At 69.1% G+C, this 224952-nt stretch carries 206 protein-coding genes and 1 pseudogene (2 of these 207 only partly in view); 117 read left to right on the forward strand and 90 right to left on the reverse strand.

The genetic code is table 11. The features are described 5' to 3' along the window. A protein-coding gene (gene ppsA / locus CEK29_RS10370; RefSeq protein WP_094799547.1) for a phosphoenolpyruvate synthase crosses the window boundary here: on the forward strand, window positions 1-1097 show its end. The gene continues 1267 nt to the left of window position 1, outside the view; 1097 of the gene's 2364 nt are visible here — the last part of the coding sequence; its start codon lies beyond the left edge, outside the window; the stop codon is at window positions 1095-1097. A gap of 127 nt (window positions 1098-1224) precedes the next feature. Here the strand turns inward: ppsA and CEK29_RS10375 are convergent, their stop codons facing one another. Further along, entirely contained in the window at window positions 1225-1977 is a 753-nt protein-coding gene (locus tag CEK29_RS10375; protein ID WP_094799548.1) for a glutamine amidotransferase, read from the reverse strand. A 143-nt stretch (window positions 1978-2120) separates the two neighbouring features. Between CEK29_RS10375 and CEK29_RS10380 the strand changes: the two genes are divergently transcribed. From CEK29_RS10380 to CEK29_RS10390, 3 genes are read left to right on the forward strand one after another with little or no spacing between them, the layout of a single operon-like run. Continuing rightward, entirely contained in the window at window positions 2121-2570 is a 450-nt protein-coding gene (locus tag CEK29_RS10380) for an NfeD family protein (RefSeq protein WP_094799549.1), read from the forward strand. Window positions 2571-2616: 46 nt separating this feature from the next. Then, window positions 2617-3543, forward strand: a complete 927-nt coding sequence (locus tag CEK29_RS10385; RefSeq protein ID WP_094799550.1) for an SPFH domain-containing protein — start codon at window positions 2617-2619, stop codon at window positions 3541-3543. Window positions 3544-3592: 49 nt separating this feature from the next. Beyond that, window positions 3593-4771: a GGDEF domain-containing protein gene (locus tag CEK29_RS10390; RefSeq protein ID WP_255176124.1), complete on the forward strand. Its 1179-nt coding sequence runs from the start codon at window positions 3593-3595 to the stop codon at window positions 4769-4771. Between the two features lie 78 nt (window positions 4772-4849). On the opposite strand, the gene smpB is transcribed toward CEK29_RS10390, so the two are convergent. Continuing rightward, the gene (smpB, locus tag CEK29_RS10395; RefSeq protein WP_094799551.1) at window positions 4850-5314 is read right to left on the reverse strand and encodes an SsrA-binding protein SmpB; all 465 of its coding nucleotides are present in this window, start codon (window positions 5312-5314) and stop codon (window positions 4850-4852) included. Window positions 5315-5379: 65 nt separating this feature from the next. Between smpB and CEK29_RS10400 the strand changes: the two genes are divergently transcribed. The 7 genes from CEK29_RS10400 to CEK29_RS10430 all read left to right on the forward strand — a co-directional run bounded on the left by CEK29_RS10400 (window position 5380) and on the right by CEK29_RS10430 (window position 10954). Next, the gene (locus CEK29_RS10400; RefSeq protein ID WP_094858033.1) at window positions 5380-5814 is read left to right on the forward strand and encodes a type II toxin-antitoxin system RatA family toxin; all 435 of its coding nucleotides are present in this window, start codon (window positions 5380-5382) and stop codon (window positions 5812-5814) included. Continuing rightward, on the forward strand, window positions 5804-6145 hold the full coding sequence (locus tag CEK29_RS10405; RefSeq protein ID WP_094858034.1) for an RnfH family protein: 342 nt from the start codon (window positions 5804-5806) through the stop codon (window positions 6143-6145). The genes CEK29_RS10400 and CEK29_RS10405 overlap by 11 nt, the downstream gene beginning before the upstream one ends. Window positions 6146-6358: 213 nt before the next feature. Next, window positions 6359-7513, forward strand: coding sequence for an acyl-CoA dehydrogenase family protein (locus CEK29_RS10410; protein WP_094858035.1), 1155 nt, complete (start codon window positions 6359-6361; stop codon window positions 7511-7513). After that, on the forward strand, window positions 7510-8688 hold the full coding sequence (locus CEK29_RS10415; protein WP_094799555.1) for an enoyl-CoA hydratase/isomerase family protein: 1179 nt from the start codon (window positions 7510-7512) through the stop codon (window positions 8686-8688). Before CEK29_RS10410 ends, CEK29_RS10415 begins: the two co-directional genes overlap by 4 nt. An 81-nt stretch (window positions 8689-8769) precedes the next feature. Further along, on the forward strand, window positions 8770-9663 hold the full coding sequence (gene mmsB / locus CEK29_RS10420; protein WP_094858036.1) for a 3-hydroxyisobutyrate dehydrogenase: 894 nt from the start codon (window positions 8770-8772) through the stop codon (window positions 9661-9663). A gap of 93 nt (window positions 9664-9756) precedes the next feature. Then, window positions 9757-10194 (forward strand): PaaI family thioesterase, encoded by a 438-nt coding sequence (locus CEK29_RS10425; RefSeq protein WP_094799557.1) that lies wholly within the window; start codon window positions 9757-9759, stop codon window positions 10192-10194. 70 nt (window positions 10195-10264) lie between these two features. After that, a complete protein-coding gene (locus CEK29_RS10430; protein WP_094799558.1) occupies window positions 10265-10954 on the forward strand; it encodes a VIT1/CCC1 transporter family protein in 690 nt (229 codons plus the stop codon). Between the two features lie 54 nt (window positions 10955-11008). Here CEK29_RS10430 and ygfZ read toward each other — a convergent pair whose 3' ends face one another. Beyond that, window positions 11009-12016 carry a CAF17-like 4Fe-4S cluster assembly/insertion protein YgfZ gene (gene ygfZ, locus CEK29_RS10435; RefSeq protein WP_094858037.1) on the reverse strand — a complete coding sequence of 336 codons (1008 nt, stop codon included), beginning with the start codon at window positions 12014-12016 and terminating at the stop codon, window positions 11009-11011. A 155-nt stretch (window positions 12017-12171) separates the two neighbouring features. Here ygfZ and mltG point away from each other — a divergent pair, with 155 nt between their 5' ends. The 7 genes from mltG (at window position 12172) to CEK29_RS10470 (ending at window position 19587) form a co-directional block, all read left to right on the forward strand. After that, the gene (mltG, locus tag CEK29_RS10440) at window positions 12172-13191 is read left to right on the forward strand and encodes an endolytic transglycosylase MltG (protein WP_094858038.1); all 1020 of its coding nucleotides are present in this window, start codon (window positions 12172-12174) and stop codon (window positions 13189-13191) included. After that, window positions 13188-13835: a dTMP kinase gene (gene tmk, locus CEK29_RS10445; RefSeq protein WP_094858039.1), complete on the forward strand. Its 648-nt coding sequence runs from the start codon at window positions 13188-13190 to the stop codon at window positions 13833-13835. The genes mltG and tmk overlap by 4 nt, the downstream gene beginning before the upstream one ends. Then, window positions 13832-14887, forward strand: a complete 1056-nt coding sequence (holB, locus tag CEK29_RS10450) for a DNA polymerase III subunit delta' (RefSeq protein ID WP_094799562.1) — start codon at window positions 13832-13834, stop codon at window positions 14885-14887. The genes tmk and holB overlap by 4 nt, the downstream gene beginning before the upstream one ends. Before the next feature lie 46 nt (window positions 14888-14933). Beyond that, window positions 14934-15704: a TatD family hydrolase gene (locus CEK29_RS10455; RefSeq protein ID WP_094799563.1), complete on the forward strand. Its 771-nt coding sequence runs from the start codon at window positions 14934-14936 to the stop codon at window positions 15702-15704. A 150-nt stretch (window positions 15705-15854) separates the two neighbouring features. Further along, on the forward strand, window positions 15855-16697 hold the full coding sequence (locus CEK29_RS10460; protein WP_094858183.1) for an ankyrin repeat domain-containing protein: 843 nt from the start codon (window positions 15855-15857) through the stop codon (window positions 16695-16697). 115 nt (window positions 16698-16812) lie between these two features. Next, window positions 16813-17958, forward strand: a complete 1146-nt coding sequence (locus tag CEK29_RS10465) for a GGDEF domain-containing protein (protein WP_094858040.1) — start codon at window positions 16813-16815, stop codon at window positions 17956-17958. 339 nt (window positions 17959-18297) lie between these two features. Further along, window positions 18298-19587: a Glu/Leu/Phe/Val family dehydrogenase gene (locus CEK29_RS10470; RefSeq protein WP_094799565.1), complete on the forward strand. Its 1290-nt coding sequence runs from the start codon at window positions 18298-18300 to the stop codon at window positions 19585-19587. 100 nt (window positions 19588-19687) lie between these two features. Here the strand turns inward: CEK29_RS10470 and CEK29_RS10475 are convergent, their stop codons facing one another. From CEK29_RS10475 to CEK29_RS10495, 5 genes are all read right to left on the reverse strand, one after another. Further along, window positions 19688-20530, reverse strand: coding sequence for an RsiV family protein (locus CEK29_RS10475; protein ID WP_094799566.1), 843 nt, complete (start codon window positions 20528-20530; stop codon window positions 19688-19690). A gap of 85 nt (window positions 20531-20615) precedes the next feature. Beyond that, window positions 20616-21392: a lipoate--protein ligase family protein gene (locus CEK29_RS10480; protein WP_094858041.1), complete on the reverse strand. Its 777-nt coding sequence runs from the start codon at window positions 21390-21392 to the stop codon at window positions 20616-20618. After that, complete coding sequence (locus CEK29_RS10485) at window positions 21389-21664, reverse strand: biotin--protein ligase (protein WP_094858042.1); 276 nt, start codon at window positions 21662-21664, stop codon at window positions 21389-21391. Before CEK29_RS10485 ends, CEK29_RS10480 begins: the two co-directional genes overlap by 4 nt. A gap of 83 nt (window positions 21665-21747) precedes the next feature. Further along, window positions 21748-22212 carry a GNAT family N-acetyltransferase gene (locus CEK29_RS10490; RefSeq protein ID WP_094799599.1) on the reverse strand — a complete coding sequence of 155 codons (465 nt, stop codon included), beginning with the start codon at window positions 22210-22212 and terminating at the stop codon, window positions 21748-21750. Window positions 22213-22220: 8 nt separating this feature from the next. Then, a complete protein-coding gene (locus CEK29_RS10495) occupies window positions 22221-23195 on the reverse strand; it encodes a DMT family transporter (RefSeq protein WP_094858043.1) in 975 nt (324 codons plus the stop codon). Window positions 23196-23308: 113 nt separating this feature from the next. Here CEK29_RS10495 and CEK29_RS10500 point away from each other — a divergent pair, with 113 nt between their 5' ends. Then, window positions 23309-23776: an Lrp/AsnC family transcriptional regulator gene (locus tag CEK29_RS10500; RefSeq protein WP_094799570.1), complete on the forward strand. Its 468-nt coding sequence runs from the start codon at window positions 23309-23311 to the stop codon at window positions 23774-23776. A 93-nt stretch (window positions 23777-23869) separates the two neighbouring features. Here CEK29_RS10500 and CEK29_RS10505 read toward each other — a convergent pair whose 3' ends face one another. The 3 genes from CEK29_RS10505 to CEK29_RS10515 all read right to left on the reverse strand — a co-directional run bounded on the left by CEK29_RS10505 (window position 23870) and on the right by CEK29_RS10515 (window position 27280). After that, the gene (locus CEK29_RS10505) at window positions 23870-24367 is read right to left on the reverse strand and encodes a glutathione peroxidase (protein ID WP_094799571.1); all 498 of its coding nucleotides are present in this window, start codon (window positions 24365-24367) and stop codon (window positions 23870-23872) included. 110 nt (window positions 24368-24477) lie between these two features. Next, the gene (locus tag CEK29_RS10510; RefSeq protein ID WP_094858044.1) at window positions 24478-25665 is read right to left on the reverse strand and encodes a DUF1501 domain-containing protein; all 1188 of its coding nucleotides are present in this window, start codon (window positions 25663-25665) and stop codon (window positions 24478-24480) included. Window positions 25666-25729: 64 nt separating this feature from the next. Beyond that, complete coding sequence (locus CEK29_RS10515; protein WP_255176125.1) at window positions 25730-27280, reverse strand: DUF1800 domain-containing protein; 1551 nt, start codon at window positions 27278-27280, stop codon at window positions 25730-25732. Window positions 27281-27459: 179 nt separating this feature from the next. Between CEK29_RS10515 and CEK29_RS10520 the strand changes: the two genes are divergently transcribed. Next, window positions 27460-27798, forward strand: a complete 339-nt coding sequence (locus tag CEK29_RS10520; RefSeq protein WP_094799574.1) for a tetratricopeptide repeat protein — start codon at window positions 27460-27462, stop codon at window positions 27796-27798. A gap of 57 nt (window positions 27799-27855) precedes the next feature. Here CEK29_RS10520 and phrB read toward each other — a convergent pair whose 3' ends face one another. Then, window positions 27856-29286: a deoxyribodipyrimidine photo-lyase gene (gene phrB / locus CEK29_RS10525; protein WP_094858046.1), complete on the reverse strand. Its 1431-nt coding sequence runs from the start codon at window positions 29284-29286 to the stop codon at window positions 27856-27858. 430 nt (window positions 29287-29716) lie between these two features. On the opposite strand from phrB, the gene CEK29_RS10530 reads away from it, so the two are divergent. Further along, window positions 29717-31174 (forward strand): CoA transferase, encoded by a 1458-nt coding sequence (locus CEK29_RS10530; protein WP_094799576.1) that lies wholly within the window; start codon window positions 29717-29719, stop codon window positions 31172-31174. 106 nt (window positions 31175-31280) lie between these two features. Further along, window positions 31281-31631: an arsenate reductase (glutaredoxin) gene (gene arsC / locus CEK29_RS10535; protein ID WP_094799577.1), complete on the forward strand. Its 351-nt coding sequence runs from the start codon at window positions 31281-31283 to the stop codon at window positions 31629-31631. 150 nt (window positions 31632-31781) lie between these two features. Here the strand turns inward: arsC and CEK29_RS10540 are convergent, their stop codons facing one another. Beyond that, window positions 31782-32363: a peroxiredoxin gene (locus CEK29_RS10540; RefSeq protein ID WP_094799578.1), complete on the reverse strand. Its 582-nt coding sequence runs from the start codon at window positions 32361-32363 to the stop codon at window positions 31782-31784. A 201-nt stretch (window positions 32364-32564) separates the two neighbouring features. Between CEK29_RS10540 and CEK29_RS24165 the strand changes: the two genes are divergently transcribed. Next, on the forward strand, window positions 32565-33194 hold the full coding sequence (locus CEK29_RS24165; protein WP_094858047.1) for a hypothetical protein: 630 nt from the start codon (window positions 32565-32567) through the stop codon (window positions 33192-33194). Window positions 33195-33320: 126 nt separating this feature from the next. Here CEK29_RS24165 and CEK29_RS24095 read toward each other — a convergent pair whose 3' ends face one another. From CEK29_RS24095 to CEK29_RS10560, 3 genes are all read right to left on the reverse strand, one after another. Then, window positions 33321-34829 (reverse strand): hypothetical protein, encoded by a 1509-nt coding sequence (locus tag CEK29_RS24095; protein WP_255176126.1) that lies wholly within the window; start codon window positions 34827-34829, stop codon window positions 33321-33323. Window positions 34830-35070: 241 nt separating this feature from the next. Continuing rightward, window positions 35071-35478 (reverse strand): DoxX family protein, encoded by a 408-nt coding sequence (locus CEK29_RS10555; RefSeq protein ID WP_094799580.1) that lies wholly within the window; start codon window positions 35476-35478, stop codon window positions 35071-35073. A gap of 162 nt (window positions 35479-35640) precedes the next feature. Next, on the reverse strand, window positions 35641-36594 hold the full coding sequence (locus CEK29_RS10560) for an aldo/keto reductase (protein WP_094858048.1): 954 nt from the start codon (window positions 36592-36594) through the stop codon (window positions 35641-35643). A gap of 406 nt (window positions 36595-37000) precedes the next feature. Between CEK29_RS10560 and CEK29_RS10565 the strand changes: the two genes are divergently transcribed. Further along, on the forward strand, window positions 37001-37759 hold the full coding sequence (locus tag CEK29_RS10565; RefSeq protein WP_255176127.1) for a class I SAM-dependent methyltransferase: 759 nt from the start codon (window positions 37001-37003) through the stop codon (window positions 37757-37759). A gap of 233 nt (window positions 37760-37992) precedes the next feature. On the opposite strand, the gene CEK29_RS10570 is transcribed toward CEK29_RS10565, so the two are convergent. Continuing rightward, on the reverse strand, window positions 37993-38418 hold the full coding sequence (locus CEK29_RS10570; RefSeq protein ID WP_094858049.1) for a universal stress protein: 426 nt from the start codon (window positions 38416-38418) through the stop codon (window positions 37993-37995). Window positions 38419-38717: 299 nt separating this feature from the next. Between CEK29_RS10570 and CEK29_RS10575 the strand changes: the two genes are divergently transcribed. Together CEK29_RS10575 and CEK29_RS10580 are read left to right on the forward strand one after the other, a co-directional pair. Continuing rightward, window positions 38718-39374 (forward strand): TetR/AcrR family transcriptional regulator, encoded by a 657-nt coding sequence (locus CEK29_RS10575; RefSeq protein WP_094858050.1) that lies wholly within the window; start codon window positions 38718-38720, stop codon window positions 39372-39374. A gap of 385 nt (window positions 39375-39759) precedes the next feature. Continuing rightward, window positions 39760-42801, forward strand: a complete 3042-nt coding sequence (locus CEK29_RS10580) for a GAF domain-containing protein (protein WP_094799584.1) — start codon at window positions 39760-39762, stop codon at window positions 42799-42801. A 30-nt stretch (window positions 42802-42831) separates the two neighbouring features. On the opposite strand, the gene treY is transcribed toward CEK29_RS10580, so the two are convergent. Genes treY through glgA form a run of 8 tightly spaced genes read right to left on the reverse strand, consistent with a single transcriptional unit; the run spans window position 42832 to window position 61953 of the window. Beyond that, window positions 42832-45504 carry a malto-oligosyltrehalose synthase gene (gene treY / locus CEK29_RS10585; RefSeq protein WP_094858051.1) on the reverse strand — a complete coding sequence of 891 codons (2673 nt, stop codon included), beginning with the start codon at window positions 45502-45504 and terminating at the stop codon, window positions 42832-42834. Next, window positions 45501-47621, reverse strand: a complete 2121-nt coding sequence (gene malQ, locus CEK29_RS10590) for a 4-alpha-glucanotransferase (protein WP_094858052.1) — start codon at window positions 47619-47621, stop codon at window positions 45501-45503. The genes treY and malQ overlap by 4 nt, the downstream gene beginning before the upstream one ends. Beyond that, window positions 47618-49438: a malto-oligosyltrehalose trehalohydrolase gene (gene treZ / locus CEK29_RS10595; protein WP_094858053.1), complete on the reverse strand. Its 1821-nt coding sequence runs from the start codon at window positions 49436-49438 to the stop codon at window positions 47618-47620. The genes malQ and treZ overlap by 4 nt, the downstream gene beginning before the upstream one ends. Continuing rightward, window positions 49435-51669, reverse strand: a complete 2235-nt coding sequence (gene glgX, locus CEK29_RS10600; RefSeq protein WP_094858054.1) for a glycogen debranching protein GlgX — start codon at window positions 51667-51669, stop codon at window positions 49435-49437. Before glgX ends, treZ begins: the two co-directional genes overlap by 4 nt. 5 nt (window positions 51670-51674) lie before the next feature. After that, a complete protein-coding gene (gene glgB, locus CEK29_RS10605; RefSeq protein ID WP_094858055.1) occupies window positions 51675-53873 on the reverse strand; it encodes a 1,4-alpha-glucan branching protein GlgB in 2199 nt (732 codons plus the stop codon). After that, on the reverse strand, window positions 53873-57193 hold the full coding sequence (gene treS, locus CEK29_RS10610) for a maltose alpha-D-glucosyltransferase (RefSeq protein WP_094858056.1): 3321 nt from the start codon (window positions 57191-57193) through the stop codon (window positions 53873-53875). The genes glgB and treS overlap by 1 nt, the downstream gene beginning before the upstream one ends. Before the next feature lie 14 nt (window positions 57194-57207). Beyond that, entirely contained in the window at window positions 57208-60375 is a 3168-nt protein-coding gene (locus tag CEK29_RS10615; RefSeq protein WP_094858057.1) for an alpha-1,4-glucan--maltose-1-phosphate maltosyltransferase, read from the reverse strand. A gap of 9 nt (window positions 60376-60384) precedes the next feature. Continuing rightward, a complete protein-coding gene (gene glgA, locus CEK29_RS10620) occupies window positions 60385-61953 on the reverse strand; it encodes a glycogen synthase GlgA (protein ID WP_094799592.1) in 1569 nt (522 codons plus the stop codon). 167 nt (window positions 61954-62120) lie between these two features. On the opposite strand from glgA, the gene CEK29_RS10625 reads away from it, so the two are divergent. Beyond that, window positions 62121-62486 (forward strand): hypothetical protein, encoded by a 366-nt coding sequence (locus tag CEK29_RS10625; protein WP_094799593.1) that lies wholly within the window; start codon window positions 62121-62123, stop codon window positions 62484-62486. Between the two features lie 420 nt (window positions 62487-62906). Here the strand turns inward: CEK29_RS10625 and CEK29_RS10630 are convergent, their stop codons facing one another. Both CEK29_RS10630 and CEK29_RS10635 read right to left on the reverse strand, forming a co-directional pair. Then, window positions 62907-64406 carry an RNA polymerase factor sigma-54 gene (locus CEK29_RS10630; RefSeq protein ID WP_094799722.1) on the reverse strand — a complete coding sequence of 500 codons (1500 nt, stop codon included), beginning with the start codon at window positions 64404-64406 and terminating at the stop codon, window positions 62907-62909. A gap of 313 nt (window positions 64407-64719) precedes the next feature. Next, entirely contained in the window at window positions 64720-65631 is a 912-nt protein-coding gene (locus CEK29_RS10635) for a sigma-54 interaction domain-containing protein (RefSeq protein WP_249279008.1), read from the reverse strand. Window positions 65632-66015: 384 nt separating this feature from the next. Between CEK29_RS10635 and CEK29_RS10640 the strand changes: the two genes are divergently transcribed. The 7 genes from CEK29_RS10640 (at window position 66016) to CEK29_RS10670 (ending at window position 72400) form a co-directional block, all read left to right on the forward strand. Then, on the forward strand, window positions 66016-67401 hold the full coding sequence (locus CEK29_RS10640; protein ID WP_094799724.1) for a sigma-54-dependent transcriptional regulator: 1386 nt from the start codon (window positions 66016-66018) through the stop codon (window positions 67399-67401). Window positions 67402-67602: 201 nt separating this feature from the next. After that, entirely contained in the window at window positions 67603-69381 is a 1779-nt protein-coding gene (locus CEK29_RS10645) for a thiamine pyrophosphate-requiring protein (RefSeq protein ID WP_094799725.1), read from the forward strand. A 33-nt stretch (window positions 69382-69414) separates the two neighbouring features. Then, a complete protein-coding gene (locus tag CEK29_RS10650; RefSeq protein WP_094799726.1) occupies window positions 69415-69615 on the forward strand; it encodes a hypothetical protein in 201 nt (66 codons plus the stop codon). Window positions 69616-69659: 44 nt separating this feature from the next. Then, the gene (locus CEK29_RS10655) at window positions 69660-70307 is read left to right on the forward strand and encodes a hypothetical protein (protein WP_255176128.1); all 648 of its coding nucleotides are present in this window, start codon (window positions 69660-69662) and stop codon (window positions 70305-70307) included. Window positions 70308-70431: 124 nt separating this feature from the next. Further along, window positions 70432-70773 carry a DUF883 family protein gene (locus CEK29_RS10660; protein ID WP_094799727.1) on the forward strand — a complete coding sequence of 114 codons (342 nt, stop codon included), beginning with the start codon at window positions 70432-70434 and terminating at the stop codon, window positions 70771-70773. A 245-nt stretch (window positions 70774-71018) separates the two neighbouring features. Then, a complete protein-coding gene (locus tag CEK29_RS10665) occupies window positions 71019-71936 on the forward strand; it encodes a BON domain-containing protein (protein ID WP_094799728.1) in 918 nt (305 codons plus the stop codon). Between the two features lie 62 nt (window positions 71937-71998). Continuing rightward, the gene (locus CEK29_RS10670; RefSeq protein ID WP_094858058.1) at window positions 71999-72400 is read left to right on the forward strand and encodes a PRC-barrel domain-containing protein; all 402 of its coding nucleotides are present in this window, start codon (window positions 71999-72001) and stop codon (window positions 72398-72400) included. Between the two features lie 111 nt (window positions 72401-72511). Here CEK29_RS10670 and CEK29_RS10675 read toward each other — a convergent pair whose 3' ends face one another. Together CEK29_RS10675 and CEK29_RS10680 are read right to left on the reverse strand one after the other, a co-directional pair. Continuing rightward, the gene (locus CEK29_RS10675) at window positions 72512-72811 is read right to left on the reverse strand and encodes a DUF378 domain-containing protein (RefSeq protein ID WP_094858059.1); all 300 of its coding nucleotides are present in this window, start codon (window positions 72809-72811) and stop codon (window positions 72512-72514) included. Window positions 72812-72822: 11 nt separating this feature from the next. After that, the gene (locus CEK29_RS10680; RefSeq protein WP_094799731.1) at window positions 72823-73080 is read right to left on the reverse strand and encodes a hypothetical protein; all 258 of its coding nucleotides are present in this window, start codon (window positions 73078-73080) and stop codon (window positions 72823-72825) included. 136 nt (window positions 73081-73216) lie between these two features. Between CEK29_RS10680 and CEK29_RS10685 the strand changes: the two genes are divergently transcribed. The 3 genes from CEK29_RS10685 to CEK29_RS10695 all read left to right on the forward strand — a co-directional run bounded on the left by CEK29_RS10685 (window position 73217) and on the right by CEK29_RS10695 (window position 75267). Next, window positions 73217-73912, forward strand: a complete 696-nt coding sequence (locus tag CEK29_RS10685) for a PIG-L family deacetylase (protein WP_094799732.1) — start codon at window positions 73217-73219, stop codon at window positions 73910-73912. 102 nt (window positions 73913-74014) lie between these two features. After that, window positions 74015-74656, forward strand: coding sequence for a hypothetical protein (locus CEK29_RS10690; RefSeq protein ID WP_255176129.1), 642 nt, complete (start codon window positions 74015-74017; stop codon window positions 74654-74656). Further along, the gene (locus tag CEK29_RS10695) at window positions 74653-75267 is read left to right on the forward strand and encodes a DUF4142 domain-containing protein (protein WP_094858060.1); all 615 of its coding nucleotides are present in this window, start codon (window positions 74653-74655) and stop codon (window positions 75265-75267) included. The genes CEK29_RS10690 and CEK29_RS10695 overlap by 4 nt, the downstream gene beginning before the upstream one ends. An 8-nt stretch (window positions 75268-75275) precedes the next feature. On the opposite strand, the gene CEK29_RS10700 is transcribed toward CEK29_RS10695, so the two are convergent. Continuing rightward, a complete protein-coding gene (locus CEK29_RS10700; RefSeq protein ID WP_094858061.1) occupies window positions 75276-76271 on the reverse strand; it encodes an SDR family oxidoreductase in 996 nt (331 codons plus the stop codon). A gap of 202 nt (window positions 76272-76473) precedes the next feature. Here CEK29_RS10700 and CEK29_RS10705 point away from each other — a divergent pair, with 202 nt between their 5' ends. After that, window positions 76474-77625, forward strand: coding sequence for a DUF748 domain-containing protein (locus tag CEK29_RS10705; RefSeq protein WP_170948451.1), 1152 nt, complete (start codon window positions 76474-76476; stop codon window positions 77623-77625). Window positions 77626-77763: 138 nt separating this feature from the next. Here the strand turns inward: CEK29_RS10705 and CEK29_RS10710 are convergent, their stop codons facing one another. Beyond that, entirely contained in the window at window positions 77764-78399 is a 636-nt protein-coding gene (locus tag CEK29_RS10710) for a DUF883 family protein (RefSeq protein ID WP_094799736.1), read from the reverse strand. Then, window positions 78396-78869 (reverse strand): hypothetical protein, encoded by a 474-nt coding sequence (locus CEK29_RS10715; RefSeq protein ID WP_094858062.1) that lies wholly within the window; start codon window positions 78867-78869, stop codon window positions 78396-78398. Before CEK29_RS10715 ends, CEK29_RS10710 begins: the two co-directional genes overlap by 4 nt. A gap of 290 nt (window positions 78870-79159) precedes the next feature. Here CEK29_RS10715 and CEK29_RS10720 point away from each other — a divergent pair, with 290 nt between their 5' ends. Beyond that, complete coding sequence (locus CEK29_RS10720) at window positions 79160-79432, forward strand: hypothetical protein (RefSeq protein WP_094799738.1); 273 nt, start codon at window positions 79160-79162, stop codon at window positions 79430-79432. A 53-nt stretch (window positions 79433-79485) separates the two neighbouring features. Here the strand turns inward: CEK29_RS10720 and CEK29_RS10725 are convergent, their stop codons facing one another. Continuing rightward, window positions 79486-80568 (reverse strand): DNA topoisomerase IB, encoded by a 1083-nt coding sequence (locus tag CEK29_RS10725; protein ID WP_094799739.1) that lies wholly within the window; start codon window positions 80566-80568, stop codon window positions 79486-79488. A 102-nt stretch (window positions 80569-80670) separates the two neighbouring features. Between CEK29_RS10725 and CEK29_RS10730 the strand changes: the two genes are divergently transcribed. Next, a complete protein-coding gene (locus CEK29_RS10730) occupies window positions 80671-81222 on the forward strand; it encodes a type 1 glutamine amidotransferase domain-containing protein (RefSeq protein ID WP_094799740.1) in 552 nt (183 codons plus the stop codon). A 111-nt stretch (window positions 81223-81333) separates the two neighbouring features. Here the strand turns inward: CEK29_RS10730 and CEK29_RS23870 are convergent, their stop codons facing one another. Genes CEK29_RS23870 through CEK29_RS10745 form a run of 4 tightly spaced genes read right to left on the reverse strand, consistent with a single transcriptional unit; the run spans window position 81334 to window position 84052 of the window. Next, complete coding sequence (locus CEK29_RS23870; RefSeq protein ID WP_170948452.1) at window positions 81334-81528, reverse strand: hypothetical protein; 195 nt, start codon at window positions 81526-81528, stop codon at window positions 81334-81336. 33 nt (window positions 81529-81561) lie between these two features. Further along, complete coding sequence (locus CEK29_RS10735) at window positions 81562-82101, reverse strand: CinA family protein (protein WP_176456878.1); 540 nt, start codon at window positions 82099-82101, stop codon at window positions 81562-81564. Window positions 82102-82119: 18 nt separating this feature from the next. Beyond that, complete coding sequence (locus CEK29_RS10740; RefSeq protein ID WP_141217923.1) at window positions 82120-82872, reverse strand: alpha/beta hydrolase family protein; 753 nt, start codon at window positions 82870-82872, stop codon at window positions 82120-82122. 7 nt (window positions 82873-82879) lie between these two features. Beyond that, window positions 82880-84052, reverse strand: a complete 1173-nt coding sequence (locus CEK29_RS10745; protein ID WP_094858063.1) for a DUF3182 family protein — start codon at window positions 84050-84052, stop codon at window positions 82880-82882. A gap of 167 nt (window positions 84053-84219) precedes the next feature. Here CEK29_RS10745 and CEK29_RS10750 point away from each other — a divergent pair, with 167 nt between their 5' ends. Further along, window positions 84220-86040 carry a hypothetical protein gene (locus tag CEK29_RS10750; protein ID WP_094858064.1) on the forward strand — a complete coding sequence of 607 codons (1821 nt, stop codon included), beginning with the start codon at window positions 84220-84222 and terminating at the stop codon, window positions 86038-86040. A gap of 123 nt (window positions 86041-86163) precedes the next feature. Here CEK29_RS10750 and CEK29_RS10755 read toward each other — a convergent pair whose 3' ends face one another. From CEK29_RS10755 to CEK29_RS10765, 3 genes are read right to left on the reverse strand one after another with little or no spacing between them, the layout of a single operon-like run. Further along, window positions 86164-87159 (reverse strand): lysylphosphatidylglycerol synthase domain-containing protein, encoded by a 996-nt coding sequence (locus CEK29_RS10755; RefSeq protein WP_094858065.1) that lies wholly within the window; start codon window positions 87157-87159, stop codon window positions 86164-86166. A 28-nt stretch (window positions 87160-87187) separates the two neighbouring features. Further along, window positions 87188-88426, reverse strand: coding sequence for a cardiolipin synthase ClsB (gene clsB, locus CEK29_RS10760; protein ID WP_094858186.1), 1239 nt, complete (start codon window positions 88424-88426; stop codon window positions 87188-87190). Continuing rightward, a complete protein-coding gene (locus CEK29_RS10765; protein WP_249279039.1) occupies window positions 88426-89100 on the reverse strand; it encodes an endonuclease/exonuclease/phosphatase family protein in 675 nt (224 codons plus the stop codon). The genes clsB and CEK29_RS10765 overlap by 1 nt, the downstream gene beginning before the upstream one ends. Window positions 89101-89368: 268 nt before the next feature. On the opposite strand from CEK29_RS10765, the gene CEK29_RS10770 reads away from it, so the two are divergent. The 7 genes from CEK29_RS10770 to CEK29_RS10795 all read left to right on the forward strand — a co-directional run bounded on the left by CEK29_RS10770 (window position 89369) and on the right by CEK29_RS10795 (window position 92665). Continuing rightward, the gene (locus tag CEK29_RS10770) at window positions 89369-89554 is read left to right on the forward strand and encodes a hypothetical protein (RefSeq protein ID WP_094799745.1); all 186 of its coding nucleotides are present in this window, start codon (window positions 89369-89371) and stop codon (window positions 89552-89554) included. A gap of 168 nt (window positions 89555-89722) precedes the next feature. After that, window positions 89723-89890 (forward strand): hypothetical protein, encoded by a 168-nt coding sequence (locus CEK29_RS23875; protein WP_170948454.1) that lies wholly within the window; start codon window positions 89723-89725, stop codon window positions 89888-89890. A gap of 73 nt (window positions 89891-89963) precedes the next feature. Then, a complete protein-coding gene (locus CEK29_RS10775) occupies window positions 89964-90122 on the forward strand; it encodes a DUF3309 family protein (protein ID WP_212590903.1) in 159 nt (52 codons plus the stop codon). An 87-nt stretch (window positions 90123-90209) separates the two neighbouring features. Next, window positions 90210-90464, forward strand: a complete 255-nt coding sequence (locus CEK29_RS10780; RefSeq protein WP_094799747.1) for a hypothetical protein — start codon at window positions 90210-90212, stop codon at window positions 90462-90464. A gap of 148 nt (window positions 90465-90612) precedes the next feature. Continuing rightward, complete coding sequence (locus tag CEK29_RS10785) at window positions 90613-91221, forward strand: PadR family transcriptional regulator (RefSeq protein WP_094799748.1); 609 nt, start codon at window positions 90613-90615, stop codon at window positions 91219-91221. A gap of 61 nt (window positions 91222-91282) precedes the next feature. After that, on the forward strand, window positions 91283-92107 hold the full coding sequence (locus CEK29_RS10790) for a siderophore-interacting protein (protein WP_094858066.1): 825 nt from the start codon (window positions 91283-91285) through the stop codon (window positions 92105-92107). A gap of 120 nt (window positions 92108-92227) precedes the next feature. Next, window positions 92228-92665, forward strand: a complete 438-nt coding sequence (locus tag CEK29_RS10795; protein ID WP_094799750.1) for a universal stress protein — start codon at window positions 92228-92230, stop codon at window positions 92663-92665. A 36-nt stretch (window positions 92666-92701) separates the two neighbouring features. Here the strand turns inward: CEK29_RS10795 and CEK29_RS10800 are convergent, their stop codons facing one another. Next, entirely contained in the window at window positions 92702-93586 is an 885-nt protein-coding gene (locus CEK29_RS10800; RefSeq protein ID WP_176456879.1) for an ornithine carbamoyltransferase, read from the reverse strand. A 236-nt stretch (window positions 93587-93822) separates the two neighbouring features. Between CEK29_RS10800 and CEK29_RS10805 the strand changes: the two genes are divergently transcribed. The 3 genes from CEK29_RS10805 (at window position 93823) to CEK29_RS10815 (ending at window position 98614) form a co-directional block, all read left to right on the forward strand. Then, complete coding sequence (locus CEK29_RS10805) at window positions 93823-94833, forward strand: tripartite tricarboxylate transporter substrate-binding protein (RefSeq protein ID WP_094858068.1); 1011 nt, start codon at window positions 93823-93825, stop codon at window positions 94831-94833. A 106-nt stretch (window positions 94834-94939) separates the two neighbouring features. Beyond that, window positions 94940-95365 carry a polyhydroxyalkanoate granule-associated phasin gene (locus CEK29_RS10810; protein WP_094858069.1) on the forward strand — a complete coding sequence of 142 codons (426 nt, stop codon included), beginning with the start codon at window positions 94940-94942 and terminating at the stop codon, window positions 95363-95365. Window positions 95366-95575: 210 nt separating this feature from the next. Further along, entirely contained in the window at window positions 95576-98614 is a 3039-nt protein-coding gene (locus CEK29_RS10815) for a PAS domain-containing sensor histidine kinase (RefSeq protein WP_094858070.1), read from the forward strand. A gap of 87 nt (window positions 98615-98701) precedes the next feature. Here CEK29_RS10815 and CEK29_RS10820 read toward each other — a convergent pair whose 3' ends face one another. Then, window positions 98702-99079 carry a response regulator gene (locus tag CEK29_RS10820; RefSeq protein ID WP_094858071.1) on the reverse strand — a complete coding sequence of 126 codons (378 nt, stop codon included), beginning with the start codon at window positions 99077-99079 and terminating at the stop codon, window positions 98702-98704. 277 nt (window positions 99080-99356) lie between these two features. On the opposite strand from CEK29_RS10820, the gene CEK29_RS10825 reads away from it, so the two are divergent. The 4 genes from CEK29_RS10825 to CEK29_RS10840 all read left to right on the forward strand — a co-directional run bounded on the left by CEK29_RS10825 (window position 99357) and on the right by CEK29_RS10840 (window position 104726). Next, complete coding sequence (locus CEK29_RS10825; RefSeq protein WP_094858072.1) at window positions 99357-99902, forward strand: sigma-70 family RNA polymerase sigma factor; 546 nt, start codon at window positions 99357-99359, stop codon at window positions 99900-99902. Further along, the gene (locus CEK29_RS10830; RefSeq protein WP_094858073.1) at window positions 99902-100888 is read left to right on the forward strand and encodes a FecR domain-containing protein; all 987 of its coding nucleotides are present in this window, start codon (window positions 99902-99904) and stop codon (window positions 100886-100888) included. Before CEK29_RS10825 ends, CEK29_RS10830 begins: the two co-directional genes overlap by 1 nt. Window positions 100889-100974: 86 nt before the next feature. Beyond that, window positions 100975-103410, forward strand: coding sequence for a TonB-dependent siderophore receptor (locus tag CEK29_RS10835; RefSeq protein WP_255176130.1), 2436 nt, complete (start codon window positions 100975-100977; stop codon window positions 103408-103410). Next, window positions 103407-104726 carry a PepSY-associated TM helix domain-containing protein gene (locus tag CEK29_RS10840; protein WP_176456880.1) on the forward strand — a complete coding sequence of 440 codons (1320 nt, stop codon included), beginning with the start codon at window positions 103407-103409 and terminating at the stop codon, window positions 104724-104726. The genes CEK29_RS10835 and CEK29_RS10840 overlap by 4 nt, the downstream gene beginning before the upstream one ends. A gap of 55 nt (window positions 104727-104781) precedes the next feature. Here CEK29_RS10840 and CEK29_RS10845 read toward each other — a convergent pair whose 3' ends face one another. Genes CEK29_RS10845 through CEK29_RS10855 form a run of 3 tightly spaced genes read right to left on the reverse strand, consistent with a single transcriptional unit; the run spans window position 104782 to window position 108479 of the window. Next, the gene (locus tag CEK29_RS10845; RefSeq protein WP_094858076.1) at window positions 104782-106545 is read right to left on the reverse strand and encodes an ABC transporter ATP-binding protein; all 1764 of its coding nucleotides are present in this window, start codon (window positions 106543-106545) and stop codon (window positions 104782-104784) included. 25 nt (window positions 106546-106570) lie between these two features. Then, on the reverse strand, window positions 106571-107437 hold the full coding sequence (locus CEK29_RS10850; protein WP_094799761.1) for an ABC transporter permease: 867 nt from the start codon (window positions 107435-107437) through the stop codon (window positions 106571-106573). A 28-nt stretch (window positions 107438-107465) separates the two neighbouring features. Then, complete coding sequence (locus CEK29_RS10855; RefSeq protein WP_094858077.1) at window positions 107466-108479, reverse strand: ABC transporter permease; 1014 nt, start codon at window positions 108477-108479, stop codon at window positions 107466-107468. Between the two features lie 330 nt (window positions 108480-108809). Between CEK29_RS10855 and CEK29_RS10860 the strand changes: the two genes are divergently transcribed. The 8 genes from CEK29_RS10860 to CEK29_RS10895 all read left to right on the forward strand — a co-directional run bounded on the left by CEK29_RS10860 (window position 108810) and on the right by CEK29_RS10895 (window position 115445). After that, window positions 108810-109583: a transporter substrate-binding domain-containing protein gene (locus CEK29_RS10860; protein ID WP_094858187.1), complete on the forward strand. Its 774-nt coding sequence runs from the start codon at window positions 108810-108812 to the stop codon at window positions 109581-109583. Window positions 109584-109593: 10 nt separating this feature from the next. Further along, window positions 109594-110331, forward strand: a complete 738-nt coding sequence (locus CEK29_RS10865; protein ID WP_094858078.1) for an amino acid ABC transporter permease — start codon at window positions 109594-109596, stop codon at window positions 110329-110331. Continuing rightward, window positions 110321-111139 (forward strand): amino acid ABC transporter permease, encoded by an 819-nt coding sequence (locus tag CEK29_RS10870; protein ID WP_094858079.1) that lies wholly within the window; start codon window positions 110321-110323, stop codon window positions 111137-111139. Before CEK29_RS10865 ends, CEK29_RS10870 begins: the two co-directional genes overlap by 11 nt. Beyond that, entirely contained in the window at window positions 111126-111947 is an 822-nt protein-coding gene (locus tag CEK29_RS10875) for an amino acid ABC transporter ATP-binding protein (protein ID WP_094858080.1), read from the forward strand. Before CEK29_RS10870 ends, CEK29_RS10875 begins: the two co-directional genes overlap by 14 nt. Before the next feature lie 83 nt (window positions 111948-112030). Beyond that, complete coding sequence (locus CEK29_RS10880; protein ID WP_249279012.1) at window positions 112031-112717, forward strand: cysteine dioxygenase family protein; 687 nt, start codon at window positions 112031-112033, stop codon at window positions 112715-112717. After that, window positions 112714-113934: a cystathionine beta-lyase gene (gene metC / locus CEK29_RS10885; RefSeq protein WP_094858081.1), complete on the forward strand. Its 1221-nt coding sequence runs from the start codon at window positions 112714-112716 to the stop codon at window positions 113932-113934. Before CEK29_RS10880 ends, metC begins: the two co-directional genes overlap by 4 nt. 191 nt (window positions 113935-114125) lie before the next feature. Next, window positions 114126-114476, forward strand: coding sequence for a VOC family protein (locus CEK29_RS10890; RefSeq protein WP_094799767.1), 351 nt, complete (start codon window positions 114126-114128; stop codon window positions 114474-114476). 33 nt (window positions 114477-114509) lie between these two features. Further along, window positions 114510-115445, forward strand: coding sequence for a CysB family HTH-type transcriptional regulator (locus CEK29_RS10895; protein WP_094858082.1), 936 nt, complete (start codon window positions 114510-114512; stop codon window positions 115443-115445). A 23-nt stretch (window positions 115446-115468) separates the two neighbouring features. Here CEK29_RS10895 and CEK29_RS10900 read toward each other — a convergent pair whose 3' ends face one another. Beyond that, complete coding sequence (locus CEK29_RS10900; RefSeq protein WP_217903874.1) at window positions 115469-116551, reverse strand: flavodoxin family protein; 1083 nt, start codon at window positions 116549-116551, stop codon at window positions 115469-115471. Window positions 116552-116673: 122 nt separating this feature from the next. Here CEK29_RS10900 and CEK29_RS10905 point away from each other — a divergent pair, with 122 nt between their 5' ends. Next, window positions 116674-117183 (forward strand): DUF1801 domain-containing protein, encoded by a 510-nt coding sequence (locus tag CEK29_RS10905; protein WP_094858084.1) that lies wholly within the window; start codon window positions 116674-116676, stop codon window positions 117181-117183. A 90-nt stretch (window positions 117184-117273) separates the two neighbouring features. On the opposite strand, the gene CEK29_RS10910 is transcribed toward CEK29_RS10905, so the two are convergent. From CEK29_RS10910 to CEK29_RS10950, 9 genes are all read right to left on the reverse strand, one after another. Further along, window positions 117274-118518, reverse strand: coding sequence for an MFS transporter (locus tag CEK29_RS10910; protein WP_094858085.1), 1245 nt, complete (start codon window positions 118516-118518; stop codon window positions 117274-117276). 49 nt (window positions 118519-118567) lie between these two features. Beyond that, window positions 118568-119311: a peptidylprolyl isomerase gene (locus tag CEK29_RS10915; RefSeq protein WP_094858086.1), complete on the reverse strand. Its 744-nt coding sequence runs from the start codon at window positions 119309-119311 to the stop codon at window positions 118568-118570. Between the two features lie 9 nt (window positions 119312-119320). Next, window positions 119321-120007, reverse strand: a complete 687-nt coding sequence (narI, locus tag CEK29_RS10920; protein WP_094858087.1) for a respiratory nitrate reductase subunit gamma — start codon at window positions 120005-120007, stop codon at window positions 119321-119323. 11 nt (window positions 120008-120018) lie between these two features. Further along, window positions 120019-120711: a nitrate reductase molybdenum cofactor assembly chaperone gene (gene narJ / locus CEK29_RS10925; RefSeq protein ID WP_094858088.1), complete on the reverse strand. Its 693-nt coding sequence runs from the start codon at window positions 120709-120711 to the stop codon at window positions 120019-120021. 11 nt (window positions 120712-120722) lie between these two features. Then, window positions 120723-122291: a nitrate reductase subunit beta gene (gene narH / locus CEK29_RS10930; RefSeq protein WP_094858089.1), complete on the reverse strand. Its 1569-nt coding sequence runs from the start codon at window positions 122289-122291 to the stop codon at window positions 120723-120725. An 11-nt stretch (window positions 122292-122302) separates the two neighbouring features. Beyond that, on the reverse strand, window positions 122303-126073 hold the full coding sequence (locus tag CEK29_RS10935; protein ID WP_094858188.1) for a nitrate reductase subunit alpha: 3771 nt from the start codon (window positions 126071-126073) through the stop codon (window positions 122303-122305). A 455-nt stretch (window positions 126074-126528) separates the two neighbouring features. Then, on the reverse strand, window positions 126529-128145 hold the full coding sequence (locus tag CEK29_RS10940) for an ABC transporter substrate-binding protein (protein ID WP_094858090.1): 1617 nt from the start codon (window positions 128143-128145) through the stop codon (window positions 126529-126531). An 89-nt stretch (window positions 128146-128234) separates the two neighbouring features. After that, window positions 128235-129962: a hydantoinase B/oxoprolinase family protein gene (locus CEK29_RS10945; RefSeq protein ID WP_094858091.1), complete on the reverse strand. Its 1728-nt coding sequence runs from the start codon at window positions 129960-129962 to the stop codon at window positions 128235-128237. Continuing rightward, the gene (locus tag CEK29_RS10950) at window positions 129959-132112 is read right to left on the reverse strand and encodes a hydantoinase/oxoprolinase family protein (RefSeq protein ID WP_094858092.1); all 2154 of its coding nucleotides are present in this window, start codon (window positions 132110-132112) and stop codon (window positions 129959-129961) included. The genes CEK29_RS10945 and CEK29_RS10950 overlap by 4 nt, the downstream gene beginning before the upstream one ends. Before the next feature lie 258 nt (window positions 132113-132370). Here CEK29_RS10950 and CEK29_RS10955 point away from each other — a divergent pair, with 258 nt between their 5' ends. After that, complete coding sequence (locus tag CEK29_RS10955; protein WP_094858093.1) at window positions 132371-134629, forward strand: rhodanese-like domain-containing protein; 2259 nt, start codon at window positions 132371-132373, stop codon at window positions 134627-134629. Window positions 134630-134695: 66 nt separating this feature from the next. Next, window positions 134696-134911 carry a TOBE domain-containing protein gene (locus CEK29_RS10960; RefSeq protein WP_056325532.1) on the forward strand — a complete coding sequence of 72 codons (216 nt, stop codon included), beginning with the start codon at window positions 134696-134698 and terminating at the stop codon, window positions 134909-134911. A gap of 20 nt (window positions 134912-134931) precedes the next feature. Here the strand turns inward: CEK29_RS10960 and CEK29_RS10965 are convergent, their stop codons facing one another. The 3 genes from CEK29_RS10965 to CEK29_RS10975 are packed head-to-tail and all read right to left on the reverse strand — an operon-like array spanning window position 134932 to window position 136541. Then, window positions 134932-135459 carry a DsbA family protein gene (locus tag CEK29_RS10965; protein ID WP_094799774.1) on the reverse strand — a complete coding sequence of 176 codons (528 nt, stop codon included), beginning with the start codon at window positions 135457-135459 and terminating at the stop codon, window positions 134932-134934. Then, on the reverse strand, window positions 135456-135995 hold the full coding sequence (locus CEK29_RS10970; protein WP_094799775.1) for a redoxin domain-containing protein: 540 nt from the start codon (window positions 135993-135995) through the stop codon (window positions 135456-135458). Before CEK29_RS10970 ends, CEK29_RS10965 begins: the two co-directional genes overlap by 4 nt. 27 nt (window positions 135996-136022) lie before the next feature. Continuing rightward, window positions 136023-136541, reverse strand: a complete 519-nt coding sequence (locus CEK29_RS10975) for a Dps family protein (protein ID WP_094858094.1) — start codon at window positions 136539-136541, stop codon at window positions 136023-136025. Between the two features lie 260 nt (window positions 136542-136801). Here CEK29_RS10975 and CEK29_RS10980 point away from each other — a divergent pair, with 260 nt between their 5' ends. The 4 genes from CEK29_RS10980 (at window position 136802) to CEK29_RS10995 (ending at window position 140941) form a co-directional block, all read left to right on the forward strand. Then, window positions 136802-138754 carry a PAS domain-containing sensor histidine kinase gene (locus tag CEK29_RS10980; protein WP_217903875.1) on the forward strand — a complete coding sequence of 651 codons (1953 nt, stop codon included), beginning with the start codon at window positions 136802-136804 and terminating at the stop codon, window positions 138752-138754. Then, complete coding sequence (locus CEK29_RS10985) at window positions 138751-139410, forward strand: response regulator transcription factor (RefSeq protein WP_094858095.1); 660 nt, start codon at window positions 138751-138753, stop codon at window positions 139408-139410. Before CEK29_RS10980 ends, CEK29_RS10985 begins: the two co-directional genes overlap by 4 nt. A 115-nt stretch (window positions 139411-139525) precedes the next feature. Next, window positions 139526-139891, forward strand: a complete 366-nt coding sequence (locus tag CEK29_RS10990; protein WP_094799778.1) for a response regulator transcription factor — start codon at window positions 139526-139528, stop codon at window positions 139889-139891. A gap of 213 nt (window positions 139892-140104) precedes the next feature. Continuing rightward, on the forward strand, window positions 140105-140941 hold the full coding sequence (locus CEK29_RS10995; RefSeq protein WP_094799779.1) for an alpha/beta fold hydrolase: 837 nt from the start codon (window positions 140105-140107) through the stop codon (window positions 140939-140941). 99 nt (window positions 140942-141040) lie between these two features. Here CEK29_RS10995 and CEK29_RS11000 read toward each other — a convergent pair whose 3' ends face one another. Continuing rightward, window positions 141041-141985, reverse strand: coding sequence for an SDR family oxidoreductase (locus tag CEK29_RS11000; RefSeq protein ID WP_255176131.1), 945 nt, complete (start codon window positions 141983-141985; stop codon window positions 141041-141043). Between the two features lie 72 nt (window positions 141986-142057). Further along, window positions 142058-143389: an NTP/NDP exchange transporter gene (locus CEK29_RS11005; protein WP_094858096.1), complete on the reverse strand. Its 1332-nt coding sequence runs from the start codon at window positions 143387-143389 to the stop codon at window positions 142058-142060. A 186-nt stretch (window positions 143390-143575) separates the two neighbouring features. Between CEK29_RS11005 and CEK29_RS11010 the strand changes: the two genes are divergently transcribed. Beyond that, window positions 143576-143998 carry a winged helix-turn-helix transcriptional regulator gene (locus CEK29_RS11010; protein WP_094858097.1) on the forward strand — a complete coding sequence of 141 codons (423 nt, stop codon included), beginning with the start codon at window positions 143576-143578 and terminating at the stop codon, window positions 143996-143998. An 84-nt stretch (window positions 143999-144082) separates the two neighbouring features. Further along, window positions 144083-144517, forward strand: coding sequence for a hypothetical protein (locus CEK29_RS11015; RefSeq protein ID WP_094799782.1), 435 nt, complete (start codon window positions 144083-144085; stop codon window positions 144515-144517). A 69-nt stretch (window positions 144518-144586) separates the two neighbouring features. Here the strand turns inward: CEK29_RS11015 and CEK29_RS11020 are convergent, their stop codons facing one another. Next, window positions 144587-145222: a helix-turn-helix domain-containing protein gene (locus tag CEK29_RS11020; protein WP_094858098.1), complete on the reverse strand. Its 636-nt coding sequence runs from the start codon at window positions 145220-145222 to the stop codon at window positions 144587-144589. A gap of 240 nt (window positions 145223-145462) precedes the next feature. Between CEK29_RS11020 and CEK29_RS24210 the strand changes: the two genes are divergently transcribed. Continuing rightward, window positions 145463-145837 carry a hypothetical protein gene (locus CEK29_RS24210; RefSeq protein WP_440588321.1) on the forward strand — a complete coding sequence of 125 codons (375 nt, stop codon included), beginning with the start codon at window positions 145463-145465 and terminating at the stop codon, window positions 145835-145837. 10 nt (window positions 145838-145847) lie between these two features. On the opposite strand, the gene CEK29_RS11030 is transcribed toward CEK29_RS24210, so the two are convergent. From CEK29_RS11030 to CEK29_RS11045, 4 genes are read right to left on the reverse strand one after another with little or no spacing between them, the layout of a single operon-like run. Then, window positions 145848-146657, reverse strand: a complete 810-nt coding sequence (locus CEK29_RS11030) for an ABC transporter ATP-binding protein (RefSeq protein WP_094858099.1) — start codon at window positions 146655-146657, stop codon at window positions 145848-145850. 5 nt (window positions 146658-146662) lie between these two features. After that, entirely contained in the window at window positions 146663-147169 is a 507-nt protein-coding gene (gene azu / locus CEK29_RS11035; protein ID WP_094858100.1) for an azurin, read from the reverse strand. 39 nt (window positions 147170-147208) lie between these two features. Beyond that, window positions 147209-148276, reverse strand: a complete 1068-nt coding sequence (locus CEK29_RS11040) for a FecCD family ABC transporter permease (protein WP_094858191.1) — start codon at window positions 148274-148276, stop codon at window positions 147209-147211. An 8-nt stretch (window positions 148277-148284) separates the two neighbouring features. Beyond that, window positions 148285-149448 carry an ABC transporter substrate-binding protein gene (locus CEK29_RS11045; protein ID WP_094858192.1) on the reverse strand — a complete coding sequence of 388 codons (1164 nt, stop codon included), beginning with the start codon at window positions 149446-149448 and terminating at the stop codon, window positions 148285-148287. 182 nt (window positions 149449-149630) lie between these two features. On the opposite strand from CEK29_RS11045, the gene CEK29_RS11050 reads away from it, so the two are divergent. The 4 genes from CEK29_RS11050 to CEK29_RS11065 all read left to right on the forward strand — a co-directional run bounded on the left by CEK29_RS11050 (window position 149631) and on the right by CEK29_RS11065 (window position 154178). Beyond that, window positions 149631-150311, forward strand: coding sequence for a response regulator transcription factor (locus tag CEK29_RS11050; protein WP_094799815.1), 681 nt, complete (start codon window positions 149631-149633; stop codon window positions 150309-150311). Further along, window positions 150298-151680, forward strand: coding sequence for a sensor histidine kinase (locus CEK29_RS11055; RefSeq protein ID WP_094858101.1), 1383 nt, complete (start codon window positions 150298-150300; stop codon window positions 151678-151680). Before CEK29_RS11050 ends, CEK29_RS11055 begins: the two co-directional genes overlap by 14 nt. 310 nt (window positions 151681-151990) lie before the next feature. Beyond that, window positions 151991-153172, forward strand: coding sequence for a cyclopropane fatty acyl phospholipid synthase (gene cfa / locus CEK29_RS11060; protein ID WP_094799817.1), 1182 nt, complete (start codon window positions 151991-151993; stop codon window positions 153170-153172). Between the two features lie 265 nt (window positions 153173-153437). After that, complete coding sequence (locus CEK29_RS11065) at window positions 153438-154178, forward strand: hypothetical protein (RefSeq protein WP_094858102.1); 741 nt, start codon at window positions 153438-153440, stop codon at window positions 154176-154178. A gap of 188 nt (window positions 154179-154366) precedes the next feature. On the opposite strand, the gene CEK29_RS11070 is transcribed toward CEK29_RS11065, so the two are convergent. Beyond that, window positions 154367-154939: a hypothetical protein gene (locus CEK29_RS11070; RefSeq protein ID WP_094799819.1), complete on the reverse strand. Its 573-nt coding sequence runs from the start codon at window positions 154937-154939 to the stop codon at window positions 154367-154369. A 236-nt stretch (window positions 154940-155175) separates the two neighbouring features. Between CEK29_RS11070 and CEK29_RS11075 the strand changes: the two genes are divergently transcribed. The 7 genes from CEK29_RS11075 to CEK29_RS11105 all read left to right on the forward strand — a co-directional run bounded on the left by CEK29_RS11075 (window position 155176) and on the right by CEK29_RS11105 (window position 160648). Then, a complete protein-coding gene (locus CEK29_RS11075; RefSeq protein WP_094858103.1) occupies window positions 155176-156567 on the forward strand; it encodes a chloride channel protein in 1392 nt (463 codons plus the stop codon). 176 nt (window positions 156568-156743) lie between these two features. Beyond that, on the forward strand, window positions 156744-157934 hold the full coding sequence (fabV, locus tag CEK29_RS11080) for an enoyl-ACP reductase FabV (protein WP_094858104.1): 1191 nt from the start codon (window positions 156744-156746) through the stop codon (window positions 157932-157934). Window positions 157935-158193: 259 nt separating this feature from the next. Further along, window positions 158194-159120 carry a LysR family transcriptional regulator gene (locus CEK29_RS11085; protein WP_094799822.1) on the forward strand — a complete coding sequence of 309 codons (927 nt, stop codon included), beginning with the start codon at window positions 158194-158196 and terminating at the stop codon, window positions 159118-159120. A gap of 273 nt (window positions 159121-159393) precedes the next feature. After that, window positions 159394-159615 (forward strand): hypothetical protein, encoded by a 222-nt coding sequence (locus CEK29_RS11090; protein WP_141218336.1) that lies wholly within the window; start codon window positions 159394-159396, stop codon window positions 159613-159615. Window positions 159616-159713: 98 nt separating this feature from the next. Beyond that, a complete protein-coding gene (locus tag CEK29_RS11095; protein WP_094858106.1) occupies window positions 159714-160094 on the forward strand; it encodes a hypothetical protein in 381 nt (126 codons plus the stop codon). Then, a complete protein-coding gene (locus tag CEK29_RS11100; protein WP_094799825.1) occupies window positions 160091-160279 on the forward strand; it encodes a helix-turn-helix transcriptional regulator in 189 nt (62 codons plus the stop codon). Before CEK29_RS11095 ends, CEK29_RS11100 begins: the two co-directional genes overlap by 4 nt. A 15-nt stretch (window positions 160280-160294) precedes the next feature. Beyond that, window positions 160295-160648: an SH3 domain-containing protein gene (locus CEK29_RS11105; protein ID WP_094858107.1), complete on the forward strand. Its 354-nt coding sequence runs from the start codon at window positions 160295-160297 to the stop codon at window positions 160646-160648. 3 nt (window positions 160649-160651) lie between these two features. Here CEK29_RS11105 and CEK29_RS11110 read toward each other — a convergent pair whose 3' ends face one another. Beyond that, window positions 160652-161452 carry a helix-turn-helix transcriptional regulator gene (locus CEK29_RS11110; protein ID WP_094858108.1) on the reverse strand — a complete coding sequence of 267 codons (801 nt, stop codon included), beginning with the start codon at window positions 161450-161452 and terminating at the stop codon, window positions 160652-160654. A 238-nt stretch (window positions 161453-161690) separates the two neighbouring features. On the opposite strand from CEK29_RS11110, the gene CEK29_RS11115 reads away from it, so the two are divergent. From CEK29_RS11115 to CEK29_RS11125, 3 genes are read left to right on the forward strand one after another with little or no spacing between them, the layout of a single operon-like run. Further along, window positions 161691-162659: a Bug family tripartite tricarboxylate transporter substrate binding protein gene (locus CEK29_RS11115; RefSeq protein ID WP_255176132.1), complete on the forward strand. Its 969-nt coding sequence runs from the start codon at window positions 161691-161693 to the stop codon at window positions 162657-162659. Next, window positions 162652-163521, forward strand: a complete 870-nt coding sequence (locus tag CEK29_RS11120; protein WP_255176133.1) for a PhzF family phenazine biosynthesis protein — start codon at window positions 162652-162654, stop codon at window positions 163519-163521. Before CEK29_RS11115 ends, CEK29_RS11120 begins: the two co-directional genes overlap by 8 nt. Then, the gene (locus CEK29_RS11125) at window positions 163509-164012 is read left to right on the forward strand and encodes a RidA family protein (RefSeq protein ID WP_094858110.1); all 504 of its coding nucleotides are present in this window, start codon (window positions 163509-163511) and stop codon (window positions 164010-164012) included. The genes CEK29_RS11120 and CEK29_RS11125 overlap by 13 nt, the downstream gene beginning before the upstream one ends. On the opposite strand, the gene CEK29_RS11130 is transcribed toward CEK29_RS11125, so the two are convergent. Beyond that, window positions 163990-164736, reverse strand: coding sequence for a hypothetical protein (locus tag CEK29_RS11130; protein WP_094858111.1), 747 nt, complete (start codon window positions 164734-164736; stop codon window positions 163990-163992). The genes CEK29_RS11125 and CEK29_RS11130 overlap by 23 nt on opposite strands. Before the next feature lie 247 nt (window positions 164737-164983). Between CEK29_RS11130 and CEK29_RS11135 the strand changes: the two genes are divergently transcribed. From CEK29_RS11135 to CEK29_RS11150, 4 genes are all read left to right on the forward strand, one after another. Then, window positions 164984-165745: an SDR family oxidoreductase gene (locus CEK29_RS11135; protein ID WP_094799831.1), complete on the forward strand. Its 762-nt coding sequence runs from the start codon at window positions 164984-164986 to the stop codon at window positions 165743-165745. A 256-nt stretch (window positions 165746-166001) separates the two neighbouring features. Next, window positions 166002-167147, forward strand: coding sequence for a DSD1 family PLP-dependent enzyme (locus CEK29_RS11140; protein ID WP_094858112.1), 1146 nt, complete (start codon window positions 166002-166004; stop codon window positions 167145-167147). A gap of 188 nt (window positions 167148-167335) precedes the next feature. After that, window positions 167336-167995 (forward strand): ABC transporter ATP-binding protein, encoded by a 660-nt coding sequence (locus CEK29_RS11145; protein ID WP_369597734.1) that lies wholly within the window; start codon window positions 167336-167338, stop codon window positions 167993-167995. Then, entirely contained in the window at window positions 167982-168788 is an 807-nt protein-coding gene (locus CEK29_RS11150; protein ID WP_094799833.1) for an ABC transporter permease, read from the forward strand. The genes CEK29_RS11145 and CEK29_RS11150 overlap by 14 nt, the downstream gene beginning before the upstream one ends. A 42-nt stretch (window positions 168789-168830) precedes the next feature. On the opposite strand, the gene CEK29_RS11155 is transcribed toward CEK29_RS11150, so the two are convergent. Then, a complete protein-coding gene (locus CEK29_RS11155) occupies window positions 168831-169643 on the reverse strand; it encodes an alpha/beta fold hydrolase (RefSeq protein WP_094799834.1) in 813 nt (270 codons plus the stop codon). A gap of 486 nt (window positions 169644-170129) precedes the next feature. Here CEK29_RS11155 and garD point away from each other — a divergent pair, with 486 nt between their 5' ends. The 3 genes from garD to CEK29_RS11170 all read left to right on the forward strand — a co-directional run bounded on the left by garD (window position 170130) and on the right by CEK29_RS11170 (window position 173783). Then, window positions 170130-171737 (forward strand): galactarate dehydratase, encoded by a 1608-nt coding sequence (garD, locus tag CEK29_RS11160; protein WP_094799835.1) that lies wholly within the window; start codon window positions 170130-170132, stop codon window positions 171735-171737. A gap of 50 nt (window positions 171738-171787) precedes the next feature. Next, on the forward strand, window positions 171788-173092 hold the full coding sequence (locus CEK29_RS11165) for a DUF445 domain-containing protein (RefSeq protein ID WP_094799836.1): 1305 nt from the start codon (window positions 171788-171790) through the stop codon (window positions 173090-173092). A 64-nt stretch (window positions 173093-173156) separates the two neighbouring features. Beyond that, a complete protein-coding gene (locus CEK29_RS11170; protein WP_094858113.1) occupies window positions 173157-173783 on the forward strand; it encodes an ABC transporter ATP-binding protein in 627 nt (208 codons plus the stop codon). A 78-nt stretch (window positions 173784-173861) separates the two neighbouring features. Here the strand turns inward: CEK29_RS11170 and CEK29_RS11175 are convergent, their stop codons facing one another. Both CEK29_RS11175 and CEK29_RS11180 read right to left on the reverse strand, forming a co-directional pair. Beyond that, window positions 173862-174995, reverse strand: a complete 1134-nt coding sequence (locus CEK29_RS11175; RefSeq protein WP_094858114.1) for an extracellular catalytic domain type 1 short-chain-length polyhydroxyalkanoate depolymerase — start codon at window positions 174993-174995, stop codon at window positions 173862-173864. Between the two features lie 26 nt (window positions 174996-175021). Further along, entirely contained in the window at window positions 175022-175444 is a 423-nt protein-coding gene (locus CEK29_RS11180) for a CopG family transcriptional regulator (protein ID WP_094799839.1), read from the reverse strand. Window positions 175445-175702: 258 nt separating this feature from the next. Between CEK29_RS11180 and CEK29_RS11185 the strand changes: the two genes are divergently transcribed. Both CEK29_RS11185 and CEK29_RS11190 read left to right on the forward strand, forming a co-directional pair. Next, complete coding sequence (locus tag CEK29_RS11185) at window positions 175703-176683, forward strand: Bug family tripartite tricarboxylate transporter substrate binding protein (RefSeq protein ID WP_094858115.1); 981 nt, start codon at window positions 175703-175705, stop codon at window positions 176681-176683. Window positions 176684-176706: 23 nt separating this feature from the next. Then, complete coding sequence (locus CEK29_RS11190; RefSeq protein WP_094799841.1) at window positions 176707-177897, forward strand: M24 family metallopeptidase; 1191 nt, start codon at window positions 176707-176709, stop codon at window positions 177895-177897. Here CEK29_RS11190 and CEK29_RS11195 read toward each other — a convergent pair. Then, window positions 177890-178855: a LysR substrate-binding domain-containing protein gene (locus tag CEK29_RS11195; RefSeq protein WP_094799842.1), complete on the reverse strand. Its 966-nt coding sequence runs from the start codon at window positions 178853-178855 to the stop codon at window positions 177890-177892. The genes CEK29_RS11190 and CEK29_RS11195 overlap by 8 nt on opposite strands. A 112-nt stretch (window positions 178856-178967) precedes the next feature. Between CEK29_RS11195 and CEK29_RS11200 the strand changes: the two genes are divergently transcribed. From CEK29_RS11200 to CEK29_RS11215, 4 genes are all read left to right on the forward strand, one after another. After that, window positions 178968-179483: a GAF domain-containing protein gene (locus tag CEK29_RS11200; RefSeq protein WP_176456881.1), complete on the forward strand. Its 516-nt coding sequence runs from the start codon at window positions 178968-178970 to the stop codon at window positions 179481-179483. Next, the gene (locus CEK29_RS11205) at window positions 179480-180448 is read left to right on the forward strand and encodes a Bug family tripartite tricarboxylate transporter substrate binding protein (protein WP_094799843.1); all 969 of its coding nucleotides are present in this window, start codon (window positions 179480-179482) and stop codon (window positions 180446-180448) included. Before CEK29_RS11200 ends, CEK29_RS11205 begins: the two co-directional genes overlap by 4 nt. A 76-nt stretch (window positions 180449-180524) precedes the next feature. After that, complete coding sequence (locus CEK29_RS11210; protein ID WP_094858116.1) at window positions 180525-181136, forward strand: GNAT family N-acetyltransferase; 612 nt, start codon at window positions 180525-180527, stop codon at window positions 181134-181136. Next, entirely contained in the window at window positions 181133-181705 is a 573-nt protein-coding gene (locus tag CEK29_RS11215; RefSeq protein WP_094799845.1) for a M23 family metallopeptidase, read from the forward strand. The genes CEK29_RS11210 and CEK29_RS11215 overlap by 4 nt, the downstream gene beginning before the upstream one ends. A 104-nt stretch (window positions 181706-181809) precedes the next feature. On the opposite strand, the gene CEK29_RS11220 is transcribed toward CEK29_RS11215, so the two are convergent. Then, window positions 181810-182358 (reverse strand): hypothetical protein, encoded by a 549-nt coding sequence (locus tag CEK29_RS11220; protein ID WP_094858117.1) that lies wholly within the window; start codon window positions 182356-182358, stop codon window positions 181810-181812. Window positions 182359-182732: 374 nt separating this feature from the next. Here CEK29_RS11220 and CEK29_RS11225 point away from each other — a divergent pair, with 374 nt between their 5' ends. Together CEK29_RS11225 and CEK29_RS11230 are read left to right on the forward strand one after the other, a co-directional pair. Next, window positions 182733-183581 carry a hypothetical protein gene (locus CEK29_RS11225; RefSeq protein ID WP_212590891.1) on the forward strand — a complete coding sequence of 283 codons (849 nt, stop codon included), beginning with the start codon at window positions 182733-182735 and terminating at the stop codon, window positions 183579-183581. A 209-nt stretch (window positions 183582-183790) separates the two neighbouring features. After that, window positions 183791-184969 carry an AI-2E family transporter gene (locus tag CEK29_RS11230; RefSeq protein ID WP_094799848.1) on the forward strand — a complete coding sequence of 393 codons (1179 nt, stop codon included), beginning with the start codon at window positions 183791-183793 and terminating at the stop codon, window positions 184967-184969. 19 nt (window positions 184970-184988) lie between these two features. On the opposite strand, the gene CEK29_RS11235 is transcribed toward CEK29_RS11230, so the two are convergent. From CEK29_RS11235 to CEK29_RS11250, 4 genes are all read right to left on the reverse strand, one after another. Then, a complete protein-coding gene (locus CEK29_RS11235; protein WP_094858118.1) occupies window positions 184989-185201 on the reverse strand; it encodes a hypothetical protein in 213 nt (70 codons plus the stop codon). A gap of 70 nt (window positions 185202-185271) precedes the next feature. Beyond that, window positions 185272-186042, reverse strand: coding sequence for a trans-aconitate 2-methyltransferase (gene tam / locus CEK29_RS11240; RefSeq protein WP_094858119.1), 771 nt, complete (start codon window positions 186040-186042; stop codon window positions 185272-185274). A gap of 77 nt (window positions 186043-186119) precedes the next feature. After that, entirely contained in the window at window positions 186120-187487 is a 1368-nt protein-coding gene (locus CEK29_RS11245) for an NTP/NDP exchange transporter (RefSeq protein ID WP_094858120.1), read from the reverse strand. A 9-nt stretch (window positions 187488-187496) separates the two neighbouring features. Continuing rightward, window positions 187497-188426, reverse strand: a complete 930-nt coding sequence (locus CEK29_RS11250) for an aldo/keto reductase (protein WP_094858121.1) — start codon at window positions 188424-188426, stop codon at window positions 187497-187499. A 274-nt stretch (window positions 188427-188700) separates the two neighbouring features. On the opposite strand from CEK29_RS11250, the gene CEK29_RS11255 reads away from it, so the two are divergent. From CEK29_RS11255 to CEK29_RS11290, 8 genes are all read left to right on the forward strand, one after another. Beyond that, complete coding sequence (locus CEK29_RS11255) at window positions 188701-190749, forward strand: TonB-dependent receptor (RefSeq protein WP_141218337.1); 2049 nt, start codon at window positions 188701-188703, stop codon at window positions 190747-190749. Next, window positions 190749-191312, forward strand: coding sequence for a MotA/TolQ/ExbB proton channel family protein (locus tag CEK29_RS24000; RefSeq protein ID WP_094858123.1), 564 nt, complete (start codon window positions 190749-190751; stop codon window positions 191310-191312). Before CEK29_RS11255 ends, CEK29_RS24000 begins: the two co-directional genes overlap by 1 nt. A 38-nt stretch (window positions 191313-191350) precedes the next feature. Next, complete coding sequence (locus tag CEK29_RS24005) at window positions 191351-191665, forward strand: DUF2149 domain-containing protein (protein ID WP_255176134.1); 315 nt, start codon at window positions 191351-191353, stop codon at window positions 191663-191665. Then, window positions 191665-195765 (forward strand): cobaltochelatase subunit CobN, encoded by a 4101-nt coding sequence (locus CEK29_RS11270; RefSeq protein WP_141218338.1) that lies wholly within the window; start codon window positions 191665-191667, stop codon window positions 195763-195765. The genes CEK29_RS24005 and CEK29_RS11270 overlap by 1 nt, the downstream gene beginning before the upstream one ends. 111 nt (window positions 195766-195876) lie before the next feature. Beyond that, entirely contained in the window at window positions 195877-196056 is a 180-nt protein-coding gene (locus CEK29_RS11275; protein WP_094858126.1) for a hypothetical protein, read from the forward strand. 134 nt (window positions 196057-196190) lie between these two features. Further along, window positions 196191-196802 carry a glutathione S-transferase family protein gene (locus CEK29_RS11280; protein ID WP_094858127.1) on the forward strand — a complete coding sequence of 204 codons (612 nt, stop codon included), beginning with the start codon at window positions 196191-196193 and terminating at the stop codon, window positions 196800-196802. 65 nt (window positions 196803-196867) lie between these two features. Continuing rightward, a complete protein-coding gene (locus CEK29_RS11285; RefSeq protein ID WP_094858196.1) occupies window positions 196868-198934 on the forward strand; it encodes a 2Fe-2S iron-sulfur cluster-binding protein in 2067 nt (688 codons plus the stop codon). Between the two features lie 89 nt (window positions 198935-199023). After that, a complete protein-coding gene (locus CEK29_RS11290) occupies window positions 199024-199899 on the forward strand; it encodes a LysR family transcriptional regulator (protein WP_369597735.1) in 876 nt (291 codons plus the stop codon). Window positions 199900-199912: 13 nt separating this feature from the next. On the opposite strand, the gene CEK29_RS11295 is transcribed toward CEK29_RS11290, so the two are convergent. The 5 genes and pseudogenes from CEK29_RS11295 to CEK29_RS11315 form a co-directional block, all read right to left on the reverse strand. Then, window positions 199913-203053, reverse strand: coding sequence for an efflux RND transporter permease subunit (locus CEK29_RS11295; protein WP_094858129.1), 3141 nt, complete (start codon window positions 203051-203053; stop codon window positions 199913-199915). Further along, window positions 203050-206127 (reverse strand): annotated as a pseudogene (locus CEK29_RS11300) (efflux RND transporter permease subunit). Before CEK29_RS11300 ends, CEK29_RS11295 begins: the two are co-directional and overlap by 4 nt. 5 nt (window positions 206128-206132) lie before the next feature. Beyond that, window positions 206133-207290: an efflux RND transporter periplasmic adaptor subunit gene (locus CEK29_RS11305; protein WP_094858130.1), complete on the reverse strand. Its 1158-nt coding sequence runs from the start codon at window positions 207288-207290 to the stop codon at window positions 206133-206135. Window positions 207291-207415: 125 nt separating this feature from the next. Beyond that, window positions 207416-208627 carry a PepSY-associated TM helix domain-containing protein gene (locus CEK29_RS11310; protein WP_094858131.1) on the reverse strand — a complete coding sequence of 404 codons (1212 nt, stop codon included), beginning with the start codon at window positions 208625-208627 and terminating at the stop codon, window positions 207416-207418. Next, entirely contained in the window at window positions 208627-210789 is a 2163-nt protein-coding gene (locus tag CEK29_RS11315) for a TonB-dependent receptor (RefSeq protein ID WP_176456882.1), read from the reverse strand. Before CEK29_RS11315 ends, CEK29_RS11310 begins: the two co-directional genes overlap by 1 nt. 36 nt (window positions 210790-210825) lie before the next feature. Between CEK29_RS11315 and CEK29_RS24010 the strand changes: the two genes are divergently transcribed. From CEK29_RS24010 to CEK29_RS11330, 4 genes are all read left to right on the forward strand, one after another. Further along, window positions 210826-211131 carry a hypothetical protein gene (locus CEK29_RS24010; RefSeq protein ID WP_217903876.1) on the forward strand — a complete coding sequence of 102 codons (306 nt, stop codon included), beginning with the start codon at window positions 210826-210828 and terminating at the stop codon, window positions 211129-211131. A 188-nt stretch (window positions 211132-211319) separates the two neighbouring features. Continuing rightward, window positions 211320-213683, forward strand: coding sequence for a penicillin acylase family protein (locus CEK29_RS11320; protein WP_094858133.1), 2364 nt, complete (start codon window positions 211320-211322; stop codon window positions 213681-213683). A 109-nt stretch (window positions 213684-213792) separates the two neighbouring features. Beyond that, complete coding sequence (gene dbpA, locus CEK29_RS11325) at window positions 213793-215181, forward strand: ATP-dependent RNA helicase DbpA (RefSeq protein WP_094858134.1); 1389 nt, start codon at window positions 213793-213795, stop codon at window positions 215179-215181. Window positions 215182-215195: 14 nt separating this feature from the next. Next, the gene (locus CEK29_RS11330; protein ID WP_094858135.1) at window positions 215196-216011 is read left to right on the forward strand and encodes a hypothetical protein; all 816 of its coding nucleotides are present in this window, start codon (window positions 215196-215198) and stop codon (window positions 216009-216011) included. 8 nt (window positions 216012-216019) lie between these two features. Here the strand turns inward: CEK29_RS11330 and CEK29_RS11335 are convergent, their stop codons facing one another. From CEK29_RS11335 to CEK29_RS11365, 7 genes are all read right to left on the reverse strand, one after another. Then, window positions 216020-216352 carry a hypothetical protein gene (locus CEK29_RS11335; RefSeq protein ID WP_094799867.1) on the reverse strand — a complete coding sequence of 111 codons (333 nt, stop codon included), beginning with the start codon at window positions 216350-216352 and terminating at the stop codon, window positions 216020-216022. Window positions 216353-216516: 164 nt separating this feature from the next. Next, window positions 216517-217482, reverse strand: a complete 966-nt coding sequence (locus CEK29_RS11340) for an ABC transporter substrate-binding protein (protein ID WP_094858136.1) — start codon at window positions 217480-217482, stop codon at window positions 216517-216519. A gap of 8 nt (window positions 217483-217490) precedes the next feature. After that, complete coding sequence (locus tag CEK29_RS11345) at window positions 217491-218342, reverse strand: ABC transporter permease (protein WP_094858137.1); 852 nt, start codon at window positions 218340-218342, stop codon at window positions 217491-217493. Next, window positions 218339-219127, reverse strand: coding sequence for an ABC transporter ATP-binding protein (locus tag CEK29_RS11350; protein ID WP_094799870.1), 789 nt, complete (start codon window positions 219125-219127; stop codon window positions 218339-218341). The genes CEK29_RS11345 and CEK29_RS11350 overlap by 4 nt, the downstream gene beginning before the upstream one ends. 10 nt (window positions 219128-219137) lie before the next feature. Then, window positions 219138-219695 (reverse strand): carboxymuconolactone decarboxylase family protein, encoded by a 558-nt coding sequence (locus tag CEK29_RS11355; RefSeq protein ID WP_094858138.1) that lies wholly within the window; start codon window positions 219693-219695, stop codon window positions 219138-219140. A gap of 125 nt (window positions 219696-219820) precedes the next feature. Beyond that, entirely contained in the window at window positions 219821-220843 is a 1023-nt protein-coding gene (locus tag CEK29_RS11360) for a Bug family tripartite tricarboxylate transporter substrate binding protein (protein WP_094858139.1), read from the reverse strand. Between the two features lie 115 nt (window positions 220844-220958). After that, window positions 220959-222056, reverse strand: a complete 1098-nt coding sequence (locus tag CEK29_RS11365) for a mandelate racemase/muconate lactonizing enzyme family protein (protein ID WP_094858140.1) — start codon at window positions 222054-222056, stop codon at window positions 220959-220961. A 94-nt stretch (window positions 222057-222150) separates the two neighbouring features. On the opposite strand from CEK29_RS11365, the gene CEK29_RS11370 reads away from it, so the two are divergent. Further along, complete coding sequence (locus CEK29_RS11370) at window positions 222151-223044, forward strand: LysR family transcriptional regulator (protein WP_094799874.1); 894 nt, start codon at window positions 222151-222153, stop codon at window positions 223042-223044. A gap of 74 nt (window positions 223045-223118) precedes the next feature. Here the strand turns inward: CEK29_RS11370 and CEK29_RS11375 are convergent, their stop codons facing one another. Continuing rightward, a complete protein-coding gene (locus CEK29_RS11375; protein ID WP_094799875.1) occupies window positions 223119-223316 on the reverse strand; it encodes a hypothetical protein in 198 nt (65 codons plus the stop codon). Window positions 223317-223403: 87 nt separating this feature from the next. On the opposite strand from CEK29_RS11375, the gene ku reads away from it, so the two are divergent. Both ku and ligD read left to right on the forward strand, forming a co-directional pair. After that, window positions 223404-224492, forward strand: coding sequence for a non-homologous end joining protein Ku (ku, locus tag CEK29_RS11380; protein WP_094858141.1), 1089 nt, complete (start codon window positions 223404-223406; stop codon window positions 224490-224492). A 2-nt stretch (window positions 224493-224494) separates the two neighbouring features. Beyond that, a protein-coding gene (ligD, locus tag CEK29_RS11385) for a DNA ligase D (RefSeq protein WP_094858142.1) crosses the window boundary here: on the forward strand, window positions 224495-224952 show its 5' end (the start). 2230 nt of this gene lie beyond the right edge of the window; 458 of the gene's 2688 nt are visible here — the first part of the coding sequence; the start codon lies at window positions 224495-224497; its stop codon lies off the right edge, out of view.

Genomic DNA, 224952 nt, shown 5'->3' on the forward strand with positions numbered 1-224952 from the left:
GTGAGCTCGGCATTCCCGCCGTGGTCGGCTGCGGCGAGGCCACCGATGTGCTGAAGGAAGGCCAGGCGGTCACCGTGTCGTGCGCCGAGGGCGACGAAGGCCGCATCTATGACGGTCTGATCGAAACCGAAGTCGAGGAAGTGCGCCGTGGCGCCATGCCCGAGATCGACGTCAAGATCATGATGAACGTCGGCAACCCGCAGCTCGCCTTCGACTTCGCGCAGATCCCGAACGCCGGCGTGGGCCTCGCCCGCCTCGAGTTCATCATCAACAACAACATCGGCATCCACCCGAAGGCGGTGCTCGACTACCCGAACGTCGATGGCGAGCTCAAGAAGGCCGTCGAGTCGGCCGCCCGTGGCTATGCCAGCCCGCGCGCCTTCTTCGTCGAGAAGCTGGCCGAAGGGATCGCCACCATCGGCGCCGCCTTCTATCCGAAGTCGGTGATCGTGCGCATGTCCGACTTCAAGTCGAACGAGTACCGCAAGCTGGTCGGCGGTTCGCGCTACGAGCCCGAGGAAGAGAACCCCATGCTGGGCTTCCGCGGCGCGTCGCGCTACATCGCCGACGACTTCGCCGAGTGCTTCCGCATGGAATGCGAAGCGCTGAAGAAGGTGCGCGACGAAATGGGTCTGACCAACGTCGAGATCATGGTGCCCTTCGTGCGTACCGTGAATCAGGCCAAGCGCGTGGTGGATCTGCTCGCCAAGCACGGCCTGAAGCGCGGCGAGAACGGCCTGAAGCTCATCATGATGTGCGAAGTGCCGTCCAACGCCATCCTGGCCGAGCAGTTCCTGGAGCACTTCGACGGCTTCTCGATCGGCTCGAACGACATGACCCAGCTCACGCTCGGTCTGGACCGTGACTCCGGCATGGAGTTGCTTGCCGCCGACTTCGACGAACGCGACGACGCCGTCAAGTTCATGCTGCGCCGTGCGATCCAGGCTTGCCTGTCGGCCAACAAGTACGTGGGTATCTGCGGCCAGGGCCCCAGCGACCACCCGGACTTCGCGCAGTGGCTGAAGGACGAGGGCATTCTGTCGATGTCGCTCAACCCGGACACCGTTGTCGATACCTGGCAGCGTCTGGCCAAGTAAGCGCCAGCGCGGCTCGCGCCGCGCTTGTGAAAAAGCCTTGCCGGCATCTGCTGGCAAGGCTTTTTTCATGGCCGGGCGCCGGTCGCGCCCCGCGCGGGGCGGCCCGCGGCCGAATGCGGTCGCGGTCTCAGGCGGCGATGGCGTCGTCCTGGCGCATGGCATGCAGCGCCAGGAAGCGGCGTACCAGCGTCGCGGCCTGCGGCGTGTCGGTCACGCCCCGGTGCAGCGCGGCGGTATCGAGGCCTTCGCGGCCATACGGCTCGGCGTACTGCACGATGTGATCCGCCACGAAGGCCGGCTGGAACTCGGGATGGAACTGGGTGCTGTAGATGCGCGGACCGTAGCGCAGAATCTGATTCGGATCGAGCGCCGAGCGGGCCAGCGAGACGGCGCCCTCGGGCAGGCGCAGCACGGTCTGGGCGTGCATCATCTGCGCGTCGAAACGGTCGGGCAGGCCGGCGAGCAGCAGGTCGGCGCCGGCCTCCTGGGCGAGATCGATGGGCATGGTGCCCAGCTCGCGGCCGGCCGGGTTGTAGCCGACCTCGCCGCCGAGCGCGTGCGCGAGCAGCTGATGGCCGTAGCAGATGCCGAACATCGGCAGGTCGGCGCGTGCCGCATCGCGCAGCCACTGGGCGCAGGTTTCGCTCCAGGGTTCGAGATCGGTGACCATGGCGGGCGAGCCGGTGAGCAGCGCGGCGCGGTACTGCCCGGGCGCGCGCGGCTGCTCGCCTTCCCAGACCCGCACGATCTCGACCTCGCCCGCCGACAGGCCCGCGGCCAGCCGCAGCATCTCGCCGTAACCACCGTATTGGCTGGCCAGGTCCGGCGCGGGATCGCCGGTGTGCAGAATCAGGACGGGCAGGGCGGGAACGGAGCTCATGGTGTCGAGTGAAACGCAATGTGGGAGCCGCGCGGCGCGCGGAGAGTCTGCATGATACCGCCACCGTGGCGCTGTCATCGGCGAGGGCGGCGAAAGCCCGTACAATTCGTTAAAGACCGAGGTCTGTACAGGGGGTCGTCAGCATGTGGTTCTGGTTCGGCATGGCAGCGCTCGCGCTTATCGGCGAGCTGAGTTCCGGCACTTTCTATCTGCTCCTGGTGGCACTGGGCATGCTCGCGGGCGGCCTGGCCGCCTGGGGCGGTCTCGATCTGCAGTGGCAGATCCTCATCTGCGCGGGCGTCTCACTGGTGGGCCTGCTCGTGCTGCGCCGCTCCGGCGTGCTCAAGAAGCGCGAGGTCGACGCCGAAGGCAATGCCGACGTCAACCTCGACATCGGGCAGCCCGTCGACGTGCAGAACTGGTCCGCCGACGGCGATGCGCGCGTCTGGTACCGCGGCGCGCACTGGCAGGCGCGGCTGGCCGAAGGGGCGCCGCGCGTCAGTGGCGCGCATCGCATCACCGCGGTGCGGGGCTCCGTGCTGGTCCTCACGCCGCGCAACGACGCGCCGGCCGGCGCGCCCGCGGCGCGCTGAGACTCATGCGCGGGCAGCGGGCCCGCGCAATTCTTCTGGAGTGAATATGCTGGATATTTCTACCATCGTCTTGCTTGTGGTGCTGCTGCTGGCGCTGATCATCATCGTCAAGGCCATCGCCATCGTGCCGCAGCAGCACGCCTGGGTGGTCGAGCGTCTGGGCAAGTTCGATCGCGTGCTGTCGCCGGGCGCGGGCTTCGTGATCCCCTTCATCGAACGCGTGGCCTACAAGCACTCGCTCAAGGAAATCCCGCTCGACGTGCCCAGCCAGGTCTGCATCACGCGTGACAACACGCAATTGCAGGTCGACGGCGTGCTGTACTTCCAGGTCACCGACCCGATGCGCGCCTCGTACGGCTCGTCGAACTACATCCTGGCCATCACCCAGCTGTCGCAGACCACGCTGCGCTCGGTGATCGGCAAGCTCGAACTCGACCGCACCTTCGAAGAGCGCGAGTTCATCAACAGCACCATCGTCGCCTCGCTCGACGAGGCCGCGCTCAACTGGGGCGTGAAGGTGTTGCGCTACGAGATCAAGGATCTCACCCCGCCCAACGAAATCCTGCGCGCGATGCAGGCGCAGATCACGGCCGAGCGCGAGAAGCGCGCGCTGATCGCCGCCTCCGAGGGCCGCCGCCAGGAGCAGATCAACATCGCCACCGGCGAACGCGAAGCGGCGATCGCCCGCTCCGAAGGTGAAAAGCAGGCGCAGATCAACAAGGCCCAGGGCGAGGCCGCCGCGGTGGTGGCGATCGCCGAGGCCAATGCCCGCGCCATCGCGCAGGTCGGCGAAGCGGTCAAGCTGCCGGGCGGCATGGAGGCGGTCAACCTGAAGGTCGCCGAGCAGTATGTCGATGCTTTCGCCAAGGTGGCCAAGGAAGGCAATACGCTCATCGTGCCCTCGACCCTCTCCGACATGGGCGGCCTCGTGGCATCGGCCATGTCCATCGTCAAATCCACCCGCACGCCCTGATTCCATCCTTGCGCATACGGCGCCGCTGCCCCGGGGGTGGCGGCGCCGTATGCGCACTCACGCCATGCTGGCACCGGTCAATCTGCTCCTCATCACCGCGCTCGCGGCCTTCATCGCGCTCTGCGTGCTGGGGTCGTTGGCACGCAGCGGTATCGCCGGCATTCGCGCGGCGCTCTGGTCCAATGTCCTGACGATCGTGGCGCTGGTCGCCTTCACCGGCCAGACGCGTCAGGATGGCTGGTGGTTGTCGATCATGTTGGCCAACCTGCTGATGAGCGGGGGCATCTGCCTGTTCTACGCGGGCTTCCGCCAGTTTCTCGGGCTGGCGGTGCCGTGGCGCCGGCTCGGGCTGGGCCTCGCGCTGCTGATGGGCACGCTGTTCTTCTTCACCTACGTGCACTGGAACCTCGCCGCGCGCATCGTGGCGGCGTCCGGTCTGCACCTGGTGATCCTGGCGTCCCTGGGCTATCAGATCTGGTCGCTCGAGCGTAAGCGGGGCTGGCGCTACAGCGAGGTGTTCACGCTCGCGCTCATGGTGACGGCGGTGATCGGCCATGCGGTGCGCATGGTGGTGTATGGCGCCGACCTCGAACAGTCGGTGGTGATGATGTCGCCCACCTTCTGGAACGTGCTGTTCCTGTCGCTGGGCGTGCTCGTGATGCCGAGCCTCACGCTGGGCTTCATCCTGATGATCCACGATCGCATGCTGGCCGAGCGCGAGCGCGAGGCCAACATCGATTTTCTGACGGGCGTGCTGTCGCGCAAGGCCTGGTGGGGCGAGGTGCAGCGCCTGGGCGCGCAATCGCGCCGTGGCCGCGCCTCGGTCGCCGTGCTGGTCCTCGATATCGATAACTTCAAGCGCATCAACGACAGCTGTGGCCACGCCGGTGGCGACGCGGTGCTGCGCCACTTCGCCACGCTGGCCGCGACGGCGCTGCGTGCGAGCGATGTGCTGGGGCGCCTGGGCGGAGAAGAGTTCGTGGTGGCGATGCCGGGGACGTCGCTGCAGGACGCCCGGCTGGCGGCCGAGCGCCTGCTCGCGGCGGTGGCGGCCGTGCCGTGCCGCCATGGCGAGCATGTCGTGAGCTACACCTTCAGCGCGGGCATTGCGCGCTGGGACGACGAGCAGACCCTGGCCGACGTGATCGAGCGCGCCGACCGCGCGCTGTATGCGGCCAAGCAGGGCGGCCGTAACCGCGTGGTGATGGATACCAGCGTCCCGGTGTAGCGTGCGCGCTGCGCACGCCCAGGGCGCAAGGGGGCGCCACCCCCGCGCACAGGGGCGGGGGCAGGGCGTGGGCCGGGTTCAGTCGCGCGGCTTGCTGCGGGTGTCGTGTTTCATGACACGCTCGCGTTCGCGCTGCCAGTCTTTTTCGCGGGCGGTGTCGCGCTTGTCGTACAGCTTCTTGCCGCGGCCGAGCGCGAAGTCCAGCTTGATGCGGCCGTTTTTGTAGTGCAGATTGAGGGGAACCAGCGTGAAGCCGCGCTGTTCGACCTTGCCGATCAGCTTGCTGATTTCTTCGCTGTGCAGCAGCAACTTGCGCGTGCGCACGGCGTCGGGATGGATGTGTGTCGAGGCCGTGGGCAGCGGGCTGACGTGCATGCCCAGCAGGAACAACTCGCCATCGCGTACGATGACGTAGCTCTCCTTGAGCTGCACGCGTCCTTCGCGGATCGCCTTGACCTCCCAGCCTTCCAGGACCAGGCCGGCCTCAAAGCGATCTTCGATGAAATAGTCGTGCGTGGCCTTGCGGTTTTCGATGATGCTCATAGACGCAATGAATGGGGCGCGCGATACCGGTAAAATCTTGCCATTCTAGCCATTTGCGATAGCCGATGCACAAAGTCCAACGTTCCGTCCTCGTGCCCTACAGCGACGCCCAGATGTTTCAGCTGGTGGCCGATGTCGATAAATACCCGGAATTCATGCCCTGGTGTGGTGGTGCCGAGATCCAGTCGCGTGACGAACACGGCATGCAGGCCTCGGTGACGATCAGTTTTGCCGGGCTGAAGCAGCGTTTTACCACGCGCAACACCCACGACTTCCCGCGCCGCATCGACCTCGAGCTGGTCGATGGGCCGTTCTCGATGCTGGTGGGGCACTGGGAATTCCAGCCGCTCGCCGAAGATGCCTGCAAGGTGCTGTTCACCATGGAGTACGCGTTCTCGAACCGCGCGCTCGAGATGGTGGTGGGGCCGGTGTTCAACCGGATTGCCAGCAGTTTCATCGAGTCGTTCACCAAGCGGGCAGGGCAGGTGGATGGCGAGTGAGCCTGGCCACATCGCCGTGAGCGTCTGCTATGCGCGGGCGCACGATGTGTGGTCGCGCGAGCTGCGCCTGCCGGCCGGCGCCACGCTGGCGCGGGCGCTCGCCGAGAGCGGCTTCGCGCAGGCCTTCCCCGGCGTCGACCCGCTGGCCCACGGCGTGGGCGTGCTCGGTCAGCTGCGGGGTCCCGAGACCGTGCTGGCCGATGGCGACCGGGTCGAGATCTACCGCGCGCTGAGCTTCGATCCCAAGGAGTCGCGCCGCCGGCGCGATGCCCACCGCCGCGCCACGGCGGCCGCCAAGGGCGGTCGCACCCGTCCGGCCGGCCTGCTGTAGCCACCGGTTCTCGCCGCTTAATTCGTCCCTGATTTTTGTCCGTGGGCGCCGCCCCGATTGTCTTGCGCAAGACAGCCGGCCGGCGGCGTACGCCGTAACATCGGCGTCGCGGTCTTACGTTTACGTCAACGTCATGCCAGAATGGGCATGCGACGGTTCACGAGGCCGCAGCAATCCCATAAGACCATACCGACAATAATCAGGAGACGGGCTTTGGATCTCGAACTCACCGAAGAACAACGGGCGTTCGCCCAGGCCGCGCGCGACTACGCGCAGGGCGAGCTCGCGCCGCACGCGGCGCGCTGGGACGCCGAGGGCATCTTCCCGCGCGAGGCCTTCGCCCGCGCCGGCGCGCTCGGATTCTGCGCGATCTATGCCAGCGAAGAGATCGGCGGCCTGGGCCTGCCCCGGCTCGACGCCACGCTGGTGTTCGAAGAAATGGCGGCGGTGGACCCGTCGACCACGGCATTCCTCACCATTCACAACATGGTCACCTGGATGGTCGGTGAATGGGCCAAGCCCGAGGTCCGGGCGCATTGGGGCCCGCTGCTGGCGAGCGGCGAGAAGCTCGCCTCCTACTGTCTCACCGAACCGGGCGCGGGCTCGGATGCGGGCTCGCTCTCGACCCGCGCCGAACGCGATGGCGACAGCTACGTGCTCAACGGCGCCAAGGCGTTCATCTCGGGCGGGGGCGACACCGATCTGCTGCTCGTGATGGCGCGCACCGGCGGCGCGGGCGCGGGCGGGATCAGCGCCTTCGCGGTGCCGGCCGACAGCGCCGGCATCACGTACGGCCGCAAGGAAGAAAAGATGGGCTGGAACAGCCAGTCCACCCGGCCCATCACCTTCGAGAACGTGCGCGTGCCGGCCGACCACCTGCTGGGCCAGGAAGGCGAGGGCTTCAAGTTCGCCATGAAAGGCCTGGACGGCGGCCGCATCAACATCGGCACCTGCTCGGTGGGCGCCGCGCAGGGCGCGCTCGATGCCGCGCGCCGCTACATGGACGAGCGGCGCCAGTTCAATCGCAAGCTCTCCGAGTTCCAGGCGCTGCAGTTCAAGCTGGCCGACATGGCGACGCATCTCGTGGCGGCGCGCCAGATGGTGCGGCTGGCGGCGTGCAAGCTCGACGCGGGCTCGCCCGACGCGGGCACCTACTGCGCGATGGCCAAGCGCTTCGCCACGGACATGGGGTTTCAGATCTGCCTCGACGCCCAGCAGATACACGGCGGCTATGGGTATTTGCGGGACTACCCGCTGGAGCGCCTTGTGCGCGATACTCGTGTCCATCAGATACTCGAGGGCACCAACGAGATCATGCGAGTGATCGTTGCGCGTCAGTTGTTGGAGAAAGGAGCAGATATACGATGACTTCCCCTGTGTTGTTCGAAGAACGGATCGCCGATAACGGCTCGCGCATCGGCGTGGCCACCCTCAATGCCCCGCAGACGCTCAATGGCCTGTCGCTCGAGATGGTCGACCTGCTCGATGAGCGCCTGCAACGCTGGGCGGTGGATCCGGCCGTGGCGCTGGTGATTCTGCAAGGGGCGGGCGACCGCGCCTTCTGCGCCGGTGGCGATCTGCAAGGGCTGTATCGCAGCATGAAAGAGCATCAGGGCGAGGGGCCCTGGGCCAATGCCTACGCCCGCAGGTTCTTCGAGCACGAGTACCGCCTCGACTATCGCATTCACGCGTTTCCCAAGCCCATCCTGTGCTGGGGCAGCGGCATCGTGATGGGCGGCGGCATGGGGCTGATGATGGGGGCGAGCCATCGCGTGGTCAGCGAGACCACGCGCATGGCCATGCCCGAGATCACGATCGGCCTGTTTCCGGACGTGGGGGGCAGCTGGCTGCTCAACCGCATGCCCGGCCGCACCGGCCTGTTCCTGGCGCTGACCGGCGCCAACCTGAATGGCTCCGACGCGTTCTATGCCGGCATGGCGGATTTCCGCCTCGATACGGCGCGCTGGGACGATTTCAACGAGGCCCTGCTGCACGAGCCCTGGGCGGCCCAGCCGGGCGGCCCGGGCACGGGCAATATCGCGCCGCGTTCGATCAACGACGGCCTGCTGCGCCAGGTCTTGCTGGCGCATGAGCCGTCCGCGCCGCTCGAGCCGGGTCCGCTGCGTCACAACGCGTTCCTGGTCAACAGCGTGGCCGGCAGCAATCGCCTCGAAGAAGTGTATGAAGAGATCGCCGAGCTGAAGGATCACGCCGATCCCTGGCTGGCGCGCGCCGCCCAGACCATGCTGGCCGGCTCGCCCGGCTCGGCGCGCCTGGCGTTCGCGCTGCAGAACCGCCTGCGTCTGCGCTCGCTCGAGGACGTGTTCCGCGCGGAATACGTGGCCGCGCTCGTCGCGACCTCTTACGGCGACTTCCAGGAAGGCATCCGCGCGCTGCTGATCGACAAGGACAAGCGCCCGCGCTGGCATCCGGCCACGCTCGAAGACGCGACCGATGCCTGGGTGCAGCAGTTCTTCGTCGAGCCCTGGCCCGAAGGCACGGAGCATCCGCTCGAAGACCTCGGCCGCGCGGAGCTCGGCTGACGGGCGCCATCCGCGCGACAGCGCGCAAAACATAAAAAGCGCGGCGCATCCGTGCCGGCGCACCACTTGGAGACGAGCATCATGAGCAGTATTGCATTCATCGGGCTGGGCAACATGGGGGCGCCGATGGCCTTGAACCTGCTGAAGGCGGGCCACGCGGTCACGGTATTCGACCTGGTGCCCGCCGCGGTCAAGACGCTGACCGACGCCGGGGCGCGCGCCGCCGCGTCGGCCGATGCCGCCGTGGCCGGTGTGGAAGTCGTGATCACCATGCTTCCGGCCAGCCGCCATGTCGAAGGGCTCTACCTCGAACACGATCTGCTCGGCAAGATCGCCACCGGCACGCTGGTCATCGACTGCAGCACGATCGCGCCGGACGCCGCCCGCAAGGTGGCCGCGGCGGCCGAGGCGCGTGGCATTCCGATGATCGACGCCCCGGTATCGGGCGGCACCGGCGGCGCGGCCGCCGGCACGCTGACCTTCATCGTGGGCGGCCCCGAGCCGGCGCTGGCGCGGGCGCGGCCCGTGCTCGAGAACATGGGCAAGAACATCTTTCACGCCGGTGCCGCCGGCGCCGGGCAGGTCGCCAAGATCTGCAACAACATGCTGCTCGGCATCCTGATGGCAGGCACGTCCGAGGCGCTGGCGCTGGGCGTGGCCAATGGCCTCGACCCGAAGGTGCTGTCGGACATCATCGCCAAGAGCTCGGGCCGCAACTGGGCCACCGAGCTCTACAACCCCTGGCCGGGCGTGATGGAACACGCGCCCGCATCCAAGGGCTACGCCGGCGGTTTCGGCGTGGACCTGATGCTCAAGGACCTTGGGCTGGCCGCCGAGGCCGCGCTCGACAGCCGGGCGTCGATCCCGCTGGGCGAGCTGGCGCGCAACCTGTATGCGCTGCACAGCAAGGGCGGCAGCGGCCGCCTCGACTTCTCCAGCATCGTCAACCTCTACGCCGACGACGCGTCGCGTTGAGCGCCTGCGCCGCGGCTCCGGGGCGCCCGGGCCGCGGGCGGGTCACCGCCGCGCGCCGGCCGCGCCCGGCCCGGCACCCATCACACGGCTTCCATGACTTCCGCTGAATCCCACGACGAGGTCCGCGCACGCGTGCAGGCCAGCTTCGACCGCCAGAGCATCATGCATCTGATCGGCGCACGGCTGGGCGACGTGACGCCCGGACAGGTCACGATCGAGCTGCCTTACCGGGCCGACCTCTGCCAGCAGAATGGTTATCTGCACGCGGGCATTTCCACCACCATCGCGGACAGCGCCGGCGGCTACGCGGCCTACAGCCTGTTTGCGCCGGGCGAGGACGTGCTGAGCTCGGAGTTCAAGATGAACTTCCTGGCGCCCGCGGGCGGCGAGCGTTTCGTGGCGCAGGGCCGCGTGCTCAAGGAAGGCAGGCGCCTGCAGGTCTGCCAGGTCGAGATGCACGCCTGGCGCGGCGCCGAGGCCACGCTGTGCCTGGTCGGCCTGCTGACCACGGTGCGCGTGACGCCGCGCTGAGCATGGCGGCGCGCCGGCACCGCTCTTATACTCCGGACGCAGCCGCCGTGGCTGTCTGAAGGGGCTGGGCATGCCGCCACCCGATCATCACCGAATCAATCGCGCGGGCTGGCTGCGCGCGGCCGTGCTGGGTGCCAACGATGGTATCGTGTCCACGGCGAGCCTGATCGCTGGCGTCGCGGCGGCCCAGGCCAGCCATGAAGCCATTCTCACCTCGGGCGTGGCCGCGCTGGTGGCCGGTGCGCTGTCGATGGCCGCCGGGGAATACGTGTCGGTGCAATCGCAGCTCGACATCGAAGAGGCCGACCTGCGCATCGAGAGCGCGGCCCTGAAAGCAAATTCCGGCGAGGAGCTCGACGAGCTCGCGTTGATCTACATGAAGCGTGGCGTGGCGCCGGATGTGGCGCGCACGGTGGCGCGGCAACTGACCGCGCACGATGCGCTGGGCGCGCATGCCCGTGACGAGCTGGGCATCTCGCCGCATAACCGCGCGCGGCCGGTCCAGGCGGCGCTGGCCTCGGCGTGCTCGTTCGCGTCGGGGGCGGCCTTGCCGCTCTTGCTGTCGGTGCTGGCACCGCTCAGCGTGCTGATCCCGGTGGTGATGGTGGGATCGGTGATCGGTCTGGGCGCGCTGGGCGCGATCGCGGCGCGGACCGGCGGCGCGCCCATGGGGCGCGCGGCGTTGCGGGTGACCGTGCTGGGCGCGCTGGCCATCGCGCTGACGGCCGGCGTGGGCGCGCTGTTCGACGTGTCGGTGTAGCGCGGGCTCAGGCGCGGACGGCCGGCCCGCATTCAGGCCGGCCGTGTGCCTGTGTCAGGACGCGTCCGGCTCGATCGGATAGGGCAGCGCGGCCACGGTGATCGCCGGGCCGTCGGGGGCGCCCAGATGCAGGGCGCCGGCGGGCAGGCTGGCCAGCGTGGTTTCGAACAGCACCGCGACATGCCGGCCCAGCGCCGCCGCGTCGACCACGCGGCCGCAGGGTTCGTTGGGCTGGGTGGCATCGTACACATCGGTGCCGGCGGCCACGGGGCCGCCGTCGGCCAGCGTGCCATAGGCCATGCGGCGCTTGACCGTGCCGCGGTAATGGCTGCGCGCCACCACTTCCTGGCCGGGATAACAGCCCTTGCGGAAGTTCACGCCACCGATCAGATCCAGGTTGACCGTCTGGGGGATGAAGACATCCTGCGTGGCCTGGGCGATCCAGGGCAGGCCGGCCGCGAGGTCGGCGGCGCGCCAGCTGTCTTCGTCGGTGCGGCCGAGCAGGGCGGCCAGCGCGGCGCCGTGGCTGTCGAACTGCGGGGCGGTGGCGATCCACCACCAGCGGCGCTGGGTGTCGGCCGACGGGGCACCGATCCAGGTGCCGCTGGGCAGCTCGGCGCGTTGCCACGGCACATGCGGCAGATCTCCGCCCGCGGCCGCCGCCAGGGCCTCGACCTGCGCCGGCGCGGCGGTGACGCCGCCGGCCTGCAGATCGGCGCTGGAGAGCTTGGCCTTGGCCCGCAGCACGAACATGCCCAGGCGCTTGATGAGCGCATCGGCCAGATCGTCGCGCACCAGCGCGTGGAGCTGCGGACCCTCGGGGTCGTCGGTCTGGGTGGCGCGCCACGCCACCATGGTGGCGAGCAGACGGCCCTTGGCGGTGCAGTACCCGGCCAGCGCGGCGGCCTCGGGCTTGAGCCCGGTGATGTCCTGCGTGACCTGGCCGTGCAGGAAGGCGAGCGCGTCGCTGCCCGCGGCGGTGATCACGCGGAAGCCGGCGAGCGGCGCGCAGGTGGGCGAACCTTCGCGCGCGGGGGGAATCGAATCGAAGAATGCGTGCATGGACGGAAGGCGCCGGTTTGACCCGCGCCCCAGAGTGGTTGCGACTGCTGTTCATGATACCCGCCACGGCGGGCGCGGCGTCGCAAGTCCGTGTCACCAACAGGGACGGATGACACGGCGGCGTCGCGTCCGATCCATTACACTCTCGCTCACTTATGATGAAACGCTTCCGCTTTTTCGTTCTGCTGACGTTGTTGCTGGCCGTTCTGGCGGGCGCCATCGCCGCAGGCGGGGCCTGGTATTGGATGCACCGGCCCATGCACCTGGCCGCCGACCGCGTCGACTTCGTGGTCGATCCGGGCGCCAGCCCGCGCGTGATCGCCCGCACCCTGAATTCGGCCGGGGTGCCCGTCTGGGAGCCCGGTTTTGTCTGGATGGCGCGCCTGTCCGAGCAGGACAAGCTGATCAAGGCCGGCGGTTATCAGGCCATCAACGGCGATACCCCCTGGCTGCTGCTGCAGCGCATGGCGCGCGGCGATATGTCGCAGCGCACGCTGACGCTGCTCGAGGGCTGGAACTTCCGTCAGATCCGGGCCGCGCTGGCCGCGCACCCCGACATCAAACAGACGCTCGAGGGCGTGAGCGACGAAGCGCTGATGGAGCGCCTCGGGTCCGATATCAAACATCCCGAGGGCATGTTCTTCCCGGACACCTATGTCTTCACGCCGGGCAGCACCGATTACGACATCCTGCGCCGGGCCTACCACGAAGGGCAGCGGGTGCTGGCCGATATCTGGGCCCAGCGTGCGCCCGATCTGCCGCTGGCCACGCCCTACGAGGCGCTCATCATGGCGTCCATCGTCGAGAAAGAAACCGGCCATGGCCCGGAGCGCGCGCGCGTCTCGGGCGTGTTCGCCAACCGGCTGCGCCTGGGCATGCTGCTGCAGACCGATCCCACCGTGATCTACGGCATGGGCGAGGCGTACCAGGGCCGCATCCGCAAGCGCGATCTGCAGACCGACACGCCCTGGAATACCTACACGCGTCCGGGCCTGCCGCCCACGCCGATCGCGGCGTCGGGCCGGGCCGCGCTGCTGGCGGCGGTGCAGCCCGAAAAACACAAGTTCATCTTTTTCGTGTCGCGCGGCAACGGCACCAGCGAGTTCTCGGTGAGTCTGGCCGAGCACAACCGCAACGTCGCCCGCTACATCCTGGGACAAGGGCAGAATCAATGACCCAACGAGGACGCTTCATCACGCTCGAAGGCGTCGATGGCGCCGGCAAGAGCACGCACATCGCGTGGCTGGTCGAGACCCTGCGTGCGCGCGGCCTGGAGGTCGTGTCCACGCGCGAGCCCGGCGGCACGCCGCTGGGCGAAAAGCTGCGCGAGCTGGTGCTCAACGAGCCCATGGGCCTGGACACCGAAACCCTGCTCATGTTCGCGGCCCGTACCGAACATCTGCGCCAGGTGATCGCGCCGGCCCTGGCGCGCGGCGCCTGGGTGGTGTGCGATCGCTATACCGACGCGACCTACGCCTATCAGGGCGGCGGCCGCGAACTCGGCGCGGCGCGCATCGCCGTGCTCGAACAATGGATGCAACCGCCGCTCGCGCCGGACCGCACCTGGCTGTTCGATGTGCCGCTCGAGGTCGCGCGTGCCCGCATGACGGCCGCGCGCACGCCGGACCGTTTCGAACGCGAGCAGCAGGCGTTCTTCGAGCGCACCCGTGCAGCCTATCGGGCGCGCGCGGGCGCCGACGCCGCCCGCATCCACGTGATCGACGCGAGCCAGTCGCTCGAGCAGGTGCGCGCCGCGCTGGCGGCCGACGTCGAGGCCTTTCTGCGTGAGGCGGGCGTGCCCGCCGTGTCCGCGGCATGAGTCTGGCGCAATTCCTTCCGTGGCACGAGGCCACCGCGCGTGCGTGGCTCGGCCATCGTGAACGCTTCGCGCATGCCTGGCTGATCCACGGCGCCGCGGGGATCGGCAAGCTCGATTTCGCCGCCGCCGCGGCCGCCAGCCTGCTGTGCGAGTCGCCGCGCGATGGCCTGGCCTGCGGCGCCTGTATCGCCTGTGGCTGGGTCAAGAGCGGCAACCATCCCGACCTGCGCCGCATCCGGCCCGAGGCCGTGGCGCTCGAGGAGGGCGCGGACGCCGCTCCCGACAGCGAGGACGGCGCCGAGGCGGCGCCGACCGGCGCGAGCAAGCGCGCGCCTTCCAAGGAAATCCGGATCGACCAGATCCGGTCGCTGGAGTCGTGGTTCAACACCGCGACTCACCGCGGTGGCTATCGCGTGGCCTTGTTGTACCCGGCGCAGGCCCTGAACATCATCTCGGCCAATGCCTTGCTCAAGGTGCTGGAAGAGCCGCCGCCGAATACGGTGTTTCTGCTGGTGATCGAGGCGCCCGACCGGCTCCTGCCCACGCTCGTGTCACGTTGCCGCCGCCTGCCGCTGGCCGCCCCCGCGCCCGACGTGGCCCTGGCGTGGCTGCGCGAGCAGGGCGTGCGTCCTGCGGAGGGCTGGCTGGCCGCCGCGGGCGGCGCGCCGCTGGGCGCGCTGCGCCTGGCGCAGCAGGGCGACAGCCCGGTGCCCGCCTGGCTCACGCAGCTCACCGAGCCGCTGGCCGCCGGGCGACAGCCCGATGTGGGCAGCCTGGCGGAGGCCGTCGAGAAGCTGCCCGCGGCCGAGTGGCTGGACGCGTTGCAACGCTTCTATACCGATCTGATGCTGGCCGCGAGCGGCGCGCCGGTGCGCTATTTTCCGGCGCTGGCGGGCGATGTCGGCGCGATCGGCAAGCGCGTGCGCGCGGCCCAGGTGGCCGATGCCGCGCAGTGGCTGACGAAGCAGCGCCGCCTTGCCTCGCATCCGCTCAATGCCAAGCTCTTCGCCCACGCGACGCTGCAGCGCGTGGTGCTATCCTGCCAGGGTTGAGAGACCCCGGCCCGGGCGCATTCCGGGCCGATTTTTGTTGAAGTCCATGTACGTCGATTCGCACTGTCATCTGAATTTTCCCGAGCTCGCCGGCGACCTGCCTGGCGTGCTCGACCGCATGCGCGCCAATCAGGTCACGCACGCGCTCGTGGTGAGCGTGAACATGCCCGAGTGGCCGGGGCTGATCGAGCTCGTCGAGCCGCACGGCAATCTTTGGGCCTCGGTCGGGGTCCATCCCGATTACGAAGACACGCCCGATCCCGAGCCCGAGGAGCTGGTGCGCCTCGCGCGGCATCCCAAGGTCGTGGCGATCGGCGAGACGGGCCTCGACTACTACCGCCTGAGCGAGCCGCTCGATTGGCAGCGCGCGCGTTTTCGCCGCCACATCCGCGCCGCGCGCGAAACCGGGCTGCCGCTCATCGTCCACACGCGCTCGTCGGCCGAAGACACGGTCAAGATCCTCAAGGAAGAGGGCGCGGACGAGGTGGGTGGCGTGATGCACTGTTTCACCGAATCCTGGGAGATCGCGCAGGCCGCGATGGACCTGAACTTTCATATCTCGTTGTCGGGTATCGTCACTTTCAAGAACGCCGCCGTGGTACACGAGGTCGCGACCAACATGCCGCTCGACCGCCTGCTGATCGAAACGGATTCGCCTTATCTGGCGCCGGTGCCTTACCGGGGCAAGCTCAACGACCCGGCCAAGGTGATCCACGTGGCCGAGAAGATCGCCGATCTGAAGGGTCTGTCGGTCGCGGAAGTGGCGCAGGCCTCCACCGAGAACTTCTTCAAACTGTTCAGCAAGATCGAGCGCTGAGGGGCCGGCCGCGGGCCGGCGCCGAATCATGATGGCTGCGGGCGCAACGATCGCGCCCCACGAGGAGGGAGCATGAGCAAGCACAATCGCAACGCCGAATCACGCCGCCTGGGTGGCCGCGGTCGTTCCTGGCTGGCGGCCTTGCCGCTGATGCTGGCGCTCGCCGTGCCCGGCGCGGCGCTCACCGTGGCGCCGCCCCCGGCCCACGCCGCCGCCGACATGAGCAACTGGTGGGTGTACGTGACGAACGATCGCGCGGACGACCTGAAGAAGCTGCTGGCGCAGGGCGCCGATCCCAACACGCGGCATCGCACCGGCCAGCCCACGATCATGCGCGCGGTCGCCGAAGGCGCCTGGGAGGTGTTCGATGTGCTGGCCGCCGATCGGCGCACCGACCTCAATATCGAAAACCCGGCAGGCGAGACGCCGCTCATGTATCTGGCCATCGCCGGCGACACCCGGCGTGCCGAGGCGCTGATCGCGCGCGGCGCGCAGGTCAATCGCCTGGGCTGGACGCCGCTCGCGTATGCCGCCTCCAAGGGCAACGTCGACACGGCGCGCATGCTGCTGCGCCACAAGGCCATGGTCAATGCGCCGTCGGGCGAGGGCCGCACGCCGCTCATGATGGCCGCGCTGTCCGGCAATCGCGACATGGTGCAGTTGCTGCTGGATGCGGGCGCCGATCCGACCACGACCGATCAGCAGGGCCGCTCGGCCGCCGATTGGGCGCTGGCCGGCAAATCCGAAAGCCTGTCGGAAGAGCTCAAGCGCATTGCCGACAAGACATGGAAAGAGCGGGACGCGCAGCGCGCGGCGGGTGCGAGTCTGCCATCGGCCCCGGCCGCGCCGAGCGCGCCTTCCTTGCCGTCGGCGCCGTCCATGCCGTCCGCGCCCGCGGCGGGCGCTCCCGCTGCGCCCGCTGCGCCCGCCGCGCCCGCGACCAATGGCTCGGGCGTGCAGGGCGTGCAGGGCGTGAACCTCAACCGCTACTGAACGCGTCGCGGTCGTATCCCCGGCCTGCGGCACGCGGTGATCGGCCAGGCTTGCCGCCGCGGACGTCTTTCTTCGACCCTCCCGCCGCTCGCGCGCGGCGTCTTCGCACGTGCCCATGATCGGTGCTGAAGTCCGTGTCACGCTGTCCCTGATCGCGCCCGCGCTGCTGGTGGTGTTCGGTCTGGCGTTTTTCGGCCTCTGGTATGGCTTCCGGCGTCGTGCCCATCTGCTGCATCTGGCCGCCGCCTGCCTGCTGTTCGCGCTGGGGGCGGCGTCGCAGGTGCTCTACATCCCGCGCGACACGGGCCTCAATGCCGTCGTCTCCGCGACGCTGTACGCCGTTGCCGCCAGCCTGGTCGCCCAGAGCCTGCTGCTGCGCGCGGGACGACCGCTTCCGTGGCGGGTCTATGCCCTGTTCTGCGGCGCCCTGGTCGGCGTCCTGGCCTACTTCTTCTATATCGATCGCAATCTGCTCGCCCGCGTATACCTGCTCAACGGCGGGCTGGGCGCGCTGTTCTGCGTCACCGCGCTGCGCATGCGAGGCGCGCGCAGCCGCCGCAGGATCGATCGCGCGCTGTTCGCCATCGTGCTGGTCTTCGGGCTGCACTTCCTGCCGCGCACGCTGCTCAGCCTGGGCCGCCGCGCGCCCGAAGGCCCGCTGGCGTTCGCGGACTCGCGCTTCTGGCAGCTCACGCAGCTGTCGCTGGCGGTCTTCAGCGTGGGCCTGGCCATCGCGCTGCTGGCGGCGGTCGCGGCGGACGCGCTCGACGACGCCCGCCGCGAGGGCGACACCGATTGGCTGACCGGGCTCCTGAACCGCCGTGGGTTCGACGCGCGGCTCGCACCGGCCCGAGCCGGCGTGCCCGCGCCGGCGACGTGCGCCCTGGTGCTGTGCGACGTGGACGACTTCAAGCGGATCAACGACGTCTACGGCCATGACGGCGGCGACGCGGTGCTGAAGGATGTGGCGCGCGCGCTGGAAGGCGCCACACAGCCGGGCGACCTGCTCGGCCGCATCGGCGGCGAGGAGTTCGCAGTGCTGTTGCCGGGTGCCGGCATCGACGACGCGCTGGCGCGCGCGGAACGTCTGCGCGACGCGGTCGCCCGTCAGGTGCGCACGCCCGATGGCGCGTCCCCCGTCACGCTCAGCGCCGGCGTGGCCGTGGCCGGGGCGGAGGAGGCCTGGGAGGTCTTGTACCGGCGTGCGGATGCCCAGCTGTACGCGGCCAAGCGCGGCGGCAAGAACCGCGTAGCGGCCTGAGCGCGGCCGAATCGGAAGGGGCTCGCGCAGCGGGAGAGGAGCGGGAGGAGGATTGAAACGAACGCAGCGGAAGGGCCGTCTCTTGATCTGGACGCGAGTCCGAAGGTGGTCTGACACAGGTCTGGACGCGGCAACGGATGGCGTCGTAGCATGAGCGATCACAGGGCGTCCGATGCAGGCGCCGCGCAAGGCCGGGAGGGGCGGGTGGCGAGCGGTGGGCCAGCCCGCGGGACGGGGTAGTCATGTATATGTCCCTATTAAATATATTTTTATATTAATAGGGGACGTACTACTTTTATCCGTAAAATGGCGCAAATTCAGTGAGGAGCGTCGCTCAAAATGTCGCAACAACCCGCCCATCCTTTGCCTTCGTATCTGGACCCTCAGCATCTCGGCCCCTGGGGCATCTACCTGCAGCAGGTGGATCGCGTCACGCCGTATCTGGGATCGCTGGCCCGCTGGGTCGAAACCCTTAAGCGCCCCAAGCGTACGCTGATCGTCGACGTGCCCATCGAGCTCGATAACGGCACGGTCGCGCACTACGAAGGCTACCGCGTCCAGCACAACACCTCGCGCGGTCCCGGCAAGGGCGGTGTGCGTTTCCACCAGGATGTCACGCTCTCCGAAGTGATGGCGCTGGCGGCCTGGATGTCGATCAAGAACGCGGCGGTCAACCTGCCGTATGGCGGCGCCAAGGGCGGCGTGCGGCTCGATCCGCGCAACCTCTCCCAATCCGAAATCGAGCGCGTCACGCGCCGCTACACCTCGGAAATCGGCGTGATCATCGGACCGTCGAAAGACATTCCCGCGCCCGACGTGAACACCAACGCCCAGACCATGGCCTGGATGATGGACACGTATTCGATGAACGAAGGCGCGACCGCGACCGGCGTCGTCACCGGCAAGCCGATCGCGCTGGGCGGCAGCCTGGGCCGTGTCGAAGCGACCGGCCGCGGCGTGTTCGTGGTGGCCTGCGAAGCCGCGCGCGACCAGGGCGTGCCCGTCGAGGGCGCCCGCGTCGTGGTGCAGGGCTTCGGCAACGTGGGTGGCACCGCCGCCCGCCTGTTCCATGAAGCCGGCGCCAAGGTCATCGCGGCGCAGGATCACACCGGCACCGTGCACAATGCCAACGGCCTGGACGTGCATCGTCTGCTGGCCCACGTTTCGCGCACCGGCGGTGTGGGCGGCTTCGGCGAAGCCGAGGCAATCGATGCCGAGACCTTCTGGCACCTCGAAACCGAATTCCTGATCCCGGCCGCACTCGAAGGCCAGATCACCAAGGCCAACGCGTCGCAGGTGCGCGCCAAGATCCTGGTCGAAGGCGCCAACGGCCCGACGACCCCCGAGGCCGACGACATCCTGCGCGAAAACGGCGTGTACGTCGTGCCCGACGTGCTGGCTAACGCCGGCGGCGTGACCGTCAGCTACTTCGAATGGGTGCAGGATTTCTCGATGTTCTTCTGGAGCGAAGAAGAGATCAATCAGCGCCTCGAGCGCCTGATGCGCGAAGCCTATTCGTCGGTCGCCCTGGTCGCCCGCGAGCACAACATCACGCTGCGCACCGCCGCGTTCGTGGTGGCGTGCACCCGCATCCTGCAGGCGCGCCAGGTGCGCGGTCTGTACCCCTGATACACAAGGTCGGAGCGGGCGCCGCGAGGTGCCCGTGAATGGCAGGAGACAGCAAAAAGCCCACGGCTCGCCGTGGGCTTTTTGCATGCCGAGGGCCGGGTCAACCGCGCGGCAGGAACTCCGGTTTCAGCACGCCGCGCAGCTGGTCGTAGGGGATCAGCAGCTCGGGTTCGCCGTGGGAGTAGGGCGCGATCGAATAGGCGTCGTACTTGATGACCATGCCTTTCTCGGTGAGCGCGTAGTTCTCGCTGGGCTGGAACGGCCACATGCGATCGTAGGCGGCGCGGTCGCGCTTTGCGTCTTCGTTGGTGCCGAGCCAGCGCTGATGGGCGCTCTTGAGCAGCGCGTCGAACTCGGGTTTGCGGCCCGGGATGAACAGGGCGTCGAGCGGGACCACGCTGTTGGTGGCGACCTGCCAGTTGAGGAAGACCGTGGCCGGGATGCCGTGCGCGGCGCCGGTGAAGTACTGGGCGGTGTGCAGCTCGACGGCGATCACGCCGGCCTGGACGTCGCGCACCTGGGCCTTGAAATACGTGGTGTCGCGGCCCTGCGCGTTGCGCCAGAAATACTGCACGAAGGTCGAGAGCGAGTCGTATTGGCCGCGCAGGTTTTCGTCGACGCCGGTGAGGCTGGCGAGCACACGGTCGACCAGCTTGGTCAGTTGCGGGATGTCGGGAAACGCGACGCTGTCGATCTCGATGCGTGGGCATTCACCGCTGCACTCGGGCTTGACGCCTTTCCATTCGATCCGCTCGGTGCGCAGATTGCCCACCTGCACCGCACGGCCGCCGGCCGGCAAGGCCGCGTTGGCGGAGCCGGCTTGCGCGCCGCCGGGCGGCAGGCTGATGTCGGCCGGGGGCGAGCTGGCGCAGCCGGCGAGGGCGGCGAGCGCGGTGGCGGCGGCGAGCGTGCGCCATGAGGTCAGGGTAAGCGTGCCGGGCATGTAACGACGACTCCTTGCAACAGATGACAGGGCGCTCGCGATCACGCGCGCGCCCTGGGACAGACTCCGCGGGCAGCGGGAAAGTTCAGGGCACGAGGCCGATCCAGTCTTCGGTGGCGAACTTCTCGCGCACCTGCTGCTCGGCCTTGGCCAGGGTGTCCTGCGACAGCGTGGCCGGGGTCACGTGGCACATGCCGCTGAAGGTCTGCAGCATGCGTTCGATGATGACGTCGCGGGCCAGACCGGTCTGGCTGCGCAGCGGATCGACGCGCTTCTTGGCGCTGGTGGTGCCCTTGTCGGAGAGTTTTTCGCGGCCGATGCGCAGCACCTCGACCATCTTGTCGGCGTCGATGTCATACGACATTGTCACGTGGTGCAGCACGGCTTTGGAGCGGCGCGCCTGCGCGGCGCCGCCGATCTTGCCGCCGTCGGACGTGATGTCGTTGAGCGGCTGGTACCAGGCCTTGATGCCGAGCTCGTGCAGCGCCTTGATCACCCAGCTGTCGAGGAACTCATACGAGTCTTGGAAGCTCATGCCCTGCACCAGGGCTTCGGGCACCGACAGCGAATACGTGATGGTGTTGCCGGGTTCGACGAACATCGCGCCGCCGCCGCTCACGCGGCGCACGACTTCGACGCCATGCCGGCGCGCGCCTTCAGGGTCGACCTCATTCTTGAGGGATTGGAAACGGCCGATCACCACCGCGGGCGCGGCCCACTCCCAGATCCGCAACGTGGGCGGCCGCAGGCCGGAGCCGACTTCGTCGGTGATGACCGCGTCCAATGCCATGTGCAGCATCGGCGTGAGCGGGCCCGGGTGGATCAGTTGCCACTCGTAGTCGTTCCAGGCGGTGTGGCTCATGCGAGCGCCCTCCGCACGACGACGGCGACGGCCTCGGCCGAAAAGCCGAACAGCTCGGCGTCGGCGGGCAGGGCGCGCGTGACCGCCGCGGCGATGTCGGCTTCGCTGGCCTGGGCCGGCAGGCCGGTCAGCGCGTGGTTGATCGCGTCGATCGCCTCGGGCGGTTCGAGAAAGAAATCGCCGGAGAGCCGGACCTCGGCGAGGCGGCCGTCGGCCACCGCCAGATCCACCACCACCAGCTTGCCGCCGGGGACCTTGTATTCGCCATGCATGGCACGGACTCCTGTTGCTGCACGCCGCGTGAGGCGCCGGAATGAAGGGGCCGCGCGCAAGCGGCGCGGCCGATAGGCGGATTCTACAGTTCCAGCTTCATGCCTTCATGGGTGGCGACGAAGCCGAGCGAGGCGTAGAAGCGCTGGGCATCGGCGCGGCGCTTGTCGGTGGTCAGCTGCACCAGCCCGCAACCGCGTTCGCGGCACTGCGCGATGGCCCATTCGAACAGGGCGCGGCCCGTGCCGGCGCCGCGTTCGCTGGCGGCCACGCGCACGCTTTCGATGAGGCCGCGCCACAGGCCCAGCCGCGACAGGCCCGGAATGAAGCTCAGCTGCAGGCAGCCGATCACCTGACCGCCGCGCTCGGCGACGGCCAGGAGCTGGTTGGGATCGGCATCGATGGCGCCGAAGGCGCGCTCGTAGGCCGCGTTCGGCGGCATGGCCGGATCTTCGCGGGTCTGGCCCAGGGTGTCGTCGGCCAGCATGGCGATGATGGCGGGCAGGTCGGCGCGGGTGGCGCGGCGAAACAGCAGGTCGGCTTGGCTCATGCCGGTCATCATAGCCGCGCCGTCGCGTTGCGGCGAGGTGCGGCCGCCACCGTGGGCGCCGGGCGGGAGGCCAGCGTGACACCGGCGACCGCGGCGAAGATGGCGGCCACGCCCAGCCACTGCTGCGGATCGAGGCGCTGGCCGAACGCCACGAAATCCACCAGGATCGCCACGGCCGGATAGATGAACGACAGCGCCGCCACCGAGGTGGTCGGCAGCTTCTGGATCGCGCCGTACATCAGGATGTACATCAGCGTGGTGTGCACGAGGCCGAGCGTCACGAGGTAAGCCCAGGGGCCGGCCGTGACGGGCAGGGCGCTCACATCCACGAACGGCGCGAGCGCCACGGCGCCCAGCGTGACCTGCACCAGCGCCAGCAGTTGCGGGCGGATGGCGCGCAGCCGCTTGACCATCAAGGCCGTGAACGCATAGAGCAGCGCCGCGCCCAGGCCGTACAGCGTGCCCAGCAGCAGCTCGTGCCGTTCGGCCGGCGTGCCGTGCCAGGGCAGCACCAGCAGCACACCGGCAAAGGCCAGCACGCTCCAGCCGACGCGCTTCCAGCCGGGCCGCTCGCCCAGCACCAGCGCGCCCAGGCCGATCAGCAGAAAGGGCTGGACGTTGTAGACCGCCGTGGCCAGGGAGATCGACGCGTGGCGGTAGGCGGAGAAGAGCAGCACCCAATTGAGCACCAGCGCGGCGCCGGCGGCCAGCGCCAGCAGCAGCGTGCGCCGCGTGAAGCCGGTGTCGCGCAGCAGACCGGCGCGCCAGCAGTAGAGCGCCAGGCCGAGCGCGCCGAACACGCAGCGCAGCCAGACGACGTTCCATGGACTTTGGCCGGACTCGATGACGAAGAGGCCGATGGTGCCCGAGAGGGTCATGGCCCCCGCCATTTGCCACAGACCGCTCTGGCCCGTGGACGCGGGCGAGCGAGGGGCCGGGGCGGGGCCGCCGGAGGACAGGGAGGGAGAAGAGACGGTGCGCATGGCGCGGCTCCGGAGTGGGATTTGATGGAAAAATTATCCCAGGCGGAGAAGCGCAGGAGCAGGCATAATCCTCGTTGAATACCGAATATTAGCCTTGGTTTTGGAGTTATTTAATGCCTTCCGACCTTGAAAACGAAAATCACATTCTCGACGGCATCGATCGCCGTCTGGTGCAGGCCCTGACGGACCACGCGCGCACCTCGGTCGCCGACCTTGCGCGTCAGGTGGGCATGTCCGCCCCCAGCGTGGCGGACCGGTTGCGCCGCCTCGAGGAGAGCGGCGTGATCCGCCGCTACACGGTCGACATCGACCCGGCGGCGCTCGGCTATGGCCTGACCGCCATCGTGCGCATCCGCCCGTTGCCGGGGCAGTTGCAACGCGTGGAGCGTCTGATTACGGAGATCGAGTCTTTCATCGAGTGCGACAAGGTCACGGGCGACGACTGCTTCGTCGCGCGCCTCGTGCTCCGGTCGATCAGCGAGCTCGACGCCATTCTTGAGCGCGTGACCGAGTTTGCCGAGACCAACACCGCCATCGTGAAGACCTCGCCCATCGCGCGGCGGCTGCCGCCGCTGCGGTAGCGTACGTCGCGCCGTGGGGTCGGTGTCGGGCTGGAGGCGCGCCTCTTACCGTCGGTTCGGTGTCGTGCTGCCGGCGCGCCTCTTACCGGCGTGTCACTCGGGCAGCGGCGTGGCCAGCGCGGCTTCGATATCCGATTTGAGCGAGGCGGGGGTGTCGGTCGGAGCGTAGCGCTTGAGGACCTGGCCGTCGCGGCCGATCAGGAACTTGGTGAAGTTCCACTTGATGCCTTCGGTGCCGAGCAGGCCGGGCTTCTGTTCTTTGAGCCAGCGGTAGAGCGGGTGGGCATCGGCGCCGTTCACGTCGATCTTGGCGAACAGCGGAAAGCTGATGCCGTATTGCGTTTCGCAGAACTGGCGGATGGCGCCCTCGTCGCCGGGTTCTTGGTGGCCGAATTGATTGCACGGGAATCCCAGCACCGCGAAACCGCGATCCTGGTAGGCGCGATACAGGTCTTCGAGGCCGGTGTATTGCGGCGTGAAGCCGCACTGCGAGGCCACATTGACCACCAGCACGACCTGACCGCGCCAGCGGTCGAGCCCGACATCCTGTCCGGCGAGATCGCGTGCGGTGAATTCATAAAGTGTGGCCATGATGCCTCCAGCGTAAAAGCGGGGCACCCGGTGGGGCATGCCCCGCCTGGGTTCGGACGGGTTCGGCCGCCAGTGTAGCGCCGGGCCGCGCCGCGCGGGAGCGGGCGACGTCACACCAATTGCAGATCCTGCGGCTGTACGCCCGGGAAGATGCGCGCGAGCCGGTCCGGCGCGAGCCCGTAGAGCCGCCCGAAGAGCCCGCCGAACAACGCCCGGTAGTCGTTGAGCACCGGATAGTCGCGATCCTGGTGCAAGGTCTTTTGCGCCACCTCGATCTGGCGGCCGGCAAGGCGGCCGCCGCGCACGTTGCCGCCCAGCACCCAATAGACGCTGCCGTGGCCGTGGTCGGTGCCCTTGTTGCCGTTTTCGCGGAAGGTCCGCCCGAATTCGCTGATGACGACCACGGTCGTCTGCTTCCAGGCCGGCCCCATGGCGTCGGCATACGCGACGAGCGCGCGGCCCAGTTGGCCGAGCTTGGTGGCGAGGACGCCCTGCGCGCCGCCCTGGCCGACGTGGGTGTCCCAACCGCCCACATCGACGAAGCCCACGTTGTAGCGCTCGGCCATGAAGCGGCCGATGCGGCGCGCCTCCTGTTCGAGCTTTTCGGTGGAGACCGACTTGCCGTTGGCCTCGGCGAGCTCCTTGGCCAGGGCCTGGCGCGTGTCGCCCATCACCTGCATGCCTTCGCGCACCGCGGCGTCGAGATCGGTGCCCTGGTACATCTGCGCGATCGCGCGATTGCGGTCGTCGTCCAGGCGGGATTTGCGGTTGGCGCCACCGAGATCGATGTTGGGCACGCGCGCATTGCCGCGAAAGATCTGCGGCACGTCTTCGGTGAACGCCGCCGCGGGCACCGGCCCCCCGAGCTCGGTGACCAGGCGATTGAGAAAGCCCGAGTTGGCCGCGCCGCCCGCGTCGGCACCGCGTCCCAGCTCGATGCGATTCTGTGTTTCGAAATGGCTGCGGCTGGTGTCGTCGGTGCCCGCGAACGGCACGAATGCCAGCGACTTGTCGCGATAGAGCGGAAGCAGGCTCTGCTCGAGCGCCGGGTGCAGGCCCCAGCCGTCGGCCAACGCGATCGCGCCGTTGCGCTCGCCCGGACGCGGGATGGCGATGGTGGGCCGCGACTCGTAATACAAGTCGCTGTTTACGGGCACCAGCAGGTTGGCCGCATCGTAGGCGCCGCGCATGAACACCACCAGCAGGCGCTGATCGGTGGCGGGGGCGGCCAGCAGCCGCGTGGCGTGCCACGTGAGGGGCAGGGCGAGTGCCCATTTGAGAAGGTCGCGGCGATGCATGGAATCTCCCGGTCGGCGGTCAGGCGGGCCTGCGCGGTAGCGGCGCGCGGCAGCGGCGTGCGCGCTAGCGGCGCATGAACTCCGGCGCCGCCAGCACGTAAGTGTTGGCGTCGCGCAGGTTGCGGGTGTCGGTGATGGCCTCGCGCGAGGCGGGCGACCACTGGGCGAAGGGGCCGTCCTGGCCATAGGCCTGGGCCAGACGCGGCAGCGGTGCGAGCTCGGGCTTGGGTTCGCCCTTGCGTTGATAGAACGTGGCCGGCACGGCGGCCACCGCGCGCGCGGCCTCGAAGCGCGTGGTCATCTGCCCCGAGCCGGACCAGTCGGTCTGCATCATGGGCCAGCCATCGGGTGTCAGGCGTTGATAGAGCGGTTGGCCCATGCGGTCGAGCCAGGCCACCACGGCCTCGGGATGGCGGATCGGCTCGCGATCGGCATAGGCCAGCCGCACGGCCGAGATCATGTAGTGCGTGGGGTCCTTGAACTTGCCTGTCTTGAGCGAGGCGGTGAAGGCGTCGGAGTCGATCAGGGTGCGCAGCACTTCGGCGATGTCGCCATCGGTGCGCTGCCAGGTTTGCACCATGGCGTCGATGAGTGCCTTGGGCGGCGTATCCGACACGAAGTACACGGCCAGCTTGGTGCTGACGTGCCGCGCGGTGGCGGGGTGGCGGGCCAGCAGGTCCAGCGCGGTCTCGACCTCGGGCCATCCGCCACCGTGGATCGTCTTGCCCAGCAGCACTTTGTCGCCGGCGTCGTGACGCTGCGGGTTGAACGCGAACAGGCCGTCTTCTACCACGCGATCACGCAGGGCCGCGCGCACCTTCAAGGGCTGGTCGGTCTGGTTCAGCCCGACGCCGGTCAGCACGCGCGCGAGCTCCTGCACGTCTTTCTGGCTGTAGCCGCCATGCACGCCCAGCGTGTGCAGCTCCAGCAACTCGCGCGCGTAGTTCTCGTTGATCGCGCCGTCGGTGTTGCGGATGTTGTCCAGGTAGATGAGCATGGCGGGCGACATCGCGGTGGCGCGCAACAAGTCGCTGAACTTGCCCAGCGCATGGGCGCGGATCGTGCGGTCTTCGTAATCGGCCAGCACGGTCCCGACGTTGGCCTTGCCCGCATAGACGCTGAAATGGTTCATCCAGAACCACGTCAGTTGCTCCTGCAACTGATTGGGCGAATACAGCGCGAGCCAGACGGCCCGCGCCTGCGTCTGCGCCGCGCGCTCGCGGCCATAGTTGCGATTCTCGCGGCGTGCCGCGAGCTTGTCGTCTGGATCCTGGATCTCCTGCACCTCGGCATTGCGCGCACGCTGCGTCAGCACCGCCTCGCGTGCGTCCACCTTGCTGATCGGCATGGCCGCGATCTGCGCAGCCACGTAGGCCGGCAGGGCGGGTCGGGCGGCCGGCGCCAGCTGGGCGTCTCGCCACGCGGGCCAGCCCATCTTGCGCGCACGTTCGAGCTCGGCCGGCGTGTTGCCCCAGGTGAGGCGGTCGACGCGCGCGGCCAGGTCGGCGGGCGCGACGGATTCCGCTGCCAGCACGGCGCTCTGCGCGAGCGCGGCGGCGGCAAGAAGGAGCAGCGCGGCGGCGCGCTTGAACAGATGCGGATGGCGGTGGAGCACGAGCGGTTTCCAGGGACGACTGTGGTTCTGGACCGCACTATCGCTCAAGAATTCCGCGATTTGCGTGGCGGGAAACGCTCCGACACACATGGTTTTTCCCTGTCTGACGCGCTTGCGCACCTATCATCATGGGATCGGTCACGCGCGTACGCGCGGGCAGCACGGAGGAAAAAGCGGCTATGGCGGAGATGATCGCGCGCCTGAGCGCCATGTTGGCGCAGGGACAGGACAACATGTTGTTGCGTTTCACGCTGGGCAAAACCTATGCCGAGCAGGAGCAATACGCCGAGGCCGTCACGCATTTGCGGGCGGCCCTGGGCTTCGATGCGACGTATTCGGTGGCCTGGAAGTGGCTCGGGCGCGCCTTGCTGGCGCAGGGCGATGCGGCGGGCGCGCGCGAGGCCTGGGAGCAGGGCGCGCGCTGCGCCAGCGAGCGCGGCGACAAGCAGGTGGAAAAAGAGATCGGCGTGTTTCTGCGCCGGCTGGACAAGGCGGCCTCGGAAACGCCGGGCAGCTGAGCCTGGGGCGGCGCGCGCCCGAGCGCGGGCGATGCACGGCCCGGCACGCCGGGCCGCTCAGGTCGGCAGCGCGCGCGGCAGGGCGGCGAACGCCTCGATGGCGCGCTGGCGGCTGCTCTTGAGATCGACGATGGCCTCGGGGTAGCCGGTCGCGCGGCGTTGGGCCGCGCTGGGCTCGTGCAGGCTGTCGTTGTCGAGGTCGGCCAGCTCGGGCAGCCAGCGGCGCAAGAACACGCCCTGCGGATCGAACTTGCGCGACTGCGACACCGGGTTGAACACGCGGAAGTAGGGCGCGGCGTCCGCGCCCGTGGACGCGCTCCACTGCCAGCCGCCGTTGTTCGCGGCGAGCTCGCCGTCGATCAGGTGGGCCATGAACCAGGCCTCGCCCTGGCGCCAGTCGATCAACAGATTCTTGGTGAGAAACATCGCCGTGACCATGCGCAGGCGATTGTGCATCCAGCCCGTCGCGAGCAACTGGCGCTGCGCGGCATCGACGATCGGGATGCCGGTGCGCCCGTTCTGCCAGGCGGCGAGATCGTCGGGGGCGTCGCGCCACTGCAGATACACCGTCTCGGGGCGCATCGGCTGATGCATCGAGAGGCCGGGCGATGCGGCGAGCAGGTGCTGGTAGAACTCGCGCCACAGCAGCTCGGTGATCCACGTGCGCGGTCCGATTCCGCCGCTGTCGATCTCGCCCTGATTGGCCGACAGCGCGGCGCGCAGGCATTGCGCGGGCGACAGCACCCCGGCCGCCAGATAGGGCGAGAGCATGCTGGTACCGCGTTGCGCCGGGAAGTCGCGCGCGTCGTGATACTCGGCGATCTCGCCATCGAGAAACGCGCGCAGGCGCTCGTGCGCGGCGTCCTCGCCCGCCGGCCACTGCGTGCGCAAGGCCTCGTCGGGCGTGTCGTAGCCGTCGAAGGACGCGGGCAGCGGATCACTGCGCAGGCCCGCCTCGGGCTGAGCACGCGGTGCCCGCACGGCCTGCGGCATGGCGCCCTGCAGGCGCGCGCGGCAGGACTTCGCGTAGGGCGTGAACACTTTGTAGGTGTCGCCCTTGCCGGTGAGCACGCTGCCGGGTATCAGCAGCGTGCCGCCGTGATGCAGGGTGAAGTCGATGCCTGCGTCGGCCAGGGCCTCGGCGGTCGCCGCATCGCGGCGCTGCTCGTTGATGCCCCACTCGGCGTTGGCATGGACGGCCGCGATGTCGTGGTCGCGGCACCAGCGCGCCAGCGCCTCGGGTGCCTCGCCCCAATCCGCGACGGGCAGCAGCGCGAGCGCGATGTTGCGTTCGGCCAGACTGGCCTGCAAAGCGTGCAGGTTGCGCAGCCAGAAGTCGACCTTGACCGCGGCGTCGCCGTGCGAGCGCCACTGCGCGGGCGCCGGCATGAAGAGCGCCGTGACGGTCCCCCCTTCGGCCGCGGCGGCGAGGGCGGGGTTGTCGTGCAGGCGCAGGTCGGTGCGCAGCCAGGCCAGGGTGTGCGTCATGGAGTCTGATCGGTACGATGTTCATGCCAACGCGTCATGCGGCAGGGCCCGGGGGGCCGTCCGACATGCGCGGCGATCCGGCATTCTACGTGGATGAGCACGCCCCGGGCAGCCGCGATGGTGCGCTGCACGATGCCCGCGCCGCAGGTTCCGCGCGGCGCGGTTTCGTGTAAAACGTGAGTGAAGTTGTGACCAAAGCACGAGCGGTAGCATCTCCGCAACGTCGGTCCGGCCGCGCGCCGGGTCCGGTGCAAGACCGCGCCAGTGCTGGCTCGCCGCCCCGCCAGCGAGCAATGGCGCGGCCTGGCAGGCACCTCCAACGCGTCAAACCGTGAAACACCGTGGCGCGGCGGGTTTCTTGACGCCTGGCGACCCGGAGTTCTGTAATCCAGGTGCTGGAAAAGTGAGAACGACGCGTGGAACGAAGGCTATGGGAAATTTGATGGATTTGCGCTCCCCCTTTTCGCGGGGACAAGCGAAAACCAACTCGACGGGCAAGACGGCACTGCACGCCCTGCAGAACATCTGGCGTGGCGCCGATCTTCCGGATGAGTCGCTGGAGCACGTGGTGCTTCGCGGCACGGAGCCCGTGTTGCCCTCGTCGTTCGCGGTGGGCACCGCGGCGCAGGCCAGCATCGCCGCGGCTGCGCTGGCGGCCGCCGAGATCTGGCATCTGCGCGGCAAGCCGCGCCAGACCGTCTCCCTGGACATGCTGCATGCCGCCCAGGAGTGCCGCAGCCACTTCCTGATCAATGGCATCGCGCCCAATATCTGGGATCCGATCACGGGCGTCTATCCCTGTGGCGATGGCGGATGGGTCCGAATTCATGCCAATTTCGCGCATCATCGCGACGGCGCACTGGCCTTGCTGGGCTGCGCGCCGGGCGATGGCTCCACGCGAGCCACCGTAGAGCAGGCGCTCACCCGTTGGCGCGCGTTCGATTTCGAGCAAGTGGCCGCCGACGCGGGGCTCGCGGTCGCGGCCATGCGCAGCTTCGACGAGTGGGACGCCCATCCGCAGTCGCTGGCGCTCGCGTCCGAACCGCTGGTCGCCATCGAGCGCATCGGTGACGCCGACCCGCGACCGTTGCCCAAGTACGGCCACGAGGCCCGCCCGCTGCAGGGTATCCGCGTGCTCGACCTCACCCGCATCATCGCGGGCCCGGTCTGCGGCCGCGCACTGGCCGCCTACGGCGCGGACGTGATGCTGGTGAACTCGCCGCATCTTCCGAACATCGACAACATCATCGACACCAGCCGCGGCAAGCTTTCGGTGCATGCCGACCTCGAGACCGCCGATGGCCGGATCGCCTTGGGCAATCTGCTGCGCAGCGCGCACGTCTTCGTGCAGGGCTATCGGCCCGGTGGCATGGCCGCGCTCGGATTCGGTCCCGAAGAAGTGGCCCGCATCCGGCCCGGCGCGGTCTACGTGTCCTTGTCGGCTTACGGCTCCCAGGGTCCGTGGTCGGCGCGGCGCGGATTCGATTCGCTGGTGCAGACCGCGACGGGCTTCAATCACGCCGAAGCGCAGGCAGCCGGACAGGCGCAGCCCAAGCCGCTGCCGGTGCAGATCCTCGACCACGCCAGCGGGTATTTGATGGCGTTCGGTGCGCTGGCCGCGCTGGCGCGTCAGAGCACCGAAGGCGGCAGCTGGCATGTGCGCGTGTCGCTCGCCCGCACCGCCGCGTGGCTGCGCAGCCTGGGCCGCGTGGCGGACGGGCTTGCCTGTCCCTTGCCCGATATCGAAGGCCTGCTCGACACCGAGACCTCGGGCTTCGGCTCGCTGCGCGCGGTGCGTCATGCCGCGCAATTCTCGGCCACGCCGGCACGCTGGACGCGGCCCTCGGTGCCGCCCGGCACCCATCCGACGGTATGGCCGTTCAACTGAAGGGGTAAGGCACCGGCCGGCGCGCGGCCGGGGTAGACTGGGCGCTTGTTTCAGCAAGCCGCGCGGGCGCGCTTCGGCAGCACCGCGCAACCTCTGAGGAGCCCTCATGTCCGCCACCATCTATCACAACCCGCGTTGCAGTACCTCGCGCAACGTGTTGCAGGCCCTGCGGGACGCGGGGATCGAACCCACCATCATCGAGTATCTCAAGACGCCGCCGTCGCGCCCCACGCTGGCCGGGCTGATTCAGCAGTCGGGACTGTCCGTGCGCGAGGCCGTGCGCAGCAAAGAGTCGCTCTACGACGTGCTCGGCCTGGGCGAGCCCGGTGTCGACGACGAAGCCTTGCTCGACGCGATGGTCGAGAACCCCATCCTGATCAACCGCCCGTTCGTCGTGACCGAGCGCGGCGCGCGCCTGTGCCGCCCGGCCGAGCGGGTGCAGGAAATCCTGCCCTGAGCGACGCGACGCGCCGCGGCCGGGTCGTGGTCCGCAACGCAAGTGGCCCCGCGCAAGCGGGGCCACTTTTTTGTGAACGGGTCGCGCGGGTCCGTTGCGCCTGCAACGATCCGCACAGGTCCCGGCACGTGGCCGGGACCGGACGCGCGCTCAGGACGGCTGCTTCGCCTTCCAGTCCTGCACGGCCTTGAGCGTGTTGGTCACGTGGTGCTCGAAGTTGCTGTCGGTATGGCTGTACACGATCTCGCCCTTGGGCGAGATGACGTACGAGGTGCGCTTGGAGCGCGCGGGGTCGCGGCTGGAGGTGACTTCGTAGGCCTTGATGATGTCGGCGGTGCCCGCGGCCACGGGAAACTTGCCACCGCACTCGCTGACCGAGAATTTCTGCAGCGTCTGGATGTCGTCGCCCGATACGCCGACCACGCTGGCCCCGAGCGCCTTGTACTGATCGATGGCCTCGGCGAACGCGCGCGCCTCGAGCGAGCAGCCCTGGGTGAACGCCGCGGGGTAGAAGTAGAGGACCACGGGGCCGTCGCGCAACGCCGCGCCGAGGTCGTAGCGGAACACCTTGCCGGCGAGGGCCGCTTCGGTGGAGAACGTGGGGGCCTTGGCGCCCGCCGGCAGCTCGGCATGCGCCGCGCCGGAAAGCGATAGGGCGGTCAGCGCGGTGCTCAGCGCCAGACCATGCAAGACGCGCAGGCCGCGCAGTTTGCCGAAAGAAAAGACGGACATGAAGGACTCCTGGCGGCCCGTGCGGCAGGGGTTTCTGTCGCAATCCTCGCAGGCCTTGCGTTAATTTATAGACAGATGTTTCTCCGGTCCAGTTACGCGCCGATCCCGTACACATTCGTTTACGTGGGCCCGTTGACCGGTGCGTGCCGATCAGGGAGTCTGAGGGGGTCTAAACCGCGTCATCACGGCAAGGAGGATGTCATGAACCAACTCGAACAATCGCGTGTCCGTCCGCTGTCCCGTATCTTGTCCCGCCCGGTGCTGGCCGCGAGCCTGACCGCCGCCATGGTGTTCGGCGCTGGCGCCGCGCACGCGCAGGGCTGGCAGCCGCCGGCCCCTGGCGCCGCCACGCCTACGCAGACGTATCAGACGCCGCCGGCCCAGCAGCCTGGCTATCAGACGCCGGCCCCGCAGCCGGGCTATCAGAATGCGCCGGCCGCGCCCCAACCCGGCTACCAGACGCCGCCGCCTGCGCCGCAGCCCGGCTACCAGACGCCCCCGCCGGCGCCGCAGCCGGGTTACCAGACCCCGCCGCCCCGCCCGGGCTATCAGACTCCGCCGCCGCCTCCGGCTGGCGCGGCCGCACCGATGGGCGCCCCCGCGCCGGCGCCGGTGGCCTTGCCGGGCGATCCGCCGCAATGGCACCGCGAGGACGTGACGCCCAAGCAGCGTTACGAAACCAAGCGCAAGGAAGCCGTGAATGGCTACGATGAGTCGCGCAAGCAGTGCCGCGCGATGGGCGCTGCCGAGCGCAAGGGTTGCGAAGCCGAAGCGCGCCGCAACTACAACGACGATCTCGCCGCGGCAAAGCGTGAGCTCGACGGCAAGTAATCGCGACGGCTTGCGCGGCCCGCGCTGACGACCCTGCGCCCGCGACGGCCGGGGTTGTGCAGTTGGTTGCGCATGCAACCAAAAGAGAAAAGGCATCGGATCTTCCGATGCCTTTTTTCGTTAGGCTTAGCCGCGATCGGAGCGGGGGCCGCCGCCACCGCCACCGCCGCCACCGCCCCGATCGCCGCCTCCGCCCCCGCGACCGCCGCCGTCGCCGCGATCATTGCCGCGAGGCGCTGCGCGCTCCGGACCGCGCTGTTGCTGCGGCTGTCCGGCGTTGGGATTTTGGGGCCGCGCCTCGCGCTGGGGGGGCGGACGGCTTTCGCGTTGCGGCGGCCGCTCGGCCTGGGGCCGTCCGGAACCTCCGCCGGCGCCGGGCTGGCCACCGTCCGGCCGGGGGCGCGACGGCCGGGCCGCGTCAGGCCGGGTCGCGCCAGGCCGCGCCGCGTCAGGCCGCCCCGAGTCGGGTCGCCCTGTGTCGGGTCGCCCCGAGTCGGGTCGCGCCGTGTCGGGTCGGCCCTGGCCCGGGCGGTTGTCGGGCCCACGCCACGTTTCCGGTCGCGTGGGCGAGGGCGTCGGCGCGGGCCGCGAGAAGCCGGGGTGCCCGTTGGGCAGCGGCGGCTGCGGCCGCGGCGTGAGTTGTCCGCCGTCGGGGCGATTGGGGTTGGGCCGTAGCTGGCCGTTGTCGGGACGATTCGGATTGGGGGTGAGGTTGTCGCGATCCGGGCGCTGCGGGTTCGGACGCGTGCTCCATTCCTGTCCCGGGCGGCCGCCTTGCGCGACATTGCCGCGGCCAGGTTGCCCGTCGTCCCAACGCCGTCCGTCGCGGGGGCCGCCGATCGGCCGGTCGTCGGCCATGCGCGCCGGCCCGTTGCCATGACCGTAGCGCTGGCCGCGTTCGTTGCCGGCCCAGCGCGCGTGATCGAACTGCGCCTGCGTGGGCGGGCGGTGGCGCTCGTTGCGCGCGGCAAGCTCCTGCGGGCTCGGCGCGCGCTGGATGCCGCGCGGGCCGCCGTGATAGCTGATGCGGCCGCGGTCGTAGTCGTGCACGTCGATACGGCGATCGTAGACGTACTTCACGCGGGTGACGTTGACCATGGTGACGGCGCGGTTGTAGTAGAAGCGGTCCGCGTTCCAGTAGCCGCCCACGTAGCCGAAGCCGAGGTAGCCATAGCCGTAGTTGATGCCGCCATAGAAGCCCACGTGAGGACCCCAGTAGCCGGGGTTCCAGCGGTAGTAGCTGGTGTCGTAGGCCCAGTATCCCGGGGTCCAGAGCGCGCCGGCATACGGCGCGATGACCCAGGCGCCGGGCACCCAGTAAAAGCCGATGGCGTTGCGGGCCCAGTAACCGGGCACCCAGATATAGCCATCTCCGGGCACCGGAGGCTGCTGATAGGCCGGCAGCGGCGGCGGGGCTTCCTGAGAGATGGACACCGGCGCCATGTTGGCGGTGGCCGGATCGGTGCCCTGAGCCGCGGGGTAGGCGGCGTCGTAAGCGGGATCGTAGCCGGGCGCATAGGCGGGATCGGCAACCTGGGCCTGCGCGCAGGCCGCCAGCAGGGGCAGGACGAGCGGCAAGGCCAGCCGGCCGGCGTGGCGGGGCAGCGCGAGCGGGGAAAGACGAGGGATCTTCATGGTGCGGGTCCGGGTGGCGCGCCGGCAGGCGGCGCCGAGTCTGGATGCTTCCATTAGGCCACCGTGCGCGGGCCGCGTGCATCGATGTAATGGATGAGAAACACCTTTAATCGGTGACCGGCATTGACAATTGTTGCAGCGGCGGCCGACGCGCGACGCCGGTGCGGCTCTCCTGCGCGTCGACGGCGCGCATAAAAAAACCGGCCGGCGCTCGCGCACCGGCCGGTTGTCCAAGCCAGGATCAGTTCCAGCGGCCGCCGGAGCCGGCGAGGCTGAAGCGGCCCGCGCCCATGAACATCAGCGCCAGCGCCGTGAACAGGAACATGCCCTGCAGCTCGATCTGCCAGCCGCCGGTCTGGGCGTTGAGCGCCGCGATCTGATGGCTGTGGGCCAGCAGGATCGCAACCACCATGTTGACGGCGATGATGAGCGCGCCGAGGCGCGTGTAGATGCCCAGGATGATGAGCAGGGGGCCAACGATTTCGCCCACATAGGCGCCGTAGGCCAGGAAGGCAGGCAGGCCGTGCTGCGAGAGCATGCCGGCGATGCCGCCCACGCCGCTGCTCAGTTTGAACAGGCCATGCAGCAGGATCAGGATGCCCAGGGCGAGACGCAGGATCAGCTTGCCAGTGTCGTCGGATTTAATCATGGTAGGAACTCGGCTAGTAGAGGTGTTAGAGATCTGACGCGGGACGGGACAGTGTCGGGCGCAAGAGCGCGAGTCAGAGCCGGGCCTGGGTCGGAAAGTTCCGCGAAAAGCGGCTCATTATTGCAAATTCCGCGCAAGTGGAATAGCTATACCGAGGGATGGCTAACGTAGCGCTTCCAACTTGTCTTTCCACCAGCCGGGCTCCGGAATCGTGCCGGTGCCCGCCGCCAGGTTGTCGCGCATGTGGCGCACACGCGCGGTGCCCGGAATGGCACAGGTCACGGCGGGCTGCGACAACACGAATTTCAGCAGCACCTGCGCCCAGGAGCCCGCGCCGATCTCGCCGGCCCAGCCGGGCAGCGGCCGGTCCGCCAGGCGGCGCAGCAGGCCACCGCCCCCGAACGGGCGGTTGATGATCACCGCCACGCCGCGCTCCGCGGCGAGCGGCAGGATGCGTCGTGCCGCCTCGCGGTCGTCGGCGGCGTAATTGATCTGCAGAAAGTCGAGCTTTTCCTGGCGCAGCACCGCCTCCACCTGATCGTAGGCGCTCGAGGTGTAGTGCGTGATGCCGAGATAGCGGATGCGGCCGTCGGCCTGCCACTGCCGCAGTTGCGGCAGATGGGTGCGCCAGTCCAGCAGGTTGTGGATCTGCATGAGATCGATGTGATCGGTGCGCAGCAGCCGGAACGAGTCTTCCATCTGGGCGATGCCCGCGGCCCGGCCACTGGTCCAGACCTTGGTGGCGAGAAAGGTGCGGTCACGCAGGCCCAGGCGCTGCACGATCTCGCCGGTGACGGCTTCGGCGCGCCCGTACATCGGCGAGCTGTCGAGCACCGATCCGCCGCCGTCGACCAGCGCCCGGACCACGCCGTCGAGCTCGCCACCCGCGGCCTTGCCCTCGGCGGCATCGAAGCCGATGTAGGTGCCGCAGCCGATGACGGGAAGCAACGCGCCGCTCGACGGGATCCTGCGCCGCGCGAGCGCGGAGGCGGACTGCCCGTGCGCCGGCAGCACACGCGTACCCGCGGCGACGGCGCAGGCGGCGAGGCCGGCGCGCAGCAGGCGGGCGCGAGCCGGATTGGACGGCGCGTCGGCGGGGGCAGGGCGAAGGGACATGCGTACTCCTATAGGACGGCCAGTGGGCGGCGGCAGCCTGCGCCACCGCGGCGGTGCGGGCCGCGGCCACGGCTGGTGCGCACGGTACGGCCGCGCGCGGCGCTCTGCGCAGTAGATCACGGGGGCCGCACGCTTGCCCATCCCCCAGGGCTGGCGGACTGTGCGCCAGCGGTGGCGGCTGCCGTCGAAGCCCGGGCCTGTCGTACCTGGCGCCCGGGAAGCGTCCGATCGTTTTGATGCGAGACTTAGGGATTACGCTCGAATGGTAAGCGCGGCGGGGGCGGGGGGTAGCGTGCGTAACAGGTCTGGGGCACCATGTGGCCCGCGCGATCCGCACGGGATGCGCAGTGGGGCCGGCTATCCGGGCCCGCTCAACCCTCCGCCACCCGAGAGCCTGTCAGACCCGATGTCGTCTTCGTCTTCATCCTCGTTTGCCTCGACCCATCACGACGCCGGTGGCCGCCACAAGATCAAGCCGTACCATGCGACGGTGTTGTCCATCCTCGGCGAGATGGGCGCGCAACGGGTGCTCGATGCACCGTGCGGCCAAGGCTGGCTCGGCCAGGCGCTCAAGCAGCAGGGGCGCTCGCTGCACCTCGACGGCCTGGGGCTGTGGGAGTTTCCGGAAGCCGATGACGGCTACGCCAGCGCCCGCGAGCACGACCTCGACACGCCGCTGCCGTCGGACTGCCAGCAGTACGACGCCGTGGTCTGCGGCGAAGCCTTGCATCTGGTGCGCAATCCGGGGCTGTTGCTCGATGGTTTCGTGCAAGCGGTACGGCCCGGCGGCAGGATCATCATCACGACGCCGAACACCTGGAATCTGGCCAGCCGGCTGCAGTATTTCCTGCGCGGCTATCACTCGGGATTCCGCCCGTGCGTCGGGCTGAAGCGCGGCGACTATATCCCGTACTTTCCGTTTTCGTTCCCGCAGCTGCACCTGTTCCTGGACAGCGCCGGCCTGCAGGATATCCAGCTGCACGAGGTGAACGAACCCAAGCCGCGCCGCATGCGCGAACGGCTGCTGGCGCTGCCGGCCAAGATGTACCTGTCCGGACGCCGCCGGCGCGCGGCCGACGCGTACGAGCGCGATTACTGGACCCAGGCCGCGCGCGACCAGGCGCTGCACGGGCGTTGGCTCGTGATGTCAGGGAAAAAAGGGTAAACAAAAAGGGTTGGGCCACCACGCTGCGCCTTCGGCTTGCTGCCCCCGGAGGGGGCGCTTTTTTCCTTGGGGCGGCCCAGCGAGGAAAATGCCCCCACGCTGCGCCTTCGGCTTGCTGCCCCCCGAGGGGGCGCTTTTTTCCTCGGGGCGGCCCAGCGGAAAAAAAATAGCCCCGGCCGCGCCGATCCCGCGCGTGCCGGGGCTGTGCGCATCGTCGCGATGCGCGCTGCTGTTTACTTGATGAGGGTGACCGGCACTTCGGCCACGTGGATCACCTTGCGCGCCACGGAGCCGAGCACCAGGCCGGCGACGGCGCCCAGGCCGCGCGTGCCCATCACGATGCGGTCGCAGCCGTGTTCTTTGGCGGCGGTGGCGATGGTTTCGCCGAGCTGGCCGCTGCGCATTTCCGATTTGTACGACACGCCGCTCGCCTCGGCGCGCTTGACGGCTTCTTCGAGCGCGGTCTTGGCCTCGGCGGCGTAGTACTCGTCGATCTCGTTATTGCGCAGGAACATCTTGGCGTGGCCGGACACGATGGGCACCTGCACGTTGAGCAGGTAGAGCTCGGCGCTGGCACTGTCTTTCGCCATGGCGATGGCGTTGTCGAGCGCTCGCAGGGAGCAGTCCGAACCGTCGATGGGAACCTGGATCTTGAGCATGATGGTCTCTTCCTTAGTATGCGGCGGGGTCGCCGGCGGGCGCCCCGTGCGCCTGCCTCCCCGCTCGTAACCCGCAAGTCCAGGATAGCAAAGTAGAAAGTTCGTGCCTTGCGCACGATCAAATAGTGTGTATCGGCATGTCGCGAGCCTTTCCAATGCGCGCCCCGCGGGCCCGAACGGCGTCGGGAACGCGGTTTCGGCACACTGCTTGCGGCGCGTTTGATACAGATCAATGAATCGACCGGGCGGTCGGATTTCAATGGGGCATCACTGTAAATGCCGGCCGCTCGCCGCCCCTCATGGACACTCGCCACGCCCCCGCCTCGATCCCGTCCGGCCACTTGCCGGTTCGTCGCCGGCTCCCGCCCGCCCTGCGCATACACCAGATCCTGGATGCGGCGCTGGTGCAGTTCGCCGAAGGCGGCTATGCCGAGACGCGCATGGACGACATCGCCCGCCGCGCGGGCCTGTCCAAAGGAGGGCTGTACGCGCATTTCCGCAGCAAAGAGCGCGTGTTCGAAGCGCTGCTCGAACGCGGCCTGGCGCCGCTGCCGCTGGATGTGGCCGCGCTGGTAGATTTCGCGCCGGATCTGCGCACCCTGATCGAGCGCTTCCTGGCCCAGGTCTATGAGTGGATCGGGCAGCCCGACCGGATTCGCGTTCTGCGGCTGCTGCTGACCGAAAGCCAGCGTGTGCCCGAACTGGTGCAGCGCTGGCGTGAAGAAGCGGTGGCGCAACATCTGCGCGCCGTCACCGACATGCTCCGGCGCGCGCGCGAGCGCGGCTTGTGCGGCGATACGGTGCTGATCGAACAACCCTGGCTCGCGCTCTCGCCGCTGGTCCACGGCATCGTGCTCACGCTGACCGAGCCGCCCGGCAGCACGGCCGGCTGGATCGAGCGCCGCGACGCCCATGTCCGGCTGCTGTGCGAGGTGCTGGGCGCCACCGCGCGCTGAGCGCCGCAGCGGGCACGCTCTGCCCGGAACGCGTGGTCCCTGACCCGCGCAGGCGCCCCCCCACGGCGTCATCTCCCGCCCGCTATTGAGGCGCCGGCGCGCCACCGCGCAACGCGGCGGCGAGGGTGCGCCGTGCCCGCCCGCGCGGGGGCGGCTGCCCCACTCGGTTACCATGCGGAGTCCGGTCACTGTTTCTCCGCCCTATGTCCCGCTCCCTCAGAGCGACCGCCGGTCGCTATTCCCGCATGGCACATCGTTTGCTGGCGCCCGCGGGCCGGGCAGGACTTGGCGCATGCCGTCATCCGCAATACAGTCGGCATAGGATACGAAGCACCGTTTTGGGGAGGCCGATGGGCAGAATGGTTGCAGGCGCGGGAGGGCAAGCATGCTGAGCAAGGGCGACCAGGTCAGCAATCCATGGACCGATACCCTGGCGCGTCTCGAAGACGAGCGCGTCATGCTGCAACGCATTGCCGCGGGCGTGCCGCTCGCGGATGTGCTGGCGCATGTGCTGCATGCGGTCGAGGCGCAGTCCAGTGTTCCGTTGCGCACGGCGATTTCGTTTCTGGACGACACCGGCGAGCACCTGATCGATGTCGTGGGGCCGAGCCTGCCGCAGGCCTATCTCGACACCATCGAGCAGGCGCCGATCGGGCCGACCGTGGCGTCGTGGGGCGCGGCCGCGTATTTCTGTGCGCCGGTCTATGTCGATGACATCGCTCAGCATCCCAACTGGACGGCCTGGCGCGACGAGGCGCTGGCCCATGGCCTGCGCGCCTGCTGGTCCACGCCGATCCGCGCCACCGATGGCCGCGTGCTCGGCGTCTTCTCGAATTACTACCTGACGCCGCACACGCCCTCCGCGCAGGACATCGACGCGATCGCGCTGGTGACGCGCACCGCGGCCCTGGTGATCGAACGCTACATGAGCGATCGCGCGCTGCGCCGCAGCAGCGAGCGGTGGCGCGGCATCTTCGAACGCATGCAGGAAGGCTTCTTCCTGAGCGAGGCGATCCGCGACCGCAATGGCCAGATCACCGACTTCCGCTTTCTCGAGGTGAATCCGGCGCTCGAACGCCAGAGCGGCCTGCGCGCGGGCGACACGCTGGGACGCACGCTGCGCGAGATGTTTCCGCGCGTGCCCGACCAGATCATGCAGACCTTCATCAACGTGGTGGAGACGGGCGAACCGGCGCAGTTCGAGATCGCCGTGCCCGGCCCGCGCGAGGGCTGGTACGAGGCGCGCGCCCGGCGCGAAGGCCACGATCAGCTCACCGCGCTGTTTCTCGACGTCTCCGCGCGCAAGGCGGCCGAGGCCGAGCTTTGGGAAGGGCAGCACCGCAAGAGCTTTCTGCTGACGCTGGGCGATACGCTGCGCAATCAGCAAGGCCAGCACGAGATCGAAACGACGGCCTGCGAGGCCCTGGGCCGCCACCTGGGGCTGGGCGTGTCGGCCGTGGTCGATGTCGAGGCCGACGACCGCGTGACGCTCTCGACCTGCTGGTTCGCCCACGGTGAAGACGAGCTCGAGCCGGATGCGTTGGCCAATCAGCTGAGCAGCGAATTCCGCGAAGCCGTGCGCAGCGGCAAGACCGCGTATCTCGCGCCGTTTCTCACCACCGCCACGGGCACCGCGCATCCGAGCGCGCTCGCGGTGCCGATGCGCCGGTGGGGCCGCATGGGCGGCGCGCTGTATGTGCGGCCCAGCGCCGGCGGACGCATCAAGGGCAACGACATCGCGTTCATCGAAGAGGTGGCCGAACGCGTCTGCGACGCCATCGAGCGCGCGGGCTATTCCAAGATGCTCGAGCAGCGCGTGGAATTCGCGATCGCCGAACGCGACCGCATCTGGCGCCTGTCGCCCGAGCTGCTGGCCGTCGTCAACGCCGAGGGCCGCTTCATCAGCGTGAATCCGGCCGTCCGATCGATTCTGGGCTGGAGCCCGGATCAGTTTCTGTCGATGCCGCTGGCCGAGCTGGTGCACGCCGAAGACCTCGCCGACACGCTGGCCGCGTTCAGTCCGCCGCAACCGGGTCAGCTGGGCGCGCGCCACCTCGAAAGCCGGCTGCTCAATCGCAACGGCAGCTATAGCTGGATCACCTGGAGCATGGCCCAGACCCAGGGCATGCTGTACCTGGCGGGCCGCGACGATACCGAAATGAAGGCGCAGGCCGAGGCGCTGGCCCAGACGGCCGACGCCCTGCGCCAATCGCAGAAGATGGAGGCGGTGGGCCGCCTCACGGGCGGCATCGCCCACGATTTCAACAACATGCTGCAGGGGATCTCCGGCGCGCTCTACCTGATCCGCCGCAAGCTGGCGTCGGGCAAGGTCGATGAGGTCGAACGCTTTATCAACACGGCCATGGAGTCGACCGAGCGCGCCGCACGGCTCACGCAGCGGCTGCTGACATTCTCGCGCCGCCAGCCCATCGATCCCAAACCGCTGTCGCCGGCCCGGGTGTTGACCTCGATGGAGGATTTGTTCCGCCGCTACATCGGCGAGCACGTCGCGCTGGTGCTGGACTTCGCCGACGATCTGGCGGGCGTTCGTTGCGATGGCAACCAACTCGAAAACGCGCTGCTCAATCTGGTGATCAACGGCCGTGACGCGATGCCCGATGGCGGCACGCTGCGCATTCGCGCCGAGAATCGCCGTCTCGAGCCGGTCGTGACGCGGCAGTTTCCCGAACTGGTGCCGGGCGAGTATGTCGCGCTGTCGGTCATCGATACCGGCGTCGGCATGCCGCCCGACGTGGTCGCGCAGGCCTTCGATCCGTTCTTCACCACCAAGCCGCTGGGCGAGGGCACGGGCCTCGGCCTGTCGATGATCTATGGCTTCGCGCAGCAGGCCGGCGGCGTGGCCACCATCCAGAGCGCGCCGGGCCGCGGCACGACGGTCACCATCTTCCTGCCGCGTTACGACGGTGTCGTGACGGAAGTGCCGCCCGATGTCTTCGACGCGAGCGTGGGCCCGGTCGGCGATCCGCATGCCGTGGTGGCGCTGGTGGAAGACGATGCCGGCGTGCGCGAGATGGTGCGCGCCAGCCTGGAGCAGCTGCAGGTGCGCGTGATCACGGCGGCGGATGGCGAAGCGGGCCGCAACATGGTGTGCAACGCGCCGCGCGTCGACGTGCTGCTGACCGACGTCGGACTGCCGGGCCTGAACGGGCGTCAGCTGGCCGACGCGGCGCGCATCACCCATCCGCACGTGAAGATCATCCTCATGACCGGCTACGCCGAGAATGCGGCGCGCGGCAAGGGCTTTCTCGATGAGGGCATGGAGCTCATCGTGAAGCCGTTCCACATGGAAGAGCTGACGCAGCGCGTGAGTCGCGTGCTGCGTCAGCAGCAGATGCGCCAGCTCACGGGCCCGGACGGGGCGGCCGGGGCCGTGGCGCCCGAACCGCCCGCCTCCGACGTGGCCTGAACCCGCAGGGAGCCGGGCGCGTGTCCGCGCTCAGGCGCCGTGCAGCAGGGCCACGGGCAGCCGGCCCCACAGATCGGCCAGCGTCAGCTGATCCTGGCCATCGTGCGCCGCGATCCGCGCCGCTGCGGCGTCTCCCGACAGCGCATCGGTCCAGCTCAAGCCGGCCAGGTCCGCGGGCAGACCGATACGCGTATCGGCCAGCCACTGCTTCGTTGCGGCGTCGTCGGGCGCGGCCAGGCGCGTGGCGCAGCCCCGCGGCACCACCACCAGCATCCAGCGGCCGCCGTGCGCGCGCAGGAACGCGATGACGTGGTCCGCGCCGGGGCCGGTCGCCGTCAGGGGCGTGTAGTCGCCCTGCGCGTACAGGGCGGGCCAGTCCTGCCGGCTCGCGAGCGCCGCGCGAATCACGCGCTGCTTCACGCTGCCGTCTTCCCAGTCGCCCGCGGCCGGTGCGGTGCCGGCTTGCGCCGGACGCGCCAGCAGCGCCGCGCGTGCGTCGAAATCGACCGGGCGCCGGTTGTCGGGGTCGACCAGGCTGTAGTCCCAGAGGTCGGTGCCCTGGTATAGATCGGGCACGCCCGGCGTGGTCAGGCGCAGCAAGGTCTGCGCCAGGCTATTGATGCGGCCGGCGGGCGTGAGTCGGGCGGACAGCGCCGCGGCGCGTTGCATCAGCGGGGCGAGCGGGGCGCCCGGTGCCAGCGCCTCGAGCAACGCGGTGCACGCGGCCTCGTAGTCGGCGTCCGGATCGGTCCAGCTCGTGCGCTCCTTCGCTTCACGCAGCGACTTCATCCACCATTGCTCCAGCCGCTCGCGCCAGGCCTGCACGCCTTCGGCGTCGTCGGGGCTCAGGCCGTCGGGCCATGCGCCCACGAGCGTCTGCGCGAGCTGGTAGCGGTCGGCGGGATGGACGCGCGTCGCGGCGCCGGCATCGGCGACCCAGTCGTGCGCCCATCGCACCCAGTGCTCAGGGTCTTCGGTGAGTACGGCGAGACGTGCGCGCACGTCTTCGCCGCGCTTGTGATCATGCGTGGCGGTGGCGAGCATCGCCTGCGGATGATGGCTCACGCGCGTGGTACACGCCTCATGGAAGTCGGCCACGGACAGCGCGAAGTGGGTCGGCTCCGAGCCCACTTCATTGCGCGAGAGCAGCGGCGCGTAGCGGTAGAAAAGCGTGTCTTCGAGCGACTTCGCGGCCAGCGGCGGGGTCAGTTGTTCGAAGCGTTGCACGGCCTGGGCGCGCAGGCGCGCCTGCGTCTCGGCCTGCGCGCGCTGCCCGTTGGTGGCCTTGCTGGCGGGGGCGCCGCCCGAGAGCCACTGGTCGATCTGCCTGAGCAAGTCCTGTTGCGCGGGGTCGCCCGCCGACTCGGCCAGCGCCGCCTGCAGGGCCACATCGCAGGCTTGCTGATCCGACGGGCTGCGGCCGTGCTCGCCGGCATAGCTGCGGTAGCGCGGAAAGTGGCGCAACAGCAGATACTGCGCGCGGCCGATCGCGGCCTCGGTCCAGTCGCGCGTGGCGCGATCGCTGCGGGCGATCTCGGCCAGCAGGCGGGTGAGGGTGCGCCGTTCGGCGACGAAATGCCGGCGCAGCATGCGGTCGCGCGCGGCCAGCCACTGTTCCTCTACGGGGCGGTCGTCGTGGGCGAGCTCCTGCCACAGCGCCTCGAACGGTGCCTGCGCGTCGGGCAGGTGGAGGACGGCCGACACCTGATCCATGAAGTCGTATCCGGTCGTGCCCTGCACCTGCCAGCTCGCGGGCAGCGGCTCGCCGGCGGCAAGAATCTTTTCGACGACGATATAGGGCTCGACGCTCAGACCCTGGGCCTGCCGATGGGCGCCGGCATCGCGCAGCGCGGTACGCAGGCGGCGCGCATACGCGCCCGGCTGGGCCAGGCCGTCGATGTGGTCGACGCGCACGCCATCGATGAGGCCGGCGCCGTACAGGCGCAGCACGAGCGCATGCACGGCATCGAAGACCTCTTCCTCCTCGACGCGCACGCCCACGAGTTCACTGATCTCGAAGAAGCGGCGCCAGTTGATCTGGTCGGGCGCGCAACGCCACCACGCCAGGCGGTAATGCTGGGCTTCGAGCAATTCGTGCAGACGGGCGCGGCCGGCCGCATCGTCGGGCGCATGGGCGGCCAGCGTGACGTCGGGCAGGGCGTCCGCCGCGAAGGAGCCCTCTGCCACCGGCAGATGCGTGCCGCCCGCGGCGACGGCGTACCGCGCGGCGCTGGTGTCGAAGACCAGCCGCAGGTCGCCGCTCTCGAGCGCCTGCCCGTAGGGCTGGCCCAGGATGGGCAGCAGGACCTTGCCGCGCAGCGCGGGGTCCTGCGCATGCCAATCGATATCGAACCAGCGTGCGTGAACGCTCGCGGCGCCATTGGCCAGCACATCCCACCACCAGGCATTGCTGGGATGCGCCGCCATGTGGTTGGGCACGATGTCGATGATGAGGCCGAGCCCGTGCGTGCGGGCCGTTTCGGCGAGTCGCCGCAGGGCCGAGATGCCGCCCAGATGTGGACTCACGACGGTGTGATCGACGACGTCGTAGCCGTGCGTCGATCCCTCGCGCGCCTGCGTGATCGGAGAGAGGTACAGGTGGCTCACACCCAGTGCCGCGTAATACGGAACCTGGTCGCGAGCCTGATCGAGGGTGAAGCCTGCATGCAGCTGCAGGCGGGCGGTGGCGCGCGGGGAACTCATTGTGGCTCGCTTTCGGTAGAGGTGGGTCCGGGTCGTGCAGCGCGCAGCAGGGCCGCGCGGCGTTGCACGGCCGCTTGGTCGAAGGGCGCGGCGAGCCGCGCGGGCAGGCGGCGCCGCCAATTGGGGTGGCCGCTGACGGTGCCCGGCAGATTGGGCTGTTCGGTCGCGGCGCAGAGGTCTTCCAGCGTCGCGATCATCAGCGGGGCGGGCGTGGCGGCCACGTGGTCGAGCACGCGCGCCAGCGGGGCGGCGACGGGCGCGGGCCGGCGCGAGGCCGGCGCCAGCGTCTGCCACAGCGCTTCGCGATCCGCCGCGCGGGCTTCGCGCATACTCGCCTCGGTTTCGTCGGGGCCGAGCAGGTTCAGCTGCACGCGCCAGTCGATGTCGCGTTCGCGCCACCAGCCGCGCACGGTGGGAAGATCGTGCGTCGTGGTCAGCGCGAGCTTGCGGTCGGACCATTCGCGCGCGGGCAGGAAGGGCGCCGGGCCGTCCTGGGCGGCGCCCCGTTCGAACCAGAGCACGCTCATGCCGGCCACGCCGGCCGCCTCCAACGCTTCGCCCATACCCTCGGGCACGGTGCCCAGGTCCTCGCCGATGGCCACGGCTTCATGCCGCCATGCCTCGAGCGCCACCAGCCGCAGCATATCGGCCAGCGGATAGCGCAGGTAAACGCCCTCGGCGGGCACGTTGCCCGGCACCAGCCACAGGCGTGCGAGGCCGAGGATGTGATCGATGCGCACGCCGCCCGCCGGCTTGAGGCTGGCGCGCAGCAGGTCGATGAAGGGCTGATAGCCCTGCGCGCGCAGCGCGGTCGGCGAGTAGGCCGACAGGCCCCAGGCCTGGCCGAGCGGGTTGTAGATGTCGGGAGGCGCCCCGATCGAGAGCTGCGCCAGGAAGTCGCCGGGCCGGCTCCAGGTCTGGCTGCCGCGCGGATCCGCGCCCACGGCCAGGTCGGTGATGAGCCCGACGCGCATGCCCGCGCGGCGCGCCGCCAGCTGCGTCTCGCTCAGGCTGGCGGAGGTGAGCCACTGCGCGAAGCAATGAAAATCGACGTCGTCCTCGTGACGCAGCGCATAGGCCGCCACGGCGCTGGAGCGGGCGTCGCGCAACGGCTCCGCCCAGTGCTGCCAGTGCGCCTCGGCCACGCTGCCCACGGCGGTGGTGTGCTCGGCGTGCAGCGACTCGAACACCGCGTGGTCGCGCAAGGCCTGGCCGCCGGCCGTTCGAAAGCCGGCATAGCGCCGCTTGAGAACGGCGGGCGCGCGGGCAAAGTCGCGATGCAGCTGACGCAGCAGCGCGAAGCGCACGCGCGCGGCGCGCGGCCAGTCGATCTCGCTGCGGGCATCGATCTGCGCCGCGAGCGCGCGCTCGGACTCGGGCAGGGCCTGCCACGCGCGTTCCACCATGGCGCTGCCGAGCACGGCCGCGGCATCGGCATAAAGCGGATTGAAAAAGAGCCGGCTCGACGGCGAGTAAGGGCTGTCGTGCGCGGGATGCGCGGCGTAGAGCGCATGGACGGGACTGATGGCGACGGCCTGGGCGCCTTGCGCGGCGGCCGCGACGGCCAGTTCGCGCAGCGCGGCGAAGTCGCCGTGGCCGGCGCGGCTGGAGGGGCGCGCCGGATCGCCGCAACGCAGACCGTAGACCTGTGCGGCCACGCCCCAGGAGCGCGCCGGCAGCGAGGTCGGCGTGGCGGGCGCCACGGCCAGTCGCACGCTGTGCGAGCCAATGACCAACTGATGGTAGCCCGGGCGCTGCGGCGCCACGATGCAGGGCCGGCCCTGCGTGTCCAGCTGCAGCACGCCCTGCGCGACCGAGCCGTTGTCGAGCTGGATCTCGTAGGGGCCGCTAGCCGAACCCGGCAGACCGGCGATCGGGCACGCGGCGCCCGCGTCGGTGACCAGCAGCGCGGGCGGGGCCTCCTGCTGCGCGCGCAGGTCGGCGAGGCTCTCGCGCGCCTGCTCCAGGCTGGCCGCGGGGAAGCCGAGTGCGTCCAGCACGGTGCGCAGGGTGTCCGGGCCCACCTGCTGGCCGCGGCCCTGGGCATCGGTCCAGTGCTGCGCCAGCCCGGCGGCCTCGGCCAGTTCGCTCAGGAGGGGATCGGCGCGATGCGTCATGCGGCCTCGTCGGGAGCGGTCAGGAGCGCGATGGTGCAGGCGGGCGCCAGCACGCCATCGCTCAAGGCGTCGAGCGCGCCATCACGGCTCTCGAAGCGCGTTCCGGTGTCGATGCCGGCGAGCTGTTGACGCAGCCCGGCGGGCAGCACGGCTTCGGCCTCGCCCAGGTTGGCCAGCAACAGCAGCGTGCTGCCGTCACCGAGCCGCCAGCTGGCGTACACGGCGGCGGGGCCCAGCGGCTGAGCATCGACGGCGCGGGCACCCACCAGGCGCGGCGTGACCCACTCGGCACGTCGCTGCAGCAGCAAGGTGTAATAGTCGATCCACGCGGTCGCGCGCACGTCCGGGATGGCTTCGCCGGGCGCCGGCAGCAGTTCGGGCTGGCTCGCGATGAAGGTCGACGCCGCATTGGGATCCGGCAGGGTGGCGCTGTCGTGATCGCGCAGGAAGCTCGCGAACTCGCGTTGACGGCCCTCGCGCACGGCCTGGGCCAGCGCGGGATCGGGATGGCTGGTGAAGTACTGGAACGGCACCTGCGAACCGGTTTCCTCGCCCATGAACAGCAGCGGGATTTGCGGCGCGAGCAGTTGCAGCGCGACCGCCGCGCGCAGTCGTTCCGGGTCGTCGACCAGCGCCTGCAGGCGGTCGCCGAGTGCGCGGTTGCCGGTCTGATCATGATTCTGCAGGAACAGCACGAACGCCGTGGGCGGCAGTGCGCCGCTGGGCTCGCCGCGCGGCACGCCGCCGCGGTGCGCCGACGCCTGGCCCTGGTAGACGAAGCCTTCGCGCAGGCAGCGCGCCAGCAGCGTGGCCGGTTCCTCGTTGTAGTCGCCGTAGTAGCCGGCGGACTCGCCGGTCAACAGGCGATGCAGCACGTGGTGGCCGTCGTCGTTCCATTGCGCGTCGTACGCGTTCTGCAGCAGATGGGCGCGGTTGTCGTCGTTCTCGAGCACCAGATGCAGATGGCGGCCATCGCCGATTTCGGCGCGCAAGGTGGCGGCGAGCTCCACGAGCCATTCGTCGCTGGCGATGGCGTGCACGGCGTCCAGCCGCAGGCCATCGAAGCGATATTCCTTGAGCCAGTGCAGCGCGCTCTCGGCGAAGAACTGCCGCACCGCGGTCTGGCTGAAATCGATGGCGGAGCCCCACGGCGTGGAGGCATCGGCCGTGAAGAACGGACCCGCATACAACGGGAGATAGTTGCCGTCGGGCCCGAAGTGGTTGTAGACCACATCCAGCATCACCGACACGCCCAGGCCATGGGCGGTGTCGATCAGCGCCTTCAGTTCGTCGGGCGTGCCATAGGCCGTGTCCGGCGCGTAGGGCAACACGCCGTCGTAGCCCCAATTGCGCGGGCCGGGGAAGTCGGCGATCGGCATCAGCTCGAGCACGGTGATGCCCAGCGCGGCCAGCGCGGGCAGCCGCGCGGCAAGACCGGCGTAGCCGCCGGCCAGGCCGGGATGGGCTTCGTAGATGACGGACTCGTGCCAGGGGCGGCCACGCCATTCGGTGTGTTGCCAGGCATAGCTGTCGGGCGCGACGACGACGCTGGGGTCGTGCACATCGCCGTCCTGCAGGCGCGACGCGGGATCCGGTACCACCGTGTCGTCGTCGATGCGGTAACGGTAGCGGGCGCCCGGCCCGCAATCGACCACGGTCTCGGCGTAGCCGTCGGCGTCAGGCACCAGCGGAATCGGCGCGCGGCCGTCGATCTCGAGGGCCAGGCCGGGCGGGGCGCTGGGCGCCCACAGGCGGAAGCGGGTGCGTCCGTCGGGGAGCACCCAGGCGCCAAAGGCGGGGAAACGAGCCTGAATCATGGGGACACCTGTGCTTCGGGTTGCGCGGCGGGCTGATCGGCGCCGCCATCGTCCGGGCGCGGTTCGCCCGGCGCGTCGGGCTCGGGCGATCCGGCCTCCTGTTTTTTTGCGGGGGCGGCGTCGCTCGCCGCCGGCACCCGCACGCACAGCACGCGCAGCGCGTGCGCGCCGACCGCAATGGTGGCTTCGCCATGCGGGCCGGGCGCGGCATCTGGCGCGGCGCTGTCCAGGGCGCTTTCCCACGCCAGTTGCGGCTGGGGCAGCGTGACCTCGGCATCGTCGTCACCGGCGTTCATGATGAGCAGCGTCACGTCGACGGAGCCGTCTTCGCAGCGGAAGGCGCGCCGCAGTTGCAGCACGCGGTCTTCGGCGTTCTCCCAGGCCGGCTGGTTCATGTGCTGGCCACCGGCATCGAACCAGGTGACGGCGTTCACGCCGGGATGCAGTTCCTCGTCGGCGTTGCCGAAGCGCGCGGCGCGCAGGCTCGGGTGCTCGCGGCGCAGCGCCGCCACGCGGCCGACGTAGGCCGTCAGCGACCGGCCCTCGGGCGAGGCGGCCTGGTTCCAGTCCAGCCACGAGAGCGGGTTGTCCTGGCAATAGGCGTTGTTGTTGCCGTCCTGGCTGTTGCCGAACTCATCGCCCGCCAGCAGCATGGGCGTGCCGTCGGCCAGCAACACGCTCGACAGCAAGGCACGCTGCACGCGGGCGCGCGTGGCCAGCACGTCGGCGTTGTCGGTCGGGCCTTCTTCGCCCCAGTTGCGGCTGTAGTTCTCGCTGTGACCGTCGCGCCCTTCCTCGCCATTGGCTTCGTTGTGGCGCTCGTTGTAGCTCACGATGTCCGCGGTCGTGAAGCCATCGTGGGCGGCCACGAAGTTCACGCTGGCCCAGGGCCGGCGGTGGCGCCGGTCGAAGACGTCGCGCGAGCCGACAAGCCGTGCCGCGAGATCGCCGCGCTGGCCGGGGTCGCCGCGCCAGTAACGCCGCACGCCATCGCGGAAGCGGTCGTTCCATTCGGCGAAGCGGGGCGGGTGGTTGCCGAGCTGGTAGCCGTCGGGGCCGATGTCCCAGGGTTCGGAAATCAGTTTCACGCCGTTCAGCACGGGATCCTGCAGCACCGCGTCGAAGAAGCCCGAGCCCGGGTCGAAGCCCGTGCCTTCGCGGCCGAGCGTCGAGCCCAGGTCGAAGCGGAACCCGTCGACCTGGTACGACTGCACCCAGTGGCGCAGCGAATCGGTGATCATCTGCAGCACGCGCGGGTGCGACACGTTGACCGTGTTGCCGACGCCCGTGTCGTTGATGTAGTAGCGCTCTTCGCCGGGCATCAGGCGGTAATAGCTGGCGTTGTCCAGACCGCGCCACGACAGGGTCGGGCCGAGTTCGCTGCCTTCGCAGGTGTGGTTGTAGACCACGTCGAGAATGACTTCGATGCCGGCCGCGTGCAGCCGGCGGATCGCCTGGCGCAGTTCGTTCGGGCCCTGCTGCGGCACGTAGGCGGGCTCCGGCGCGAAGAACGCCAGCGTGCTGTAGCCCCAGTAGTTGCGCAGCCCGCGTTCGGTCAGGAAACGTTCCTGCAGGAAGGCGTGGACCGGCAGCAGCTCGATCGCGGTCGCGCCGATGCGATGCAGGTGATCGATGAAGCGGGGATCGCCGAGGGCGGTGGCGGTGCCGCGCATGGGCTGGCGCAGATCGTCGCGCTGCATCGACACGCCGCGCACATGCGCCTCGTACACCACGGTGTCGTTCCAGTTGGTGCGCGGCGGGCGCGTATCGCCCCAGTTGAAGACGCCGTCTTCGGTCACGACGGCCTTGGGCATGGCCGGCGCGCTGTCGCGGCGGTCCATGCTCAGGTCGGCGCGCGCGTGGTTCAGGCGATAGCCGAACAGCGCATCGGACCACTGCAAGGGCGCCGACAACTGGCGCGCGTAAGGGTCGAGCAGCAGCTTGTGCGGGTTGAAGCGGTGACCGTTGCGCGGATCGTAGGGACCATAAGCGCGATAGCCATAAAGCAGGCCGGGCTGGGCGTCGGGCAGGTAGCCGTGCCAGACCTCGTCGGTGCACTCGGGCAGGGTGAAGCGCTTGAGCTCCTTGCGTCCGCGTGCATCGAAAATGCAAAGCTCGATGCGGGTGGCGTTGGCCGAGAAAACCGCGAAATTCACGCCCAGGCCGTCGCTGGTGGCGCCGAGCGGGTAGGGACGGCCTGGCAGCAGGCGGGGCAGACCGAGATAATCCATGGGAGTCATTCCTTGAACGACAGGTAGATCGTGGAGAGGCCGGGGAGGGTGAGGGAAAGCGATTGCGAATGACCATGGGCCGGCGTCTCGGCGGTCTGTGCCGCGCCGCCGTTGCCTTCACCATGGCCGCCATAGACACTGGCGTCGGTGTTCAGGCATTCGGTCCAGCGGCCGGCGCGAGGCACGCCGATGCGATACTCGCGGCGCGTGACCGGCGTGAGGTTGCTCACCGCGAGCACCCAGTCCTGCCCGTCGGTGCGCAGCATGGCGAGCACGCTGTTGTCGGCGTCGTCGCCGATGGCCCACGCGAAGCCCGAGGGCTCGCAGTCGCGCGCCGAGAGCGCGGGCAGGTCGCGGTAGAGACGGTTGAGGTCGCCCACCAGACGCTGCACGCCGCGATGCCGCGCCTGGTCGAGCAGGTGCCACGGCAGCGGTGCATCGTGGTTCCACTCCTCGAACTGCGCCAGCTCGCCGCCCATGAACAGCAGCTTCTTGCCGGGATGGGCCCACATGTAGCCGAAGTACGCGCGCAGATTGGCCAGCCGGGTCTCGTCGTCGCCCGGCATCTTGCGCACGAGCGAGCCCTTGCCGTGAACCACTTCATCGTGCGAGAGCGGCAGGACGAAGTGCTCGGAGTAGGCGTAGACCATGCCGAAGGTCATGTCGTGGTGATGATGCTTGCGATGCACCGGGTCGTGCGCCATGTAGCGCAGCGTGTCGTGCATCCAGCCCATGTTCCACTTGTAATGGAAGCCCAGACCGCCTTGCGCGACCGGTGCCGTCACGCCAGGCCACGCGGTGGACTCCTCGGCCACCGAGATGGCGCCGGGGCAGTGCTCGCGCAGCGTCTCGTTCAGGCTCTGCAGGAAGGCCACGGACTCGAGATTCTCGCGGCCACCGTGCACGTTGGGAATCCACTCTCCGGCCTTGCGGCTGTAATCGCGATACAGCATCGAGGCCACCGCGTCGACGCGCAGGCCGTCGATGTGAAACTGCTGCAGCCAGTGCATGGCGCTGGCGATCATGAAGGCCCGCACTTCGGTGCGGCCCAGGTTGTAGACCAGCGTGTGCCAATCGGGGTGATAGCCTTCGCGCGGATCTTCGTATTCGTACAGCGCCGTGCCGTCGAAGCGGCCCAGGCCATGGGCGTCGTCGGGGAAGTGCGCCGGCACCCAGTCGAGGATCACGCCGATGCCCGCGGCATGGCAGCGGTCGACGAAGCGCGCGAACTCGGCGGGCGTGCCGTAGCGCGCGCTCGGCGCGAACATCGAGAGCGGCTGGTAGCCCCAGGAGCCGCCGAACGGATGCTCCATGATCGGCATGAGCTCGATGTGGGTGAAGCCCAGCGATTGCACGTAGTCGGGCAGCCGGTCCGCGAGGCGGGCCCACACGCTGTCGCCGTCGGTCGTGCCGGGCGCGGGCAACCACGACGTGGGTTGCAGCTCGTAGATCGAAATGGGCGCCTGCGGCGATTGCGCCGCGGCGCGCCGGTCCATCCAGGCCTGGTCCGACCAGGTGTAGGTGGCGGGCTCGGCCACCACCGACGCGGTGGCGGGCGGCAGCTCGGTCTGGCGCGCGCAGGGGTCGGCCTTCATCAGCGTCTGGCCCGCGCGGGTGGTGATGGCGAACTTGTAGCGTTCGCCCGGCCCGATGGCAGGGACGAAAATTTCCCAGACGCCGGCGGCATGGCGCAGCCGCATGGCATGCCGGCGCGTGTCCCAGCCGTTGAAGTCGCCCACGACCGCGACGCGGTCGGCATTGGGCGCCCAGACCGCGAATCGCACGCCGTCGATCTCGTGCACCGTCATCGGCGTGGCGCCGAGCACCTGGCCCGCATGCCACCACGAGCCCTGCGCCAGGCCATGCACGGTGTCGTCGTCGAGCAGCGGCCCGAAGGCATACGTGTCGGCGGTTTCGATCTCGGTCTGCTGGCCGGCGCTGCCCGGCCAGACGATGGCGAGCCGGTACGAGCCGGGCTCGCCCGCGCGCGCGAAATCGACCGGCGCGCTGAACACGCCGGCCGTGGTTTCTTCGAGCGCGACGCGTTCGCCGTCCGGGGAGAGCGCCGTGACCGAGACGGCGCCGGGCAGCAGCGCGCGCACCTCGCCGGCGTGCGGGCCCAGCACCGCATAGGGATCGGCGTGACGGCCCGCGACCAGCGCGGCGAGGTCCGTGTCGGAGACGGGGGTACGGCGGGAAGACATCACTCGGGGTCCTTGTCGAGGGCGGCGTCGATCAGGCAGGCGCGCGCCTGTTCGGCCAGTGCGTGCAGGGGGATGGAGATCCAGTCGGGGCGATGCGCCGCCTCGTAGCAGATCTCGTAGGCGGCCTTTTCCAGCTGGGCGAGCAACAGCAGCGGCTCCGACACGGTCTGGCCGCCCGTCGCGTAACCCGCGAGGAAGGCCTGCGCCGCGCGTGCCCGCACCCGGCCCAGCAGATGGTCACGTTGTTCTTGCGGTTGGCCGGCGGCGGTGGCCGGCGGCGTGTTGGCGTCCAGCGGCACCGCGCCCGCGGCTTCATCGCGCTGCAGCGTGGCGGTGGCGTAATCGAACGAGCGCAGCATGCCGGCCACGTCCTTCATGGGGCTGGCGAGCGCGCGACGCTGCTCCAGACCCTGGATGGGTTCACCCTCGAAGTCGATCAGGTAGGCGTCGGTCTGCGCCACGAGGATCTGGCCCAGGTGCAGGTCGCCGTGCACGCGAGACAGCGTGGTGCCGGTCAGGTGGCCCGTGAGGCGCTCGATCAGCGCGACCAGCCGGTCACGGTGCTCGGCCAGCCAGGCCGCGCACGCGCGGGAGCCGGGCTCGAGTCGGGCCTGCGTGGCCGTGAGCGCCGCCAGCGCCGCGTCGAGTTGTGCCACGACGCGCGCGGCAGCAGCCTCGCCGTCCTCGTCGCTCGCCGTCTGCGGTGCGAACGCTGCGTCGTCGCTGGGCTGCGCCAGCAGCGCGTGCAGCTCGGCCAGACGCTGGCCCATGGTGCCGACCATGACCTCGAAGCCCTCGAGATTGGCTTCGAATTCTTCGACGGACGTGCCGGTCAGCAGGGCGCCGTCCAGATGGCGCTTGACGGTATCGAGCGTCCAGCGCCAGGCGTCGCCTTCGTTCACGACGTATTCATGCATCACGCCCAGCGTGCGGCGCTCGCCCTGAGCGTCGATGCGCACCATTTCGCCCAGCAGGGCCGGCGTGTGGCGATACCCGCCGCGCGTGAGGTAGCGGCTCATCTCGACTTCGGGCGAGGCGCCGGGCGCGACGGTACGCATCAGCTTGAACACGGCGTGCTCGCCGATGACGACGGAAGTATTGGATTGCTCGGCCGACAACCAGCGCAGCTCGATCTCGGCCGCGTCGATCTCCGGCAGGCCGGCCTCGGCCTCGAAGCTGACCTCGCCGTCGGGCGCGCCGTCGGCATCGATGCTGGGCAGGCGGGTCTGTTGCGCGAACTGCGACACCAGCGCACGGACAAACTCGGGCAACAGCATCGCGTCGGTCATCGTGCCGACCTCGGCCACGCGGCGGGCGCGGGCGATCGCGTAGGGCACGGAGGCATCCGCGAAGCACAGCGCGAGTGGCGCCTGCATGCGTGTGGGCGCCGCGCCGGTATCGAGCTCGGTGAGATAGCACTCGAGTTCGCTGGAGGCCACCGGCAGCGCCGTGATGCTGACCACCTGGGCGCGCGACGGCGCGCCGTCCGCGGGGTACCAGCGCTGACGTGCCAGATAGGCGGGCAGCACCTCGCGTTCGAGCAGCGGCTGCGAGGTGTCGGTAAACGCCAGGCCGCCGCGGCGCTTGCCGCGCAGGACCAGCGTGAGTTGATCGGGCATCGCTTCCGGCATGCTGGCGTGCCATCCCGGCGGCGCCACATCGGCGCTCAGGTCGAGCCAGTAGAAGCCGTAGGGCGGCAGGGTCAGCAGGTAGGGCAGTTCGCCGATGCCGGGGAAGGGCGTCTTGCCCAGCATCTCGACCGGCACCCGGCCGTTGTAGTCCTGCAGATGAAGTTCCACCGGTTGCGCCGCGGACGAAAGATTGGCCACGCACAGAATGGTGGTGTCCTGCCAGGTGCGCAGATACGCCAGCACCTTGCGGTTGCCCGGATACAGAAAGCGCAGCGAGCCGCGGCCGAAGGCCTGCGTCTGGCGGCGCTGCGCCAGCAGGCGGCGGGTCCAGTTCAGCAGCGAATGCGGATCACGCTGCTGCGCCTCGACGTTGATGGCTTCGTAGCCGTAGAGCGGGCCCATGATGACCGGCAGCGGCAGGCGCTCCGGATCGGCGCGCGAAAAGCCGCCGTTGCGGTCGGGCGACCATTGCATCGGCGTGCGCACGCCATCGCGGTCGCCGAGATGGACGTTGTCGCCCATGCCGAGCTCGTCGCCGTAGTACAGCACCGGCGTGCCGGGCATCGAGAACAGCAGGCTGTTCATCAGCTCCACCCGGCGGCGGTCACGCTCCAGCAGCGGCGCCAGGCGCCGGCGGATGCCGAGGTTGATGCGGGCACGCGGCTCGGCCGCATACACGCTCCAGAGATAGTCGCGCTCGCGGCTGGTCACCATTTCGAGCGTGAGCTCGTCGTGGTTGCGCAGGAAGATCGCCCACTGGCAGGTCTCGGGGATGTCCGGCGTCTGGCGGATGATGTCGGTGATGGGCAGGCGGTCTTCCTGCGCGATGGCCATGTACATGCGCGGCATCAGCGGGAAGTGGAACGACATATGGCACTCGTCGCCCTTGCCGAAGTATTCCTGCGCGTCTTCGGGCCACTGGTTGGCCTCGGCAAGCAGCATGCGGCCGGGATACTCCGCGTCGATCACGGCACGGATCTGGCGCAGCACATCATGGGTTTCCGGCAGGTTTTCGTTGTTGGTGCCTTCGCGCTCGACCAGATAAGGCACCGCGTCCAGACGCAGACCATCGACGCCCATGTCGAGCCAGTGCCGCATGACGGACAGCACTTCCCGCAGCACCTGCGGGTTGTCGTAGTTCAGGTCGGGCTGATGGGAATAGAAGCGGTGCCAGAAGTAGGCGCCCGCGACCGGGTCCCAGGTCCAGTTCGACTTTTCGGTGTCGACAAAGATGATGCGGGTGCCGGCATACGCCTTGTCGTCATCCGACCAGACATAGAAATTGCGGGCGGCCGAGCCCGGCTTGGCGCGGCGCGCGCGCTGGAACCACGGGTGCTGATCGGAGGTGTGGTTCACCACCAGCTCGGTGATCACACGCAGCCCCCGGGCGTGCGCGGCGCGGATGAGGCGGCGCACGTCGGCGACGTTGCCGTAATCCTGATGCACCCCGCGGTAATCCGCGATGTCGTAACCATCGTCGCGGCGCGGCGACGGGTAGAACGGCAACAGCCACAGCGTGTTCACGCCCAGGTCGGCGATGTAGTCCAGCTTGGACAACAGGCCGGCAAAATCGCCCACGCCGTCATTGTTGGCGTCGAAGAACGACTTCACGTGCAATTGATAGATGATGGCGTCCTTGTACCAGAGACCATCGTCCTGCTGAGCGGTGTTCGCGCCGGGTGTATCCATGTCTGCTGCCTTCGTTAGTCCTGCGCCGAGAGGCGCCAGATGCCGTAGGGTTGGGTGGGGTCCAGCCGCAGGGTGACCCGCGGTCCGGTCCAGCGCTGCCGCGCGTCCTCGATCTGATCGTGCGCCGCCAGCGAGCCGTGCTCGGGCAGCCCGAACAGATCCAGCGGCAGCGCGATGCTGGCCTGCTGGGCCTGTGACGGATCGAGGTTGATGGCGACGAGCACCACGTTGCCGCGCCGGGGCGTGTGCCGGCAGAACGCCAGCACCTGCCCGTTGTCGCAGGGCAGCGAGACGTAGCCGGTGTGGCTCTGCAATGCGGCGTTGGCACGGCGGATTTCATTCAACCGCGTGATCTCGCGGCGGATGTGACCGGGCGCATCCCAATCGCGCCAGCGCAGCTCGTATTTCTCGGAGTCGAGATACTCTTCCTTGCCGGGCAGGGGCGCGCTCTCGCAGATCTCGAAGCCGCTGTACATGCCCCACAGCCCCGACCCCGTGCAGGCCAGCGCCGCGCGGATCAGGAATCCGGGACGACCCGAGGTCTGCAGGAAGTAGGGATTGATGTCCGGCGTGTTCACGAAGAAGTGCGGCCGGAAGTACTGCGCGGCAGGGGTATTGGAGAGCTCGTCGAAATACGCGTCGAGTTCGGTGCGGTGGTTGCGCCAGGTGAAGTAGGTATAGGACTGCGTGAATCCGACCTTGGCCAGGCGGCGCATCATCTTGGGCCGCGTGAACGCTTCCGACAGAAAGATCGCGTCGGGCGCCTGTGCGTGCACTTCGGCGATCAGCCACTCCCAGAACGGCAGCGGCTTGGTATGCGGGTTGTCGACACGGAAGGTCCGCACGCCTTGCTCGACCCAGAACAGCACCACGTCGCGCAGCGCGCGCCACAGCGCCATGCGGCGCGCCTGGCGGGCACCGCCATAGAAGTTCACGTTGACGATGTCTTCGTACTTCTTGGGCGGATTCTCGGCGTGGCGCATCGAGCCATCGGCACGCCAGGAGAACCAGTCGGGGTGGTCGCGCAGCCAGGGATGATCGGGCGAGCACTGAATCGCGAAATCCAGCGCGAGCTCCAGATCGTGCGCGGCCGCGGCCTTGACCAGCGCGAGGAAATCCTCGAGGGTGCCGAGCGCGGGTTCGATGGCATCGTGTCCGCCGGCCTCGCTGCCGATGGCATACGGACTGCCGACATCGTCGGGACCGGCGCGCAGGCTGTTGTTGCGGCCTTTGCGGTTGCGCGTGCCGATGGGGTGAATGGGCGGGAAGTACAACACGTCGAAGCCCATGGCCCGCACGGCCGGCAGGCGCGCGATCACGTCGCGCAAGGTGCCGTGCTGGCCCGGCTCGCTGCCCTGCGAACGCGGGAACAGCTCGTACCAGTTGGCGTGCCGCGCCGCGGCGCGATCCACCCACAGCGGCCACGGCCCGGCGCTCGCCGGAAACGCGCGCGTCTGCACCGCGGCCATGGCCTCGCTCAGCTCGGCGCTCAGCAAGGCATCGATGCCCGCCGCGTCCAGCCACTGGTCGCTCTGCGCCATCGCATCGCGCGGCTGGGCCGGCATGGCGGCGAAACGCGTCAGCGTTGCCTTCAACACCGGATACTCGGCGGCCTCGGGCCGCGTCGCCGCGGCGCGCAGCAGCGCGAGTCCTTCGATCACTTCGAGCGCGACCGGCACGCCGGCGCGATGCTTGGCGGACAGCTCATGCGTATACGTGCCCCAGCCGTCGCGCCAGGCCTGCACGACGAACTCGTGGGCGCCGATGCGTTCCGGACGGAATACGGCGCGCCAGCGATCGTTCGTGCCAGCCACCAGCGGCACGCGTTGCCACTGCGCGTCGTCCACGGCGCGCCAGAGCACTTCGGCGGCCAGCACGTCATGGCCGTCCATGAAGATGTCGGCTTCCACCGCCACGGCATCATGCACCACGCACTTGGCCGCGTAGCGCCCGTTCTCGACGGAAGGGGTGACGGTCTCGATGACAATCCGCGGCGCGTCCGACGTGGCCCGGGGCGCGCCCGGCACGGGGGTGCCGACGGGGGGCAGGGGATCGAGCCGGAGCCTGACGCAGTCGCCGGGCGCGACCGCTTCTTCGCGCCAGCTTTTTTGAGACGTGCCGACGCGGCCGATGCGGCCCGGCGAGACGATGCCCGTCAGCAGATCCAGGTCGGGCAGCGCGGGCGCGTCGTCGCGCGGGTTGATTGCCAACAGGTCGAGACCGCGCGAGAGCAGCGTGGCGCGGCCGTCGACACCGACGGCCAGGCGCAGCGGCGCGCGCGAATGGGGCTCGCTGGCCCACTGGTTCACTTCTTTCAGCAAGGTGGCGGGCGCCGTGGCCGATTGGGGGTAGATCCAGGCGTCGCCGGCATATGCGGCCGTCCACAGCGCGCGGCGCCAGCGCGCGTCGCCCGTGTCCGGCGTCGCGCCGCCTGCGTGCGGGGGCACGGCCGGCAGGTAGGCGATGGGCGCCAGCGCGCTCAGGCGCGCATGTTCCTCGGCGAGCCAGTCGGTGCGGTAGTTCCACCATGGCAGCGAGCCGTGCACCAGATCGAATCCCGCGCCGTGCAGGCGGTCGAGCTGGCCCGGCGTCAGGCCGGCGCCCTGCGCCTGCAGCACCACCGTCGGGCGCTTCTCGCGCAAGGCGGTGAAAAGTTGCCGCCAGTCGTCGGCCGCGACGCGTTCGGGGCGCTGAAAGCGCAGGCCGTCGACGCCGGCGTCCAGCCACGCCGCAAGGCGGTCGCGCCAGTCCGTCATCGCGGCGTCCGTCATGCGGGCACCGGCCAACAGCGCCACGTCGCGGGCCTCGCCGGGCAGGCGGGGATCGCGCGCGCTCTGCTCACCCGACTGCACATAGGCCTCGGGAAGCGCCTTCGCATACGGGCCGCGCAGGCTGGCGCGCGTGAGGTCCAGATCGAGCCAGAGCGCCAGCTTCTGCGCGCGGCATGCCTCGACCCACTTGCCTATCGTGGCGGCGGTGCTGCCGCCGTCCGGCATGCGATCGGGGTCCAGCCACGCGCCGTTGAGCGCATCGCGGCTGCCGGGTGCGGCAATCAGAATCGCGTTGAAGCCCAGGGCGCGCCACTCGCCGAGCAGTCGCTCGTCAAGGAAGGGACCGTCGGCCAATACAACGCGCCAGGAGCCGGCGGGCTCCTGGCGGGGACGTTGAGCAGGGCGCGCCATCGCGCCTCCTTACAGCGCGGCAGGCGCGGGGGGCGGCGTGCCAGGTTGGGCGGGACGCTGCACGGTGTACGGCCAGGCCGACACGCGGCGAGCGCGTTGAGGTTGGGCCGACGCGCCCGTGGTGCTGGTCAGGCTGTCGAACAATTGCAGGTAGGGCTGCACGGCGCTGTCCCAGCCGAAATCGGCGGTCATGGCGTTGCGTTGCATGGCCTGCCAGATCGGTTCCTGGCGGCGCAGGTGCAGCGCGCGGCCGATGGCCGACAGCATGTCTTCGTCGCCTTCGCCGTCGAACAGCAGGCCGTTGGCCGTGCGCATCGCGGCGATCGGCGCGCGGGGACCCGGATCATGGATGGTGTCGGCCATGCCGCCCACGCGCGAACCGATCGGCAGCGTGCCGTAGCGCATCGCGTACAGCGGCGTGAGGCCGAAGGGCTCGAAACGGCTGCCATGCAGCAGGATGTCGGCGCCGGCGTGCAGGTGGTGGGCCGTGGCCTCGTCGTAGCCGATGCGCACCGCGCAACGGTCGGGCCAGGCGCGGGCCATGTCACGCATCGCCTCTTCGAGATGGCGTTCGCCCTGGCCCAGAATGAAGACTTGCACGTCGTCGTGAGCCTGCAGAATGCGCGGCAGGACGCGGGCCGCCACATCGGCCATCTTCTGGCCGGTGAGACGGCTACCCATCGCGATCAGCGTGGCGTCGGGCTTGACCGGCAGACCCAGCTCCTGTTGCAGCGCGGCCTTGCAATGCGCCTTGTTGCGGGCATCGCGCGCGCTGTAGCGATAGACGCCGAGGTGGCGGTCGTTGGCCGGATTCCACAGCGTGTCGTCGATACCGTTGGCGATCGGCACCAGATCGGCCACGCGCTGGCGCAGCAGGCCCTCGAGACCGCAGCCGAAAGCGGGGGTCAGGATCTCACGGGAGTAGGTGTGGCTCACGGTGGTGATCACATCGGCGTAGCGCAGGCCCGCCTTCATGAAATTGAGCTTGCCCCAGGCCTCGATGCCCTGTTCGCCCAGCATGTCGGCGGGGATCGCGAGCACATTGGCCAGTTCCGTCGGGAACTGCCCCTGGAACGCCAGGTTGTGGATCGTGAGCACGCTTTTGGTGGTGCAGCCGCGGGCGCGCATCAGCGCCGGGACCAGCGCCGCGTGCCAGTCGTGCGCATGGACGACGTCGGGGCGCGGCACGCCGGGCTGACCCTGGGCAATGCGGGCGGCGGCGTGCGCCAGCGCGGCGAAACGCAGCGCGTTATCGGGGTAGTCGCCTTTTTCGTCGGCGTAGAGGCCCGAGCGATCGTAGAGGTCATCATTCTCGAGCAGCAGCACGTTGAAGCCGCCTTGCGAGCACGAGCCGCCGATCAGGCGGGCCGGGCCACCGGGCAGGCCACGCAGTTCGGCCACTTCGCGCACACGCGAAAGCTGGTCACGTGTGCCGCGATAGGCGGGCATCAGGACGGTAACGTGCGCTCCGCCCGCATCGAGGGCGCGCGCCATACCGGTCACCGCATCCCCCAGTCCGCCGCTCTTGGCCAACGGGTAAGCCTCGGACGCCACAATGAGAATTCTGCTGGTTGCCATGCTTGCTCCTGTGTGGGCGGGGCAGGTCTGCGATATGCGACCCGTCTTCCCCTGGCAATACGCCATGTAGCAAGGGCCGTGCCCGGGACGCGGCAGTGCAGCAAAAATGCCCGCGGGCACGCGCCTTGCGACGGGATGGGCTCAGTTCAACCACCAGGAGTCACCCCATGAAAGCCAGAGCCCCGCTGTGCGCCCTCGTCCTGATGGGTGCGGTACTTTCGCCGCTCGGCGCCGCCCAGGCGCAGAACAGCTACCCGGCCACGCCGTCGGTGTCGCCCAATGACGGCACCGCCACGCCGCCGAACCGTCCGGTGCCGGAAGGCCAGACGCCGGCCGCCCCCGTTCCGGGTACGCCGCAAGGCACGAACCCGCCCAACCTGGACAAGTCGAAGTCCATGGACGGCAATGCCCGCGAAACGCGCAAGAACGATCTGCCCAACGCCCCGCGCGAAGCGAACGACAACGTTCCGCGTACGCCGAGCCAGGGTGCCGCGCCTCCCCCGGGATACCCCAACACCGGCGGCTCGCGCTGATCTTCTGACATCGGTAAAAAAGTTGCCCGCGCAACCTTTTGGTTGCGCGGGCAATTTTCTTTTGGGGCCTGCGCCGCCGTTGGCCGAGCCGTGGGCTCAAGGCCGGCAGGGCCCACGTGGCCGCCGCGGTCGGGCAAGAGAACTGCCCCCACGCTGCGCCTTCGGCTTGCTGCCCCCAAGGGGGCGTTTTTGTCTTGGGACGGCCCGGCGACAAAAAAGGCCCCCACGCTGCGCCTTCGGCTTGCTGCCCCCCCGAGGGGGCGCTTTTTGTCTTGGGGCGGCCCGGCGACAAAAAAGGCCCCCACTCTGCGCCTTCGGCTTGCTGCCCCCCGAGGGGGCGCTTTTTGTCTTGGGGCGGCCCGGCGACAAAAAAAGCGCCCGGCGCGAGGCCGGGCGGCAAGGGGGGTGACACCGGAGATTCTAGTGACGGCGCAGCTCGGCGGGCGCGAGGCGCATCTGGCCGCGATACTTCGTGACCGTGCGACGGGCCACCACGATACCGTTGGCCGCGAGGCGCTCGGTCAGCGTGACATCGGACAGCGGTTCGGCGGGGTCCTCGGCGTCGATCAGTTCGCGGATCAGGGCGCGGACGGCCGCCGACGAGCACGAGCCGCCCGACTCGGTCGCGAGTTCGCGCGAGAAGAAGTGGCGAAATTCGAACACGCCGCGCGGCGTGACCATGTATTTGTTGGCGGTGGCGCGCGACACGGTCGACTCATGCATGTCGAGGTCGTCGGCAACCTCGCGCAGCATCAGCGGCCGCAGCGCGACTTCGCCGTATTCGAAGAAGCGTTGCTGGCGTTTCACGATCGCTTCGGCCACACGCTGGATGGTGGTGTAGCGTTGCTCGACGTTGCGCACCAGCCAGCGCGCTTCCTGCAGCTCCTGCGCCATCGGGCTGCGGTTGTCCACGCGGGCCCGGCGGAACAGATCGGCGTAGGTCTGGTAGAGACGGGCGCGCGGCATCGCATGGCGGTTCGGGACGACGCGCCAGCGCGACTGGTACTTGCTCACGAACACGTCCGGCACGACATACGCCGGCGCCTGGTTGTCGTAGCGGCGGCCGGGCTTGGGGTCCAGGCCGCGGATCAGCGCGCAGGCGGTCTGCAGGGCTTCGGCGTCACAACCGATCAGCTTCTGCAGGCCGTTCATGTCATTGCGGCCGAGGCGCTCGAGATGGTGTTCCACGATGGTCTGTGCCAGCGCCTGACCCGGCTCGGTGCGGCCCTGCAGTTGCAGCAGCAGGCATTCGCGCAGGTCGCGGGCGGCCAGGCCGGGGATGTCCATGCTCTGCACGAGCTTGAGCGCCGCCAGCCATTCGCCCTCGTCGGGCTCGGGCTCGAAGCCCGCATCGCCCGCGAGCTCGCACAGCGGCGTGCGCAGATAGCCGTCGGAATCGAGGGCATCGATGATGAAGGCGGCGAGCGCGCGGTCGCGCTCGTTCAGGGTGTAGGTGCCGAGCTCGCGCAGCAGGCGATCGCACAGCGACGGGCTGTGCGCCACCCAGTGGGCCAGGTCGTTGCCCTGTGCACCGCTGCCGTGGCTAGTCGGGTAGTCGCCCGAGTATTCACCGGGAAACTCGCTTGCATACTCGGGCGCGTAATCGGCCTCGGAGGCGCCGGCGGTCTCGCTGGCACCGCCTTCGGCGCCGTCACCCGCCTCGGGGGCGGAGGGCGCCGTGTCGTTCATGGAGTCGGGGGCACCGCTGGCGGCGCCCACGGCGACGGGCATCCCGGCTACCAAGGGGTCTGCCGGCATGTCATCGCTCGTATCCTCAAGAAAGGGATTGGTCGCCAACGCATGCTGGACGGCAGTGGTGAACTCCAATGCCGACATCTGCAACAGCTTTACCGACTGCTGCAGGCGGGGGGCCAGCGTGGTCTGCTGGCGCAAACGCAATTCCTGGGCGGCGTAACTCACTTATATCTCCTGGGGGTGATGCACCGGTAAGCGCCGGCGGGTACTCGGAGATATAGATGCAAGATCCATGCCATCCTAGGGTAATCCCTGAGTTGGCGGGGGCGTTCCCAGGGGAAAACGGGCAGGGCGGGGGAAGGGTGGCCGGATGGGATGCGCCACCCTTACCGGCTGGCGGTAAGAATTGCGCATGTGGCGTGCCTGGGTCGCATAGCCCGGGGCGCGATCGAAGAATCGCGACGCCTGTTACTTTCTTCTACGGCGGGGATGTAACAGCAAGGCACGGTCCCGGTTGCCGGAACCGCGCCCCATACGCTCACTCGTCGGCCGGAATGTCGTAGGCCGCGAGCCGGTTGTAGAGCGTTTTGACACTGATGCCGAGCGCCTGCGCGGCGCGCTGCTTGTCGTCGTCGCATTGCGCGAGCGTGGCGAGGATCAGCCGGCGCTGGGCGTCGGCCAGATTGGTGCCCACGGCGATGTCGAGCTGGTCTTCGTCGCCGGCGCCCGCCGCCATCGGGCGCGGCTTGGGCGCGAGGGCGTCCCCGATTTCGTTGTCGGCCATGATGTAGGCACGTTGCACGATGTTCTTGAGCTCGCGCACATTGCCGGGCCAGTCATAGCGCTGCAGCGCCTCGATCATGGCGGGCGCGAAGCGCTTGTCGCTGCGGTTGCTCTTGTTCAGATCATCGAGCATGCGCTGCGCCAGCACCGGGATGTCTTCGAGGCGCTCACGCAGGGGCGGCACCCGCAGCGGCACGACCAGCAGCCGGTGCAGGAAGTCTTCGCGCAGACGGCCCTGCGCCACGGCCTCGAGCGGGTCGCGGTTGCTCGCACAGATCAGCCGCACGTTGGCACGCAGCAGGTCGGTGCCGCCGACGCGCTGATAGGTGCCGGTCTCGAGGACGCGCAGGAAGTGCACCTGCATGTCGGTCGACATTTCGGTGACTTCGTCGAGGAACAGGGTGCCGCCGCTGGCGTGTTCGAAATAGCCGGCGTTCTGGGCCAGCGCGCCCGTGAAACTGCCTTTTTCGTGACCGAACAGGACGGCGTGCGCCAGGCTGCGGCTGATGGCGCCGCAGTTGACAGCCACGAAGGGCCGGTCGGCGCGCGGGCTGCCGGCATGAATGGCGCGCGCAACCAGCTCTTTACCGGCGCCGCTCTCGCCCACGATGAACACCGACGCATCGGTGGCCGCGGCGCGGTCGATCTGGCGGGTGAGCTGACGCATGACATCGCTGATACCCAGTATGTCCAGGTCGGGCGCTTTCCGGCTGGAGGATGGGGGCGTGGTGCTGCGGGCGGGCATGCATATACCTCTGCAATGACAGAACGCACATGATAGCGGCAGGTCACGCCCGCAGGGGGGGAAATGCGACGAGATGCAAATACCCGTATCATCCGGCGCGCGTCCGTATCGAATGTTTACGTATCCAACCCCTGGTGGTCGCATTTCTTCTAATGTCCACGCTATGCTCAAGGGTGCGGGTTCGGAAGCGATGATCGTGCGGGGCACAAAAGGCCCCAGCGCGCTTTCGAACGGGGAATGGCGCTACCGCGCCGACACCGCGTAGCGGTCACGACACTACACATATAAGCCAGAAGGAAAGCTTTCATGCCACACCTGCTCGTCGTCGATGATGATGATGCTATCCGCGAGACCCTGGCCGAGATCGGCCGCGAGAGCGGCTTCACGGTCGCCATGGCGGGTTCCGTGCGCGATGCGGTGCTGCAATGGGAACGCAAACTGCCTGACCTGGTGCTGGCGGACGTGCGCCTGCCGGAAGGCAACGGCATGGATATCTTCCGCCGCGTCCCGATCGGCAATGCCGAAGTGGTGGTGATCACCGGTCATGGCAGCATGGACAGCGCCGTCGAGGCCCTGCGTCTGGGCGCGACGGACTACCTGGTCAAGCCGATCAGCATGGAACGCCTGCAGCAGATCATGGACCGCGTGGCCGGCACGGCCGATAGCACGCCGTCGGATCAGCCGTTTTCCGAGGATGGCCGTTTCGGTCAGATGCTGGGCCGCTCGGAAGTCATGCAGCGTGTCTACGAACAATTGGCGCGGGTCGCGCCCACCGATGTCTCGACGCTGCTGATCGGCGAGAGCGGCACCGGCAAGGAGCTGGCGGCCCATGCGATTCACGATCTCAGCCCGCGGCGCCAGCGTCCGTTCGTGGCGGTGAACTGTGGTGCGATTTCGCCCAACCTGATCGAGAGCGAGCTGTTCGGCCACGAGAAGGGCAGCTTCACCGGCGCCGACCGCCAGCACAAGGGCTACTTCGAACGCGCGGACGGCGGCACGCTGTTTCTCGATGAAGTGACCGAGATGCCGCTCGATCTGCAGGTCAAGCTGCTGCGCGTGCTCGAGACCGGCCATTTCATGCGGGTCGGTACCAATCGCGAGATCGCCTGCGATGTCCGCATCGTGGCGGCGACCAATCGCAGCCCCGATCAGGCCGTGGCGCAGGGTCGCCTGCGCGAAGATCTGTATTACCGCCTGAGCGTCTTCCCGCTCGAGCTGCCCGCGCTGCGTGATCGTGGCGACGACATCCTGTTTCTGTGCGAGCGCTTCCTCGAGGCGCAGAACAAGGACAACGGCACGCAGAAGCGTTTCACCGACGCCGCGCGCGCGGCGATCATGGCGCATGGCTGGCCGGGCAACGTCCGCGAACTCAAGAACTTCGTGCGTCGCGCCTACATCCTTGCCGAGACCGACGACATCACGGACGAGTCGCTGCTGCCGCAGACCTCGCCCAAGACCAGCCGGGCCGACGATGCCTCGCGCGTCAGCGTGAAGGTGGGCGCCACGCTGGCCGAAGCCGATCGCCGTTTGATCCTTGCGACGCTGGCGCGTTGCGGGGGCGTGAAGAAGCAGACCGCGGCGATCCTGGGCATCAGTGCCAAGACGCTGTACAACCGCCTCGAAGAGTACGAACGCGACGGCTACCTGATCCCGGTGGACAAGGACGCCGCGGGCGCGCACGAGGCCTCCTGAGGCGTTCTGCGTGTCCCTCACAGCCGGCGCCGGCATTGCCCGCGCCGGCCGTCTGTCGTCCGCGCAAAGGAGATGATGCCTTCCGTGATGCCGACGGAATGAGGCGGGCCGCCGGGCTCGCTCGCCCTTGCGCGGAAAGGGCAGGAACAGCGGTTGCTGCAAGCGTGAGCTTTCCATCGTGTCAGCCCATGGGAGCGCCGCATGCAGACAGTCTCCGACTTCGTCCTCACCCGCTTGTCCGAATGGGGGATCCGCCGTGTGTTCGGCTATCCCGGCGACGGTATCAATGGTCTGATCGGCGCCTTCGGCCGCACCGAAGCGCCGCTCGAGTTCGTGCAGGCGCGGCACGAAGAGGGCGCGGCCTTCATGGCGTGCGCGCATGCCAAATTTACCGGTCAGGTCGGTGTGTGTCTCGCGACCTCGGGCCCCGGCGCCATTCATCTGCTCAACGGTCTTTACGACGCCAAGCTCGATCACCAGCCCGTGGTCGCGCTGGTGGGTCAGCAGGCGCGTAGCGCGCTGGGCGGCGACTTCCAGCAGGAAGTCGATCTGGTGAGCCTGTTCAAGGACGTGGCCCACGATTTCGTGCAGGTCGCGGCCAGCGCGGAGCAGGCGCGTCATCTGGTCGACCGCGCGCTGCGTATCGCGCTGGAACGCCGCGCGGTGACCTGCGTGATCTTCCCCAACGATGTTCAGGATCTGCCGGCGGTGGCCGAGCCGCCGCGCGCGCACGGCATGCTGCATACCGGTATCGGCATCACCTCGCATGCCTCGGTGCCGAGCGAGGCGGCGCTGCGCAACGCCGCCGATATTCTGAATCGCGGTGAGCGCGTGGCGATGCTGGTCGGGGCCGGCGCGCTCGAGGCCGGCGCCGAAGTACGTGCCGTGGCCGAACGCCTGGGCGCCGGCGTCGCGAAGGCGCTGCTCGGCAAGGCCGTGCTGCCGGACAATCTGCCCTACGTGACGGGTGCGATCGGCCAGCTCGGCACCCAGCCCAGTTGGCAGATGATGAACGAGTGCGACACGCTGCTGATGGTGGGCACGTCGTTCCCATACTCGGAGTTTCTGCCGGAGCCGGGCCGTGCCCGGGCCGTGCAGATCGATCGCGACGGCCGCAAGATCTCGCTGCGCTATCCGGTCGAGCTCGGCCTGGTGGGCGAGGCGCGCGGCACTTTGCAGGCCTTGCTGCCCCTACTCGACGCCGAGATGCCGCCCGCGCGCAAGCGCTGGACGGAGCAGGTGGCGCGCATGAACGAACGTTGGCAGAAGACCGTCACGGCGCGGGCGATGGACGAAGGCAAGCGCATGAATCCGCAACGGCCTTTTCTGGAGCTCTCCCGGCAGCTGCCGGAGCGCACGATCGTCACCTGCGACTCGGGGTCCGCGGCCAATTGGTATGCGCGCGACATCTCGCTGCGCGAGGGCATGATGGGCTCGGTCTCGGGTGGCCTGGCGACCATGGGCTGCGCCGTGCCTTATGCCGTGGCCGCCAAGCTCGCGCACCCCGACCGACCGGTGGTCGCGCTGGTGGGCGACGGTGCGATGCAGATGCTCGGCATCAATGAACTCATCACCATTGCGCACCGCTGGCGCGATTGGGCCGACCCCCGCATGGTGATTCTGGTCCTCAATAACGGCGATCTGAATCTCGTGACCTGGGAGCAGCGCGTGATGGGCGGCGACCCGCGCTTTCACGACTCGCAGTGGCTGCCGGAGTTCCAGTACGCGGAGTACGCGCGGATGCTGGGTCTGGAAGGCATCCGCATCGAAAAGGGCGACGAGTGCGCGGCCGCGTTCGAGCGTGCCTTCGCCGCCGACAAGCCCGTGCTGATCGAAGCGGTCACCGATCCCGAGATGCCGCCCATCCCGCCGCATGTGCCGTTCAAACAGATCAAGGCCTATCTGCAGGCCTTGCGCAAGGAAGATGCGAGCGGCCGTGACGCGTTGCGCGCGACCCTCTCCCAATGGTGGGCGGGCTGACGCGCCGCCCCGGACAAGCACCAGGAGCCAATCATGAGCAAACCGAAATCTCAGCCGGACGAGCGCGCGGACAAACCGGCCGGCGGCAAGCCGACGGAGGCCGACAAGGAAAGGGGCGAGGGCGAGGCGGATCGCAACAAGCCGCAGGACAACTATCCGCCGGACAGCCTGCGCAATCCTTTGCCAGGCCTGGATCCGCAGCAGACACCGGGATCCGACCGGAACGATTTGTAAGGCGTGCCGACCGCACGTCATCACCCAGGCAGGAGCCGTCGACGATGCAAGTGATGAAACTGGAGGCCGAGATGCGCGGCCGTACGCAACTCTCGGATCGTATGCCGCCGCGTAACACCGGCTGCGCGCAGGGCCCGCACGTGGCGCGGCGCGCAGCCGTGCGCGCACGCGTTGCGGCAGACCTCGGCGCGAGCGGCGCGAACGCGGTGCCCGCCCCGGCGTTTCCCGCCCGTGGCGACGTCGGTGCGGCCGCGCAGGCGGTCACGCTGGTCATGCCGATGATCGAGCGCGCGCTGCCCGACGAGACCGTGGGCGGCGGCGACGGCCTGCACATCGTCGTGCTGGATCCGCAGGCCGATCCGCGGCGCGATCCGTTCGAGCGCGCCGTGCTTTACGAACTGAGCGTGGGCGACGTGGCCGGATCGGACGGCCGCTATGCGGACGAGGCGCGGTCGCGCGCGCAGCTGAGCTATCAGACCGGACTGTCAGGCCGCGATGCCGCGACGCTGGCGCCCTATCTGCTGCCCGAAGGGCGGGTGGATGCGTGGGGCAGCGTGGTGGTCGATGGCCTCGTGGTGGCCGTGTGCGGCGCCAATCCCTGGTACGACGACGCGTTCGCGGGCGCCATCGCCCACGCGTTTCAGGCGGTGCGCATCACGCGCGGCGATCCGCCGGGAGCGGCGGCCATGTGAGCCGCGGCGCGGCCCTGCGAGGCGGCGGGCTGGCGGGTGCGCCGGCCCGGGCACGCGACTTGCTAAATCATCCTCTCGGGGTGCGCCGCAGGGCGCACCATGCTTCATTTTTTAAGGAGAGGTCATGACGAAACGCTACGAACGCGATATCGCCGGAGCCAAGAATCAGGTCAAGCAAAGTCTCAGCGAGCTGATCTCCGGCACCGAAGCGCTGCTGCGCAGCACGGCGACTTACGGCGGTGCCGAGATCGAATCCGCGCGCGACCGTCTCAAGCATCAGCTGGAATCCGCCCGTGAGCACGCCGGGCCCTGGGAACGTGCCGCTGTCGACCGCGCTCGCCGCTGGTCGCACGCCACCGATGGCTACGTCCACGATAACGCCTGGAAGACCATCGGCGTGGCCGCCGTGATCGGCGCGGTCATCGGCGCATGCCTGATGTCGTCGTCCGACAGCTGGCGCCGCTAAACCTCCCTGCGCGCGTCCACGGGCGCACGCGCCGGCAGGTACAACCCCACCGTGTGAAGCGGTGGGGTTTTTCTTTTGGGGCAGCGTAGCGAGGCGTGGCGGCCGCGCGCTCCGCACCGGCAAACGCTGCCCTCGATACGCACGCTTGTAACCCGGCACGCGCCTTGCGTGCCATGAGGGCTTCCCCGCCGCCGTGCGCGACAGCGCCATCCCTCTCGCGGCGGGTTCGTATCAGGAGGCAGATCATGGGCCAACAGAAAGACCGCAACACCCCTCAGGAACGAGATCCCCGCGGCAGCGGCGACACGCCGCCCGAGAATCAGCGCGCGGGCGGTCGTGATGAACCGGGCTGGCATCCTGATCCCGGTGCCACCGGCAAGGACTCGCGCGCTCGCCACGCGCAGGAGCACGAGACGCGCAAGAGCGGACAGTTCGGCGCCGACGAGCCGGATTACGGTCGCCCGCAGGGCGATCGGCCCGCGGACAATGTCGGCGGCAAGCCGAACCGCGCCGGACCGCAGTACGAGGAGGGCGGGCGCTATCCGGGTCCGCGTCAGCCTGGCGGCGATGCCGCCGAGGACCCCGAGCCGGCCCGCTCCGCGCAGCACGATGGCTGGGCGCCCGGCACCCGCGCCGCCGCGCGCGACGAGCCGGTACGCAGCCGCAGCGCCGATCCCGGCCAGAGCAGCTACGGCGGCTTCTCGCACGAGAATCCCTCTTACCAGCGGCAGCAGCTGACCGACACGGAAGACCTGGCGTACTACCGCGAGGCGCGCGACCCCTGGGGCCGGCAGCCCGGCCGCGACGCGCCGCACGAGCGTGCGCGTGAAGGGCGTGGCGCGCAGGGTCGCCTCGACGAACGCGACGAGCGCGACCAGTGGCGCGAGGCGCAGTCGCGCGCCTGGCGGGATCAGCCGACGTATGTCGATCCCAAGGGATATGTCCGCTCGGATGAACGCGTGCGCGAGATCGTGTGCGAGCGTCTTTCGCGCAGCGGCCTCGACGTGAGCGACGTGTCGGTGGACGTGAGCGAAGGCACCGTGAGCCTGCAGGGCACGGTCGCCGACCGGCGCGTCAAGCACGACGTCGAGGATTGCGTCGATGCCTGCGCCGGCGTGACCGACGTGGATAACCGGATCAAGGTCGCGGCGCGCGGCCGATGAAGCAGGGCGCCGGGTCATGCCCGGCGCGCCGCCCTGCCGGAGATCGCTTACTGGAGATCGACATGAGCGCAGAATCGACCAATATCGTGGGCGGGCCCAAGCGTCATCCCTCGGGCCCGGGGCCGGAAATCATGGCGGCCGAAACGCTCGAAGGCAATGATGTCTACAACCCGGCGGGCGAGAAGCTCGGCACCGTGGAAACCATCATGATCGACGTGCCGCGCGGGCGCATCGCCTACGCGGTGCTCGCGCGCGGCGGCGTGATGGGTGTGGGCGACAAGCTCTACGCCATTCCGTGGGCCGCGCTCACGCTCGACACGGATCGCAAGTGCTTCGTGCTCGATGTGCCCAAAGACCAGCTGAAGCAGGCCGAGGGCTTCGACAAGCATAATTGGCCGCGCATGGCCGACGAGCGTTGGGCCAGCGACGTGCACGCCTACTACAACCAGCCGCCGTACTGGTAAGGAAGCAGGCGCGCAAAAAACAAGGCGCCGTCCCGAGGGGCGGCGCCTTTTGCGTCGTGGCGCAGCGCGCATTTCGCTCGAACAGGCGTCGTGCGGCGTGGGTGGGCAGGGTCAGCGCGCGCGCTCCTGCGCGGGTTCGCGCACCCAGCCTGCCAACAGGACGACGGCGTGCAGCGCCGCCAGGCCGATCAGGGCCTGCGCGACCCGCGGGGCCCACGGCCAGGGAGACAGCAGCACTTGCATGAGATCCAGGTTGACGGCCGCGATCAGCCCGGCGTTCAGGCCGGCGCACACGAGGATGGTCAGGGCGAGCCAGTCGCGCAGGCCCAGACGGGTATCCTCCTGTCGCCGCACCCAGCGAGGCAGGTCGTCGGCGCGGCCATCGGTAAGAATTTCAGCGCTACGGTGCATGGTCGGTACCGTCATCCGGGCCGGCCGTTACGGACCGGATCGGGCTGGGCGTGAGACACACCCGCTTCGGTTTCGTCGACCACTTCGTCCGGGCCGATGTCGGTGCCGTCTTCGTCTTTCTCGAACGGACGGACGGATTCGCGCTCGCCCGTGCCCTGGGCATCGCTGTCGGTGTCGGCTTCGCTGCGCGGCAGGTCGCTGGCGGAGTCGGACGAGTCGCTCGGACCCAGGCCCGGGCGCGGGTCGGGAATATTGTCGAGGTCAGGCATGGGCAGCTCCTGCAAGGTGAATGGGGTGCCTCCGCATCGGGAGGCCGCCGGCCTCACAGCAAGTGCCGTGCCTGACGCGTTCGCACGGCACGATAATTGCGTGGTGGAGGCGTCCGGGCGAACGAAGGAGCTCAACGTGCTCGAATTCCGCGGTGTGGTCGTGATTTCGCCCCACTACGATGATGCGCTGTTCAGCTGCGGCGCCGCCTTGTCCGGCTTTCCCGGAGCCACCGTGCTGACGGTGTATAGCGCGGTCCCGCCCGCGGGCACGCCGCCCACCGACTGGGATGGCCGTTGCGGCTTTCTCGACCCGCAGCAGGCGATGGCGGTGCGGCGCGCCGAAGACGGCAGGGCGCTCGCGCTGTTGCAGGCGCAGGGCCGCGCGCTCGACATGCTGGACCCGCGCTATGGCGGCGCCGGTGCCGCGCCGCGCCTGCGGGGCGTGCTGGCCGCGGCGCTGACATTGTTGCGTCCGCAACTGGTGTTGCTGCCGCTCGGGTTGGCCCATGCCGACCAGGGCGATGTCGGCGATGCCGTGCTGGCCGTCATGCCCTTGTTCGCGGGCGTGCAGTGGCTGGCCTACGAAGAACTCATCCACCGCGACGAGCCCGGCCGCATGCAGGCCCGGCTTTCGATGCTGCAGCAGCGCCGCGTGAGCGCGACGCCCACGATCTGCGGCGGCCAGGATCACGCGCTCAAGCAGCGCGCGCTGGCGGAGTGCGCCAGTCAGTTGCGCGGGCTGGACGCCAGCGAGCTGGGCGGCACCAGCGTGCAGCCCGAACGGTTCTGGCGCCTGGAGGCCCTGCACGGCAAGGCGGCCGCGAGCCATTGATACTCGGCGGGGCCGGGGCCCATGGGCATGTCGCTTGCTGCGACGCCCGCGGTGCAGTGGCATCTTCCGGCTGGCACCGGCCGCAGAATCCAGGAGGCTGTCATGTCCTTGATTGTCGCAGCACGCTTCCAGACCTTCGACCACGCCGAACTCGCCGCGCAGAAATTGTTCGCGGCCGGCTTCGGCGAGGATGACGTACATACCTTTTATGTGAATACGCCGGGCGGCCACGCGCGTCACCCCCTGGGCGGCGACCGCGCGGCCGATCCCGATTCGGCCGGGGCGCAGTATGGCGCGATCGCCGGCGCGGCCGTGCTGGGGCTGATTCTCGCGGTGGTCGGCGGCGTGCTGGGCATGCGCGTGAGCGGCTCTATCGTGGCCATCGTGGCCGGCGCCGGTGTGGGCGGCTACCTGGGCGCGCTCGGCGGCGCGATGTGGATCATCGGCCGCAAGAAGCGCCGCGGCGCGCCTGGCGCGCCGCTGGACGACGCAGGCCACCCCGAGGTCCGGCCGGCCGGCGTGCTGCTGGCCTTGCACGTCACGCCGCAGCAGGAGCCTGACGCCGTGCGCATTCTGCGAGGCGCCGGCGGCCAGGACGTCGAGCGGGCGCAAGGGCGCTGGCGCGAGGGCCGCTGGGTCGATTTCGATCCGCTGGTCGCGCCCGAGCGCGAGCCGGAGACGGTGGTTCGCCAGGATCCGCAACCGGCGGGCCCCGCCGGCGTCGCCACGAGGAGCTTTCCATGAACGCCCTGCGTATTCCGCTGATCGCCGCCGCGCTGCTGATCGGCGCGGCATGCCGGGCGGCCGCGCCGAATGCCGATGACGGCCAGTTCATTGCGCGGGCCGTCGCGCTGTCGCAGTTTCAGATCGAAGCCGCCGAGTTGGCCCAGTCGCGCGCCGCCGCCGGCGACGTGCAGGCTTTCGCACGTCAGATGCAGGCCCAGCATCGCGAAACCTTGCAGGCCTGGCAGCCCTATATCGGCAAGACGGCGCCCGCACCGACCGGCGCTTATGCCGGCCTGCTGGGCGATCTCAAGGATGCACGTGGCGCGGCATTCGATCAGCGCTATCTGAACGACGCCGTCGTGGGGCCCCTGGGCGAGGCACTGCCGGCCTACGACGCCGCCATGAAGCATGGCGCGGATCCCGCGATCCGGGATGCGGCCAAACGCGCGGCCGCGCAACTGGCCGAACAGCGCACGCGTGCCCAGGCGCTCCAGACGCCGGCTCGCACGCCGGCCGCCGATACCGTGGCGCCGACGCCGCGCGGGGAAGCGCCGGCGGTGTCGCCGGCGTCACGCACCGCACCGGCGGCCGGCACGGCCGGCCCCGGGGGCGGGGCGCCCCAGAAGTAAGCGAGGCATCAATCGCCGGCGCTGCCCGTGATGGGCAGCACGATGCCGGTGATATAGCTCGCGCAGCAGGGCGCCGCCAGGAACACATAGGCCGGCGCGATCTCCTCGGGCTGGGCCGGCCGGCCCAGATCCGTTTTCTTGCCGAATTCAGCCACTTCCTCGGCGGGGCGATCCGCGGGGTTGAGCGGCGTCCACACGGGACCCGGCGCCACCGCATTCACCCGGATACCCTGTTTGGCCAGGTTCGCGGCAAGCGCCCGCGTGAATGCGTGGATGGCGCCCTTGGTCGTGGAGTAGTCGATCAGTTGGCCGCTACCGCGCAGGCCCGTCACAGAGCCCGTATTGATGATGGACGAGCCTTCCTTCAGATGGGGCAGGGCGGCGCGCGCCATCTGCATATAGCCGTAGATATTGGTCCGCAGCGTCTCGTCGATGCGGGCGTCGCTGAGCTCGAGCAGCGACTCGGCGTGCTCCTGGAACGCGGCGTTGTTCACGAGGATGTCGAGCCGGTCGAATGCCGAGATCGTATCGCCCACGGCCTTCTCCGCGAACTTTGGATCGCGCACGTCGCCGGGAATGAGGATCGCGCGGCGGCCTTCGGCCTCGACGTGGCGCGCGGTCTCCCTGGCGTCTTCGTGCTCGTCGAGGTAAGCGATGGCGACGTCGGCCCCCTCGCGGGCAAACAGCACCGCCACGGCGCGGCCGATACCGGAGTCGGCGCCGGTGATCAGCGCGCTCATGCCGTCAAGCTTGCCGCTGCCCTTGTAGTGCGGCGCTTCGAAGCGGGGTGCCAGCGCCAGCTCGTGCTCATTGCCGGGCTTGTCCAGATGCTGTTCGGGCAAGGGGGGCTCGGGCTGCTTGCGCGAGCCGGCCTGCGCGGCGTCGTCCTCGCCGCTGTCGCCGCGGGCGGCGTCACGCTCGTCCTGCTGATCCTGCAGTGCGCGCTGGCGGCCTGCGGTCGTATCGGCCTGGTCGCGGTGCTTGCCGTCGGTAGGCTTTGCCATGGTTCGGTCTCCTTGGGAGTGTCGGTGTAGAGGGGAATGCGAAGCGCACGCTGGCCGGGCCGCAAGACGCATGCCGTCGGCCGGGCACGGCAGTTGCTCTTAGAGCGCCACATTCGCCGCGTGGTCAGGACGAAGTCAGGTTCATACCCACCCCGCGACTCCCACCGCTGCCCCATCCCCTCGACCCTTGAGGATGCCTGACATGGACGCCATTACTCCCGACCGCGACTTGCGCGGAACCGCAGACCGCAGTGCCGCCCGCGGTTGCGGCATCAGTCAATATCCCGTGCTGTGCCGCGTGCTGTCGGCACTAACCGCCACCACGCTGCTGTTGCTGGCCATCGCCGGCATCCTGGCGTTCCTGGTCGTTCGCGTCGTCGAACTGCGGGTGGACAGCATCGTGGGCCCGCGCGGCCAGGTCGGTGACGTCCGCGTGCGGCCCAACGAGATCGTGCTGACCGATGTGGTCCTGCCCGGCACCGCCGGCCAGGCGCCCACCCGCGCCGAGCGGGTGGTGCTGGTGCCGCGCTGGCGCGAGTTCCTGACCCACCAGGCCGTGTTCGAGCGCGTGCTGGTGCGCGGCTACGACATGGAAGTGCTGCGCGACAGCGAAGGCACGCTGCACGTGGCGCCTTCGCTGGCGCGCGCCCTGGCCATCGCCCGCGGCGAAGACGGCCAGCCGCGCCCGGCCTGGGCCGGCCGCGTGGTGCTGACCGACGGCACGATGCGCTATCGCGACCAGACCGTATCCAAGAACGGCCACGAAATGGTGTTCGAGCAGGCTCGCATCGAGCTCACGCCGCTGGCGGTGCCGGCGGGCGACGAGCGCATGGACGTGCGCTTCGAAGGCGTGACGGCCAAGGGCCCGGAGGGTCAGCGCGGCATGGCGGCCCTGGTGGGCTGGGTGCGCGGCAAGGGCCAGGACGCCGATCTGCGGCTGGCGGTGCGGCACATGCCGGCGGCCCAGGTGGCGCCGTATCTGCAGCTCTCGCACAGTGCGCCCATCACCGGCGGGCTGATCGATCTGGACATGCGCACCGATGTGCGCGACCACGCGCTGCAGGCCAACGGCACCCTGGCGCTCACCAAGGTGCGCTTCGGCGACGAGGGCAGCATCTTCGCGCTGCCGCGCCAGGCGGTGTTGAGCGCGATGGCCGACCGTAACGACACGGTGCGGTTCGACTTCACCGTCAAGGGCAGCCTGGACGATCCGAAGTTCGCCTTGCAGCAGAGCCTGCCGCAGCGTGTCGCGGGCGGCTTCGCCCGTGCCGTGGGCGTGTCGGCCGAAGGGGCGTCCGAAGGCTTCACCGGCGCCGTGCGCGAGATGGGCAAGGCGTTCACCAACCTCTGGTGATCTCTGCGCGGACAAGACGATGCGCAGCTGACACGATGCACAGATGATGCGCAGCTGACACGATGCACAGATAAGAAAATGGCCGGAGGCGATATCGCCTCCGGCCATTTTGTTGGATGCGTGATCCGGGAGCGCGGCTCAGCGGCGGCCGACGATCACGCCAAACAGAAAAGCGGCGCTGGCGGCCCAGCCCACGGCTTGCCAGGGATGCGTGCGGACATATTGCTCGGTGCAATCGACCGAGGCACGCATGATCTCGTTGGCGCTGCCGCCGGCTTCGTTCAGGGCCTCGCGGGCGTCTTCGAGCTGGGCACGCAGACGGGTCTTGAGCACTTCGATGTCTTCGTGACCCGATTCGCGCAGCGTGGTGTCGAGATCCTCGAGCAACTGGCGTGCGCCGCCACGGCGCGAACGGGTGGCCTCGGCGCCCGTGGCATTCAGCGGCGTGCCGGTGGGCGGGGTCGACGTGGATTCCATGGTTTCTCTCCTGAGTTTCTGCCGGGGAAAAGTGACACCCGATCGTACCAGTCCGGCGATCCGGTCACGCAGCCACACCGAAGTGGCCGCGCGGGCGGGCATCTTGAGAAAACGGGGCCAGCCGCTGACAGCGACAAGGCCGATGACGAGGGCCCGCGCGGTGCGCCCGACCTGCAGCGTGGTGTCGGGCGTGGCGGGACCGGGCGTGCGGTCGGGTTGCTCGGCCAGTTGCCGGCGTTGTTCTTCCATGCGCGCGAGCAGCTGGGCGCGCTCGGCGGCGAGATCGATCTGGCTCATGGCTGGCTCCGGTGGGTGGGTTCCGAGGGGCGGGATGCGGGGCCGCGGACGACCACGTCCGGGGCGGCCGGACGCTGCATGGCGTCACGCAGGGTGTCGGCATCCAGGCGCATCTGCTCACCCACGCTCTGGAACGGCAGGCCATCGGGTACACCACGGCGCACGATCAGGAAGCTGATCAGCGCGATGGCGAACCACACGCCCGCGATGATCCAGGCCGTCATGCGGCGCCACGGCGTGTCCCAAAAATGCACCAGGGCGGCAATCGAGATGAAGGCGGCGGCGCCCATGCCGGTCAGCACGAGCGCGACCAGGGCGATCAGCGAGCGCACCAGGGATTGGCGGTACATCGCCATTTCGATATGCAGCAGCTCGGCATACTGACCGAGGCGGCCCGCCGCGAAGCGGGCCAGCACGGTGACGCGCGCGAGGCGGGCCTGGAGCGCGGCGGTGAAGCGGGAGGGGTTCATTGCGGCACCTCGATGAGGTCGGTGCAAGCCTGGGCCCAGGCTCGAAGGGTGGGGGTCGTGATCACGTCGGCGTGCTCCTCTCTGCTCGTGGTTAACCCGGAATGCCGGCCCTGGTCCGATTGGACCGCGGCTGTAAGGCTTTGTTCAGCAACTGGCGCGCCTGCCCCCGATCCTGTACAAACGAACCAGGGTACGGGAATTGCTTGTGGCGGGTGAGACAGCGCCGCGCGACCTCGTACCGGCCGCCACGCATGGCCGTATTGCATGTATCTACCCCCAAGGAGAACGTCATGACATCCAACGCGAAACCCACTGGCAAGTCCGTCAGCGGTGGCGCTCCGGCGCCGGCGCCCGACGACCAGAGCGTGAGCATCAACGCCAAGGTCCTGCCGCCGCGCGGGCCGGTCGATGTGCCGCGCATGCCGCCCCCGGTCGCCAAGCGCGCCGTGGACGAGGCTGGCGAAAGCAGCAAGCCCGCCGAAGACACCCAGACCGAGTCCAACTGGGCCGACCCCGTCGATCCCCAGCCGTACGCCAAGAACGCGCGCTCGTCGATTTTCTGACGTGATGACGCCCGGCATGGCGGCGAGCCGCCATGCCAGCCTTTCTTCCCTGATCACGATTTCTTTTCGCGCGGACATGTCGCCTCCGGTTCCGGCAGCGCTTGCAGGAACGCAAGCAGGCGACGTTCTTCCGCGGCGAGGCCGCGCGGCGTATCGGGCGCGCGCATATCGGGCGCCAGCGTGCCCGCCAGATAGGCCTCCATCACGGCAGGGTGGATATAGCACGCGCGGCAGACGGCGGGCGTGTTCGCCAGCCGCTGCGCCACCCGCTTGATCACATCGGTGAGCTGCTTGCGCGTGGCCGCGGGCGCCTCGGCATCGGCTTGCGCCGGCAGGCAGCACGCGCGCAGCGAGGCATAGGCGTAGAGAGTGCCGGCCCACGTGCGATAGTGCTTGGCCGTAAAGTCGGCGCCGCTGGCCTCGCGCAGATATTCGTTGACCAGATCCGAATCCACCGCGCGCGGCTCGCCGTCTTCATCGATGTAGTGAAACAGTTGCTGGCCGGGCAGGTCCATGCAGCGGCGCACCAGCCGCGCGATGCGCCGGTCGGCCACGGTCACGTCATGCGGCACGCCGCTCTTGCCGACAAAGCGCAGCCGGATGCGATCGCCCGCCACCTGGGCGTGACGGCGCGTCAGCGTGGTCAGCCCGAATGATTTGTTGGTACGCGCGTATTCGCGCGATCCGACGCGGATACGCGTGAGCTCGAGCAGGCGCACCAGCGTGGCCGCGACCTTGTCGCGCGGCAGGCCGGGCAGCGCCATGTCGCGTTCGATGCGGGCACGGATGCGCGGCAGGCACAGGCCGAACGCCGCCAGCTGACCATACTTCTGTGCGTCGCGCACCGTCGTCCATTCGGGGTGGTAGCGATATTGCTTGCGGCCCCGCGCATCGCGGCCGGTGGCCTGGATATGACCCTGCGGGTCGGGGCAGATCCACACATCGGTGTAGGCCGGCGGAATCGCGAGCATGCGAATGCGGTCCAGCGTCGCCTTGTCGGTGATGCGCTTGCCGCGGGTATCCAGGTAATGGAAGGTCTTGGCGTTCACGCGCCGGCGGCGATAGCCGGGGCGGCTGTCGTCGGCATAGACCAGGCCCGCGGCGGCGGGCAGGGGCAGGAGCTCGGGCGCATTCATGGCGGGCGTTCAAGCAAGCGCCATGCCCGGGCAGGCATGGGGGTTGCTGCCCAGGCGGTCGGGCGCGGCCTGTCCGGCCGGGCGACATGACAAGGAGCAAGCATGGCAACACTGAAAGATCTGAACGTCGCGATCCTGGCCGTCGACGGCTTCGAGCAGGTCGAACTGACCGAGCCGCGCGATGCCCTGCGTGCCGAGGGCGCGCGCACCATTCTGATCTCGGCCAAGACCGACCCCATCCAGGGCATGCACCACGACAAACCGGGCGACCGCTTCGACGTCGATCTGACCTTCGCGCAGGCCGAGGCGGATCCGTCGGAGTTCGACGCGCTGCTGCTGCCCGGCGGCGTGGTCAATGCCGACGAGATTCGCATGCATCCGAAGGCGCAGGCCTTCGCCCGCGCCATGGTCGAGGCGAACAAGCCCGTCGCGGTGATCTGCCACGGTGCCTGGCTGCTGATTTCGGCCGGGGTGGTGCGCGGGCGCAAGCTCACCAGCTGGCCCTCGCTGGCCGATGATCTGCGCAACGCGGGCGCGGACTGGCAGGATCAGGAGGTCGTGCAGGACGGCAAGCTCGTGTCGAGCCGCAAGCCGGACGACATTCCGGCCTTCAACCGCGCCTTCATCGAGCTGCTGCGACAGTCGCGCGGCTGACGCTGGCGCGTGCCACGCGCCCACGTAAAAAGATCGCCCGGCAATCGGGCGATCTTTCTTTGCGCCGGGCCGCACGGGGGCGGGCCGGCATGTCGGACGCGATGGCCGGTATCAGGGGCGGCGGGCGCCACCGCCGCGATTACGGCTGCTTTGTTGATCGCCGCCGGTGCCGATCTGAGAGGTGTGGCCATCCTTCTTGCTGCGATTCTGCTCGCTGCCGTGGCTCTGCTGCTCGGTGCGGTCCGTGTCGTCCGTCTGCGGTTTGTCGGCGTCCTTCTGGGCCTGGGTATCCGTGCGCTGATTCATGAGACGTCTCCTTCGTTGACGTGGTGGCGGCCGTCAAGCGCGGCCGGCCGAAGAGGCGGCACGCGCATTCGTGCCGCCGTTGAGAAAATCCTCCACATGACGCGGGATCTGCAGCAGGGCGTACGTCGCGCTGGCGCGCCGGATCGCATTGCGGCTGCCCGAGAACACGCGGGTCTCGGTATAGACGGCGGGCGTGGCGTCGGCCGCGCCGGCCTTGATCACCCAGGCATAACACTGGGTGCCGGGCGCGATGTCGGGATCGGTATCGTCGGTCACGCCCGTGTTGGAGATCACGACGCGCGCGCTGCTGCGGCGCGCCGCGCCCAGTGCCATCGCGCGGGCCACGGCCTCGCTGGTCAGGTTGTGCCGCTGCAGCGTCGTCGCACTCACGCCGAGCTCGCGCTGCTTGGCCTGCACGGTGTAGGTGACGAAGGCGCAGTCCAGCAGCGAGCCGGCGCCCGGCACGTCGGCCAGGGTGGCGGCGATCAGACCCGCCGTGCAGGATTCGGCCGTGGCGAGCGTCAGTTCGTGTTCGCGCATGAAGCGGGCGAGGTGTTCGATTTCAGTATCCATGGCGTCGGTGGCAAGCGCTCAGGGGACGGGCCGGGGTTCGCTCAGGCGAGCACCGGTCACCATCTCGGTCACCCAATTGACCAGAACGGACGTGTAGGCGCGCTGCGCCGTCTTGTCGCTCAGGGCATGGTCGGCGCCGTCGATGATGCGATGAGTCATCGAGTGGGCGCGCCGAAACGACGAGCGGTAATTCATGATGGTGGAATGCGGGATGTAGGTGTCGTGCTCGGCCTCCACCAGCAGGACGTCGCCGGGGAAATCGGCGCAGGCGGCCAGCGCGCGATTGTCGGCCGGGCCGAGATCGCGCTGGCGATACTCGCGCAGGACATCCCGGTCGAGCTCGACCTTGGGGCGGTCCCATTCTTCGTCGCGGTACAGCGCCGGCACGTGCAGCGCCAGCCAGCGCACGCGGCGCAGCGTCGTCAGAATGGTCGCGAGATAGCCGCCGTAGCTGCTGCCGACCACGGCGATCTCGGTGGTGTCGAGGTAAGGATGCGCCGCAAGCTGGTCGTACGCGGCCAGCACGTCGTGCAGATTCTGTTCGCGCGAGACCTCGCGGCGCTGCGCTTCGGTGGCGGCGTGGCCGCGCAGGTCGAAGGTCAGACACACGCAGCCGAGCGCGGCGATCCCGCGGGCGCGGGTAAGGTCGAATTCCTGGCTGCCACCCCATCCGTGGATGAACAGCACGCCGGGCACCTTGGTCTGCGGCGTGAGGAACGTGCCGGCCAGCGGCGGCGCGCCTTCCACCGCGATTTCGGTGCGATTGCCGATCGTGTTGTTATTGGGCGCCACGGCGGGTCTCCTCGGCCTCGGGTTGGTCGGGACTCAGCCCGCCCGATTTGGAAATGAAGCCCACCGTGCTGTCGTAGGCATGAAAGGTCAGGTGGCCGCGCGGCGGCTGCACCTGAGGCTGACCATAGCGCTCCTGCGTATACGACTGCACCGTCTGCAGCGTGGGGTTTTCGGCAAAGGCCTCGAGCGCCGCGATCTCCGCGATGCTCGCGCCTCCCGCGCGCCACGATTGCTCGAGCACGCCGGCGCGTTTGTCGCCGGCCTCGTCCTCGCCGATCGCGACGTCGTAGTTGCGCCGTGACGCGAGCAGGGCGGGGTAACAGGTCTGCACCGCGCTGTCGTAGACCCGGGCCTGCTGGATAGCCAGGCGTTCATCGGGATGCGTGGTCTGGGCCAGCAGTGCGTCCCAGCCGCCACGCACGACGCGCAGCCGCGAGCCGCCGTAGACCTGTTCGCCGCGGTTGTCCGAGGTGAGCGATTGCGTGCCGACATAGGCGGCATCCAGGGTGCCGATGCGCAGCGTGCCCACGCTGTAGGTCTCGAGCGAGGCCAGATTTTCTTCCAGCACCAGACCCAGGCTGCGCACGACGGGCTCCTGCAGGCGGCCCAGCGCGGCCTCGAGTTCTGCCGCGTTCGCCACCACTTCCTGGCCGCGGCCGGCATTCGCCTCGACCTGTTTGACCCGGATCGGGCCGCGCGCGAGCAGGGTGACGCCGGCGCGTTGCGCATCGGCCAGGCTGAACGCGGTGTAGCCGGCGAGCGTGACGCCCTCGAGCATCTCGCCCAGACGGCGCGACCAGCTCGACGGCGCGCGCGCCCGTGCGTTGATCAGCGGGTGCGTGATGGACTTGGTGGCGACATAGGCGTGCGGAACGACGCCGCCGTAGAGGTCGGTTTCGCCGTCGATGCCGAGCGTGCTGGCACGGGCGCGTCCGATGATGGTACGGGCGGGCACGTAATACACGGAGCCGTAGCGCGGCCGCAGCGCCGGCCGATAGGCGGGCTCGGGGTCGAGATCGAGCAATGCCGCAATGCGGCGCGCGAGCTGATCCTGCGAGGCGAGCTCGTGTTCGCTGGGCGCCTGGGCGCGGGGATAGGGTACGACCACGCCGCGGCGCGCCGCGGGGACGTAACTGGAAGAACGGGTGGGCGTCGTCATGAACGCGTCAGAGCAAGCCTCGTACCTGTAGTCTCACCACGGAGAGGAAACGGGGCCGCAACAAGCGGCCGGCGGCGGTGCTGCGCCGCAACGGCGGGCACACGACTTGCTATAGCCGCTGTATTGCCCGGTTACGGGCTCCTCCCGCGGCCCCGAGCCGTCGCATCATGACTCTCACGCTGATTTCTTCCATCGACTCGCGCGGTCCCGCCCGTGTAGCGGGCGCACCGGTGTTGCGGGTGCATGAACCTGCCCGCGGCGCCGAAACGCTGAATCGTTTTGCCTACAGCCTGCCCACGCCCTTGCGCATGGCGCTCACTCAGCGGCTCGCCATGGCCCGCCGCGCCCACTGGACCGAACGCCTGTGGCGTGCCGACGCCACCCTCTGGACGGGCGCCGACGAAGGCAACTGGCTGGGCTGGCTGACCTCGCTGCGCCGGCCGCAACGGCTTACGCGCGAGCTGGCCGCGCGCTGCGCGGCGCTCTGCGGCCAGGGCGCCACCGACGCCGTGCTGCTCGGCATGGGCGGTGCGAGCCTCGGCGCCGAAGTGCTCGTCGACATCGTGGGCAAGGCGGCCAAGGGCATGCGGGTGCATGTGCTCGACACCACCGACAGCGCCCAGATCCGGGCCGTGGCGCAGCGCATCGAACTGCGCTGCACGCTGTTCATCGTCGCCAGCAAATCCGGCACGACGATCGAGTCGCGCATGCTGGCCGATTACTTCCACGAGCGCCTGTGCGCCGAGCTCGGCGAGGCCGAGGCGGGCAAGCGCTTCATCGCCATCACCGATCCGGGCACGCCGCTCGAAACCCATGCCCGCGAGCGTGGCTACGCCGCCGTGTTCCAGGGCGAGCCGACGGTCGGCGGACGCAATTCCGTGCTCACGCCGTTCGGTCTCGTGACGCTGGGCCTGCTGGGCCACGACCCGGCCGAATTCCTCAAGGCCGCCCGCCCGATGCTGCGCGCGTGCGCGCTGCGCGATCCCGAGAGCAATCCCGGCCTCTTCCTGGGCGCGCTGGTCGGCGAAGCGGCGCTGTGCGGGCGCGACAAGGCGACGATCCTGGCCACCCCGGGCCTGGCGCCTTTCGGTGCCTGGCTCGAACAGCTTTTGGCGGAGTCCACCGGTAAATATGGCCGGGGTGTGATCCCCGTGGACCGCGAGCCGGCCGGCGAGCGCGAAGACTATGGCGAGGACCGCCTCTTCATCGCCTTGATCGAGCCCGGCGAGGCCGGTCTGGCCGTGCGCTCGCGTGCCATCCGACTGGCCGAAGCCGGTCATCCCGTGGTGCTCTTCGAACTGGCGGATCCCGCGCGGCTCGGTCAGGAGTTTCTGCGCTGGGAAGTGGCCACGGCGATCGCCGGCGCGATTCTCGGCGTGAACCCGTTCGACCAGCCCGACGTCGAGGCCGCGAAGCAGCGGGCCCGCGCACTGACCGAGAAGTGGCGCACGGACGGCGCGTTGCCGGTGGCCGAACCGATGCTGCGCGAAGGCCAGCTGCGTTTCTATGGCATGCCGACCGGCGCGGGTTCCGCCGCCGAGCTGCTGGCGCATCACTTCGTGGCGCTGCGTGGCCGTGGCTACGGCGCCGTGCTGGCCTACATCGCGCGCAGCCGCGCGAACGAAGCCCGTCTCGAACAGCTGCGCCGCCTGCTGCGCGACGCCAGCGGTTGCGCCACGGTGGGCGGCTTCGGTCCGCGCTATCTGCACTCGAGCGGCCAGCTGCACAAGGGCGGCCCGGCCGGCGGTGTGTTCCTGCTCATCACGGCGGATACCAAGCCCGAGGTCATCGAAGGCCAGGGTCTGGACTTCGGCGTGATCCAGGCCGCGCAGGCGCAGGGCGATTTCGAGGAGCTGCGCGCGCGCGGACGTCCGTGCGTGCGGGTGCATATCGAGGGCGACCTGCACAGCGGTCTGGCCCAGCTCGCGCACGCCCTGCACGAAGGCCTGTCGCAGTCCTGGCATCGCGCCGCCGAAGCGCACGCCTGATTCACGCAGTACAAAAACATCGCGGGACGACCGGTAGTACCGGCGTCCCGCGATTTTTATTGGGTGGAAGGAAGCGGGGTGGCTGCGGCAGACACGGCTCCCGCGTCCGCCGCACCCGCAGGATCAGGAATGCCGCACTTGCCCGCCGTGACGCGCACGCCAGGCGAGCCGGGTTTCGATGATGCCGTAGGCCAGCACCGCGACCCCGAGCGGCACGACCGCGTATAGCGCGCGGTAGGTGAGGGCGGCGCCCAGCACCTGATAGCCGGGCAGCTGGCCCGCGAACGCGGCCATGAAGATCGCTTCGGTGGTGCCGAGACCGCCCGGGATGCGGGTCACGAGGGCGGCGAAACTGGTGCACAACAGCACGCCCAGCACCGCCGCGTAGTCGGCCTTGCCCTGCATCAGCACCCACATGATGGTGCCCATGATGGTCCAGGACAGCGCGGCCAGCAGCGTCTGCGCCACCGCCATGCGCCCGCCGGGCAGCACCAGATGCTGGCCGAACAGGCGGTAGCTGCGTTGGCGCGCCCTGGCGCAGTAGCCGATATAGACCACGCCCAGCACCAGGATCACCACGCCGATGATGCGCAGCACGCCACGGCCGATCTCCCAATCGGCCGGGACCGGCACCGCGCCGCTGACGAACACGGCGCCGCCCACGAAGGCATAGCCGATCCAGTTGGTCGCCGCCGAAAACAGCGCAACGCGCGTCGCCACCGACTTGCGCACGCCGAGTTTGGCGTAGAGCCTGAGCCGCATGCCCAGGCCACCCACCAGCACGCCGAGGTTCAGGTTCATGGCATAGCTGACCAGGGCCACGCCGGCGACCTGCAGCGACGGGAGCTTGTGCCGCGTGTAGCGCTTGGCGAGCAGGTCGAGGCTGGCATAGGCGAGATAGCCCGCCACCACCAGCCCGCCCGCGATCGCGATGTTGCGCGAAGGGATGTCGCGCATCGCGCTCCACACCTGTGGCCAATCGATACTGCGGGCCACGTGGAAGATCAGTCCTCCCACCACCAGCAGCACGAGCACGATCAGCACGCGTTTGATGAGGGGCCAGTGGCCTTGCCAGCGCCGCCGGAGGCGGTGCAGGGTGTGCGTACGCAGGTGTCTCATGACGGACTCCGGAAGCGGAAGCGCGGGTTCATGACGCCTCCGAGGGGGTGCGGGGCGTGGCGCTGTCGATGGTGTCGGCGCCCGGCAGGGCGTCGGCCTGTTGGCCCAGGGTCTTGAGTCGCGGCTTGTGCGCGGGCAGGCTGCCCGCCCAGGCCGGGAAGCGACGCAGGAAGTGATAGATCACGACGCCGAACCAGAGGCGGCGCAGACGGCGCGCGGACTGCGACGGGCGCGGCGCCAGCTTGCAGTGGTCGGCGATCAGGGTCTCCAGGCTCGTGCGCAGCGCCTGATTGAGTCCGGTGTCGTGCACCACCACATTGGCCTCGAGATTGAGCGCCAGGCTGAAGGGGTCGAGGTTGCTCGAGCCGATGGTGCTCCAGGCCCCGTCGACGCAGGCGACCTTGCCGTGCAAGGGCCGCTCGCAGTATTCGTAGATCTGCACGCCGGAGCGCGCGAGATAGTCGTACAGCATGCTGGCGGCGTACTTCGCCACCGGCATGTCGGGCTCACCCTGCAGGATCAGGCGCACGCGTACGCCGCGGCGGGCCGCTTTCACGAGATCGCGCAGCAGGTTGAATCCGGGAAAGAAGTACGCGTTGGCGATCAGAATGTCTTCGCGGGCGGAGCGGATGCCGGCGCGGTAGTAGCGCTCGATGTCGGTGCGGTGCGTGTCGTTGTCGCGCACCACCAGGCGGCCGACGCCATCCGCGCCGGGCGCGGCCTGCGTTGCGGTGCGCCGGCGCCAGCGCCGCCGTTGCCGCGGGCCCAGGGCCGCGCGCGCGTAGTTGGCCAGGTCCACGGCCAGCGGGCCATCGATACGCACGGCGTAGTCCTGCTTGGCCTCCGGCCCGGACTCGATCAGGTGGTCTTCGGAGAAGTTGATGCCGCCGATGAAGGCCACGGTCTCGTCCACCGCCACGATCTTGCGGTGCATGCGGCGGAACACGTTGGTCCGCATGCCGAGGATGCGCGGCCGCGGATCGAACACATGCAGCCGCACGCCGGCTTCGGTCAGTCCTTTGATGAAGGGCTCGGTCAGTTCGTCGGAGCCGTAGCCGTCGACGGTGAGGTCCACCGATACACCGCGTCGGGCCGCCGCGATGAGCGCCTCGCGCAGCGCCTGTCCGACCGGGTCGTCGAACAGGATGAACGTTTCGACCAGCACCTCGGTCTGTGCCTGTCCGATGGCCTCGATCACCGCCGGGAAATACTCGCCGCCATTGATGAGCAGCTTGAACGTGTTGCCGTCGCGCCAGGGCATGTTCATCATAGCGAGATCTCCGCGGCGAGCGGCACGTGGTCCGACAGCTGCGACCACGGGCGCGAGGCCAGGGGCAGCGCGCGCCAGCTGCGCACGTTGCGAACATAAATCCGGTCTAGGCGCAGCAGCGGCCAACGCGCCGGAAAGGTCTTGGCCGGCCGGCCATAACGCGTCGCATATACCTCGGCGGCGCCACAGCGGCGCATCACGCTTTCGGCACGCAGGCGCCAGTCGTTGAAATCGCCGGCCACGAGCACCGGTTCGTTGTCCGGCAGCTCCGCCATCAGGCTGCACAGCCGCGCGATCTGCCGCTTGCGCTGCCATTCGCGCAGGCCCAGGTGGACGCACACCGTGTGCACCGGGGCGCCATCGGCGCCCGCCGCGAGCACACAGTGCAACAGGCCGCGCGCCTCGTGGGGGCCTTCGCTTACATCGTGATTGTCGTAACGCATGATTGGATACTTGGAGAGCACCGCATTGCCGTGATGGCCGTGCGGATAGACGGCGTTGCGGCCGTAGGCGAAGTCCTGCCACAGGCTGTCCGCCAGAAATTCGTACTGCGAAGTCGTGGGCCAGTCGGTGTGACGCGCGGCATGTCGCTGATGCTCGCCCAGCACCTCCTGCAAAAAGACGACATCGGGCGCCGCCTGCCGCAGTGCCTCCCGCAGTTCGTGCAGCATGAAGCGCCGGTTGAACTGCGTGAATCCCTTGTGCGTGTTGACGGTCAGGACCTTGATCACGCCCGCGGCGCGAGGTGCGTCAGCGGCGCCAGAGGCCGGGGTCGATGGGGCGAGTGACTCCCGTGGGGGTGCGGTCATGCGGCGGGCTCCAGTGTGCGAGACGGCACCCAGAGCAAGCGTCATGCCCGCGATGTTTTCACCGGGTGGGCATGACACTTGCGAGAGCGACGGCGCGACCGCACTGTGCGCCGCGTCCAAGGAGACCGATATGCTTCATCTGATTCTGCCCAACGATAGCCTCGCCGCGCACACGCTCCGCATGCACGTGCCGCCGCGTCCCGATCCCATTCCGCCGGGCTCGCCCCCGGGCGATCTGCCCGTCGATCCCGATACCGACGAGCCCGAAGTCGATCTGCCGCCGGGCGAACCCGAGACGCCGCAAAAGGTGCAGTGAGCGAGCCTGGGGCAGCAGGGCGGCGCAGTAAGGCCGCCCGGTCAGGGCCGGCATGTCGCCGGCCTTTGCTTTGTGGGCCTGCGACGCGCCATCCGGCCCGGGCACGCGACTTGCGAAAGGGGCTTCGGCGGAATCACCGCCTGTCTGTCAACACTCAGGAGACACACCATGAGTCAGCAGCGTCAGCCCGACCAGCAGAAACCGCAGAATCCCGGCCAGCGTCAACAGGCCCAGGAAAACATGCGCGACAAGAATGCTCCGCAGCAGCCCGGCAATCCCGCCGGCGGCAATAAGAGCGGGCAACAAGACTCGGGCAAGGGCAATCAGCAACGCTGATCGCTAACCCGAGGGGCCGCGTCTGTCCCAGGGTCGGGGCGGCGCGGCCCGTTTCCAGATAACGGACAAGGAGATCCTAATGGGCACCATACTTTTGATCGTGTTGATTCTGCTCCTCATCGGGGCGCTGCCGAGCTGGCCTTACAGCAGCGGCTGGGGCTATGGCCCGAGCGGCCTGTTGGGCGTTGTGGTGGTCGTACTGCTCATCCTGGTCCTTATGGGTCGGCTATAGAGCCTGCCCGCGCAACACCGTTTATTTCGATAACGCCGCGACGGGCCCGATGGGCCCGTTCGCGCACGCACATGAGAGGGGTAGCCTATGAGCAAGAGCGTTTGGCGTGATTTCGGCCCGTTTCGGGTGCATTGCAAAGTGGTGCGTACGCCCAAGGGGCGCTACGCGATCGAACTCTGCGTGGAAAAGCCGGAGTCCAAGGGCATGCCCAGCGTCTGGCCTTTGCCGCGCAACGTCGTCTTCGATTCCGAAGACGAGGCGATGAACCACGCGCGTCTGGTGCTGTCGGGTGTGCTCGACGTGCATCCGATCACCGGTGAGCCGCGCTTCGGCCTGCTCTGACCGCGACCGCCGGCATATCGTGCCGGCCCGGTTACACCGAGCGCCGGTCCGTCAGAGGCCATCACGCCGCTGACACACACTGCGTGGTTTGACGAACATATATCTTAAGATATATCGTACGATCTATATCGTAAGACATAGGTTCGTCATGCCCGCTCGTTCTCATTCCCTTCATACGTCCCGGCGCGAGCCCGGCCGTGGCGGCGACGACCACGGCTGGGCCCGCGGGCGCAAATTCTCCTCCGAGGATCTGCAGCTCATGGTGCTCGCGCTGCTGCGCGACGGCGCCAGTCATGGCTATGAGCTCATCAAGGCACTCGGCGAACGCAGCCAGGGCTACTACACCCCCAGCCCCGGCATGATCTACCCCACCCTGACCTGGCTCGAAGAGGCCGGTTACGCCACGGCGCAGAGCGAGGGCAGCCGCAAGCGCTACGCACTGACCGCCGCCGGTCTCGACCACCTTGCCTCGCACGAGGCGCGCGTCGCGCTGTTGCTGGCGAAGCTGGCGCATGTGGGCCGCAAGATGGCCTGGATCCGCCGTGCGATGGAGGCCGGCGAGCCCGAGCTCGACGCCGAGGGCGCCGACCGCCAGACCGGCTGGACGCCGGAATACGTGGCCGCCCATATGGCGCTGCGCGAGGCGCTGCTGTTGCGCGGGGGCGCCGCGCCCGCCGAGCAGCGCCGCATCGCCGCCATCCTGGCGCGGGCCACGCGGGCCATCGAGGCGCCGGGCACCGACGAGGCCGCCCCATGACGCCGCGGCTTGCCTGTACCCGGCCCGCCGTGCGGGCCCCTCGCGATACGGAATCACATTCATGAATCAAACGACCCTCACCACCCCGGCCGCCGATCTCACCGTCGAGCGCGTGCGTCACACCCTCAAGCTGCGCCAGCTCACGGTGCAGCGCGTGCAATCCCTCACGCCGCACATGGTGCGCGTGACGCTCACCGGCGAGGACCTCGCCGACTTCGTGTCGGCATCGTTCGACGATCACGTCAAACTGTTCCTGCCCGAGCCCGGGCAGGCCGCCGTCCTGCCCACGATGAGCGAGCAGGGCCTCGCGTTTCCCGCCGACGCGCCCAAGCCGGTGATGCGCGATTACACGCCGCGCCGCTACGATGCCGCGCGGCGCGAACTCGACATCGATTTCGTAGTGCATGCGAGCGGCCCCGCCACCAGCTGGGCCGCGCAAGCCCGCGTCGGCGACACGCTCGCCATCGGCGGCCCGCGCGGCTCGTTCGTCGTGCCGACCGGCTTCGACTGGCATCTGCTGGTCGGCGACGACAGCGCGTTGCCGGCGATCGCGCGCCGCCTGGAAGAGCTGCCCGCCACCACGCAGGCCATCGCGGTGATCGAGGTCATCGATGCCCGCGGCGTGCTGGCGCTCGCCAGCCGGGCGGCGACGCGCATCGTGTGGCTGCATCGTGACGGGGCCGCGCGCTCGGGCCTCGCGGATGCCGTGGCCGGCCTGACCTTGCCGCCGGGCGAAGGCTATGCGTGGGCGGCCGCCGAATCGACGGCGGCGCGCGACGTGCGCCGCGTGCTGGTCGAGCAGCACGGCATGGACAAGAAGCGGGTGCGCGCGTCGAGCTACTGGAAGCAGGGCGCCGTGGGCGTGCACGAGACCCACGAAGACTGAGTTCCGCCCGCGTTTGATCGGCCGCAAGCGTCGTGCGAGAGGTGTTGGCCGACGGGTCGGCGTACTGCCGTAGTATCGAGGGGAGCGGGCGGCTCGCGCCCGTTCCATCAGGAGACCGGTATGTACGAACACATTCTCATCCCCACCGATGGATCCGATCTGGCCGAAAAGGCCGTGGTGCAGGGGTTCGAGCTCGCGCGCAAGCTGGGCGCGCGCGTGACCCTGATCAGCGTCATTCAGCCGCTGCGTCCGCCCGGCGGCGAGTCGGTGCAGCTGCGCGGCACGCTCGAGGAATACGAGCGCGAACAGCGGCGGCAGACCGAGAGCTGGCTGGCGCAGGCGGGCCAGCGCGCCAGCGCGTCCGGCCTGACGTGTGACGTGGTGGCGGTCAACGCCATGAGTCCCGCCGAAGCCATCATCGACACGGCGCGCGAGCGCGGCTGCGATCTGGTCGCGATCGCCTCGCATGGCCGCAGTGGGCTGAGCGCCGTGTTTCTGGGCAGCGTCACACAGAAGGTGCTGGCCGGCACGGACCTGCCGGTGCTGGTCTACCGCTAAGACCGCTCACGGGCCGCGCCGTCGGCCCGTTGCCCCTCATAGCCCGCTTGCCGCCCACTCCAGCAGCGCGTTCTGCGCATGGAGGGCGTAGCCGTGCGCCAGCGGCCCGGTGCATGCCGCATGGCGCCAGGTGTCGGGATCGCAGGTGTCGGGATGGCTGTCGGGCGCCGCGATCACGTCGACGTCGGGGCGCAGCGTGTCGAGCAGCGCGGCATTGAGCCGGAACGGCGCCAGCAGTGTCGCCGCGGCATCGCGCGGCGCGGGCGCGGTCACGATCAGATCGGCGTCCTGGAGCTCGCCCATGTCGGTGCTGGTGACAAAACGCGGCGCCGTGCCTGCCGGCCGCAGCGCCAGCCACGGGCTGGCATAGACCTGCACCACGGTAATCGGCAACAGCGTCGCCGCCTCGATCCAGGATTGCAAGCGCGCGCAATCGGGCATCACGGCACAGACCTTGATGCCATCGAGACGACCGTTGCGGTGCAGATGCCAGGCCAGATGGCCCAGCACCGGCAGCGGCTGATTGCGCCAGGTGCCCGCATTGATGACGGGGCAGGGCGCCGCGGCCGCGAGCGCCTGCAGCGTGGGGAGTTGCTGCGCGCCCGTCACGATCACATCGAACCACGCGCCCAGTGTCGCGCCCGCGTCTTCGGCCTGTGCCGCGTCGCCCCAATCGGCCGGCACGCCGGCGCAGGTGCCGCCCATCGCCTGCACGCCGACCTCGAGCGCGGTGTTTTGCCGCCAGTTGCCGGCGGGCGGCAACGCCACGCGCCGTCCTGCCAGCACCTGCGGCACGCGCCGCGCCTGCCACCAGCGCGCCATGTCCTGCGCGCCTTCCAGGATCGCCATCAGATCGCGGGTCTCGAGCGCATCGAGCGCGAGGAAGTCACGTGAGGCGGACGGCAGGGACGTGGGCTGCATATGGATATCCGGTTTTCGAGGATGCGGCATTGTGCCGCATGAATGCTGGCTGTGCGCGGTTCGGGCGCGGTTTCGCATGAAGACATTGCGCATCGGTATTTCGCGGGGCGCGCGGCGCGATCCTATCCTGCCTGCATGACAACGCGCCATCCGGACGAGGGCACGAGCAACCGAGATCGGTCTCCCTGTCCCGACCGCGTATTCCACCCGAACGTGTTCTACGCAGGAGCAGCAGCATGAACCGCAAGACGTTTTTGAAAAGTGGGCTCGGTGCCGTCCTGGCCGTGGCGGCCGGACTGGCGCTGTGGTCGGGCTCGGGCGCCGCGCCGGTCCCCGGCGAGGATGCCGCGCGCTTTCCGAACCGCCCGGTCAAGATCATCGTGCCGGTCTCGGCGGGCGGGAGTGCCGACAAACTCGCCCGTACGATCGCGCTGCGGTTGGGCGAGAGGTGGCAGCAGAGCGTGGTGGTCGAGAATCAGCCCGGCGCGAGCAGCGCCATCGGCAATGCCGCGGTCGCGCATGCGAGGCCGGATGGCTACACGCTGTTGCTGAGCGGCGACTCGCTTTCCCTCAACGCGCTGCAGAGCAGCCGCGGCTACGATCCGCAACGCGACCTCACCGGCGTCACCAAGGCGGTCACCAATCCGCAGCTCCTGGTGGTGCGGCCGGGCCTGGGTGTGAAGACCTTCGAGGAGTTTGCCGAACTGGTACGCAAGCGCCCGGGTGAAGTCACGCTGGCGCTGCCGGGTGGCACCGGCAGCCTGCAACACCTGGCGGTGGAGCTGCTGAACGAGCGGATCGGCGCCAGGACCAACCAGATTCCGTATCCGGGCGGCGGCCCGGCCTCGCTGGATCTGCTGGGCGGCCACGTCGACGCGATGCTGATCACACTGGCCGCCGCGACCGAAAACGTGCGCACCGGCAAGTTGATCGCGCTGGCGGTCACCACCCGCTATCGTTCCAAGGCGCTGCCCGATGTGCCCACGCTGCAGGAGGCGGGGCTGCCCGGCTACGAAGTGGAGAGCTGGCAGGGGCTGTCGGCGCCGGCCGGTACGCCGCGCCCGGTGATCGACCGCATCAATCGCGACGTGGTCGCCGTGCTGCGCGAGCCCGAGACCGCCACTTTGCTCGAGAACCTGGGCTTCACGCTCGCGGCCACGCCCGCACAGGACGTCGACCGCACCGTGGCCGAGGACATCGCGACCTATCGCCGGGTGCTGGCCGGCGCCGGCGTCGCGCTGAAATGATTCCGCGATGTTGCATTGCGGCATGGCGCTTGCTGCGCCCGGGGGCACGCACCTCCACCGCGGCCGGCTCGGCCACGAACGGTGCGGTCCTCGAGGAGTTTCCGCCATGGCATCCCGACGTCGCGGCAGTGCCGCATCGCTATCCCGCAATACCGCCGAACTGGCGCTGGCCGCGCCGCAGGTCATCGCGCATCGAATGACCCGGCTGGCGTTGGCGGGCCACCCGTGGTCGGAACGCGACCGCAAGGAATTCACGCTCATGGGCATGGAAAAGGCCGGCGCCTTCGCGCAGGCCTGGAACGCGATGGCCTGGGCCAGCATGGTGAGCGGCCAGACGCTCGCGCTGCAGTGGTGGGCGGCCTGCTTCGCCCCGTGGCTGGGCTCGCGCAATACCGGCCAGTTCGTCCGGCAGTGGCAACAGGCGGGGCTGGGCGTGCTGGGCAAGGGGCTGGCGCCGATCCACGCCAAGGCGACGGCGAACGCGCGCCGCCTGGCAAGCACGCCGCTGTTGCCGGTGGGCCGGGGGCGGTGAGCGGGATACCGGACGTCGTATCCGCGGCACGCTTTATGCGGTAACACGGCGGTCCATGAACGCTTACCCGCCTCGTCGCGGGTCGCCCGCGGGGCTTGGCCGGCGCTTCGCCATCACCGCGTCGCGGCGTTCCATCTAGAATCAGGGAAACGCGCATCCGACGGACCGATCGAGTCCGGGCATGCTGACCCGAGGTCGAGACGGAATCCGATGGCCGCAAGTGTAGATCCCTCACACGAATTGCAGTACCAGCAGGAAGTACGCCAGCGCTTTGGCGTACTGCCCAACTTCTTTCGTGCATTGCCCGGCGCTTACGACCGCGTGCATCCGCTCTGGCGGTTCGCCCGCTCGGCTTATATCGACAACCCGCTGCCGTCCCTCTTCAAGGAGCGGCTGTTCGTCTACCTCTCCCGTTTCTGCCGCACGCGCTATTGCATCGTGCGCCATACGGGCTTTCTGGCCGGGCAGGGCCACCCCGCCGGCGATCCGCAAGCCGTGCCGCTCAGCATGGAGGCGATCCTGTGGTTGCTGCGGCGGCCCGTGCCCGATGCGTCGGCCGCCGAGCGCTCGCTGCGGGCCCTCGAGGCGTATCCCACGCCGGGGCCCTTGCCCGAACCGGGCTCGCATCTCGACACGCAGCTCTATGACGCGCTGACGGTCATGTTCCTCGCGCCCGAGCACGCGCGACGGGCCGGCGCGGCGGTGCGCGAGTTGATCGGCGACGTTTATTACGAGCCGGTGAACGCGCTGCTGGCCTATACTCGCGCGGCCCATCACTGGAGCGATACGCATCCTGAGCTCGAAATCGAGCCGGACATGGTCGAATTCCTGGGGCGCCATCGCGAGCTGGCCCAGCTGCTGTACGACCCCGAAGAGGCGGCCGCCGCCAGCATCAGCCTGCAATTGCGCCGCGCGCAGGACGACCTGGCGCACGCCGAAGACGCGCTGCAGCACAGCGAAGACCGCTACATCGGCCTCATCGAAGGGATCGCGCAGGCGATCTGGGAAACGGACCGCCACGGACGGATCGTGGCCGACAGCCCGAGCTGGCGGCGCTATACCGGCCAGACCGTGGAGCAGTGGCTCGATAACGGCGGGCTCATCGCGATCCATCCCGAAGATCGGGCGCTGGCCGATGGCGCCTGGCGCGAGGCGCTTGCGCATGGCACGAACGTGGACGCGGAGTTCCGGCTCTGGCATGCCGCCAGCCATGGCTACCGCTGGACCAACGTGCGCGCCGCGCCCGTGCGCGCGGCCGACGGCAAGATCGTCAAGTGGCTCGGCATGAACCTCGATATCGACGAGCGTAAACAGGCCGAGGCCCGGCTGCGCGAGCGCGAGGCCGATCTGGCGCGGGTTCAGCGCATCGGCGAAGTGGGCGGCGTGGACATCGACGTGGCCGGCGGCCTGCGCAGCTGGCGTTCGCCCGAATATCTGCGCCTGCACGGGCTGCCGCCGCATTCGATCGAAGAGTCGCACGAGCAATGGCTGGCGCGCCTGCATCCCGAAGACCGGTTGCGCTCGCAACGGATCCTGATGGATGCGCTGGCCGGTAACGCCACGTTCTACGACAACGAATATCGCATCATCCGGCCTTCCGACGGCGACACGCGCTGGATCCACGCACGCGCGGACATCGAACGCGATGCGCAGGGCCGGGCCGTGCGCCTGGTGGGCGCCCACCTCGACGTCACCGAGCAAAAGCGGCTGCAGCAGGCGCTGCACGAGCGGGAAGAACGCCAGCGCATGCAGCTCAAGCTGGCCGACGCGCTGCGTCCGCTGGCGTCGCCGCAGGCCATCCAGCGCGAGGCCGCGCGCCAGTTGGGCGAGTATCTCGGCGTGGACCGCGCCTTCTACGCCGAAATCGACCCGGCCGGGTCGGTGACGGTGAACGCCGAATATCGGAGCGACCTTGCGAGCGCGATACCCACGCAATTCCGCCTTGATGAGTTCGGCATCGGGCCGTGCACGGCGCTGGGCAACGGACGCACCCTGGCGGTACGCGATGTCGAACAGTGGGACTTGCTGTCGCCGCTGGACCTGCCCGCGTATCTGCGCGTCGGCGTGGCAGCGCTCATCAAGGTGCCGCTCGTGAAGGAGGGGCGGCTGGTGGCCTTTCTGGGCGTGCATCAGGACGCGCCGCGCGACTGGAGCGCCGGCGATGTCGCGCTGCTCGAAGAAGTGGCCGAGCGCACCTGGGCCGCCGTGGAGCGCGCGCGCGCCGAAAGCGCGCTGCGCGAGAGCGAGGATCGTCTGCGCAGCGCGGTCGAGGTGGGCCAGCTGGGCCTCTGGGACTGGAATCTCCTGACCGGCGAAATGCACTGGTCGGACCAGCTGTACCGCATGGCGGGCTACGTGCCGGGCGACGTGGTGCCCAGCTACGAGGCCTGGATGACGCCCATTCATCCCGACGATCGCGGTGCGGCCGAAGCGGCACTGCGCAACGCCATGGGGGCGCACGGCGACTACGTGCAGGAGTTCCGCGTGGTGCATCCGGACAAGTCGGTGCACTGGCTGTACGGGCGCGGCCGGTTCTTTTACGACGTGGCCCGCCGGCCGGTGCGCATGATCGGCGCCACCGTCGAGACCACCGAGCGGCGCGACTTCGAGGACCGGCAGCGGGTGCTGGTGGCCGAGCTGCAGCATCGCACGCGCAATCTGCTCGCGGTGGTGCGCTCGATGGCCGACAAGACGGTGCGTTCCAGCGTGAATCTGCGCGATTTCCGGCGCCGCTTCGGCGACCGCCTGGATGCCCTGGGCCGCGTGCAGGGCCTGCTGTCACGCCTGAACGATCACGACCGGGTGGCGTTCGATGAGCTGATCCGCGAGGAGTTGTCCGCCATCGAAGGGCATTCGAGCCGGGTGACGCTCGAGGGCCCGAGCGGCGTGCGGCTGCGCTCGTCGACCGTGCAGATGTTGGCGATGGCCGTGCACGAACTGGCGACCAATGCCGTGAAATACGGCGCGCTGGGCCAGCCGCGCGGACGCCTGGCCGTGAGCTGGCGCCTGGAGCCGCACGGCGAGCACGGCAAGCCCTGGCTGCACATCGATTGGCGCGAAAGCGGCGTCGTGATGCCGGCACCCGACGCGGCCCCGCGAGGCTCGGGCCAGGGCCGCGAGCTGGTCGAGCGCGCGTTGCCGTATCAGCTGCATGCCCGCACCACGTTCACGCTGGGCGAGGACGGCGTGCATTGCCTGATTTCGCTGCCGGTATCGAACACGCAGGCACACGACGCGGAAGGGGACTGAGGCGGCGGCGCCCGTGCGCGCCGCGCTGATGGCGCGTCGGGCGCAGCGGCGTCGGGTGCAGCGCGCCGCCGTTCCCGCGCGCAGGCGTCAGGCTGCCGTCTCGATGATGCGGGCGATGCCGCCCAGCATCGCGGCCGTGTTGTAAGGCTTGACGTAGCGTTCCACCTGCTTGAAGCGTGGCGGAATCGACGAGGCGTCGTAGCCGGTGGTGAAGACGAAGGGGATCCCCCGCGCGGCGAGCTCGTCGGCGAGCGGGAACACGGCCTGGCCGCCCAGGTTCACATCGAGAATGGCGGCGTCCACGGCAAGGCCGTCGCGCACCTGCCGCAGCCCGTCGTCGACGTTGCCGATCATGCCGGCCACGACGGCGCCGGCATCTTCGAGTTCGTACTGCAGAAACTCGGCAATCATGTACTCATCTTCGACGATCAGAATGCGCCGATCGCGCAGACTCTCTTCTGTCATTTCCGCTCCGGAACCCATCTTGTTGAGAAATCTCCTCGTCTATCGCGGCGCGTACGCCTTCTCGCTGCGCTGAGCATACCCCAGAGCGCGCGATGCGCGAGGCGGCGCCGGTGTGGGGACGCGGCGCCGAGTGGCGCACGCGGCATGTTTCGTGCCTGCGCCTCGCGCCGGCAAGATCTGCCGCGCGGCGACGCGTGTGTGGTCGGCGTCGGAAGGGGTCGCCGGCGCCGCCGCGCTTGTGTAATAATAAATATCATTATCAACACGAGTGCCCCCCGTGCCGGACCGCGAGCACGCAGCCGGCGCGACGGTATCGGCTCTCTACAGCGCTCATTGCGGGTGGCTGCAGAGCTGGCTCCATCGGCGGCTGCACGACCACCACCAGGCTGCCGACCTCAGCCATGACACGTTTCTGACCTTGCTGGCCCGGCGCCAGCCGGTTACCGACGTGCGTGAGCCGCGCGCCTTTCTGAGCACGATCGCGCGCGGCCTGCTGGTCGACTTCTGGCGTCGGCGCGACATCGAACAGGCCTGGGCCGAGACGCTGGCCGCGCGCCCGGAAGAGACCCATCCTTCGCCCGAGGTCCAGTTGCAGGCGCTGCAGGCATTGGTGGAGATCGACCGCACCCTGCAACGTCTGGGCGCGCGCGCCCGTGCCGCTTTCCTGATGCACAAATTGCATGACATGACCCACGCCGCGATCGCGGCTGAGCTGGGCGTGTCCGAACGCACGATACGCGGCGACATCGCGCGCGCCATGCTGTGTTTCCTGCGCGACGCGCCGGCCGCCGGGCCCGCGGCCGCGGACGGAGCGCCATCCTGATGCGCGCGCAGGCTGTCGCCCAAAACCGCGTGCTCGAAGCCGCCGCGCATTGGTACGCCGTGCTCAGTTCGGGTGCGCCGAGCGAGCGCGAACGCGCCGACTGGCGTGCCTGGCTCGCCGTCGACCCGGCGCACCGCACGGCCTGGCAACGGGTCGAAGCGATCAGCGCGGGCTTCGAGGCGCTGTCGGCCCAGTCCCTGAGCCGCGAGGCCAGCCTGGCTGGCCTGGAGGCGGCCGCCAAGGGGCGCCGCGACCGGCGCCGCCTGCTTTCGCTGGCGCTCATCGCCGGCGCGACCGGCGGACTGGCCTGGGGCGTCGCGGGAACGCCGGTCGGGCGCCGCACGCTGGCCGCGTGGCGCGCCGACCTGAGCACGCCGGTGGGCGGCTCGCACGATGTCACGCTGGCCGACGGCACCCGCGTTCAACTCAATACCGACACGGCGTTGCGCGTCGATTATTCGGCCGCGCTGCGCCGCCTGGTGCTGCTGCGCGGCGAAATCATGATCTCGACGGCGAGCGATCCCGCGCGGGCCTTCGTGGTGGACACCGCCGAGGGGCGTATGCAGGCGCTCGGGACCCGCTTCAACGTGCGCAGCCTGGACGGCGAGACCACGCTGGCGGTGTTCGAGGGGGCGGTGCAGGCGCATTTTGCCGACGGCGCGCCCGCGGGCTATCGCGTCGATGCGGGCATGCGGGTGCGCGGCGGCGCGCACGGCGTCGCGGCGCCCTCGCAGGCCACGCCGCAGGACAAGAACTGGACCCGCGGCATCCTGCAGGTCGAAGACATGCCGCTGGCCGAGGTGCTGGCGGAGCTGGGGCGTTACCGGCGCGGCCACCTCGGCTGCGACGACGCGGTGGCGTCCATCCCCGTGACCGGCACCTTTCCCCTGCGGGATCCCGAGCGCGCGCTGCGCATGCTGGCGGAAGGCCTGTCGCTGCGGGTCAGCCAGCCCCTGCCGTGGTGGACGCGCCTGCAGCGCGCGTGAACGCCCGGCTGTTACAAAATCGTTTGCCGCTTTCGCGTCGCTCATCCGGCCTATAGGCACTCAACACCCTGTAGCGGACGCGTGGCATGCTCATCTCTTCTCGTAATTCCCCGATCTCTTCCTCGCGACCGGCCTGGCGGCCAGGCCGGTACGCGGCGCTGACCCTCGCGGCCAGCCTGACCCTGTGCGCCTGGCCGGTGATGGCGCAGGCGCAGGCGGCGGGCGCCGCCGCGCAGGTGCGGCAGTTCGACATTCCGGCCGGCCCGCTGGCGCAGGTGCTGAACCGGTACTCCGCCGAGGCCGGCCTGTTCGTGAGCAGTCACGGGGATCTCACCAGCGGGCGGCGCAGCCCGGGCGTGCGCGGTAGTTACTCGCCGCAGGCGGGCCTCACGGCGCTGCTGGCGGGCACCGGCTTGCAGGCCGATCGCCTGCCTGACGGCGGATACGTGCTACGCCAGGCGCGCCAGGACATCGTCGAGCTCGCCCCGATCGGCGTGACGGGCTACCACGAACGGCCCGATGGTCCCGTGTTCGGCGTGGCGGCCACCCGCAGCGCCACGGGCACCAAGACCGACACCCCCATCATCGAGACGCCGCAATCGATCTCGGTGGTGAGCTCCGCGCAGATGCGCGATCAGAAGCCGCAGACGCTGCAGGAGGCGCTGGGGTATACGCCGGGCATCATGCCGGGCGTCGTGTCCGTGAACTCGATGTTCGAAGACACCATGAGCATCCGGGGCTTCGAGGCCAACCCGCAGACCGGCAGCTATTACCGCGACGGCATGCGCTACATGATCAACCAGTACAACGGCAAGCAGGAGCCGTACGGGCTGGAGCGTATCGAGGTGCTGCGCGGACCTTCCTCGGTCCTGTACGGCGCCGCCGCGCCCGGCGGCATCATCAACACCGTGACCAAGCGTCCACCCTCCGAAGCGATGGGCGAGATCAATCTGGATGCCGGCAGCTTCGATCGGCGCCAGATCTCGGCCGACATCGGCGGCCCGATCGACGAGGCGGGGGAGTGGTCGTACCGCGTGACGGGTCTGTTCCGCGAGAGCAAGCAGTTCCTCGACCACAGCAAGGACAACCGCAGCTACTTTGCGCCGGCGCTCACGTGGCGCCCCTCTGCCGCCACGTCGGTGACCTTGCTGGCGAACTACCAGCGCAGCGATACGCTCTATCCGCCGGCGGTACCGGTGACCGGTACGCTCTGGACCAACCCCAACGGCGATATCCCGCGCCGGCGCTTTCTTGGCGAGCCGAACCACAACACGTTCGATGTGGAGTCGACTTCGGCCGCGCTGCTGATCGAGCATGCGTTCGACGACACGCTGAAGTTCCGCCAATCGCTGCGGTATTACGACGCCGATCTCAAAATGCGCTACGTGCTCTTGAGCGGTGACGTCGATGCGGCCACCCAGCGCCGGGTGGCGCGCCAGGCGCGCGGCTTCGACGATCGCACCACGGTGCAGACCTCCGACACCAACCTCGAGAAGAAATTCCAGACCGGCCCCGTGGCGCATACCGTTCTGGCCGGTTTCGACTACACACGTTCCACCTACAACAGCGACCGGCTGCGCGGCGCGCTGCCGGCCATCGATGTCTACAACCCTGTGTATCAGAACGAGGTGATTGCGTTGCCGTGGCAACAACGGCGCAACACCGAACATCGCCTGGGGCTGTACCTGCAGGATCAGCTCAAGCTTGCCGACAAGGTCGTCGTGCTGCTGGGCGGACGCTACGATCGGGCGCGCGCCGAGAACCGCGCGCTTCACGCGCCGGGCAGCGATGCGCAGGATCGCGATTCGGCCTTCACGGGCCGTGCCGGGGTGGTCTACCTGGCGGACAACGGTCTCGCGCCGTATGCCAGCTTCAGCCAGTCGTTCGAGCCTACCAGCGGACGTGATCGCAACGAGAACACGTTCGAGCCCAGCCGCGGCACGCAGTACGAGATCGGGCTGCGCTACCAGCCGGCCGGTGAAGACATGATGCTGAGTGCGGCGCTGTTCGACCTGGAGCGCAAGAACGTGCTGACGGCGGATCCGTTCGATCCGACCTTCTCGGTGCAGACCGGCAAGGTGCGCTCGCGCGGTCTCGAACTCGAGGCTCGCGCCCGGGTCACGCCGCAGATCGACGTGATCGCCGCGTATACCTTCACCGACGCGAAAGTGCTGAAGAGCAATGTGCCGGGCGAGGAGGGCGAGCGCTTCAACACGCCGCGTCATGTGGCTTCGCTGTGGACCGATGTGAATCTGTCGAAGTGGGTGCTGCAGGGGCTGAAGGCCGGTGCGGGTCTGCGCTACGTGTCCGCGCGCCCGGACCGGCCCTCGCGCGACTGGCTGGGTGGCGCGGGCTACACCGTGGTGGATGCGCGGGTGAGCTACGAGACCGGGCCGTGGGTCTACGCCCTGAACGTCACCAACCTCACCGACAAGACCTACATTCCGTCGACTTGCTACACCGGCACGTGCAGCTACGGTGAACCCCGCCGCATCATCGGGACGGTGAGCTACCGCTGGTGATTCCCGTGCGAGGCGCGCTGGTACGCCTGCATCGCTGGACCGGCCTGGTCCTGGCCGGCTTCCTCGTCGTGGTCGGCCTGACCGGAATTCCCCTCGCCTGGTACGGCGATCTCGACCGGGCCACCGCGCCCGGGCTGCATGACGCCGCGGCGCCCGCGCCGGGCGTCGCGCCGCTCGATGTCCTGGTCCTGCGCGAACGCGTGCGGCAGGCGTGGCCCGGGGCGCTGATGCCCGCCACGCCGCTGTCGGTGCCCGCCGGCGGCACGCTCGCCTTTCCGGTATGGGCGCAGACCGGCGAGGGCGCGCCCGTGCTGCACGAGGTGTTCATCGATCCCTACACCGGCGAGATCCGCGGCGACCGCCGCTGGGGCGACGCCAGCCAGGGCCTGCGCAATCTGATGCCGGTGCTGCATCGTATTCATGCGGCTCTGATGGTGGAGGGCGTGGGCGAGCTGCTGCTGGGCATCGTGGCCTTGCTCTGGACGCTGGACGGCTTCGTCGGCGCCTGGCTGACGCTGCCCGCGCGCGCGGCCGCGCGTCCGGGCGCGCCGGGCTGGTGGCAACGCTGGCGGCCGGCCTGGCAGCTGCGCCTGCGGTCCGGCGCGCACAAGCGCAATTTCGATCTGCATCGGGCCGGCGGGCTGTGGCTGTGGGGCGCGCTCACGGCCATGGCATGGAGCAGCGTGGCGCTGAGCCTGCCCCAGGTGTACGACCCGGTGATGCGGCAGGCGCTGGCGTATCAGCCGGATCCGCGGCGGCAGGCGGCTAGTCCGCAGCGCGTCGATGGGACAGGCGCGGGGGCACCGGCCACCGGTGCGCCGGCCGCCGGTACGCCGGCCGCCGGTGCGCCGGCCGCCGCCTCCACCGCGGCGCGCTCGGGGCCATCGGCGCCGATGGAGACGGAAGCGGCGCGGGCCGTGGGCCGTCGATTGATGGCGGGGCTCGCGGCGCACGAGGGCTTCGAGGTGCGGCGCGAGCATTGGCTCGCCCTCGACGCGCGCCGCAATCTGTACCGCTATACCGTGGTCAGCACGCGCGATCTGCGCGAACGCAGTGGCGCCACGTCGGTCTACTTCCGCGCCGATAGCGGCGACGAGGTGGGCCACTTCCTGCCGCGGGGGCGCGCGGCCGGCGACAGCGTCAAGCATTGGCTGACCAGCCTGCACATGGCCGCGATGTGGGGCTGGCCGCTGCGCGTGGCCGTGGCGCTGGTCGGCCTCGTGACCGTCTTGCTGAGCGTCACCGGCGTGTGGCTCTGGGCCAAGCGCCGCCGGGCCCAGGCCCTGGCGCGCCAACGGCAGCGTCCGCGCGCATAGGCGCTGCGCCGGGTGCGCGCGGCGGAGAGCCGCGGCGATCCCGCGCGATCCCGGGTCAGGCCCGGCGCTGCCGGGGCACCTCGTCCTGCGCGCCGGGCATCGCGGCGAGCAGCTCGCGGGTGTAGGGATGGCGCGGATCGTGCCAGAGCGCGTCGGGCGTACCCTGGTCGACGATACGGCCGGCCTGCATCACCATCACGCGATCGCAGAAGTAGCGCACCACGGCCAGGTCATGCGAGATGAACAGGTAGCTCAGGCCGAGCTCGGCCTTCAGGTCCGACAGCAGATTGAGAATCTGCGCCTGCACCGAAACGTCGAGCGCCGACACGGGTTCGTCGAGCACCAGCAGCCGGGGCCGCACGATGAGCGCACGCGCGATGCCGATGCGCTGGCGCTGGCCGCCCGAAAACTGATTGGGATAGCGGCGCGCCGCGTCGGCCGGCAGCCCCACCTGACGCAGGATCTGCTCGGTGCGCGCCGCGCGTTCGTGACGGTCGCGGACCCCGTGCGCCTTCTGTACGGCGCCGAGGATGGTGCCGACGCTATGGCGCGGATTGAGCGAGGCGTACGGATCCTGGAACACCATCTGCACCTGGCGACGCCAAGGCTTGAGGTCGCGTTCGCGCAGCGCAAGCAGGTCGGTGCCGTCGAAGCGCGCGTGGCCCGCGTGGGCGGGCGTCAGTCGCAGCAGCGTGCGCGACAGCGTCGATTTGCCGCAGCCGGACTCACCGACCAACCCCAGGGTTTCGCCGGGCCAGACGTCGAGATCGACGCCGTCGACCGCCATGACCGGGCCGCCGCGCCCCTCGTAGCGGGTCTGCAGGCCGCGCACGCTGAGCAACGGAGCGGGGGCCTGCGCTACGACAGCCGCAGCGCCGGCCGCCGGTACGCCGGCCGCCGGTACGCCGGCCGCCGCCCTCGCGGCCGCGCGCTGCACCACCTCGAATTCCCGCGGCGTGCCGTCGGCATCGCGTCGCACCCGGATCTCGGGCAGCCGTTCACTGCGGGCGCGCGCATCGATGCGCGTGTGCAGCGAGGCCGCGAGCAGTCCGCGCGTATACGCGTGGGCCGGCGCGGCGTACAGGCGTTGCACCGGCGCCCGCTCGACGGCCACGCCGTCGTGCATCACGACGACCTGATCGGCGCGCTCGCGCACCACGCCGAGGTCGTGCGTGATGAGCAGCAGCCCCATGCCCAGGTCGTGGCGCAGCTCGTCGAGCAGGGCCAGGATCTGCGCCTGCACGGTCACATCGAGCGCGGTCGTGGGCTCGTCGGCGACGAGCAGGCGCGGCCGGCACGCGATCGCCATCGCGATCATCACGCGCTGGCGCTGACCGCCCGAGAGCTGATGCGGATAGTCGTGCAGCCGTTGTGCCGCGCGTGGGATGCGCACGCGTTCGAGCAGCTCCAGCACGCGCGCGTGCCGCGCGGCGCGGTCCAGGTCTTCGTGGCAACGGATGGCCTCGGCGATCTGGGCGCCGATGGTGTGCACCGGGTTCAGCGAGGTCATCGGCTCCTGGAAGATCATGGCGATGTCGCGGCCGCGCAGGCGGCGAAAGGCCGGCTCGGGCAGATCGTGCAGGGCTTGGCCGTCGAGGTGCATCGCGCCCGCCACCGCGGCGCCCGGCGCGAGCAGCCGCAACAGGGCGAGCGCGGTGGTGGACTTGCCGCAGCCCGACTCGCCGACCAGCGCCAGGGTCTGGCCCGCGGCCAGCGTCAGGTTCAGGCCGCGCACGGCATGGTGGACGCCGCCGGGCGTGGCGAAACGGACGTGCAGGTCGGAGACCTCGAGAAGCGGCGGGAGAACGAAACGGGTCATGCGAGGGAACACTCCGGGGCGGGCGTCAGCGCGACAGCCTGGGGTTGAAGGCGTCGTTGGCGGCGTCGCCCAGCAGATTGAGGGCGAGCACCGTCGCCACGATGGACAGGCCGGGCAGGGCGGCGAGGTACCAGGCCGTGCGCAGCATCTCGCGTGCGTCGCCGATCATGCTGCCCCACGACATCACGTTGGGGTCGCCCAGGCTCATGAAGGACAGGGCGGATTCCATCAGGATGGCATTGGCCACCAGCACGGAGGTGGTCACGATGATGGGCGGCAGCGCATTGGGCAGGATCTCGGCGAGCACGATGCGCGCATGACCATAGCCTTGCGCGCGCGCCGCCAGCACGAACTCCGCGTGCACCAGCGAACGGAACTCCGCCCGGACCAGCCGCGCCACCACCGGCCACGACGACACGCCGATCGCCAGCGCGATCACGGCCACGGAGGGCTGCGCGATGGCCACGATCACGATGACGAGCAGGAATGCGGGAATCGTCTGGAACAGCTCGGTGATGCGCACGAGCACCCGGTCGGCCCAGCCGCCGAAATAGCCGGCCGCGGCGCCGACGGCCACGCCGATCGTGAGCGAGAGCGCGGCGGCCGCGAGGCCGACCAGCAGCGACACGCGCGCCCCGTGCGCGAGGCCCGCGGCCACGTCCCGGCCCATGGTGTCGGTGCCCAGCGGGTAGGCCGCGTCGGCGCCCGGCCAGGTCAGCGGCGTGCTCACCATGTCGAGCGGATCGGCGGGAAACAGCCAGGGCGCCGTCAACGCGGCGCCGGCGACGACGGCCAGCAGTGCCAGGCCGACGAGCGCGGCGGGGTTGACCAGGAAGCGGCCGAGCGCGGTGGCGCGCCAGGGGGCGGGTCGGGCGAGTGCGGTGAGGCTCATGGGTGTCCAGTCTTGGCGTGGGGGGACGTCAGCGGCTGCGGACGCGCGGGTCGAGCGCGGTCTGGGCGAGGTCCACCACGATGTTGGCGACGATCACGAGCAGCGAGGAGAGGATGAGGATGCCCATGAGCACCACGTAGTCGCGGGCCATCACCGATTCGTAGGCGAGGCGGCCCAGACCGGGCCAGCTGAACACGGTTTCGACGACCACGGCGCCGCCCAGCAGCGTGCCGAAGTTCAGGCCGGCCACCGTCAGCACCGGCATCAGCGCGTTGCGCAGGATGTGCCGCAGCGTGACTGCCAGCGGCGCCAGGCCCTTGGCGCGCGCGGTGCGCACGAAGTCCTGGCGGCTGACCTCCAGCATCGAGGCGCGGGTCAGCCGCGCGAAGATCGCCACATAGAAGCCCGCGAGCGCCAGCGTGGGCAGGATCAGATGGCGCGCCACGTCCAGCACGTGCGCGAGCCCGTGGGCGTCGCCGCCCAGCGTGCCCACACCGCCCGGTGGCAGCCAGCCCAGTTGCACCGACAACAGAATGATTGCCATCAGGCCGAGCCAGAAGCCGGGCGTGGAATACAGCAGCAGCGCCGCGAGCGACAGGATGCGGTCGGGCCAGCGGCCCACGAAGGTGGCCATGACCGTGCCGAGCACGAGACCCGCGAGCAGGGCGGCGCCGAGCGCGGTGCTCATCAGCAACGCCGTGTTGCCGATGCGGCTCGCGATCAGGTCCACGACCGGGGTGTTGTAGCGCGGCGACAGGCCGAGGTCGAGCCGCAGCAGGTGATGCAGATAGTTGCCCAGCTGCTGCAGCATCGGCAGGTCCAGGCCGAAGTGTTTGCGGGTGGCGGCCATGCTGTCGGCGGTGGCCGAGCCGGATTCGGCGGCGATCACGTCGGCGGCGTCGCCCGGAATGGCCTGCATCAGGAAGAAGCTCAGCAGGATCACACCCACGACCGTGGGCAGGGCGTGCAGCAGCGCACGGCCCGCCGCGCGAGTCAGCACGGGCAGGCGCGAGGGGCGGGCGGAGACGGAGAAATCAGGCATCGGAACGGCCGGGCAGGGGGAAGGCAACGGACTGCCGATCGTAGAAGGGGCCCCGGGGGCGCGGCTACGAAGCAAAGCGCATATGCAAAGTCGGAATGCGCGCCCCGTCACGCCAGCGCCCGCTCATATCCATAGTTGAAAGCGTTCTTTGTCTTGCCGGCCGGCGGACCGCACGATGGGCGCACTTTCCGACTTGCTTCAATCGACCTGCGAGGTGATGTACTCATGGCACGACAAGAATTCCAACGCCGTTCGGCCTCCCGCCGCCTGCATCGTCAGGCGCGCCGTGTCGCGTGGCGCGCGGGCGCGGCGCTGGGCCTGCTGCTCGGCATGGGGCTGGCGCATGCCGACGCCACGCAGGACAAGATCCGCGAGCGCGGCAAGGTCACGATCGGCGTGCTCGCCAACGGCGGCGTGTTCGGTTCGCTCGATCCCTCGACCCAGCAACTGGTGGGCTGGAATCCGGAGCTGGCGCGCAAGTTGGGCGAAGGCCTGGGCGTGCCGGTGGAGCTGGTGCAGGTGCAGACGCCCACTCGGGTGCAGTTCCTGATCTCGGGCAAGGTCGATCTGCTGATCGCCTCGATGGAGCTCAATCCCGATCGTGCCGAGATCCTGGGCTATGCCCCGACGCCGTTCTATCGCGTGGGCGGCGCGGCCGCCACGCGCAAGAACAGCGGCATCAAGACCTGGGAGGACCTGCGCGGCAAGCCGGTGTGCGTGTCGCAGGGCTCGAGCTACGCCAAGCCACTGGCGGGCGAGTATGGCGCGGAGGTCAAAGGCTACAAGACCTCATCGGACTCGCTGCTCGCGCTGAAGGGCGGGCTGTGCGTGGCGGCCGTGCATGATTCCACGCTGATCCATCCGCTGCTCAAGAGCAACGCCGAATGGGCGGATTTCCATGCGCCCATCACCACGGAAATCCTGCCGGCCAACTCGGTCGTCTGGACCCGCAAGGGCGAGACGGACACCATCGCCGCGGTGGACAAGGTGATCCGCGAATGGCACCGCAGCGGCTGGCTCATCGAAACCGAGAAGCGCCTGGGCATCACGCCGCCGCAGCCCTATCTGCAGGAGCTGCACGAACAGGCCGGAAAGGGCAGCTGAGCGTGACGGCATGACGCAATCTCTTCTCGAAAGCTGGGTGTCGTTCGCCCGCCCGCTCGGCCTGAACTATACGTTCGTGCTCGACGCGGGCGAGCGCGCGGCCTTCGTGCGGGGCCTGTGGGTGACGCTGCAGCTCTGCGTGGCCGCGATACCGGCCAGCCTGTTCTTCGGCGTGCTGATCGCGGCCGGCCTCACGAGCGGGCGGGCCTGGCTGGTGCGCCCGCTCACCGCCTTCGTGGAAGTGACGCGCAACACGCCCACGCTGGTGCAGCTGTATTGCGCGTTTCTCGTGCTCAACATGCTGATTGCGCAGAAGCTGGAGGGGGGCAACCCCATCACGCCGTTCATGTGGGTGGTGCTGGTCGTCGCGCTGCACAAGGCGGTGTTTCATGCCGAGGCGCTGCGCGCGGGCATCGAGGCCGTGCCGGCGGTCACGCTCGAGGCGGCGCGCTCGCTGGCCTTCTCGCGCGGCGAGATCCTGTGGCGGGTGCAGTTGCCGCTCGCCCTGCGCTTCGCGCTGCCGGCCCTCGTCAACAATCTGGTGGACCTGGTGAAGATGACGGCGATCGCGTCGGCCATCGCGGTGGGCGATGTCACGTACGAATCCATCATGATCTGGTCGCAGCGCGACAACGTGCTGGAGCTGCTGCTGCTCATCCTGATCTACTTCGGCCTGCTGACCTGGCTGGTCAGCGCGGCGGGGCGGTGGCTCGAACAACGCCTGAGGATGCCCGGTTATGGCCAATGACACGACGCTGTCGCTGCCGCGCGCGGGCGGTCTGAACACGGCGGTGCGTGGCGTGCTCGCCGACCCGTGGGTGCTGACCTTGATCGGGCTCGCGCTGCTGGCGGCCTGGTGGGCGGCGTCGGACACGACCCCGGCCGCCGTGGAGCGGCTCTGGTACTGGTGGCCCGCGCTGCTGCGGGGACTGGGCATGAACGTGCAGATCAGCCTGCTGGCAATGGCGCTCGGCACGTTGCTCGGCCTGGTGGTCGGCGCGATATCGCTGTCGCCCGTGGCGCCGCTGCGCGGCCTGACCCGCGCCTATGTGCTGGTGTTCCGCAACGCGCCCATCCTCGTGCTCGTGTACTTCACCACCTACGTGTTTCCGTTCGAGGTGTCGGTGGCGCGCTGGGTGCTGCCGTTCCCGGACTGGATCAAAGTGGTGATCGGCCTCGCGCTGCCGGCCTCGGCCAACGTCGCGGAGATTTTTCGCGGCGCGGTGCAGTCGATCCCGGCCGCGCAGTGGGAGGCCTCGCAGTCGCTCGGGTTCGCCCGCACGCAGATCTTTCGCATGGTCATTCTGCCGCAGTGCCTGCGCCGGATGTTGCCGCCCTGGATGAATCTCTACGCCAGCATCACGATGAGCACGGCGCTGGCCTCGCTGGTGGGCGTGCACGACGTGGTCGACACCGCCACGGTGGCGAGCAACACGGTCAATCGCACCGACTTCACGATCCTCATCTATTTCACGCTGTTGGCGCTCTTCTTCGCCTACTGCTATCCCATCGCGCGTTTCACGCGCCACCTGGAGCGGCGTCATGCCCGACACTGACACCCTGGTCCGGCTCGCCGACGTACATCTCGCCTTCGGTGACACCGCCGTGCTCGACGGCATCGATATCACCGTGCGCCGCGGCGAGGCGGTCTCGATCATCGGGCCGTCCGGCTCGGGCAAGTCGACCATCCTGCGCTGCATCACCGGCCTGCTGCGGCCGCAACAGGGCGACATCCACGTCGACGGTGTCGACGTGCGGTCGCTGCGCCGCGAACGCGAGCTGATCGCGCTGCGCAAGCGCGTGGGCTTCGTGTTCCAGCAGTACAACCTGTTCCCGCATATGAGCGTGCTCGAGAATCTGGTCGCCGCGCCGATCAAGGTGGGCGGCGTCCCGCGCGCCCAGGCGCAGGCGCGGGCTCACGCGCTGCTGGCCCGCGTGCGCATGGAGCACAAGGCCGGCGCCTATCCCGGCGAGCTTTCGGGCGGGCAGCAGCAGCGCGTGGCGATCGCGCGCGCGCTGGCCCTCGCGCCCGAGCTGATCCTGTTCGATGAAGTGACGTCCGCGCTCGACCCGGAGATGGTGGGGGAGGTGCTGACCGTGATCCGCGATCTGGTCGACGATGGGCTGACCTGCGTGCTGGTCACGCACGAGATGCGTTTTGCCGAGGAAGTGAGCGACAACGTGTACTTCACCGAGGCGGGGCGCATCGTCGAATCGGGGCCGCCCGGCCAGCTCTTCGGTGCTCCCCGCAACGAGCGCACGCGCGCCTTCCTGCAGCGTGCGAGCGGGGCCGCCGCGCCCCGGCGCCGGCCCGATCCCTTTGCCCGTCTATTGGATTTCAACCCCCGGCATCTGGCGGTCTAGGCGTTTGTCTTTCGCCATGCCCATGCCCATGAACCCCGCCTTCGCGCGACGGCGATCCGCCGCGCGCTCATGAGGAGTCTGTAATGACTGTTTCCGTGCCTGCTTCCCAGGCGAACCCGGCCCATCCGGCGGCTGCCGCCGCGGCCGGGTCTCGCACACCGCGCCGCGCCAGTGTCGACGCCGCGCTGGCCGATATTCGTCTCATCCTCGCCGCGCAGGCGGTGGAGGGTGAGCCGCTCAACCGCGCCACGCTGGCGCAGGTGTCGCAGCGCCTGGAAGCGCTGGCGGCCGAGCGCCATCTCTTCCCCGCCAGCGAGTTTCCGGCGCCGGGTGCCGGTGCGAGCGAGTCCTCCACCCGCTATCGCCTCAATCCGGATGACGGCGACGACGACGTGGCGCTGTACCTGAACGCCATCAATCCGGGCAAGACCACGGTGCCGCACAACCACACGACGTGGGCCGTCATCGTGGCGCTGTCGGGCGCGGAACTCAACCGGGTGTACCGTCGCACCGACGATGGCCTGCGGCCGGATCGCGCCGACATCGAGCAGGTCCGCGAGGTCGTGGTCGAGCCGGGTCAGGCAATCGCCTTTCTGCCCGACGACATCCACAGCATTCATGTGTTCGACGGCGCGCCCACGCTGCACTTTCACCTGTATGGCCGGCCGCTCGAGACGCTCTCGGGCCGCATCGGCATCCGCCCCGGCACGGGCGAAATCATCAACTACAACGCCAGCCAGATGACGCCGAGCGTGGAGGTACGGACATGAGCCAGGCTCACGACATTCCGGCGCGCGCGGATCTGCGCACGCGTCTCATCCATGCCGGCACGCCGGACCTGAAGGACGGCGCCGGGCCGGTGAATGTGCCGGTCGTGCGGACCAGCACCGTGCGCTTTGCCGACAGTGCCGCGCAGCACCGGTTGCAGGCGCAACGCGGCGCCGGCGAGCGCGTGGCCACGTACGGCCGCCATGGCCTGGATACGCATGCCGCGCTCGAGGAAGCGATCACCACGCTGGAGGGCGGCTACCGCACGCTGCTGGCGCCCTCGGGCCTGTCGGCCATCACGCTGGTGTTTCTCGCGCTGCTCAAGCCCGGCGACCATGCGCTGGTGAGCGACAGCGTGTATGCGCCGGTCCGCAAGGTCGACCGCGTGTTGCTGGCGGAGCGCGGCATCACGGTGGAATACTTCACGCCGGGCCGCGACGCGCTCGAATCCCTGCTGCGTCCTCGCACGCGGCTGCTGTATCTCGAGTCGCCCGGCTCGCTGCTCTACGAAGTGCTGGACCTGCCCGCGCTGGCCGCCCAGGCGCGCGAGCACGGCGTGCTGGTGGCCGTCGACAACACCTGGGGCGCGGGTCTGCATTACCAGCCGCTGGCGCTCGGCGCCCATTTCTCGATCCAGGCCGCCACGAAATACCTGGCCGGGCATTCCGACGTGATGATGGGATCCGTGACCGCCAGCAACGTGGAACATTTCGACCGCCTCGCCGCCACGCACGATGCGCTGGGACTGGCGGTCGGGCCCGACGACGCCTACCTGACGCTGCGCGGCATCCGCACGCTCGACGTGCGCCTGACGCGGCACCAGGCCAACGCCACCGAGGTCGCCGGGTATCTGGCCCAGCATCCGGATGTGGTGCAGGTCTACTATCCGCCGCTGCCGCAGGATCCCGGGCATGCGCTCTGGCAGCGCGACTTCAGCGGCGCCAATGGCCTGTTGACGTTCGCGTTCGCGCAGATCGATCCGCGCGCGGCGGGCGTGTTCGTCGATGCGCTGCGCACCTTTTCGATCGGGGCGTCGTGGGGTGGTTACGAGAGTCTGGCGCTCGAGGCCGCGCCCGAGCGGCTGGGCGAGCATACGGGCTGGCCGGGCGGGCGCAGCGCCGTGCGGCTGCACATCGGCCTCGAGCATCCGGACGACCTCATCGCCGACCTCGAACAGGCATTTGCGGCCGTGCGCGAGCGCCTGCGGCGCAGTGCATGAGACAGGTGCATCGCGGCCCACGGCGGGGCGGGGGCGGGTGCCTGTCGGGGCCCCGCCAGCCTACCGTCGGCTATATCGTTAGACCGCCGCGTCCTTAAGTCTCGCGCTCATGTAGACCGGATTACATCCTCTTTGTTTTTCATGGGCCTGCGTGCCTATCATGTGCCTGGTTCAGCAGCAGGAATCCAGGCATGTCCACCATTTTGTCCATCGAGTCCGTCCAACTCTCTTTCGTGGCGCGCCAGGCAGGCGCCGTCCGCGAGTTCTATCGCCACATTCTCGGCTTGCACGAGGTGGCGGGCGAGGGCGACGCACGCCTGACCTTCGCGCTGGGCAACGCCACGCTGTCGCTATCGCCGGTGGCGAGCCGCAGCGCCGGCGTGAAAGCCGACTATCTGGCCTTGCGTACGGATGCCTTCGAGCAGGTACGAGATCGCCTGCAGGCCGCCGGCCATCATCCCGTCTGTTCGGTGCCGGACGCGGCCGAGCGCGTCATGTATGTCAAAGACCCCAGTGGCAATCAACTCGCGCTGCTGGGCTGAGGCCGGCCGCCCGCGGAACCGACGGAATCCGATATGAACTTCCAGCAACTGCGCTCCGTGCGCGAAGCGGTGCGCCGCGACTTCAACCTTACCGATGTCTCGGAGAGCCTGCACACCTCGCAGCCGGGCGTGAGCCGCCAGATCCGCGAACTCGAGGAAGAGGTGGGGGTCGACATCTTCATCCGCTCCGGCAAGCGGCTCATCGGTCTCACGCCGCCGGGCGAGTTGATCCTGCCGCTGGTGGAGCAGATCCTGCAGGCCGCCGACAATATCCGCCATGCGGGCGCCGAGTATGCCGGCGCGACCACCGGCGTGCTGTCGATCGCGGCCACGCACTCGCAGGCGCGCTATGCGCTGCCGCCGGTCATCAAGGAGTTCCGCGCCCGCTATCCCGACGTGGTGCTGCATCTGCACCAGGGCTCGCCCAAGCAGGTCTCGGAGATGCTGCTCGAAGGCGAGGCCGATATCGGCGTGGCGACGGAAGCGGTGGCCGACTATTCGGGGCTGGTCAACCTGCCTTGCTACCGCTGGACGCACAGCATCATCGTGCCGCCGCATCATCCGCTGGCCGGCAGTGTCGCGCCCACGCTGTCCGAGCTGGCGGCCTTTCCCATCATCACCTACGGCCACGGCTACACCGGGCGCGCCCACATCGACGAGGCCTTCGCCCGCGCGGGCATCACGCCCGACATCGTCATGACGGCGATGGACGCCGACGTGATCAAGACCTATGTGGAGCTCGAGATGGGCGTGGGCATCGTGGCGTCTGTCGCCTGGGACGCCGAGCGCGATACCCGCCTCTCGGCCATCGACGCGCGCCATCTGTTCGAGATCAACCTGACCCGGCTGGCCGTGCGCCGCGGCGCGTGGCTGCGCGGCTACGCCTATCACTTCATCGAGCTGTTCGTGCCGACGCTCACGCAAGGCATCGTCGAGGCGGCGCTGCGCGGCGAAGCGCTGGAGGCGTAGCGCCGCGGCCGGCGGTGTCCGGCCTATTTGGGCCGGGGTTGCCGCAGGCCCGCATCCGGCGGCGTGAGCTCGCCGGAGCGCAGCCGGGGCACCGCGGCCGCCACCGCGCGGGCCACGTTGCGCACCTCTTCCTGCACGGCGTGATCCTCGTCCAGGTCGGCGTGGCTGGTCGCATAGGGCTGGTAGTAGCCGATGTAGCGGTCCAGCTTCGCGTCCGCGCCGGCCGCGACCAGACCCATCCAGTCCAGCCAGTCCGACAGCGCGCGGCGCTGCGATTCGATGCCCGCCACGTCGCCGTGCACCACCACGCCATAGGCGCGGCCCGCCAGATGTTTGGGATAGTCCCAGCCATCGACTTCCAGCCGCTTGGCCTTCATCACGTCTTTGCCGGCGGTCGAGGTCGGATCGGGATTGCCGCCGTCGGCGCAGACCAGGCGGTCGATCATGAGCTTGAGCGGGCTGGGCGACTGATACCAGTAGGTGGGCGCGATCAGGATCACGCCGTGCGCCGCCACCCACTGCGCGTAGATATCGTTCATCGCATCGTTGACCTGACCGAGCGAGTGGTGGGGATAGCAGCTGCAGGGCCAATGGCACAGCGGCATGGTGGTCGATGCGCAGCCCTTGCAGGGGTGGATCTGGTATTGGTATTCGGACACGGTACGGCTGAGGTCCAGCGTGTCGTGCCGGATGCCCGCCGCCTCGAGCTCGTGCGCCGCCAGCCGCGCCAGGCGCCAGCTCTTCGAGACCTCGCCCGGACAGGTGCCGTCGTTGCGCGCGCTGCCGATGATCACCAGCACGCGTGACGGCGTGGCGGGATCGCGCTGTGCCTCGGCGGCGTGCGCCAGGGCATCATGCGCGGCCTTCCAGTCGGCCGAGAGGTCGTAGTCGGGGTCGGCGTAGCCCGGGCCGGCTTTCACCGTGATCGGCGCCTTGCGGCTATCCATGTAGGCGTCCCAGGCGATCTGCTCCAGCCGGTCGAGCGCGGCACGCTCGACGGCATAGGCGGGATCGTGAAAGCGCTGCATGAAGCGCGCGCGGAACGCATCCCGCGTGAGTTTGCCCGGGTATTGACCGGTGCGGACTTCGAGCCGGGAAGGCGCCATGAGAATCTCCGAGAGGCGTGCTGCAGCCGCCTGCGCAAGCGCCATGCCCGGGCTAGCATTACGATGGGATCCGGCGTTCCCTCGCGGGATGGCCCGCCCCCACCTGTCAGGAGAGCGCACGCATGGCTGCACACAAAGACAAGCCCGCCGGCTCGCCGGCCACATCCCCCGGCCGGGCGGCCAAGGCCAGCACGCGGCGCGGCGGCACCGACGCGGCCGGCCCGCCGGACAAAGAGGTCGTGCTGCTGGCGGGCGGCAATCCGCAGATTGCGAAGGGCGATGGCGACGCGCCGGTGCAGGCCTACATCGCCGCCATGCCAGGCTGGAAGCGCGCGATCGGTGCGCGCATCGATGCCCTGGTCGGGCAGGCGGTGCCGGGCGTCGCCAAGGCCGTGAAATGGAATTCCCCGTTTTACGGGCTGCCGGGCGAGGGGTGGTTTCTGAGCGTGCATTGCTTCACGCGTTATGTCCGCGTCACGTTCTTTCAGGGCGCGTCGCTGGCACCCGCGCCCACCGGCACGTCGAAGTACCCGGCCGTGCGCTATCTCGATATCCACGAGGGTGAATTCGACGAAGCCCAGTTTGCGGACTGGGCCGCGCAGGCGAGCCGCCTGCCGGGCGAGCGCCTGTAGCGCGCCGCGGTCCGGTCGGGCGGCGGGACGCCGCGCGGATCGCGGCGCGCGGCGGCACGCCGGTCGCCGGCCCGCGCGTGCCCGTGACGGTCATCGGGGCGCTTTGGCCTCTCCGGTGATCGGTGTGCGCCGCACTTCCGACAGATACATGATGATGAGCGAGACCCACACCACGCCGTAGAGCAGCATGAAGTTGCTCGAACGGATGCCGATGAAGTCCAGGCCCATGCCGAACAGCAGCGGCAGCAGGAATCCGCCCAGGCCGCCGGCCAGGCCCACGATGCCGGACACCACGCCCATGTTCTCCGGGAAGTCGTCGGCCACGTACTTGAACGTGGATGCCATGCCGAACGCGAAGCTCATGCCCAGCACGAAGAGCAGGGCGGTGAAGAACCACAGCGGCAGGTAGAGATGCAGGTCCATAGTGCCGTCGATGGTCTTGATGCTCAGGGTGGTGTCCGGATAGGACAGCAGGAACAGGCAGATCCACGCCACCCAGAGACACCACCAGGTAGTGCTGTGCGCGCCGAACCGGTCGGCCAGCACGCCGCCCACCGCCCGCAGCACCGAGCCCGGCAGCGAGAAGCCGGCCGCCAGACCGGCGGCCGCCGCGATACCGAGGCCGTATTCGTCCTTCATGTATTGCGGGATCCACAACGACAGCGCCGTGAAGCCGCCGAACGTGATCGAGTAATACTGGCAATAGCGCCAGACGCGGCGGTCGCGCAGCACCTTGAACTGCGACGCGAGACTGCCGCCTTGTCTGCCGGCCCCGGGATCGGGCGCCGACATGAACCAGAAGATCACCGCCATCACGAGCAGCATCACGGCATAGATCTGCGGCACCGCGCGCCAGCCATACATCTCGAGCAGCACCGGCGTGACGAACAGATTGACGGCCGCGCCGCAGGTGCCCGCGCCGAAGAAGCCCATGGCGAATCCGCGCCTGGCGGGCGGGAAGAAGCGCGCCACATAGGGCGTGCCCACGGCGAAGGACGCGCCCACCAGCCCCAGAAAGAGCCCGATGACCAGGAAGTGCCAGAGCGCCGTGGCGTAGGTCACCAGATAGACCGGCACCGCGCACAGCACCAGCAGCAGCGTCATCATCAGCCGGCCGCCGTAGCGGTCGGTCCAGATGCCGAGCGGCAGGCGGAACACGGCGCCGGTGAGCACTGGGGTGGAACTCAACAGGCCGAACTGGAAGGCCGACAGCCCCAGCTCTTCGCGGATCGGGATGCCGATCACGCCGAACATCATCCACACGACGAAACAGACCATGAAGGCCAGGGTGCTGGCGTAGAGCACCGGGTAGGCCTTCGGCAACGGCTGATCCATGGAAGCTCCTGATCGGGCGAGGGGAAGCGTGGCGGAAGCGGGCGCCGGCCTACTGCACCAGCGGCGTATCGGCGCCCTGCATGGCGATACCCTGGATGCGGGCCTGGCCGACCAGCATCTGCAGATACTGCGATTCGGCGCGCCGGCGGCTGGCGGCTTCGAGCCAGCTCGCGATCATCGGACGCACGGCCTCGAACTCGCTCTGTTCGCCTTCCTGCTTGCGGCCCGTGCGCACGATGTGAAAGCCGTGGCGCGTGTCGACGAGGCGCGGCGCGAGCGTGTCGGCGGGCAAGGCGAACACGGCGCGTTCGAACTCGTCGGCGGCATCGCCGCGGTGCAGTTCGCCCAGGCGGCCGCCCTCGGCGCCGGACGGGCAGTTGGAGTAGCGCCGCGCGTAGTCGCCGAAGTCGGCGCCGCCGGCAAGCAGCTCGTTGAGAATGCCGGTCGCATGCGCGCGCAGCTGTTGGGGATCGATGCGCGGCGTCAGCTGAAAAAGGATGTGGCTGACCTCGATGCTCTCGCCGTGCATGAAGCGCGCCAGATGTTGCTGGTAATAGCGCCGGCAGGTGGCTTCGTCGGCCTCGGGCACGCACACTTCCTCGGCCAGTACGGCCTGGATCAGCCCGTCCTCGTCGGGCGCGGCGAGGCCGAGTTCGGCGGCGCGCTGACGCAGCAGCTCGCGCAGCACCAGCTCGTGGGCGGCGCTCATCATCGGGTCTTCGGCCGAGTGGTGGCGCGGCGCCTCTTCGGCCAGGCGGTCTTCGGTAATGGTGGTGCCATTGATCGTGATCATCCGGATTCCTCAGCGTGAACGCACCAGTTGCCATGCCCGGCCGAGGTAGGCCACCGAGCCGAAGCCGCTCCAGACATGGACCAGGCGGGTGAACGGGAAGATGACGAAGAGCGTCATGCCCAGCACCATGTGCAACTGATAGACGAGCGGCGCGCCGGCCATGTGCTCGGCGGCGCCGCCCCGGAAGGTGACGATGTGCTGGGCCCAATCGCCCAGCGACACCATGAGGGCGCCGTCGGTGTGCTGGCGCGAGGTCAGGATCGACAGCAGCCCCAGCGACAGCACGATCAGGATCCATACCAGCGTGAGCCAGTCGGACGGGCGCGACGTCGCGCGCAGGCGCGGCTCCGACCAGCGGCGCCACAGCAGGATCAGCAGGCCCGCCAGGCAGATCAGGCCGAGGACGGCGCCGACCACGATGGCCATCTGCTGTTTGAATGCCGTGCTCACGCCCATGGCGTGATAGACCGCCGGCGGGGTCAGCAGGCCGAAAAGATGCGTGAAGAACAGCGAAATGATGCCGATGTGAAAGAGGTTGCTGCCGAGCCGCAGCGGGCCGCGTTTGAGCATCTGGCTCGAATCGCTCTTCCAGGTGTATTGCCCGCGATCGTAGCGGGCCAGGCTGCCGAGCAGAAATACCGTGAGCGCGATGTAGGGATACACCGCGAAGAAGAAGTAGTGCAGGTAGTCGCCCATGAGGGTCTCCTTCAGGATCTGCAGGCCGGGTTGCGCGGGTCGGTGGCATAGAAGCGCACCGGCGCGGGCTGGCCGTTCATCTGCTGCAACATGGCATCGGGACCGCCCGCCTGCGGGCCGAAGATCACCGGGCTTTCGTCGAGCTCGTCCACGGGAACCTCGGGCAGCGGCTCGGGCTGCACGTCGGTCATGCCGCGCAGCACGGCGAACACGGCGGCGTAGGGGCTGCGGGCCTGTTCGAGCTTGTCGCCCAGGCGGGCCAGCACGTGTACCGCGTCGCCCAGCAGGCGGCGCGCGTCGGCGGCCGGGATCTGGGCCAGAAACTCCAGGAAGAGCGGGATGTAGTCGGGCAGCTCCGCTGGATCAGGCGCGAGACCGTGCGACAGATACTCCTCGCGCAGGTCCACCATCGCCTGGCCGCGGTCGCGCGACTGGCCATGGATGTGCTCGAACAGATGCAGCGAATGGGAGGGCCGGCTGTCGAAGGTCTCGACGTACTGCTCCTGCAGCGCGATCAGGTCGGCGCCGTTGGCGAGCCACGCGAGCAGCGCAGCGAGCCTGACGCGAGCCGGTTCGGGCAGCGCCGCGCGCAACGACGGCAATGCCTCGACCCAGTCCGGCTCGGGATAGCGCAGCAGCAGGGAGAGGGCGGCGTAGGTGTCCGCGTCCGCGGACGGCGGAACGGAAGAAGGTGTCGGGGACATCGTGGGGCTCCTCAGCGCGTGCGCTCGACTTCCATGAACACCATCTTCTGCGCGTCGCCGCGCGGCTTGGCGCCGAACAGCGAGGTCTGCGCGACGCTCGGCGTGGCGACGCCCGGCGCCTCGCCCGAGCTGCAACCGTTGCCGAACGAAAAGCCGCAGCTGCCTTTCAGGTCGAACGCGTTTTCGGCGTACTCCCGGTGCGTGGTCGGGATCACGAAGCGGTCTTCGTAGTTGGCGATGGCGAGGTAGCGGTACATCTCCTCGATCTCGGCGACGCCGAGGCCCACCTGCTGCAGGATCTCGGGCCGCTCCTCGCGGTCCACGGTGCGGGCGCGCATGAAGGCGCGCATGGCCAGCAGCCGTTCGAGGGCGAGGGCCACCGGCGCTTCGTCGCCCGCGGTCAGCATATTGGCCAGATAGCGCAGCGGAATCCGCAGCGACTTCACGTCGGGAAGCTCGCCGTTGGCGCCGATGTGGCCGCTGTTGGCGGCCGACTGGATCGGCGAGAGCGGCGGAACGTACCAGACCATGGGCAGGGTGCGGTACTCGGGGTGCAGCGGAAAGGCGATCTTCCATTCCACGGCCATCTTGTAGGTCGGCGAGCGCCGTGCCGCCTCGAGCCAGGCGTGTGGCACGCCATCGGCAATGGCCTGCGCGATCACGTCGGGATCCTCGGGGTCGAGGAATACGTCGAGCTGCGCCTGATACAGATCCGCTTCGGCCTCGACCGATGCCGCGTGTTCGATGCGGTCGGCGTCGTACAGCAGCACCCCGAGGTATCGGATGCGGCCCACACAGGTTTCGGAGCAGATGGTGGGCTGGCCTTCTTCGATGCGGGGATAGCAGAAGATGCACTTCTCGGCCTTGCCGCTGCTCCAGTTGTAATAGATCTTCTTGTACGGGCATCCCGACACGCACATGCGCCAGCCGCGGCACTTGTTCTGGTCGACCAGCACGATGCCGTCCTCGGCGCGCTTGTAGATGGACCCCGACGGGCAGCTCGCCACGCAGCTGGGGTTGAGGCAGTGCTCGCACAGCCGCGGCAGGTACATCATGAAGGTGTTCTCGAACTGCCCGTAGATGTCCTTCTGCACGGCCTCGAAGTTGTAGTCTTTCGAGCGCTTGGAAAACTCGCCGCCGAGAATTTCTTCCCAGTTGGGGCCCCATTCGATCTTCTCCATGCGCTGCCCGGTGATGAGCGAACGCGGGCGCGCCGTGGGCGCCGCCTTGAGCTCCGGTGCCGACTGGAGATGGTCGTAGTCGTAGGTGAAGGGCTCGTAGTAGTCGTCGATCTCGGGCAGATTCGGATTGGCGAAGATGTGCGCGAGCAGCTTGAGCTTGCCGCCCTGGCGCGGCTCGATCTTGCCGTTGGGCAGGCGGCGCCAGCCGCCATTCCAGTGCGCCTGGTTTTCCCAGTCCTTCGGGTAGCCGATGCCGGGCTTGGTCTCCACGTTGTTGAACCACGCGTACTCCATGCCTTCGCGCGAGGTCCAGACGTTCTTGCAGGTGACCGAACAGGTATGGCAGCCGATGCATTTGTCCAGGTTCAGGACCATCGCGATCTGAGCGCGTACTTTCATGCCGGGTCTCCTCAGGCCGTGGCCCGGTGGGTGGGGGCGGTGGCGGAATCCGGCGTGCGTTCGCCGTCCAGCCAGTCGATCTTCGCCATCTTGCGCACGATCACGAACTCATCGCGATTCGAGCCGACGGTGCCGTAGTAATTCAGCCCGTACGACAGCTGCGCGTAGCCGCCGATCATGTGGGTGGGCTTGAGCACCGCGCGGGTGACGGAGTTGTGGATGCCGCCGCGCGTCCCGGTGATCTCCGAGCCGGGCATGTTCACGATCTTTTCCTGCGCGTGATACATCATGGTCATGCCTTCGGGCACACGCTGGCTCACCACCGCGCGCGCCACCAGCGCGCCGTTGACGTTGAAGGCCTCGATCCAGTCGTTGTCCACGATGCCGGCGCGGGCGGCGTCCTTTTCCGAGATCCACACGATCGGCCCGCCGCGCGAGAGCGACAGCATGATGAGGTTGTCGGTGTAGGTCGAATGAATGCCCCATTTCTGGTGCGGCGTGATGAAGTTCAGCACAACCGTGCGGTTGCCGTTGTCGCGCACGCCCGCCATCGGTTGCACCGATTTAGTATCGACCGGCGGCCGATACACGCACAGGCCTTCGCCGAACGCGCGCATCCAGGGGTGATCCTGGTAGAGCTGCTGGCGTCCCGTGAGCGTGCGCCACGGAATCAGTTCGTGCACATTGGTGTAGCCCGCGTTGTAGCTGACCTTGTCGGATTCCAGGCCGGACCAGGTGGGCGAGGACAGGATCTTGCGCGGCTGCGCCACGAGGTCGCGATAGCGGATCTTCTCGTGTTCGCGCGGGATGGCCAGATGCTCGTGATCGCGGCCGGTGTAGGCGGAGAGCGCGCGCCAGGCTTTCACCGCGACCTCGCCGTTGGTCTCGGGCGCGAGCGCGAGAATGGTCTCCGCCGCGTCCAGATCGGTGTCGATCCGGGGCAGGCCGTGGGCCGGGCCATCGCCTTCGACGGCATAGTTGAGATGGGCGAGCAGGTCGCACTCCGTCTCCGCGGCCCAGTTGATGCCTTTGCCGCCCACGCCCAGCTTGCGGGTCAGCGGGCCCAGCGATGTGAACTGATCGTACAGGTCCGCGTAGCGCCGCTCGACCAGCGTGATGGCGGGCGCGGTCTTGCCCGGCACGAACTCGGTTTCGCCGCGCTTCCAGTCGAGCACGTCCCACGGATTGCCCAGCTCGCCCGGGGTGTCGTGCTGCAGCGGCGTGAGCACGACGTCGTGCACCACGGGCATCTCGGTCTTGGCCAGCCGCGAGAACGCCTTCGCGATGCCCTTGTATATCTCCCAGTCGCTGCGCGATTCCCACACCGGATCCACGGCCGCCGACAGCGGGTGGATGAACGGGTGCATGTCGGAGGTGTTGAGGTCGTTTTTCTCGTACCAGGTGGCGGTCGGCAGCACCACATCGGAGTACACGCAGGTGGTCGACATGCGGAAGTCCAGCGTCACGAGCAGGTCGAGCTTGCCGCGCGGCGCCTCTTCGTGCCAGATGACTTCCTCCGGCTTGGCCGCGCCGGTCTCGCCCAGATCCTTGCCCTGCACGCCGTGCTCCGTGCCGAGCAGATGCTTGAGGAAGTATTCGTGGCCCTTGCCCGACGAGCCCAGCAGATTCGAGCGCCACACGAACATGTTGCGCGGATGATTGTTGGGATGGTCGGGGTCTTCGCAGGCGAACTTGATGCGTCCGTCGCGCAGACCCTCGGCCGTGTACGTCACGGGATCCTGTCCGGACTCGCGCGCGATGCGGGCGACATCGAGCGGATTGTCGTGCAGTTGCGGGGCCGAGGGCAGCCAGCCCATGCGTTCGGCGCGCACGTTGTAATCGATCATGGCGCCGCTGAACTGGCGCTTGTCCGCCAGCGGCGAGAGGATTTCGTCGACCTCCAGCGTCTCGTACCGCCACTGGTCGGTGTGGGCATAGAAGAACGAGGTGCCGTTCATGTGGCGCGGCGGGCGGTTCCAGTCCAGACCGAAGGCGAGCGTGGACCAACCCGTCTGCGGCCTCAGCTTCTCCTGGCCGACATAGTGGCACCAGCCGCCACCCGATTGCCCCACGCAGCCGCACATCACCACCATGTTGATGATGCCGCGGTACGCCATATCCATGTGGTACCAGTGGTTCAGACCCGCGCCCAGAATGATCATGGACTTGCCCTGGGTCTTGTCGGCGTTCGATGCGAACTGCCGCGCCACGGTGATCACGTCCGCTCGCTTGACGCCGGTGATGCGCTCCTGCCAGGCCGGGGTGTAGGGCACGTCGTCGTCGTACGAGGTGGCGACGTTGCCGCCGCCCAGGCCGCGGTCCAGGCCGTAGTTGGCCATCATCAGGTCGTACACCGTCACGACCAGCGCCTCGCCCTCGCGCGTGGCGACGCGGCGCGCGGCCATGTTGCGCACCTGGATCTCGTCGTGGTCGGTGCCCTGGAAGTAGTCGTGCTGACGCGCGCCGAAGTACGGGAAGGCCACCGGCACGACATCGGTGTGGGCACCCACCAGCGAGAGCCGCAGGTCCATGTCCTGGCCCTCGGCGTCCTTGCTCTCCAGATTCCATTTGCCCTGGTCGCCGCCTTCTTTCTGGCCCCAGCGAAAACCGATCGATCCGCGCGGCACCACGAGGGCATCGCGCGGCTCGTCGAAGGCGACCGGCTTCCAGTCGGGATTGTTGTCCTGCCCCAGATTGCCGTCGAAGTCGCCCGCGCGCAGCATGCGCTCGGGCACATAGCGCCCGTCCTGCTGCACCAGCCGCACCAGGAATGGCATGTCGGAGTAGCGCTTGCAGTAGTCGCGGAAGTAGGCGCTGCGCCCCTCCAGATGAAACTCCTTCAGGATCACGTGGCCCATCGCCAGGGCCAGCGCCGCATCGGTGCCCTGTTTGGGATGCAGCCAGATGTCGCCGAACTTCGCGCCTTCGGCGTAGTCCGGAAAGATCGAGACGATCTTGGCGCCGCGATAGCGGGCCTCGACCATGAAATGGGCGTCGGGCGTGCGCGTCTGCGGCACGTTGGAGCCCCACATCATGATGAAGCTCGAATTGAACCAGTCGGCCGATTCGGCCACGTCGGTCTGTTCGCCCCAGGTCTGCGGGCTGGACGGCGGCAGATCGCAGTACCAGTCGTAGAAGCTCAGGATGCTCGCGCCTATCATGGACAGATAGCGGCTGCCCGCGGCGAACGAGACCATCGACATGGCCGGGATGGGCGAGAAGCCCACGATGCGGTCCGGGCCATAGTGCTTCGCGGTGTACAGGTTCGCGGCCGCGATCAGCTCATTGACCTCGTCCCAGGTCGCGCGCACGAAGCCACCCATGCCGCGCACGGCCTTGTACTGCTGCGAGAGTTCGGGTTGCGTACAGATATGGCGCCACGCCTGCACGGGCTCCATGGTCTTGCGCGCTTCGCGCCACAGCCGGGCCAGCCGGCCGCGCAGCATCGGGTACTTCACGCGGTTGGCGCTGTAGAGATACCAGGAATACGACGCGCCGCGCGAACAGCCGCGCGGTTCGTGGTTGGGCATGTCCGGGCGCGTGCGGGGATAGTCGGTCTGCTGGGTCTCCCACGTCACGATGCCGCCCTTGACGTAGATCTTCCACGAGCACGAGCCCGTGCAGTTCACGCCGTGGGTCGAGCGCACGATCTTGTCGTGCGCCCAGCGGTCCCGATACGCCGACTCCCAGGTGCGGTCATCGCGCGAGGTGCTGCCGTGGCCGTCGGCGAAGGACTCGCGCGTGCGGGTGAAGTATTTGAGACGATCGACAAAGAAACTCACGAGCACCACTCCTGCAGCTGTGACACGGTGTTAACCGGCCGCCGCGTGCGAGGACGCGGCCAGGGTTCGGGGAGGTCAGGCGGGCGCGCGACGGCACGCCGATGCGTGACGTCAGGTGATGAGATCGGGGAGCGAAGGGAGCGGGCGGAGTGCCCGGGAGACGGCGGCCAGAAAGGCCGGCACGCAGGGGGTCGCGGCGAAAGCGCTTCGCCGCACAGTACAGGATATGAGCAACGCCATGTCTTGCCTCCTTGGGGAGAGGTTGGCTAGACGCCAGGTGCCACGCTCGCCGACACTAACCGCGATGACGAATGCTCGTCAATGTGCGAGGAATTTTAACGTTTTGTGGGATCAGGTTCGTCCCTAATTACCCTTATTGTGCCGGTCCCACTGTGTCAGGCACATGTCACCGGCCGCGCCGGGCAGCCCGGCGCGGCGTCGTCTCGTCGCGGTTTTCAGCGTTTGGTCTGCGGATCCAGATAGACGTCGGCGAGGTTGGACTCCACGCCATCGGCCGTGAGCGAGTGGTCGTGCACGCGCTGGTTGGCGATGGTGATGAACTCCGGCTGATACAGGTTCAGGTCCGGCACCTCGCGCGCCACGATCTGCTGGAACTCTTTGAAGAGCGCCACGCGGCGCGCCGGATCGTTCTCGACGGCGGCGGCCTCGAGCAGTTCGTCCACCTTCGGATTGTTGTAGTGGGTGCCGTTGGAAAAGGGCACGCCCTTGATGAAGTTCTTCGACCAGTACAGCCGCTGCACGCCAACGGTCGGGTCGAACAGATTGCTGGCGCCGTTGGTCGTGAAGGCGAAGTCGCGGTCGGTGTAGACGCGCTTGATGAAGGCCGAGGCGTCCTGCGCGCGCACGTTGACCGAGATGCCCACGCGCGCGAGTGTGGTGCGCAGGTAGTCGGCCAGGCGCGCCCCGTCCGCGCCGATCGGATTGAAGTCGAGTGGCACCGCGAAACGTACGTTGTTGGCGCCGCGCGGATAGCCGGCCTCGTCGAGCAGCGCGTTGGCGCGCTTGAGATCGTAGGGGTAGGGCGTGGGCGCCGGATCGTTGTACTGCTTCAGGCCCGGCGCGATCGGCGAGTAGGCCACCTGGCCCACGCCGTAGTTCACCACTTTGAGAATCACATTGCGGTCGATCGCGTGGGCCACGGCCTGGCGCACTTTCTCGTTCTTGAAGTACGGGTTGTCGAGGTTGAACTCGAGCCGCGTCACGTTGAACGAGTAGCTGTTGCCCTTGGTCTCGAAGCGCAGCGTGGGCACCTTGCGCAGGCGCTCCAGGTCCGCCAGCGGCACCGGCGTGCGGTAACCCAGGTCCACCGTGCCCGTTTCGAAGGCGATGGCCGCGGCCGCCGGATCGGCCACGACGCGCACGATCAGCCGATCCACATAGGGCTTGGGCTTGTCCCAGTAGTCGGGGTTGCGTTCGTAGACGATATGGCTGCCGCGCACCCACTCCTTGAACTTGAAGGGACCGGTGCCGATCGGCGCGGCGGTCGCGGGGTTGGTGAGCGGGTCGGTGCCGTCGTAGACGTGCTTGGGCACGATGGGCGTTTCGGTCGCGACGAAGGCGCGGATCAGGTAGGGCGCGGGCTTGGACAGGCGCAGCACCACCGTGTGATCGTCGGGCGTCTCGATGGCGGTCACGTTAGCGAAGGTGTTGCGGCCGCGCGGGTGAATCTTCTTCAGCAGCTCGAGCGAGTATGCGACATCGGCGGCGGTGAATGGCTTGCCGTCATGCCACTTGACGCCCTGACGCAGCGTGAAGGTGTACACCGTGCCGTCCGGGCTGATGGTCCAGGCCGTGGCGAGCTGCGGCTGCGGCGTGAGATCGTAGTCATACTTGAGCAGGCCTTCGGTGACCTTCGCGCTCACGCTCAGGATCGGCGTGGCGACGTTGCCCACGGTGACCAGCGCCGTCGGCTCCGACGGCAGCAGCAGGGTTAGCGTGCCGCCTTGCGGCTTGGCGGTGGTTTGCGCGAGCGTCTGGCCGGGCAGGGCGAGCGCAGACAGGAGGGCCGCGCCGAGAGCGGCTTGCAGCAGGTTACGTCGGGTCAAGGTCATGGCAGGCATTCAGCGGTGATATCAGTGGCGGTGGGTGGGCGCGGGCCCGGGGCGGACGCCGCGCGTATCGGAGGCGATTCGTTGCGGGCTCAACCGTTTCGTGCGGCCTGAGCTGTGGCGTCGGCCGTGACCAGGCCGAGGCGCAGGTCGGTTCGCACGGCGGCGGGATCGCGCTGCGCGGGATCGCCGAGCCCACCGCCGCCGGGCGTGTGCACGACCAGCGTGTCGCCCGCGGGAATCAACTGGCGGCCCTTGGCGCGCAAGGCGGCGCCAGAGGCCAGCGCGAGCCGGCCGGGCGCGCCATCGTGGCCGCCGAGCGCGCCCCTGGCCGGGTGGACGACGCGATCGAAGGCGGCGGCGAGAATCATGGCGGCGCCGGGATCGGCGTGCCGCAGCGCAATGGTCTGGCCCAGGCCGCCGCGCTGGGTGCCCGCGCCGCCCGAGTCGGCGCGATACTCCTTGCGTTCGAACACCAGCGGATTGGCCGCCTCGAGGATCTCGATCGACACGTTGCGCACGCCGCTGGGATACGAGGTGACCGACAGGCCGTCCTTGCCGGGCCGTGCGCCCGTGCCGCCGGTCGAAAAGCTGACGGCATTGAAGCGCCGGCCGGCGATCAGCGCCGCGTTCTGCTCGGCGCTGGCGCCGGCCAGCGGTTCGCCGCCCACCAGATGCAGGTTCCACAGCGAGGAGCTGCCTTCCGCCGGCACCTGGTCGGGCCGCGCCTGCCGCAGCGCGCCGAAGACCACGTCCGGCAGCATCTGGCCGATGATGTGGCGCGCCGTCACGGCGGCCGGAAAGCGGGCGTTCAGGATCGAGCCCTCGGGCGCGCTGACCTGCACGACCGACAGCGAGCCGGCGTTGTTCGGCACGTCGGCACCGATCAGGCAGCGGATGCCAAAGGAGGTATAGGCGTCGGTGTAGGCCTTGACCACGTTGATCCCGCGGGCCACCTGCGCCGAGGTGCCGTCGAAATCGACCAGGATGCGGCCGGGCTCGATCGTGACGCGCGCGCTCAGTTCGATCGGGGCGTCGTAGCCGTCGATGGTCAGCAGGTTGGTCCAGCTGCCCTGCGGCCAGGCGGCGATCGCGTGCAGCATCGCCAGCCGCGATTGCTCGATGATGGTGTTGCCCAGGGCGTTGAGGTCGTCGAGGTGGAACTCGCGCAGCAGGTCCTTGAGCCGGCGTCCGCCGACCTCATTGCAGGCCACCAGCGCATACAGGTCGCCTTCGACCTGCTCTGGCTCGCGCACGTTGGCGCGGATGATGGCCAGCACGCCCGGGTCGGGCTTGTGGGCATGGAACAGCTTCAGGATCGGCAGGAACAGTCCCTCGTGATAGACCTCGAGGCCGTCCGCGCTGCTGCCGATGCCGCCGATGTCGATCACATGCAGCGTCGATGCGAACAACGCGACCAGACGTCCTTCGTGAAAGACCGGCGAGACCATCGTCATGTCGAACAGATGGCCCGTGCCTTTCCAGGGATCGTTGGTGAGCAGCACGTCGCCGTCCTGCAGCGATTCCGCCGGGAAGACATCGAGGAAGTGCTTGACCGATTCGGCCATGGCGTTGACGTGGCCCGGCGTGCCGGTGACCGCCTGAGCGATCATGCGGCCGTCGGGCAGGAACACACCGGCCGACAGGTCGCCGGCTTCGCGCGTGGCGGTGCCGAAGGCCGAACGGATCAGCACCTGGGCCTGCTCTTCCACGACGGACAACAGGCGGTTCCAGGCCAGCTGATGGCGGATGCGCGAGAGGGCGGAGGCGGCGCGGGCCTGGTTGGCGGTGGCGCCGGAGGTCGCGGGAAGGGGGCTCATGCCGTGGTCTCCAGAAAGGTGGCGGGCGTGGTGGGCACGCGCTGGTGGTCGTGCAGCACCAGCGAACCCTGCGGGCTGCGGTGGCCGACGAAGCCGTCGGGCACGTGGGTGGTGGTTTCGTCTTCGACGATCAGGGCCGGGCCCGCCACGATCTGGCCGGTGGCCAGGGCCTCGCGCTCGTAGACCGGTACGTCGCGCCAGCGCGCCGCCTCGAAGTCGTACAGGGTGCGCTGGCCGCTCGGCGTGGCGGGCTGGCGGCCGGCCGCGTCGATCACGTCGGCCGCAATGGCGCGGCGGGCGCCGGCCTGCGCGGCCACCGACCAGCTCACGGTCTCGGCCGGCACATGCGGCAGGCTGCGTCCGTAGATCTGCGCGTATCGCTGGGCAAAGTGTTGGCCGAGCGTGTGCACCGCGTCGGCATCGAAGGGCCCCGGCGGCAGATCGATCGCGATTTCATGGCCCTGGCCGGCGTAGCGCATATAGACCTGGCGCTTGAGCGAGATCGGTTCGTCCGGCGCGGCGCGGCGCACCACGCCGCGCACCTGTTCGGCCAGCGCATCGAGCAGCGAGCCGGCCAGCGTGGTGTCGATGCGGTCGAGCCGCTGGTGCAGGCTGCGCACGGCCTGGTAGGCGATGGGGGTCCACAGAAAGCCCACGGCCGAGCCCACGCCAGCCGATTGCGGCACGATCACGGTGGCGATGCCGAGCTTGCGGGCGAGCAGGGCGGCGTGCAGCGGGGCCGCGCCGCCGAACGCGATCAGCGTGTGATCCTCGGCGGACTTGCCCAACTCGGAGGCGTGCACGCGCGCGGCATTGGCCATGTTCTCGGTCACGACTTCCAGCACCGCGTGGGCGGCTTCGGGATCGGTGAGCTTGCCGGGCCGGGCGAGATGGGCCTGGACGGCGAGCCGCGCGAGATCGGGATCCAGGGCGACCTTGCCCACCGCGAAGCGCTCGGGCGTGATGGTGCCCAGCACCGCGTGCGCGTCCGTCACGGTCGCGTGCTGGCCGCCGAGTCCGTAGGCGGCCGGGCCGGGCGTCGAGCCCGCGCTGTCGGGGCCGACCTGGATCACGCCCAGGTTGTTGATGCGCGCGATGGAACCGCCGCCCGCGCCGATCTCGATCATCTCGATGACGGGAATCCGGATGGGCAGGCCCGAGCCTTTCAGATGCCGATGCACGCGGCCGAACTCGAAGCTGCGGCTGATCTGCGGCTGGTAGTCGTCGATATAGCAGATCTTGGCGGTGGTGCCGCCCATGTCGAAGGAGAGGGCGCGCGCCGCGCCGACCTGCTCGGCGATGTGCTGCGCCAGGATGGCGCCGCCGGCCGGCCCCGACTCCACCAGGCGCACCGGCTCTTCCACGCCGGTCTGCAAGGTGGCGATCGCGCCGCCCGAGGTCATCAGGAAGGGTTCCGCCCGCAGGCCGCGTTCGCGCGCCGCGTCCTGGAACCGGCGCAGATAACCGGACACCTGAGGCTGCACATAGGCGTTGGCGCACACGGTGGAGAGGCGCGGATACTCGCGGATCTCGGCGCACACATCCGAGGAAAGCGAGATCCACAGTGCCGGCGCCACGTCGCGCAACAGCTCGCGGATGCGGCGCTCGTGCGCCGGGTGGGCGTAGCTGTGCAGCAGGCACACGGCCACGCTTTCGATACCGTCGTCAAGCAGCCGGGCCGCCAGGGCCCGGACTTCGGCTTCGTCGAGCGGCGTCAGCACCCGGCCTTGCGCATCCACGCGCTCGGCGACGCCATGGCGCCAGTCGCGCCGCACCAGCGGCTGCGGCTTGTCCAGAAAAATATCGTATTGCGCATAGCGGTCTTCCAGACCGATCTCGACCAGGTCACGAAAGCCGGCGGTCGTGATGAGCGCGGTGCGGGCGCCCTTGCGCTCGATCAGCGCGTTGGTGGCGAGCGTGGTGCCGAGCACGAGACGCTCCACGGCGGGCCAGCCCAGGCCGGCGGCCTCGAGCAGTTCGCCGATGCCGGCGAGGACGGCCTGCTCGGGCGCGGCGGGGGTGGTGAGCAGCTTGGCGGAGCGGCGCAGCTCGCCCTGCTCCAGCACGATATCGGTAAAGGTGCCGCCGACGTCGACGGCCACGCTGACGGCGGCGCGCCGCGCGGCGGGCGCGGGGGATTGAGCGGACATGGGGGCGTACCCTGTGGCGGATGAATCGGAGGACGCCGCGTCGTGCACGGCATCGAGGAACTGAAGGCCACGATGCTAGGGAGCCGCAGGGGGCCGCGGAACGACGTTTTTCGTATGTCCTTATGCGTCGCGGCGCGCCGTCCGCGCGCATATGGATAGTCGGTTTTCTGCGTTGTCGCGCTGGACCGCAGCGCCGTAGTCTTGGCTGCATCCCGGCCGGGATCGCATCCCGGACCCCGACGCCACCACGGAATCCCCATGACCACGTTGCCGCCCAGCTCCGATCTCTCTCTTCAGACCACGCGTTCGCGCGCCGTCGCGGCGTTCATCGCCGACGTGCGCGCCATCCTGCCCGATCCGGCCCGGGCCACGCCCGCCCAGCTGGAGGCGGCGGCCGCGCTGCTGCGCGGGCTCGCGGCGCGCACCGAACTGTTCGCGGCCGAGGCCTTCGCCTTGCAGCCCGGCCGCCCGGCGTCGATCTACCGACTGGCCGAAGACACCGACGGGGCGTACGCCCTGTATCTATCCCTGGGCGAGGCGGGCAAGGCGCAGCCGCCGCATGACCACACTACCTGGGCCATCATCGCCGGCGTGCGCGGCGACGAGCGCAACGAGGTTTACGCCCGTGGCCCGGGCGCGAGCGCCGGCCACGAGACGCTCACTCATGTGCGGCGGGTCGACGTGGGCGCGGGTGGCTCCATCGTGCTGCAGCCCGATGACGTGCACACGATCGAACTGATCGGCGACACCTCGGGCGCGCATCTGCATTTTTATGGTCTGGCGCTCGATCGCCTGCCGGGGCGCGTGGTGTTCGAGAGCACGGCCGGTGGCGCGTCGCGCACCTTCGGTCCGCCCGCCGCGATCTTCCACGCGCGGGTCGACGCCGCCGAGCTCGAGCGCGCGCTGCGCGCCACCGGCGAGATCGCGCTGCTGGACGTGCGCGAGGCGGGGCGCTACGCCGAACGCCACATCCTCGAAGCGGCGAACGCCCCGCTGTGGCGTCTGGAGCAGCGCATCGACCGCCTGGTGCCGCGCCGCGGCACCCGCATCGTCGTGACCGACGAGGACGAAACGATCGCCCACGACGCGGCGGGCAAGCTGACCCGGCTGGGCTACATCGACGTGGCCGTGCTCGCCGGCGGCACGCGCGGCTGGGAAGCCTCGGGCCGGGAAGTGTTCTGGGGTACCAATGTGCCGAGCAAGGCCTTCGGCGAAGTCATCGAGCACGAGAAGCACACGCCCTGGATCGACGTGGACGAGCTCGCGGCCCGGGTTGGCGCCGGCGAGAACATCCTGGTGGTCGACAGCCGCACCACCGAAGAATTTCACAACTTCACGCTGCCGTTCTCGCACAGCCTGCCGGGCGCCGAGCTGGTCTATCGCATCGGCGAACTGGCGCCGGACCCCGAGACCTTCGTCGTCGTGAACTGCGCGGGCCGCACGCGCTCGATCGTGGGCGCGCAGACCCTGATCGACGCGGGCATTCCGAATCGGGTCGCGTCGTTGAAAAACGGCACGATGGAATGGCTGCTGTCCGGCCGCGAGCTGGCCTACGGGCGCCATGCGGCCTTGCCCGAACCGGCGCCGGCGCATCTTGCCCAGGCGCGCGAACGCGCCCGCTCGGTAATCGCGCAGGCGGGGGTGGAATACATCGACGCCGCACGCCTGGCCAGCTTCGAGGACGAAGCCGCCGCCGGCGAACGCAGCCTCTACCGCTTCGACATCCGCACCCGCGAGGAGTACGAGGCCGGTCATCTGCCGGGCTGGCGCTGGGCGCCGGGCGGGCAGCTGGTGCAGGCCACCGACGAATACGTCGGCACGCGCCGCGCCCGGGTCGTGCTGGCCGACCACGACGGCGTGCGGGCACTGACCACCGCGGCCTGGCTCAGGCAGCTGGGCGCGGTGGAGGTCTATCTTTTTGCGGCGGCGCTCGAGCCGGCCGCGCCCGTGGCGGGCAAGCCGGCCGTGCCGGTGGCGCTCGAGACCGGCGCCGAGCGCGTCCGCGTGCTGCGTCATCGCGAGGCGGCGCCGACGGTCCGCCCGCAGGTGCTGCAGGGCTGGCAGGAGGCGGGCGACACGCAGGTGTACGACGTGGACCGGCGCCAGGCCTACGAGCGCGGTCATGTGCGCGGCGCGCGTTTCGCGGCGCCCGATCGCCTGCCGGCGCTGCTCGCGGAGCCGGCGGCACGTCGCGTGGTGATCGTGTCCGACGACGGCGTGCTGGCGCAATCGGTGGCCACGGAGCTGCGCTGGCAGCTCAGGCGCGACGCCAATGCGCCCGCCGTGTATGCACTGGCCGGGGGCACCCGGGCCTGGCAGGCACAGGGCCTGCCGCTGGCCACCGGGCCGGCGGGCGTGCTGACGGGCGACGATGACCAGGACATCAGCCCTTATCACCTGGACGACATCGGGGCACGCAATGCCGGCTTCCAGGCCTATCTGGACTGGGAGCTGGGGCTGGTGGAGCAACTCGAACGCGCCGGCGCGCAGGACATCCGCCTGATCGGTGCCGCGTAATAACCGCAACGCGTGCCCGCGCACGGCACGCGCTCATATCACTCTCATCCGCAACAGGAGTTACGCATGGCCATTCAATCCATCAACGCCCGCAACCAGTTTCGCGGCAAGATCCGCGAGATCGTGCTGGGCTCCGTCGTGTCCGAGGTGGACATCGACACGCCCGCCGGGATCGTCACGTCGGTAATCACGACGCGCTCGGTCAAGGAGCTGGACCTGCAGGTCGGCACGGAGGTGCTGGCCTTCGTGAAGGCGACGGAGGTGTCGGTGGCCAAGCTCTGACGCAAAGCGCGCCGGGTGGCCTACGCGCCGCGAGCCCGTGCGCGCAGAGCCTCGATCAGGCTGGCCGCGTCGCGCTCGCCGTCGTAGCGCGTGCCCTCGATAAAGAGGGTGGGCGTGCCATTGACCCCGCTGCGGATACCGCCCTGGAAGTCGCGCTGGATGCGTGCATCGTGCGCGCCGGCGAAGGCTTCGTCGAGCGCGGCGGGCGCGAGGCCGAGCGTGCGGCCATAGGCCAGCAGGTCGGGCAGCCGCAGCGCCTGCTGATTTTCATACAGCATGTCGTGGGCTTGCCAGAACTTGCCCTCGCGGGCAGCGGCCTCGGCAAACTGCGCCGCCATCACCGCGTGCGGGTGCAGCTCGGTGATCGGGAAGTTGCGAAACACGAAGCGCAGCTGGTCGCCCAGCGCGCGTTGCACTTCCTGGATGATCGGGTAGGCCTGGCCGCAATACGGACATTCGTAATCGCCATACTCCACCAGGGTGACCGGCGCGTCGGCCGGGCCCTGCGAGTGATCCTGGGCGTCGACGGGATAGATCAGGCGGCTCATGATTGCGCTCCGGAAGCGGGTTGAGAGGCGGGTTGAACGGCGGCTTGGGTAGCGGCGGCGCCGAGCGCGTCGAGCGCCTCGAAGATGCCGTCGGCACCCGGATTAATGCCGAGCGGGGACACGTAACTCCACCGGATCACGCCGCGGGCGTCGATCACGAACAGGGCCCGCTCGCAGATGCCTTCGGCCTCGCGGTACACCCCGTAGCTGCGGGCGACGGCGCCCTTGGGCTCGAAGTCGGCCAGCAGCGGAAAATGCAGATGCCGGTCGGCCGCGAATGCCGCGTGGCACCACACGCCGTCCACCGAAATGCCCACGAGTTGCGCGCCGGCGCGATGAAACTCCGGCAGCACTTCGTTGTAGAAGGCCATCTGGTCGCCGCACACCGGGCTCCAGTCGGCCGGGTAGAACGCCAGGATCAGCGGGCGACCGAGCAATTCATCCAGCGACACACGCTGGTCCGGGGTGGCGGGTAGCGAGAACGGCGGCGCGGCGGTGCCCGCGGGCAGGGCTGTCAGGGTTTGCGCATGCGACATGATGGGTTCCGGTGGACGTGGCGGGGTTCAGCGCGGCGCGCGGGTCGATTCGAACAGGAACCAGCTGCGGCGCTCGGCTTCGTCGATCCAGTTTTCGATCAGGCTGGCGGTGGCGACGTCGTTGTGGGCATCGCAGACCACGTGGGTAGCGCGCAGAAAGCCGGTGAGCTGGCGATTGTCGTCCGCGAGTTCGGCCAGCATGTCCTGCGGCGTCACGTACTCGGCGTCGTTGTCGAGCAGGCGCTGCAGGCGATGAATATGGCCGATCGAGCGCAGCGTGGTGCCGCCTACCTTGCGGGCCCGCTCGGCGATGGCGTCGGTGGTGGCGTAGATCTCGTCGCCCTGTTCGTCGAGCAGCAGGTGGTAATCGCGGAAGTGCGGGCCCGACATGTGCCAGTGGAAATTCTTGGTCTTCAGGTACAGCGCGAACACGTCGGCCAGCAGCGTGGTCAGCGCGGCGGAGATGTCGGCGGTGGCGTCTGCGCCCAGGTCGGTGGGGGTGCGCAGCGGGGCGCGCAGGCTGGCGGGAAGCGTGAGGTCGGTCATGACGAGCTCCATGCGGGTAGGGGAGAGGCCGGCAGGCGGTGCGGGTGCGACCGTCCGTCGGACCGGGCTGTGAGGGGGTGGTGCCCGATGGAAAACAGCTTATCGGCGCGCCGCGCCGGCATGAATCGGCTCATCGTTTTTCGCCGTCATACTTTGGTTTAGGCCACCATATGCTCGGGTGCGAGTGCGTTCGGCCCGGCGATGTCTGATAATGAGCGCGCCCGGGCCCCCACGGCGGCCCGCATCCTGGAGGTGCCTTCTTGTCCACGCCGCCTGTGCGGGCATCGCGCCCGACACCGATCCCTGGTGCGTTTGCCGCCGACCCCGTCGAAGCCGGCGCGTCTCCCGCCGTCTGGCGCGTGGGTGCCGGCCTGCTGGCGCTGGGCATCTTCCTCGTCGACACCTTCACGACCGTCGAAGGGGCGGTGGCGGTGCTGTACGTGCTGGTGGTGCTGATGGCGGCGCGCACCGCGCGCGGCCGCGACATCTGGCTTGCCGCGCTGGGCACGCTGCTCCTGACCCTGGTGGCCTACATCGACTCGCACGGATTGCGCCATGTCGGCGCGCCCACCGTGCGCGCCTTCGTGAGTCTGGCCGCCATCGCGATCGCGGGCGTGCTGGCGTTGCAGAACCAGCGCGCGACCCGTCGCCTCGCGGCCCAGGCGCGCCTGCTCGACCTGTCGCACGACATGATCTTCGTGCGGGATCGCCAGGGCGTGATCACGTTCTGGAACCGCACGGCCGAAGACATCTATGGCTGGCCCGCCCGCGAAGCCATCGGCCGCGTGGCCGATGAGTTGCTTCAGACCCGCTATGCGGAGCAGCGCGCGGCCATCGAGGTCGAGCTGATGCGGACCGGCCGCTGGGATGGCACCCTGCGGCAGGTCACGCGTACGGGGGCGACGCTGTCGCTTTCGAGCCGCTGGGTCGTGCAGTACGGCCCCGAAGGGCGGCCGCTCGCGGTCATGGAGACGCACACCGACGTGACGGACCGCGAGGCGGCGCACGCGGCGGTGGTGGCCAGCGAGCGCCGCTATCGGCGCATGTTCGATGCCAGCCGCATCGGCGTGGTCCAGGAAGACTGGTCCGCCGTGCCGGCCGAGCTGGCGCGTCTCGCGCCCGACGCCGATGGGCTCGCGCGCCACTTCGCCAGCCATCCCGAAGACGTGCGGCGCATCCGCTGCTGCGTGCGCATCGATGACGTGAATCCGGCGTTCGAGGCCATGACCGGACGTCTCGAGCGCAACGCGCCGCACAGCGTGGACGACGTGCTGAGCCCGGGCGATCGCAGCTTCGCCGACGCGCTCGTCGCCTTCGCGCGCGGCGAGCCGTTCCACGAGGGCGAGACCGACATGATCCGCGCCGACGGCACGCTGGTGCCGGTGCTGTTCACCATCACCTATCCCGCGGCCGACGATCCCGAAGGCTGCGTGCTGGTCTTCGTGGTGGACAACACGGACCGCAAGCAGGCCCACGACGCATTGCTGCAGGCCCAGGCCGAGATCGCGCACGCCGCGCGCGTGGCGACGCTCGGCGAGCTGACGGCGTCGATCGCGCACGAGGTCAACCAGCCGCTGATGGCGGTGGCCACCAGCAGCGACGCCGGCATGCGCTGGCTCAGGCGGGATCCGCCCGACCTGCACGAGGTCGAGACGGCGCTGGCCCGCATCGGGGCGGAGGCGCGTCGCGCCTCCGAGATCGTCAAGCGGGTGCAGGCCTTTCTGCGCAAGGCGCCGGTGCAGCACGATGCGCTCGCGCCGGCCGCCATCATCGAAGAGGCCGCCCGCCTGGTGGCGCACGAGCTCTCGCGCGAGCGGGTGGAGCTGCGGCTGGACATCACGGCCGGCCTGCCGGAGATCCTCGGCGATCGCATCCAGTTGCAGCAGGTCCTGGTGAACCTGATGGTCAACGCGTGTCAGGCGATGGCGGAGCAGCCGGGCCCGCGCGCGCTGTCGATCACCGCCTCACAGCAGGCGCCGGACCAGGTCGCCATTGTGCTGCGCGATACCGGCCCCGGCATCGCCGCGGCCGACCGCGAACGGCTGTTCGATCCTTTCTTCACGACCAAGCCCACCGGCATGGGAATGGGGCTGGCCATCTGCCGCACGACCATCCAGGCGCATGGCGGCACGCTCACGCTCGCCGACACCGACGGTCCGGGCGCCGTCTTTCATCTCACGCTGGCCGTGGCGCACGCTGGAGCTCACGCATGAATCGTCCTTTCTCTTCCGTGCCGCCGGGCCAGACCGTGCCCGCCCGCGAGCCGCTCGTGATCATCGTCGACGACGAGGCGCCGGTGCGCGATTCGCTCGACAGCCTGTTCCGCTCGGTCGGGTTGCGCACGCAACTGCACGCCGCGCCGGCCGAGCTGCTGCAATCGAAAATGCCGGACACCCCGGGCTGCATCGTGCTGGACGTGCGTCTGCCGGGCATCAGCGGCCTCGATTTTCAGGCGCAGCTGGCGGCCCATGGCATGGACCTGCCGATCGTCTTCATGACCGGACATGGCGACATCCCCATGACGGTGAAGGCGATGAAGGCGGGGGCGGTGGATTTTCTGGCCAAGCCGTTCCGCGAGCAGGACATGCTGGACGCGGTCACCACCGCCATCGAGCGCGACACCGAGCGACGCGCCGAATCGGCCGCGCTGCGCGGGCTGAAGGCCGCCTACGAGACGCTCACGGCGCGCGAGCGCGAAGTCATGGGCCATGTGGTCTCGGGGCTGATGAACAAGCAGGTGGCGGGCTTGATCGGTCTGAGCGAGATCACCGTGAAGATCCATCGGGGCAACGTCATGCGCAAGATGGGCGTGCGGTCGCTGGCGGATTTGGTGCGGCAGGCCCACGCGCTGGGCATTTCGCCCCGCTGAGCCGAAACGCCGGCAAACCTCTGTATGATTTTCCTTATGGTCAATAAGGTTCATAACGGAGACTGCCGCGTTTCGATGCACGCTCGTGCTGACCGCGGCCCGAAGGATTTCGTATATGAATCACGTTCCCACGATAGCGATCGTCGATGACGACGATGGGGTCCGCACCTCGCTGTCCAGCCTGATCCGTTCGCTCGGCTATCGCGTGCGCGCCTATGCGTCGGCGCCCGCGTTTCTGGCCAGTCTCGACGAAGGCTATCCCGACTGTCTGGTGTCGGACATCCAGATGGCGCCCATGACCGGCGAAGCGTTGCAGGCGGCCCTGATCGCCGCCGATTGCCGCTTCCCGATGATCTTCATGACAGCGTTTTCCACCGAGGCCATCCGATCGCGCATGCTCGCCAGCGGCGCGCGCGCCTGGCTCGAGAAGCCGGTCGACGGCGACATCATGGCGCGCTGTCTGGCCGACGCGCTCGACTGAATCACGACGCCGGCCCGGGTTACATGTGCTTGCCGAAGCCCCGTTTTCTTTTCGCGGTGTTTCATCGTCGCGTGCATGACACGCCATCGCCGCGCTGCTATACATACGTTGGTATGGCGCTCCGACCCCACGGTAGGATTTCGCGACGGCGCCGGTTTCCCTAATCTTGTCTTGCGGTCCTCTTCCACTCACACCCCCCGGAGCAACCAGACCATGAGCACGATCACCACGAAAGACGGCGTCGAGATTTTCTTCAAAGATTGGGGCCCCAAGTCGGCCCAACCCATTGTGTTTCACCACGGTTGGCCGCTCTCCAGCGACGACTGGGACGCCCAGATGCTGTTCTTCGTGAACAAGGGTTTTCGTGTCGTGGCGCACGACCGCCGCGGCCACGGCCGCTCGGCGCAGGTGAGCGATGGCCATGACATGGACCACTACGCCGCCGACGCGGCCGCCGTGGCCGAGCATCTGGACCTGCGCAATGCCGTGCACATCGGTCACTCGACCGGTGGCGGCGAAGTGGCGCGCTACGTGGCCCGGCATGGCCAACCGCAGGGCCGCGTGGCCAAGGCGGTGCTGGTGAGCGCGGTGCCCCCGCTCATGCTCAAGACCGACAGCAACCCCAACGGCACGCCGCTGGAGGTGTTCGACGGCTTCCGCGCCGCGCTGGCCGCCAATCGTGCGGATTTCTTCCACGAAGTGGCCGCCGGCCCGTTCTACGGCTTCAACCGTCCGGGCGCCAAGGTCATCGAACCGGTGATTCAGAACTGGTGGCGTCAGGGCATGAACGGCAGCGCCAAGGCGCACTACGAAGGCATCAAGGCCTTCTCCGAGACCGACCAGACCGAAGACCTCAAGGCCATCGAAGTGCCCACGCTGGTGATGCATGGCGACGACGACCAGGTCGTGCCGATCGATGCCGCGTCGCGTCTGGCCGTCAAGCTGCTGAAGAACGGCACGCTCAAGGTCTACGAGGGCTATTCGCACGGCATGCTCACCATCAACGCCGACGTGCTCAACGCCGACCTGCTGGCCTTCATCAAGGGCTGAAGCGGATTCTCCTCGCGCGCGTGGCGGGCAGCCGGTTCCCGGTGACCCCACGTGACGCCGGCATGAACGAGGGCGCCTCATCGAGGCGCCCTCGTTGCGTTAGCGCGGCACAGCCGCGTTGATCCGGGCGAAGGCCTCGGCGTGGCGATTCTCGCGTTCGGCGTAGCGCTGGAAGTGGGCACGCTGCACCACGATCTCGTCGGGCACGGGCTGCTGCTGGAACAGCGCCATGACTTCCTCCATGAAGGCGTTCAGCGGCAGAAAGCCCTCACGCACCGACTGACCCGGCGTGAGTTCGGTCTGCACGCCCGGCGGGATCAGCTCTATCACCCGCACCTGGCCTTTTAGTTGCTGCCGCAACGATTGGGTGTAGGAGTGAACCGCAGCCTTGGTGGCGCTGTAGATGGCGGCATCCGCGCGCGGCACGAAGGCCAGGCCGGACGAGACGTTTACCAGCGCCGCGCCCGGACGCGTCTTCAGATGTTCGATCAGGGCGTTGTTCATGCGGATCGGGCCGAGCAGATTGGTGGTGATCTGCGCCTGCGCGTCGCGCAGGTCGTGCTGGCTGCCCACGTCCTCGTAGCGCATGATGCCGGCGTTGTTGATCAGGACATTGAGCGCCGGATGCTCCGCCACGACGCGCCGTGCAAACGCGTCGATCGCCTGCGGATCATCGAGGTCGAGCGTGAGCGCCACCATCCGGTCGCGATCGCCGATGGTCTCGCGCAGCGGTTCGAGCCGTCGTCCCGTGATGATGACCGTGTTGCCGAGGGCATGGAAGCGTTGCGCGAGCTCGCGGCCGATGCCGGAGCCGCCGCCGGTGATGAGGATGGTGTTGCCGGTGGGGCGCAGCGCCGTGCCCTCGGAGGGGGCGGACGAGGCGGCCGCGTCACGTGCCGGCGCCGCGCTGTGGGCCTCGGCGCCGAACAGGCTGGCGGCCAGCAAGGTGGCGGCCGCCAGCATGCCGCGCGGCATTGCGGCGAGGCGGGCGGTCCAGGTGTCGTGGGGCAGAGAGGGGGATGCAAGCGAGGGAGAGAAGGTCATGCGGGTCTCCAGGACGGGGTGGGAAGGCGCCTCGACGTGCTCGCGGCGCCAGGGACACGAGTTGAGGGGCCTTCAGGCCGGCGTGCGGTCGGCTTCGAGCGCACGCTCGCGGCGGCCGAGAAACAGCCCGCAGCAGCCCCAGGCCAGCGCGAGCAGCGCGCCGACCACCATCGCCACGGCGGGGCTCTCGCTCAGAACGTCGATGGCGCGCTTGAGCCAGCCGCTCAGCGCGTCGCCGGCCCGATACACGACGGTGTCGATGAAACTCTTGGCCTTGTACTTTTGTTCGGCGGGCACGACCGTGTAGAGCATCTCGCGGCCCGGCCGCACCAGCGCGTACTCGCCCACGCGGCGCACCACCATCACGGCCACGAAGATCGCGAACAGCGGGGCGACGGCGAGCGCCAGCATGCCGAGCGCCATCACGAGCGGCACCGATACCAGCAGAACGCCGATCCCCATCCGCCGCGCCAGGCGCCCGGTGATCAGGGCCTGCACCAGCAGCGAGAGCGCCTGCACCGCGGCGTCGATCGTGCCGAACACCTGGGTCTGGGTAATGCGATCCGGGAAGTGCTCGGCCACCAGCCGGGCCTGTTCGAAATAGAGAAAGGTGTTGACGCTGGCGAGCAGCAGCACGAAGGCGGTGATGCCGAGCAGATACGGCGAGCGCAGCGTCAGGGTGGCGCCCGCGAACGGGTTGCCGCCCAGGGGCCGGCTGCGGCGCGCCGTCTCGGGCGCGGGCCTGCCGTCGGGCAGGGCCGGCAGGGGGTGGGCGTCGCGCCATCGATGCAGGGCCACGGCGCAGGCCGCGCTGGCACCCAGCATCAGGGCCGACAGCAGCAGCAGGCCCGCGTGTCCGAGCGGGCCGACCAGCAGGGTGCCGAGCACCGGTCCGGCCAGTCCGCCCACGCTCGCACCCGCGGCGACCAGCGCGAACGTGCGCTTGGCCTGGTCGGCGGCGAGCACGTCGGCCAGCACGCTCCAGGCCAAGGAGATCGCGAGCAGGTTGAACACCGACAGCCAGATATAGAAGGCCCGCATGGTCCAGAGCGAACCGGGCGCGACGGTGAACAGCGCGGCAAAGCCCGCCAGCATCAGTGCGCAGGCGCCGTAGAGCCAGGGCAGCAAGGTGCGGCGCGACACCTTGCCCGCCAGCCAGCCGAACAGCGGCAGCACGGCCAGCGTCGCCACGAAGGTGGCCGAGAACAACCACTGCAGATTGTTGACGCCGGCGGCGACGCCCATGGTTTCGCGCACGGGGCGCAGCATGAAGTAGGCCGTGAACAGCAGGAAGAACATGGCCATGCCGGCCGCGACGGCAAAGCGTTCGGGCGGTTCGATCGCAAGGATGCGTTCGACGAGACGCGGGGCAGGGGAAGCGGACGACGATGAGGAGGAGGACATGAGCGAGACCCTCGACGAGGGGGAGTTGCACGATGGCCGCCAGCTTAGGGTTGTACACTCTCCAATGGGAAGTAGGCACCTTTAAGTACTATACTTACCTGAAAGAGAGTAAAGGGTCTCTCCCGGGCGTCGTGCCCGGAAGCGGCCAATGGTGGGCGGCAGTCGCCCAGCGATGGAGGCAGGAAAATGCCGATCGACAAGGCCCGGCACCTCGAGGTGCGACGCAAGCTGGCACAGGAGCACAAGCCGGATCCGCGCGTGCAGGCGCTCGTCAACGACGTGATCGCACGCGTCGCCGACAAGTGGACGATGATCATCCTCGAAGTGCTCGCCGAGCACGGCGCGCTGCGGTTCACGCAACTGGCGCGCCAAGTGAGCGGAATCAGCCAGAAGATGCTGACGCAGACGCTGCGCGACATGGAGCGCGAAGGTCTGGTGCTGCGCACGGTCTATCCGGTGGTGCCGCCCAAGGTCGAGTATCAGCTGACCGACCTCGGCCTCGGGCTCGGCGAAGCCTTCTGCGGCGTGTGGGTGTGGGCTCAGCAGAATCTGAACACCATCGAAGGCTCGCGCGCGGCCTTCGATGCACGGGCGCGGAAAGACGCCTGAGTCTGGCGCGTGCGCGGTGCACGGGCGGGTTATGCTCCAGTCACCCGATGCCCACGCATCGTCAACCGTTTCGGAGCATCGCCCATGAGCCAGGAATTCGTGCTGGTCAAAACGCTGTACCCGCCCAAGTCGCTCGCCACCCTGCAGGAAGATCTCGACGCCACCGTCGACGACTACGCCGACCTCGCGGAGGCCCTGTTCCCGTCGCTGGATTGGGACGAAACGGACGACGCCGACCAGACCGGCGGCGAGATCGACCTCGACGAAGACGACAGCGATACGCTGGCCGAAACCGCGCACATCGAGATGCCCGGCCTGTCGATCGAGGTGCGCGCCGATGAGGGCGCGCTGGTGCTCGCCGTGCAAGGCGAAGGCGAGGCCTTGCAGTCCCTCGCCCGCGGCGTGGCCCACGCGGCCGCCGCCCAGGGTTACGCCATGATCGACGTCGAACGCAACGTGCTGGTGGCGTCCGACACGCCCGACCTCACCTACACCGCCTGGCGCAAGCAGGCCGGCTGAAGGCGCGACCACCCAGACACCGTGGCGCGCGTCAATGCGCTGCGGTGTAGCCCCAGGCGTTAGGGGTCATCAGGGCTTCCGAATCCAGCGCCGAGCCGGCGTGGCGAGCGCTGCCTTGAGCTCGTCGGCATGTGTGTCGGCGGCGAGCTCCTCGATCCTGTGCAGTGCGTCGTTGCGTGAATCATGCATCTTGCGCGCCATTTTCTCGACTTCCGCTAAGGGAATCCGACGGTGATTGGCAGCCGTGCGCTGCACGCCTTTAAACGCCCCTTGGTCGACCAGCTTGATGACGTAGGGGCGGCTGACATTGAGGTAATCAGCGGCTTGCTGGGTCGAGAGCATGCTCGGGCGGTTACCCGGCAGCGGGCGATCGGACAAGGGCCGCAGCTCGAAGATCACCGCGCTGGTATCGTCGGGCGCCGTCAGGGCCTTGAGGCTGAAGCGCCGGTCTGTGCCGCCAGGCTGGCGCAGGCGCACGGTGCGTTCTCGAGTGGGCGCGCTGGCCTCGCCAGGCGCGCCGGGCGCCGGGGCGGCGCGCTTGTTCTTGGGGGTTGGGACATAGGCGGGCATCGGCGCTTCCATCAGGGCCAGAACCGCGGTTTCCAGGGAAACCACCGGCAGCGGCGCGTAGGCGTCGTGCGGCTCCTTCCCTTTGGCGGTGGCGGGAGACGTAGAACGGGGGGAGACAGATTTACGGGAGACCATGGATCAGAGCGTAGATACATTCCCGAAAAATCGCAATTATCGAAACTTCGAAATTGGCCGAGCGTGTGGGTTTGGAGGATCAGGGGCGGCTGAGCTGCCCACCATTCCCCCCTGATCCGTCCAGCCGCGGCGGTCTGGCCGCGGCGCTTCACGGTCCGCATATCGTCATGCGGATCAAGTATTTTTCGGCGTATCGGCTGCCTGACAGAATCGCTCCATTCTTCACTCAAGGAACGATTCATGCAGGTTCGACGCGGATTTCTGAAGCTGGCCCTGCGCCAGGCACTGGCCGGCACGGCGCTGCTGACGATGGCCGCGTTCGCGGGCCCGGTGGCGCAGGCGGCGCAGACCAAGGATGGCAAGACGACCATCACGGTCGGCATCTCGGTAGGCTCGGCCGAAAAGATCTTCGATGTCGTGAAGCAGGTCGCCGCGCGCGACGGGCTCGAGATCGAGCTGATCAAGTTCAACGACTATCAGCTGCCCAACGAGTATCACGCGCTCGGGCTGACGCACTTCATCCTGTCGGGCCAGCCGCATGTCGAAGAGGCGTACTGGTTTGCCGAGGGGGCGGGCGCGGAGCTGCAACGCCGCGGCTTGTGGCAGCCCGCCTGAGGTTGAGCGATCAGGTCGGCTCGGCGACCAGGTCTTCGACATGCACGTGGCGCGCCTCGCCATCGCTCAGGATGCGGGCCTGCACGCCGTAGGCCTCGCGCAGGCGCGCCGGCACGATCACCTCCTGTGGCGTGCCGCGCGCGAGCAGCCTGCCGGCCTGCAGCAACAGCGCCTGATCGGTGTGATTCAGCGCCATGCCCAGGTCGTGCAGCACGATCACGGTCACCATGCCGCGCTCGCGGGTCTCACGCGCCAACAGGCGCATGACATGGAACTGGTAGTTCAGATCGAGCGCGGAGAGCGGCTCGTCGAGCAGCAGCAGGCGCGGCGCGCGGATCAGCGCCTGCGCCAGCCCGGTCATCTGCCGCTGCCCGCCCGAGAGCTCTGCCAGCGTGCGGTTCGCCAGCCCGGCGATGCCCAGACGGCCCAGCAGCGCGATGGCTTGCGCCAGCCGGTCCGATGCATCGGCGCCGGCGTTTGAGGGCGCGCTCGCGGCACCCGCCGCCAGCACCGATTCGAGCACCGTCATGTGCACGCCGGCGGGCAGGGTCTGCGGCATGTACATCGCGTGCTGCGCGCGTTGCGCGGGCCGCAGCCGGTCCAGCCGCAGATCGCCCAGCCAGACCGCGCCCGCACTCAGCGGCACCAGCCCGGCCATGGCCCGCAGCAGGGTGGACTTGCCGCTGCCGTTCGGACCGATCAGCGCCGTGACGGAGCCGGCCGCGAGCCCGGCGGCGTCGATGCCGTGCAGGACCTGACGGCGGCCGTAACCCGCCTGCACCCCCGTCAGAGACAGGCCGCTGGACGCGCACGTGCTCATGGGATTCAGCGCGCCAGTGCCAGCGTGCCGCGCATCATCTCGGCATGCGCGGGGAACGAGCAGTAGAACGTGTACGACTCGCCGGCCGCCAGACGGCTCACCGGGAACGTCACGGTCGCGGTCTCGCCGCCGCCCAGCATGGGCGTCTTGGCGAGCACGCGCGCGTCATTCGGCACGAGCCAATCGTCCTGCGGGCCGGCGCGCATGCCGTCGAGCATGACCTGGTCGATATCGGCGGTCTTGGTCAGCACCCAGTTGTGGCCGGCCTTTTCCTTGCTGTTCTTGCCCGTGTGGATCAGGCGCACCGTGAACTCGGTGCAGGTGGCGGGCACCACGATGTGACCGGGCTCGAACTTCTTGCCGGGCTGCCCTTGCACGTCGACGGCGCATCCTTGCGGCGTGGCCTGCGAGGTCTGAGCGGCCGGAGGGGCGGCGGGTGCCGCGTGCTCATGCGCCTGGGCCGTGGCGGCAAACAGAAAGGGCAGGGCGAGCAGGGCGAGGCGAGACGTCATTGCGGATTCCATGGTGAGGGAGGACATGAGGCCGGTGGCTCACTGCTTGCGCAGCGTGCGCACCACGATGGCCAGAAAGAAAGGGATGCCCACGAGCGAGGTCACGATCCCGACCGGGATCAGCGCGCCGGGCAGCAGCGTCTTGGACGCGATGGACGCGCCGGACAGAATCAGGGCGCCGGCCAGCGTGCTGCCCGGCAGGTAGAAGCGGTGGTCTTCGCCCAGCAGCATGCGCGCGATGTGAGGCGCCACCAGGCCCACGAAGCCGATCGTGCCGACGATCGACACGGCCAGCGCCGTGAGCGCGCTGACCCGCAGCAGGCTGACCATGCGCAGGCGTTTCAGGTCGACGCCCAGGCTGGCCGCGCGCTCTTCGCCCAGCCGCACCGCGGTGAGTTGCCAGGCGTCGCGCATCGACCACGGCAGCACGCAGGCGAGTGCCACGGCGAGCGCGGCGACGCTGCCCCAGCTGGCGCGCCCGAGGTTGCCCATGGTCCAGAACACGATGCCTTGCAGCGCCTCTTCCGAGGCCACGAACTGCAGCAGCATGATGAGCGCCTGGAACGAATACACGAGGGCGATGCCGAACAGCACCACGCCCAGCGTCGAGCCGCCGCGCCAGCGCGCCACGCGTTCGAGCAGTGCCACCGACAGCAGCGCGCTCACGAACGCGCACAGGGTCACGGTCCAGGCCGGCGGCAGGCCGGGCAGGCTGAAGTTGAGCGTGATCGCGGCCGCGGCGCCGAACGCCGCCGCCGCGGAGACGCCGAGCGTGAAGGGGCTGGCGAGCGGGTTGTTGAGCAGGGTCTGCATCTCGGCGCCGCCCCATCCGAGCGCGGCGCCCACCAGCACCGCCATCACCGCATAGGGCAGGCGGAAGTCCCACACGATCACGCGCATGCCGGGCGTGGCGGCATCGGGATGCACCAGCGTGCGCAGCAGGTCCGCCGCGCTCAGTCCGGCGGGCCCGCAGGCTATGTCGGCCAGCAGGCACAGCACCAGCGCGGCGGCGAACGCGCCGAGCCACACGCGGCGGCGGCGCTGCATGCGCAGATGGGTGCGCGCGATCTCCTGCGCCGGCGCGGGCAGGGCGGCGGTATGCGTCATGCCCATGCTCAGCGTGGCTGGGCCAGCGTGGTCCAGTAGGTGCCGTCGGCGGGCGCGCCGAGGAAGTCCGTGTGCAGCGTGCGCAGGTCGGCCTCGGGATCGATGCCGCGCGCGGCCGCTTCCTGCGGATGGAACCAGCGCGCCAACGCTTCGACGGCGAGGATGTTGTAGGGCGAGTTGTAGTACGCGTGCCAAAGACCGTGCGCACGGCCCGCCTGCACCGCCGTCAGATCCCGGATGCCGGGGCGTGCCGCCAGCACGGCCAGGCTGTCGAGGGCGGTGGCGGGGGCCACGCCGGGGCCGGCGAGCAGGCCGGGACGGCCGGGCTCGCTGCGGCTGCCGGTGGCCACATACACCTCCGGCTGCTGCGTGATCAGATACTCGAGGCTGACATCGCCGATGGCGCCGGGCACCACGCCCTTGGCGATATTGACGCCGCCGGCGGTCTCGACCATTTCGCCCAGGCCACCGCCGCCGGTGGTGTGGCAGCACGATGGCCACACGCCCGCCAGCAGCTCCACGAACACGCGCGGGCGCTTGCTCTCGGGCACGGCCGCGACCATATCCTGCACGCGTTTCACGCGCGGCTCATAGAAGTCGACATAGGCCTGCGCCTCGTTCTGGCGGTCGACCGCCGCGCCCAGGATCTTCATGCTGGCGGCGGTGTTCTGCAGCGGGTGCTGGCGGAAATCGATGAACACGACCGGAATGCCGGCCGCCTGCAGCGCCGACACCATCGGGCTGTTCTTGCCGGGGCCATGGCCCGCCAGGCCGAAGATGGCCACGTCGGGCTGCAGGTCGACGATGCGCTCAGGGCTCACGCTGTCTTCCGAGCTCTTGCCGATCAGCGGCACTTGCGCTGCGCGCGGGTAGGTGCGGGTGAGTTGCGACCAGGCGTAGGGATCCTGCTGCTTGAGCTCGCCTTGCCAACCCACGATGCGCGCGGTGGGATCGGCACGATCGAGCAGGGCCATGGCAAACACGAAGCGGCCTTCGCCCAGCAGAATGCGCTTGGGATGGTCGGGCACCTCGACCACGCGCCCGGCCAGGTCCGTCACCTGCCGGGCACCCGCGGCGCCCGGCAGCAGGGCGCCGAGCGCCAGCGCGGCGGTCAGCAGCACGCGGGGGCGCAGCACGGCATGGAGAAGGGCGCGGGGGCGGAGCTGGAACATCATCATCTCGTTTCGATAGGCGGGAAAATCCGCCGGACAGACGCGGTCCGGATTACCCAGGAAACGCGAATGGTTCTTATTGAAACGAGAGTTTGCGTGGGTTAATGTCAACGGAACGTTAAGACCGCCGGCCCTACAATCCGGTCCATCTCTCTTTGCCGTCCGTGGGCGGCGTTGTCCGCATGCGCATCCTGGTCATCGAAGACGATCCCTCCATCCTGTCCAACGTGGCGGCCTTTCTGGGCCGGCGCGGCTATATCGTGGATTGCGCCGAAGACGGCCGCCAGGGCTACGCGCTAGCCGCCACGGGCGAGTTCGATCTCATCGTGCTGGACCTGATGCTGCCGCGCATGGATGGCTATGACCTGTGCCGGCGCCTGCGCAACGAGGCACGCTGCGCGACGCCGGTGATCATGGTCACGGCCCGCGACACGCTGGATCACCGCCTCGAAGGCTTCGATGCCGGCGCCGACGATTACCTCGTCAAGCCCTATGCCCTGGCCGAACTGGCCGCCCGCATTCACGCGCTCCTGCAGCGCAGCCAGGGCCGCGTCGCGGCCACCGTGCTGCAAGTGGCCGACCTGCGCTGCGATACCGCCACGCTCGAGGTCTCGCGCAACGGGCGGCGCATCCGGCTGGCGCCCGCGCCGCTGCGCATCCTCACGATGCTGATGCAGGCGAGCCCCGCGGTCGTGCATCGCACCCGTCTCGAAGAGGCGCTGTGGCGCGACTCGCCGCCCGACAGCGACAGCCTGCGCACGCACATCCACCAGATCCGGCACGCCGTCGACAAAGACGAGGCGGTGCCGCTGGTGCACACGGTGCGCGGCATCGGATACCAGCTGCGCGATGCCGCTCTCTAGCCTGCGGCGCGGTCTCGCGCGCAACCTGGTGCTGACCTATGTGCTGCTGGCGTTGCTGGTGGGCGGGCTGCTCACGGCCGTGTCGATCTTCACGGTCACCGGGCTCGAAGCGCATCTGCAGCGTATCGACATGGGCATGGCGGTGCAGCGCGTGCGCACCGAATACCTCGCCGGCCAGGACCCGGGCCGGCCCAACCGCTTCTTTCATGGCGTCGCGGGCAGCGAGGCATTCCCGGCCTGGTTGCGCGAGCTGCCGCCCGGCTTCCACAAGGTCAACCATGACGGCCGCGTCTGGCACGCGATGGTCGATGACAAGGACGGCGATCGCTACATGCTGCTGCGCGACTACACCGACTACGAGCGCAGCCAGCGCGGTTCGCACTGGCTGGCGGTGGGCGGGATGGCCGGCGGCCTGCTGGTGGCGTTCGGCCTGGGCGCGCTCATGATCCGCCGGGTGGTCGCGCCGCTCGCGCGCCTCGCGCGCCAGGTGCAGGGCCGTCCCGGCCAGCCGCCGCGCACCCGGCTTGCCCAGGACTACCCCGCCAACGAAATCGGCGCGCTCGCCGCCGCGTTCGACGCGACCTACAACCAGCTCGAGCAGGCGCTCGAGCGCGAACGCCTCTTCACGGCGGATGTGGGCCATGAGCTGCGCACGCCGTTGATGGCGATCACCAGTTCCTGCGAGCTGCTGCGCGACGATCCCGCGCTTGGGCACGCCGATCTGACCGCGCTGGCGCGCATCGAACGCGCGGCCGCCGACATGCGTCAACGGCTCGACGTCTACCTGATGCTGGCCCGCGGCCGCGATAGCGCGCAGAACTCGTTCGAGCAGGCCAGCGCACAGGTGGTGGCGCGCGATCAGGCCGCGGTCTATGGCCCGCTGGCGGAGCGCCGCGGCATGACGCTGCGGCTGGTCACCGACGGCCCGCTCACGCCGTACTACCCCGTGCCGCTGCTCAGGGCGGTGCTGGGCAACCTGATCCAGAACGCGCTGCAATACGCCGGGCCCGGCGCCACGGTGACGCTGGCCGTGCGCGGTGCGGCGTCCGGCGGACCGCCCGAGGTCGAAGTGAGCGACGACGGACCGGGCATCGCGGCCGACCGCCAGGCCAGCGTGTTCGCGCCGTTCGTGCGGGGCGCCGAGCGGGGCGCCGAGCGGGGCGGCGAGCGGGGCACGGAGCGCGGCGGCGAACGCGGTGGCGACAGCTACAACCTGGGGTTGGGCCTGTCGCTCGTGGCCCGCATCTGCGAGCACCAGGGCTGGCGCGTGAGCCTGCGGTCCGAACCGGGCGCCGGCGCGGCCTTCCGGGTGGTCCTGGCGCCGGGGGACGAGGCCATGGACACGGCCGCCGGCGCGGCCGCCGGCTAGGCCCCCGACGCGGCCAGCAGCGCGGGCACCAGCACGGCCGGCTCGGCCCGCGACGGCACGACGGCCTGGCCTACGGCAAGGGGGCGGGCGTCCGGTTTTGCGCCGGATTCTGCGCGCGCGCAACGGTTTTGATCAGCTTTCAGGGCAGGTGTCTGCCGGGTGTGCCACGGCCCGTGAGCTTGCGCTAAGATTGCCCGGTGCTATCGACATGATCGATTCAATTCATTGGAGAGTCAGCACTCTTTCAAGCAATAGTTATCCGCCGTGAGTCATGATGCCCCAGGCATCGCGTGCAAATGATGGAGTCTGTATGCAGCAAAGAGAAGATTTTCTGGATCTGCCCCCGCAACCCCAACCGCCGGCCGCGCAGAACAACGCACCGCCGGAAGTCCTGGTCGATCTGCTTGCACTGGCCGATGTGCGGATCAACGGCAATCGCCCCTGGGACATCCGCATTCGCGACCCGCATGTTTATAGCCGCGTGTTTTCCAGCTGGTCGCTGGGATTCGGCGAGTCGTACATGGATGGCGAGTGGGAATGCGACCAGCTCGATGAGTTGTTCACCAAGCTCATGAGCGCGCATCTCGAAGATGCGGCGGTGGGCCTCTCCAAGCTGCGCCTGATGGCCGAAGGCCTGCGGCACAAACTCTTTAATCTGCAGTCCAAAGGCCGCGCATTCGAAGTCGGCGAGCGCCACTACGACGCGGGCAACGACGTCTTCGAAGCCATGCTCGATTCGCGCATGATTTATTCGTGCGGCTATTGGGCCACGGCCGACTCCCTCGAACAGGCGCAGATCGACAAGCTCGATCTCATCTGCCGCAAGCTCCAGCTCAAAGAAGGCGAGACCCTGCTCGACATCGGTTGCGGCTGGGGCGGCCTGGCCAAGTTCGCCGCCGAGCGCTACGGCGTGCACGTCACGGGCGTCACGGTCTCGAAAGAGCAGCTCGCGCTGGCGCAGCAGCGCGTGCAGGGGTTGCCGGTGCAACTGCTGCTGCAGGATTATCGCGACCTGCAAGGCACGTTCGACAAGATCGTGTCAGTGGGCATGTTCGAACACGTCGGCCCCAAAAACTACATCACCTATTTCGATACGGTGAAGCGCCTGCTCAAGCCCGAGGGCATGTTTCTGCTGCACAGCATCGGGCTGGCCACCACCAGCACCGCCACCGATCCCTGGATCGACAAATACGTGTTCCCGAACGGCAAGCTGCCGTCGCCCGAGCAGATTGCGCAACCCATCGAAGGCCGCTTCATCATCGAAGACTGGCACAACTTCGGCCAGGACTACGACCGGACCTTGATGGCGTGGTGGCAAAAGTTCGACGCCGCCTGGCCCGAGCTCGGCAAGCGCTACGACGAGCGCTTCTACCGCATGTGGAAGTATTACCTGCTGTGCTGCGCCGGCTTCTTCCGGTCGCGCGAAGGCCAGCTGTGGCAGCTGGTGCTGACGCATCCGACGCGGCGCGACACCTACCGTTCCGTGCGCTGATCGGCGCTCGGCCGGTTTTGCGCGGCCTGTGTTCGCGTCTTCTACGAAGGGCCATCTTGCGGGATGGCCCTTCGCTTTGGCGGCGGGGATTTATGCCCGGGCCAGGTGCGCGAGCGGGGCACGGGCGCCGTCCGGCACGGAACATGCTGGCCCGCGGTACGGCCTGGTTCAGGCCGGACGACGCGCCGCCGCCTTGCCGGGCCCGGCGCGAACGCGATGAGGTTCACACGGGAGGATGGCAATGCGGCTGAGGACGAGCACACGGATGAGCGCGGGGCGGGACGGTGCGGGGCAGGGCGACGCGGGGCAGGGCGACGCGGTTCAGGACGACGCGGGGCAGAGCTACGCGGCTCAGAGCTACGCGGGGCAGGGCATGTCCACAGGCGGCCACCGGCGCGGGTCCGGTAGCAGTGCGCGCCAGGTGCGGACCTGGGTGGCCGGCCTGGCGGCGGCCACCGTCATGGGAAGCGTCGTGGCCGCGGGTAAACCGGTGGATGTTTCGGATGTCGCCATCGGCGGCGTCAAGCTGGGCATGAGTCACCGCGAAGCGATTCGCGCCGCGGCCGCCTATTTCAAGGTCGAGGCCGATCAGATCCGGCCGGACAAATTGGCCGCCGACAAGGGCGCAGCCGGCGCCGGCATGCCGATGTCGTTCAGCTATGCGAGCCGCACCGAGACGCTGCGCGTCTCGTCGGTGTCGCGCACGCCGCCCGACCCGGACCGTCCGACGGCCGTCACGCAGATCACCTACGAGCGCAAGGGCGAGAGCCCCGAGGTGAATCAGTCGGTGCGCGACGCGGCCGTGGCCAAGTATGGTGAACCGACGAGCGGCAAGACGAACCAGGGTGCTTATGCGTGGTGCGCGCAGCCGGGCGAAATGGGCTGCGCCAAGTCCGCCGGCGCCGTGCTGACCGCCACCGGCAGCATGCTCACCTTGCGTGATCGCGGCTACGAAGAGCGCGCGCGGCAGGTCGACAAGGGCGACACGGTGCGCAGGCCGCAATAACCTGGGTGTATGACGCGCGGCGGGGCCAGGCGGCCCGCAGCGGGCGGCTGGGACACCCGCGCGCGGCCCCGCCCGTCCCGTCTGTGCCACCGCGCCCGTCACGCATGTGCCACCGCGCCCGTCACGCACGTGCCGCGGCGCCCGCCACTCAGCCGAGCCCGTCAAGCACGCGCCGCCGCGCCTCTCGCTCAGCCGCGCCGGCGCATGCGCCACGGCCGGCTGTAGAACACCGCCGTCATGATCGCCGTGCCCAGCAGTGCGGGCAGACCGACCAGCAGGAACGCGGGGCCGATCGGATCGCCCGGCCAGCGGTCGTGAAAGTTGCCGAGATACAGCGTCATCGTGCCCACCATGCCGGCGGTCGCGGTGAGACCGAAGCGGCCCCAGGACCAGCGCGACGTGCGCAACGCGCCGGCCAGGAGCCCCGTGCACAGGGCCGGCATCCCGCCGAACAGATACGCCGTCTGGACGCCCGCCACCAGGATGCGCGTGAACGCGTCGGCGTTGAGGTTGCTGATGGACGCGCCCAGCGCCAGCGTGGCCAGCGCCGCGAGCGGTCCCAGCACCAGATAGAGGGTGCCGCCCATCAGGATGTCGCGCAGCGCGAGGGCCGGCGTGTCGGGCACGACATTGCCCTTGACGGCCGGTCCGCCAGGCGCGTTGGCCTGGGCCGCGCGCGCCGCGCTGCGCATGCGCCAGATCACGCCCAGCAGCGCGAACGCCACGAGCGGCAGGAGATAAACGTTGAAGATCGAGTTCATGGCGGAGACCGGGTATGAAAAATGCCCCCACGTCGCACCTTAAGTTTGCTGCCCCCCCGGGGGGGCGTTTTTTGTCTTTGGCCGGCCCGGCAACAAAAAAAGCGCCATGCGGTGCAACGGCGGCGATAGCCTGAATCGTATCAGGCGGCGCGGAGGCGAGAGGGCGCGTGCCGCTTTGAGCGGAATGTCAGTCGGTCCGTGGTACTTTTTCGAGCAGTCTCCACATTCCCATTCCCATGTCGCCGCGCAGCCCGCTCATCCGTCTGCTGACCCACTTGCGCCTGCAGGCGCGCCGCAAGGCACGCCATCTCAGCCGCCTGTCGCGCAAGAGCGTGCAGATGATGGTGCTGCTGGGCGGCGCGGCGCTCGTTGCGATCGTGTCGCTGGGCTTCGCGTGGCTGGCCGATCTGGCGCTCGAGTGGAACGCACGCTGGGTGGAGCGCGCCGGCTGGGCGGCTTTGATCGTGTTGCCGTTTTCGCTGGCGGGTCTGCGCTGGCTGACGCTGCGCTTCGCGCCCAATGCGGCGGGCAGCGGCATTCCGCAGGTCATCGCGGGTCTGTCGCTGCCGCCCGGGCCCGGCCAGACCAGCCTGGTGTCGCTGCGCCAGACGCTCTGGAAAATCCCGCTCGCGTTCGGCGGCATGCTCGCCGGCGCATCGATCGGGCGCGAAGGGCCGTCGGTGCAAGTCGGGGCGGCCGTCATGCTGGCATGGGGCGAGTTCTGGAAGCGTCAGGGCGTGAAGCTGCGCGGCTTTCATGCCAACGAACTCATCGCCGCCGGGGCCGCCGGCGGCCTCGCCGCTGCCTTCAACGCGCCGCTGGCCGGTGTGATCTTCGCCATCGAAGAGCTGGGCCGGGGCACGGTGCTGCGCTGGCAGCGGCTCGTCCTGATCGGCGTGCTGGCCTCGGGGTTTCTGGTGGTGGCCATCGCGGGCAACAACCCATACTTCGGCGTGTTCGAGGGCAAGGCCTTCACCGAGCAGATGCTGGTGTGGGTGCTGGCCGCGGGCATCGTCAACGGCGCGCTCGGCGGTCTGTTCGCCTGGCTGCTGGGCAAGGGCGCCGCCGGCATCGCGCCGCTGCGCTGGCGCGACCGCATCGTCGCCCATCCCATTCTGACGGCCTTCGGGTTGGGACTGGTGGTGGCGCTGATCGGGTTGCTCACGCAGGGCGCCGTCTACGGCACCGGCTATTCGGTCGCGGCCGGTCAGCTCTCCGGCGAGCACCCGGCGCCCACGGGCTTCGGCCTGGCCAAGATCGCAGCGACCGTGGCGTCGTACTGGGCCGGCATTCCGGGCGGCATCTTCACGCCGGCGCTGACCGCGGGCGCGGGCATCGGCGAGCACCTGTGGCAGCTGACCGGCGCCGCGGTGGATCCGCGGGTCCTGGTCCTGTTGTCGATGGCGGCGTTTCTGGCGGCGGCCACGCAGGCACCGCTGACCGCCAGCGTGGTCGTCATGGAAATGACGGGCAGCCAACCCATGCTGTTCTGGCTGCTGGTGGCATCCCTGACGGCGTCGGTGGTGTCGCGGCAGTTTTCGCCGCACGCGTTCTATCACCTCGCCGCCGGGCGCTTCCGCCGCCAGGCGCTGGCGCTGCAGGCGAAGGCGGGCAACGCCAACGGCTGAGGCCGGCGGCGCTTTACCCGCGCTCGACGGCGCGCAACGGGCGGCCCGACGCGGGCCGGCGGCGGGCCTCCGGGGGGCGTCCCGGCCGCCACATCCTATACAATCCCCGCACTCCGCCATCCGCCGCGCCCGAGGGCAGCCGCGGGGCAATCCTATTCCGAATTCGAGACGACGCCATGATCATCAAACCCCGCGTGCGCGGCTTTATTTGTGTGACGACCCACCCGACCGGCTGTGCCGCCAATGTGCGCGAACAGATCGAGTACGTGAAGGCCCAGGGTCCGATCGCCAATGGTCCCAAGAAGGTGCTGGTGATCGGTGCGTCCACCGGTTATGGCCTGGCCGCGCGCATCACGGCGGCCTTCGGCAGCGGCGCCGCCACGCTCGGCGTGTTTTTCGAGCGCGAAGGCGAGGCCGGCAAGGCGGGCACCGCCGGCTGGTACAACAGTGCCGCGTTTCACGAGCAGGCCGAGGCCGCCGGCCTGTACGCCAAGAGCATCAACGGCGACGCCTTCTCCGACGAGATCAAGGCCCGCACGATCGACGCGATCAAGGCCGACCTGGGTCAGGTCGATCTGGTCGTCTACAGCCTCGCGTCGCCGCGCCGCAAGCACCCCAAGACGGGTGAAGTCTTCAACTCCACGCTCAAGCCGATCGGCAAAGAGTTGAAGATGCGCGGCCTCGATACCGACAAGGAAATCATCAAGGAAACCGTGCTGCCGCCGGCCACTCAAGAAGAGATCGACAACACCGTGGCGGTGATGGGTGGCGAAGACTGGCAAATGTGGATCGACGCGCTGTCCGAGGCCGGCGTGCTGGCCCCCGGCGCCAAGACCACGGCGTTCACGTATCTCGGCGACACCATCACGCAAGACATCTACTGGAACGGCACCATCGGCGCCGCCAAGAAGGATCTCGACGACAAGGTGCTGGGCATCCGCTCCAAGCTGGCCGCAACCGGTGGCGACGCCCGCGTGGCCGTGCTCAAGGCCGTGGTCACGCAGGCCAGCTCGGCCATCCCCGTGATGCCGCTGTACCTGTCGCTGCTGTTCAAGGTCATGAAAGAGAAGGGCACGCACGAAGGCTGCATCGAGCAGCTCGACACGCTGTTCCGCCAGGGCCTGTACACCGACAAGCCGATCCAGGACGAGGTGGGCCGCCTGCGCGCCGACCTCAAGGAACTCGAGCCCGAGGTGCAGGGCACCGTGACCGCCCTGTGGAACCAGGTGCAGGACGACAACATCTACCAGCTGACGGACTTCGCGGGCTACAAGGCCGAGTTCCTGCGCTTGTTCGGCTTCGGCATCGACGGCGTGGACTACGAGGCCGACGTGGATCCGGACGTCAAGATCGCCAACATGGGCTGATCGCACGGCCCGCGCGGCCCGTCCGCGCGTCGCGCCAATGACCCCCGCCGTTCCGGCCTGTCCGGACGCCGGGGGTTTTTGTTGGCTGGCGCCGGGATACGGGGCCTGTCACAGGTGGCCCCGCGCCGATCCGGCGCGTCGCCCGCGCTTTGGCGGGCGCGCCTATGCCTTGCCATCCGCTCGTCCGCACCGCCTTGTCGGGCCCGCCGCTGGCCCGCTACCATTCAGTTTTACTGCATCCAGCATTCAGGGCGGCTTCGTGACCGACACCTCCGACATTCGCTTTCTGCTCACGATCCAGGCGGGCGGCAGCCTGCTGGCCGCCGCTCGTGCGCTCGGCGTCACGCCCTCGGCCGTGTCGCAGCGTCTGCAGCAGCTCGAGGCGCGGGTGGGCGCGCGGCTGGTCGACCGCAGCGCACGGCGGCTGCGCTTCACTGACGAGGGCGCGCTGCTGTGCCGGCGCGGCGAGGCGCTGGTGCATCAGCTCGACGAATTGATGCAGGAGGTGCAGGCCAGTCAGGCCGGGCTGCTCGGCCGGCTGAGCGTGTGCGCGCCGCTGGGCTTCGGCCGGCGGTACGTGGCGCCGCTCGCCGCGGACTTTCAGCGCCTGAATCCGCGCATCGAGGTGGCGCTCACGCTGTCCGACGAACCGCTCGCGGTCGCCGCCGAGCGCCACGACGTGATCGTCCACATCGGCGCGCTGCCGGCCTCCAATCTGATCGGCCATGCGATCGCGCCCAACGCCCGGCTACTGGTGGCCGCGCCCGCCGTGCTGCGCCGCTTCGGCACGCCGCAAACGCCTGAGGATCTGGCCGGCATGCCGTGCATCGTGCTGCGCGAGAACAACGAAGACGTGTCGCTGTGGAGCTTCGCCAAGGGCCGCACCACCCGCAGCGTGCGCGTGCCCGCGCCGCTGTCGTGCAACGACGGCGATGTGATCCGGCAGTGGGCGGTGGAGGGCCGGGGCGTGATCCTGCGCTCGGAATGGGACGTGGCCGACGATCTGCGCGCGGGCCGGCTGGTGCGGCTGCTGCCCGGCTGGAAGGCGCCCGACGCCAACGTCGTGGCGCTCACCCACGATCGCGCCGGGCTGCCACGCCGGACGCGCGACTTCATGGCGCATCTGCAGGCCGGCTTCAAGGGCGGCGCGCCCTGGCGTCTGGCGCGCACGCCGGAGGCGGGGTAGGGCCAGGGCGACGGCGGCGCTATTTCGGCGCAGGGGCAGCCGAGGGCGCAGCCATGGGCCTGGCGCGGCAGCACGCTGCGTGCGCCGAAGCATGCGCACTGTCGGGCGCTGCCCCCTGGGCAGTCACGGATCCGTCGGCGCACGCACGTTGACCCGCCGGGAACGCTTCGTGCTCGGTACCGAAGCCCGCCCGCCGCTGCGCGCTGCTCCCCGGGCGTCCCGCGCCGGCCTCGCCATTGATGCCAGGCGCGCTTTCATCCACGCGAGGTACTCATGCGGCCATTGCTGATCCTGCTCATTGTCGTGACGGTGGTGTTGGCGCTGTCTCAATGGTTTGGCTCGAACGCCATCGGCGAACGTGCGCAAGGCGGATACGACGGGACCAGCACCCTCGCGCCGGGGCAGCATGCCGAGGCGCAACGCGATGCCCGCGACGCGCCCGGCAACGCGGAGCGCGCCACGCAGCAGCTGAAACAGGGCGCGCAGGGCAACTGAGGCCCGCGCCCCGACCTTCCGGACTGTGTAAAGCAAGCTTGACACTGCACGTCGGTCGATGTCAAACTTGCTTTACATCATCACAACGGAAGTTTCTCGTGTTCAAACAAAAGCGTTACGCCGTCGAACTCTGCGCCGCCCTCGTGCTCTACGCCGTGTTGCTGGTCGGGGCCAATCTGATCGAAGCGGCGCTCGATCCCGCAGGCGGTCTCAAGATTGCGATCAATCTGCTGCCGATGCTGGGCGCGCTCGCGGCCGCATGGGCCATCATGCGGGCGCTCTGGCAGATGGACGAGCTGCAGCGCCGCATCCAGCTCGACGCCATCGCGATCTCGTTTCTGGGCACCGCGCTGATCACGTTCGGCTGGGGCTTTGCCGAGGGGGCGGGGCTGCCGCAGCTGCGCGCCTTCGCGGTGTGGCCCATCATGGCCACGCTGTGGGCGGTGGGGCTCGTGATCGCGCAGCGCCGCTACCGATGAACAACAGCATCAAGCAATTGCGGCTCGAGCGCGGCTGGAGCCAGGCCCAGCTGGCCGAGGCGCTCGCCGTCTCGCGCCAGACGGTCAATGCCATCGAGAACGGCCGCTACGATCCCAGCCTGCCGCTCGCGTTCGTGATCGCACGCGTGTTCGCGCTGCGCATCGAAGATATCTTCCAACCCTGATCACCGGAGTCCACCTTGAAGTACCGCGTCCACACCGCGCATCGCAGCGAGTATCCCGATCCGATCCGCTTCGAGCGCCACACGCCGCTCGTGGTCGGCGAACGCTATGAGGGCCCGGAGGGGTGGGACGACTGGTATTTCTGCTCGGTGGCCGGCCATGACGGCGGATGGGTGCCGGCGCAACTCATCGAGCACATGCCCGATGGCAGCGCGCGGGCGGTCGAGGCCTACAGCGCGCGCGAGCTCGACGTCGATCCGGGCGAAGCGCTGCTCGCGCGGCGCGAGCTCAATGGCTGGGCGTGGTGCGAACGCGAGACCCTGCCCGACGCGGGCTGGGTGCCGCTGGCGAACCTGACGCCGCAGGCCTGAGCTTCATTCGTCCGCATCCGTATCGAGCGCTGCGGGCAACGCGGTCGTCGCGTCGACCGCGCGCAGCAGGCGGCCGAGGTGTCCGCTGCTCGAGAAGCCAAGCTCGTTGCTCACGCGGGCCAGGCTTTCGCCCAGCGCCAGCCGCTCGCGCGCGGCCTGTGCCACCAGCATGCGCCGCAGCGTGACCGGCGAGACCCCATACACATCGAGGCAGGCGCGCTGCACGGTGCGCGGCGACAGGCCCAGCGTGTTCGCCGCGTCGGCCACCGTGGACGGCGGGGTGCCTTCCTGGAGCTGCCGGCGCAGGCTGGCGGCCCAGCGCAGTGCGGGATTGTCGGGGCCCGTTTGCGCAAGCGTGGCCGTGCGGCTGCTGTCGAGCTGCGCGAGCAGCGCGGCGACCAGGGACGGCACGGCGCGGGGCGAGAGGGCGGGCTCCCACAAGGCATCGAGCATGGCCTGGGCGGCGCCGTCGAGCTGAAGAATGCCGCGCGCCCCGCAGGCGCGCAGCAGTTCGGGGGCGAGATAGAGCTCGCCATGTTGTTGCGTCACGCTCTGCGCGCGCGTGCTGTGCTCGCAATGCGAGGGCAGCAGCAGCGCCTGACCCCGCACCAGCCGGCCGCGCCGGCGCGCGGCGCCTGCATCCTGCCAGGCGGTGTCGAGGACGCCCGCGCGCGGCCACAGCAGCATGGCGCAATCGTGTTCGTGCCAATGAAACGTGTAGCGCGGCTGCCGGCTCGCGGCGAGCGCGAAGCCCGTTTGGGCGATCAGATCCAGCTTGGAAGAGAGCGGAGCGCGGCGCGTCATGGCGGTAGTGCAGGGGTGCGGCGCAACGGCGCCGGCCCGGTCGGTGGCGGGTGAGGGTGGAGTCAGTATCGGCGGGCGCACGCGTTTGCGCAATGGCGGGCGATACCGGTTACGAAGCCGCGGCCCCCGGCGCCCGGCCCCTGTCGTGTTTTGGATCGCGCCGTGTCGCGGGCGGGATCGCTCGCGCTGGCTACCGTCCTTACGATAGGCCGCACTAAACCACGACAAGGGGATGTGCATGATGCGCACGCTTTCACTCACTCTGCTCCACGGCCTGATGCTGTCCGCGATACCCGCGCTGAGCTCTGCCCAAGCCGCCTGGCCGGACCGGCCCGTCACGCTGATCGTGCCGTTCCCGGCCGGGGGCGGCACGGATCTGGTCGTTCGAACGCTGCAACCCGCGCTCAGCAAGCAACTGGGCCAGACCGTCGTCATTCAGAACGCGGGCGGCGCGGGGGGCACGGTGGGCTCCGGGCAGGCCGCCCGCGCCAAGCCCGACGGCTACACGGCGCTCGCCGTGACCACCAGCACCACGGCGCTGGCGGCCAATCTGTACAAGAGCCTGGCGTATCGCCCGGACCAGGATTTCGCCTACGCCGGCTTCATCGGCACGTCGCCGTATGTGCTGGCCGCGAATCCCGCGCTGAAGGCGACCACGCTGCCCGCGCTGGTCCAGGCCCTGAAGGCGCGCGGGCAGGGCACCTATGCATCGGTCGGTGCGGGCACGCTGTCGCACCTGCTGGGCGATCTGCTCAAGAAAGACGAAAAGCTCGATATCACCCACATCCCTTACCGGGGCGCGGCGCCTGCCTATACCGACCTGATCGGCGGGCAGGTGGACATCATGTTCGACAACCCCGTCGGGCTCGCGCCCTTCGTGCAGAGCGGCAAGCTGGTGGCGGTGGCCACCACGGCGCCCACGCCGATTCTGCCGGGCGTGCCCACCTTCGCCGCGCAGGGCATGCCTGCCTACACGCAGCTGCTGTGGTACGGCCTCGCGTTCCCGAAAGGCACGCCGGCCGACATCGTGACGCGCATGAACGGCGCGCTCAACGCTGCCTTGCGGGATCCGGCCGTGGCGGCCGACCTGGCCGCCAAGGGCGTCGATGTGCGGCCCGACACGGCGGCCGCACTCACGGACAGCGTCACCAAAGACCTCGCCTTCTGGGGCACGCTCATCAAGCAAAACGGAGTCCAATTTGACTGAGTACTACACGAACCCGCCCGCGCCTCCCCCGGCGGGCGCGGCCGCGCTGTTGCGCGTGTTCGTCGACACGTCCGCCGCGCGGGCCGGCGGCAATCCCGTTCCGCTCGTGCTGGACGCACGCGGTATGAGCGACGCGGCCATGCAGGCGCTGGCCGCGCAGCACGGCCACGAGTCGGCCTTCGTCCTGCCGCCCGACGCGCCCGACGCGCTGTGCCGGCTGCGCTTTTTCGTGCCGGGCCACGAGATGGAAATGTGCGGCCACGCCACGGTGGGCAGTCTGTGGGCCCTGCGCCAGTGGGGCCGCTGGACCACGCCGCGCACGCGGGTGCAGACGCTGAGCGGCAGTGTCGACGCGGAATGGGACGAGGCGCGCGGCGGGGCCTGGATCTCGCAGCCCGCCGTCTCGCTCGAGCCGCTGCCGCAGGCCCACTGCGAAGCGATCGCACAGGTATTGGGCATCGACGCGGCACACGCGGCCGTCAACGCCAGCACCAGCCGGGTCAAAACGCTGGTGCGCATGCCGGATGCCGAGGCGCTGGACGCATTGACGCCCGATTTCGGTGCGATGCGGGGGCTGTGCGAGCGCATCGGCTCCACCGGGCTGTATCCGTACGCCGTGTCCGCGGATGGCGTCTTCGCGCGGCAGTTTCCCAAGGCCTCCGGCTATCCCGAAGACGCCGCCACCGGCATCGCCGCCGCCGCGCTGTGGGGCTACCTGGACAGCGTGGGCGCTATTCCCGCCGGCGCGATCTGCACGGTGTACCAGGGCAGAGCGATGGGCTCGCCGTCCGCGATCCATCTGCGCCGCCGCGCCGATGCGCCCGGATGCTGGCTGAGCGGGGAGACGCAATGGATGGCCTGACGCCGCATGCCGCCATCGAGGCGCGGCTGGCCGCGGCGGGCCTGGCGCTGCCGGCGCCGCCCACGCCGCGCGGCAGGTACGCGCCGTTCCATGCCTATGCGTTGGCGGACGCCGCATTCGTGTCGATCAGCGGCCAGGCCAGCCGCGACGCGGGCCGGCCCGTGCAGGGGCGCTCGCGTGCGGGCGATGCCTTGGAGCCGGCCCGGTCTGCCTGCGGCCGCGCGGCGCTGGCCGGCCTGGCCGCGCTGGCGTCCGCCTGCGGCGGTGACCTGGGACGCGTGCGGGCCATCACGCAGTTGCGCGGCTATGTGGCGTGCGATCCCGATTTCGAGGCGCACAGCGCGGTGCTCGACGGCGCGTCGCAGGTGATCGAACTGGCGTTCCCGGATCTGGCCCGACCGGCGCGCAGTGCCGTGGGCGTCACGAGCCTGCCGGGCGGCTGCTGGGCCGAAGTGGAGTTGTGCGCGATCATCGCGCCGTGCCGACGCTGAAAAAGCCCATGGCCTCCAGATCCGCCTGCAGCGCGCGGGCGAGGGCGTCCAGCGCCACGTCGTGATCGATCCGCACGCGTACCCGCGTGTCGCCCGGCGCCTGGGTGAGCTGCACGCGGCCGTGCAGGGCGGGCACGTACAGCACGGCGCCCCAGGCAGCGTCCTGCCGGTGCGCGGCCGGCGCATGGCGCTCCACGCAGGCGATCACGTCGGCCAGCGCGCGGGATTGGGCGGTAAAGAGCTCGAGCGTGACGCGGTCCAGGCCCGAATCGAAGCTGCGCCACGCGGGCGAGGGCGGCGGGGGCGCGTGCGGGCCCCAGTCGAGCGGATCTGCGAAGCCTCGCGGCATCCAATAGGCCCGGTCGTCGTGGCGCGGCAGCACGAACAGCGCCGCGCGCGCCGGGCTGTAGAACACCTTATCGCCGTCGATGGTCTGGCCGAACGGCACGGCGCGCGCCGCCTCGTCCAGCCTCAGGTCGTCCTCTTCCTCCCACAGCTCATCGAACCACTCGCGCACGAACGCCTGCTCATCGGCGGTGGCCGCCATGATCTCGTCGGGCAGCCACACGATCAGCCGTCCGTCGTACATGCCCGCGCCGAGTTCGGTGACGTGTTCTGCGTATCCGGGTGGCAGCGGCGCGCCCAGCCAGTCGGCCAGCGCGGCCAGGCGCGCCGGATCGGCGAGACGGCGTTTTGGAGTGACGAGGTAGGGAGCGGCGGGCATCGGGCGGGGCGAGAGCAGGGATGCTGCACTGTATACGAAGGATCCGCGTCCGCCGCGGGGCGCCGCCATCATGTCCCAGGTGATTGTGCATTTCTTGGCTCTGGCTGGCAGGACATGCGGCCTCTACAGTACGCCCATGCCCTGACAGAAGTAATGAGCACGCAGACCGGGGCAGCCAACGGGCGCAGCACAGGCCCTCATACACAACACGGCCGCCAGGCTCGCGGTCAGGTCCGGAGAGAACATCATGCAAGCAAAGAAAGTGGTTGTGATCGGGGGCACCGGCTTGATCGGTTCCAAGGTGGTGGCGCTGCTGACGGCAGCCGGCCATGAGGCGGTGCCGGCCTCGCCCAACACGGGCGTGAACACGCTCACGGGCGAAGGGCTGGACGCCGCGCTGGCCGGAGCGGATGTGGTGATCGACGTGTCGAACTCGCCGTCGTTCGAGCCGCAGGCGGTCAAGGCCTTCTTCGAGACGTCCACGCACAACCTGCTGGCGGCCGAGGCGCGGGCGGGCGTGGGACATCACGTGATCCTGTCCATCGTGGGCACCGACCGCATGCCGGGCAACGGCTACTTTGCGGCCAAGGTCGCGCAGGAGGCCCTGATCAAGGCCGGCCCGATCCCGTACAGCATCGTTCGCGCCACGCAGTTCCTCGAGTTTCTGGGCGGCATCGCGGACGCCACGACGTCCGATGGCGTGGTGAGGCTGGCGGGCGGCTTGTTCCAGCCGGTGGCGGCGCAGGATGTCGCGGCGGCGGTGGCCGAGGTGGCGCAGGGTGCGCCCTTGCTGGGCACCACGGAAATCGCGGGTCCGGAGCGCGCGCCGTTCGACGAGATCGTGGCCCGCTACCTGGCGCTGGCGGGCGATGGCCGCCGGGTGGAGCGCGATCCGCAGGCGCGCTATTTCGGCGGCGTGGTCGAGCAGGAATCGCTCGTGCCGACCGGCCCGGCGCGGCTCGGCGGCATCGGTCTGGCGGAGTGGGTCGCCCGCCGGCCGGCGGCGTGAATAAGATGCGCGGGCGGGGCACAGCGGCTTGAGCCGCCCGCCTCGGGGGCATGCATAGGTGGCCGGAAAAGGCAGCAGCAGCCGGCTTCGGCGGCGTGAGCTTGCGGCGGGTCCGCGCCGGTCTGCCGGCACGACCAAGATTCAGTCTGGCTACATCTAACGATTAGCCCGACCGACACGAGCAGGGCGTCCGGCGTTCGTAGAATACGGCTCATGCAGTGCCGCCCCGTCGGGCGGCCGCCCGACGGATATGCCCATGAACGCCATCGCGCAAGACCTCTACGCCGACCTCGACACGCCCGCCGCGGTCGTCGATCGCGCGCGCCTCGCCGCCAACATCGCGCGCATGCAGGATCACATGAACGCGCTGGGCGTCGCCCTGCGTCCGCACGTGAAAACCACCAAATGCCTCGAGGTCGTGCAGGCGCAGATCGCCGCCGGTGCACGCGGCATCACGGTGTCCACCCTGAAAGAGGCCGAGCAGTTCCATGCGGCCGGCATCAGCGACATTCTTTATGCGGTCAGCATGGCGCCGTCCAAGCTGCCGCGCGCGCTGGCGCTCAAGCGCGCCGGCTGCGATCTCAAGATCATCGTCGACAACGTCGCGGGCGCAGAGGCGATCGTGGCCGCGTGCCGCGAGTCGGGTCTCGCGCTGCCGACGTGGATCGAGATCGACACCGACGGCCATCGCTCCGGCATCACGCCCGAACAACCCGAGTTGCTCGACGTGGCGCGCGTGCTGGACGCGGCCGGGCTGGTCGACGGCGTGCTGACCCACGCCGGCAGCAGCTACGAGCTGAACACGCCCGACGCGCTCGCGGCGTTGGCCGAGGTGGAGCGCGCCGGTTGCGTGCGCGCCGCCGCTCGTCTGCGCGAGGCCGGCATCGCCTGCCCGAACGTCAGCGTCGGCTCCACGCCGACCGCGCTGGCGGCGCGCGCGCTCGACGGCGTGACGGAGGTGCGGGCCGGCGTCTACGCGTTCTTCGACCTGGTCATGCATAACGTCGGCGTTTGCCGCCAGAGCGATGTCGCGCTGAGCGTGCTGACCACCGTGATCGGTCATCAGCCCGACAAGGGCTGGATCGTGGTCGACGCGGGCTGGATGGCCATGAGCCGCGACCGGGGCACGTCCAGGCAGGGCCACGACTTCGGCTATGGCATGCCGTGCACGCTCGACGGCGAGCCGCTGGCCGGCTGGCTCATGACGCAGGCCAATCAGGAGCACGGCATCATCGCGCCGGTCGACGGCGCCGCGCCGGGCGATGTCACCGAACGCTTCCCGGTGGGCATGCGGCTGCGCCTGCTGCCGAATCACGCATGCGCCACCGGCGCACAGTTTCCCGAGTATGCGGCGGTGGACGAAAGCACCGTCGAAATCTGGCCGCGATTCTATGGGTGGTGAGCGATACTCTCGCCATGCCAGATCCAGTGTCATTGTCTAGCGCGCCCGCCGCGGGCCGGCCAGCCGCGGGATCGCCCGCCGCAGGTTCGCCTGCCGCGGGATCGCCCGCCGCAGGTTCGCCCGCCGCAGGATCGCCTGCCGCCACCTTGTTATCCGTGCGCGGGCTGAGCTGCGAGCGGCTCGCGCCGGTGTCGTTCGATCTCGCATCCGGCGAGTGTGTCGCCATTCTCGGTCCGTCGGGCGCCGGCAAGTCGGTGTTGTTGCGGCAGATCGCCGATCTCGATCCGGGCGAGGGTGAGGTCTGGCTCGACGGGCGCGCCCGTTCGGCCATGCGCGCGCCCGCGTGGCGGCGGCAGGTGGTGTATTGCCAGGCCGAGGCGGGATGGTGGCACGAGCAGGTCGGGGCCCATTTCACCGATCGCGCCGCTGCCGCTTCGATGCTGGATCGGCTGGGGCTGGACGCGGCCAAGCTCGATGCGCAGGTACACGAATGCTCCACCGGCGAGCGCCAGCGTCTGGGTCTGGCCCGCGCGCTGCTGCTCGAACCGGCCGTGTTGCTGCTCGACGAGCCGACGGCCGCGCTCGACGCGCAATCGATCGCGCGCGTCGAGGCGGTGTTGCACGCGGAGCTCGCGCGCGGCGCGGGTCTCGTGCTCGTCACGCACGACGACGAACAGGCGCGGCGGCTCGCGCTGCGGTGCTTTCATATGGAGGCCGGCCGCCTGAGCGTGCCGGCTGATGCGCACGGCGCACGTCAAACGCGCGCGGCAGATCCTGCGGCGATTCCCGCCGCGAGCCTCGCGGAGAACCCAGCCGCAACCCAGGGAGCGCGTCATGGGCGTGATTGAACTGAGCGCGGGCGATCTGGTGCTCGCGGCCAGCCTCGTCGTGGTCTCGGCGCTGATCTCGCTGGCCTTGCGCATGGGGCTGGAGCGGCAAGTGCTGTGGGCGGCGGTGCGCACGGTCGTTCAGCTGCTGCTGGTCGGACACATTCTGCGGGTGGTGTTCGCCCACGGCACGCCGTGGCTCACGGCGCTGGTGCTCGTAATCATGATGGGCCTCGCCGCGCGCGAGGTGGCGGCACGGCCGGCCGAGCGTCTGCGCGGCCGGGGCAATGGCTGGGTCGGGGCGGTCACGGTGGCGTGCACCACCTTGCTGACCGCGATGTTCATTCTGCACACCACGCTGCGGCCGGATCCCTGGTACGACCCGCGCTACACCATCGCCCTGGTTGGCATCGTGTTGGGCAGTGTGCTCAACGCGGCGAGCCTGGCGCTCGACGGCATGCTCTCCGGCATTCGGCGCGAGCGCGGCGCGATCGAGGCGCAGCTCGCGCTCGGCGCGTCGGCACGGCAGGCGTTCGCGCCGCTGGTGCGTGCCTCGGTGCGGCGCGGCATCGTACCCAGCGTGAACCAGATGGCGGCCGCGGGGATCATCACCTTGCCGGGCATCATGACGGGCCAGATCATCGCCGGCATGGATCCGGTCGAAGCGGCCAAATACCAGATCCTGCTGATGTTCCTGCTGTGCGGGGCGAGCGGGCTGGCGGCGATGGGCGCGGCCTGGCTGGCGATGCGGCGCCTGACCGACGCGCGCGATCGGCTGCGGCTGGATCGCCTGCTGCCCGAACGCGCGGCGTGAGCCAACCAGGCGCGACGCCAGCGGCACCGGGCGCGCGAGCGTCTATCCCGCGCTCGACAGAAAATCCAGGATCAGCGCGTTGACCTCGCCCGGTTGCTCGAGACTGGGCAGGTGCGCCACGCCGCGCAGGGCGTGCCCCTGTACGGCCGGCAGGGTCTGCACCATGCGGCGGCAGCGCTCCTGGATGTGCGGAAAGTCGTACTCGCCCCACAGCAGCAGCGTGGGTACGCCGATCTCGGCGAGACGGGGCCAGGCCCGGTCCATGTCGAGATCGGTGCCGGTCGGCGGCGCGAGCAACACGCGCTGGTTCATGTCGAGAAACAGCGAGCGCGTGGCGCCGCCGATGCGGCCTTCGGGCTGCAGCGGGCCGTCGAGCCACAGCCGCGCCTTGATCGCGTTCATTTTGTCGATGTCACCCCGGGCCTCGGCCTGCTGCAGATTGGCGAGCAGCGGCAGCGCGGCGGCCGGATAGGCCGGCGCCGGCGCACCCGCCACGCTGGGCGAAACCAGCACCAGCGCGCTCACGCGTTCGGGATGGCGCAGCGCGGCGTCGATTGCGATGCGGCCGCCCGCGGAGCACCCCACGAGCACCGCCTGGCGGTCGGGCGCGACGGCGTCGAGCACGGCGAACAGGTCAGACACACTGGAATGGTCTTCGGGCACCGCACGCGTCTGCCCGAAGCCGCGCCGGTCGTACGCGATGGCGTGGAAAGCCTCGCCCACGGCCTCGACCTGCGCCCGCCACATGCGGTTATCGCACACGTTCGCGTGCAGGAACAGGACGGGGGTGCCTTCTCCGGCGGTGTCTGCGGCAAATACCGCGCCGGCATGCGCGATCTGTAAGCGGGTCGACATGGAACGAGCGCTCCGGTTGGGGGAAGGTGGGGAGGGGGGGAAGGGCATCATGCTAGCCCTCGCGCCGTGGACTGGCGAGCAAATATTGCGCAGCTCGATGGGCCGCGCGTTGGTATTGCGCGTCTTTGGGGAAAGTGCGCCTTGACGCTCTGGCGATTGTCGAGGTTTAAACGGTAGTCTCGTCCGGCCGGGGCGCCGGCGCCGGCGACGGGTCCGGGGGCGGATCACCGCGTGCGCGCGGAGGCCGCGACGCCGCGCAAGCGGAAGGCGCAGGCGGCAGGCCGGCGCTGTGGCCGCCAGACTACGTCTCGCGGCGAGCCCGCGGCGTCCCTCCGGCCCGCCGCACTGCTGGCTTTACAAGCAGGCAAAAAAACTCGAAACTTGTATTACAAGTCCGGCCGCACCGGCTTGTGAGCGCTACCGTGCTGATCCCGGGGGCAGGCCCCGGGACACGCGCGTACAGACGACACGATCGAGACACCCGCCATGCCCGCCGCTACCGAAGTCCAGCTTGATGCTCCCCGCCTTGCTCCCCTGTATATCAAAGTCCACCCGAACGACAACGTCGCCATCGTGGCCAACGACGGCGGTCTGCCGGCCGGGACGGTATTCCCCTGTGGTCTGACGCTGGTCGAAGGCGTGCCGCAGGGTCACAAGGTGGCGCTCACGGACCTCGCCGAGGGCGAGCCGGTGGTGCGCTACAACGTGACCGTGGGCTATGCGGCCAAGCCGCTGGCGCGCGGCAGCTGGATCAACGAGCGCGTCACGACCATGCCCTCGGCCCGCACGCTCGACGACCTGCCGATCGCCAACCGCCCCGCGCCGGATACGACGCCGCTCGAAGGCTATACCTTCATGGGCTACCGCAACGCCGACGGCACCGTCGGCACGCGCAACATTCTTGCCATCTCCACCACCGTGCAATGCGTGCAGGGCGTGGTCGAGCACGCCGTGCGCCGCATCAAAGACGAACTGCTGCCGCGCTATCCCAACGTGGACGACGTGGTCGGCATCGAGCACACCTACGGCTGTGGCGTGGCGATCGATGCGCCCGGCGCCGCGGTGCCGGTGCGCACGCTGCGCAACATCGCGCGCAATCCCAACTTCGGCGGCGAGCCCATGATGGTGAGCCTGGGCTGCGAGAAGCTGCAGCCCGAGCGCCTGATGCCGGTGGCGGGCCGCCCGAGCACCATTCCGATCGCCCAGCAGGATGCCAATCCCTGGCAGGAGCCGGTCGACACGGTCTGCCTGCAGGACGATGTGCACGTCGGTTTCGGTTCGATGATCGATGCCATCATGCAGACCGCCGATCGACATCTGCAGCGCCTGAACGCGCGGCGCCGCGAGCCCTGTCCGGTGTCGGACCTCGTGGTGGGTGTGCAGTGCGGCGGAAGCGATGCGTTCTCCGGCCTCACCGCCAATCCGGCCGTGGGCTTCGCGGCCGACCTGATCGTGCGCGCCGGCGGCACCGTCATGTTCTCCGAGAACACCGAGGTGCGCGACGGCATCGACCAGCTCACCGCGCGCGCGGCGACGCCCGAGGTGGCGCAGGCGCTCATCCGCGAGATGGACTGGTACGACAAGTACCTCGAGCGTGGCATGGCCGATCGCAGCGCCAACACCTCGCCGGGCAACAAAAAGGGCGGCCTGTCCAACATCGTCGAGAAGGCGATGGGATCGATCGTGAAGTCCGGCTCGTCGGCCATCTCGGCCGTGTTGTCGCCGGGCGAGCGCCTCACCACGCGCGGCCTGGTGTTCTGCGCCACGCCGGCCAGCGATTTCATCTGCGGAACGCTGCAGATGGCCGCCGGCATGAACCTGCACGTCTTCACGACCGGCCGCGGCACGCCTTACGGCCTGGCGCAGGTGCCCGTCGTGAAGGTGGCCACCCGCAGCGATCTCGCGCGCCGCTGGCACGACCTGATGGACGTGAACGCCGGCCGCATCGCCACCGGCGAGGCCACCATCGAAGACGTGGGCTGGGAGCTCTTCCATTTGCTGTTGTCGGTGGCGAGCGGCGAGCGCCAGACCTGCGCCGAGAAGCTCAAGCTGCACAACGCGCTGGCGCTGTTCAACCCGGGCCCGGTGACGTAAGCCGCGCCGGGCTTGGTATGCTCGGGTAACGAGCCACTCCTGCCCGCGCTATGTCCTACGCCGATCCCACGCTGCCCCTCGCCGAACTGCGCCGCCGCCAGTTGCGCCGCATGAAAGTCTGGGCGCTCGTGCTGCTGCTCGCCATGCTCGCGGGCTTCATCGCGAGCCATGTGATGGGCGGGCAGGGTGCGTGGGCCTGGGTGCGGGCGTTCTGCGAAGCCGCCACCGTGGGCGCGCTGGCCGACTGGTTCGCCGTGGTGGCGCTCTTCAAGCGCCCGATGGGCCTGCCAATCCCGCACACCGCCATCATCCCTTCCAACAAAGAGCGCATCGCCGACAACCTGGCGATCTTCGTGCGCGATCATTTTCTCGACCCCGATACGCTGCTCGAGAAGCTGCGCACGTTCGATCCGGCCACGCGGCTGGCGCGCTGGTTGTCCAAGCCCGCGCAGACTCGGGCGCTGGCGCAGGGCGCGCGCAAGATCGCGCTGCAGATGCTCGACCTGCTCGACGAACGCGCGGTGCGCGGCGCCATCCAGCGCTTCGTGGTCGATACCGTCCAGCGTTGGGACGCCGCGCGCACGGCGGGCGATGTGCTCACGCTGCTGACCCGCGACGGGCGGCACCAGGAGCTGCTGGACGCCGCGCTCGCGCGGCTGGGCAACTATCTGGGCGAGGCCGACGTGCGGGATCGCGCCTCGGCGCTGTTGGTGAAGTTCGCGCGCAAGGAGTGGCCGCGCACCATCAAGGCGCTCGATTACGTGGCCGATCTCGACGAGATGGCCGACAACCTGGCCGAGCGTCTGGCCCAGGCCATGGTCGACGAATTGCGGGAGGTGCTCGCCGCGCCCGACCACCCGGTGCGGCGCAACTACGAAACCTGGGTCCTCGATTACATCGAGCGCCTGCGCGACGATCCCGCGCTGGCGGCCCAGGTGCAGAAGCTCAAGCAACAGGCCATCGAGCATCCCAAGGTGCAGGAGTACGTCCAGACCCTGTGGGGCGATATTCACGATGCGCTGCGCCGCGACCTCAACGATGAGAATTCGGCGATGGCGACGCACCTCGAGTCCGCGCTGCGCAACCTCTCTGGCCGACTGGCGCAGGATCCCGGCCTGCGCGACGCGCTCAACGCCCATCTGATGGGTGCGGCGCGCCGCCTCACGGGCCGGCTGCGCAGCGGCGTGACGCAACACATCGCGCGCACGGTCAAGACCTGGGACGAACGGCATCTGGTCGAAGAACTCGAGCTGAGCGTGGGCCGCGATCTGCAATACATCCGCTTCAATGGCACCCTGGTGGGCGGGCTGATCGGCGTCGCGCTGCACGCCATCGTGCTGTTGCTCACGCCGTGACACCCGCCGGATCAGCGCTCGGCATCCCAAGACGACATCAAGACGCAACGCCCAAAGGACCCTCATGCTACGCATCGATAAGCTCACCAAGCGCTATGGCGACGTGCTCGTCTTCGACGGCCTGACACAGGCGTTCGAGTCGGGTTGCGTGGCCCTGTGCGAGGAAGACAGCACCGGCAAGTCGACCCTGCTGGCGATCGTGGCCGGCGTGCTGGCGGCGGATCAGGGCGATGTTTGGATCGATGGCCTGTCGATGGCCAGCGCGCCGCAGGCGGCGCGCGCGCGGCTGGTCTATGTGGCCGACAACTGCCTGCTGCATCCGGCGATGACCGGCCGCGAGCTGCTGGAACAGGTGGCGGCCGACAAGGGCGTGGCGCTGGATGACGCGACATGGGCGCTTGCCGAGGATTTGGGCCTCACTCCGCATCTGGACAAGCGCTTCGAGCAGATGTCCACCGGCACGCGCCGCAAAGTCTTCCTGACGGCCGCCCGGTTGGGCGATCCGGCCGTCGTGATCGCGGACGGCCCGACCAACGGCCTGGACATGGCCGCGCGCGACGTGCTGGCCGAGGTGTTTGCCGAGTGGGGCGAAGATCGCGTCGTGCTGTTCGCCAGCCACGATCCCGAGTTCGTGCGGGCCTGCGGCGCGCGCGAGATCGAGGTCGGCACGCTGCGCGAACCGGCGCCCTGACACGGCGCCGCGCCCGCGCCACGCGTGCGCCTCGTGCTGGCCGGGCTGCGCCGGCGCGCCGCGCCTGCGGCACGGTGCTCAGCGCGCGGGGTCGAGCTCCCGCTCGAAAAAGAAGCGCAGCATTTCCCCGGTGGCGTCCGGGCCGTTCTGGTCCGTGTACGAACCGCGGCTGGAGCCGCCCGCCCAGGCGTGGCCGGCGCCATGGATCTCCCAGCGTTCGACGATGACCGCGCCGGCGGCATTGCGGTAGAGGTAGCGCGTGCTGCCACGCCGGGGTCCGGCGGCGGGCACCGCGCCGGATTCGATCCGCGCCGACGCACCGGCGCTGGTGGCGGCCACCGCCTTGGCGTTGGCCGGATGCACGGTGGCGTCGCGGTCGCCATGGAACACGATCAGCGGCACGCCGTTGCCGGTTGGGGCGGCGCCGGCAAGACCCTTGCCCTTCATGGCGGCCAGGGCCGACGGCAGGTCCGAGGCCGCGCCGGGCGCGAGCCCGGAGTGCACGCCCGCCGCTGCAAACAACTCGGGGTAGGTGTTGGCCAGGATCGCGGCCATCGCGCCGCCGGCCGACAGGCCCGCCGTGTAGACGCGCCGGGCGTCGATGTTGTGCGCCTCCATCACCGAACGCGTCATGCCGGCCAGAATCGAGGGCTCGCCGCGGCCGTGCTGCTGGTGATTGTGCTTGAACCAGTTCCAGCACTTCTGCGGATTGGATTCGCGCGGCTGAATCGGATAGAGCACATAAAAGCCCTGGGCCCGTGCCGCTTCGTCCATGGCCGTGCCGGCCGCGAAGTCGTTGGCGTCCTGGGTGCAGCCGTGCAGCATGACGACCAGCGGCCGGGGGCGGTCGCCCGCGCCCGGCGGCACATACAGCCGGTAGGCGCGCTGCCCGGACGCATTGCGGAAGGTGCCGGTGATCACGGTGTCTGCCGCGGTAGCCTGATCTCGGGCTGCGGCTGCGGCTGCGTTGGCGGCGGCGGGCGCGGCCGCCTGGGTGGCGCGCGCGCCGCTGCGCGCGCCGCTGTCCGGCACTTCGCGCGCCTCGACATCGATGACATCGCCATCCGCCGGACGCACGGATGCGGCGGCCATCGGCGCTTGTGCGCCGACACCGCGCAGCGCCGACTGGATCGCGGCGGTGGCCGCGCCCAGATCGCCGGCCTGGGTGAGGCGGGTGGCGTGATTCATGAACTGCAGGAACTCGGGGTGCATGGCATTCCCTTTACGGCAAGAAGGCGTCAGCCGATACGCTGACGCAAGGCGGTTTTGACGGCGGGGCTTGCATGTAGCGCGCCCAGGACGGTCAAGGATTCGATGGTGGCGAGGGCCAGCTCGGGCGTCACGTCGGGCGCGATCGTGGCCAGGCCCAGCACGCGGATCTGCAACATCTCGCCGGCGGCCTGCACCGCGAGGAGGTCCTGCGCGGTGTAGTGCTGGATACCGAGCACGAGCGTCTTGCGGGTGACGACCTGACGCACCGCTTCGCTGTGCAGCGCCAGCTGATTGCGGATGGCCGTACGTATCAAATCAGTGCGGTTGGCGTAGAAGCCTTCCTGGACGAGCAGATCGATCTGACCGAGGTCGACATAACCCAGGTTGATCGTGACCTTCTCATCGGGAGGCTTGGGTGCGGCGGCGAGGGCGGGGGTGCGGGGAGGCATGTGCACATATTAGTACCATCCAAGTGGATGGTCTACGGCTGTTTCATTTGCGCACGCCGTGGTGTGACGCGGCGCCGGCGGGTGCCCGCCTGACAGGGGGCGTGCCCGTTCCTGGCGGCACACAACCATGCAGAAACGCTAATGGCTCCCTCAGCTTTATTCATTGGTCGCTCATGCCCCGTCTCCCCATAATCCTCGGACAGCCATACAGGCGCCGCCGTCGGCCGACGGCGTATTCGACGATTCAAGGGGAACGACATGCTGAAGACGCTATCGCTGCGCGCGGGCCGTGCCGCGGGACTCGCATTGCTCATTCTGGGCGGACCCGCCGGCGCGGCGGGCTACCCGGACAAACCCATCAAACTGGTCGTGCCGCAGGCGGCGGGCGGCGGCACCGATGTGATCGGGCGGCTGTGGGCGGACTATCTGTCGCGCCAGCTCAAGACGCCGGTGGTCGTCGAGAACCGGCCCGGCGCGAACGGCATCCTGGCCTCGAGCTACGTGGCCAAGCAGCCGGCCGATGGCTACACGGTGCTGGTGAGCGGCATCTCGTATCTAGCCTTCAATCCGCACATGTACAAGGACCTGGCCTATCGGCCGTCGCGCGATTTCGACGGGGTCAGCCTGCTGGTCAACACGCCGTTCCTGCTGATCACCAGCACCAACACCGGCATCCGCAATCTCGATGAGCTCGTCGCCCGCGCCCAGGCGCAGCCGGAGTCGCTGAACTTCGCCTCGGCGGGCAAGGGCAACTCCACGCATCTGGTGGTGGAGATGCTGGCGCAGCGCAAGAACATGAAGCTCACCCATGTGCCGTACAACGGCGCGGCGGCGGGCCTGACCAGCGTGGTCGCCGGGCAGACCGAGGTGATGGCCGACGTGCTGAACACCGCCGCGGCGCAGGCCCGGGCCGGCAAGGTCGTGCCGCTGGCCGTGGTGGGCACGCAGCGCGCGGCGAGCGTGCCGGATGTGCCCACGCTGGCCGAGCTGGGCCTGAAGGATTTTCCGTTGCCGGGCTGGTATGCGCTGGTGGCGCCCAAGGGCACGCCGCGCTTGGCGATCGACCGGCTCAACGCCGAGACGCGCCGCTTCTTCGACGACCCCGCGATCAAGGCCCGCCTGCAGGAGCTGCAGCTCGAGCCACTGCCGTCCGCACCCGAGGCCGTGGCCGAGTGGACCGAACGCGACAGCGCGACCTGGGGCCCGCTCATTCGCCAACTCGGCCTGAGCAACGACTGACCTCCCACCTACAAGGATATGTAATGCCCAAACTCACCAAGGCCGTCTGGCAGTATCGATTCGACAAGATGACCGCGATGATGGACGAGCTGGCCGTCGATGCGATCATCTTCACCTCGGCCGATTTCTTCCAGTTTGCGACCAACTTCCATACCGACGTGCTGCCCTGGGAGCGGCCCATCTTTGCGGTGGTGCCGCGCAACGGCACGCCGTTCCTGGTGATGAACGAGCTCTCCACGCACCATATGCGGTTCTCGCAGGAGCAGGGCAAGGTCTGGATCACCGACATCAGCTACTACGCCGAACATCCGCGCGTGACGAATCGTCTGCCCCTGATCACGCAGTTGCCGGAGGTGCTGGCGGCCCGGCTGAAGTCTGCCGGCCTGGCGCGGTCGCGCGTCGCGGTCGAAGGCGGCAGCCCGGTGCTGGCGCAGGTGGGCCGGCTCCTGCCCGAGCTCGTGTTGCGCAGCGCCACGCCGGAGTGCCGTTCGCTGCGTTGGCAGAAGCACGAGGAAGAGCTGGGCGTGATGGCGGCGGTGGCCTCGATCTCCGACTGGATTCAGGATCGCTATCGCGAGAACATCCGTCCGGGCCGCCTGGTGCAGGAGCTGGACTTCGCGATGGCCTCGCTCTTCGTGCAGGAGGCCGCGGAGCGCTTTCCCGGCGAGCACTTCGAGGTGATCCGCTGCTGGACGCTGAGCGGGCCGGCGTCGGCGTCGCCGCACGGCGATGGCGCCTCCTGCGGCGCGCGCATCAAGGAAGGCGACGTGCTGGTCAACATCGTAATCCCCCGCTTGAACGGGCTCACGATCGAGAACGAACGCACGTGGTTCTGCGGCACGCCGTCGGCCGAGCAGACGCGGCTGTGGTCGGCGGCCAAGGCCGCCAACGAGGCCGCCATCGCCGCGGCGCGCACGGGCAACCCGGTCTGCGCGATCGACGCGGCGGCCCAGGCCGAAATCGAAAAGGCCGGCTACGCCGACTTCATCCGCCATCGCACCGGGCACGCGGTCGGGATCATCCACCACGAGTATCCGGAAGACATGGCCTTCAGCCAGCGGCCGTTGCTCGACAACGAGGTGTACTCGGCCGAGCCCGGCATCTATGCCTACGGCATCGGCGGCTTCCGTCTCGATGACACGGTGGTCGTGGGCGACACCCCGCGCGTGCTGACGAACACGCCCAAGACGCTCGAGTACGCGACCGTCAAGTAGAAGAGGGATCGGCCATGCCGGGCGCGAAGAGGCTGCGGGCCTCTTCGCGCAGGGTTTCGCGCAGGGCCGGCAACACGATGCTGGGCGAGTCGGCCGCCCACAGCATGCCGATCGGGCCGAACTCCAGCCTCGACGGCACGCGCACGATGCGGATCAGATTGAGCTGCTCGTACATGTGCGCGACCGAGCTCGCGAGCGTGGCGATGTAGTCGCGATCCTGCAGCATCGACAGCAGCGCCACCAGCGAACTGGTCTCGACGGCGGGCTTGGGCGGCGGCATGCCCGCATCCACGATGGCCTGGTCGAGCCGCACGCGCGACAGCGTGCCCGGCGGCGGCAGAATCCACGGATAGCCCTGCGAATCTTCCCAGCGCGGCGCGGCGAGCTCGGCCAGCGGATGGCCGCGCCGCGCCACCACGCTGAAGGTGTCCGTCATCAGCCACTCGGTGCACAGCCCGGAGCGGCTGGCGCGCACGTCGAGCGGACCGATGATCAGGTCGATCTCGCGCCGCTCCACGCGCTCGATGAGCGCATCGAGCAGACCCTCGACCAGCTCGATCTGCACATTGGGCGAGCGCTGATGCAGCGCGGCAATGGCACGCGGCAAGAGCACGGGCGCGGCCGACAGAATGGTGCCGATGTGCAGATGACCCGCCACGCCGCCTTTGACGGCCTCGATCTCTTCGCCGGTGCGCGCCGTGTCGCCGAGCACGCGGCACGCGTAGCGCCACAGAGCGCGGCCCGCCTCGGTGAGCTCGAGCGTGCGGCCGCGCACGAACAGCGGCGTGCCGACCAGGTCTTCCATGTCGCTCAGCCAGTGCGATAGCGCGGGCTGCGTCATGTGCATGCCTTTGGCCGCGGCCGTCACGCTGCCCGCGCTTTCGAGGGCAGTGAGCACCTGCAGATGGCGCAGCTTGAGGCGGCGGGTCCAGGCCAGATCGGTGGGGGCGGCATCCATGCAGAAATGGTAATGGATATCTCAGGTTTATTCATTAGCGCCTATGGGGCTTGCCGGTCAGAATGCGTTTCGACCAGAACGAGGACAGGCCGTGACGCATACAGGCGAGGGGATGCCGCAGACGCTGCCGTTGAGCGACGTCGCGCAGGCGCTGGCACGGGGCGATCAGCCCGAACACGGCCTGCGCGCGGTGGCCGCCGCGCTGTCGGCGCGCATCGGTTACCGCCTCTTTACGGTGCTGGTGCTCGACCGCGAAGCGGGTCTCAGCCGGCGCTATTTCTCGAGCCAGCCCGAGGCCTATCCCACCGGGGGCGCCAAGCCGATCGACACGGGCAGCGCGTTTTACGCGAGCGTCGTCGAGCGCGGCGAGGCCCGCATCTGCGCTGATCGCGCCGCCTGCGAGCGTGCCTTCTTCGATCACGCGCTCATCACATCGCTGGGTTGCGAGAGCGCGGTCAACGTACCGGTGCGCTGGGACGGCCAGACCATCGCGTCGCTCAATCTGTTGCACGAGGCGGGCTGGTATCGGGACGAGATGTTGCCCGAGCTGAGCTGGTACGCCGCGCTCTGCATTCCGGTCATTCAAAAAATCATTCACAACAGCCGTACACAGGGGGAACCATCATGAATCGCATCCATACCGGCGTGCTTGCGCTGGGCATCTGGGCGGCGTGCGCGCCGGCCCACGCCGCCGACGCGTATCCGTCCAAGGCCATCACCATCGTGTATCCGTATGCGCCGGGTTCGGCCTCGGACACCTTGACCCGCCTGCTCGCGGACGCGATGTCCAAGCGTCTGGGACAAGCCGTGATCGTGGACAGCAAGCCGGGCGCGGGCGGGTCGATCGCCACCGAACACGTCGTGCGCGCCGCACCCGATGGCTACACGCTCCTGCTCAGCGCGAGCGGCACCATCGCGGTCAATCCGCACATCTACAAGCTGCGCTACAACCCGGTCGAAGACCTCGCGCAGGTCTCGATCGCGGTGGAGGTGCCGTTTGTCTTCGTGGTGGGCAAGGACTACCCCGCGCAGGACTACGCCGCCTTCAAGGCGCGCAGCGCCAGGACGCCCGGCGGCCTGAGCTCGGCGAACGCGGGGCTGGGCACGCAGGCACACCTGACGCAGGCGGCGTTCGCCAAGGCGGCCGATGTGAACCTGAGCATCGTGGGCTACAAGGGCGCCGCGCCCGCGGTCAACGATATCCTGGGCGGTCACGTGGATTCGATGATGGACAACGCCGCGTCGCAGATTCCGTACGTGACCACCGGCAAGACCACGGCCCTGTTCGTGACCAGCGACTATCGTTTCGAGGGCTATCCGCAGGTGCCGACCGCTAGAGAGCTCGGCATCGAAGGGCTGGTGCCGGCCGGCTGGTTCGGTCTGGCCGCGCCCAAGGGCACGCCGCCCGCCGTGGTCGACAAGGTGCAGGCCGCGCTGGCGGCCAGCCTGAAGGAGCCGGACACGCAGCGCAAGCTCAAGGAGCTGGGCTGGGTGATCGTGGGCAACACGCCGGCCGAGGCGCTCGAGCGTGCGCGCACCGACTACGCGCGGCTGGGTCAGGTGGTGAGCGCGATCGGGCTCAAGCCGAACTGAGGGCAGGGCGGCGAGACGCGGCGCGGCGATGGTGGCATAGTGCTACCCGTCGCCGTCCCCGCACCGCTTCCGCATCATGACAGAAGGCCCGATCTCCATTCCGCTTGGCTACACCGACGTCCCGCGCGGCCATATCGCCAGCATCGTCACCGACCTCGAAATGCGTACGCCGCCGCCCGCGGGCGACACGGCGTTGCCCGCCGGTTATCGCCTCGCGCCGGTGGAGCAGCTCGGGATCGACGCTTACCGGGCCTTGTTCCGCAAGGTCGGCGCCGACTGGTTGTGGTTTTCGCGGCTCTTCATGAGCGATGCGGAGCTGGCAGGCATTCTGGCCCATCCCGATGTGCAGATTCACATCGTGCGCGCGGCCGACGAGGATGTCGGCATCCTCGAACTCGACTTCCGCCAGGCCGGCGAATGCGAACTGATGTTTCTCGGGCTGACGCCGTCGTGCACCGGCCTGGGTCTGGGGCGTGCGCTGATGCAGCGTGCCATCGCGCTGGCGTGGGCGCGGCCCATCGAGCGCATGTGGGTGCACACCTGCACCTACGACCATCCTTCGGCCCTGCGTTTCTACACGAAGGCCGGGTTCACGCCGTATGCCACGCGCATCGAGCTGCAGGTCGATCCGCGCCTGACCGGACATCTGCCGCGCCACGCGGCCGCCCATGTGCCGATCATCGAATGACGACCTCATCGCGTGACCGACTGCTGCGCGTATTGCCCTGGCTGCGCCGGCTGGCCGGCCCGGTGCTGTTCATCGCCATCGCGCTATGGATGGGCCAGAAGGCGTTTTTCGTGCTCGAAGGTCCGGTCAAGCGTCAGAGCCTGCGGGCGGACGCGACGCCGGATTCGCTGCCGATGCCGGTCGAAGGCGTGGGCATGCGGCGCGTTATCGTGGCAAAGGATTCCGGCAACCCCGCCGACCGGAGCGCGCACGGGGTCAACATCTATGCGGGCCGCGGCGCGCCGGTGCGGGCGGTGACCGATGGCGTGCTGAGTTTCGTGATGTTCAACGAGAAGCTCGGCAATGCGCTGATGCTCAGCGGGCCGGGCGGCATGTCGATTCACTACTCGCGCATGGACGGCTTCGCCGACATCCGCAACAACCAGGTGGTCAAGGCCGGCGACCTGCTCGGTTATGTCGGCAATACCGGTCTCAACGCCGGCGACGATGAGCCGCACCTGCATCTGCAGGTCTACGTGGACGCGCAGCCCGTCGATCCCTATCCGCTGCTGCGCAGCGGCGGCGGCTGACGCGCGCGTCGTCGCAAGCCTGCGGGCGGCATGCGGCGCTGAGCGCAGCGCAGGCGCTGATCGGCCGCCAGGCCGCGGCCGCGCGTGGCGGTATCCCGCCCGCGCTACTTGCGCGCGCGCTTTTCCTGCAGGGCTTTCATGTCGGCAAGGCGCTCGAGCAGGGCGTTGATCTCGCGCTGATACAGCGCGCGTAACGAGGGCGCCTCGTCCGGCTCGAGGTCGTAGCCGTCGAAGACGGCGAGCGTCTGGTCGGGCCGGTAGCCATACAGACTGGAATCGCCCTCGACCTTCAGCACCGGCGCGAAATCGGGGATGTCCTGTTCGCGCACCTGGTCGAGCATCACCTCGAGATCGAGCCACTCGGGGACGTCCGGCGCGAGTCCGAACACCATCACGCCGCGCCAGAAAGTCCAGGCCGGGCCGACGTCATACAGCTTGGCCTCGGGCCAGAGCTCGTCGCGCGCGGTCACGTAGACGCCGCCAAGCTTGGACAGCGACAAGGCACGAAGCTCGTCGGGCAGCGCGAAGCCGACGCGGGCTTCGTAGGCGTCGAAGCGGTCGGCCTCGGCCGCGCCGGCGACGACTTCGAACTCCTTGATATCGACCGGTCCCAGGATGGACCACATGGCTTCGAGGATGGGCGTATCGGACATGGAGACAGCAACAGAGAAGCCGGCCGCTCGCGCAGATCGCAGGGCGCGCGCGGCGGGCGCGTTATCGGGGACGCAAGCTTACCGCAGGCCGGGCGTGCGGCGCGGTTCGCCGGATGTTCGTTCGAACGCGTCCGCAACGCAACGCAAAACCGGGCGTCGCCGCGCATGAACCGGGCTGCACAGGTCTAAAGCAATGCCGCGTGTCACGCGCGTTCGCGCATGCCCGTAACAACTGCTCCCGGTGCGCAACAATCCCTCACGCTTGATCTGTCCCTTCGTATTGTCAGCCCCGGTGGTGCTGGCCTATTCTCGCGGCACCCTGGTACACGGCCCGGGCCGACAGGCTTCGACGGGCATACTCGATGACACTCACCATGAAAGCCGCTACGCGCGCATCGACGCGCTGGTCCCAATCGTTAGCCGGCTGGGCACTGGCCGCCGCCGCGCTCGCTCCCGGATTCGCGCCGCTCGCCGCGCAGGCTCAGAAGCTGCCGCCGGGCGCGATCTTCACCGCCATCCACAACATTCCCGAAAAGAACGTCGACGCGGACTCGGTCGAGCTCGAGAACGGCGTCATCTCCACCTATTGGTACGGTCACGAGTTCGACGTGGCGGGCCGGCATTTCTTCACGGGCTTCGTGTGGAACACGCGAGACGCCGAAGCGCGCAAGGGCGAGGATGTCGCCGCGCCGGATGTGCAGGTCAAGATCGCCCAGGCCACCTTCGAGCGTACCCATCCGGGCAAGACGCCTGCCTATTCGTTCTATGCCGTGGAGCGCAAGACCGGTCAGTTCGGCGGGCGCGAAAAGCCGCCGGAAGTCGACCCCTCGCGCAAGCCGCTGGAGTTTCATACCCAGGACAACCGCATGGTGCTGGCGGTGCCGACGCGCACGTTTGATAACGGCGTCGCCCTCGACGGTTATGCCACCTTCCTGTTCACGCTGAAGAAGGAATTCGAGCTGCACGAATGGCTCTGGGCCTACACCGGCTCCGTCCAGACGGGCGAGGACAACGCCGCGGCCTGCGACGGCGGGGCCGTCATGCCGTGCGCCAGCAGCACGGGCACACTGAGCTTCGTGGCCGGCGCCGGCGGCCTGCCGCAGATCCGCGTGGTACCGGCTGGCACGACCATCGCCGGTCCGGGCAAGACCCGCGCGCTCGGGGCGGCCGACGCGCAGACGTACCGCTTCGACGAAAAGACGAGGAAGTATGTGAGCGAGTGAGGGCGGGGCGGGACGGTTGCGCCATTGTCCGTGCCTCGGGCACGCCGGTTGCTCATGGCATCCCCAGCAATCAAAGGGGAGACATGAACATCGCGACGAAAACGGCTGTCCCGCGGGGCCGGCGAGCGGCGGCGGGAGCGGCCAGGGGTCATTTCAGTGGACGTATTGCCGGGGCAGCCCGGTCAGCGGCCGTCGAGCCGTAGCCAGCCATGCATACCACCTTGGATACCGAAAAGCCCGGCCCGAAGTCCACGCCGGAAGACGAAGAAGATAAGAAGGTAACGGTGCAGGAGGCGGGGCTCATCCCGGAGCCCGAACCGCCCGTGCCGCACGTCTGGGCGCGCGGCGCCTGTCTGACCACGCTGACCGTGCTCGCGGTGCTGTTCAGCCTCAAGGCGGCACAGGAGTTCATCGTGCCGGTCGTGATGGCGATCGTGATCGCCTACGCGCTGGACCCCGCGGTGACTTTGCTCGTGCGGGCACGCATGACCCGGGTGCTCGCGGTGGTTCTGGTCATGACGGCCATCACGATGGCGCTGATCGGCGTGATCTACGCCACCAGCGACCAGGTCGCCGACATCGTGCATGCGCTGCCCGAGATATCGCGCAAGATCTCCCGCACCTTCGGCAGCTTCGCCAGCGGCGAAGGCTCGGTGTTCGAACGCCTCAAAACGGCCTTGAGCCTGCTCGAGGATACCGGCGGGGGCGGGGGCAAGCCGGTGGTCGTTGCCAAAGCGGATCCCGCCATCAATCAGGTGCTGCTGTGGGGCTCCAAGGGGCTGGCGGCGTTCGTGGGCCAGGCGACCATGGGCTTCTTCCTGGTGTTCTTCCTGCTGCTCTCCGGCAACGCCTTCAAACGTAAATTCGTGAAGGTGGCCGGCAAGACGCTGTCGGAGAAGAAGATCAGCGTGCACATGCTGGATCAGATCAACAGCTCGATCCACATGTACATGTTCATGATGCTCGTGACCAACGTGGCGCTGGCGCTGCTGTCATGGATCGCGTTCCGGCTGCTGGGCCTGGAAAACGCCGCGACCTGGGCGGTAGCAGCGGGGGCCCTGCACATCATTCCGTACTTCGGTCCGCTGGTCACGGCCCTGGGCACCGGGGTGGCGGCCTTGCTGCAATTCGGCGAGATCGGTCCGGCGCTGGCCGTCGCGGGCGCCTCGGTGGCGATCGCCGTGCTGATCGGCATCGTGGTCACGACCTGGATGTCCGGCCGCATCGCGCGCATGAACGCCGTGGCGGTCTTCATGCTGCTGTTGCTGTTCACCTGGCTCTGGGGCGTGTGGGGCACCTTGCTGTCGGTGCCCATGGCGTTCATCGCCAAGGTGGTCGCGGATCACATCGAAGGCCTGGAGGCGGTCTCGGAGTTTCTGGGCGAATAGGGTTCGGCGGAGGTGGGCCTCAGCGCGGCAGCGGAGGCACCAATCCCGCCTGCTCCAGACGCCATCGCGGGATCTCGTAGTCGTACCACGCGTCTTGCAGGCTGGCGTATTGGCCAAGCCACGGCGCGAGGTGCGCCTCGATGTCCGCCGGCAGGGTGGGCAGCCACGCGTGCAACGCGTCGGGATCGGTGAAGGTAAGAATGTGGCCGCTATCCCCGCGCGGATGCGGCAAAACATGACGATTGCTACCGGAGATGGCCGCGGCGCCCGGCTCCGTGTGGGAGGCGGCCGCCGTGCCGCGGTCAGCGCGTGGCCACCACGAACAGACGTGGGAAGGGCAGCAGCACGGTGCCGTCGCTCAGCGTGGTGTACGCGCCGTCGATGGCGTCGTGATAGTCCTGGAGAAACGCGCTGCGGCCCGCGTCGTCGAGCGGCGCGAGGAAGGGGCGCAGCGCGGAGGCCGTGAACCAGTCGACCACGGCCTGCGTGCCGCCCGCGAGCGCATGCGTGTAGGTCGTGCGCCAGACATCCACCCGCGCGCACTGGCGATAAAGCAGTTCGTAGTACCACTCGCCGGCATGACGATCCGGATGCGTCGCCTGGCCGACCCGGTCGGCCCAGCGGCCGCTGGCCGCCAGCTCGCGCGCCACGCGGTGCGCGGGCTCGTCGAGGTTGTCGGGCGTCTGCACGGCCAGCGCGCCGCCGGGCGTGAGCGATTGCAGCAGGCGAGGGTAGAGCGTGGCGTGGTCCGGTACCCACTGCAGCGAGGCGTTGGCCAGAATCACGTCGTAGGGGGCATCGGCCTGCCAGGTTTCGATGTCGGCCAGCGCGAAGGCCGTGCCGGGCAGCCGCTTGCGCGCGGCGTCGATCATGTCCTGCGAGCTATCCATGCCGGTGACCTCGGCCTGCGGATAGCGCTCGGCCAGCACCTCGGTGGAATTGCCGGGGCCGCAGCCGAGATCGACGGCGCGGCGAACCTGCGCCTCGGGCGTGGGAATCGCCGCGACGAGGTCGCGCACCGGCCGGGTGCGCTCGGCTTCGAAGGCGGAGTATTTCTGGGCTGACCAACTCATGAGGTGTCTCCTGGTGCGCGGGCGTCCCGTGGCGGGGTCGTGACCCGGCGCGTGTGCGGGGTGTCGATGCAAAGAGTCTAGCGCGAGGCGCCGCGGATCGGCGCGTCCTTGTCCAGCGGGGCGGCGGCGTCGGCCACTTCGTCGGCCGCTGCGTCGGCGGCCTCGCGGCGCCGCTGCGCGCGGCCCAGCGCGAGCCCGGTGGCGGCCCAGCCCAAGGCCAGCGCGGCGCCGATGAACATGGCGAGCGAAGGGTGATCGCCGAGCAGGTCCAGCCCGCGCTTGACCCAGCCGCTGACTGCGTCGCCACCCCGGTACACCGCCGTATCGATGAAGTTCTTGGCCTTGTACTTCTGCTCGGGCGAGATCACGGTGAACAGCATCTCCCGTCCGGGCCGCACCAGCGCGTATTCGCCCGCGCGGCGCACCACCATCACCACGGCGAACACCGCGAACACCGGCGAGAACGCCAGCGCCAGGAAGCCGAGCGCCACCACCACGGGCACGGCGCCCAGCAGGATGCCCACGCCCATCTTCTGGGCAATGCGACCGGTCAGGAACACCTGCGTCAGGATGGCGAGCGCCTGGACCAGCGTATCGAGCATGCCGAAGATCTGCGTCTGGCGCGTGCGATCCGGGAAGTGCTCGGCCACGATGCGGGCCTGCTCGAAATACAGAAAGGTATTGGCGCTGGCGAGCAGGATCACGAACAGCGCGATGCCCATCAGGTACGGCGAGCGGAATACCGCGGTCGCGCCCGCCAGCGGATTGCCGCCCAGCGGCTTGGCGCGTTGCGCGGCATCGCCGGGCGCGAGCGGATGGCGCGCCCGCCAGCGCAACAGGCCCATTGCCGCCAGCATGCTGCCCGCCAGCATCAGCGCCGACAACACGAGCAGGCCGGCGTGCCCGAGCGGGGCGACCAGCAGCGTGCCCAGCAGCGGCCCGGTCAGGCCGCCGAGGCTCGCGCCGCCGGCCATCAGCGCGAATAGGCGTTTGGCCTGACGGCTGGTGAAGACGTCGGCGAGCACGCTCCATGCGAGCGAGATGCTGAGCAGATTGAAGACCGACAGCCAGACATAGAAGACGCGCCCGGTCCACAGGTCCTCCGGATCGGCGGAGAGCGCCACCGCGAAGCCCAGCAGGTTTAGCACGAAAAAGCCGTACACCCACGGCACGATGCGCTGGCGCCCGATGCGCGAGGCGAGCCATCCGAACAGCGGGAGGACCAGCAACGTGGCCACGAAGGTGGCGGTGAACAGCCACTGCAGATTGTTCACGCCGCCCGCGATCCCCATGACCTCGCGCACGGGCCGCAGCATGAAGTAGCCGGTGAACAGCAGATAGAACATCGCGAGCCCGCCCGCGACCACGCCTGCTTCGCCGGGCCGCAGATTGAACAGGCGGCGCAGGCGCTGCGGCAGCGATGCGGGCGCGGGGGGCGGCGGCATCGTGCTGCCTCAGCCGATCAGGTCGATCAACGATTGACGTTGCTGCGCCGTGAGCGGCTCGCCGTAACCGGCGCGCAGATTGTCCGACTGGCGATCCGGACGGCTGGTGGCGGGGATGACGGCCGTGACCGCGGGATGGCTGAGCGAGAAGCGCAGGAACGCCTGTGCCCAGGACGTGATGTCGGCCTGCGCCGCCCAGGGCGGCAGGGCCTTGTCCTTGACGCGTCCGAACAGACGGCCGTCGTCGAAGGACCGGTTCACCAGCACCGCCACGCCCAGCTCCTGGGCCAGCGGAAACAGCGTCTTCTCGGCGCCGCGCGCGTTGACGGCGTAATTCACCTGCAGGAAATCAGGCCTGACCTGCCGCACCACCTCGGCCAACTCCTCGTGGCCACTCTCGAGGTAGTGCGTCACGCCGGTATAGCGGGTCTTGCCTTGCGCCTTGAGCTCTTTGAGCAGCGCCGTCTGCGTCTTCCAGTCGCGCAGGTTGTGCACCTGCAATAGCTCGACCTGATCCGTCTTGAGCAGCGACAGCGAACGTTGAAACTGCTGCAGGCCGGCGTCGCGGCCGGAGGTGCCGATCTTGGTCGCGAGAAAGGCCTGCTTGCGCAAACCCAGCTCGGCGAGCAGGTCACCCAGCACGGCCTCCGCCTGGCCGTAGCTCGGCGCGGTGTCGATCAGGGTGGCGCCGGCGGCGAAGAAGCGGCGCAGCACCTCGCGCAGCGGATCGCGGTCTTTGGCGTCGTTGCCCACATCGAAACTGTCCGCCGTGCCCATGCCGATCACCGGCACCTGCTGGCCGCTCGACGGGATGGTGCGCCGCTGCAGCGGCTGGCCGGCCGGTCGCGCGGCCAGGGCGGCGCGCAAGGGCAGGCCGGGGAGTACGAGACCGGCGCTCAGGGCGGTCAGCCCGGCAAGGACGTGGCGGCGGGTTGGCATCCAGGGACTCCTTTTGACAAGGCGGGATCGGAGTCCAGTGTAGGGCATGCATAGCCATTCCTATTCCCGGCATGTCTGCTCTTGCAAAACGATATGTTATATCATCACACAACTACAACAGGGGCAAGAGAGCAGCAACATGAAAGAGCAGGATCGAAACACGCACCGCGAGGCGACCGGGCGGCGTGACGCCGCAGGCATGTCTGGCGCGGGGGCGGAAAGGCGCGGCGAACGCGTCTCGCGGGGGCTACGTGCGTGCGGCACGGTGGGAGCGATGAGCACGGCGCTTTGCGTCGCGCTCGGCGCGCAGGCGCAGCCCGTCGGGGTGGGCAGCGGAGCAGGCGCCGATGCACAGTCGGCCACCGTCGAGCTGAATCCGGTGGTCGTGACGGCCACGCGCAATGCGCAGCGGCTCGATGAGGTGCCCTCGTCCATGGAAGTCGCGGACGGCAAGGTGCTCCAGGAGACCGTGGCCACCAGTTTCATCGATCAGCTGAAGAAGAACGCCAGCGTCGATGTGATCCAGTACCCGAACGGCCTGGCCGGCATCGGCCTGCGCGGCATGCGGCCGAACTTCGAATTCACGATCAACCCGCGCACGCTTGTGCTCATCGATGGACGTCCGTCGGGCTCGACCAGCTTCACCACGCTGTCGCCGGAGAGCATCGAGCGCGTCGAAGTGCTGAAAGGGCCCGCGTCTTCGCTCTATGGTGCATCGGCCATGGGCGGTGTGGTGAACATCATCACCAAGCGCTCCACGGGCCCCATCGGCGGATCCATCGGCGTGGGCTACGGTTCGTTCGACACCCGCATGACCGATGTCGCGCTGGGCGGATCACTGGGCGAGCGCAGCGACTTCGATCTGGCACTGGGCTATGTGAACCAGAACGGCGATTTCAAGACGGGCGCGGGCGACAGGCGGCCCAATAGCGACTTCCGCCGCACCTCGGGCAAGCTGCGCGTCGGCTCGGACCTGACCGAGGTCGTGCGCGTCGACGCGACGCTGGACTGGGCGGACCTGCGCAACAACGCACCGGGACCGCTCAGCTTCGATCCGCCCAACGCCTCTGCCAACGAGACGGACCGGGTGGGCGGCGACCTGCGCTTCACGCTCACGCCGCAGGATCACCTGATCACCGCCGTCGCCTATGCGTCGCGAGAGAACTACAACTACATCACGGTGCCCGCCACGGCGGATCGCTACCGGTCCAGCCGTACGGAATCGCGCTACCTGGGCTTCCAGCTCCAGGACGTGTGGGCCTTCAACGACACCATGACCCTGACCTACGGCGCCGACTGGCAGCGGGTCGAGGCCGACCGGTTTTCGTACAGCGCGCAAGGCGCGCGCCTCGCACCGTTCAGTCCCAACGAGCGGCGCGACAGCAATGGCATCTTCGCCGAATGGGGCAGCCGCTGGCTCGAGGACAGGCTGATCGTGACGCTGGGCAGTCGATACGACTGGATTCGCTCCAGCACCCTCGATACGCCCTACAAGTCCTCGTATACGCCCGGCGGCTCGGACTTTACGAGCTTCAACCCGCGCGGCGGCGTGGTCTACAAGCTGACCGAGCATTGGCGCCTGCATGGCTCGGCCGGCACGGCGTTCGCGCCGCCGCAGGGCAGCGAGCTGGCAGGGGAGAACGTGGAGTATGCCGGGTCGCAGCGCCGCATCACCACCGGCAATCCGGGCCTCAAGCCGGAGCGCAATCGAAGCTGGGATCTGGGCGTGGGCTATGCCGATGCGCGCGTCGACGCCGACCTGACGTACTTCGACTCCCGCATCCGCGACCGGATTCGTTCGGTGATCGTGAGCAATACGGCCACCGAGCGCGTCAGCAGCTACGAAAACGCCAATAAGTCGCGCATGCGCGGGATCGAGGCGCGGCTCGCCTATGACGCCGGGCACTGGTTCGGCCTGCCGTCCGGCCGTATTGGATTGTCGGGCAGCCTGACACGCCTGCTGCAAGCCGAAGACTTCGACGCGGCGGGCGCCACGCCGATCCGCAACGTGGCGAAGTGGAAGGGCAATCTGTCGCTCACGGTCAGTGACGGCCACGCGCTGTCGGCCACCTTGACGGCGCGGCACGTCGACACCCGCTACGACACCGACAACAGTCAGCGCAGCGTTTACACGGGCGGGCGCGGCGGCCTGTTCGAGAACGAGCCGTTCACGGTGGTCGACCTGAGCGCGCGCTGGAAGGTGACGCCCAAGGACACGCTGCGCTTCGATGTGTCCAACGTGTTCGATCGCGACTATTACGAGAAGGCCGACTACATCATGGCCGGTCGCGCCTACTACCTGCGCTACACACGAGCCCTGTGATGATCGACGCCAAACTTATTCTGGAACAGATCGCCCAGCTTTTGTTTCTGCCGGTCCTGGGCCTGCTCGTGGCGCTGGTCGTCTGGGCGCTGGTGGCATTGGGGATGTTCGCACGCAGCGCCTGGGGGCGCTGGCGCGGACAGCGTCCGGCCCTGCTGCGCTACGCCGGGCGCATCGACGCGGCTGCGAGCAGCCCGCACGCCGATGCGGACCTGCGCATCGAGCAGGTGCTGGCGCAGGCCGAGCACGCGGGGCTGCGCAGCCTGAACGCCGTGCGATTCGCGGTGCGGGCGGGACCGTCGCTCGGGCTGATGGGCACGCTGATTCCGATGGCGGCAGCGCTCAATGGCCTGGCGCGCGGCGATCTGCCGGGCCTGGCCGACCAGATGGTCGTGGCATTCTCGGCCACCATCGTCGGCATCGCGATCGGGGTGGTGGCCCACGTGATGGCGATGGTGCGCGAGGGGTGGCAGCGGGCCGATCTCGATGCGTTGCGCCTGCATGCCGAGCGCGCGCTGCGTGCGCTCGAGTCGGGCGGCCCGGTGGCGGGAGGCAAGGCGTGAGGCGGCGGCTGCGCTACGCGCGCTCCCGGCTGGAGGGTGTGCACCACGACGATCCGCTGGCCGGTGTCGCCAATCTCTTCGACGCCAGCCTGGCCTTCATCGTGGCGATGGCGCTGGCGCTCTTTTCGGTGCTGGGGTCAACCGATCTGCTGAGCGAGGAGGCGTCGTGGACGCTGATGCGGCGCTCGGCGAGCGGCGAGCTCGAGATCGTGAGCAAGGAACAGCAGCAGGTGAAGGTCGAGCGGGTCAGCGATCGTCAGCTGTCGGGCGAGGGCGAGCGGCTGGGTACAGCCTATCGCCTGCCCGATGGCCAGGTGGTGTACGTCCCGGAACAGGAAGGCAAGGCGCGGTAATGAGCATGCAGAGGGAGCGGGAGACGTCGGCGCGGGCGCCGTTGACACAGGGGCTGGCGCCGCGACGCCGGCGGCGGGCGGCGATTGTGCTGGCGCTGGCGGCGTGGTGGCTGGGCGCGGCCTGGGCCGGGTCGCCCGCGGCGACGCAGGCCAGGGATGCCGCGGCAGCGGGCGTGGCGGCAGCCGGGCCTGCGACAGGCGACGCCGTCGCGACCACCGCAGCACCGGCTGCCGCAGCGCCGCAGGCCTCGGCCGCGCCTGTCGTGGCCAGCCGTCCGCGCGTTGCTGTCATTTCCATCGAGCTGGCCCAGCAGCCCACCGCCATGCGGGCCGCCGTGGCGCGTCAGGCTGGCGCGTTCGACATCGATCTGTTCGGGCTCGGCGGTGGACTCTTGCCCGGGATCGACGATGTCGATCTGACGGCTTACGATCTGGTGCTCATCGAGGGTGTGGGTCCGCGGCTCGCGCAGTATCGCGGCCGCATCGAGGCGGCCGCGCGCCATACCCGCGTGCTGGTGCTCAACGGCGCGCAATGGGCTCGGGGCAACGTGCCCGAGACGGCCGTGCCCCAGGCGATGGACTACTGGCGTAACGGCACCGTCGACAACTACGCCCGGCTTTTCGATTACCTCGGTGCGCGTCTGCTGGGCCTGACGCGGCCGGTGCAGGCGCCGGTTCACTACGCCGACCGCGCCTTCTACCACCCCGATCATCCGCAAGGCTTCGACACCGTGGAGCGCTATCTCGCGTGGGCGGGGCAACGTTTTCCGGATGCGGCCACGCGTCCGCGGGTCGGGATCGTGTTCTACCGCAGCCTCGTGCTCACGCAGAATGCCGCCGTGATCGATGCCCTGATCAGCGAGACCGAGCGGCAGGGCGGCTTGCCCGTGCCCCTGTGGCGCAGCGATAGCCACGACACGTTGCGGCATCTGCGCGGGGCCGACGGCAAGGCGAGGGTGGATGTCTTGATCCTGTGCGCGAGCCAGATCGATTACACCGACCATCGCGCCGGCGTCGCCGACGCCCGCGCGCTGGGTGTGGCCGTGCTGGGGTGCACCACGGACTACACCCGGAACGCAGCGCAATGGCGCGCCGATGCGGGCGGTTTCGCGCCCGATCGCAGCGGTCAGCTCGCGCTGAGCGAGGCCAACGGGATGATCGAACCCCTGATGGTGGGCGCGCGGCACATACAGGCCGGCGGCGCGGTGGCGCACGAACCGATCGTCGAACAAGTGCAATGGCGCGTCGCCCGCGCGCTGGCCTGGACCCGGTTGCACCGTTTGCCCAATGCCGAGAAGCGGCTCGTCATCGCCTATCACAGCGAGGCCGCCGACCAGGCGGACGTGGGCAGCGATCCCGACAGCTACCTCGACGCCCAGGCCAGCCTGGCGGCGCTGCTGCCGAGACTGCGGCGTGAGGGCTACGATCTCGGCCCGGACCCCTTGCCCGACGCGAAAGCGCTGGCCGAGCGGATGGCGCGCGATGGCGGCAACGTGAGCGCAGGCAGCGCACGCGACGCCCGCGATGAGCAGTCCCCGCGCGCTCAGGCCGAACTTGCGCGCCGCATCGCGGCGGGCAGCGCGGTGACCGTGCCGCTGCCGCAGTACCTGGCCTGGTACCAGGACTTGCCCGAGACGCTGCGCCGCGCCACCGAGGCGCGCTGGGGGCCGCCTCCCGGACGCTTGATGGTGCATCAAAACCCAGCCGGAGAGCACGAGATCGTGATCCCGGTGCTGCGCTTCGGCAAGGTGGTGCTGGCGCCCCATCCCGTGTGGGGCTATCTGCAGGACGCCGGCGCGCTGGCGTCCACCGGTGCGCTGCCCCCGCACCATCAGTACATCGCGTTCTATCTGTGGATGGCGCATGGCGAGCATGCCGATGCCTACGTACCGTTGTTCACGCAACTATCGCTCATGCCCGGCAAGCAGCAGGGGCCCTGGCGCGATGACGCGGTCGGACGGCTGATGGGTACGTTGCCGCACATCCAGCCCACACCGCTGCAGTCCAATGGGGGCGTGGGTAACAAGCGCCGTGCCAGCGCCACGACGACCGGCTTCATGCCGGCCATGGCGCAGGGCGAGCTGCCACCGGACCTGGTGGCGCTGCGTGACCGCCTGGAGGCGGCGGGGAGCAGCGAGCTCGAGACGGAGCGGCAGGCCGTGCGGACCCTGGCCACGCCGCACGCCCGTGCGTTGGGGCTCGACCCGGCGCAGGCGCCGTGGCATGACGTGGACGCGGCATTGCGGCGTTACCTCGAGGAGGTGGCGACGGCGGTGATTCCACTGGGCGGCCACGTGCTGGGTCAGGCCCCCGACGCCGACACGACGGCCCGCATGGTGCATGCCATGCTGGCCGGCGAGTTCGACCACCCCCCGAGTCTGCCCACGGTGCGCGCGGCGCTGTCCGGCGCGTCGACGGACATGCCCCCCGACGCCGCCGCGCGGACCCATGACTTCGCCGCGCGCATCGCGGCGGCGGGGCGGGAGACGGACGCGCTGCTGGCAGCGCTCTCGGGTGGGTACGTCGAGCCGGGCCCGATGGCCGATGCGGTACGCAACCCGGATGCCTTGCCAGCTGGCCGCAACCCATACACGTTCGCCACCCGCACCTTGCCCACGCGCGAGGCGTGGGACACAGGCGCGCGGCTGGCCGACGAGCTGGTGTCGGACTACCGGCGCGGCCACGATGGTGCAACGCCTCGCAAGGTGGCCTTCGTGCTCTGGTCGGTGGAGACCGCGCAGAACCACGGTGCCATCGAAGCGCAGATCCTGCGCCTGCTGGGGGCGCGTCCGGTGTGGAATCCGCGTGGCGAAGTGGTCGACGTCGTGCTGGATAGCCGTGCGGCGCTGGGACGCCCGCGTGTGGATGTGCTGGTGACCACGTCGGGCACGTATCGCGACCACTTCGGCGACAAGATCGCCATGCTGTCCAAGGCGGTGCGCCTCGCCGCCGCGGCCGATGAGGCGGACAACGCCGTGCGCGCCAGCAGCCTCGACGTCATGGCGCGGCTCATGAATGCGGGTGTGGCGCGCGACGAGGCCCGTGCGCGCGCCGACCGCCGGATCTATGCGACCGCCCCTGGCGCCTATTCCCCGTCGACGCAGTTCGCCATCAAGGCCGGGTGGGACGAAGCCCGGCTGACGCAGCTCTACACAGACAGGCTGGGACATGCGTATGGCGAGAACGACGCCGGCACCGCCGACGCGAAGGGCTTCGTCGCGCAGATGGAGGGCGTGCAGGCCGCCGTCTTCAGCCGCAGCTCCAACGCTTACGGCCTGCTCGACACCAGCATGCCGGCGGCGTATCTGGGCGGTATCGGCATGGCGGTGCGCACCCACACAGGCGTCGAGGTGAGCCAGTACGTGGCCGATCTGAAAGACACGCGCGCGGGCGCTGCCCGTCTCGAGCCGCTTGCGCGCACCTTTGGCCGTGAGCTGCAGTCCCGCTATTTCAATCCGGCCTGGATACGCGCGATGCAGCAGAGTGGCTATAACGGCGCACGCTACATGGCCGACCTGCCCGCACATCTGCTGCTTTGGGACGTGTCGACGCCCGAGCTCGTGAGCGATGCCGATTGGGCCGAGGTGAAAGCGGTGTATGTGGACGACAGGCTGGGCCTGGGTATGGACGACTATTTCGAGCAGCACAATCCCCATGCGCGCCAGCATCTGATCGAGAGCCTGATCGACGCGATGGATCGGGGCGCATGGCAGGCCGCCGCGGCCGAACGGCTGCAACTCGAGACTGCATTGGCCGACAGCCGGGCCCGGCACGGGGCCGACTGCGTCCTGCCCGGATGCGCCGGACAGCCGGTGGCCGGGACGGCGCCCGCGCCATCGGCCGCCGAGCCCGGGGTCGATGGCGCGTCGGCGCCGCCCGTGCCGCAGGCTATGGCGCAGGCGGCGCCAGACGCGGCACCGGCAGCCGGCGCCGCAGCGGCGCAAGTCGCGCCCGAGGCGCGGACGCTGACGCCGGTGGCGGGCTACGCGCTCGAGCCACGTCCCGCCGCTCCCACGCCGCCCCGACCCACGGTCTGGCCATGGCTGTTGGCGGCCCTGTTCCTGTGCGGGGCGGGCGCGGCGTGGCGCCCACGCTGGTGAGGGCGGCGGCATCGGTTATGGCGTTATTTCGGATCGATCGTTCGTGTATGGGGTCGGCGCGCGTATTCTGCATTCCAGACATTGCACGCTTAACCGCCCGGGAGGGCCATCATGTTCGATACGTCTTATGCCTTGTCGGTCCGCGCCATCGCCGCGCTGGGCCGCTACCAACCGCCGGCGACGCCGGTCAATGCCAGCCGCGCGGACGATAGCCGCGCGGCGTCCGCGCGCGCCGTCGAGCGCATGCTGGCCGTGTCCGCCGCGTATTTCCAGGTTCCCACCGCCCACTGACACGCACCCACGGCGAGATTATTTCTCTGGACGCAATTAAGAGATGTGAAATAGGCGGATTCTGCTTCTGAGGATGCTTAATTAATCTGACGTGACGGTACAGCACACGGTTGTACCCCCACCGGAGATTCCTCATGAAGCTGTATCACTTCGCACTGTCCGGCCACGCCCATCGTGCCCGCCTTCTGCTCTCGCTGCTCGGCGTTTCGCACGAGCTGGTCGAGGTCGACATGGCCGCCGGCGGCCACAAGACGCCCGAGTTCCTGAAACTCAATCCCTTCGGCCAGGTGCCCGTGCTGGAAGACGACGGCGTGGTCGTCGCCGACTCGAACGCCATCCTCGTCTATGTCGCGAAAAAGGCCGGCCGCACCGACTGGCTGCCCGAAGACGCGCAAGGCGCCGCGGCCGTTCAGCGCTGGCTCTCCGTCGCCGCGGGCGAAATCGCGTATGGCCCCGCCGCCGCGCGCCTCGTGACCGTATTCGGCGCCAAGTTCAATCCCGAAGAAGTGATCGCCCGCGCGCACCTCATTCTCGGCCGCCTCGAAAGCCACCTGGCCGGGCGCGAATGGCTGGGGGGCAACGCGCCCACCATCGCCGATGTCGCCATCTACAGCTACGTGGCGCGCGCACCCGAAGGCAATGTCGACATCTCGGGCTATCCCAAGGTGAATGCGCTGCTGCGCCGGATCGAGGCGCTGCCCGGCTTCGTGGGCATTCCCGAGACCGCGGCCGGCCTGAACGCCTGAGCCCCTGTGCCGCGCCCGTGCCGCGCGGGCACATGCCGCGGCTCACGACTGTCGAGGACACCGAAATGGCCCAGAATCCGGCGCCGCAGCCCACGTGGCATGCGGGCGAGCTCTTCATCCAGGAACAGGTTGGCGTGGTGGACCGCATGCGGGCCGTGGGCCAGCGCGTGGTGCGCGACCACATGCCCGACCAGCATCGTGCGTTCTACGAACAGCTGCCGTTCATCGTGCTGGGCAGCGTGGACGACCAGCACGACGCCTGGGCCACCGTCCTGGCGGGTCAGCCCGGCTTCATGCGCTCGCCGAGCCCCACGGTCCTGGACATCGGCGCCCGCGCCGACGCCAACGATCCGGCGGGCGCGGGGCTGCGCGACGGCGCCCCGGTCGGCTTGCTGGGCATCGAGATGCACACCCGGCGGCGCAACCGCATGAATGGCGTCGTGACGCACGCGGCGTCGGGGCTGCGCGTGACGGTGGACCAGAGCTTCGGCAACTGCCCGCGCTACATCCAGCTGCGTGATTTCAGTTTCGCGCGCGACCCGGCCGAGGCGCATGTCGCGCCGCGGGAAGACCTGCCCGCGCTGGATGACGCGGCGCGCGCGATGATCGCCGGCGCGGACGCGTTTCATGTGGCCTCGTATGCGGACCGCGAGGGCGGCCGTCAGGTCGACGTGTCGCATCGCGGCGGCAAGGCCGGCTTCGTGCGCGTCGATGCGGACGGCACGCTGACCATACCGGACTTCGACGGTAATCTGTTTTTCTCGACGCTGGGCAACTTCATTCTCAACGGCAAGGCCGGCCTGCTGTTCGTGGACTACGAGCGCGGCGACGTGCTCCAGATGACGGGCGACGCGGAGGTGATTCTCGAGTCACCCGAGATCGCCGCGTTCCAGGGCGCGGAGCGGCTGTGGACCTTCCGGCCGCGCCGCATCGTGCGCCGCAGGGCCGCGCTCGCGCTGCGCTGGACGTTTCAGGCGGAGGGCTGGTCGCCCAACGTCCTGATGACCGGCGACTGGTCGCAGGCGGCGAGCCGGCTGCAGGCGAGCGAGCTGGCCACGCGCTGGCGTGCGCTCACGGTCACGCGCATCGTGGACGAAAGCGCCTCGATCCGCTCGTTCTACCTGGCGCCGGCGGATGGGCTCGCGCTGCTGCCGCACGAAGCGGGTCAGCATCTGCCGATCCGGGTAACGCCGGCCGATGCCACGGCGCCGCTCATCCGCACCTACACCTTGTCGCTGGCGCCCTCGGACGGCGCGTATCGAATCAGCGTAAAACGCGAAGGCGTGGTGTCGCGGCACCTGCACGACCATGTGCGCGTGGGCGACGTGATCGAAGCGCGGGCGCCCGCCGGCGCCTTTACCGTCGACGCGCGGGAGCCTCGGCCGCTGGTATTGCTGGCCGGTGGCGTCGGCATCACGCCGATGCTGGCCATGCTGCGGCATATCGTCTACGAAGGGCTGCGCAAGCAGCGCGTGCGTCCGACCGTGCTGATCCAGGCGGCGCGCTCGCTCGCGGAGCGCCCCTTCGATGCCGAGGTGAGCGAGCTCGTCGCGGCGGCGAAGGGCGCGGTCAAACTGGTGCGCGTGTTGAGCGACACGAGCGGCGCCGAGGCGGGCCGCGACTACGACGCCGCGGGCCGTGTCGACACCGGCTTGCTGACGCGATTCCTGGCCTTCAACGACTACGACTTTTATCTGTGCGGACCGGCCGGCTTCACGCAGTCGCTCTACGACGGACTGCGCGGGTTCGGCATCGCCGACGGACGCATCCACGCGGAAGCGTTCGGCCCGTCGGGGCTGGTGCGCCGCCTCGACGCCGGCGCGCAGGCCGCGCCGGTGCGCGCGGCACCGGCCACCGAGCCGGTGCCGGTGGCCTTTCTCGAGTCCTTGAAAGAGGCGCGCTGGACGCCCGACTCGGGCACCTTGCTGGAACTGGCGGAGGCGCGGGGGCTGGCGCCGGAGTTCAGCTGCCGCTCCGGCAGTTGCGGCACCTGCCGCACCCGGCTGATCGAAGGCGAGGTGACCTACATCAAGGAGCCCACCGCCCCGGTTGCCGACCGCGAAGTGCTGATCTGCTGTGCGGTGCCGGCGCGCCAGGAGGGCGGCACGCAACGTGTGCACCTCGCGCTGTGAGCGGGGGCGTGATGCCGGCCGCCGACCTTGCCCGTATCATGGAGCCTCATTCGGAACGCGGGAGGCGCACGGTGGATCGCTGGCAGGCAATGCGGATCTTCGTCAAGGTGGCGGAAACGGAAAGCTTCGCGGCGGCCGCGCGGCAGTTGCATATGAGTGCGCCGGCCGTGACGCGCGCGATCGCCGCGCTCGAAGACCTGATCGGTGCGCGGCTGTTCGTGCGCACCACGCGGTCGGTCAAGCTGACCGAGCCGGGCCGGCGCTATGTCGACGACTGCAAGCGCATCCTGGCCGACATCGACGAGGCCGAGGCGGCGGCCGCGGGGTCTTATGCCGCGCCGTCGGGCACGCTGTCGCTCACCGCGCCGGTGATGTTCGGCCACATGTATGTGCTGCCGCTGCTGCACGATTTCCTCAAGATGCACCCGACCGTGAACGGGCGCGTGCTGTTCGTGGACCGTCCGGTGAATCTGATCGAAGAGGGCATCGACGTGGCGATCCGCATCGGCCGGCTGCAGGACTCGGGCTTCTCGGCCATGCCGGTGGGCACGGTGCGGCGCGTGGTGTGCGGATCGCCGGCGTATTTTCGCGAGCATGGCGTGCCGCTCACGCCGGCCGATCTGCGGCAGCATCGCGTGACGAGTTCGACCGGCGCCTGGGTGTCGCCGGAGTGGCGCTTCGCCAACGAGCAGCGCGTCACGATCCAGAGCTGGCTGCAATCCAACACCAATGACGCGGCCATCGCCACGGCGATCGCCGGGCTCGCGCTCACGCGGGTGCTGCACTACCAGATCGAACCGGCCCTGGCCGAGGGCAAGCTCGAGATCGTGCTGGCCGAGCATGAAGAGCCGGCCCTGCCGATCCACGTGCTCTACACCGAAGGCCGGCAGGCGCCCGCCAAGGTGAGGGCGTTCGTGGACATGGCGGTCGAGCGGTTGCGCGCGCGCGGCGCGGCCGGAGCCTGATAGCGAGGCTCGTTCAGCGCGGCACGGGGTGTCGGCTGCGGCGGGCGCGCCAGCGCAGCCGCAGGCGGTCCAGCGCCAGATACACCACCGGCGTGCTGTAGAGCGTAATGACCTGGCCGACCAGCAGGCCGCCCACGATGACCACGCCCAGCGGACGGCGCATCTCGGAGCCTTCGCCCAGGCCCATGACCAGCGGCAGCGCGCCTACCAGCCCGGCCAGATTGGTCATGACGATCGGGCGCAGGCGCTGCAGCGCGGCCTGATGGATGGCGGCCATCGGCGGCAGGCCGGTGCGGCGTTCGAGCTGGATCGCCACGTCGATCATGAGGATCGCGTTCTTCATGATCACCCCCACCAGCAGAAACAGGCCCAGTAGCGCGATCAACGTGAACTCCAGCCCCGCCAGGCGCAGCGCGATCAGCGCGCCCAGGCTGGCCGAGGGCAGGGTGGACAGGATCGTGAGCGGGTGCAGCGGGCTTTCGTACAGCATGCCCAGCACCAGGTAGATCGCGAGCAGGACCGCGGCGATCAGCCAGGGCTGGTCCTGCAGCGATTTCTGGAAGGTGCGAGCGCCGCCGCCCAGGCGGGTCTGGACATCGGACGGCACCATCAGCTGCGCCACGCCGCGGTCGATCGCCGCCAGGCCTTGCTCCAGCGACACGCCCGGCGCCAGCGAAAAGCCGATGCCGGTGGCCGGAAAGAGGCCGTCGTGGAAAATGCAGTCCTTCACCATCCGGTAGTGGTAGGTGGTGAAGGCCGCCAGCGGCACCCGGCTGCCATCCTCGGCCAGCACCTGTACGCGGTCGAGCACCGCGGCATCCTGCGTGTAGCGCGGGTCGAGCTCCAGCACCACGCGATACTGGTTCATCGGATCGTAAAGCGTGGCCACCTGACGCTGCGAAAAGGAGTTGCTCAGCACATTGGCGATCGTGTCCATGTCGACGCCGAGCCGGCGCGCGGCCTCGCGATCGATCTCCACCTGCACCTGAAGCGTGCCGGCTTCGCCGACCGTATCCACGCTGGCGAGCTCGGGCATGTCCTGCATGGCGTCGCCGATGCGCTTGGCCCAGACCTGCAGCGAATCCACATCGTTGGCAAGGATCGCCAGCTCGTGGTCGCCCGAGGTGTCGAAGCCGCCCGGCATGCGCAGGTCCTGGTCGGCCTCGATGAAGAACATGCCACCCGCCACCGGCGGCGCGTTCTGCCGCATCCAGTCGATGATGGCGGGCGCGCTTTCGGTGCGCTGCGCTGCGGGCTTCAGCCGGATCAGAAACAGCGAGTTGCTGATGCCCATCACGCCGCCGCTATACCCGATGACGTCCTGGATGTCGGGGTGCTGCATGACCATCTGGCGGTAGGTCTCGATCTTGGGCTGCATGACCTGGAACGAGAAGCCGTCGTCGCCGCGCACGAATCCCCGCAACTGCCCGGTGTCCTGCTTGGGCAGAAAGCCCTTGGGCGCCTGCACATAGAGAAACACGTTGAGCGCGATCGCCAGCGCCAGCGCGGCCAGCACCAGGAAGGGATGCGCGAGCACGCGCGCCAGGCTGCGGTCGTAGCTGCGCACCAGCCAGGCGTTGAAGCCGCGGGCGGCGGGGGCAGGCGCGGCGGCGCCCGGCGAGGCGGCGCCCGGCGCGGCGGCGCCCGGCGCAGCGGCGCCCGGCGCTCCGACCGGCTTCGGCGTGGGCCGCAACCAGCGCGCGCACAGGCCCGGAATGATCGCGACCGAGACCACCAGCGAGATCACGATGGCCGCGACCAGGGTGATGGAAAACTCGCGGAACAGCCGCTCGACCAGGCCGCCCATGAACAGGATCGAGGCAAAGACGACGGTCAGCGCGAGCGTCATGGCGGCCAGGGTGAACCCCACCTCGCGCACGCCGCGCAACGCGGCACGCCGTGGCGTCAGCCCGCTATCGAGGTGGCGCTTGATGTTCTCGAGCACCACGATGGCGTTGTCGACCACCAGCCCGGTCGCCACGATCAGGGCCATCAGCGACAGGTTGTTGAGCGAGAAACCCAGCAGATGCATGACCGCGAACGTGGCGATCAGGCTGACGGGAATCGCCACGCTGGGAATCGCGGCGGCGCGCACATCGCGCAGGAACGCCCAGACCACGGCCACCACCAGCAGCGTGGCGAGGCCCAGCGTGAGATGCGCCTCGTGCAGCGTGGCGCGGATACCGGGCGAGCGGTCGAGCACCACGGTCAGCGACACATCGGCGGGCACCAGCGCGTGCAGGGTCGGCAGCAGCGCATTGATCGCGTCGATGGTCTCCAGCATGTTGGCGCCGATCTGCCGGCTGATCGTCATCACGACCGCCGGGTTCTCGTTGTGAAAGCCGCTGCTGTAGCGGTTTTCGATCGAGTCGCTCACCCGCGCGACCTGCGACAGCCGCGTGACCGCGCCGTCCTGATGGCGGATCACCAGCGACTCGAACTCGGGCACCGTGCGCGGCTGGGCCGCGCCGCCGATCGCCCAGCGCTGTGCGCCGGTGTCGATCTGGCCTTGCGGCAGCAGGGGTGCCGCGTCGACGATGGCGTCGCGCACGTCGTCGAGCGCCACGCCGTAATGCGCCAGCATGTTCGGATTGACCTGGACCCGCACGGCGGGCAGCGCGCTGCCGCCGAGCGTCACCTCGCCCACGCCGGACACCTGCGCGATACGCTGCGACAGCACGCTGGCCGCCATGTCGTAGAGCTCGCCCGGCTTGCGCGTGGGCGAGCTCAGCGCGATGGCCATGATCGGCGTCTGCGACGGGTTGAGCTTGCGATAGCTGGGAAGCGACGGCATGCCGGCCGGCAGCTCGCCGCTCGCGACGTTGATCGCCGCCTGCACATCGCGCGCGGCCGCGTCGATGTCGCGCTCCAGGTCGAACTGCAGCAGCACGCGCGACGATCCCGGGCTGCTGGACGAGGTCATGGTCGTGACGCCGGCGATGCTGCCGAGCGCGCGCTCGAGCGGGGCGGCCACCGTGGCCGCCATGCTTTCGGGGCTGGCGCCGGGTAGCTGCGCGCGCACCTCGATGGTCGGAAAATCCACCTGCGGCAGCGGCGCCACCGGCAGCAGACGCCAGGCGGCCAGGCCCACCAGCACCAGGGCCACCGCCAGCAGGATGCAGGCGATCGGACGCTGGACCAGCGCGCGGATCACGAGCGCGTCCCGTCGGCTTGCAGTGCGCGCGCCGGATCACCGCGCCGGCCCAGGCGGTGGAAGAACAAATACACGGCCGGCGTCGTGAACAGCGTCAGCACCTGACTCACGAGCAGGCCACCCACCATCACCCAACCGAGCGGCTGGCGCAGTTCGGCCCCCGACCCCGTGGCCAGCATCAGCGGCACGGCGCCGAACAGCGCCGCGAGCGTGGTCATCAGAATCGGGCGCAGGCGCAGCAGCGCGGCCTCGCGGATGGCGGCCAGCGGCGCGAGCCCGCGCGTGCGCTCCGCCTCGAGCGCGAAGTCGACCATCATGATGCCGTTCTTCTTGACCAGCCCGATCAGCAGGATGATCCCGATGACGGCGATCAGGTCCAGCGGCCGCCCGGTCAGCATCAGGGCCAGCAAGGCACCCACCGCCGCAGAGGGCAGGGTGGAAAGAATGGTGATCGGATGGATGGCGCTCTCGTACAGGATGCCGAGCACCAGGTACATGGTGACGATGGCGGCCAGCATCAGCCAGAGCGTGTTGGACAACGACGCCTCGAAAGCCGCTGCCGCGCCCTGCAGCCGCAGCTCGACCGAGGCCGGCATGCCGATCTCGGCGCGCGCCGCCTCGATGGCGGCCACGGCGGCGCCCAGCGAACCTCCCGGCGGCAGATTGAACGAGAGGTTCGCGGCCGGGAACTGCCCCACGTGATTGATGAGGGTGGGCGCGGTGCGCTCGCTCACGGTGACGAGCGAGGACAGCGGGACCGGCTGGTCGGTGTCACTGCGCAGATAGATGCGTTCGAGTGCCCGGGGCCCGTCGGCCAGCCCGTTGTCCACCTCGATCACCACGCGATACTGATTGGATTGCGTGAAGAGGGTCGTGATCTGGCGCTGGCCGAACGCGCTGTAGAGCGCCTGCGCCACATCGGCCATCGTGAGGCCGTAACGCGCGGCGGTGTCGCGCGAGATGTCGAGATAGGCCTGACGGGCATGCTGGCCCAGGTCGGTCACCACGTCGGCGATGGCCGGCGAATCGGCCAGGCGGTCCGCGAGCGCGCGGGCATTCGTGGCCAGCAGAGTGGCGTCCGGCGAGGTCAGGATGAACTGATACTGGCCGCCGCCGACCCGATCTTCGAGATTGAGCTCCTGGACGGGCTGCAGAAACAGCGAGAGCCCGCCGGCGGTGCGGGCGCGCTCTTCGAGGCGCGCGGTGATCTCGGCGAGGGGCGCACTGCGTTCGCTCCAGGGTGCGAGGTTGATCAGCAGACGGCCGGTGTTCAGGCTGGTGTTGGTGCCGTCCACCCCGATGAACGACGACAGGCTCACCACGTCGGGATCCTGCAGCAGCGTGTCGGCGAGCGCCTGCTGGCGCCGGGCCATGTCGCCGTAGGACACGCTCTGCGGCGCCTGCGTCACGCCCTGCAGCACGCCGTTGTCCTGCGCCGGAAAGAAGCCCTTGGGAATCAGCGCGTACAGCACACCGGTGAGGCACACCGTGATCAGCATCACGGCCAGGGTGGTGCGCTGATGCCGCAGCGTCACGTCGAGCCAGCGCGCATAGCGCGCCTGCAGACGCACCATGAGCTGGGAGGGCGCCTGCTCATGGGCCGGCAGCAGCCGCGCGCACATCATCGGCGTGAGGGTGAGCGAGACCCCCAACGAAATGAGGATGGCGACCGCGAGCGTCACGGCGAACTCGCGGAACAGACGCCCGATCACGTCTTCCATGAACAGCAGCGGAATCAGCACCGCGATCAGCGAGAGCGTGAGCGACACCAGTGTGAAGCCGATCTGGCGCGCACCCTTGAGCGCCGCCGCCATGCGGCCCAGGCCCTGTTCGCGATAGCGGGCGATGTTTTCCAGCATGACGATGGCGTCGTCCACCACGAAGCCGGCGCCCACGGTCAGCGCCATGAGCGTGAGGTTGTTGGACGAGAAGCCCGCCAGATGCATGACGCCGAAGGTGCCGATCAGCGACAGCGGCACGGCCAGGCTGGGAATGAGCGTGGCCGGCAGATTGCGCAGGAACAGAAAGGTAACCAGCACGACCAGCCCGACCGCGAACACCAGCTCGCGCTGCACCCCGCGCACCGAGGCGCGAATGCTTTCGGTGCGGTCGGTGAGCAGACGCACCTCGACCGACGCCGGCATGCCGGCCGTGAGCTGCGGCAGCAGCGCCTTGACCTGGTCGGCGACGGCAATGACATTGGCGCCCGGCTGGCGCTGGATATTGACCAGCACGGCGGGCTGGCGGTCGACCCAGGCGGCGAGGTAGCGATTTTCCGCGCCTTGCTGCACCGTGGCGACCTCGCCGAGCCGCACCGGCGCTTCGTTGCGTCAGGCCACGATCAGTTGCCGATACTCCTCGGCGCTCTGCAGTTGATCGTTCACATCCATGATGACGGAGCGCACCGGGCCGTCGAAGCTGCCTTTGGGCTGATTCGAGTTGGCGTTGCCGATGGCCTCCTGCACGTCGTTCAGCGACAGCCCGCGCGCGGCCAGCGCCATGGGGTTGACCTGCACGCGCACGGCCGGCCGCTGGCCGCCGGCCAGACTGACCATGCCCACGCCGGACAGCTGCGCCAGGCGCTGCGCCATCCGCGTGTCGACCAGATCGTGCACCTGCGGCAGCGGCAGGGTGGCCGAGGTGATCGCCAGCGTGAGAATGGGCGTGTCGCCCGGATTGACCTTGCGATAGACCGGCGGGGCGGGCAGATCGTTGGGCAGCAGGCTGCCGCTCGCGCTGATGGCCGCCTGCACCTCCTGTTCGGCCACGCCCAGCGGCACGTCGAGCGCGTATTGCAGCGTGATCACGGACACCGACGCGCCGCTGGACGACGACATCTGGCGCAGCCCCGGTATCTGGCCGAACCGGCGCTCGAGCGGCGCGGTCACCGCGCGCGCCATGACCTGCGGGCTCGCGCCAGGATAGTGGGTGGTGATCTGAATCACCGGGTAATCCACCTGCGGCAGCGCGGCCACCGGCAACATGCGCCAGGCCAGAATGCCGGAGAGCAGCAGCGCGATCATCAGAAAGCTGGTCGCGACCGGGCGCAGCACGAAGGGTTTGGAGATATCCACGGTCTTTATCCTTGCGCGGGCACGATGGTCACTTCACGATCCACGCGCACACGGTCGACGCCCTCGACCACGATGCGTTCGCCCTGGCTCAGGCCCTCGCGCACCGCGACCTCACCGGGCCGCGATTCGCCGAGCACGAGCGCGCGGCGTTCTGCCCGGTCGCCTTCGCCGATCACATAGACGTAGGGGCCGTCGGCGGCATACTGCACGGCGGCGGCGGGCACCATCAAGGCCTCGGCGTCGCGCAGCAGCACCAGCCGCACATTGACGAATTGATTGGGGTAGAGCGCCACGTTGGCGTTGCCGAACAGCGCCCGCAGCTTGAGGCTGCCGCGGCCGGTCTCGATGCGATTGTCCTGCGCGTGCAGCTCGCCCTCGGCAAGCAGCACGCGGTCGTCGGCGTCCCAGGCCTGCACGCGCATCGGGCCGGACCGCGCGGCCAGCGCCTCGCTCAGCACCGGCAGCGTGGCCGCCGGCACGGAAAACACCACCGAGATCGGATGCGTCTGCACCAGCGTGACGAGCCCGGTGGTGTCGGCCGCGCGGACATGGTTGCCGGCGTCGATCGCGCGCAGGCCCAGCCGGCCGGCCGAGGGCGCCACGATGCGGGTCAGCGCCAGCTGGCGGCGCGCCTCGGCCACGCGCGCGCTGTCGCGCTGATGTTGGGCGGCCAGGCCGCGCTCCAGCGCGCGGGCGGCGTCGAGCTGGCTGGCTGCGACCGATTCGGCCCGGCCCAGGCGCTCGTAGCGCGCCAGATCGGCCTGCGCATTGCGCCAGATCGCCTCGGTGCGCGCGAGCTCACCGAGCGCGCCGGCCAGTGCCAGCTCGAACGGGCGCGCATCGATCTGCGCCAGCAGTTGTCCTGCCTCGACCTGCTGGCCTTCGGCGAAGTGCAGGCGCTCGAGATGGCCATCGACCTGCGGGCGAATGAGGACGCGGGTGAGCGGGGTCACGGTGCCGAGCGCGTGGACGTCCTGGTGCAGGGCATCCAGGCGCGCGGTGGCCACGGTCACGGCGGGGGGCTTGCTGTTGCGGTCCTGCACGGGCGCGCGGGGCGCGGGCGCATAGGCGCGCCACGCTACCCAGGCGCCGATAAGCGCGAGGAGCAGGCCGAGCCAGCGATACCTGTGCAGCAGCTGTCGGCCCGTGGACGACCGGGACATGAATGACTCCTGAACAGTTGCTGAGTCGGGCATTCTAGCTGAATGCAAATCATTTTTATCGAAGGCGTGCGCGACCGCGCCGAATCTTCGCGCGCGCGGCGGGCGAGCGTGACGGAAGGGAGGTGTCAGGGGCGCGCGGCGCGCCTGTCGGCTAGCACGCGGGACTGGTGCTTTTTCCACCAGATTACTACGCCCGTGATACTGAGCAGCGCGACAACCAGGCCCAGAATGCAGACCACGATACGGCCCGCGAGTCCGCCGATCTGACCGCTGTGCAGCGGAAACTGCAACTGCGTGAAGACATCGGCTGCCGTGCCTGCGCCAGGGAGCGTGGCACCGACAAGCGCGCCGCTGTAAGCGTCGTAGTAAAGCATCGGCGTGCCCAGGCCCATGCCGCGGTCGTGGTGCGACGGCCAGAGCAGCGCCAGATACAGCCCCATCTCGCCGAAGTGGCTGATGCCGCTGACCCGTTCGGGCCAGCCTTCGCGCGCGGCGTGCGCGTTGGCCCGCGCTCGAATCACATCGAAGCCCACGGGGAGGGCGCCCTCGCGGGCCGCGGCGGGCGTGGTCGCCTCCGGAATGGGCGTAAGCGTGGAGACCACGGCCAGCACCGGCCGAAACAGTTCCTGGCGCAGGTTCAGGTAGGCGCTGCTCAAGGCCAGCAGGATGAGTGCGATCCAGAGCCACAGGCCGAAGGCGCGGTGCAGATCGAGGTTGAGCCGGTACGCGCCTGCCCCGCGCTTGATGAGCCAGGCAGGCTTCCACTTCGAGAGGCGCGGCGCGCTGCGCGGCAGCGTCAGATAAAACCCGACGAAGCTGTCGAGCAGCCAGATGAGTGCGATGCCGCCCATGAACCACCAGCCCCACAGACCTGGCAGATAGAGGCTGTGGTGAATCTGGAGCATGAAGGGCACGAAGGTTTCGGCCTGCAGGCAACAGCCCTGGCGCGAACGCTTGCCCTGCACCTCGCCGGTACCGGGGTCCACGAAGATGTGGTCATAGCCGAGCGGCGGGTGACCGGGTCGTGCATACACATAGGCCTGCGCCGTGTGGCCGGGCACGCCGTCGTAACCGAGATACTCGATCTGCAAGGCATGATCGGACGCCTCGATGCGCGCGGCCAGCGCGTCGTAGCCCAGCGCCGGCTGGGTGGAGCGCGCCTGGTAGAACTCGGGATTGAGCCACGCATCGATATCGTGGCCGAAGGCAAGAATGCTGCCGGTCAGCCCGGCCACCGTCAGGAAGACGGCGGTGAGCAGACCGGCGTAGCGGTGCACCCAGACCCACGTCTGGCGCTCGGCGAGGCGCCGAAGCCGAGTGGGACCAGCCTGGGTCATCAGAAGTCGATGCTGGCCGACAACATGTAGGTACGCGGCGCGGCGCTGTTCAGATACTGATAGCCGGGCGACGAATCCCAGTAGCGGCGGTTGAACACGTTCTCGACGGTGGCGCGGAACACGACCGGGTGAGTGGCGATCTTGGTGGCGTAGCGCGCGCCCACGTCGAAGCGGGTCCAGGACGGGACAGTCGCCGTATTCGCGGCATCGAATGGGATCGACGAGGTGTAGATCATGCGCGCCGTGGCGGTCAGGCCGGGCACCTGCGCGATGTCGTACTCGGCGCCCAACTTGACCGACCACTTCGGCACGACGCCGGCGCGGTTGCCGTCGAACTCGCCGTTCGCGGTTTTGGTCAGGATGGCCTGTGTCCAGGATACACCGCCCAGGATACGCAGGCCGCGGGCCGCTTCGCCGAAGGTCGAGAGCTCCACACCGCGATTGCGTTGCTCGCCCGCCAGACGGTAGTAGTTGTCGCTATCCACATAGCCGCTCGGGCGCTTGATCTCGAACGTGCTCAGCGTGGTGGAGAAAGTGCCCCAATCCATCTTCGCGCCCAATTCCCACTGCTTGGACACGAAGGGATCGAACACCTCGCCGGCGTTCACGGCGCGATCGGGTGCCACCTGGCCCTGTTGCAGCGCTTCGACGTAATTTGCGTAGAGCGACAGGTTTTCGATGGGCTTGACCACCAGACCCACGGCCGGCGTGTTCTTGCTGCGCTGGTAACTCGACTGCCACGCGCCCGACGTGCGGTTGTAGGCGTTCGTGTCGATCTTCTGGTGCCGCAGGCCCAGGGTCAGCAACACGCGCTCGTCCATCATGGACAAGGTATCGGTGATGGCATAGCTGCGCAGCGTCATGTCCGAGTTGCGCACCCGCGTGCCATCCAGATCGGGGTCGTGCGGGTTGGGCAAATGCACCGGATCGTACAGGTTGCTCTGCGCGGTCCACGAAGAGGAGGGCACATAGCCCGTGGTCTTCAAGTTGTAGTCGGTGACGGCCAGCACGGTCGTGTGCTTGATCGGACCGGTGTCAAAGCGCAGGCGCGTGTTGAGCTCGCCGCTGCGGGTCTTGTTGCGCTCGTTCAGGCCGAAGGCGTAGTAATCGATATCGCCGTTCAGATCGCCGATCTCGCCCCACGGGCTGTTGGCCTTGCGGGTGGTCTCGGCCATGCCGAAGGCGCCGCCGATGCTCCAGAAACTGGTGAGATCGTATTCGGCGCGCACCATGCCAAAGGCATAGTCGCGATCCTGATACGACCACGAGGGGTAGGGGTTGATGTCGCCCCGCGGCGCTTCCGGCACGTACGGCGTGTACACGAAGTAGTTGTTGCGCGCGCCGTTGATCTTCTGGTTGCTGGCGCCGAAGTCGGCGCTGGCGCGCAGGCGCTCGGCACGGTAATCCAGGCCCAGCGTCACGTTGGACGCCTTCACCTTCTCGTGATCGACCGAGGTGTCACCATCGCGGTGGGAGGCATTGAGGCGGATGCCGAAGGCATTGTCCTGGCCGAACCGGCGCGAAATGTCGACGCTCGCGCCGAGGTTGCCGTCGCTGACGAAGCCGGTGCTCAGACGCGTGAGCGACGTGTCTTCGGCGCGCTTGGGCGTGAGGTTGATCGCGCCGCCGGCCGTACCGCGCGGCGAACTGCCATTGAGCAGGGTGCTCGGGCCTTTGAGGACCTCGACCCGCTCGATGCCTTCGAGCTGCACGCCTTCGGAATTGGCGATGCCGTACAGGCCATTGAAGCCGATGTCGGCGCGGTTGACTTCAAAGCCGCGGATGAAGAAGTTGTCGAAAAACCACGGGCCGCCACTTGCCACCCCCGGATCATTGTCCAGCACGTCGGCCAGGCTGGTGGCCTGCTGGTTCTGGATAAGTTCGGAGGTGTACGAGGTCACGCTGAAAGGCGTGCTCATCATGTCGACGTTACCCAGCATGCCAAGACGAGCGCCGCGGGCCACCTGACCGCCCGCATAGACCGGCGGCGTGTCGTCCGGCTTGGCGACGCTGGTGCCCGTCACCGTGACGGACGGGAGCTGCTGCACCGAGGCGTTGCCGCTGGCATTCTGTGCCAGCGCGGCAGGCGCCCAGGCGGCGGGTACGCCGAGGGCGGCGGACAAGGCAAGCACGAGCTTGCGTTGGCGTAGGGGGAATGACATGAAGTGCTCCGTTGTTATGCAGGGAAAACCGACTGTTTGGAGAAAGAATCTCGAGAAAACCGTCAATCGCACTCGCTGGCAGGACTGTCTGAAAGCCCGGTCCGTGATCCCCCAGGCAAGCGCGACCCCAAGACCGCGACGTACGCGGAACAGGGGATCTCCATGCATAAACGAGCAACCTTGTTTGTTTTTCTGTCCGGCGGCGCGCAAGGCGCGAAGGCGGGCCGGGCGCCTGGTTTACAGGACGCAGCGGCAGCGCGGCCGGCGGATGGCATGCACTCGCAACACAACGCAATTCGTATTGCGACGCAGTATCAACTAAGAATGAATATCAATCAATAGGGGTGAATTCGGCGTTGGCGAGCGTCGATATTCGATTTTTGGCGGCAAGGGCGCTCGCCATCGGCGCCCGCAAAGGTCTGTTCAGTCTCGATGTCACGATGGCATGATGCAATCCCTGACCTCCGTGCGGCTCGTGCGCCTCGAGCACATGCCCTCCGTTCTCTCCCGTTGATCGACGCAGGATTCCAATGAAGCTTTCGAACTGGCGCGCCGCCGCGCCGCCGATGGTGCTCGCCGGGCTCGCGGCACTCGCCGCGGCCCCGGCCTGGGCCGACGGCCCCGTGACCCTGCGGCGGCTGGCCGATGGCACGGCGCATATCCAGGCCACCGACATGCACGGCGCCGGGCTGGGCGTGGGCTACGCGCAGGCAGAAGACGCGCTGTGCACGCTGGCCGACGCTTATCTGACCTTTGCCGGTGGCCGCTCCCTGGCCTTCGGGCCGCAAGGCAAGCCCGATTACAACGCCACCTATACCGGCGGCAACAACCTCGAGCTCGACGTGTTCTTCCGGGCCTTCCTGGATGACACCGCGCTCGCCCGCTTCAAGGCCGCGCAGGTCGTCGAGCTCAAGGCCATGGCCGAGGGCTTCGCGGCGGGCTACAACCGCTACCTTGCCGAAGCGCGGGCGCGTCCGGCCACGGCGGGGGAGCCCACGTGTCTGCGGCAGCCGTGGGTGCGGCCGATCACCGTCGACGACGTCATGCGCCGCATTCAGGCGCCCGCGCTGGCCGGAGGCTACGCGCGTTTCATTCCGGAGATCGTGCGTGCCGCGCCGCCGGGGCCGAAGCGGACGGCGCAGACGACAAGCCCGCTATCGCCGATCGCCGATGCCTGGCATGTGGGCGGCGCGGCGGGCCTGGGCAGCAATGTGATTGCCTTCGGCGCGGGCGATGGTGGCGCCCGGGCGCCGGTACTGTTCGGCAATCCGCACTGGTTCTGGGGTGGCCCCGACCGCTTTTATCAGATGCACCTCACCGTGGACGGCCAGATCGATGTGGCGGGCGTGGCTTTCGTGGGCGTGCCGCTGCCGATGATCGGCTATACGGACCGGGTGGCGTGGTCGCACACCGTATCGGCCGCGCGCCGCTTCGGGCTCTTCGCCCTCCAGCTGGATCCCGCGGATCCGTTGCGCTATGTGGTCGATGGCGAGGCGCGTTCCATTCGGGCGCAGGTGATCGAGGTGCCGGTGCGTGGCGCCGATGGGAAGACCGGCTCGGTGCGGCGCACGGTCTATCGCAGCGAGTACGGCCCGATCGTGGACCTGAGCGCCCGCGCGCAGCCGCTGGGCTGGACGGCCAAGGGTGCCGTCGCACTGCGCGACATCAACGAGACCAACGATCGCATCTTCTCCACCTATCTCTCCTGGGCGCATGCGCGCACGCTGGACGACTTCGTGGCGATCGCGCGGCGCGAGCTCGCGATGCCGTGGGTCAATACGGCGGCCATCGGTCGCGACGATGCGCGCGCGTGGTACGGCGACATGGGCGCCGTGCCGAATGCGCCCGATGCCTTGCGGCGCCTTTGCGCGACGCCCTTCACGCCACTCGTCGCCCGTTGGGATCCGGCAATACCGATGCTCGATGGCAGCCGGTCGGCGTGCAACTGGACGGTGGATCGCAACACCCTGATTCCGGGGCAGATGCCCGCGTCGCGCCTGCCGGAGCGCTTTCGCACCGATTATGTCGCCAACATGAACGACAGCTATTGGCTCGCGAGTCCGGCGCAGCCGCTCGAGGGCTACGACGCCGTGCTCGGCGGCGAACGTCAGCGGCTCTCGCTGCGGGCCCGGCATGGTCACGCCATCGCGCGCGACGCGCTGGCGCAGGCGGGCGGCGACACCGCGCGCCTGATCACGTTCCTCGAGCGCGAGACCCTGTCCGCGCGGGACTACGCCGCACAGAGCTTCAAGCCCGCGCTGCTGCATGCCGCGTGCGGGCCGCCGGACGCCAGCGTGAAACAGGCCTGCGCCGTGCTGGCGCGCTGGGCGGGCTCGGCCGGGGCCGACGACCGCGGCGCCTGGCTCTGGAGCGCGTTCTGGCAGGCGATGCAGGACAGCCCGGCGGCCAAGAGCGGCAAACTGTACGGAAAAGCGTTCGATCCGGCCCGGCCGCTGGACACGCCGAACGCGATCCGGCCGCTGCCGGCACAGGCGCGCGCAGCCTTGATGGCGGCCACGACGCGGCTCGCGTCGCAGGGCGTGGCGCTCGACGCGACCGTGGGCGAGCGGCTGCGGGTCAACGCGGCCGGTGGGTCGATCGCGCTGTATGGCGGCTGCGGCAGCGGCTATTTCACGATCGCGTGTCCGGCGGTCCCGGGTGGCGTGATGGACGGCCGCGCGCACGCCAACACCTATCTGCAGCTGGTGAGCTTCGGCAAGGATGGCGTCCAGGCGCGCACGCTGCTGGCGAGCGGCGAGCGCGAGACGGCCTGGCGGGGCGGCCCGGGTGCCGAGCCAATCCGGCGCTACGCCGAAAAGCAGTGGCTGCGCGCGCCCTGGACGCCCGCGGAACGCGAGGCGGCCCAGGTGTCGGTGCGCACGCTGGCGCCTTGACGATGCGGGCGGCGGCGCCCGCAGCGCGCCGCCGCCCGCATCGCTACCCACAAACGCATACACTGTCGGTCAACTCAGCCTTTTTCGCGCTTTTTGCGACCGCCTTGCCGTGACCACCACCTCTTTTTCTTCGCTTCCTCTTCAGTCCGCCCTGCTCGACAACCTGCAGGGGCTGGGCTTCGAACAGATGACGCCGATCCAGGCGCAGAGCCTGCCGCTCATTCTCGAAGGCCGCGATCTCATTGCGCAGGCCAAGACGGGCAGCGGCAAGACGGCGGCCTTCGGGCTGGGCGTGCTGCAGAAGCTCGACGTGAATCGCCTGACGCCGCAGGCGCTGCTGGTCTGTCCCACGCGTGAGCTGGCCGACCAGGTCGCCCAGGAGCTGCGCCGGCTGGCCCGCCTGATTCCGAACGTGAAGATTCTCACGCTGGTGGGGGGTGCGGCCGCGCGCCCGCAGGCCGAGTCGCTCGCGCGCGGTGCGCATCTGGTGGTGGGCACGCCCGGCCGCATCCAGGATCACCTCGAACGCGGCAGCCTCGATCTGGCCGGTATCACCACGCTGGTGCTGGACGAGGCCGACCGCATGGTGGACATGGGCTTTTACGACGATATCGTCGCCATCGCCTCGCATTGCCCGGTCAAGCGCCAGACGCTGCTGTTCTCGGCCACCTATCCCGACAACATCCGCAAGCTGAGCGCGCGCTTTCTGCGCAACCCGGCCGAGGTCAAGGTCGAGGCGCAGCACGATGCCAGCCGCATCGAGCAATATTTCTACGAGATCGCCGAAGACGAGCGGCTCGGCGCGGTGGTCAAGCTGCTGGCGCATTTCCGCCCGGTGTCGACGCTCGCGTTCTGCAATACCAAGATCCGCAGCCACGACCTGGTCGAGCGTCTGCAGGCCGAGGGCATCAGCGCCCAGGCGCTCAACGGCGACCTGGAACAGCGCGAGCGCGACGAGATCCTGATCCAGTTCGCCAACCAGAGCTGCGCCGTGCTCGTGGCCACCGACGTGGCCGCGCGCGGCCTCGACATTCAAAACCTCGGTGCCGTGATCAACGTCGACGTCACCAAGGACACCGAGGTCCATGTGCATCGCATCGGCCGCAGCGGCCGCGGCGACCAGAAGGGTCTGGCGCTCAGCCTGTGCTCGCCCGAGGAAATGCGCTGGGCCAATCTGATCGAGCAGTATCAGGGCGCGCCGCTCACGTGGGCCGACATCAACGCGCTGCGTCCCAAGTCCGACCGCCCGCTGCGCGCGCCGATGATCACGCTGTGCATCCAGGGCGGCAAGAAAGACAAGCTGCGTCCGGGCGATCTGCTGGGCGCGCTGACGGGTGACGGCGGTCTGGTGTTCGAACAGGTGGGCAAGATCAACATCACCGAATACAACGCCTACGTCGCGCTCGATCGCAAGATCGCCAAGCAGGCCTTCTCGCGCATCTCCAACGCCAGCATCAAGGGCAAGCGCTTCCGCATGCGCTTTCTCGAAGAGTTCTGAGCGCGCGCCGTCCCATGGGCCTTCGCACCGCTCGCTGGCTGGTCCTGTGCTGCGCGGCCCTGGCCGGTGGCGCGGCGGTGGCCGCCTCGAGCGTGTTCAACGCGCCGGCGGGGGGCGGGCAGGGCATGTGGCAACAGAGCGTGGGCGGCAGGCAGTGGTTGCTGGACCAGGCCCTCAAGCGCGAGCCGCGCGACGCGGCCGCGGTCACGCAGGCCTATGTGGACCTGGGCATGGCCCAGCGCCATGCCGGCGACACCGACGCGGCGATCGCGTCGTTCGAATCGGCGCTCGCCTATCCGGCCGGCGCGATGGCGGATGCAAGCTACCATGCTGCCCACAGTCAGTTGCTGGCGCTCTACGAGGGCGCCGCACGCTACGACGAGGCGCTCGCACTGATCGAGCAGTACCAGCCGCCGGCGGATGGCCGGGCGCGGCTGAACACCGTGTCATTGACCGACCGCATCCTGTGGCAGCGGATCGAGGCAGATCGGGCGCAGGGCGTGGCGACGCCGCCCGACTGGCTCGCCAGGCGCTGGGCATTCCTGCAGAAAAGCGCGGCGTCGGGACGCGCCCGTGCGCTTGGCGGCGCGGATGTCGGCGTGCACTGCATCCTGCCGATGGACCGTCGCGTGCCGCGCGCCGACAACGGCGGCACGGCCATCGTGCAGCTGACGCTGAACCCGGGGCTGCTCGAGGCGCGGCCCAAGATCGCGCGCTCGTCGGGCGATGCCGCGATCGACCGCTATGCCGTCGCGCTGCACGACCGCATACAGTGCGCGCCGGATCAGAAGCGCATGCAGGTGCAGCAGCCCGTGCGGGTCGAAAACTGAGCGCCTGATCAGGGCACCGTCACATGCCGCACCCAGACGGGTGCGAGCCAGCCGATCAGGATGCCGAGCACCAGCGCCAGGCCGAAGCCCTCGGCGCCCGCGCCCAGCAGCGCGGCCACGAGCAGGCAGCCCAGCGTCGCGAAACCCACCTGCCACCAGGCCGCGCGGCGGAAACTGCGCGGGGCGATCTCCGGCGCGGCAATCCCGCCGAACAGCGCGCCAGCCAGCGCCATCGCGGCGACGAACAGCGGCGCGTCGGTGCCGGTCATGTAAAAGCCGCTGATGGCGAAGACGACGGCGAAGGCCGCCATGACGGCCGCGGCGAGCTTGAGTGCAGACATACGATGCGTGGCAACGAGGTTGAGAATCGGCAGGCGCGCGAGCGTCTTTCCGGGCGGTGTCGAATCGGTGCGTATGGTAGCCAAGGGCCCGGCCGTGACCTGCAAGAAAAAGAAACAGGCAGTTTGCTCGCGCAAACTGCCTGCTGCATGGCTCGGCGCAACGATCAGTAGGTCTTGCCGGCGATCTCGTTGGACCAACCCAGATCCAGCCATTTCGCGTCCTGCGGAATCTGCTTCAGGTTGCCCAGGTCGATCTGCGTCTGCAGCGCGTCGGTGAGCGATTGCGTCGGCAGGGCGACCGACTCGGCGAACACGCCGTCGTTGATGAGACGCTGCACCGACGCACGCACCACGGCGGGGTCGAGGTTCGGGAACAGCTTCAGGCCGCTCTTGACCGCTTCGTCGGGATTCTTGTGAATGGCCTTGAGCGCACGGTCGATACCGGAGACGAACTTGCGCGAGATGGCGGGATCGATGTCCTGGCGGGTGGAGATGGCCGAGAAGGTGTAGGGGCCGATCTCGCGCGAGAACGCCGACACGACCTTGTAACCTTGCGCCTCGGCCTGCGACGCGCCCGGCTCGTACAGCACGGCGCAGTCCGCCTGGCCGGAGCTCAGCGGGCCGACTTCATTGCCCAGCGGCACTTCGAGCAGGTCCACATCGCGCTTCGGGTCCAGGCCGGCGCCCTTGAGCAGCTTGATGAACGCGGAGGTGCTGGTGGTGGGCATGGCGCCCGTGGAAATCTTGGCGCCCTTCAGGCTCTTGAAGCCATCGAAGGCGAAGCCCGACTTGCAGGTCAGCCACACGCCCAGGCGGTTGAGCGTGCCGCCCACGACCTTGACCGGTGCGCCGCGGCCGAACGAGATTGCGGTCCACTCGGGGCCGTGCAGCGAGAAGTCGGCGCTTTTGGAGATCACGGCAGCCAGCGCATTGGTCGAGCTCGAGGCCACGTCGATCCGCACGTCCAGACCTTCGTCCTTGAAGTAGCCATGCTCCTCGGCGAAGTACACGGGCAGATAGAACACCGACTTGAAGGCGGCGGAGACGACCGCTTTGTCGTTGGCCCAGGCGGAGGCGCTGAGCAGGCACGCGGCGGCGGCGGCCAGGCGCAGGGTGGTTTTACGAGTCATGATGCGTGTCAGAGTTTGAAGTTGGTGGCGTAGGTCTGATCCTTCCAGCGCAGCAAGCGCTTTTCGGCGATGTCCACGCCGGCGTAGAGCACGAAGCCCAGCGCCATCAGAGAGAAGATGCCGACCCAGACCGTATTGAGGTCATAGAGCGACGAGGCCACGAAGATCACGTGGCCGAGGCCGTATTTGGAGGAGATGAACTCACCGACCACAGTGCCCACCAGCGCGAAGCCGATGTTGATGCGGAAGGTGCTGATGATGTAGGGCGTGGCCGATGGCACCACCACCTTGGTGAAGATCTGGCGCTTGGTGGCACCCAGCGACACCAGCATGCGCTGGATATCGGGATCGGCGTCTTTCGCTGCCTGAAACGCGGCCAGCAGCGCCACGATGGCCGTGAGCGAGATCGAGAGCGCCACCTTGGAAATCACGCCGGTGCCGAACCACAGGATGACGAGCGGCGCGAACGCGATCTTGGGCACGCTGTTGATCGCGACCAGAAAGGGTTCGACGACCTTCGCGCCATAGGGCGAATACCAGAGGGCCAGGCCCGGAATCGTGCCGACGATGGTGCCGATCACGAAGCCTGCCGCCGAGGCCCACAGGGTGTAGTTGGCGTGCACCCAGAGTTCGCCCGACTGGATCATGCGCCAGCCCGCCTCGAACGTGCCGGCCGGCGAGCCGAACAGGAAGCCCGACACCGCGCCCTGGCGCACGGCGAGCTCCCAGGCCGAGAAGATCAGGACCACGATGAACAGTTGGGCGAACCACACCGGCGGCAGGCGCCGGGGGCGGGAAGCGGCGCGCGCGGCGGGTGCCGGCGCGGCCGCGGCGAGGGCGGTAGAGGAAGACTGGGTCATGCGTGAGCGGTCTGGATGTCGAGTTCCTGGCAGAGCAGGTCGAAATAGGCGGAGAAGCGGCTGTCGTGGCGCGCTTCCAGCGGCGACCGGGTATCGAGCTCGATCCGGTGTTCGCTCTTGAGGCGGCCTGGGCGCGCGCTCAGCACGAAGATGCGTTCGGACAGCGCGATGGCCTCGTCGATGTCGTGCGTGACGAGGATCACCGTCTTGCCCTTCTGCGACACGGTGTCGGCGAGCATGCCTTCGAGAAACAGCCGGGTCTGGTAATCGAGCGCCGAGAACGGCTCGTCCAGCAGCAGGATGTCCGGGTCGGGAAGCAGCGTGCGGGCCAGTGCGGCGCGCTGGCGCATGCCGCCCGACAGAGCCTTCGGATAGCTGTCCTGGAAAGGCAGCAGGCCGAAGGTGTGCAGGTATTCGCGCGCCAGCTCGACCGATTCGGCGCGCGGCGTGCCGCGCAGCTCCAGTCCGACCAGCACGTTGTCGAGCACCGTGCGCCAGGGCATCAGCAGGTCGCGCTGCAGCATGTAGCCGACGCGACCGCGCAGGTTCGGCATGGGCTGGCCGTCCAGCAGAATACTGCCGCTGTCGTGTTCCAGCAGGCCCGTCAGGATGTTGAACAGCGTCGACTTGCCGCAGCCCGACGGGCCGATGATGCTGACGAACTCGCCGGCGGCCGCATTCAGGCTGATGTCGTCGAGCACGTTGACCGTGCCCTTGTCGGTATGAAATTGCTTGGAGAGATGGCGGATCTCGAGCTTGGGCGCCGGGGAAGCAGCAGCGGACATCTCGATTCGCTCAGTGCTCACCGTGCGCGAGCTCGAGCGCCACCACATCTTCCGCGGCCACGCCGAGCGCTTCATTGAAGCGCTTGAAGAAGCTGCACAGTGCGATGCGGATGGTCAGCTCGACGATCTGTTCTTCGCTGTAAAAGCGCTGCAGCCGGGCGTAGAACGCATCCGTGACGTGATTCGGAGTGAGCGTGACCAGCACCGCGTAGTCGCGCACGACGAGGTCGTGCTCGTCGAGACCCGGCACGTCGGGATCGAGCAGATGGTCGATGGCTTCCTGCGAGATGCCGTGCGAGGCCAGCTTGGGCTCGTGCAGCGCCACGCAGTAATGGCAGGCATGCGCCTTGGAAGCGGTGAGCAGCGCGATCTCGAGGTGCCGCGGCGTGATCAGGCCATCCTTGCGCGACTCCACCAGATACGAGAACAGGTGCTTCAGGGCCGGCGGGCGCGGCGCGAATGCGTTGAGCATGTTCGCGTACGGGCCGTAGTCGGTGAGCAGTTGATCGAGCAGGGCGGCGGTGGCGGGATCCAGCTTGGCGGGATCGTGGGGAGAGAGGCGGGACAAGACGGTTTCCACAACGAGTGAAGCAGGCGCCTATCCTAGGCCTGTCCCGCGCCGGAACGAACGACCGATCCCTTGTATCTATATGCGTTGCGGTGATGAAGCGGGGGCGGAACCCCCGCTTTCACTCATTCGGCCTTGATGCCGCCGCGCTGGATCACGTCGCGCCACTTGGCCACATCGGCGCGGATGCGGGCCTCGAACTCCGCCGGCGTGCTGCCCAGCGGGGCGAAGCCCAGACCGGCAAGCTTGTCGCGCAGCGCGCCTTCGCGCACTGACCTGGCCAGCGTGGTGGACAGCTGCTCGATGACAGGCGCGGGCACGCCCGCGGGCGCGATCAGCCCGAACAACGGAGAGATGTCCACGCCGGCCAGGCCCGCTTGCGCGAACGTGGGTACGTCGGGCAACTGTCTGGCGCGCTGCGCGCCGGTGACCGCCAGCGCGCGCAGCTTGCCGCCCTTGATGTGCTCGGCCAGCGTCGGCACGGTGCCGAAGGCGAACTGCACCTGACCGCCGAGCAGGTCGGTGAAGACCGTGCCGCCGCCACGGTAGGGCACGTGCAGCACGTTGATGCCGGCCTGCTGGCGCAGCTGTTCGCCGGCAAGATGCGGCGCGCTGCCCACCCCCGCCGACCCGAAGGACAGCGAGCCGGGCTGCGCGCGGGCGAGCGCGATGAACTCGGCGAGGGTGTTGGCCTTGACCGAAGGATGCACCACCATCACGAAGGGCGCGGTGGCCATCAGCGAAATCGGCGCGAAGTCCTTGAGCGTGTCGTAAGGCAGCTTGTCGCCGAGCAGGCCGGGATTGATCGTGAACGTGGAGTCCACGATGCCGAGGGTGTAGCCATCCGGCGCGGCCGTGCCGACGGCGCGGGTGCCGATCGTGGTGCCGCCGCCGCCGCGATTTTCGACCACGAAGGTCTGGCCCAGCGCTTCCGCCCAGGCTTGGCCGGCCATGCGCCCGAGCGTATCGGTGGCCGCGCCAGGCGGGTACGGCACGATCAGTCGCACGGTCTTGTCCGGGTAGCCGGCCCCCGGACGGCTGGCCCCCGGATGGCCGGCCCCCCGGGCCGGCAGGGCCCACGGCGAGACGACGGCGGCGGCCGCCAATGCGGTCGAACGGATCAGAAAGCGGCGGCGGTGCAGGGTCATGGTTGTCTCCTGTGATTGTTCTGAGGGGCGATGCGGCGGTGTCCGGCGTAGCGCTGGGGCGTGTGTGTCGTCGGATGCCGCTTCGACGTCGAACGTATCGACGCCCGTCGCCGTGTCACTCGCTGTAGCGGCCTTCGGCCAGGGCGGGTTCGGGGTCGGCGCCCAGTCCCGGGGTGTCGGGAACGGCGAGGCGGCCGCGCTCGATGGGCACGGTGGCGCCATAGGGCACGTGGGCCAGCTCGACATACAGGCGTTCCAGCGAGACCTCATGCGCCTGCGCGGCGATCAGGTGCAGGCTGGCCAGAAAGCCCGGGCCGAAGAAGGCCACCTGCGGCGCGCACGCCACCGCGGTGCCTGCGCACGCACGCGAGATCTCCCACGCGGCGGTGAGGCCAAGCTTGATGACGCTGGGTTGCACGTAGTCGGTGGCCTCGGTGGCGATCATGCGATGCAGGGCATAGGCGCTGCTGGCGTTCTCGCCGACGGCCACGGGCACGCCGCAGACGGCTTTGAGTCGGGCCAGCGCCTGGGCGTCTTCGGGCGGCCACAGCGGCTCTTCGATCCAGAAAGGGTCATGCGCACGCATCGCGGCGATCTCGTCCTCGGCCTGGCCGGGCAGCCAGGCGCAGTTGGTGTCGACCATGATGGGGATGCCGGGGCCGGTGGCGGCCCGCGTGGCGCCGACCGCGTCGGCCGTGCGCTCGTGCAGTTTGATCTCTTCGTACCCCTCGGCGAGCGCCTGCGTCGTGACCGCGTGCAGGCGCTCGGCGTTGCCGTAGTACTGCAACAGCGAGGCATACACGCGCACGCTGTCGCGTTGCTTGCCGCCGAGCAGGGCGTAGAGCGGCTGTCCGGCGCGCTTGGCGCGCAGATCCCACAGCGCGATATCCAGGCCGGCCAGCGCATGCACGACCGGGCCGGAGCGGCCGAGGTTGTGCAGCACGCGTTGCATGGTGGGCAAGAGCGTGTCGTCGTCGGCGTTCTTGCCGCAGGCGAGCGGCGCGATCAGCGTCTCGAAGATGGCGGGAAGCGCGCGCGGCTCCACGCAATACGACTCGCCCCATGCGACGGTGCCGTCCTCGGTCTGCACCCGCACGAGCGCGCTGTCGAGCTTGTCGCGCGGGCGTCCGGCGAAGAGCGGCGCGGGGCTCCAGTGATGAAACGGCAGGCGCATCGGAATGCAGGTGACGGACGTGATGGTATTGGCGGACATCGTGGCGGCGATAGCGTAGGAACGGAATCGATTGTGGTGCGCGCGATTTCATATGGTCAAATAGATAAATAAACTGATTCCATACGGATTTCATATGATCAGCCGCCGCGAACTCACGCTGTTGCGCGCCATGTACCAACACGGAACCGTCACGGCCGCGTCGGCCGCGATCGGCATGACGCAGCCGGCCGCGAGCGCGCTGCTGCGCGATCTCGATACTCGGCTCGGCTTTGCCTTGTTCAGTCGGGAACATCGCCGGCTGCAGCTCACCAGCCAGGGTCGCGCGCTCATCCCGGAGGTGCTCAATGCCCTGGCCGGGATCGAGTCGGTGGACCGGCTGGCCAGCGACATCCGGTACGGGGCCCAGGCGCGTCTGGCGATCGGCGCCGTGGCGATTGCTGCGACCAGCCTGTTGCCGCCCGCGCTGGCGGCCATGCGGCGTGCGCACCCCGGCGTCGCGGTCACGGTGCGCGCCGGCACCGCCCTCGAGATCATCGACATGGCCGCCGATCATCGGATCGATCTGGGGATCATGGTCGGCAACCTGGCCGACGGCGATCGCGTCGCGGGTGAGCGCCTGGCCTCGCTCGCGCTGCATGCGGTGTTCCGCGCGGATCACCCCTATGCGGCACGGCGCCGCCTGACCCTCGCACAGGTGGCCGACGACGGGCCGATCGTGCTCGCCACGGCCTTGCCGGCCGGACGCGCCACGCGGCAGGCGCTGGAAGCGCGCGACCTGCCATATCGGCCGCTGATCGAGGTGGGGCAGTCGTCGGCGGCCTGCGCGCTCGCCGCCGAGGGATTGGGCGCGGCCATCGTGGAGAGCCTCGGCGCGCTGCATGCGCAACGCCTGGGTCTGCGGACGCGCCTTCTGTTGGCGCTGGACGACCCCGCGCTCACGGTGGTCTGGCCGCGCGACCGCGCCATGAGCCCGGCGGGCGAGGCCTTGCGCGAGGCGTTCCGCGACGCGGCCGCGCGCGGAATCTGACGGCCGCGCCCTCTGACGCGGGCGGGCGCGGACTCCAAGCGCGCGCAGCGGGCAGCGTCGCCTGGGCCGGGGTGTCAGCCGGGTGGTGCGCGCCGCGCCGTGTCGTCTTCGGGCGCGACCCGGTCCACCGAGACATCGGGGTAGGCGATACGGGCGGCGGCTTCGGCCTGGGCGGCATCGGGGTAGCGGCCGCGGTCTTCCTGTACGCCCAGCAGCGCGATGCTGCGGAACGACCATTGTCCATCGGGATGTTGAAAAACTTCGACGATCATGGCGATACTCCGTCGGGTATGAGGCTTGCTGCGCGATCGGGTCGAACCGGGCGTGAGGCACGCCCGACGCTCAGCGCAGGAGACATCATGGCATCCACTCGAACGATCTGGAAAGGGGCCATTTCCTTTGGCCTGGTGCATATTCCCGTGGGCTTGCACACCGCGACGACGGAGTCCGGCGTGGACTTCGACTGGCTTGACAAGCGCACCATGGACCCCGTGGGCTACAAGCGCATCAACAAGCGCACGGGCCGCGAGATCGATCGCGATTTCATCGTGAAGGGCGTGCAATACGAAGACGGCAAGTACGTGGTGATCTCGCCGGAAGAGATCAACCAGGCCTATCCGCGCACGACGCAGACCATCGAGATCGACCGCTTCGTCGACGCGGCGGACGTGCCCTTCCTGTATCTGGAGCGGCCCTACTACCTGGCGCCCATCAACAAGGGGCACAAGGTCTACGCCTTGCTGCGCGATACGCTGGCCAAGACCGGCAAGATCGGCATCGCGCGCGTGGTGATCCAGACCAAGCAGCATCTCGCCGCGCTGATTCCTTCCGGCGATGCGCTGGTGCTCGATCTCATGCGCTGGGGCGACGAGGTCAAGGCCGTGGATGAGCTGGACCTGCCCAGCGGCAAGTCCGCGACGCCCAGTGCCAGCGAGCTGAAGATGGCGAAGATGCTGGTCGAGGACATGAGCGCGCCCTGGAATCCGGACGATTTCAAGGACGAGTTCAAGGACGCGATCATGAGCCTGGTCGAGAAGAAGGCCAAGGCGGGCGAGGGCGAAACGGTATGGGAGCCCGAGGAAGAGGCGCCGAGCTCGAGCGATAACGTCATCGACCTGACCGAGCTGCTGCAGCGCAGTCTGAAGTCGCGTGGCGCGGGCGGCAAGAAGTCGGGCTCGGACAGCGCGACGGTGACGCCGGTGCGCAAGGAAGAGAAAAGCGCCGCCAAGACGACGAAGAAGACCGCTGCAAAATCCGCCTCGGCCAAGAAGGCCGCAACCAAAACGTCCGCCGGCAAGACCGCCTCCAGAAGCAGCAAGTCGGCCGGCAAGAGCGCGACCAAGACCGCGGCCAAAGGATCGGCGAAATCGGCGTCCAAATCAGCCGGCAAATCAGCGAGCAAGACCTCGCGCGGCAATGGTGATGCGCGTACGCGCAAGGCGGCCTGACCATGGCCGATACGCTCAAGACCTATCGCGAGAAGCGCGACTTCAAGGTGACCTCGGAGCCAGCGGAGGGCGGCGATGCCAATCCCGACGCGCTCGCGTTCGTGGTGCAGAAGCATTGGGCGAGCCGCCTGCATTACGACTTCCGCCTGGAGCTGGACGGCGCCATGAAGAGCTGGGCGGTGCCCAAGGGGCCCACCTATGACCCGACGGTCAAGCGGATGGCGGTGCAGGTCGAGGATCATCCGATCGCGTACAACCAGTTCGAGGGCGAGATACCCAAGGGCCAGTACGGGGCGGGCAAGGTCATCATCTGGGACGAAGGGATATGGCAGCCGCTGTCCGATCCGCGCAAGGGCTACCGCGACGGTCATCTCAAATTCGAGCTGCACGGCTCCAAGCTGCACGGCCGCTGGGCCCTGGTGCGCATGAAAGGCAAGGGCGAGAAGCAGGTGCCGTGGCT

The organism is Bordetella genomosp. 5 (assembly GCF_002261475.1).
Taxonomy (GTDB): domain Bacteria; phylum Pseudomonadota; class Gammaproteobacteria; order Burkholderiales; family Burkholderiaceae_B; genus Bordetella.

Excerpts from the sequence above, each read along its gene's own strand:
- CEK29_RS10375 (WP_094799548.1), bottom strand. The coding sequence starts at position 1,977 with ATGAGCTCCGTTCCCGCCCTGCCCGTCCTGATTCTGCACACCGGCGAT.
- CEK29_RS10380 (WP_094799549.1), top strand. The coding sequence starts at position 2,121 with ATGTGGTTCTGGTTCGGCATGGCAGCGCTCGCGCTTATCGGCGAGCTG.
- CEK29_RS10385 (WP_094799550.1), top strand. The coding sequence starts at position 2,617 with ATGCTGGATATTTCTACCATCGTCTTGCTTGTGGTGCTGCTGCTGGCG.
- CEK29_RS10390 (WP_255176124.1), top strand. The coding sequence starts at position 3,593 with ATGCGCACTCACGCCATGCTGGCACCGGTCAATCTGCTCCTCATCACC.
- smpB (WP_094799551.1), bottom strand. The coding sequence starts at position 5,314 with ATGAGCATCATCGAAAACCGCAAGGCCACGCACGACTATTTCATCGAA.
- CEK29_RS10400 (WP_094858033.1), top strand. The coding sequence starts at position 5,380 with ATGCACAAAGTCCAACGTTCCGTCCTCGTGCCCTACAGCGACGCCCAG.
- CEK29_RS10405 (WP_094858034.1), top strand. The coding sequence starts at position 5,804 with ATGGCGAGTGAGCCTGGCCACATCGCCGTGAGCGTCTGCTATGCGCGG.
- CEK29_RS10415 (WP_094799555.1), top strand. The coding sequence starts at position 7,510 with ATGACTTCCCCTGTGTTGTTCGAAGAACGGATCGCCGATAACGGCTCG.
- mmsB (WP_094858036.1), top strand. The coding sequence starts at position 8,770 with ATGAGCAGTATTGCATTCATCGGGCTGGGCAACATGGGGGCGCCGATG.
- CEK29_RS10425 (WP_094799557.1), top strand. The coding sequence starts at position 9,757 with ATGACTTCCGCTGAATCCCACGACGAGGTCCGCGCACGCGTGCAGGCC.
- CEK29_RS10430 (WP_094799558.1), top strand. The coding sequence starts at position 10,265 with ATGCCGCCACCCGATCATCACCGAATCAATCGCGCGGGCTGGCTGCGC.
- ygfZ (WP_094858037.1), bottom strand. The coding sequence starts at position 12,016 with ATGCACGCATTCTTCGATTCGATTCCCCCCGCGCGCGAAGGTTCGCCC.
- mltG (WP_094858038.1), top strand. The coding sequence starts at position 12,172 with ATGATGAAACGCTTCCGCTTTTTCGTTCTGCTGACGTTGTTGCTGGCC.
- tmk (WP_094858039.1), top strand. The coding sequence starts at position 13,188 with ATGACCCAACGAGGACGCTTCATCACGCTCGAAGGCGTCGATGGCGCC.
- holB (WP_094799562.1), top strand. The coding sequence starts at position 13,832 with ATGAGTCTGGCGCAATTCCTTCCGTGGCACGAGGCCACCGCGCGTGCG.
- CEK29_RS10455 (WP_094799563.1), top strand. The coding sequence starts at position 14,934 with ATGTACGTCGATTCGCACTGTCATCTGAATTTTCCCGAGCTCGCCGGC.
- CEK29_RS10460 (WP_094858183.1), top strand. The coding sequence starts at position 15,855 with ATGCTGGCGCTCGCCGTGCCCGGCGCGGCGCTCACCGTGGCGCCGCCC.
- CEK29_RS10465 (WP_094858040.1), top strand. The coding sequence starts at position 16,813 with ATGATCGGTGCTGAAGTCCGTGTCACGCTGTCCCTGATCGCGCCCGCG.
- CEK29_RS10470 (WP_094799565.1), top strand. The coding sequence starts at position 18,298 with ATGTCGCAACAACCCGCCCATCCTTTGCCTTCGTATCTGGACCCTCAG.
- CEK29_RS10475 (WP_094799566.1), bottom strand. The coding sequence starts at position 20,530 with ATGCCCGGCACGCTTACCCTGACCTCATGGCGCACGCTCGCCGCCGCC.
- CEK29_RS10480 (WP_094858041.1), bottom strand. The coding sequence starts at position 21,392 with ATGAGCCACACCGCCTGGAACGACTACGAGTGGCAACTGATCCACCCG.
- CEK29_RS10485 (WP_094858042.1), bottom strand. The coding sequence starts at position 21,664 with ATGCATGGCGAATACAAGGTCCCCGGCGGCAAGCTGGTGGTGGTGGAT.
- CEK29_RS10490 (WP_094799599.1), bottom strand. The coding sequence starts at position 22,212 with ATGAGCCAAGCCGACCTGCTGTTTCGCCGCGCCACCCGCGCCGACCTG.
- CEK29_RS10495 (WP_094858043.1), bottom strand. The coding sequence starts at position 23,195 with ATGCGCACCGTCTCTTCTCCCTCCCTGTCCTCCGGCGGCCCCGCCCCG.
- CEK29_RS10500 (WP_094799570.1), top strand. The coding sequence starts at position 23,309 with ATGCCTTCCGACCTTGAAAACGAAAATCACATTCTCGACGGCATCGAT.
- CEK29_RS10505 (WP_094799571.1), bottom strand. The coding sequence starts at position 24,367 with ATGGCCACACTTTATGAATTCACCGCACGCGATCTCGCCGGACAGGAT.
- CEK29_RS10510 (WP_094858044.1), bottom strand. The coding sequence starts at position 25,665 with ATGCATCGCCGCGACCTTCTCAAATGGGCACTCGCCCTGCCCCTCACG.
- CEK29_RS10520 (WP_094799574.1), top strand. The coding sequence starts at position 27,460 with ATGGCGGAGATGATCGCGCGCCTGAGCGCCATGTTGGCGCAGGGACAG.
- phrB (WP_094858046.1), bottom strand. The coding sequence starts at position 29,286 with ATGACGCACACCCTGGCCTGGCTGCGCACCGACCTGCGCCTGCACGAC.
- CEK29_RS10530 (WP_094799576.1), top strand. The coding sequence starts at position 29,717 with ATGGGAAATTTGATGGATTTGCGCTCCCCCTTTTCGCGGGGACAAGCG.
- arsC (WP_094799577.1), top strand. The coding sequence starts at position 31,281 with ATGTCCGCCACCATCTATCACAACCCGCGTTGCAGTACCTCGCGCAAC.
- CEK29_RS10540 (WP_094799578.1), bottom strand. The coding sequence starts at position 32,363 with ATGTCCGTCTTTTCTTTCGGCAAACTGCGCGGCCTGCGCGTCTTGCAT.
- CEK29_RS24165 (WP_094858047.1), top strand. The coding sequence starts at position 32,565 with ATGAACCAACTCGAACAATCGCGTGTCCGTCCGCTGTCCCGTATCTTG.
- CEK29_RS24095 (WP_255176126.1), bottom strand. The coding sequence starts at position 34,829 with ATGAAGATCCCTCGTCTTTCCCCGCTCGCGCTGCCCCGCCACGCCGGC.
- CEK29_RS10555 (WP_094799580.1), bottom strand. The coding sequence starts at position 35,478 with ATGATTAAATCCGACGACACTGGCAAGCTGATCCTGCGTCTCGCCCTG.
- CEK29_RS10560 (WP_094858048.1), bottom strand. The coding sequence starts at position 36,594 with ATGTCCCTTCGCCCTGCCCCCGCCGACGCGCCGTCCAATCCGGCTCGC.
- CEK29_RS10565 (WP_255176127.1), top strand. The coding sequence starts at position 37,001 with ATGTCGTCTTCGTCTTCATCCTCGTTTGCCTCGACCCATCACGACGCC.
- CEK29_RS10570 (WP_094858049.1), bottom strand. The coding sequence starts at position 38,418 with ATGCTCAAGATCCAGGTTCCCATCGACGGTTCGGACTGCTCCCTGCGA.
- CEK29_RS10575 (WP_094858050.1), top strand. The coding sequence starts at position 38,718 with ATGGACACTCGCCACGCCCCCGCCTCGATCCCGTCCGGCCACTTGCCG.
- CEK29_RS10580 (WP_094799584.1), top strand. The coding sequence starts at position 39,760 with ATGCTGAGCAAGGGCGACCAGGTCAGCAATCCATGGACCGATACCCTG.
- treY (WP_094858051.1), bottom strand. The coding sequence starts at position 45,504 with ATGAGTTCCCCGCGCGCCACCGCCCGCCTGCAGCTGCATGCAGGCTTC.
- malQ (WP_094858052.1), bottom strand. The coding sequence starts at position 47,621 with ATGACGCATCGCGCCGATCCCCTCCTGAGCGAACTGGCCGAGGCCGCC.
- treZ (WP_094858053.1), bottom strand. The coding sequence starts at position 49,438 with ATGATTCAGGCTCGTTTCCCCGCCTTTGGCGCCTGGGTGCTCCCCGAC.
- glgX (WP_094858054.1), bottom strand. The coding sequence starts at position 51,669 with ATGGATTATCTCGGTCTGCCCCGCCTGCTGCCAGGCCGTCCCTACCCG.
- glgB (WP_094858055.1), bottom strand. The coding sequence starts at position 53,873 with ATGTCTTCCCGCCGTACCCCCGTCTCCGACACGGACCTCGCCGCGCTG.
- treS (WP_094858056.1), bottom strand. The coding sequence starts at position 57,193 with ATGGATACACCCGGCGCGAACACCGCTCAGCAGGACGATGGTCTCTGG.
- CEK29_RS10615 (WP_094858057.1), bottom strand. The coding sequence starts at position 60,375 with ATGGCGCGCCCTGCTCAACGTCCCCGCCAGGAGCCCGCCGGCTCCTGG.
- glgA (WP_094799592.1), bottom strand. The coding sequence starts at position 61,953 with ATGGCAACCAGCAGAATTCTCATTGTGGCGTCCGAGGCTTACCCGTTG.
- CEK29_RS10625 (WP_094799593.1), top strand. The coding sequence starts at position 62,121 with ATGAAAGCCAGAGCCCCGCTGTGCGCCCTCGTCCTGATGGGTGCGGTA.
- CEK29_RS10635 (WP_249279008.1), bottom strand. The coding sequence starts at position 65,631 with ATGCGTCAGCTCACCCGCCAGATCGACCGCGCCGCGGCCACCGATGCG.
- CEK29_RS10640 (WP_094799724.1), top strand. The coding sequence starts at position 66,016 with ATGCCACACCTGCTCGTCGTCGATGATGATGATGCTATCCGCGAGACC.
- CEK29_RS10645 (WP_094799725.1), top strand. The coding sequence starts at position 67,603 with ATGCAGACAGTCTCCGACTTCGTCCTCACCCGCTTGTCCGAATGGGGG.
- CEK29_RS10650 (WP_094799726.1), top strand. The coding sequence starts at position 69,415 with ATGAGCAAACCGAAATCTCAGCCGGACGAGCGCGCGGACAAACCGGCC.
- CEK29_RS10655 (WP_255176128.1), top strand. The coding sequence starts at position 69,660 with ATGCAAGTGATGAAACTGGAGGCCGAGATGCGCGGCCGTACGCAACTC.
- CEK29_RS10660 (WP_094799727.1), top strand. The coding sequence starts at position 70,432 with ATGACGAAACGCTACGAACGCGATATCGCCGGAGCCAAGAATCAGGTC.
- CEK29_RS10665 (WP_094799728.1), top strand. The coding sequence starts at position 71,019 with ATGGGCCAACAGAAAGACCGCAACACCCCTCAGGAACGAGATCCCCGC.
- CEK29_RS10670 (WP_094858058.1), top strand. The coding sequence starts at position 71,999 with ATGAGCGCAGAATCGACCAATATCGTGGGCGGGCCCAAGCGTCATCCC.
- CEK29_RS10675 (WP_094858059.1), bottom strand. The coding sequence starts at position 72,811 with ATGCACCGTAGCGCTGAAATTCTTACCGATGGCCGCGCCGACGACCTG.
- CEK29_RS10680 (WP_094799731.1), bottom strand. The coding sequence starts at position 73,080 with ATGCCTGACCTCGACAATATTCCCGACCCGCGCCCGGGCCTGGGTCCG.
- CEK29_RS10690 (WP_255176129.1), top strand. The coding sequence starts at position 74,015 with ATGTCCTTGATTGTCGCAGCACGCTTCCAGACCTTCGACCACGCCGAA.
- CEK29_RS10695 (WP_094858060.1), top strand. The coding sequence starts at position 74,653 with ATGAACGCCCTGCGTATTCCGCTGATCGCCGCCGCGCTGCTGATCGGC.
- CEK29_RS10700 (WP_094858061.1), bottom strand. The coding sequence starts at position 76,271 with ATGGCAAAGCCTACCGACGGCAAGCACCGCGACCAGGCCGATACGACC.
- CEK29_RS10705 (WP_170948451.1), top strand. The coding sequence starts at position 76,474 with ATGGACGCCATTACTCCCGACCGCGACTTGCGCGGAACCGCAGACCGC.
- CEK29_RS10710 (WP_094799736.1), bottom strand. The coding sequence starts at position 78,399 with ATGAGCCAGATCGATCTCGCCGCCGAGCGCGCCCAGCTGCTCGCGCGC.
- CEK29_RS10715 (WP_094858062.1), bottom strand. The coding sequence starts at position 78,869 with ATGAACCCCTCCCGCTTCACCGCCGCGCTCCAGGCCCGCCTCGCGCGC.
- CEK29_RS10720 (WP_094799738.1), top strand. The coding sequence starts at position 79,160 with ATGACATCCAACGCGAAACCCACTGGCAAGTCCGTCAGCGGTGGCGCT.
- CEK29_RS10725 (WP_094799739.1), bottom strand. The coding sequence starts at position 80,568 with ATGAATGCGCCCGAGCTCCTGCCCCTGCCCGCCGCCGCGGGCCTGGTC.
- CEK29_RS10730 (WP_094799740.1), top strand. The coding sequence starts at position 80,671 with ATGGCAACACTGAAAGATCTGAACGTCGCGATCCTGGCCGTCGACGGC.
- CEK29_RS23870 (WP_170948452.1), bottom strand. The coding sequence starts at position 81,528 with ATGAATCAGCGCACGGATACCCAGGCCCAGAAGGACGCCGACAAACCG.
- CEK29_RS10735 (WP_176456878.1), bottom strand. The coding sequence starts at position 82,101 with ATGGATACTGAAATCGAACACCTCGCCCGCTTCATGCGCGAACACGAA.
- CEK29_RS10745 (WP_094858063.1), bottom strand. The coding sequence starts at position 84,052 with ATGACGACGCCCACCCGTTCTTCCAGTTACGTCCCCGCGGCGCGCCGC.
- CEK29_RS10750 (WP_094858064.1), top strand. The coding sequence starts at position 84,220 with ATGACTCTCACGCTGATTTCTTCCATCGACTCGCGCGGTCCCGCCCGT.
- CEK29_RS10755 (WP_094858065.1), bottom strand. The coding sequence starts at position 87,159 with ATGAGACACCTGCGTACGCACACCCTGCACCGCCTCCGGCGGCGCTGG.
- clsB (WP_094858186.1), bottom strand. The coding sequence starts at position 88,426 with ATGAACATGCCCTGGCGCGACGGCAACACGTTCAAGCTGCTCATCAAT.
- CEK29_RS10765 (WP_249279039.1), bottom strand. The coding sequence starts at position 89,100 with ATGCTGCACGAACTGCGGGAGGCACTGCGGCAGGCGGCGCCCGATGTC.
- CEK29_RS10770 (WP_094799745.1), top strand. The coding sequence starts at position 89,369 with ATGCTTCATCTGATTCTGCCCAACGATAGCCTCGCCGCGCACACGCTC.
- CEK29_RS23875 (WP_170948454.1), top strand. The coding sequence starts at position 89,723 with ATGAGTCAGCAGCGTCAGCCCGACCAGCAGAAACCGCAGAATCCCGGC.
- CEK29_RS10780 (WP_094799747.1), top strand. The coding sequence starts at position 90,210 with ATGAGCAAGAGCGTTTGGCGTGATTTCGGCCCGTTTCGGGTGCATTGC.
- CEK29_RS10785 (WP_094799748.1), top strand. The coding sequence starts at position 90,613 with ATGCCCGCTCGTTCTCATTCCCTTCATACGTCCCGGCGCGAGCCCGGC.
- CEK29_RS10790 (WP_094858066.1), top strand. The coding sequence starts at position 91,283 with ATGAATCAAACGACCCTCACCACCCCGGCCGCCGATCTCACCGTCGAG.
- CEK29_RS10795 (WP_094799750.1), top strand. The coding sequence starts at position 92,228 with ATGTACGAACACATTCTCATCCCCACCGATGGATCCGATCTGGCCGAA.
- CEK29_RS10800 (WP_176456879.1), bottom strand. The coding sequence starts at position 93,586 with ATGCAGCCCACGTCCCTGCCGTCCGCCTCACGTGACTTCCTCGCGCTC.
- CEK29_RS10805 (WP_094858068.1), top strand. The coding sequence starts at position 93,823 with ATGAACCGCAAGACGTTTTTGAAAAGTGGGCTCGGTGCCGTCCTGGCC.
- CEK29_RS10810 (WP_094858069.1), top strand. The coding sequence starts at position 94,940 with ATGGCATCCCGACGTCGCGGCAGTGCCGCATCGCTATCCCGCAATACC.
- CEK29_RS10815 (WP_094858070.1), top strand. The coding sequence starts at position 95,576 with ATGGCCGCAAGTGTAGATCCCTCACACGAATTGCAGTACCAGCAGGAA.
- CEK29_RS10820 (WP_094858071.1), bottom strand. The coding sequence starts at position 99,079 with ATGACAGAAGAGAGTCTGCGCGATCGGCGCATTCTGATCGTCGAAGAT.
- CEK29_RS10830 (WP_094858073.1), top strand. The coding sequence starts at position 99,902 with ATGCGCGCGCAGGCTGTCGCCCAAAACCGCGTGCTCGAAGCCGCCGCG.
- CEK29_RS10835 (WP_255176130.1), top strand. The coding sequence starts at position 100,975 with ATGCTCATCTCTTCTCGTAATTCCCCGATCTCTTCCTCGCGACCGGCC.
- CEK29_RS10845 (WP_094858076.1), bottom strand. The coding sequence starts at position 106,545 with ATGACCCGTTTCGTTCTCCCGCCGCTTCTCGAGGTCTCCGACCTGCAC.
- CEK29_RS10850 (WP_094799761.1), bottom strand. The coding sequence starts at position 107,437 with ATGAGCCTCACCGCACTCGCCCGACCCGCCCCCTGGCGCGCCACCGCG.
- CEK29_RS10855 (WP_094858077.1), bottom strand. The coding sequence starts at position 108,479 with ATGCCTGATTTCTCCGTCTCCGCCCGCCCCTCGCGCCTGCCCGTGCTG.
- CEK29_RS10860 (WP_094858187.1), top strand. The coding sequence starts at position 108,810 with ATGGGGCTGGCGCATGCCGACGCCACGCAGGACAAGATCCGCGAGCGC.
- CEK29_RS10865 (WP_094858078.1), top strand. The coding sequence starts at position 109,594 with ATGACGCAATCTCTTCTCGAAAGCTGGGTGTCGTTCGCCCGCCCGCTC.
- CEK29_RS10870 (WP_094858079.1), top strand. The coding sequence starts at position 110,321 with ATGGCCAATGACACGACGCTGTCGCTGCCGCGCGCGGGCGGTCTGAAC.
- CEK29_RS10875 (WP_094858080.1), top strand. The coding sequence starts at position 111,126 with ATGCCCGACACTGACACCCTGGTCCGGCTCGCCGACGTACATCTCGCC.
- CEK29_RS10880 (WP_249279012.1), top strand. The coding sequence starts at position 112,031 with ATGACTGTTTCCGTGCCTGCTTCCCAGGCGAACCCGGCCCATCCGGCG.
- metC (WP_094858081.1), top strand. The coding sequence starts at position 112,714 with ATGAGCCAGGCTCACGACATTCCGGCGCGCGCGGATCTGCGCACGCGT.
- CEK29_RS10890 (WP_094799767.1), top strand. The coding sequence starts at position 114,126 with ATGTCCACCATTTTGTCCATCGAGTCCGTCCAACTCTCTTTCGTGGCG.
- CEK29_RS10895 (WP_094858082.1), top strand. The coding sequence starts at position 114,510 with ATGAACTTCCAGCAACTGCGCTCCGTGCGCGAAGCGGTGCGCCGCGAC.
- CEK29_RS10900 (WP_217903874.1), bottom strand. The coding sequence starts at position 116,551 with ATGGCGCCTTCCCGGCTCGAAGTCCGCACCGGTCAATACCCGGGCAAA.
- CEK29_RS10905 (WP_094858084.1), top strand. The coding sequence starts at position 116,674 with ATGGCTGCACACAAAGACAAGCCCGCCGGCTCGCCGGCCACATCCCCC.
- CEK29_RS10910 (WP_094858085.1), bottom strand. The coding sequence starts at position 118,518 with ATGGATCAGCCGTTGCCGAAGGCCTACCCGGTGCTCTACGCCAGCACC.
- CEK29_RS10915 (WP_094858086.1), bottom strand. The coding sequence starts at position 119,311 with ATGATCACGATCAATGGCACCACCATTACCGAAGACCGCCTGGCCGAA.
- narI (WP_094858087.1), bottom strand. The coding sequence starts at position 120,007 with ATGGGCGACTACCTGCACTACTTCTTCTTCGCGGTGTATCCCTACATC.
- narJ (WP_094858088.1), bottom strand. The coding sequence starts at position 120,711 with ATGTCCCCGACACCTTCTTCCGTTCCGCCGTCCGCGGACGCGGACACC.
- narH (WP_094858089.1), bottom strand. The coding sequence starts at position 122,291 with ATGAAAGTACGCGCTCAGATCGCGATGGTCCTGAACCTGGACAAATGC.
- CEK29_RS10940 (WP_094858090.1), bottom strand. The coding sequence starts at position 128,145 with ATGACCTTGACCCGACGTAACCTGCTGCAAGCCGCTCTCGGCGCGGCC.
- CEK29_RS10945 (WP_094858091.1), bottom strand. The coding sequence starts at position 129,962 with ATGAGCCCCCTTCCCGCGACCTCCGGCGCCACCGCCAACCAGGCCCGC.
- CEK29_RS10950 (WP_094858092.1), bottom strand. The coding sequence starts at position 132,112 with ATGTCCGCTCAATCCCCCGCGCCCGCCGCGCGGCGCGCCGCCGTCAGC.
- CEK29_RS10955 (WP_094858093.1), top strand. The coding sequence starts at position 132,371 with ATGACCACGTTGCCGCCCAGCTCCGATCTCTCTCTTCAGACCACGCGT.
- CEK29_RS10960 (WP_056325532.1), top strand. The coding sequence starts at position 134,696 with ATGGCCATTCAATCCATCAACGCCCGCAACCAGTTTCGCGGCAAGATC.
- CEK29_RS10965 (WP_094799774.1), bottom strand. The coding sequence starts at position 135,459 with ATGAGCCGCCTGATCTATCCCGTCGACGCCCAGGATCACTCGCAGGGC.
- CEK29_RS10970 (WP_094799775.1), bottom strand. The coding sequence starts at position 135,995 with ATGTCGCATGCGCAAACCCTGACAGCCCTGCCCGCGGGCACCGCCGCG.
- CEK29_RS10975 (WP_094858094.1), bottom strand. The coding sequence starts at position 136,541 with ATGACCGACCTCACGCTTCCCGCCAGCCTGCGCGCCCCGCTGCGCACC.
- CEK29_RS10985 (WP_094858095.1), top strand. The coding sequence starts at position 138,751 with ATGAATCGTCCTTTCTCTTCCGTGCCGCCGGGCCAGACCGTGCCCGCC.
- CEK29_RS10990 (WP_094799778.1), top strand. The coding sequence starts at position 139,526 with ATGAATCACGTTCCCACGATAGCGATCGTCGATGACGACGATGGGGTC.
- CEK29_RS10995 (WP_094799779.1), top strand. The coding sequence starts at position 140,105 with ATGAGCACGATCACCACGAAAGACGGCGTCGAGATTTTCTTCAAAGAT.
- CEK29_RS11000 (WP_255176131.1), bottom strand. The coding sequence starts at position 141,985 with ATGACCTTCTCTCCCTCGCTTGCATCCCCCTCTCTGCCCCACGACACC.
- CEK29_RS11005 (WP_094858096.1), bottom strand. The coding sequence starts at position 143,389 with ATGTCCTCCTCCTCATCGTCGTCCGCTTCCCCTGCCCCGCGTCTCGTC.
- CEK29_RS11010 (WP_094858097.1), top strand. The coding sequence starts at position 143,576 with ATGCCGATCGACAAGGCCCGGCACCTCGAGGTGCGACGCAAGCTGGCA.
- CEK29_RS11015 (WP_094799782.1), top strand. The coding sequence starts at position 144,083 with ATGAGCCAGGAATTCGTGCTGGTCAAAACGCTGTACCCGCCCAAGTCG.
- CEK29_RS11020 (WP_094858098.1), bottom strand. The coding sequence starts at position 145,222 with ATGGTCTCCCGTAAATCTGTCTCCCCCCGTTCTACGTCTCCCGCCACC.
- CEK29_RS24210 (WP_440588321.1), top strand. The coding sequence starts at position 145,463 with ATGCAGGTTCGACGCGGATTTCTGAAGCTGGCCCTGCGCCAGGCACTG.
- CEK29_RS11030 (WP_094858099.1), bottom strand. The coding sequence starts at position 146,657 with ATGAGCACGTGCGCGTCCAGCGGCCTGTCTCTGACGGGGGTGCAGGCG.
- azu (WP_094858100.1), bottom strand. The coding sequence starts at position 147,169 with ATGACGTCTCGCCTCGCCCTGCTCGCCCTGCCCTTTCTGTTTGCCGCC.
- CEK29_RS11040 (WP_094858191.1), bottom strand. The coding sequence starts at position 148,276 with ATGACGCATACCGCCGCCCTGCCCGCGCCGGCGCAGGAGATCGCGCGC.
- CEK29_RS11045 (WP_094858192.1), bottom strand. The coding sequence starts at position 149,448 with ATGTTCCAGCTCCGCCCCCGCGCCCTTCTCCATGCCGTGCTGCGCCCC.
- CEK29_RS11050 (WP_094799815.1), top strand. The coding sequence starts at position 149,631 with ATGCGCATCCTGGTCATCGAAGACGATCCCTCCATCCTGTCCAACGTG.
- CEK29_RS11055 (WP_094858101.1), top strand. The coding sequence starts at position 150,298 with ATGCCGCTCTCTAGCCTGCGGCGCGGTCTCGCGCGCAACCTGGTGCTG.
- cfa (WP_094799817.1), top strand. The coding sequence starts at position 151,991 with ATGCAGCAAAGAGAAGATTTTCTGGATCTGCCCCCGCAACCCCAACCG.
- CEK29_RS11065 (WP_094858102.1), top strand. The coding sequence starts at position 153,438 with ATGAGCGCGGGGCGGGACGGTGCGGGGCAGGGCGACGCGGGGCAGGGC.
- CEK29_RS11070 (WP_094799819.1), bottom strand. The coding sequence starts at position 154,939 with ATGAACTCGATCTTCAACGTTTATCTCCTGCCGCTCGTGGCGTTCGCG.
- CEK29_RS11075 (WP_094858103.1), top strand. The coding sequence starts at position 155,176 with ATGTCGCCGCGCAGCCCGCTCATCCGTCTGCTGACCCACTTGCGCCTG.
- fabV (WP_094858104.1), top strand. The coding sequence starts at position 156,744 with ATGATCATCAAACCCCGCGTGCGCGGCTTTATTTGTGTGACGACCCAC.
- CEK29_RS11090 (WP_141218336.1), top strand. The coding sequence starts at position 159,394 with ATGCGGCCATTGCTGATCCTGCTCATTGTCGTGACGGTGGTGTTGGCG.
- CEK29_RS11100 (WP_094799825.1), top strand. The coding sequence starts at position 160,091 with ATGAACAACAGCATCAAGCAATTGCGGCTCGAGCGCGGCTGGAGCCAG.
- CEK29_RS11110 (WP_094858108.1), bottom strand. The coding sequence starts at position 161,452 with ATGACGCGCCGCGCTCCGCTCTCTTCCAAGCTGGATCTGATCGCCCAA.
- CEK29_RS11115 (WP_255176132.1), top strand. The coding sequence starts at position 161,691 with ATGATGCGCACGCTTTCACTCACTCTGCTCCACGGCCTGATGCTGTCC.
- CEK29_RS11125 (WP_094858110.1), top strand. The coding sequence starts at position 163,509 with ATGGATGGCCTGACGCCGCATGCCGCCATCGAGGCGCGGCTGGCCGCG.
- CEK29_RS11130 (WP_094858111.1), bottom strand. The coding sequence starts at position 164,736 with ATGCCCGCCGCTCCCTACCTCGTCACTCCAAAACGCCGTCTCGCCGAT.
- CEK29_RS11135 (WP_094799831.1), top strand. The coding sequence starts at position 164,984 with ATGCAAGCAAAGAAAGTGGTTGTGATCGGGGGCACCGGCTTGATCGGT.
- CEK29_RS11140 (WP_094858112.1), top strand. The coding sequence starts at position 166,002 with ATGAACGCCATCGCGCAAGACCTCTACGCCGACCTCGACACGCCCGCC.
- CEK29_RS11150 (WP_094799833.1), top strand. The coding sequence starts at position 167,982 with ATGGGCGTGATTGAACTGAGCGCGGGCGATCTGGTGCTCGCGGCCAGC.
- CEK29_RS11155 (WP_094799834.1), bottom strand. The coding sequence starts at position 169,643 with ATGTCGACCCGCTTACAGATCGCGCATGCCGGCGCGGTATTTGCCGCA.
- garD (WP_094799835.1), top strand. The coding sequence starts at position 170,130 with ATGCCCGCCGCTACCGAAGTCCAGCTTGATGCTCCCCGCCTTGCTCCC.
- CEK29_RS11165 (WP_094799836.1), top strand. The coding sequence starts at position 171,788 with ATGTCCTACGCCGATCCCACGCTGCCCCTCGCCGAACTGCGCCGCCGC.
- CEK29_RS11170 (WP_094858113.1), top strand. The coding sequence starts at position 173,157 with ATGCTACGCATCGATAAGCTCACCAAGCGCTATGGCGACGTGCTCGTC.
- CEK29_RS11175 (WP_094858114.1), bottom strand. The coding sequence starts at position 174,995 with ATGCACCCCGAGTTCCTGCAGTTCATGAATCACGCCACCCGCCTCACC.
- CEK29_RS11180 (WP_094799839.1), bottom strand. The coding sequence starts at position 175,444 with ATGCCTCCCCGCACCCCCGCCCTCGCCGCCGCACCCAAGCCTCCCGAT.
- CEK29_RS11185 (WP_094858115.1), top strand. The coding sequence starts at position 175,703 with ATGCTGAAGACGCTATCGCTGCGCGCGGGCCGTGCCGCGGGACTCGCA.
- CEK29_RS11190 (WP_094799841.1), top strand. The coding sequence starts at position 176,707 with ATGCCCAAACTCACCAAGGCCGTCTGGCAGTATCGATTCGACAAGATG.
- CEK29_RS11195 (WP_094799842.1), bottom strand. The coding sequence starts at position 178,855 with ATGGATGCCGCCCCCACCGATCTGGCCTGGACCCGCCGCCTCAAGCTG.
- CEK29_RS11200 (WP_176456881.1), top strand. The coding sequence starts at position 178,968 with ATGCCGCAGACGCTGCCGTTGAGCGACGTCGCGCAGGCGCTGGCACGG.
- CEK29_RS11205 (WP_094799843.1), top strand. The coding sequence starts at position 179,480 with ATGAATCGCATCCATACCGGCGTGCTTGCGCTGGGCATCTGGGCGGCG.
- CEK29_RS11210 (WP_094858116.1), top strand. The coding sequence starts at position 180,525 with ATGACAGAAGGCCCGATCTCCATTCCGCTTGGCTACACCGACGTCCCG.
- CEK29_RS11215 (WP_094799845.1), top strand. The coding sequence starts at position 181,133 with ATGACGACCTCATCGCGTGACCGACTGCTGCGCGTATTGCCCTGGCTG.
- CEK29_RS11220 (WP_094858117.1), bottom strand. The coding sequence starts at position 182,358 with ATGTCCGATACGCCCATCCTCGAAGCCATGTGGTCCATCCTGGGACCG.
- CEK29_RS11225 (WP_212590891.1), top strand. The coding sequence starts at position 182,733 with ATGAAAGCCGCTACGCGCGCATCGACGCGCTGGTCCCAATCGTTAGCC.
- CEK29_RS11230 (WP_094799848.1), top strand. The coding sequence starts at position 183,791 with ATGCATACCACCTTGGATACCGAAAAGCCCGGCCCGAAGTCCACGCCG.
- tam (WP_094858119.1), bottom strand. The coding sequence starts at position 186,042 with ATGAGTTGGTCAGCCCAGAAATACTCCGCCTTCGAAGCCGAGCGCACC.
- CEK29_RS11245 (WP_094858120.1), bottom strand. The coding sequence starts at position 187,487 with ATGCCGCCGCCCCCCGCGCCCGCATCGCTGCCGCAGCGCCTGCGCCGC.
- CEK29_RS11250 (WP_094858121.1), bottom strand. The coding sequence starts at position 188,426 with ATGCCAACCCGCCGCCACGTCCTTGCCGGGCTGACCGCCCTGAGCGCC.
- CEK29_RS11255 (WP_141218337.1), top strand. The coding sequence starts at position 188,701 with ATGAGCACGGCGCTTTGCGTCGCGCTCGGCGCGCAGGCGCAGCCCGTC.
- CEK29_RS24000 (WP_094858123.1), top strand. The coding sequence starts at position 190,749 with ATGATCGACGCCAAACTTATTCTGGAACAGATCGCCCAGCTTTTGTTT.
- CEK29_RS11270 (WP_141218338.1), top strand. The coding sequence starts at position 191,665 with ATGAGCATGCAGAGGGAGCGGGAGACGTCGGCGCGGGCGCCGTTGACA.
- CEK29_RS11275 (WP_094858126.1), top strand. The coding sequence starts at position 195,877 with ATGTTCGATACGTCTTATGCCTTGTCGGTCCGCGCCATCGCCGCGCTG.
- CEK29_RS11280 (WP_094858127.1), top strand. The coding sequence starts at position 196,191 with ATGAAGCTGTATCACTTCGCACTGTCCGGCCACGCCCATCGTGCCCGC.
- CEK29_RS11285 (WP_094858196.1), top strand. The coding sequence starts at position 196,868 with ATGGCCCAGAATCCGGCGCCGCAGCCCACGTGGCATGCGGGCGAGCTC.
- CEK29_RS11290 (WP_369597735.1), top strand. The coding sequence starts at position 199,024 with ATGCGGATCTTCGTCAAGGTGGCGGAAACGGAAAGCTTCGCGGCGGCC.
- CEK29_RS11305 (WP_094858130.1), bottom strand. The coding sequence starts at position 207,290 with ATGTCCCGGTCGTCCACGGGCCGACAGCTGCTGCACAGGTATCGCTGG.
- CEK29_RS11310 (WP_094858131.1), bottom strand. The coding sequence starts at position 208,627 with ATGACCCAGGCTGGTCCCACTCGGCTTCGGCGCCTCGCCGAGCGCCAG.
- CEK29_RS11315 (WP_176456882.1), bottom strand. The coding sequence starts at position 210,789 with ATGTCATTCCCCCTACGCCAACGCAAGCTCGTGCTTGCCTTGTCCGCC.
- CEK29_RS11320 (WP_094858133.1), top strand. The coding sequence starts at position 211,320 with ATGAAGCTTTCGAACTGGCGCGCCGCCGCGCCGCCGATGGTGCTCGCC.
- CEK29_RS11330 (WP_094858135.1), top strand. The coding sequence starts at position 215,196 with ATGGGCCTTCGCACCGCTCGCTGGCTGGTCCTGTGCTGCGCGGCCCTG.
- CEK29_RS11335 (WP_094799867.1), bottom strand. The coding sequence starts at position 216,352 with ATGTCTGCACTCAAGCTCGCCGCGGCCGTCATGGCGGCCTTCGCCGTC.
- CEK29_RS11340 (WP_094858136.1), bottom strand. The coding sequence starts at position 217,482 with ATGACTCGTAAAACCACCCTGCGCCTGGCCGCCGCCGCCGCGTGCCTG.
- CEK29_RS11345 (WP_094858137.1), bottom strand. The coding sequence starts at position 218,342 with ATGACCCAGTCTTCCTCTACCGCCCTCGCCGCGGCCGCGCCGGCACCC.
- CEK29_RS11350 (WP_094799870.1), bottom strand. The coding sequence starts at position 219,127 with ATGTCCGCTGCTGCTTCCCCGGCGCCCAAGCTCGAGATCCGCCATCTC.
- CEK29_RS11360 (WP_094858139.1), bottom strand. The coding sequence starts at position 220,843 with ATGACCCTGCACCGCCGCCGCTTTCTGATCCGTTCGACCGCATTGGCG.
- CEK29_RS11365 (WP_094858140.1), bottom strand. The coding sequence starts at position 222,056 with ATGTCCGCCAATACCATCACGTCCGTCACCTGCATTCCGATGCGCCTG.
- CEK29_RS11370 (WP_094799874.1), top strand. The coding sequence starts at position 222,151 with ATGATCAGCCGCCGCGAACTCACGCTGTTGCGCGCCATGTACCAACAC.
- CEK29_RS11375 (WP_094799875.1), bottom strand. The coding sequence starts at position 223,316 with ATGATCGTCGAAGTTTTTCAACATCCCGATGGACAATGGTCGTTCCGC.
- ku (WP_094858141.1), top strand. The coding sequence starts at position 223,404 with ATGGCATCCACTCGAACGATCTGGAAAGGGGCCATTTCCTTTGGCCTG.